The organism is Streptomyces sp. MAR4 CNX-425 (genome assembly GCF_048656465.1).
GTDB lineage: Bacteria > Actinomycetota > Actinomycetes > Streptomycetales > Streptomycetaceae > Streptomyces.
Genome location: NZ_JBMDLF010000002.1, coordinates 1 through 227,493, shown reverse-complemented (window position 1 = coordinate 227,493; position 227,493 = coordinate 1). Strand labels below are relative to the sequence as shown.

Annotated in this window: 195 protein-coding genes, 1 pseudogene and 1 riboswitch (1 of these 197 only partly in view); of the genes and pseudogenes, 93 read left to right on the top strand and 103 right to left on the bottom strand. The window is 75.3% G+C overall.

Annotated features, from left to right (window positions below; genetic code table 11):
* From ACHZ99_RS06385 to msrB, 6 genes are all read right to left on the bottom strand, one after another.
* On the bottom strand, positions 1-121 hold the start of the coding sequence (locus ACHZ99_RS06385; protein WP_420303389.1) for an SDR family NAD(P)-dependent oxidoreductase. 653 nt of this gene lie to the left of the window's left edge; the window shows 121 of its 774 coding nt (coding positions 1-121); it begins with the start codon at positions 119-121; its stop codon lies off the left edge, out of view.
* Positions 122-289: 168 nt separating this feature from the next.
* Positions 290-1,975: a cytochrome c oxidase subunit I gene (gene ctaD, locus ACHZ99_RS06380; protein WP_420303998.1), complete on the bottom strand. Its 1,686-nt coding sequence runs from the start codon at positions 1,973-1,975 to the stop codon at positions 290-292.
* Positions 1,976-2,113: 138 nt separating this feature from the next.
* On the bottom strand, positions 2,114-3,970 hold the full coding sequence (locus ACHZ99_RS06375) for a BTAD domain-containing putative transcriptional regulator (protein WP_420303997.1): 1,857 nt from the start codon (positions 3,968-3,970) through the stop codon (positions 2,114-2,116).
* Positions 3,971-4,202: 232 nt separating this feature from the next.
* Positions 4,203-4,874: a TetR/AcrR family transcriptional regulator gene (locus tag ACHZ99_RS06370; RefSeq protein ID WP_420303388.1), complete on the bottom strand. Its 672-nt coding sequence runs from the start codon at positions 4,872-4,874 to the stop codon at positions 4,203-4,205.
* 109 nt (positions 4,875-4,983) lie between these two features.
* Positions 4,984-5,448 carry a peptide-methionine (S)-S-oxide reductase MsrA gene (gene msrA / locus ACHZ99_RS06365; RefSeq protein WP_420303996.1) on the bottom strand — a complete coding sequence of 155 codons (465 nt, stop codon included), beginning with the start codon at positions 5,446-5,448 and terminating at the stop codon, positions 4,984-4,986.
* An 83-nt stretch (positions 5,449-5,531) separates the two neighbouring features.
* Positions 5,532-6,008: a peptide-methionine (R)-S-oxide reductase MsrB gene (msrB, locus tag ACHZ99_RS06360; protein ID WP_420303387.1), complete on the bottom strand. Its 477-nt coding sequence runs from the start codon at positions 6,006-6,008 to the stop codon at positions 5,532-5,534.
* Positions 6,009-6,612: 604 nt separating this feature from the next.
* Between msrB and ACHZ99_RS06355 the strand changes: the two genes are divergently transcribed.
* The 3 genes from ACHZ99_RS06355 to ACHZ99_RS06345 are packed head-to-tail and all read left to right on the top strand — an operon-like array spanning position 6,613 to position 10,269.
* On the top strand, positions 6,613-7,086 hold the full coding sequence (locus ACHZ99_RS06355; protein ID WP_420303386.1) for a GNAT family N-acetyltransferase: 474 nt from the start codon (positions 6,613-6,615) through the stop codon (positions 7,084-7,086).
* A 55-nt stretch (positions 7,087-7,141) separates the two neighbouring features.
* Positions 7,142-7,897, top strand: a complete 756-nt coding sequence (locus ACHZ99_RS06350) for an HAD family hydrolase (protein WP_420303385.1) — start codon at positions 7,142-7,144, stop codon at positions 7,895-7,897.
* The gene (locus ACHZ99_RS06345) at positions 7,894-10,269 is read left to right on the top strand and encodes a glycoside hydrolase family 65 protein (RefSeq protein WP_420303384.1); all 2,376 of its coding nucleotides are present in this window, start codon (positions 7,894-7,896) and stop codon (positions 10,267-10,269) included. The genes ACHZ99_RS06350 and ACHZ99_RS06345 overlap by 4 nt, the downstream gene beginning before the upstream one ends.
* 109 nt (positions 10,270-10,378) lie before the next feature.
* On the opposite strand, the gene ACHZ99_RS06340 is transcribed toward ACHZ99_RS06345, so the two are convergent.
* From ACHZ99_RS06340 to ACHZ99_RS06325, 4 genes are all read right to left on the bottom strand, one after another.
* Positions 10,379-10,906, bottom strand: coding sequence for a molybdenum cofactor biosysynthesis protein (locus tag ACHZ99_RS06340; RefSeq protein WP_420303383.1), 528 nt, complete (start codon positions 10,904-10,906; stop codon positions 10,379-10,381).
* A 178-nt stretch (positions 10,907-11,084) separates the two neighbouring features.
* Positions 11,085-11,249, bottom strand: coding sequence for a 50S ribosomal protein L33 (gene rpmG, locus ACHZ99_RS06335; protein ID WP_420303382.1), 165 nt, complete (start codon positions 11,247-11,249; stop codon positions 11,085-11,087).
* 94 nt (positions 11,250-11,343) lie between these two features.
* Positions 11,344-11,466, bottom strand: coding sequence for a type B 50S ribosomal protein L36 (gene ykgO / locus ACHZ99_RS06330; RefSeq protein ID WP_420303381.1), 123 nt, complete (start codon positions 11,464-11,466; stop codon positions 11,344-11,346).
* A gap of 171 nt (positions 11,467-11,637) precedes the next feature.
* Complete coding sequence (locus tag ACHZ99_RS06325; RefSeq protein ID WP_420303380.1) at positions 11,638-12,129, bottom strand: carboxymuconolactone decarboxylase family protein; 492 nt, start codon at positions 12,127-12,129, stop codon at positions 11,638-11,640.
* A 240-nt stretch (positions 12,130-12,369) separates the two neighbouring features.
* On the opposite strand from ACHZ99_RS06325, the gene ACHZ99_RS06320 reads away from it, so the two are divergent.
* A complete protein-coding gene (locus ACHZ99_RS06320; protein ID WP_420303379.1) occupies positions 12,370-12,786 on the top strand; it encodes a four-helix bundle copper-binding protein in 417 nt (138 codons plus the stop codon).
* 81 nt (positions 12,787-12,867) lie between these two features.
* On the opposite strand, the gene ACHZ99_RS06315 is transcribed toward ACHZ99_RS06320, so the two are convergent.
* The 3 genes from ACHZ99_RS06315 to ACHZ99_RS06305 all read right to left on the bottom strand — a co-directional run bounded on the left by ACHZ99_RS06315 (position 12,868) and on the right by ACHZ99_RS06305 (position 14,940).
* Positions 12,868-13,251, bottom strand: coding sequence for a GNAT family N-acetyltransferase (locus ACHZ99_RS06315; protein ID WP_420303378.1), 384 nt, complete (start codon positions 13,249-13,251; stop codon positions 12,868-12,870).
* Positions 13,252-13,440: 189 nt separating this feature from the next.
* A complete protein-coding gene (locus ACHZ99_RS06310) occupies positions 13,441-14,178 on the bottom strand; it encodes a class I SAM-dependent methyltransferase (protein ID WP_420303377.1) in 738 nt (245 codons plus the stop codon).
* Positions 14,179-14,289: 111 nt separating this feature from the next.
* A complete protein-coding gene (locus ACHZ99_RS06305; protein WP_420303376.1) occupies positions 14,290-14,940 on the bottom strand; it encodes a choice-of-anchor M domain-containing protein in 651 nt (216 codons plus the stop codon).
* 240 nt (positions 14,941-15,180) lie between these two features.
* Between ACHZ99_RS06305 and ACHZ99_RS06300 the strand changes: the two genes are divergently transcribed.
* The 5 genes from ACHZ99_RS06300 to ACHZ99_RS06280 all read left to right on the top strand — a co-directional run bounded on the left by ACHZ99_RS06300 (position 15,181) and on the right by ACHZ99_RS06280 (position 21,884).
* Positions 15,181-18,210, top strand: a complete 3,030-nt coding sequence (locus tag ACHZ99_RS06300; RefSeq protein ID WP_420303375.1) for a TIGR03773 family transporter-associated surface protein — start codon at positions 15,181-15,183, stop codon at positions 18,208-18,210.
* The gene (locus ACHZ99_RS06295; protein WP_420303374.1) at positions 18,207-19,790 is read left to right on the top strand and encodes an anchored repeat ABC transporter, substrate-binding protein; all 1,584 of its coding nucleotides are present in this window, start codon (positions 18,207-18,209) and stop codon (positions 19,788-19,790) included. The genes ACHZ99_RS06300 and ACHZ99_RS06295 overlap by 4 nt, the downstream gene beginning before the upstream one ends.
* Positions 19,787-20,266 (top strand): choice-of-anchor M domain-containing protein, encoded by a 480-nt coding sequence (locus ACHZ99_RS06290; RefSeq protein WP_420303373.1) that lies wholly within the window; start codon positions 19,787-19,789, stop codon positions 20,264-20,266. The genes ACHZ99_RS06295 and ACHZ99_RS06290 overlap by 4 nt, the downstream gene beginning before the upstream one ends.
* 68 nt (positions 20,267-20,334) lie before the next feature.
* Positions 20,335-21,033 (top strand): anchored repeat-type ABC transporter ATP-binding subunit, encoded by a 699-nt coding sequence (locus ACHZ99_RS06285; RefSeq protein ID WP_420303995.1) that lies wholly within the window; start codon positions 20,335-20,337, stop codon positions 21,031-21,033.
* Positions 21,030-21,884, top strand: coding sequence for an anchored repeat-type ABC transporter permease subunit (locus tag ACHZ99_RS06280; RefSeq protein ID WP_420303372.1), 855 nt, complete (start codon positions 21,030-21,032; stop codon positions 21,882-21,884). The genes ACHZ99_RS06285 and ACHZ99_RS06280 overlap by 4 nt, the downstream gene beginning before the upstream one ends.
* 388 nt (positions 21,885-22,272) lie before the next feature.
* Here ACHZ99_RS06280 and ACHZ99_RS06275 read toward each other — a convergent pair whose 3' ends face one another.
* On the bottom strand, positions 22,273-23,004 hold the full coding sequence (locus tag ACHZ99_RS06275; RefSeq protein ID WP_420303371.1) for a hypothetical protein: 732 nt from the start codon (positions 23,002-23,004) through the stop codon (positions 22,273-22,275).
* A 70-nt stretch (positions 23,005-23,074) separates the two neighbouring features.
* Positions 23,075-25,357 (bottom strand): GmrSD restriction endonuclease domain-containing protein, encoded by a 2,283-nt coding sequence (locus tag ACHZ99_RS06270; RefSeq protein ID WP_420303370.1) that lies wholly within the window; start codon positions 25,355-25,357, stop codon positions 23,075-23,077.
* A gap of 242 nt (positions 25,358-25,599) precedes the next feature.
* Here ACHZ99_RS06270 and ACHZ99_RS06265 point away from each other — a divergent pair, with 242 nt between their 5' ends.
* The gene (locus ACHZ99_RS06265) at positions 25,600-26,547 is read left to right on the top strand and encodes a ThuA domain-containing protein (protein WP_420303369.1); all 948 of its coding nucleotides are present in this window, start codon (positions 25,600-25,602) and stop codon (positions 26,545-26,547) included.
* 128 nt (positions 26,548-26,675) lie between these two features.
* Here ACHZ99_RS06265 and ACHZ99_RS06260 read toward each other — a convergent pair whose 3' ends face one another.
* Together ACHZ99_RS06260 and ACHZ99_RS06255 are read right to left on the bottom strand one after the other, a co-directional pair.
* Positions 26,676-27,647 (bottom strand): LLM class F420-dependent oxidoreductase, encoded by a 972-nt coding sequence (locus ACHZ99_RS06260; protein ID WP_420303368.1) that lies wholly within the window; start codon positions 27,645-27,647, stop codon positions 26,676-26,678.
* An 86-nt stretch (positions 27,648-27,733) separates the two neighbouring features.
* A complete protein-coding gene (locus tag ACHZ99_RS06255) occupies positions 27,734-28,156 on the bottom strand; it encodes an ANTAR domain-containing protein (protein WP_420303367.1) in 423 nt (140 codons plus the stop codon).
* A gap of 134 nt (positions 28,157-28,290) precedes the next feature.
* On the opposite strand from ACHZ99_RS06255, the gene ACHZ99_RS06250 reads away from it, so the two are divergent.
* Entirely contained in the window at positions 28,291-28,614 is a 324-nt protein-coding gene (locus tag ACHZ99_RS06250; protein ID WP_420303366.1) for a plasmid stabilization protein, read from the top strand.
* Between the two features lie 154 nt (positions 28,615-28,768).
* Positions 28,769-30,592 (top strand): thiamine pyrophosphate-requiring protein, encoded by a 1,824-nt coding sequence (locus ACHZ99_RS06245; RefSeq protein ID WP_420303365.1) that lies wholly within the window; start codon positions 28,769-28,771, stop codon positions 30,590-30,592.
* 321 nt (positions 30,593-30,913) lie between these two features.
* On the opposite strand, the gene ACHZ99_RS06240 is transcribed toward ACHZ99_RS06245, so the two are convergent.
* Positions 30,914-31,378, bottom strand: coding sequence for a hypothetical protein (locus ACHZ99_RS06240; RefSeq protein ID WP_420303364.1), 465 nt, complete (start codon positions 31,376-31,378; stop codon positions 30,914-30,916).
* Positions 31,379-31,567: 189 nt separating this feature from the next.
* Here ACHZ99_RS06240 and ACHZ99_RS06235 point away from each other — a divergent pair, with 189 nt between their 5' ends.
* The 8 genes from ACHZ99_RS06235 to ACHZ99_RS06200 all read left to right on the top strand — a co-directional run bounded on the left by ACHZ99_RS06235 (position 31,568) and on the right by ACHZ99_RS06200 (position 37,439).
* Positions 31,568-32,083 (top strand): SigE family RNA polymerase sigma factor, encoded by a 516-nt coding sequence (locus ACHZ99_RS06235; RefSeq protein WP_420303363.1) that lies wholly within the window; start codon positions 31,568-31,570, stop codon positions 32,081-32,083.
* Positions 32,084-32,103: 20 nt separating this feature from the next.
* Positions 32,104-32,577, top strand: coding sequence for a hypothetical protein (locus ACHZ99_RS06230; RefSeq protein WP_420303362.1), 474 nt, complete (start codon positions 32,104-32,106; stop codon positions 32,575-32,577).
* A gap of 106 nt (positions 32,578-32,683) precedes the next feature.
* A complete protein-coding gene (locus tag ACHZ99_RS06225) occupies positions 32,684-33,043 on the top strand; it encodes a UBP-type zinc finger domain-containing protein (protein ID WP_420303361.1) in 360 nt (119 codons plus the stop codon).
* Positions 33,044-33,061: 18 nt separating this feature from the next.
* Positions 33,062-33,994 (top strand): DUF5996 family protein, encoded by a 933-nt coding sequence (locus ACHZ99_RS06220; RefSeq protein WP_420303360.1) that lies wholly within the window; start codon positions 33,062-33,064, stop codon positions 33,992-33,994.
* 419 nt (positions 33,995-34,413) lie between these two features.
* Positions 34,414-34,608 carry a hypothetical protein gene (locus ACHZ99_RS06215; RefSeq protein ID WP_420303359.1) on the top strand — a complete coding sequence of 65 codons (195 nt, stop codon included), beginning with the start codon at positions 34,414-34,416 and terminating at the stop codon, positions 34,606-34,608.
* Positions 34,609-34,670: 62 nt separating this feature from the next.
* Complete coding sequence (locus tag ACHZ99_RS06210) at positions 34,671-35,420, top strand: hypothetical protein (RefSeq protein ID WP_420303358.1); 750 nt, start codon at positions 34,671-34,673, stop codon at positions 35,418-35,420.
* Positions 35,417-36,352, top strand: coding sequence for a DUF6895 family protein (locus ACHZ99_RS06205; RefSeq protein ID WP_420303357.1), 936 nt, complete (start codon positions 35,417-35,419; stop codon positions 36,350-36,352). The genes ACHZ99_RS06210 and ACHZ99_RS06205 overlap by 4 nt, the downstream gene beginning before the upstream one ends.
* 16 nt (positions 36,353-36,368) lie before the next feature.
* Positions 36,369-37,439 (top strand): serine hydrolase domain-containing protein, encoded by a 1,071-nt coding sequence (locus tag ACHZ99_RS06200; RefSeq protein WP_420303356.1) that lies wholly within the window; start codon positions 36,369-36,371, stop codon positions 37,437-37,439.
* Between the two features lie 18 nt (positions 37,440-37,457).
* Here ACHZ99_RS06200 and ACHZ99_RS06195 read toward each other — a convergent pair whose 3' ends face one another.
* Positions 37,458-40,397: an NACHT domain-containing protein gene (locus tag ACHZ99_RS06195; protein ID WP_420303355.1), complete on the bottom strand. Its 2,940-nt coding sequence runs from the start codon at positions 40,395-40,397 to the stop codon at positions 37,458-37,460.
* Positions 40,398-40,527: 130 nt separating this feature from the next.
* On the opposite strand from ACHZ99_RS06195, the gene ACHZ99_RS06190 reads away from it, so the two are divergent.
* Positions 40,528-40,740, top strand: coding sequence for a hypothetical protein (locus ACHZ99_RS06190; RefSeq protein ID WP_420303354.1), 213 nt, complete (start codon positions 40,528-40,530; stop codon positions 40,738-40,740).
* Between the two features lie 9 nt (positions 40,741-40,749).
* Here ACHZ99_RS06190 and ACHZ99_RS06185 read toward each other — a convergent pair whose 3' ends face one another.
* Positions 40,750-41,706, bottom strand: coding sequence for a helix-turn-helix transcriptional regulator (locus tag ACHZ99_RS06185; protein ID WP_420303353.1), 957 nt, complete (start codon positions 41,704-41,706; stop codon positions 40,750-40,752).
* Positions 41,707-41,806: 100 nt separating this feature from the next.
* On the opposite strand from ACHZ99_RS06185, the gene ACHZ99_RS06180 reads away from it, so the two are divergent.
* Complete coding sequence (locus ACHZ99_RS06180) at positions 41,807-43,072, top strand: ATP-grasp domain-containing protein (protein ID WP_420303352.1); 1,266 nt, start codon at positions 41,807-41,809, stop codon at positions 43,070-43,072.
* 43 nt (positions 43,073-43,115) lie between these two features.
* Here ACHZ99_RS06180 and ACHZ99_RS06175 read toward each other — a convergent pair whose 3' ends face one another.
* Entirely contained in the window at positions 43,116-44,576 is a 1,461-nt protein-coding gene (locus ACHZ99_RS06175; protein ID WP_420303351.1) for a hypothetical protein, read from the bottom strand.
* A 104-nt stretch (positions 44,577-44,680) separates the two neighbouring features.
* A complete protein-coding gene (locus ACHZ99_RS06170) occupies positions 44,681-45,169 on the bottom strand; it encodes a glutathione peroxidase (protein ID WP_420303350.1) in 489 nt (162 codons plus the stop codon).
* 190 nt (positions 45,170-45,359) lie between these two features.
* Between ACHZ99_RS06170 and ACHZ99_RS06165 the strand changes: the two genes are divergently transcribed.
* From ACHZ99_RS06165 to ACHZ99_RS06155, 3 genes are all read left to right on the top strand, one after another.
* Positions 45,360-47,615 carry a serine/threonine-protein kinase gene (locus tag ACHZ99_RS06165; RefSeq protein WP_420303349.1) on the top strand — a complete coding sequence of 752 codons (2,256 nt, stop codon included), beginning with the start codon at positions 45,360-45,362 and terminating at the stop codon, positions 47,613-47,615.
* Positions 47,602-49,038: a serine/threonine-protein kinase gene (locus tag ACHZ99_RS06160; protein WP_420303348.1), complete on the top strand. Its 1,437-nt coding sequence runs from the start codon at positions 47,602-47,604 to the stop codon at positions 49,036-49,038. Before ACHZ99_RS06165 ends, ACHZ99_RS06160 begins: the two co-directional genes overlap by 14 nt.
* A gap of 79 nt (positions 49,039-49,117) precedes the next feature.
* Entirely contained in the window at positions 49,118-49,906 is a 789-nt protein-coding gene (locus tag ACHZ99_RS06155; protein ID WP_420303347.1) for a hypothetical protein, read from the top strand.
* A gap of 38 nt (positions 49,907-49,944) precedes the next feature.
* Here the strand turns inward: ACHZ99_RS06155 and ACHZ99_RS06150 are convergent, their stop codons facing one another.
* Together ACHZ99_RS06150 and ACHZ99_RS06145 are read right to left on the bottom strand one after the other, a co-directional pair.
* Positions 49,945-50,346 (bottom strand): GNAT family N-acetyltransferase, encoded by a 402-nt coding sequence (locus ACHZ99_RS06150; protein ID WP_420303346.1) that lies wholly within the window; start codon positions 50,344-50,346, stop codon positions 49,945-49,947.
* Between the two features lie 85 nt (positions 50,347-50,431).
* Positions 50,432-51,781, bottom strand: a complete 1,350-nt coding sequence (locus ACHZ99_RS06145) for an SGNH/GDSL hydrolase family protein (RefSeq protein WP_420303345.1) — start codon at positions 51,779-51,781, stop codon at positions 50,432-50,434.
* 266 nt (positions 51,782-52,047) lie between these two features.
* On the opposite strand from ACHZ99_RS06145, the gene murA reads away from it, so the two are divergent.
* Together murA and ACHZ99_RS06135 are read left to right on the top strand one after the other, a co-directional pair.
* On the top strand, positions 52,048-53,355 hold the full coding sequence (gene murA / locus ACHZ99_RS06140; protein WP_420303344.1) for a UDP-N-acetylglucosamine 1-carboxyvinyltransferase: 1,308 nt from the start codon (positions 52,048-52,050) through the stop codon (positions 53,353-53,355).
* 107 nt (positions 53,356-53,462) lie between these two features.
* The gene (locus tag ACHZ99_RS06135; RefSeq protein WP_420303343.1) at positions 53,463-53,702 is read left to right on the top strand and encodes a hypothetical protein; all 240 of its coding nucleotides are present in this window, start codon (positions 53,463-53,465) and stop codon (positions 53,700-53,702) included.
* Here ACHZ99_RS06135 and ACHZ99_RS06130 read toward each other — a convergent pair.
* Positions 53,677-54,969, bottom strand: coding sequence for a low temperature requirement protein A (locus ACHZ99_RS06130; RefSeq protein WP_420303342.1), 1,293 nt, complete (start codon positions 54,967-54,969; stop codon positions 53,677-53,679). The two genes, ACHZ99_RS06135 and ACHZ99_RS06130, sit on opposite strands and share 26 nt — an antisense overlap.
* A 222-nt stretch (positions 54,970-55,191) precedes the next feature.
* Between ACHZ99_RS06130 and ACHZ99_RS06125 the strand changes: the two genes are divergently transcribed.
* The 3 genes from ACHZ99_RS06125 (at position 55,192) to ACHZ99_RS06115 (ending at position 59,760) form a co-directional block, all read left to right on the top strand.
* Positions 55,192-56,712 (top strand): sugar porter family MFS transporter, encoded by a 1,521-nt coding sequence (locus ACHZ99_RS06125; RefSeq protein ID WP_420303341.1) that lies wholly within the window; start codon positions 55,192-55,194, stop codon positions 56,710-56,712.
* Positions 56,709-58,199, top strand: coding sequence for a glucose-6-phosphate dehydrogenase (gene zwf, locus ACHZ99_RS06120; RefSeq protein ID WP_420303340.1), 1,491 nt, complete (start codon positions 56,709-56,711; stop codon positions 58,197-58,199). Before ACHZ99_RS06125 ends, zwf begins: the two co-directional genes overlap by 4 nt.
* A 97-nt stretch (positions 58,200-58,296) precedes the next feature.
* Positions 58,297-59,760 carry a glycoside hydrolase family 47 protein gene (locus tag ACHZ99_RS06115; protein ID WP_420303339.1) on the top strand — a complete coding sequence of 488 codons (1,464 nt, stop codon included), beginning with the start codon at positions 58,297-58,299 and terminating at the stop codon, positions 59,758-59,760.
* Positions 59,761-59,862: 102 nt separating this feature from the next.
* On the opposite strand, the gene ACHZ99_RS06110 is transcribed toward ACHZ99_RS06115, so the two are convergent.
* From ACHZ99_RS06110 to ACHZ99_RS06090, 5 genes are all read right to left on the bottom strand, one after another.
* Positions 59,863-60,855: an alpha/beta hydrolase gene (locus tag ACHZ99_RS06110; protein ID WP_420303338.1), complete on the bottom strand. Its 993-nt coding sequence runs from the start codon at positions 60,853-60,855 to the stop codon at positions 59,863-59,865.
* 188 nt (positions 60,856-61,043) lie between these two features.
* Positions 61,044-62,264 (bottom strand): type III PLP-dependent enzyme, encoded by a 1,221-nt coding sequence (locus ACHZ99_RS06105; RefSeq protein WP_420303337.1) that lies wholly within the window; start codon positions 62,262-62,264, stop codon positions 61,044-61,046.
* Complete coding sequence (locus tag ACHZ99_RS06100) at positions 62,261-64,039, bottom strand: IucA/IucC family protein (protein ID WP_420303336.1); 1,779 nt, start codon at positions 64,037-64,039, stop codon at positions 62,261-62,263. The genes ACHZ99_RS06105 and ACHZ99_RS06100 overlap by 4 nt, the downstream gene beginning before the upstream one ends.
* On the bottom strand, positions 64,039-65,889 hold the full coding sequence (locus tag ACHZ99_RS06095; protein ID WP_420303335.1) for an IucA/IucC family protein: 1,851 nt from the start codon (positions 65,887-65,889) through the stop codon (positions 64,039-64,041). Before ACHZ99_RS06095 ends, ACHZ99_RS06100 begins: the two co-directional genes overlap by 1 nt.
* Positions 65,886-67,076, bottom strand: a complete 1,191-nt coding sequence (locus tag ACHZ99_RS06090) for an ATP-grasp domain-containing protein (RefSeq protein ID WP_420303334.1) — start codon at positions 67,074-67,076, stop codon at positions 65,886-65,888. Before ACHZ99_RS06090 ends, ACHZ99_RS06095 begins: the two co-directional genes overlap by 4 nt.
* Positions 67,077-67,374: 298 nt before the next feature.
* Here ACHZ99_RS06090 and ACHZ99_RS06085 point away from each other — a divergent pair, with 298 nt between their 5' ends.
* Entirely contained in the window at positions 67,375-68,676 is a 1,302-nt protein-coding gene (locus ACHZ99_RS06085; RefSeq protein WP_420303333.1) for an MFS transporter, read from the top strand.
* Between the two features lie 40 nt (positions 68,677-68,716).
* Here the strand turns inward: ACHZ99_RS06085 and ACHZ99_RS06080 are convergent, their stop codons facing one another.
* The 3 genes from ACHZ99_RS06080 to ACHZ99_RS06070 form a co-directional block, all read right to left on the bottom strand.
* Positions 68,717-69,748, bottom strand: coding sequence for a P1 family peptidase (locus ACHZ99_RS06080; RefSeq protein ID WP_420303332.1), 1,032 nt, complete (start codon positions 69,746-69,748; stop codon positions 68,717-68,719).
* An 11-nt stretch (positions 69,749-69,759) separates the two neighbouring features.
* Positions 69,760-70,725: a WD40 repeat domain-containing protein gene (locus ACHZ99_RS06075; RefSeq protein WP_420303331.1), complete on the bottom strand. Its 966-nt coding sequence runs from the start codon at positions 70,723-70,725 to the stop codon at positions 69,760-69,762.
* A 195-nt stretch (positions 70,726-70,920) separates the two neighbouring features.
* Complete coding sequence (locus ACHZ99_RS06070) at positions 70,921-71,130, bottom strand: hypothetical protein (RefSeq protein ID WP_420303330.1); 210 nt, start codon at positions 71,128-71,130, stop codon at positions 70,921-70,923.
* 36 nt (positions 71,131-71,166) lie between these two features.
* Between ACHZ99_RS06070 and ACHZ99_RS06065 the strand changes: the two genes are divergently transcribed.
* The 3 genes from ACHZ99_RS06065 to ACHZ99_RS06055 all read left to right on the top strand — a co-directional run bounded on the left by ACHZ99_RS06065 (position 71,167) and on the right by ACHZ99_RS06055 (position 74,718).
* On the top strand, positions 71,167-71,460 hold the full coding sequence (locus ACHZ99_RS06065; RefSeq protein ID WP_420303329.1) for a hypothetical protein: 294 nt from the start codon (positions 71,167-71,169) through the stop codon (positions 71,458-71,460).
* Positions 71,457-72,059, top strand: coding sequence for a response regulator (locus tag ACHZ99_RS06060; protein ID WP_420303328.1), 603 nt, complete (start codon positions 71,457-71,459; stop codon positions 72,057-72,059). The genes ACHZ99_RS06065 and ACHZ99_RS06060 overlap by 4 nt, the downstream gene beginning before the upstream one ends.
* Before the next feature lie 304 nt (positions 72,060-72,363).
* Positions 72,364-74,718 carry a glycosyl hydrolase family 18 protein gene (locus ACHZ99_RS06055; protein ID WP_420303327.1) on the top strand — a complete coding sequence of 785 codons (2,355 nt, stop codon included), beginning with the start codon at positions 72,364-72,366 and terminating at the stop codon, positions 74,716-74,718.
* A 163-nt stretch (positions 74,719-74,881) separates the two neighbouring features.
* On the opposite strand, the gene ACHZ99_RS06050 is transcribed toward ACHZ99_RS06055, so the two are convergent.
* Entirely contained in the window at positions 74,882-75,574 is a 693-nt protein-coding gene (locus ACHZ99_RS06050; protein WP_420303326.1) for a permease prefix domain 1-containing protein, read from the bottom strand.
* Positions 75,571-75,912: a PadR family transcriptional regulator gene (locus ACHZ99_RS06045; RefSeq protein ID WP_420303325.1), complete on the bottom strand. Its 342-nt coding sequence runs from the start codon at positions 75,910-75,912 to the stop codon at positions 75,571-75,573. Before ACHZ99_RS06045 ends, ACHZ99_RS06050 begins: the two co-directional genes overlap by 4 nt.
* An 86-nt stretch (positions 75,913-75,998) precedes the next feature.
* On the opposite strand from ACHZ99_RS06045, the gene ACHZ99_RS06040 reads away from it, so the two are divergent.
* Entirely contained in the window at positions 75,999-76,493 is a 495-nt protein-coding gene (locus ACHZ99_RS06040; protein WP_420303324.1) for a hypothetical protein, read from the top strand.
* A gap of 3 nt (positions 76,494-76,496) precedes the next feature.
* Complete coding sequence (locus ACHZ99_RS06035) at positions 76,497-76,829, top strand: hypothetical protein (protein ID WP_420303323.1); 333 nt, start codon at positions 76,497-76,499, stop codon at positions 76,827-76,829.
* Here the strand turns inward: ACHZ99_RS06035 and ACHZ99_RS06030 are convergent.
* Positions 76,762-77,835 carry a DUF4037 domain-containing protein gene (locus ACHZ99_RS06030; protein WP_420303322.1) on the bottom strand — a complete coding sequence of 358 codons (1,074 nt, stop codon included), beginning with the start codon at positions 77,833-77,835 and terminating at the stop codon, positions 76,762-76,764. The genes ACHZ99_RS06035 and ACHZ99_RS06030 overlap by 68 nt on opposite strands.
* A 160-nt stretch (positions 77,836-77,995) precedes the next feature.
* On the opposite strand from ACHZ99_RS06030, the gene ACHZ99_RS06025 reads away from it, so the two are divergent.
* The 3 genes from ACHZ99_RS06025 to ACHZ99_RS06015 all read left to right on the top strand — a co-directional run bounded on the left by ACHZ99_RS06025 (position 77,996) and on the right by ACHZ99_RS06015 (position 82,860).
* The gene (locus tag ACHZ99_RS06025) at positions 77,996-78,826 is read left to right on the top strand and encodes a GNAT family N-acetyltransferase (protein WP_420303321.1); all 831 of its coding nucleotides are present in this window, start codon (positions 77,996-77,998) and stop codon (positions 78,824-78,826) included.
* The gene (locus ACHZ99_RS06020) at positions 78,810-79,847 is read left to right on the top strand and encodes a glutathione S-transferase family protein (protein WP_420303320.1); all 1,038 of its coding nucleotides are present in this window, start codon (positions 78,810-78,812) and stop codon (positions 79,845-79,847) included. Before ACHZ99_RS06025 ends, ACHZ99_RS06020 begins: the two co-directional genes overlap by 17 nt.
* 103 nt (positions 79,848-79,950) lie before the next feature.
* The gene (locus ACHZ99_RS06015) at positions 79,951-82,860 is read left to right on the top strand and encodes a hypothetical protein (protein ID WP_420303319.1); all 2,910 of its coding nucleotides are present in this window, start codon (positions 79,951-79,953) and stop codon (positions 82,858-82,860) included.
* Between the two features lie 42 nt (positions 82,861-82,902).
* Here the strand turns inward: ACHZ99_RS06015 and ACHZ99_RS06010 are convergent, their stop codons facing one another.
* From ACHZ99_RS06010 to ACHZ99_RS05995, 4 genes are all read right to left on the bottom strand, one after another.
* Entirely contained in the window at positions 82,903-83,433 is a 531-nt protein-coding gene (locus tag ACHZ99_RS06010) for an NUDIX hydrolase family protein (RefSeq protein WP_420303994.1), read from the bottom strand.
* 30 nt (positions 83,434-83,463) lie between these two features.
* On the bottom strand, positions 83,464-85,527 hold the full coding sequence (locus ACHZ99_RS06005; RefSeq protein WP_420303318.1) for a discoidin domain-containing protein: 2,064 nt from the start codon (positions 85,525-85,527) through the stop codon (positions 83,464-83,466).
* A gap of 240 nt (positions 85,528-85,767) precedes the next feature.
* Positions 85,768-86,610, bottom strand: a complete 843-nt coding sequence (locus ACHZ99_RS06000; protein ID WP_420303317.1) for a carbohydrate-binding protein — start codon at positions 86,608-86,610, stop codon at positions 85,768-85,770.
* A gap of 90 nt (positions 86,611-86,700) precedes the next feature.
* Positions 86,701-87,627, bottom strand: coding sequence for an AraC family transcriptional regulator (locus ACHZ99_RS05995; protein WP_420303993.1), 927 nt, complete (start codon positions 87,625-87,627; stop codon positions 86,701-86,703).
* A gap of 95 nt (positions 87,628-87,722) precedes the next feature.
* On the opposite strand from ACHZ99_RS05995, the gene ACHZ99_RS05990 reads away from it, so the two are divergent.
* The 3 genes from ACHZ99_RS05990 to ACHZ99_RS05980 all read left to right on the top strand — a co-directional run bounded on the left by ACHZ99_RS05990 (position 87,723) and on the right by ACHZ99_RS05980 (position 92,207).
* Positions 87,723-88,697: a LysR substrate-binding domain-containing protein gene (locus ACHZ99_RS05990; protein WP_420303316.1), complete on the top strand. Its 975-nt coding sequence runs from the start codon at positions 87,723-87,725 to the stop codon at positions 88,695-88,697.
* Between the two features lie 320 nt (positions 88,698-89,017).
* Positions 89,018-90,367, top strand: a complete 1,350-nt coding sequence (locus ACHZ99_RS05985) for a carbohydrate-binding protein (RefSeq protein WP_420303315.1) — start codon at positions 89,018-89,020, stop codon at positions 90,365-90,367.
* Between the two features lie 283 nt (positions 90,368-90,650).
* The gene (locus tag ACHZ99_RS05980; RefSeq protein WP_420303314.1) at positions 90,651-92,207 is read left to right on the top strand and encodes a PQQ-binding-like beta-propeller repeat protein; all 1,557 of its coding nucleotides are present in this window, start codon (positions 90,651-90,653) and stop codon (positions 92,205-92,207) included.
* 28 nt (positions 92,208-92,235) lie between these two features.
* Here the strand turns inward: ACHZ99_RS05980 and ACHZ99_RS05975 are convergent, their stop codons facing one another.
* The 5 genes from ACHZ99_RS05975 to ACHZ99_RS05955 all read right to left on the bottom strand — a co-directional run bounded on the left by ACHZ99_RS05975 (position 92,236) and on the right by ACHZ99_RS05955 (position 99,202).
* Complete coding sequence (locus ACHZ99_RS05975; protein WP_420303313.1) at positions 92,236-93,909, bottom strand: discoidin domain-containing protein; 1,674 nt, start codon at positions 93,907-93,909, stop codon at positions 92,236-92,238.
* Positions 93,910-93,911: 2 nt separating this feature from the next.
* Positions 93,912-95,435 (bottom strand): alkaline phosphatase D family protein, encoded by a 1,524-nt coding sequence (locus ACHZ99_RS05970; RefSeq protein WP_420303312.1) that lies wholly within the window; start codon positions 95,433-95,435, stop codon positions 93,912-93,914.
* A gap of 222 nt (positions 95,436-95,657) precedes the next feature.
* Positions 95,658-96,989 carry an amidohydrolase/deacetylase family metallohydrolase gene (locus ACHZ99_RS05965; RefSeq protein ID WP_420303311.1) on the bottom strand — a complete coding sequence of 444 codons (1,332 nt, stop codon included), beginning with the start codon at positions 96,987-96,989 and terminating at the stop codon, positions 95,658-95,660.
* Between the two features lie 65 nt (positions 96,990-97,054).
* Positions 97,055-97,549: a RidA family protein gene (locus tag ACHZ99_RS05960; protein WP_420303310.1), complete on the bottom strand. Its 495-nt coding sequence runs from the start codon at positions 97,547-97,549 to the stop codon at positions 97,055-97,057.
* Between the two features lie 87 nt (positions 97,550-97,636).
* A complete protein-coding gene (locus ACHZ99_RS05955) occupies positions 97,637-99,202 on the bottom strand; it encodes an aminotransferase class V-fold PLP-dependent enzyme (RefSeq protein ID WP_420303309.1) in 1,566 nt (521 codons plus the stop codon).
* A 379-nt stretch (positions 99,203-99,581) separates the two neighbouring features.
* Between ACHZ99_RS05955 and ACHZ99_RS05950 the strand changes: the two genes are divergently transcribed.
* The 11 genes from ACHZ99_RS05950 to ACHZ99_RS05900 all read left to right on the top strand — a co-directional run bounded on the left by ACHZ99_RS05950 (position 99,582) and on the right by ACHZ99_RS05900 (position 112,347).
* A complete protein-coding gene (locus tag ACHZ99_RS05950; protein ID WP_420303308.1) occupies positions 99,582-100,646 on the top strand; it encodes a LacI family DNA-binding transcriptional regulator in 1,065 nt (354 codons plus the stop codon).
* Positions 100,643-101,596 (top strand): carbohydrate ABC transporter permease, encoded by a 954-nt coding sequence (locus ACHZ99_RS05945; protein WP_420303307.1) that lies wholly within the window; start codon positions 100,643-100,645, stop codon positions 101,594-101,596. Before ACHZ99_RS05950 ends, ACHZ99_RS05945 begins: the two co-directional genes overlap by 4 nt.
* Positions 101,596-102,450: a carbohydrate ABC transporter permease gene (locus tag ACHZ99_RS05940; RefSeq protein WP_420303306.1), complete on the top strand. Its 855-nt coding sequence runs from the start codon at positions 101,596-101,598 to the stop codon at positions 102,448-102,450. Before ACHZ99_RS05945 ends, ACHZ99_RS05940 begins: the two co-directional genes overlap by 1 nt.
* Positions 102,447-103,790, top strand: coding sequence for an ABC transporter substrate-binding protein (locus ACHZ99_RS05935; RefSeq protein WP_420303305.1), 1,344 nt, complete (start codon positions 102,447-102,449; stop codon positions 103,788-103,790). The genes ACHZ99_RS05940 and ACHZ99_RS05935 overlap by 4 nt, the downstream gene beginning before the upstream one ends.
* A 95-nt stretch (positions 103,791-103,885) precedes the next feature.
* Positions 103,886-104,971: an ADP-ribosylglycohydrolase family protein gene (locus tag ACHZ99_RS05930; protein WP_420303304.1), complete on the top strand. Its 1,086-nt coding sequence runs from the start codon at positions 103,886-103,888 to the stop codon at positions 104,969-104,971.
* Entirely contained in the window at positions 104,968-106,407 is a 1,440-nt protein-coding gene (locus ACHZ99_RS05925; protein WP_420303303.1) for an ADP-ribosylglycohydrolase family protein, read from the top strand. Before ACHZ99_RS05930 ends, ACHZ99_RS05925 begins: the two co-directional genes overlap by 4 nt.
* Positions 106,404-107,609, top strand: a complete 1,206-nt coding sequence (locus ACHZ99_RS05920) for an ADP-ribosylglycohydrolase family protein (RefSeq protein WP_420303302.1) — start codon at positions 106,404-106,406, stop codon at positions 107,607-107,609. Before ACHZ99_RS05925 ends, ACHZ99_RS05920 begins: the two co-directional genes overlap by 4 nt.
* Positions 107,606-109,150 carry an ADP-ribosylglycohydrolase family protein gene (locus tag ACHZ99_RS05915; protein ID WP_420303301.1) on the top strand — a complete coding sequence of 515 codons (1,545 nt, stop codon included), beginning with the start codon at positions 107,606-107,608 and terminating at the stop codon, positions 109,148-109,150. Before ACHZ99_RS05920 ends, ACHZ99_RS05915 begins: the two co-directional genes overlap by 4 nt.
* Positions 109,147-110,058, top strand: a complete 912-nt coding sequence (rbsK, locus tag ACHZ99_RS05910) for a ribokinase (protein WP_420303300.1) — start codon at positions 109,147-109,149, stop codon at positions 110,056-110,058. Before ACHZ99_RS05915 ends, rbsK begins: the two co-directional genes overlap by 4 nt.
* Before the next feature lie 106 nt (positions 110,059-110,164).
* Positions 110,165-111,430 carry a CaiB/BaiF CoA transferase family protein gene (locus tag ACHZ99_RS05905; RefSeq protein ID WP_420303299.1) on the top strand — a complete coding sequence of 422 codons (1,266 nt, stop codon included), beginning with the start codon at positions 110,165-110,167 and terminating at the stop codon, positions 111,428-111,430.
* Positions 111,427-112,347 carry an HpcH/HpaI aldolase/citrate lyase family protein gene (locus ACHZ99_RS05900; protein ID WP_420303298.1) on the top strand — a complete coding sequence of 307 codons (921 nt, stop codon included), beginning with the start codon at positions 111,427-111,429 and terminating at the stop codon, positions 112,345-112,347. The genes ACHZ99_RS05905 and ACHZ99_RS05900 overlap by 4 nt, the downstream gene beginning before the upstream one ends.
* Before the next feature lie 65 nt (positions 112,348-112,412).
* On the opposite strand, the gene ACHZ99_RS05895 is transcribed toward ACHZ99_RS05900, so the two are convergent.
* The gene (locus ACHZ99_RS05895) at positions 112,413-114,638 is read right to left on the bottom strand and encodes an NADP-dependent isocitrate dehydrogenase (protein ID WP_420303297.1); all 2,226 of its coding nucleotides are present in this window, start codon (positions 114,636-114,638) and stop codon (positions 112,413-112,415) included.
* A gap of 190 nt (positions 114,639-114,828) precedes the next feature.
* Here ACHZ99_RS05895 and ACHZ99_RS05890 point away from each other — a divergent pair, with 190 nt between their 5' ends.
* A complete protein-coding gene (locus ACHZ99_RS05890) occupies positions 114,829-115,533 on the top strand; it encodes a DUF2993 domain-containing protein (protein ID WP_420303296.1) in 705 nt (234 codons plus the stop codon).
* Between the two features lie 37 nt (positions 115,534-115,570).
* Here ACHZ99_RS05890 and ACHZ99_RS05885 read toward each other — a convergent pair whose 3' ends face one another.
* Both ACHZ99_RS05885 and ACHZ99_RS05880 read right to left on the bottom strand, forming a co-directional pair.
* Positions 115,571-115,948: a hypothetical protein gene (locus tag ACHZ99_RS05885; protein ID WP_420303295.1), complete on the bottom strand. Its 378-nt coding sequence runs from the start codon at positions 115,946-115,948 to the stop codon at positions 115,571-115,573.
* A 375-nt stretch (positions 115,949-116,323) separates the two neighbouring features.
* Positions 116,324-116,761, bottom strand: a complete 438-nt coding sequence (locus ACHZ99_RS05880; RefSeq protein WP_420303294.1) for a DUF6479 family protein — start codon at positions 116,759-116,761, stop codon at positions 116,324-116,326.
* Between the two features lie 71 nt (positions 116,762-116,832).
* On the opposite strand from ACHZ99_RS05880, the gene ACHZ99_RS05875 reads away from it, so the two are divergent.
* From ACHZ99_RS05875 to ACHZ99_RS05860, 4 genes are all read left to right on the top strand, one after another.
* On the top strand, positions 116,833-118,272 hold the full coding sequence (locus tag ACHZ99_RS05875) for a GuaB1 family IMP dehydrogenase-related protein (RefSeq protein ID WP_420303293.1): 1,440 nt from the start codon (positions 116,833-116,835) through the stop codon (positions 118,270-118,272).
* A 90-nt stretch (positions 118,273-118,362) separates the two neighbouring features.
* Positions 118,363-118,818 carry an Lrp/AsnC family transcriptional regulator gene (locus ACHZ99_RS05870; protein WP_420303292.1) on the top strand — a complete coding sequence of 152 codons (456 nt, stop codon included), beginning with the start codon at positions 118,363-118,365 and terminating at the stop codon, positions 118,816-118,818.
* Positions 118,819-118,972: 154 nt separating this feature from the next.
* The gene (locus ACHZ99_RS05865; RefSeq protein ID WP_420303291.1) at positions 118,973-119,761 is read left to right on the top strand and encodes a carbon-nitrogen hydrolase family protein; all 789 of its coding nucleotides are present in this window, start codon (positions 118,973-118,975) and stop codon (positions 119,759-119,761) included.
* Between the two features lie 85 nt (positions 119,762-119,846).
* Entirely contained in the window at positions 119,847-121,550 is a 1,704-nt protein-coding gene (locus ACHZ99_RS05860) for a flavin monoamine oxidase family protein (RefSeq protein WP_420303290.1), read from the top strand.
* A gap of 12 nt (positions 121,551-121,562) precedes the next feature.
* Here ACHZ99_RS05860 and ACHZ99_RS05855 read toward each other — a convergent pair whose 3' ends face one another.
* The gene (locus tag ACHZ99_RS05855; protein WP_420303289.1) at positions 121,563-122,270 is read right to left on the bottom strand and encodes a DUF5995 family protein; all 708 of its coding nucleotides are present in this window, start codon (positions 122,268-122,270) and stop codon (positions 121,563-121,565) included.
* Between the two features lie 291 nt (positions 122,271-122,561).
* A riboswitch (FMN riboswitch) is annotated at positions 122,562-122,692 on the top strand.
* 165 nt (positions 122,693-122,857) lie between these two features.
* Between ACHZ99_RS05855 and ribD the strand changes: the two genes are divergently transcribed.
* The 8 genes from ribD (at position 122,858) to ACHZ99_RS05815 (ending at position 128,830) form a co-directional block, all read left to right on the top strand.
* The gene (gene ribD / locus ACHZ99_RS05850; protein WP_420303992.1) at positions 122,858-123,991 is read left to right on the top strand and encodes a bifunctional diaminohydroxyphosphoribosylaminopyrimidine deaminase/5-amino-6-(5-phosphoribosylamino)uracil reductase RibD; all 1,134 of its coding nucleotides are present in this window, start codon (positions 122,858-122,860) and stop codon (positions 123,989-123,991) included.
* A gap of 2 nt (positions 123,992-123,993) precedes the next feature.
* A complete protein-coding gene (locus ACHZ99_RS05845; RefSeq protein WP_420303288.1) occupies positions 123,994-124,611 on the top strand; it encodes a riboflavin synthase in 618 nt (205 codons plus the stop codon).
* The gene (locus ACHZ99_RS05840) at positions 124,608-125,273 is read left to right on the top strand and encodes a nicotinamide mononucleotide transporter family protein (protein ID WP_420303287.1); all 666 of its coding nucleotides are present in this window, start codon (positions 124,608-124,610) and stop codon (positions 125,271-125,273) included. Before ACHZ99_RS05845 ends, ACHZ99_RS05840 begins: the two co-directional genes overlap by 4 nt.
* Positions 125,270-126,628 carry a bifunctional 3,4-dihydroxy-2-butanone-4-phosphate synthase/GTP cyclohydrolase II gene (locus tag ACHZ99_RS05835; RefSeq protein ID WP_420303286.1) on the top strand — a complete coding sequence of 453 codons (1,359 nt, stop codon included), beginning with the start codon at positions 125,270-125,272 and terminating at the stop codon, positions 126,626-126,628. The genes ACHZ99_RS05840 and ACHZ99_RS05835 overlap by 4 nt, the downstream gene beginning before the upstream one ends.
* Before the next feature lie 56 nt (positions 126,629-126,684).
* On the top strand, positions 126,685-127,170 hold the full coding sequence (gene ribH, locus ACHZ99_RS05830) for a 6,7-dimethyl-8-ribityllumazine synthase (RefSeq protein WP_420303285.1): 486 nt from the start codon (positions 126,685-126,687) through the stop codon (positions 127,168-127,170).
* 34 nt (positions 127,171-127,204) lie between these two features.
* Positions 127,205-127,477: a phosphoribosyl-ATP diphosphatase gene (locus ACHZ99_RS05825; RefSeq protein ID WP_420303284.1), complete on the top strand. Its 273-nt coding sequence runs from the start codon at positions 127,205-127,207 to the stop codon at positions 127,475-127,477.
* Between the two features lie 67 nt (positions 127,478-127,544).
* On the top strand, positions 127,545-128,393 hold the full coding sequence (gene hisG, locus ACHZ99_RS05820) for an ATP phosphoribosyltransferase (protein ID WP_420303283.1): 849 nt from the start codon (positions 127,545-127,547) through the stop codon (positions 128,391-128,393).
* A complete protein-coding gene (locus tag ACHZ99_RS05815) occupies positions 128,390-128,830 on the top strand; it encodes a PH domain-containing protein (RefSeq protein ID WP_420303282.1) in 441 nt (146 codons plus the stop codon). The genes hisG and ACHZ99_RS05815 overlap by 4 nt, the downstream gene beginning before the upstream one ends.
* Before the next feature lie 131 nt (positions 128,831-128,961).
* On the opposite strand, the gene ACHZ99_RS05810 is transcribed toward ACHZ99_RS05815, so the two are convergent.
* Positions 128,962-130,827, bottom strand: a complete 1,866-nt coding sequence (locus ACHZ99_RS05810) for an AAA family ATPase (protein WP_420303281.1) — start codon at positions 130,825-130,827, stop codon at positions 128,962-128,964.
* A gap of 421 nt (positions 130,828-131,248) precedes the next feature.
* Positions 131,249-131,860 (bottom strand): uridine kinase family protein, encoded by a 612-nt coding sequence (locus ACHZ99_RS05805; RefSeq protein WP_420303280.1) that lies wholly within the window; start codon positions 131,858-131,860, stop codon positions 131,249-131,251.
* 176 nt (positions 131,861-132,036) lie between these two features.
* On the opposite strand from ACHZ99_RS05805, the gene ACHZ99_RS05800 reads away from it, so the two are divergent.
* A complete protein-coding gene (locus ACHZ99_RS05800) occupies positions 132,037-133,410 on the top strand; it encodes a peptidase C39 family protein (protein WP_420303279.1) in 1,374 nt (457 codons plus the stop codon).
* Positions 133,411-133,492: 82 nt separating this feature from the next.
* Here the strand turns inward: ACHZ99_RS05800 and ACHZ99_RS05795 are convergent, their stop codons facing one another.
* From ACHZ99_RS05795 to ACHZ99_RS05780, 4 genes are all read right to left on the bottom strand, one after another.
* Positions 133,493-134,092, bottom strand: a complete 600-nt coding sequence (locus ACHZ99_RS05795) for a GNAT family N-acetyltransferase (protein WP_420303278.1) — start codon at positions 134,090-134,092, stop codon at positions 133,493-133,495.
* Between the two features lie 76 nt (positions 134,093-134,168).
* On the bottom strand, positions 134,169-134,477 hold the full coding sequence (locus ACHZ99_RS05790) for a hypothetical protein (RefSeq protein WP_420303277.1): 309 nt from the start codon (positions 134,475-134,477) through the stop codon (positions 134,169-134,171).
* A gap of 41 nt (positions 134,478-134,518) precedes the next feature.
* The gene (locus ACHZ99_RS05785) at positions 134,519-134,836 is read right to left on the bottom strand and encodes a DMT family transporter (protein WP_420303276.1); all 318 of its coding nucleotides are present in this window, start codon (positions 134,834-134,836) and stop codon (positions 134,519-134,521) included.
* A gap of 81 nt (positions 134,837-134,917) precedes the next feature.
* The gene (locus ACHZ99_RS05780) at positions 134,918-135,658 is read right to left on the bottom strand and encodes an SDR family oxidoreductase (protein ID WP_420303275.1); all 741 of its coding nucleotides are present in this window, start codon (positions 135,656-135,658) and stop codon (positions 134,918-134,920) included.
* A 129-nt stretch (positions 135,659-135,787) separates the two neighbouring features.
* Here ACHZ99_RS05780 and ACHZ99_RS05775 point away from each other — a divergent pair, with 129 nt between their 5' ends.
* Positions 135,788-136,441: a TetR/AcrR family transcriptional regulator gene (locus ACHZ99_RS05775; RefSeq protein WP_420303274.1), complete on the top strand. Its 654-nt coding sequence runs from the start codon at positions 135,788-135,790 to the stop codon at positions 136,439-136,441.
* Between the two features lie 252 nt (positions 136,442-136,693).
* On the top strand, positions 136,694-137,872 hold the full coding sequence (locus tag ACHZ99_RS05770; RefSeq protein ID WP_420303273.1) for an acyl-CoA dehydrogenase family protein: 1,179 nt from the start codon (positions 136,694-136,696) through the stop codon (positions 137,870-137,872).
* A gap of 78 nt (positions 137,873-137,950) precedes the next feature.
* Here ACHZ99_RS05770 and ACHZ99_RS05765 read toward each other — a convergent pair whose 3' ends face one another.
* Positions 137,951-138,343 carry a hypothetical protein gene (locus ACHZ99_RS05765; RefSeq protein WP_420303272.1) on the bottom strand — a complete coding sequence of 131 codons (393 nt, stop codon included), beginning with the start codon at positions 138,341-138,343 and terminating at the stop codon, positions 137,951-137,953.
* Between the two features lie 248 nt (positions 138,344-138,591).
* Here ACHZ99_RS05765 and ACHZ99_RS05760 point away from each other — a divergent pair, with 248 nt between their 5' ends.
* From ACHZ99_RS05760 to fxsA, 4 genes are all read left to right on the top strand, one after another.
* Positions 138,592-139,032: an Lrp/AsnC family transcriptional regulator gene (locus ACHZ99_RS05760; protein WP_027770753.1), complete on the top strand. Its 441-nt coding sequence runs from the start codon at positions 138,592-138,594 to the stop codon at positions 139,030-139,032.
* A gap of 163 nt (positions 139,033-139,195) precedes the next feature.
* A complete protein-coding gene (locus tag ACHZ99_RS05755; protein WP_420303991.1) occupies positions 139,196-140,746 on the top strand; it encodes an amidohydrolase in 1,551 nt (516 codons plus the stop codon).
* Between the two features lie 655 nt (positions 140,747-141,401).
* Positions 141,402-142,169 (top strand): polyprenol monophosphomannose synthase, encoded by a 768-nt coding sequence (locus ACHZ99_RS05750; protein WP_420303271.1) that lies wholly within the window; start codon positions 141,402-141,404, stop codon positions 142,167-142,169.
* Between the two features lie 3 nt (positions 142,170-142,172).
* Positions 142,173-142,823 carry an FxsA family membrane protein gene (fxsA, locus tag ACHZ99_RS05745; RefSeq protein ID WP_420303270.1) on the top strand — a complete coding sequence of 217 codons (651 nt, stop codon included), beginning with the start codon at positions 142,173-142,175 and terminating at the stop codon, positions 142,821-142,823.
* Positions 142,824-142,958: 135 nt separating this feature from the next.
* On the opposite strand, the gene ACHZ99_RS05740 is transcribed toward fxsA, so the two are convergent.
* Both ACHZ99_RS05740 and ACHZ99_RS05735 read right to left on the bottom strand, forming a co-directional pair.
* The gene (locus tag ACHZ99_RS05740; RefSeq protein WP_026276152.1) at positions 142,959-143,333 is read right to left on the bottom strand and encodes an RNA polymerase-binding protein RbpA; all 375 of its coding nucleotides are present in this window, start codon (positions 143,331-143,333) and stop codon (positions 142,959-142,961) included.
* A gap of 262 nt (positions 143,334-143,595) precedes the next feature.
* Positions 143,596-144,291: a YczE/YyaS/YitT family protein gene (locus tag ACHZ99_RS05735; RefSeq protein WP_420303269.1), complete on the bottom strand. Its 696-nt coding sequence runs from the start codon at positions 144,289-144,291 to the stop codon at positions 143,596-143,598.
* Between the two features lie 64 nt (positions 144,292-144,355).
* Here ACHZ99_RS05735 and ACHZ99_RS05730 point away from each other — a divergent pair, with 64 nt between their 5' ends.
* Complete coding sequence (locus ACHZ99_RS05730; protein ID WP_420303268.1) at positions 144,356-145,867, top strand: PLP-dependent aminotransferase family protein; 1,512 nt, start codon at positions 144,356-144,358, stop codon at positions 145,865-145,867.
* A 15-nt stretch (positions 145,868-145,882) separates the two neighbouring features.
* On the opposite strand, the gene ACHZ99_RS05725 is transcribed toward ACHZ99_RS05730, so the two are convergent.
* The 14 genes from ACHZ99_RS05725 to ACHZ99_RS05660 all read right to left on the bottom strand — a co-directional run bounded on the left by ACHZ99_RS05725 (position 145,883) and on the right by ACHZ99_RS05660 (position 162,844).
* Positions 145,883-147,427: a hypothetical protein gene (locus ACHZ99_RS05725; RefSeq protein ID WP_420303267.1), complete on the bottom strand. Its 1,545-nt coding sequence runs from the start codon at positions 147,425-147,427 to the stop codon at positions 145,883-145,885.
* Positions 147,428-147,486: 59 nt separating this feature from the next.
* Complete coding sequence (locus ACHZ99_RS05720; RefSeq protein WP_027751678.1) at positions 147,487-147,681, bottom strand: hypothetical protein; 195 nt, start codon at positions 147,679-147,681, stop codon at positions 147,487-147,489.
* 169 nt (positions 147,682-147,850) lie between these two features.
* Positions 147,851-149,221 carry an ABC transporter ATP-binding protein gene (locus tag ACHZ99_RS05715; protein WP_420303266.1) on the bottom strand — a complete coding sequence of 457 codons (1,371 nt, stop codon included), beginning with the start codon at positions 149,219-149,221 and terminating at the stop codon, positions 147,851-147,853.
* Between the two features lie 171 nt (positions 149,222-149,392).
* A complete protein-coding gene (locus ACHZ99_RS05710; RefSeq protein ID WP_420303265.1) occupies positions 149,393-151,039 on the bottom strand; it encodes an alkaline phosphatase D family protein in 1,647 nt (548 codons plus the stop codon).
* 97 nt (positions 151,040-151,136) lie between these two features.
* Positions 151,137-151,724: an ATP-binding protein gene (locus tag ACHZ99_RS05705; RefSeq protein ID WP_420303264.1), complete on the bottom strand. Its 588-nt coding sequence runs from the start codon at positions 151,722-151,724 to the stop codon at positions 151,137-151,139.
* Positions 151,725-152,013: 289 nt separating this feature from the next.
* Positions 152,014-153,039: a hydroxyacid dehydrogenase gene (locus tag ACHZ99_RS05700; RefSeq protein ID WP_420303263.1), complete on the bottom strand. Its 1,026-nt coding sequence runs from the start codon at positions 153,037-153,039 to the stop codon at positions 152,014-152,016.
* Positions 153,023-154,075: a dihydrodipicolinate synthase family protein gene (locus ACHZ99_RS05695; protein WP_420303262.1), complete on the bottom strand. Its 1,053-nt coding sequence runs from the start codon at positions 154,073-154,075 to the stop codon at positions 153,023-153,025. Before ACHZ99_RS05695 ends, ACHZ99_RS05700 begins: the two co-directional genes overlap by 17 nt.
* Before the next feature lie 8 nt (positions 154,076-154,083).
* Positions 154,084-155,112, bottom strand: coding sequence for an NAD-dependent epimerase/dehydratase family protein (locus ACHZ99_RS05690; RefSeq protein WP_420303261.1), 1,029 nt, complete (start codon positions 155,110-155,112; stop codon positions 154,084-154,086).
* Positions 155,113-155,121: 9 nt separating this feature from the next.
* Entirely contained in the window at positions 155,122-156,096 is a 975-nt protein-coding gene (locus ACHZ99_RS05685; protein WP_420303260.1) for a carbohydrate ABC transporter permease, read from the bottom strand.
* 2 nt (positions 156,097-156,098) lie between these two features.
* Entirely contained in the window at positions 156,099-157,010 is a 912-nt protein-coding gene (locus ACHZ99_RS05680; protein WP_420303259.1) for a carbohydrate ABC transporter permease, read from the bottom strand.
* Positions 157,011-157,096: 86 nt separating this feature from the next.
* Positions 157,097-158,362, bottom strand: coding sequence for an extracellular solute-binding protein (locus ACHZ99_RS05675; protein ID WP_420303258.1), 1,266 nt, complete (start codon positions 158,360-158,362; stop codon positions 157,097-157,099).
* 58 nt (positions 158,363-158,420) lie between these two features.
* Entirely contained in the window at positions 158,421-159,680 is a 1,260-nt protein-coding gene (locus ACHZ99_RS05670; protein ID WP_420303257.1) for a Gfo/Idh/MocA family protein, read from the bottom strand.
* A 63-nt stretch (positions 159,681-159,743) separates the two neighbouring features.
* Positions 159,744-161,660, bottom strand: coding sequence for a peptidase C14 (locus ACHZ99_RS05665; RefSeq protein ID WP_420303990.1), 1,917 nt, complete (start codon positions 161,658-161,660; stop codon positions 159,744-159,746).
* 338 nt (positions 161,661-161,998) lie between these two features.
* Complete coding sequence (locus ACHZ99_RS05660; RefSeq protein ID WP_420303256.1) at positions 161,999-162,844, bottom strand: IclR family transcriptional regulator; 846 nt, start codon at positions 162,842-162,844, stop codon at positions 161,999-162,001.
* Positions 162,845-163,088: 244 nt separating this feature from the next.
* Between ACHZ99_RS05660 and ACHZ99_RS05655 the strand changes: the two genes are divergently transcribed.
* From ACHZ99_RS05655 to ACHZ99_RS05640, 4 genes are read left to right on the top strand one after another with little or no spacing between them, the layout of a single operon-like run.
* Positions 163,089-164,525, top strand: coding sequence for an aspartate aminotransferase family protein (locus ACHZ99_RS05655; RefSeq protein ID WP_420303255.1), 1,437 nt, complete (start codon positions 163,089-163,091; stop codon positions 164,523-164,525).
* A complete protein-coding gene (locus ACHZ99_RS05650) occupies positions 164,525-165,721 on the top strand; it encodes a mandelate racemase/muconate lactonizing enzyme family protein (protein WP_420303254.1) in 1,197 nt (398 codons plus the stop codon). Before ACHZ99_RS05655 ends, ACHZ99_RS05650 begins: the two co-directional genes overlap by 1 nt.
* The gene (locus tag ACHZ99_RS05645; RefSeq protein WP_420303253.1) at positions 165,718-166,560 is read left to right on the top strand and encodes an amidohydrolase family protein; all 843 of its coding nucleotides are present in this window, start codon (positions 165,718-165,720) and stop codon (positions 166,558-166,560) included. The genes ACHZ99_RS05650 and ACHZ99_RS05645 overlap by 4 nt, the downstream gene beginning before the upstream one ends.
* Positions 166,557-167,441, top strand: a complete 885-nt coding sequence (locus ACHZ99_RS05640) for an SDR family NAD(P)-dependent oxidoreductase (protein ID WP_420303252.1) — start codon at positions 166,557-166,559, stop codon at positions 167,439-167,441. The genes ACHZ99_RS05645 and ACHZ99_RS05640 overlap by 4 nt, the downstream gene beginning before the upstream one ends.
* A 9-nt stretch (positions 167,442-167,450) precedes the next feature.
* Here the strand turns inward: ACHZ99_RS05640 and ACHZ99_RS05635 are convergent, their stop codons facing one another.
* From ACHZ99_RS05635 to ACHZ99_RS05590, 10 genes are all read right to left on the bottom strand, one after another.
* Complete coding sequence (locus tag ACHZ99_RS05635) at positions 167,451-170,135, bottom strand: GNAT family N-acetyltransferase (RefSeq protein WP_420303251.1); 2,685 nt, start codon at positions 170,133-170,135, stop codon at positions 167,451-167,453.
* A gap of 137 nt (positions 170,136-170,272) precedes the next feature.
* A complete protein-coding gene (locus ACHZ99_RS05630) occupies positions 170,273-171,967 on the bottom strand; it encodes a cytochrome b (protein ID WP_420303989.1) in 1,695 nt (564 codons plus the stop codon).
* A 139-nt stretch (positions 171,968-172,106) separates the two neighbouring features.
* Entirely contained in the window at positions 172,107-174,221 is a 2,115-nt protein-coding gene (locus tag ACHZ99_RS05625; protein ID WP_420303250.1) for a SpoIIE family protein phosphatase, read from the bottom strand.
* A gap of 116 nt (positions 174,222-174,337) precedes the next feature.
* On the bottom strand, positions 174,338-175,102 hold the full coding sequence (locus ACHZ99_RS05620) for a hypothetical protein (protein WP_420303249.1): 765 nt from the start codon (positions 175,100-175,102) through the stop codon (positions 174,338-174,340).
* A 154-nt stretch (positions 175,103-175,256) separates the two neighbouring features.
* A complete protein-coding gene (locus ACHZ99_RS05615) occupies positions 175,257-176,246 on the bottom strand; it encodes a zinc-dependent alcohol dehydrogenase family protein (RefSeq protein ID WP_420303248.1) in 990 nt (329 codons plus the stop codon).
* Positions 176,243-177,142, bottom strand: a complete 900-nt coding sequence (locus ACHZ99_RS05610; protein ID WP_420303247.1) for a carbohydrate ABC transporter permease — start codon at positions 177,140-177,142, stop codon at positions 176,243-176,245. Before ACHZ99_RS05610 ends, ACHZ99_RS05615 begins: the two co-directional genes overlap by 4 nt.
* Complete coding sequence (locus tag ACHZ99_RS05605) at positions 177,139-178,110, bottom strand: carbohydrate ABC transporter permease (protein WP_420303246.1); 972 nt, start codon at positions 178,108-178,110, stop codon at positions 177,139-177,141. The genes ACHZ99_RS05610 and ACHZ99_RS05605 overlap by 4 nt, the downstream gene beginning before the upstream one ends.
* Positions 178,107-179,474, bottom strand: a complete 1,368-nt coding sequence (locus ACHZ99_RS05600) for an ABC transporter substrate-binding protein (protein WP_420303245.1) — start codon at positions 179,472-179,474, stop codon at positions 178,107-178,109. The genes ACHZ99_RS05605 and ACHZ99_RS05600 overlap by 4 nt, the downstream gene beginning before the upstream one ends.
* 150 nt (positions 179,475-179,624) lie before the next feature.
* A complete protein-coding gene (locus ACHZ99_RS05595; protein WP_420303244.1) occupies positions 179,625-180,386 on the bottom strand; it encodes a DeoR/GlpR family DNA-binding transcription regulator in 762 nt (253 codons plus the stop codon).
* Between the two features lie 371 nt (positions 180,387-180,757).
* Positions 180,758-182,146 carry an amidohydrolase gene (locus ACHZ99_RS05590; protein ID WP_420303243.1) on the bottom strand — a complete coding sequence of 463 codons (1,389 nt, stop codon included), beginning with the start codon at positions 182,144-182,146 and terminating at the stop codon, positions 180,758-180,760.
* Positions 182,147-182,339: 193 nt separating this feature from the next.
* Here ACHZ99_RS05590 and ACHZ99_RS05585 point away from each other — a divergent pair, with 193 nt between their 5' ends.
* Positions 182,340-183,980: a cellulase family glycosylhydrolase gene (locus tag ACHZ99_RS05585; RefSeq protein ID WP_420303242.1), complete on the top strand. Its 1,641-nt coding sequence runs from the start codon at positions 182,340-182,342 to the stop codon at positions 183,978-183,980.
* A gap of 55 nt (positions 183,981-184,035) precedes the next feature.
* Here the strand turns inward: ACHZ99_RS05585 and ACHZ99_RS05580 are convergent, their stop codons facing one another.
* Together ACHZ99_RS05580 and ACHZ99_RS05575 are read right to left on the bottom strand one after the other, a co-directional pair.
* Positions 184,036-184,929, bottom strand: a complete 894-nt coding sequence (locus ACHZ99_RS05580) for an NAD(P)-dependent oxidoreductase (protein WP_420303241.1) — start codon at positions 184,927-184,929, stop codon at positions 184,036-184,038.
* Between the two features lie 81 nt (positions 184,930-185,010).
* Positions 185,011-185,841, bottom strand: coding sequence for an aldo/keto reductase (locus tag ACHZ99_RS05575; RefSeq protein WP_420303240.1), 831 nt, complete (start codon positions 185,839-185,841; stop codon positions 185,011-185,013).
* 58 nt (positions 185,842-185,899) lie between these two features.
* Here ACHZ99_RS05575 and ACHZ99_RS05570 point away from each other — a divergent pair, with 58 nt between their 5' ends.
* From ACHZ99_RS05570 to ACHZ99_RS05560, 3 genes are all read left to right on the top strand, one after another.
* Positions 185,900-186,124 carry a hypothetical protein gene (locus ACHZ99_RS05570; RefSeq protein ID WP_420303239.1) on the top strand — a complete coding sequence of 75 codons (225 nt, stop codon included), beginning with the start codon at positions 185,900-185,902 and terminating at the stop codon, positions 186,122-186,124.
* Between the two features lie 312 nt (positions 186,125-186,436).
* A complete protein-coding gene (locus tag ACHZ99_RS05565) occupies positions 186,437-186,982 on the top strand; it encodes an RNA polymerase sigma factor (protein WP_420303238.1) in 546 nt (181 codons plus the stop codon).
* On the top strand, positions 186,982-188,097 hold the full coding sequence (locus tag ACHZ99_RS05560; protein WP_420303237.1) for a hypothetical protein: 1,116 nt from the start codon (positions 186,982-186,984) through the stop codon (positions 188,095-188,097). The genes ACHZ99_RS05565 and ACHZ99_RS05560 overlap by 1 nt, the downstream gene beginning before the upstream one ends.
* Positions 188,098-188,119: 22 nt before the next feature.
* Here ACHZ99_RS05560 and ACHZ99_RS05555 read toward each other — a convergent pair whose 3' ends face one another.
* Positions 188,120-188,410, bottom strand: coding sequence for a hypothetical protein (locus ACHZ99_RS05555; RefSeq protein ID WP_420303236.1), 291 nt, complete (start codon positions 188,408-188,410; stop codon positions 188,120-188,122).
* A 72-nt stretch (positions 188,411-188,482) separates the two neighbouring features.
* Between ACHZ99_RS05555 and ACHZ99_RS05550 the strand changes: the two genes are divergently transcribed.
* Positions 188,483-189,286, top strand: coding sequence for a class I SAM-dependent methyltransferase (locus ACHZ99_RS05550; RefSeq protein WP_420303235.1), 804 nt, complete (start codon positions 188,483-188,485; stop codon positions 189,284-189,286).
* Between the two features lie 7 nt (positions 189,287-189,293).
* On the opposite strand, the gene ACHZ99_RS05545 is transcribed toward ACHZ99_RS05550, so the two are convergent.
* The gene (locus tag ACHZ99_RS05545) at positions 189,294-190,352 is read right to left on the bottom strand and encodes a PP2C family protein-serine/threonine phosphatase (protein WP_420303234.1); all 1,059 of its coding nucleotides are present in this window, start codon (positions 190,350-190,352) and stop codon (positions 189,294-189,296) included.
* Positions 190,353-190,885: 533 nt separating this feature from the next.
* Here ACHZ99_RS05545 and dnaE point away from each other — a divergent pair.
* Positions 190,886-194,410, top strand: a pseudogene (gene dnaE / locus ACHZ99_RS05540) (DNA polymerase III subunit alpha); the annotation flags it as partial.
* Between the two features lie 34 nt (positions 194,411-194,444).
* On the opposite strand, the gene ACHZ99_RS05535 reads toward dnaE, so the two are convergent.
* Positions 194,445-195,146, bottom strand: a complete 702-nt coding sequence (locus tag ACHZ99_RS05535; protein WP_420303233.1) for an SDR family NAD(P)-dependent oxidoreductase — start codon at positions 195,144-195,146, stop codon at positions 194,445-194,447.
* A 92-nt stretch (positions 195,147-195,238) separates the two neighbouring features.
* Between ACHZ99_RS05535 and ACHZ99_RS05530 the strand changes: the two genes are divergently transcribed.
* From ACHZ99_RS05530 to ACHZ99_RS05515, 4 genes are all read left to right on the top strand, one after another.
* The gene (locus tag ACHZ99_RS05530; RefSeq protein ID WP_420303988.1) at positions 195,239-195,670 is read left to right on the top strand and encodes a MerR family transcriptional regulator; all 432 of its coding nucleotides are present in this window, start codon (positions 195,239-195,241) and stop codon (positions 195,668-195,670) included.
* A 124-nt stretch (positions 195,671-195,794) separates the two neighbouring features.
* Entirely contained in the window at positions 195,795-195,962 is a 168-nt protein-coding gene (locus ACHZ99_RS05525) for a hypothetical protein (RefSeq protein WP_420303232.1), read from the top strand.
* Positions 195,959-196,513, top strand: a complete 555-nt coding sequence (locus ACHZ99_RS05520) for an RNA polymerase sigma factor (protein WP_420303231.1) — start codon at positions 195,959-195,961, stop codon at positions 196,511-196,513. The genes ACHZ99_RS05525 and ACHZ99_RS05520 overlap by 4 nt, the downstream gene beginning before the upstream one ends.
* Positions 196,510-197,421, top strand: coding sequence for a hypothetical protein (locus ACHZ99_RS05515; RefSeq protein WP_420303230.1), 912 nt, complete (start codon positions 196,510-196,512; stop codon positions 197,419-197,421). Before ACHZ99_RS05520 ends, ACHZ99_RS05515 begins: the two co-directional genes overlap by 4 nt.
* A 408-nt stretch (positions 197,422-197,829) precedes the next feature.
* Here the strand turns inward: ACHZ99_RS05515 and ACHZ99_RS05510 are convergent, their stop codons facing one another.
* Positions 197,830-199,860 carry a BTAD domain-containing putative transcriptional regulator gene (locus ACHZ99_RS05510; protein ID WP_420303229.1) on the bottom strand — a complete coding sequence of 677 codons (2,031 nt, stop codon included), beginning with the start codon at positions 199,858-199,860 and terminating at the stop codon, positions 197,830-197,832.
* A gap of 47 nt (positions 199,861-199,907) precedes the next feature.
* Here ACHZ99_RS05510 and ACHZ99_RS05505 point away from each other — a divergent pair, with 47 nt between their 5' ends.
* A complete protein-coding gene (locus ACHZ99_RS05505) occupies positions 199,908-201,416 on the top strand; it encodes an MFS transporter (RefSeq protein WP_420303228.1) in 1,509 nt (502 codons plus the stop codon).
* A 16-nt stretch (positions 201,417-201,432) separates the two neighbouring features.
* On the opposite strand, the gene ACHZ99_RS05500 is transcribed toward ACHZ99_RS05505, so the two are convergent.
* The 4 genes from ACHZ99_RS05500 to ACHZ99_RS05485 form a co-directional block, all read right to left on the bottom strand.
* Entirely contained in the window at positions 201,433-201,816 is a 384-nt protein-coding gene (locus tag ACHZ99_RS05500) for a VOC family protein (RefSeq protein WP_420303227.1), read from the bottom strand.
* Between the two features lie 66 nt (positions 201,817-201,882).
* Complete coding sequence (locus ACHZ99_RS05495; protein WP_420303226.1) at positions 201,883-202,710, bottom strand: siderophore-interacting protein; 828 nt, start codon at positions 202,708-202,710, stop codon at positions 201,883-201,885.
* A complete protein-coding gene (locus ACHZ99_RS05490) occupies positions 202,707-203,759 on the bottom strand; it encodes an ABC transporter substrate-binding protein (protein WP_420303225.1) in 1,053 nt (350 codons plus the stop codon). Before ACHZ99_RS05490 ends, ACHZ99_RS05495 begins: the two co-directional genes overlap by 4 nt.
* Before the next feature lie 68 nt (positions 203,760-203,827).
* Entirely contained in the window at positions 203,828-204,994 is a 1,167-nt protein-coding gene (locus ACHZ99_RS05485) for an MFS transporter (RefSeq protein ID WP_420303224.1), read from the bottom strand.
* A gap of 54 nt (positions 204,995-205,048) precedes the next feature.
* Between ACHZ99_RS05485 and ACHZ99_RS05480 the strand changes: the two genes are divergently transcribed.
* Positions 205,049-205,819: an AraC family transcriptional regulator gene (locus tag ACHZ99_RS05480; RefSeq protein ID WP_420303223.1), complete on the top strand. Its 771-nt coding sequence runs from the start codon at positions 205,049-205,051 to the stop codon at positions 205,817-205,819.
* A gap of 25 nt (positions 205,820-205,844) precedes the next feature.
* On the opposite strand, the gene ACHZ99_RS05475 is transcribed toward ACHZ99_RS05480, so the two are convergent.
* From ACHZ99_RS05475 to ACHZ99_RS05465, 3 genes are all read right to left on the bottom strand, one after another.
* Positions 205,845-206,606 (bottom strand): aminoglycoside adenylyltransferase family protein, encoded by a 762-nt coding sequence (locus tag ACHZ99_RS05475; RefSeq protein ID WP_420303222.1) that lies wholly within the window; start codon positions 206,604-206,606, stop codon positions 205,845-205,847.
* Positions 206,607-206,643: 37 nt separating this feature from the next.
* On the bottom strand, positions 206,644-208,005 hold the full coding sequence (locus tag ACHZ99_RS05470; protein WP_420303221.1) for a family 43 glycosylhydrolase: 1,362 nt from the start codon (positions 208,003-208,005) through the stop codon (positions 206,644-206,646).
* A gap of 216 nt (positions 208,006-208,221) precedes the next feature.
* Positions 208,222-211,512 carry a family 78 glycoside hydrolase catalytic domain gene (locus tag ACHZ99_RS05465; RefSeq protein WP_420303220.1) on the bottom strand — a complete coding sequence of 1,097 codons (3,291 nt, stop codon included), beginning with the start codon at positions 211,510-211,512 and terminating at the stop codon, positions 208,222-208,224.
* A 164-nt stretch (positions 211,513-211,676) separates the two neighbouring features.
* Here ACHZ99_RS05465 and ACHZ99_RS05460 point away from each other — a divergent pair, with 164 nt between their 5' ends.
* Complete coding sequence (locus tag ACHZ99_RS05460; RefSeq protein ID WP_420303219.1) at positions 211,677-213,311, top strand: MFS transporter; 1,635 nt, start codon at positions 211,677-211,679, stop codon at positions 213,309-213,311.
* Between the two features lie 53 nt (positions 213,312-213,364).
* Here the strand turns inward: ACHZ99_RS05460 and meaB are convergent, their stop codons facing one another.
* The 6 genes from meaB to ACHZ99_RS05430 form a co-directional block, all read right to left on the bottom strand.
* The gene (meaB, locus tag ACHZ99_RS05455) at positions 213,365-214,342 is read right to left on the bottom strand and encodes a methylmalonyl Co-A mutase-associated GTPase MeaB (protein ID WP_420303218.1); all 978 of its coding nucleotides are present in this window, start codon (positions 214,340-214,342) and stop codon (positions 213,365-213,367) included.
* A gap of 19 nt (positions 214,343-214,361) precedes the next feature.
* Entirely contained in the window at positions 214,362-216,539 is a 2,178-nt protein-coding gene (scpA, locus tag ACHZ99_RS05450) for a methylmalonyl-CoA mutase (RefSeq protein ID WP_420303217.1), read from the bottom strand.
* Positions 216,536-218,350 carry a methylmalonyl-CoA mutase family protein gene (locus ACHZ99_RS05445; protein WP_420303216.1) on the bottom strand — a complete coding sequence of 605 codons (1,815 nt, stop codon included), beginning with the start codon at positions 218,348-218,350 and terminating at the stop codon, positions 216,536-216,538. The genes scpA and ACHZ99_RS05445 overlap by 4 nt, the downstream gene beginning before the upstream one ends.
* 114 nt (positions 218,351-218,464) lie before the next feature.
* Positions 218,465-218,926, bottom strand: a complete 462-nt coding sequence (locus tag ACHZ99_RS05440; RefSeq protein WP_420303215.1) for an SRPBCC family protein — start codon at positions 218,924-218,926, stop codon at positions 218,465-218,467.
* Between the two features lie 38 nt (positions 218,927-218,964).
* Entirely contained in the window at positions 218,965-221,943 is a 2,979-nt protein-coding gene (locus tag ACHZ99_RS05435; RefSeq protein ID WP_420303987.1) for a BTAD domain-containing putative transcriptional regulator, read from the bottom strand.
* A 959-nt stretch (positions 221,944-222,902) separates the two neighbouring features.
* A complete protein-coding gene (locus ACHZ99_RS05430) occupies positions 222,903-223,835 on the bottom strand; it encodes a trypsin-like peptidase domain-containing protein (RefSeq protein ID WP_420303214.1) in 933 nt (310 codons plus the stop codon).
* 146 nt (positions 223,836-223,981) lie between these two features.
* On the opposite strand from ACHZ99_RS05430, the gene ACHZ99_RS05425 reads away from it, so the two are divergent.
* Positions 223,982-224,869, top strand: a complete 888-nt coding sequence (locus ACHZ99_RS05425; protein ID WP_420303213.1) for a hypothetical protein — start codon at positions 223,982-223,984, stop codon at positions 224,867-224,869.
* Positions 224,870-224,874: 5 nt separating this feature from the next.
* Here ACHZ99_RS05425 and ACHZ99_RS05420 read toward each other — a convergent pair whose 3' ends face one another.
* Positions 224,875-225,870, bottom strand: coding sequence for a LysR family transcriptional regulator (locus ACHZ99_RS05420; RefSeq protein WP_420303212.1), 996 nt, complete (start codon positions 225,868-225,870; stop codon positions 224,875-224,877).
* 95 nt (positions 225,871-225,965) lie between these two features.
* Positions 225,966-226,697: an SDR family NAD(P)-dependent oxidoreductase gene (locus ACHZ99_RS05415; RefSeq protein ID WP_420303211.1), complete on the bottom strand. Its 732-nt coding sequence runs from the start codon at positions 226,695-226,697 to the stop codon at positions 225,966-225,968.
* A gap of 216 nt (positions 226,698-226,913) precedes the next feature.
* Between ACHZ99_RS05415 and ACHZ99_RS05410 the strand changes: the two genes are divergently transcribed.
* On the top strand, positions 226,914-227,493 hold a 580-nt coding region (locus tag ACHZ99_RS05410; protein ID WP_420303210.1), incomplete at its 3' end, for a GNAT family N-acetyltransferase.

Sequence of the window (227,493 nt, the reverse complement as noted above, 5' to 3'; positions counted from 1 at the left end):
CGGGGCGGCCGATGATCACCGCGCTGCCGCCCCTCGCGATCACGTTCTCGGCGGTCTTGAGGCCCATGCCGCTGGCTCCGCCGATCACGACGAGCTTTTTTCCTTCGAAGTCCGTGGCCACGCGAATCACTCCTTGGCCGAGTGGTGAACGAAGACTCTCTTCCGGTGATGCACTCGACGTTGGCACGCCAGGGTCTACGACGGATCTACAAGCCCTCTACGGCGCCGGGTCGAGCTCTGTACGGCGGGATCACGGCGTTGTCGGTTGCTCCTCCCGTGGGACGGACCTTCAAGGCGTCGGACCGCCGGCGCCCGCCTGTCGGCCGGGAGAGGGAAGCTCCGGATCCCGGATCTCGGGCCGGTGGAGATCGAGGGCCGGGGCGTCCGAGCGAATCCTGGGCAGCGCGACGAAGTTGTGCCGGGGCGGAGGGCAGGCCGTGGCCCACTCCAGGGACCTGCCGAACCCCCAGGGGTCGTCCTTGGTCACCCGGGGCGCGTCGTGGGAGGTCTTCCACACGTTGTACAGGAACGGAAGTGTCGAGAGGCCCAGCAGGAACGCGCCGATCGTCGACACCGTATTCAGCACCGTGAACCCGTCGGCCGCCAGGTAGTCCGCGTAACGCCGGGGCATGCCCTCCGTGCCGAGCCAGTGCTGGACCAGGAAGGTGCACTGGAATCCGATGAAGAGCGTCCAGAAGTGGATCTTCCCCAGCCTTTCGTCGAGCATCTTTCCCGTGAACTTCGGCCACCAGAAATAGAAGCCCGCGAACATGGCGAACACGATGGTGCCGAACAGGGTGTAGTGGAAGTGCGCGACGACGAAGTAGGTGTCGGATACGTGGAAGTCCAGGGGCGGGGAAGCCAGCAGTACGCCGGTGAGACCCCCGAGGAGGAAGGTGACGAGGAACCCCGCCGAGTACAGCATGGGGGTCTCGAACGAGAGCGACCCCTTCCACATGGTGCCGATCCAGTTGAAGAACTTCACGCCGGTCGGGACCGCGATGAGGAACGACATGAAGGAGAAGAAGGGGAGGAGCACCCCGCCGGTGACGAACATGTGGTGCGCCCACACGGTCAGGGAGAGCCCGGCGATGGCGATCGTGGCGGCGACGAGACCGATGTAGCCGAAGATCGGCTTCCGGCTGAACACCGGCAGGATCTCGGAGACGATGCCGAAGAACGGCAGGGCGATGATGTACACCTCGGGATGGCCGAAGAACCAGAACAGGTGCTGCCACAGGAGCGCGCCCCCGTTGGCCGGGTCGAAGATGTGCGAGCCGAGCTTGCGGTCCGCCTCCAGCGCGAGGAGGGCGGCGGCCAGCGTGGGGAAGGCGAGGAGCACCAGTACGCCCGTGAGCAGGACGTTCCAGGTGAAGATCGGCATGCGGAACATGGTCATCCCCGGGGCCCGCATGCAGATGATCGTGGTGATGAAGTTGACCGACCCGAGGATCGTCCCGAACCCGGACAGGGCGAGCCCCATGATCCACAGGTCGCCGCCGATGCCGGGCGACCGCACGGCGCCGGACAGGGGGGTGTAGCCGGTCCAGCCCCATGCCGCCGAGCCGCCGGGCGTGAGGAAGCCGGAGAGGACGATCAGCGAGCCGAACAGGTAGAGCCAGTAGGCGAACATGTTCAGCCGGGGGAAGGCGACGTCCGGCGCCCCGATCTGGAGCGGCATGATCCAGTTCGCGAACCCGGCGAACAGCGGGGTCGCGAAGAGCAGCAGCATGATGGTGCCGTGCGCGGTGAAAGCCTGGTTGTACTGCTCGTTCGAGATGAGCTGGAGGCCCGGCCGGGCCAGTTCCGCTCGCATGACGAGGGCGAACACGCCCCCCAGGAGGAAGAAGGCGAACGACGTCCCCAGATAGAGGGAGCCGATCTTCTTGTGGTCGGTCGTCGTCAGCCACGCGACCACGGATCTGCCCGTGCCCTCTGGCCGCGGGCGCTTGCTGAGCGGCTCGCTCTCCTGGATTGCTGTCACGTCCACCCCTCGGGGCCGGGTTTCACCGGTGCTGCCCGTCGCACGCCCCGCCGTTGTGACCGGTGTCGGCCGCCTCGTGTCTCACGAGCCTTCTGGTGCGGGTCGGCCACCAGTCGACCAGCGCTCGATCTACCGGCCGTCTACGCCTTGTCCAGACGCCGGGTCGTCGGCCGGCCGGGCCTGCTCACGTGCGTATGCGGCCACCAGGCGGTTCCAGCTGTAGCGGCCGGGGCCGACCTCCGAGACGAGGTGCGCTCTGGCGAGCCGGGAGAGGGCCTGGCGGACTCCGGGTTCGGGTCGTCCGGTCAGCTTCGCGACCTGTGACGCCGCGAACATGGGGTCCGGGCAGGCACGGAGGTCGCGGAAGAGCGCGGCGGTCTCGGGATCGAGGAGGCGGTAGGAGCGCGCGAGGGAGGCGCGGACGTCGAGTGCGGGGTCCTCGTCGCTCGCGAAGACGTCCAGGGCGCGGAGTCCCGGTGCCTGGTACTCGTCGGCGAGGCTGGCGAGGCGCAGCTGCGGTCGGTAAGCCGCGCGGGCGGCGACGTTGGCCAGGGCCAGGGGGAGCTGTCCGGCCAGGTCGATGATGCGGTCGACGGCGTGGGGTTCGGCAGCCGTACGTGCCGGGCCGAGTCGGCGTGCGAGGAAGCTGCGGGCGTCCGCCTGGCTCAGCGGCATGAGCGTCAGGGGAAGCGCTTGGTAGCCGGCGACAAGCGCGTGCAGCTGCATGCGGCTGGTGACGAGGGCCATGGAGCCGTGCCCACCGGGCAGGAGGTGGGTGAGCTGGTCGGTGTTGCGCGCGTTGTCGAGCACGACGAGAACGCGGCGGTCGGCCAGCAGGCCGCGGAACATCAGCCCCCGCGCCTGTGCGGTCTCGGGCATGTCCCGGGGGCCGACTCCCCAGGCGTGCAGGAAGTCCCCGAGCACGTGCGCGGGGTCCCGGGGCGTGGCCTGCGGTCCCGCTCCCTGCAGATCGGCGAAGAGCTGACCGTCCGGGAAGCGGTCCGCCAGACGGTGGGCGACGGTGGTGGCGAAGGCTGTCTTGCCGACGCCCGCCAATCCGCCCACCGTGCAGATGACTGCGGCGGACGACGCACCGGCCTCGTCGACCAAGCGCTCCACCTGCTCCTGCTCCCTGTCCCGGCCGACCAGGCTCGGCAGGGCGGCTGGAAGCTGCGCCGGGGCATGGAGCGGGGGCGTGCGGCGCGCGCTGTGCGGGCGGGCGGCGGTGTGGGGCAGCCGCAGGCGTCCGGACAGGATGGCTTCGTGGACCTGCTGCAGTTCCGGTGACGGGCTGACACCGAGCCGTTGACGCAGCAGGTGGCTGGTCGTGTGATAGATCGTCAGGGCCTCGGACTGCCGGCCGGCGCCGTACAGCGCGGTCATCAGCAGGCCGCACACGCGCTCGCGCAGCGGGTGCTCGACAAGCAGGGCGGACAGCTCCGCGGCGGCCTCGGCGTACTGCTCCCGCTCCACCTGGCAGGCCAGCTGCTCCTCGGCACAGGCCAGGCGCAGCTCCCCGAGGACGCTGCGCTGCTGGTCGGCGAACGGCCCCGGCACCCCGGCCAGAGCCACCCCCCTCCACATCGCCAGCCCCTCGGCCAGCAGGCCGGCGGCGGACGACAGGTCGCCACCGCTGCGCGCCTGGCGCGCCCGTGCCGCCGTCTCCTTGAACCTGTTCAGGTCCAGAGCGTCCGGTGGGATGCGCAGCACGTACCCCCCGTCGATCAGCCGCACGGAGCTGTCGCACTGCTGCCCCAGCGCCTGTCTGAGCCGGTAGACGTAGGTACGCACCGAACCCACGGCGGACGCCGGAGCCTCGTCACCCCACACGTCCTCCACCAGTTTCGACAGGCTGACCGGCCGGCCCGCCCTGAGCAGCAGCGAGGCGAGTACGGCGCACTGCCTCGGCTGGCCGGCTCCGGCCTCGACTCCCTGCCGGTGCAGCCGGACCGGCCCGAGCACTGAGAACTGCACGCCCGGATGCATCGTGCCCACCGTCCTGGGGATCCTTGTGGCGCTTTCACCGCGTGGCCGTCTGTAGGGGACCCCTCAAACGTACCTCGGATCGGTCATTTTTTCTGGACTAAATAGTCCCATTCTTGGGGCGGTGACGTCCCGGCGCCAGGAGACGGCGACCAGGCCGCGCGGCACGGCGGCACGTCCGCGGGGACGGGCGGACCGGCCGCGCCGGGGCGGCATCGCCCCGTCCCGGGCGGTCTCAGCGCCCGGTGGAACCCCCGTGGGGCGGAACGCCGTCGTCGGCGGGCGCAGCATAGGTCCTGACGTGGTCGATCGCCATGTCGAGGGCGATCCTCATGGGCGTGACGTCCAGGGTTGTCTGCGCAAGGAGGTAGCCGCCCTGAAGAGCTGCCATCAGGCCGGTGGCGAGGACTGCGGCGTCCGCGTCCGCGCGGAGGACTCCCGAGTCCTTCATCCGCGTGAGCCCGGCCTCCAGCAGCCCTTCCCAGGTGCCGAAGTGCGCGGCGATCACCCGGCGCGCCTCCTCATCCTGATCGGCGAGCTCGCTCGCCAGGGAGCCGAGCGGGCAGCCGTACGCTCCGTTCCGCAGCGCGTTGCGTTCGATCACCGCGTCCCGCCAGCGCTCCAGCCCGCGGAAGGAGTTGAGCCGTCGCAGCAGCTGGTGGTGGCGTTCGAGCACTTCGGCAGCCTGCAACGCGACGACGTCCCGCACCAGCGCATCCTTGTCGGGGTAGTGACGGTAGAGCTGGGACTTGCTCGTTCCGCTGGCCGCCCGGATCTCGTCGAGGGTCGTGGAGGAGACGCCCTTGACGAGCATCATGTCGGCGGCGACCCGGAGAATGCGCTCTCGGGTCGCCCGCCCGCGCTCGGTCAGCCGGGATTCGTTCTTGTCGCGCGCTTGTTCCGCCACAGGGGCAAGATTACTGGCCGCGCAGGCTAGCAGCTTTCGGAGTGGACCTCAAGGTCCTTTTCTTGTGTCCAGCTCTCGGCCCGTCCGCCCGCGCCGTTGGTGAGAGCTGTCAGTCGGTGGTGGTGCGGGCGGGCAGTACCCAGCCCGCCCGGGGGAAGTGGCACGTGTAGCCGCCCGGGTACCGGATCAGATAGTCCTGGTGCTCGGGCTCGGCCTCCCAGAACGGGCCCGCGGGCTCGATCGTCGTGACCGCCTTGTCCGGCCACAGCCCCGACGCATCGACATCCGCGATCGTGTCGCGGGCGACCTTCTCCTGCGCGGGCGTGAGCGGGAAGATCGCCGACCGGTAGCTCGCGCCGATGTCGTTGCCCTGACGGTCCAGGGTCGACGGGTCGTGGATCTGGAAGAAGAACGCCAGGATGTCCCGGTAGGTCGTCTGCGCCGGGTCGAAGACGATCTCGACCGCCTCGGCGTGGCCGGGGTGGTTGCGGTACGTAGCGTGATCGTTCTTGCCGCCGGTGTAACCGACGCGCGTCCCCAGCACGCCCGGCTGCCGGCGGATGAGATCCTCCATGCCCCAGAAACACCCGCCGGCCAGTACGGCCGTCTCCGTGCCCGGCTTGCGGGTGATCTGTCCGGTGTCGTGTATTCCGCTGGTCACGGTGTGTGCTCCTCTGCGCTGGTGTCGGCTGTCTCGAACAGCGAGCGGTACCGGCCGTAGCCCTGCGCCTCCAGCTCGGAGACCGGGATGAAGCGCAGCGCGGCCGAGTTCATGCAGTACCGCCGGCCGCCGGCGTCGGCCGGACCGTCATCGAAGACATGGCCGAGGTGGCTGTCCGCCCCGGTGGACCGTACCTCGGTGCGGGCCATCCCCAGCGACCTGTCCGTCTCCGTGCGAACGGAGTCGGCCGCGATCGGCCTGGTGAAGCTCGGCCATCCGGTGCCGCTGTCGTACTTGTCGACGGACGAGAACAACGGCTGGCCGGACACCACGTCCACGTAGATCCCGGCCTCGTGGTTGTCCCAGTACTCGTTGCGGAATGCGGGCTCGGTTCCGTCCTTCTGCGTGACTCGGAACTGACTGTCGGTGAGGCGGCTCAGGGCCTCGGGGGTCTTGCTGTAGCCGTGTGACACGATCTTCTCCTTTCCTGACGTCGCTGGCTACGACGCCACCGGGGATAACACTGCACCGAGCGGTTTTGGTCCCGGTCCCTGAGGACCCACTGTGATCTCGATCTCAGGTACGGGAAAGAGCAGGTCCGGGCCATCCGCGGCGCCGCGCGTCAGGAGCGGGCCGCGGTGTCTGTGCCGCCGGCGGGAGCGTGGAGCACGTGCGCTCCTTGAGTGGGACGGCCGACCGGGCAGCACACCGTTACAGATCAGCGTCAGCACGTCCTGCCGTCTTACCTCCCCCGCCGGGAACGGAATTGTCAGTGCTTGTTACGGCGGAGGCGTCGGGCGTCTCAGCAGCGGCGGACGTGCGGCTTCGCCCTGGGGTGAGTAGATTCAAGGCGTTGGGCGATTCATGACCCATTCGCGCTCCTTTCCGTGCCGACGCGCCTGGTAAGACATCGAGGCCGCGTGTCACTAACCCCGGTGACCCCTGCGCGCCCCGCAGCTACACACCGCATTCAGGGAGGCGCCGCATGAAGGCGATCGTGGCGACGGAGCGGGTCGTCGGGCTCAAGGTCCGCTCACCCGGGAGCGACGACCGTCTCCGCCGACAGAAAGTACGACCGTGACGATCAGTTTTGAGGCCGAAGAAGCCTCTCGTGAAGAGAACAACGCCGCGCTCATCGCTGCCCTGGGCAAGAGGCGTCCCGATGAGCTGGAGTCCAGCTGGGAGCTCGATGTCAGCAATGATGTGGAGCACGGCCGATGGGTGGCGGAGCTCGGCGACGACGCGATCGCGGAACTCACGTACCGGTTCGTGGGCGGCCGTGTCGTCCTGCTCTCGGTCTGGGTCGACCACGCGTTCCGCAATCACCGCGTGGCGACGGAACTCGTCGCCCGCGTCCTGGACGAGATCCGCGAGAGCGGTAAGAAGATCACCGTCATCTGCCCGGTCGTGGGTGAGTTCATCGCCCACCATCCGGCATATCTGGATCTCCTCGACGAGGTCCACCCCGGCGCCGGCGCCCGCCCCCGGCACGAAGCCGAGGGAGGCCGGAACGACGAGCAGCTCAGCGCGTTCGAGCGGGACATGGCGTAGCGGTGCTCGACGGACACGCCACCGGCGTCCGGCACTCGTGTAGGGAGACGACTGGGTGACACTTGGCCTGCCAGCCGCGATTCGGACCTGTCTTTTCGACCTCGACGGCGTCATCACCGACACGGCCTCCGTCCACGCCGCGGTGTGGAAGGAGGCGTTCGACGCGTTCCTGCGCCGGCGCGACGGCGAGGAACTCCGCCCGTTCGACGCGGACTCGGACTACCGCGACTTCGTCGACGGCCGCCCGAGGGCCGACGGAGTACGGTGCTTCCTGGCCTCGCGCGGCATCGACCTGCCCGACGGCAGCCCCGACGATCCTCCGGGCCTGGACACCGTGCACGGCCTGGGCCGCTGGAAGACCAACCTGTTCCAGGCCAGGATCAGCTCGCAGGGAGCCGAGGTCTACCGGGACACCCTCGCCTACCTCACGGCGGCGCGGGACCGGGGGCTGCTCACCGCCGTCGTCACCTCCAGCGCCAACTGCCGCGAGGTGTTGCGGGCGGCGCGCGCCGAGACGCTCTTCGACGCGTGGATCGACGGCGTCGTGGCCGCGAACCGGGGCCTGCGGGGCAAGCCCCACCCCGACACGTTCCTGGCGGCGGCCCGCGACCTGGGCCAGAGCCCCGCCGAGTGCGCGGTCTTCGAGGACGCCCAGGCAGGCATGGACGCTGGACGGTCGGGGCATTTCGGGTGGGTGGTGGGCGTCGACCGGACGGGTCAGGCCGACGCCCTGTACGCGCACGGCGCCGACGTGGTCGTCAAGGACCTGACGGAGCTTTCCGGCACCGCGGAGCGGCGGCACCGGGCATGATCGAGCACCGGTGCTACGCCGTCGAGCCGTGGGTGCTCCGGGAGACCGCACTCGACCTCGGCCTGCTCGCCCAGAGCGAGTCGGTCTTCGCCCTGTCGAACGGGCACATCGGCTGGCGCGGCAACCTGGAGGAAGGGGAGCCGCACGGCCTGCCCGGCAGCTATCTCAACGGCGTCCACGAGCTGCACGACCTGCCGTACGCCGAGGCGGGCTACGGGTACCCCGAATCAGGTCAGACGATCGTCAACGTCACCAACGGCAAGATCGTCCGGCTGCTCGTGGACGACGAGCCCTTCGACCTGCGCTACGGCCGGCTGCACTCCCACGAGCGGGTGCTGGACCTGCGCTCCGGGCTGCTGCACCGCACCTGCGAGTGGACGTCGCCCGCCGGCCGCCGGGTCAGGGTGCGGTCCTCCCGCCTGGTGTCCCTGGCCCAGCGGTCCGTCGCCGCGATCGTCTACGAGGTGGAGCCGCTGGAGTGCGACATCCGCGTCGTGGTGCAGTCCGAGCTGGTGGCGAACGAGGAACTCCCGCCGCCCGGAGGCGACCCCCGCACCGCCAAGGCGCTGCGCTCGCCGCTGGAGTCCCTGGGACACGCGGCGGAGGGCGGCAGGCTGAGGCTGCTCCACCGCACCCGCAGAAGCGGGCTCCGGGTGGCGGCGGCAGCCGGCCACACGGTGAGCGGCCCGGACGGCACCCGGCTCCGCAGCGAGAGCAGCGACGACCTCGCCCGGCTGACGGCGACGTCGGTCCTCGGGGCGGGACAGCGGCTCAGGCTGGAGAAGCTGGTCGCCTACGGCTGGTCGGCGACCCGGACGCTGCCGAGCCTGCGCGATCAGGTCGACGCCGCCCTCGCCGGGGCCGACAGCACCGGGTGGCGGGGGCTGGCAGCCGAGCAACGCCGGTACCTCGACGGCTTCTGGGCCCGTGCGGACGTCGAGGTCGACGGGGACGAGGAGATCCAGCAGGCGGTGCGCTTCGCGGCGTTCCACGTGCTGCAGGCCGGCGCCCGGGCGGAGGAGCGCGCCTTGCCCGCCAAAGGGCTGACCGGCTCCGGGTACGACGGTCACACCTTCTGGGACTCCGAGAGCTTCGTGCTGCCGATGCTGACCTACACCCAGCCCTCGGCCGTGCGCGCGGCCCTGAGCTGGCGCCGGTCGACGCTCCCGGCCGCACGGGAGAGGGCCGCCCAACTCGGCCTGAAGGGCGCCGCCTTCCCGTGGCGGACGATCGACGGCGCCGAGTGCTCGGCCTACTGGCCGGCCGGCAGCGCCGCCTTCCACGTGAACGCCGACATCGCGGACGCGGTCGTACGCTACGTCGCCGCCACCGGCGACGACGACTTCGACCGGGACTGCGGGCTGGAACTGCTCGTGGAGACGGCGCGGATGTGGCGGTCCCTCGGACACCACGACCGCCGCGGGCGCTTCCACATCGACGGCGTCACCGGGCCGGACGAGTACACCGCGGTCAAGAACGACAACACCTACACGAACCTGATGGCGGCCGCGAACCTCACCGCCGCGGCGGACGCCGCGGCCCGCCACCCGGACCGTGCCGCCCGGCTCGGGGTGGACGACGAGGAGGCGGCCGCCTGGCGGGACGCCGCGGACGCCGTGCACGTGCCGTACAACCGCGAACTGCGTGTCCACGAGCAGCACGAGGGCTTCACGCGCCTTGAGCCCTGGGACTTCGCCGGCACCGCCCCGGAGCAGTACCCGCTGCTGCTGAACTTCCCGTACTTCGACCTCTACCGCAAGCAGGTGATCAAGCAGGCCGACCTCGTGCTGGCGATGTACACCCGCGGGGAGTTCTTCGACGCCGATCAGAAGGCCCGGAACTTCGACTACTACGAGCCGCTGACGGTGCGCGACTCCTCGCTGTCGGCCAGCAGCCAGGCCGTCGTGGCCGCCGAGGTCGGCCACCTGGGCCTCGCCTACCGGTACCTGCACGAAGCGGCGCTCATCGACCTGGAGGATCTGGAGAAGAACACGCGTGACGGCGTGCACATCGCCTCCCTCGGGGGGAGCTGGATGGCGCTGGTCGCCGGGTTCGGCGGCATGCGTCCCCGAGGCGACTCGCTCGGCTTCTCGCCCGGACTGCCGGAGGCGATCAGCCGGCTGGCGTTCAGGCTGGCGGCCAGGGGCCGCCGGCTCCGGGTCGAGATCGAGCACTCCCGCGTGACCTACACGCTGCTGGACGGCGAGCCGCTGGACCTCTGGCACTTCGACGAACGGATCACCCTCTCCACCGAGGCCCCGCGCAGCCTCGCCCTCGTACGCCGGCCGTACCGGACCCCGCCCCGCCAGCCGCCCGGACGGGAGCCCCGCGGCCATGACGGCGGCGCCGAAGCAACCGGCCCCGGCGTCTGAGGACGGCGACCGACCGGGCGCCGGACGCGGGACGCGGCGTGGCCCGATCCGGGCGGCGCGGCAGCGCGGGCGGCTCCCGTACCGGGCGGTGCGGCCGGGCCTCGCCGCGCTAGCGCCGCTCGCGCGGCCCGATCACGCGGAAGCCCGCTCCGCCGACGCGAAGCACACCGTCCGACAGCGGCGTGCACCGCACGCCACCCTTCCCGCGCAGTGCGCGCTGCGCCCCGGGGCCGATGACCGCGTCCATCCACGCACACGGCCGAGCGGCGCGGTTGACGGCGAACGCCACGGGGCCGTCGCCGGTGTCGAGTTCTACGTCCCAGCCGATGTACGCGTCGATGTCGACGCCCCGGAGCAGGACGTTCCGGCGCGTCTGCCGGAGGTCGACAGCGGGGTCGATGCCGGTGGGCAGGTTCTCCTCCGCCATGAGGGTGACTGCCGCGTCCCGGTGGGCCGGCCGGGCGTAATACCGGTCGCCGACGATTCCGAGCTGGCGGCGTACCTGGATCTGCCGCACCAGCCCGCCGTCGGGGTCCGGCGACGGGCCTCGGGCGGGCCGCCCGGAGAATCGGTGCACCGGCGACACGAGGAGCTGCACCACCTGCACCTCGTCCGGGGCGCTGCCTGGCGAGATCAAACCGAGCCGATCCCTTCTCTCCCCTGTACCGCTTCTCTGGCTTTGGGCGCCGGTGCCGGTGGCGGCTCGCCGTCAGGCGTCAGGCGTCGGGCCGGGCGAGGCACACGCGATCCGGCCGTACCCCGTCGCGAAGTACGGCGGAGGCCCGTACTTCGCGACCTTGTTCCGGGCGCCGCGCTCAGCGCTCCTCGCGGAAGTCGACGTGCCGGCCGGCAACCGGGTCGTACTTGCGTAGGACCATGCGGTCGGGGTCGTTGCGCCGGCTCTTCTGTGTCACGTACGTGTAGCCGGTTCCGGCCGTGGAGCGGAGCTTGATGATCGGGCGCAGGTCATGACGGGCCATCTTCCGCCGCCTTTCCTCGTTGTTGCCTCCGGGGCCGAACCCCTGGTGGTGCCGCTACCAGGACGGGTACGGCCGGGGTGCCGGTAGCCGGTTCTCAGCCCTGCCGGGCCTTGAACCGGGGGTTCAACTTGTTGATCACGTAGACGCGGCCCTGCCGGCGCACCACCTGTGAGCCCGGCCGGTTCTTGAGCGACTTGAGTGAGTTGCGTGCCTTCATGCTGACCTTCCTTCGTGGCCGCGTGGCGGGGAAGCTCCACGTACACCCCTCCAGACACTCCGCGGGGCGTTTGTATTCCCGTACGACTGGACTTCATGGTCCCCACCACCGCTCGGACGCGGATCGCCGCGCGTGGTGACCGCGGAACGGCTCGGCCGTCCGGGCGGGTGTTCACGGCATCGTCTGCCCGGCGGGCCCGGGGGTGGCGCCCTCGGCGACCTTGAGCCGGGTCCAGACGTTCATGTTGATGACGATCCCGATGATCTCGAGAATCTCTTCGGGCGGGAAGTGCGCGGCGAGGGCCTCGTGGCGGGCGCCGAAGCGGTCGGCGGCGGTGGCGTCCGCCACGCGGGTGAGCGCCTCGGTGTAGGCGAGGGCCGCGCGGGCCGCCTCGTCGTGGAAGTCCGTCTCCCACCAGGCGGTCAGAGTGTCGATCACCGGCCGGGGGATGCCGGCGTCGCGTGCTGCCTCGTAGTGGAGGTCCAGGCAGTAGGTGCAGTTGTTGATCTGCGAGACCCGCAGGCGCAGGAGCTGGGCGAGCCGCCGGTCGACGCGCAGGCTCGCCTTGTAGCCGAAGGCGTCGGCGCCCTGGCGGGCGAGCCCGGCCAGGGCGCCGTTGGCCGAGCTGTCGGCCCGCCGGTTGGTGATGGTCGACTCGGTCATCCCGTTGCTCCTGTCGGGGTCGGCGATCTCACGGCAAGGGTGAACCTACAGGGTAAGTGGACTCTATAGTCCTGAATGGTGGTCGGAGGCAATGAGGTCTCCGGTGTCGCCTGGTACGTACGGGCGGCCGCCGGGGGAAGGTGCGCGCGTAAGATCGGCGGCCTCCGGCGCCGCTGTGTTGTATGGGGCTGTTGCGTTGACCGCACAAGCCCGGCCAAGCCACGTCGGAAGGATCTCACCATGCCCCTGGTTGTCAGTCAGATGGCCGATGCCCACCCGGGTCCCCGGCCGGCCTTCGACGACGCGTTGAACGAGTGCATCGAAGAGTGCGTCGCCTGCTTTCAGGCGTGCGTCGCGTGCGCCGATGCGTGCATGGCGGAGCCGGACATCGCCTCGCTGGTCAAGTGCATGCAGACCGACCTGAACTGTTCCGACGTGTGCGCCGCCACGGCGTCCGTGCTCTCGCGTCGCACATCGGCTGACCTGACGGTCCTCCGGGAGGCGGTCGAGACCTGCCTCGCCTCCTGCGCGGCGTGTGCCGAGGAGTGTGAGCTGCACGCTGCTCACCATGAGCACTGCCGCGTATGCGCCGAGGTGTGCCGCCGGTGTGAGCAGGCGTGTCGACGGCTCCTGGCGGCACTTCCGGCCTCTGGATAGCGCCGCCCCGACCGCCGGCCGCGGGGAGCCGACGCTGCTGCCCCTCCTCACGGTCTGTGTGAGGAGGGGAGTGCAGCCGCCTCAGTCGCGAGTTTGCCTGAGCATTTCGGCGTACTCGGGACGACTCTTGATGAATGCTGTCGCGAACGGGCAGGTGACGGTGACGGTCTCGCCTTGCGCTCGCAGCTTGTCGAGAACGCCGCTCAGGAGCCTGGCGGCGATCCGCCTGCCGCGATACTCGGGGAACACAGAGGTCGCCAGCAGTGTCACGTGGTTGTCCGTTCGGCGGTAGACCACGCCGGCGACGGTTCGGCCTCCCAGTGCGGCCTCGTAGATGCCGGCCTCACTGTTCTCCGTGATGACGAGTTCCTCTGTGTCGTTTGTCGTCGTCGACGGTGAACTGTCGGATGCGTCGTCTTGTTCGGTACTGGTCAGTGTGATCATTTCTTCATTGCTGTGTGACATGCAGCCCCTTGAACGGTTCGCCTGGCCGACCCCTGGCCGGGCACGATGTCCCGGCCCGGCTCTCACCTCGGTCTGCGGCACGCGACACGGCTCCGACGGGTGAGACGGCATCTGCCGCTACCCGTCAGCGTCGACTCCTCGCGGCGTCTTACCAGCGGAGTCGCGATTCGTCCTCGTTGTCCGCCGCCGCTACGGCGTCGGCTGCTTGCAGATCACGTAGAGGCGTTCTTCGGTCCGGCCGAACGGCTCGGTGGTGAGTCCGGCTTCTGCGGTCTCCGCGCGAAGGGCGCTCTCGGTCAGGATCCACCAGGGGTAGTCGACGGTCCGCTCCCGGATCGGGACGCCCGCTTCGGTGAGGCGGTAGCGCATGTGCCAGGTCACGGAGTCCGGTCCGGTCGGTTCGGCGCGCCCCCATCCTTCGTAGCTGCGGCGGCCGATGGGGATCGCGCAGAAGCGGGTGTCGGGCAGGGAGACCGGGTCGGCGGGTGGCTGCAGGTTGACGACGATCCGGCCGCTCGGCGCCAGGCGTCGGGCGAGCGATGCCCACAGCGTGCGGCGTTCGCCGCGGTCGAGGTGGCCGATCATGTTCATCGCGACCACCGCGGCGAGGCGCTCGGGGAGGTCGGCGTGCTGGGCGTCGGTGTCCAGCACGGTGACCCGCCGGGCCAGGTCGGCGTCGTCGTACACCCGGGAGAGCAGCACCGCGCGCAGTCCGGGTGACGGCTCGACGGCCAGGATCTCGGCCCCCGGGAGCGCCGCGGCGATCGTCAGGGTGCCCAGCCCGGTCCCGGCGCCGAGGTCCACCACCGGTCCCGTGGACGGGTCCACCGGCGCGAGCGCCTTGTCGAGCCGCGGGCCGATCACCCGCCAGTTGTCGCGGCTCATGATGTCGAGGAATTCGGCCGACTCCCGGTAGGGGTCACTCATGAAGGCTCCGTTGCGGACTGGTCGAGAGGAGGGCGGGCGCATGGGTGGTGCGGACGCGTGCCCGCCCGGGCGGCTCGGCCCGGACGGGCACGGCGTCATCGGTGGTTCAGCTCACGCTCCCACCGTGAACGTCAGTTGCTGCGGCGCGGAGGTGACGACGGTGCCGTCGAGGAGGGTCGTGGAGACCTCGATGGTGGCGGTGTAGTCGCCCGGGGCTTCGAAGGCCCAGTTCATGTGTTCGTGCCCGCCGGCGCTGACGCCGGTGACGTCCGGCAGGGTGTCGCCGCTGTCGAAGCGGATGGACGGTGCGCCGTCCGCGCCGATGTCGAACACCGAGAAGTCGCCCGGGCCCTGGAGGCCGGTCAGGGTGAAGCTGACGGCGTCGTCCCGGGTGGTGCCGGGTTCGACCCCCTCGGCGGACAGTCCGGCGAAGAGCACGTCGGGATCCTGCGTCTGCGGCAGGACCCAGACGGGATCGCCCGGCTCGCCGAGGAAGGCGAACCGCTCGTCGGCCGGCACCGTGGTCCGGGACTCGGGCACGGCGTGCAGGACGACGTCGGCGGGGTCGTACGTGACCGGCTCGCCGCCGCCCTCGTGGGTGAGGTGGACGTGGAAGTGGTCGGCGTGCAGCTCGACGTCGAGAACGTCGACGTGGCCGGTGGAGAGGGTGACGGGTGCGGCTGCCTGCGCGACGCCCGGGCCGGCGATGAGCGCCAGCCCCAGGGCGCCGAGCGCGGCCACGAGCCGTGAACGCCTGTTCATCAAGGGGGTTCCTCCCAGGTCTGCGAGACGTGCTCGACACGGGGTGCTGCGGCCGCTCCGGATGCCGGGCGGCCGACTCGCCATCAGATCCTAATGACAATCATTCTCAATTACTAGGTGTTGAAAATGATTGTCATCACGATTAAGGTCCGTCGTGTGGTCCCGCAGCACGGGCGTGGCGCCACCGAGTCGACCTTTGGCCCCCCGCGTGCGGGTGGCCGCAACCGCAGATGAGGAGCGATGGGAGCAACCAATCGGCCGGCCCGGGTGCTGGGGGCGCTGGCGCTGACGGCGGCCGGGCTGGTGTCGGTCGGCGCCACGGGCGGCGGGGGCGGGGATGCCGCACGTGCCGCTCCGCCCGTGGCGCCCCTCGCCGACACGTCGGACGAGCGCACCGTCATCGACGGCGGGCACGTCGACGCGATCGCGCCGCGCCTGGTGGACGGCGAGTTCCGCACCCTGCTCAAGGACAGCCGCAACTCCGCCGACGTGATCTGGCGCGAGCCGGACTCGGTGGTCATGCACCTCACCGCGGCGGGCAGGCGGACGATCCCGGACCCGGCCGGAGGGCTCGCGTACATCGGTGAGCCGGGCGACACCTTCCATCTGATCCCGCAGGTGCAGGACCCGGAGGTGATCTGGGCGGGCTGGAACACCGAGGCGTTCTCCGCCGCCGACCTCCAGGACGGCCTCACGCTGTCGCTGGACGAGGTCGAAGGCCCGGGGGAGCTGGCCGTCTGGGCCTGGTCGGCGTTCGGTGAGCCGCTGCCCAGGTTCGACGCCAGAGACGGGCTGCCCGACTCCCACCCCGTACGGGCCGGTACGCACGAGCATGCCAACTGGGCCTTCACGGAAGAGGGGGTCTACCGGATGACGTTCACCTTCTCCGCCACGCTCGCCTCGGGGGAGGAGGTCGCGGACAGCCAGGTCTTCACCATGGCCGTTGGCGACATCGATCCGCACGAGGTGCCCCTGCCGGGTGACGACGGCGGCTCTTCCGACGGAGGGGCCACGGACGGCGGCACCGGTGACGGTGGCACCGACGACGGCGGCGCCGGTGACGGCGGGCCCGGCGGCGACGGCGGCACCGGTGGCGGCGACGGCGGGGGAAGCGGCGACGCGGCCTCGGGCGGCACGACGAACGCCGGGAGCGGCGACGGCGGTTCCTCCGGTGGCGGCCGCCCGGACGGTGGTTCCGGCGGGCAGGCCACGGACGAGGGCGGTACCACGGGCGCCGGGGACGGCGCCGCCGGCACCGCCTCGGGCGGCGGTTCCTCCGGAAACGCCCCCACGGCACCGCCGTGGCCGGCGGCGGCGACGGCGGTGCCGCGGGGGCCGCCTCGGGCGGCGGACTCGCCGCCACCGGTACGGACCGGGTGGTGCCGCTGGCCGTGGCCGGCGCGGTGCTCGTCGCCGCCGGCGCCGCAGGCGTCGTCTGCGCGGGCCGGAGGAGGGCGCGTACCACCGCCGGTGACCCGCCCGCGCACCCGGCCGGCGCCTGACCCGACCCGCAATCGCAACCCAAAGGGAGCATCCGAGCCCATGAGAGCTGGGAAGAACGCCTGTTGGACCGCCGCCGCCGTAGCCGGCTCCGTCGCCCTCGCGGCGGCGGGAACCCCCGCGGCGGTCGCCGAACCCACCGCGCCCACCGGCGCCGCCGACGTCGTGTTGTCCCTCGACGACGGCGTGCTGGCCCTGGACCTCGGCCCGGCGGCGGACGGCGGCGACGCCGGCACGGCAGACCTCGCACTCGGCCCCGGGACCCGGACCACCGTGCCCCCCGACGCCGGCTACGACTTCCTGGGCAGGCCCGGCAGCCCCGTCTGGCTCCTCGGCGGCGCGGCCGCCGTGGACGCCGTACCGCGGTGGGACACCTCCGGCATCGACGCGGACGCGCTCGCCGACGACCACGACGGCACCGTCGAGTGGGCGCTGACGGGCGTGGAAGGACCGGGGGACGTGACCGTCTTCGAGCCGCCGGCGGACCGAACGGACCCGGCGCGGGCCGCCGGGGACGCCCGGCGCCCGCGGGTGCTGTTCGACAGCGGCGACGGGCTGCCCGACGGCCGGGCCCTGCCCGCTGCCGACGCCGGCGAGCTGGCCTGGGCGTTCGACGAGCCGGGGGAGTACCGCATCACCTCCAAGGCCACCGCCGGCCTCGCCTCGGGGACGACCGCGACGGCGAGCGCCGAGTGGACCGTACGGGTCGCGCCGCGGGATCCCGGCCCTCCCACCCCCGCACCTCCCGCGGCGTCCCCCGATCCGGCCCCGCCCGCGGATGACGGAGCACCTCCGGGCGCGGCCACCGGCGGTGCGGGAACCGCCCCGGACTCCGGCGGCTCCCGCACCGCCACCTCCCGCACCGCCGCCTCCCCGGCGGCGCGCGGCGCGGACATCGCGACCGGAAAGGTGGTGATCGACGACGGCCATGTCGACGCGATCGCCGGCCGGATGGTGGACGGCAGGCTGCGCACCCTGTTCAAGGACAGCCGCAACCCCGGGGACGTCGTCTGGCGCGAGCCGTCCTCGGTGGTCATGCACGTCGTGCCCGAGTCGCGGGAGCAGGTCCCCGCAGGAGGCGACTACGGCTTCCTGGGCCCGGCCGGCAGCGACTTCTGGCTCATCCCGCAGGCGCAGCGGAGCGGGGTCGTCTGGGCGGGCTGGAACACCGAGTCGCTGGACGGCGGCGACCTCGACGGCCCGGTCGAGCTGGCGCTGACCGAGGTCAGCGGCCCGGGGGAGCTGGCGATCTGGTCGGCCGCGGGACTGGGCGGAGCCGAGGTGCTGTACAACTCCCGGGACGGGCTGCCCGACGGCAGGAAGGTCGACCTCGGGGTGCACGCCCACGCCAACTGGGGCTTCTCCGCGGAAGGCGTCTACCGGGTCGCGTTCCGGTTCAGCGGCACCGGGCCGGACGGCCGGACGACCTCGGACACCCGCACGTACACCTTCGCGGTCGGGGACGTCGACCCGGGCACGGTCACCCCGGGCGGCGGTGGCGGCGACGGGAGCGGCACCGGCGGGCCGGGCGGTGGATCCGGCTCCGGCGGCGCGGACGGCGGCGGCGGTTCCGCGGGTTCCGGTTCGTCGGGTGCCGGCCCGTCGTCGTCGGACGGGGGCGGCGGCAGCATGGCGCACACCGGCGGTGCCCCCGTCGGAGCGCTGACCGCGGGCGCGGGCGTGCTGGTGCTCGGTGGCGCGGCGGCCGTCGTCCTCGGCCGGATTCGCCGCCGTACGGTGTCCGCGGCCGGCGGTGACACCCCGTCATGAGAGCGAGTTCCACGCGCCGTCGAGGCGCGGTACGCACCCTTGCCGCCACCGCCGCCGCCGCGCTGGTCCTCGCCGGGTGCGAGGGCCACGCCCGGCCCGACGCGGCCGGGGAGAACCCGGACGCGGCCCTGAAGGTCGTCACCACCACGGAGATCCTCGCCGATCTGGTGCGCCGGGTCGGCGGGGACCGCGTGCAGGTCGACCCGATCGTGCCGCCCGGCGGCGATCCGCACTCCTACGAGCCCACGCCCCGGGATGCCGAAAAGGTCACCGAGGCCGACGTCACCTTCACCAACCACCTGCTGCTGGAGGAGCACGCCCTGATCAAGACCGTCGACGCCAACGCCCGCCCGGGCACGCCGAACGTCTCCCTGGCCGAGGCGTCCGAGACGTACGGCGCGAACGTCATCCCGCTGGTCGAGGACGTCGGCCTCGACGTGCTCTGGCTGGGCCTGCGGGTACGTGGTGACGGCGAGGCCCGCGGCGCGACCCGGTCCTCCGACGTGCTGCTGACGGCCACCGACGTGACGGGGCCGGGCGAGCTGGTGGCGTACCTGACCGGCTCCCTGGGGAAGCCGCAGAAGTACTTCGACTCCACCGACGGGTTCTCCGCCGCCGACACCACCTCTCTGCCGCCGGCCGCGCACACCCACCTCAACTGGGCCTTCACCGAGCCCGGGGTGTACGAACTCACCCTCCAGGGCCGCCTGGACACCGGAGACGGCGCGCCGCGGCCGGTCGGCGAGGGCACGTTCACCTTCGCGGTCGGCGTCGACCCGCGCACCGTGGCGGACAAGGGGGACACCGTTCTGGACGAGGGGCACACCGACCTGACGGTCAACATCGACAGCGGGCGGATGTCCGCGTACACCGACCTGCGCTCCGGCGGAAAGGACCAGGAGGAGATCCCGCCCGGCGACGTGGTCGTCGACGTGCCCGACCGCGCCCTCGAAGAGGTGCCCCGGGAGGAGGCGTTCTCCTTCCTCGGCGAGCCGGGGGAGGAGGTCCATCAGCTCCCGCAGGCCGTCCTCGGCAAGCATGTGCACGGGGAGATCGACCCGCACCTGTGGCAGGACGTGCAGAACGCCAAGGCGTACGCGCTGCTGATCCGCGACACCCTCAAGAAGGAGGACCCCCGCGGCGCCCGCGCGTACGACACCGGAACCCGCGCGTACGAACGCGAGCTGGACGAACTCGACGCCTACATGCGGCAGCAGGTCGGCCGCATCCCGGCGGACCGGCGGCAGCTGATCACCACGCACGACGCGTTCGGCTACCTCGCCGACGCCTACGGCATGACCGTCGCCGGGTTCGTCGTCCCCAACCCGGCCCAGGAGCCGAGCGCGGACGACGTCGAGAAGCTCACCCGCACGATCGACAACCTCGACGTGCCGGCCGTGTTCATGGAACCCAACCTCGCCCGGCGCACCTCGGTGCTCACCCAGGTCGCCGAGGACCAGGACGTCGAGGTCTGCCTGCTCTACGGCGACGCCTTCGACGAGAAGACCCGGCACTACACCGACATGATGCGGCACAACGCCGACGAACTGCGCCGCTGCCTCGGAGGCCCGGACACGTGATCACCACCCGCACCCGCCGCGTCCTGCCGGCGGCCGGCGCGCTGCTGGCCGCCCTGCTCACCGCCGCCCCGGCCGCGGCGCGGCCGCCCGCCCAGGGCGACGAGTCCGGGGCGGCACCGCGGACCGGCACAGGACGGGTCGTCGTCGGCGACGGCCACGTCGACATCGGGCCGCGCTTCGACGACGGTACGTGGACCGTGCAGGTCCGCGACGACACCGTGGAGCCGCCGACCTGGCGCCACCCCCGCGACGTCGTCCTGCACGTCGGCGACGCGGCGCGGGCAGAAGTGCCGCCGGGGGAGGAGTTCTCCTTCCTCGGCGAGCCCGGCGGCCGGGTGTGGCCGCTGCCGCAGGAGACCGGCATCGAGGCCAGGAGCCACATGGGCATCGGAGCGGCCGGGGCGGTGGCGGCCGTCGCCGCCACCCTCGTGTGGCGCCGCGGCCGCGGCCCCCGCGCGGGCGGGGGCGCGCGGTGACGGCCGGAGCGGGCCGGACGCCGCCCCTGCTCGACGTGCGCGGCCTCGGCGTGGAACTCGGCGGCCGGATGGCGCTGGAGGACGTCGACCTGGCCGTACGGGCCGGGGAGCTGGTGGGGCTGATCGGGCCGAACGGGGCCGGCAAGACCACCCTGCTGCGCGCCGTCCTCGGGCTGCTGGCCCCCGCGGCGGGGACGATCGACCTGGAGGGCGAGCCGGTGGCACGCGGCCGCGGCGCCATCGGCTACGTACCGCAGCGCCACGAGTTCGCCTGGGACTTCCCGCTGCCGGTGCACAAGGCCGTCATGACCGGCCGTACGCACCGCATCGGCTGGCTGCGCCGCGCCGGCCACGCCGACCGCGAGGCCGTCGGTCACGCCCTGGAGCGGGTGGCCATGACGGCCTTGCGCGACCGCCCCCTCGGGGAGCTGTCCGGCGGCCAGCGCCAGCGCGTCCTGGTCGCCCGCGCGCTGGCCGTACGTCCCGGGCTGCTGCTGCTCGACGAGCCGTTCACCGGACTCGACGTACCCACCCAGGAGTTGCTGACCGACCTCTTCGCCGGACTGCGGGCGGAGGGCACGGCGCTGCTGATGACCACCCACGACCTGCCCCAGGCCGCCGACATCGCCACCCGGCTGTGCCTGCTCAACCGCACCGTCGTCGCCGACGGCGAACCCGCCGCGCTGCGCGACCCCGCGATCTGGCTGCGCGCCTTCGGCGTCGCCAGGTCCGAGGCCCTGCTGACCTCCCTGGGGGTGGCCCCTTGAGCACCCTCGCCGGCTTCCTCACCGATCCGTGGCAGCACGTGTTCATGCAGCGCGCCTTCGCGGTCGCCGTCATGTGCAGCGTCGTCTCCGGGGTGGTGGGCTGCCATGTCGTGCTGCGCGGCATGGCGTTCATCGGCGACGCCGTGTCCCACGCGGTCTTCCCGGGCGTGGCGGTCGCCTTCGTCCTGGAGTTCAACCTCGTCGTCGGCGGGGCGGTGGCCGGGCTGCTCACCGCGCTCGCCGTCGCGGTGTTCTCCCAGAACCGGCGGCTGAAGGAGGACAGCGTCATCGGCGTGTTCTTCGCCGCCGCCTTCGGCCTGGGCATCGTCATCCTCAGCACCGCCCCCGGCTACAGCGGCTCGCTGGAGTCCTTCCTCTTCGGACAGATCCTCGGCATCGGCGACGGCGACGTGCGCACCGTCGCCGTCATGGGGGCGGCCGTGCTGCTCGTCGCGGCCGCGGTGCACAAGGAACTGGTCACCGTCAGCCTGGACCGGGAGACCGCCAGGGCCGCCGGCCTGCCGGTCTTCGGCCTGGACGTGCTGCTCTACGCGCTCGTCACGATCACCGTGGTCATCGCGCTCCAGGCGGTCGGCAACATCCTGGTCCTCGCGCTGCTCATCACCCCGGCCGCGTGCGCGCGGCTGCTGACCGACCGCATCGGCGCCATGATGGTCCTCGCCCCCGCCTTCGGCGCCGGGTCGGCGGTCGTCGGGCTGTACGTGTCGTACCACCGCAACCTCGCCGCCGGCGGCCTCATCGTCCTCGTCGCCACCGGCGCGTTCGTCCTGTGCTGGCTCTTCGCCCCCCGCCACGGCCTCCTCGCCGGCCGCCGGGGGCGTGGAACGTGACGGAGCCCGGGAGCATGTCCAGCTCCCGGGCTCCAGTTTGCCGCCCATTTGCGCACACCGGCGGCGTTGAAGAGTCGCGGGTCATGGTGAGGTCGACGTGTTCTGCCTTTGAACTACAGCGCCGTGAAAAGAGGCGCCGGAGGGACTTGAACCCCCATCCGTCGATGTTCGCCCACGCTCGGTCGATCCGGTGTTCGGCGGCGAATGCTGAGACTGGAGCGAGAATCTGAGTTTCAGGGGGCCGCCTCTGCCGGGCTTGGGCCATCCCCGCACGTGGTGCGGGGAGAGGGATTCGAACCCTCAACTGACACCCCTCATCAGCTTCAACATCAGTTTCAGCTTGCGCTCTCGCGCACCCTCCGCTCGCGACGGAGGGCGTATACGGGGGCTACCCGAAGAGGTAGCCGAATACCGCGTCGCCGACCCGCTGGTCGGTGACCTCGGTGTTGTTCGCCTCCTCCCGGGCGAACTTGACGGACTGCTGGAGCTTCTCGACGCGGTCCAGAAGTTCGTTGACCCGCCGGGCGGGCAGCGCGCCGGAGAACTTCACCGTGGTCCAGTAGCCGACGGGGACGTCCTCGTAGTACACCTCGACCTGCGCCGGGTGGTTCTCCGTGGCCTCGGCCTTCACGTGGTTGCGCGGAACCTTCTTCGTGCGGATGGTCCGCACCGGGTCCGTCTTCCACGCGTCCGACGAGGGGTCCAGGTTCCACGACTCGGAGGCGTCGAGCACCGGCAGCTTGCGCACGAACGTGTGCAGGTCGGTGAGCTGCTTCTCCAGGAACAGCAGGTACGGGACGGGCACCTGGGGCAGCAGCACCGTACCGTCGACCACCACGTCCGCGGCCGCGGACCGGTTCGCCCAGTCCTTCGTCGCGGTCACGTCGAAGAGCCGCGTCAGCGTGTCGGCGGTCGTCCGCAGCGCGTCCTCGGCCTTGGTCTGCACCCGCGTGGACTCGGGCGGCAGCTGTTCGCCCTCCTCGTCCTTGGGCTGGTAGGTCCGGGAGATACCGGCCAGCAGGGCGGGCTTCTGCACGTCCTGGTGAACCCGGGTGAGCTCCTGCAGGGCCTTGGACTTGACGCCCTTTTCGACTGCGATGATCTGATTCAGCTTCGGCACGCAGCAAACCTAACAACCCCGCGCCGCACGCACATCCGATTAACGTCTGCCGCGCGCAGAACGCCGCCGGCTAGCCCCAGTGGCGGGACCGGTACGTGGCCATGTCCTCGCCGTGGAGCTGCTTCGACGCGTTCCCGATGCGTACCCAGAACTCCGTCGCCCGCTGCCCGCCCTGCGGCTTGGCGAACGTCGGGCGGCCCGAGGCGGCGACCGAGACGACGCACACGTCCTTGCCGTCCACGGTCTCGTAGCGGATCCGCACCACGCCCGCGGTCTGCTGCGACAGGTTGGTGTCCAGGAGCTGCCTCAGCCACAGCTCGTACCCGTCGCGGTTGCCCCGCGGCCCGAGGGTCCGCCAGTCCGCGTCCAGGCCGAGGACGTTGGCGTCGTCGTCGACGCCGATGAGCAGGGCGCCGCCTTCGGCGTTGAGCAGGGCGCACACCGTCTTGACGACGACGTGTTCCAGCTTCCGGTCCAGCTGGCCGGCCCGTACGCTCCAGCGCGCGGTCGACTTGAACTCGACGGTCTGGGACTCGCCGGCCCGCAGCAGGTCCGGGACGGTGGCGGACGGCGCGGGGGCCGTGTCGTCCCACAGGCTGTCGAAGCCGTCCCTGATGACGCGGGCCATCAGCACCCGGCGCCGCTCCAGGAAGGTGGGGTAGTCGAGCTGTTCCCAGCCGACGGGCAGCGCGTGCCAGAACGCCTGCTGCCTGAGCCGCTCCGGCCCCAGCTCGTGCGCCATGGCCGCCCACTGGTCCAGCGGGCCGTCCGCGGCGCCGCGGGTGTTCTCGGGCCAGTCCATGAAGGCCATGTTGGCGATCGCGTTGACCTGCCTGCTGTGCGTGACGCCCTGGGCCCGCAGGAACGCCTTGGGGAAGAGGTGGTGCCGCTCCACCGAGCGGGGCGCCTCGTCGGAGCCCGTCACGTCGCGGATCTTCAGCCTGCTGAACAGCAGCTCGGCGTCGAGGAGGTTGAGCGCCGCGTAGTAGGCGTAGAGCGCGGGGGAGCGGGAGGCCGAGGTGTCCAGCCGGTTGGGCAGGGAGATGTCCCAGTAGTCGCCGGTGAAGTTGGACCGTACGATCCGGTCGAGTTCGGTGCGGAACACGTCGGGCTCCCGGTGGTCGAGGGCCGCGACGCGCGCGAGGTCCGCCTCGACCTGGCTCTCCGGTGAGCTGGTGTAGCGGCCGGTGGTGTGGGCCATGAAGAACCAGCGGCTGATGACCCCCCGCAGCGTGGCGAAGTCCAGGCCGAACCGGCCCCGTCCGATCAGCCACAGGATGTACGTGAAGATGACCGCGTTCTCCGAGGTGATCATCCTGCGGCTGCGGAACCCGGCGGCGGTCAGGCACTTCAGGTACTCGTGCCAGTTGGTCAGGTCGAGCACCTCGTCCTGCGCCCGGCGCATGCGCGCGAACTGCTCCTCCCGGCGCCCCGCGCTGACCTCGCCGGTGTCCATGTCCTTGCCGCGCAGCAGGCTGTACACGTGCTGGAGCCGCCCGCGGTTGAACGCGATCCCGACGCCGACCCGCAGCAGCTGGTCGGGGCTGGGCTCCAGGAACGGGTTCTTCGGCGACGGCCCGGTGCGGGTGGCGTCGACGGCGGCCCGGCAGAACGCCTCCAGCTCGCGGCGGCCCTTCTCCCAGTGCACGGACATCAGGGTGAGGACGAAGTCGGCCTGGCTGAGTTTGACGCCCTCGGAGTTGATCCGTACGAAGATGTCCGCGACCTGCTCCTCGTCGGCCGAGGCGCCGAGCTCGATCACCTGGAAGCGGAACTCCTTGAGGTCGCGGACGCCGTCGACGCGCTCCTCCAGGCGGTCCTGCTCCTCGTCGCTCAGCCCGCCGCCGCGGTAGTCGGCGAGCCGGTTCAAAAAGTCCCGCACGGTGGACTTGTAGCCGCCTCCCCACAGCGTGGTGATGTCGGGGATGAACTCGGGATCCCGCTCGATGGCCGCGTCGGTGACCTCGAACGTCTCGTCCTCGGGCCGGAACGCCAGCCGGATGCTGCGCCTGTCGAACTCCTTCGTCAGCACCGGCCTCCCGGTCAGCACCGCGTACAGCGACGTCAGCCGCTGCTGGCCGTCGACGACGAGCAGCCGCGGGGCCCGGTCGGCCTCGTCGTCGTCGCCGTCGCGGCCGCCGATCCGGCGCGTGCCGACCTCGGCGCCGGTCTCCCAGAACATCAGGGTGCCGACGGGGTAGCCGCGGTAGAGCGAGTCGAAGAGGTCTCTGACCTTGGCGGCGGACCACACGAACGGGCGCTGGATGTCCGGCAGGCCGATCCGGCCGTGCTTGATCTCCTCGATCAGGTGCGACAGTACGTATCCGGTGTCCCGGTACAGCGTCGCCGCCATAATCCCCACCTCCAGCAGCCGATGTGCGCGGCGGCGCTTTCGTCCCCGTATCCCGGCGCCCCCGCGGTGTTTCTATCAGGAGGCGCGCGGCAGTGTCCGGATTTCAGCCGAAGTCCGGCGGCGGCCCTCTCCCGTGAAAGCGCCTGGTCGGCCGCGGCGGCGCCGGCGGCCGCCCGGTCTTGACATGCCCTCGAAAAGGGGCCGTAGTTGAGGGGGGTCAGCAGGAGACGAGAGGGAGTGCCATGCATGATGCGGGACCGAGCGTACGACGCACGCTGCTGGCGGCGGCGGGGCTCATGCTCTTCGCGACCTCGGCCGCACCCGCGCACGCCGGGCCCGGGCCCGCGGCCGGGTCCGAGCCGACGGTCCTGATCTACACCGGAACGACCGGCTACCGCCACGCCGGCGCGATCGACGGCGGCATCGGGCCGATCCAGAACGCGCTGGACGAGGCCGGGATCGCGTGGGTACGGGAGGACTGCGACGGCCTCGGCGGTGCCGCGGGCAACTGCGACCACCCCGACCGGAACCCGCGGGTCTTCACCCCGGAGAACCTCGCCGGATACGACGCGATCTTCCTCTTCAACGCGTCGTCGCAGTGGCTCGGCGGCGGCCGCCCGGGCCCGCTGTGGGACGAGGAACAGCGCGCCGCCATCCGCGGGTTCGTCAACGCCGGCGGCGGGATCGCCGCCAACCACAACGCGGTCGACATGGGCGCGGGCGTCACCACCTGGGACTGGTGGGACGGCGGGCCGGGCAGCGCGGTCGGCACGCTGATGACCGGCCACGCCGCCACCGACCCGGACAACGTCGCCACTGTGCGGGTCGCCGACCGGCACCACCCGTCGACGCGCGACCTGCCCAGGGAGTACGGATTCGGCGACGAGCACTACAACTTCGCCCGCAGCGTGCGCGGCGAGGCGCACGTGCTGGCCACGCTGGACGAGGAGTCGTACGACCCCGGCCCGAACGCGATGGGCGAGGACCACCCGATCTCCTGGTACAAGCGGTACGACGGCGGACGCGTCTGGGTGACGGGGATGGGCCACTTCGCCGAGTCCTACACGGAGAACGGCGGCGCCAACAACCTCGTCGAGCACCTGGTCGGAGGGATCAGCTGGGCCGCGGGCTGCGACGGCCCGGGCAAGTCGGGCGACGGCGAACGGCCCACGGGAACGGCACGCGAGTAGCCCGCACCCCAGCACCGCTGCACGCCGCGGAGCCGTGGCTCAGGCGATCCCGGGACGGGCGGCCGGTACGGGCCGCCGCGCCGGTGCCGCCGCCGGGCCCGGCTGCGCGGCGCCCGGCCGGGCTCCCGTCAGCGGAACTCCCCGCGGAGCGCGGGCAGCAGGGTCTCCGACGCCCACCGCAGGAACGCCGGCTGCGTGTCGCCGCCGATCTGGACCAGCGCCACCTCCGTGAAGCCGGCGTCCACGTACGGGCGGACGGCCTCGACGAACACTGCGGGGTCGGCGCCGCACGGGATGGACTCCGCGACGTCCTCCGCCGTGACGTACTTGGTGGCGCCGGCGAAGGAGTCGGGGTGGGGGAGTTCGGCGTTGACCTTCCAGCCGCCGCCGAACCAGCGGAACTGCTCGTGCGCGCGCCCGACCGCCGCCGCGCGGTCCGGGTCGTAGCTGACGGGCAGCTGCCCGACGCGTGGTTTGCCGGTGCCGCCGTGGCGGTCGAAGGAGTCCAGCAGCGCGGCCTTGGGTTCGGTGGCGATGACGAGGTCGGCGAGCCGGCCGGCCAGGGCGCAGGACTGGTCGCCGGAGACGGCGATGCCGATGGGCGGGGGCTCGCCGGGCAGGTCCCACAGCCGGGCGGAGTCGACGGAGAAGTGCCTGCCGTGGTGGGTCACGTGGCCGCCGGTGAAGAGGTCGCGGATGATGCCGACCGCTTCGGCGAGCATCTCGTGCCGGACGTCGGCGCCGGGCCAGCCGCGGCCGACGACGTGCTCGTTGAGGTTTTCGCCCGCCCCCAGGCCGAGCCGGAAGCGGCCCTCGGCGAGCAGCTGGAGCGTGGCCGCCTTCTGCGCCACGACCGCCGGGTGGTAGCGCATGAGGGGGCAGGTCACGTAGGTCATGAGGGGGATGCGCGACGTCGCGTGCGCGGCGGCGCCCAGGACGCTCCAGGCGTACGGGCTGTGCCCCTGGGAGCGCAGCCACGGGAAGTAGTGGTCGGAGGTGACCGAGAAGTCGAACCCCGCCTCCTCGGCGCCGGCCACGTGCTCGACCAGCTCCCTGGGGCCCGCCTGCTCGGTCATCATCGTGTATCCGATTTGCACCATAAAGGACGGTTTCCCTGGTCGGCGCCGGAGAAACCGGGCATACGGGCCGTGCGATCCGGCGACGACGGCCGCCGCGGCCGTCCCGGTCAGCCGGGATCGCCGTGACGCGTGCCCCGGCGGGCCCTGCCCATGGCGTCGCGCAGGGGAGTCCGCAGGTCCTCCGGCATCGGCCGGCCGGTCGCGGACCCGAGGACCGCCTCGGCCACCTGCCGTAACGGGACGTTCGCGTGCTGGGAGACGTGCAGCAGCACCCGCCACGCCTCGTCCTCGTCCGCCCCGAGCGCGGCGATCAGCACCCCGCGGGCCTGATCGACCACCGGGCGGCTCTCGATGGCCTGCTTGAGCTGCGCGTTCTCCTCGCTCAGTTCGATGAGCCGGCGCGCGACATGGGAGAGCAGATCGGCGGAGACCTCGTCGTCGGCCACGGCGTCCGCCACGTCGGCGGTGAGGTCGTCGGGGGCGGGCGGCCCGTCGTCGGGGGAGCTGTTCGGTGAGCGGGGAGGTCGCATGAGTCTCCCCTGCCCCGGGAGGGCGCGTTCATGGCGGAGCCCGGCGACGCTCCGCGGTTTATGCCCGTTTGATGGTGTCTCGAGCGTGGCACACGATGGTGTGATCCGACCGCACCAGCCGCGAGGAGGCGCCCATGCCGAGCGGATCCGGCCCCAAGCGGGAACGTCAGTACGAACACATCAAGAAGGGCGCGCAGAAGCGCGGCACTGGCACGGAGCGGGCGAAGGAGATCGCCGCCCGCACGGTGAACAAGGAGCGTGCCCGCGCCGGCGAGTCGCGTACCGCGAGCCGTACCTCCACCCGGGACGTGTCCTCCGCCGGGCGGGGCGGCCTGCGCTCGCACTCCGGCGCCGCGGGCCCCACCTACGACCAGCTCTACGCCGAGGCCCGGCGCCGCGACATCCGCGGCCGCTCGTCCATGAACAAGGCCCAGCTCAAGCGCAAGCTCGGGCGCTGAGAGCCGCGGGCCCGGGCGCGGGATCACCCGCACGGCCGAGCGGCGGACGTCCGGACGACGTACCGGCTCCGGCGCCCGCCCGGCGGCGCCCGGCACCTGTCAGGCGCCCGCGGCCGAAGCCACCGACCACCCGCCCCCACCGGAAGGCCCGCCCATGTCGACCAAAGTCTCCGACCACGTCCTCGAACGGCTGCGGGAGTGGAAGGTCGAGCACGTCTTCTCGTACCCCGGCGACGGCATCAACGAGCTCCTCGCCGCGTGGGGCCGGGCCGGGAACAGGCCGCGGTTCGTGCAGGCGCGGCACGAGGAGATGGCCGCGTTCGAGGCCGTGGGCTACGCCAAGTTCTCCGGCCGCGTCGGGGTGTGCGCCGCCACCTCCGGCCCCGGTGCCATCCATCTCCTCAACGGCCTGTACGACGCGAAGCTCGACCACGTGCCCGTGGTCGCGATCGTGGGGCAGACCGACCGCAGCGCCATGGGCGGCTCGTACCAGCAGGAGGTCGACCTCCTGAGCCTCTACAAGGACGTGGCCTCCGACTTCTGCGAGATGGTCACCGTCCCCGAGCAGCTGCCCAACGTCCTGGACCGGGCCATGCGCACCGCCATCGCCCGCCGGACGGTGACCGCCCTGATCATCCCGGCGGACGTGCAGGAACTGGACTACGCCGCGCCGGGGCACGCCTTCAAGATGGTGCCCTCCAGCCTGGACCTGTCGGACTGTGCCCCGGTCCCCGCGGAGGCGGACATCGAGCGGGCCGCGGAGCTGCTGAACGCCGGCGAGAAGGTCGCCGTCCTGGTCGGCCAGGGCGCGCGCGGCGCCCGGCAGGAGGTGAAGGAGGTCGCCGACCGGCTCGGTGCCGGGGTGGCGAAGGCGCTGCTCGGCAAGGACGTCCTCGACGACGACCTGCCCGGCGTCACCGGGTCGATCGGCCTGCTCGGCACCCGCCCCTCGTACGAGCTGATGCGGGACTGCGACACACTGCTGGTCGTCGGCTCCAGCTTCCCCTACTCGCAGTTCCTTCCCGAGTACGGCCAGGCCCGCGCCGTGCAGATCGACATCGACGCGCACATGGTCGGCATGCGCTACCCCTTCGAGATCAACCTCGTCGGCGACGCCCGCGCCACCCTGCGCCGGCTCCTGCCGCGGCTGCGGCAGGACGGGGGCGGCGGCTGGCGGGAGACGGTCGAGAACAACACCGCCCGGTGGTGGCAGGTCATGGAGCGGCGCGCGGCGGTCGGCGCCGACCCGGTGAACCCGGAGTACGTGACCCACGCGCTCAACAGCCTGCTGCCGCACAACGTCGTCCTGACCGCCGACTCCGGCTCCGCCGCCAACTGGTACGCCCGCCATCTGCGGCTGCGCGAGGGCATGCGCGGCTCGCTGTCGGGGACGCTGGCGACGATGGGCCCCGGCGTCCCGTACGCGATCGGGGCGAAGTTCGCCGACGGCGACCGCCCCGTGATCGCGCTGGTGGGCGATGGCGCGATGCAGATGAACGGCCTCGCCGAACTGATCACGATCCAGAAGTACTGGCGGGACTGGGCCGACCCGCGGCTGGTCGTGGCGGTGTTCAACAACCAGGACCTCAACCAGGTCACCTGGGAGATGCGCGCGATGTCCGGCGCCCCGCAGTTCCTGCCGTCGCAGTCCCTGCCCGACGTCGCCTACGCGGACTTCGCGCGCTCCCTCGGCCTGGGCGGGGCCCGGATCGACACGCCGGACGACGTGCCCGGGGCGTGGGAGACGGCCCTGGCCGCCGACCGGCCGTACGTCCTGGACTTCTGTACGGACCCGGCCGTGCCGCCGATCCCGCCGCACGCGACCCTCGACCAGATCGAGGCCGCCGCGGCCGCCGTGCTCAAGGGCGACAGCGACCGTGCCGGGATGCTCCGCCAGGGCGTCAAGGCCAAGGTGCAGGAGATGCTGCCGGGCGGCGGCAGCCGCGGGAACCGCCCGGACGCCGGCGGAGAGCGGTGACGTACGGGCACCCGCCGCGAAACCCGCGGTGCTCACCTCCCACACGGCGCGCCGCGCCCGGGACACGCGCCCAGGCCGCAGGACGGAATCGGGACGGTCGACGCTCAGGCTGGTCGCCGGGGGCAGCGAGGCGCCGACGGAGGGGAGGTGGCGCAGCACACGGGGGAAGGCAAGCACCATGGGGAGTCGCGACATACCCGTACGACCGTGCGGCCGGGCCCCACCCGGAGCATCCGGACCCGGACCGCGCCGGGGGTTCCCGCAGGCGGGCCCCGGTGGCCGGGCCACCCCGGCCACCGGGAACCCGCGGGCACCGTCCGGTCAGTTCTCCCACTCGGGGGTGGGCTCGCCGGGCGCGAGAGGCGAGGGGGTGCCGGACCCCTCGGGGAGCGGCGTCGCCTCCCGCGGCTCCTTGCTCGGGGTCTGCGCCGCCGAGGGGACGGGTGCGGGTTCGGAGGGCTCCTGGCTGGGGGTCTGCGGCGCCGAGGGGGCGGGTGTGGGCTCGGCGGGCTCCTTGCTCGGGGTCTGCGGCGCCGAGGGGGCGGGTGTGGGCTCGGCGGGCTCCTTGCTCGGGGTCTGCGGCGACGACGGGACGGGGGTCGGCTCGGCGGGCTCCCGGCTCGGGACGGCGGACTCCGGCGCGCCGGGGTCACCGACCGGCTCCGCCGTGCCGGTGGAGTCCTGGGCGAGGGCGGCGCCCAGGCCGCCGATGGTGAGGACGCCCGCGGCGGTCGCCGCGAGGATCAGACGGCGCGGACGCCGGCGGTGACGGGTCGTCAAGGTCACTCCTGGTACGAGGGTTGCGGACCGGCCCCGGCTGCCGCCGAAGCCCTTGCACGAGTGGAGTACGGGCCCCGGGACCCGTCGGGTTGCACGGCCCGCCCCGGAGGATTTTCTCCGGGCCGCGTGCAACCCCCGGGCGCCCGCTCACGTAGAGCACGGTGAGAGGTATCGGACGGCCGAAGGGCGGGGTGGGTGCGCGAGGCGGTACGGGAGCGGGAGTTCCGGGAGTTCGCCGAGGCACGGCAGGCGGGCCTCAGACGCAGCGCGTACCTGCTCTGCGGCGACTGGCACCAGGCCCAGGACCTGACCCAGACCACGCTGATGAAGCTCTACGCGGCCTGGGGACGGGTGCGCCGGGACGGCAACGTCGATGCCTACGCCCGCACCATCCTCACCCGCGTCTTCATCGACCAGCACCGCCGCCGCACCTGGCGCGAGGAACTGGTGGAGACGGTGCCGGAGACGGCCCAGGGGACGCCGCCGCCGGACTCCCGGGAGCTGCGGCTGGTGATGGAGTCCGCGCTGAGGGAACTGCCTCCCCGGTACCGGGCGGTGCTGGTGCTGCGGTACTGGGAGGACTGGAGTGTGGAGCGGACCGCCGAGGCGCTCCGGGTGACCCCGGGAACCGTCAAGAGCCAGAGCGCGCGGGGACTGCGCCGGCTGCGCCGGCTCCTCGGCACGCCCGCCCACGAGGTGAACGGAAGGTGAGTCGGAAGGTGAGCCCGGAGATGAGCGAGCGCGACTCCGCCGACCTGCACCGCGCCTTCGCGGCGGTGGTGGACGACCCCGCCGCGCCGCCGATGCCCAGCGTGACCGACGCGGCCGTCGCCGGCGGGAACCGTATCCGCCGCCGCCGCGCGGTGGCCTCGGCCGGTGGCGCGCTGGCGGTGGCCGCGCTCGCCGTCACCCTCGCGGTCGGCCTGCCCGGCGCGGTTTCCGGGGGCGGTTCCGGGCCCGCCGCCCCGCCCACCGGCCCGCCGGTCCCGTCCACACCGTCCGCGCCGCCGTCCGAGGTCCCCACCCGGGGCCCCACCCCGACGCCGGAAGGCGGCGGCGCCGGGACCCCGGCGGTGCCGTCGTCCGGGAGCGCCCCGCCCGCCGCCGCGGTGACACCCCCCGGGCCCCCGGACGGCGACGCCACGCGCCCTCCCCGCGAGGAGGGGCGGAGCGGGCCTTCCCCGTCGACCGCCCCCTCCGGGTGAGACCGCCGGGTCCGCCGGGGCGCCGGCCCCGCGGCGGGCGCGGCGGCGGCACCCGGACGGCGGTGCCGGGCGGGCGGGCCCGTACCGTTCCGCGCAGCATGGTGGCATGGACGCCGATCACGTACCCGGCATCGACCCCGCCTCCGCCCCCTCCGGGGACGGCTGCGCCGAGTGCCTGGCCGGAGAGGCCCCGGGGTGGTGGTTTCACCTGCGGCGCTGCGCCGCCTGCGGGCACATCGGCTGCTGTGACTCCTCGCCGTCGCAGCACGCGAGCCGGCACGTGCGGGAGAGCGGGCATCCGGTGCTGACCAGCTTCGAGCCGGGGGAGGACTGGTTCTGGAACGCGGACACGCAGACGTTCCTGGACGGGCCGGCCATGAGCCCGCCGACCTCGCGGCCCGCCGCGCAGCCGACGCCGGGTCCCGCGGGGAAGGCCCCGCCGGACTGGCGGCGGCGACTGAAGTGAAGCCGCCGGGAGACGCCGATGACGAGTGAACCGCCCGACGCCGACCCGTGGCCGGCACTGCGCGTCGCGGACTGGACGGGCACCCGCGAGACCCTGCACATGTGGGCCCAGATCGTCGGCAAGGTCCGGCTGGCGCTGGCCCCCATGGTCAATCACTGGTGGCAGGTGCCCCTCTACGTCTCCGCCCGCGGGCTGACGACGTCCGCCGTCCCGGGCCGGCGCACGTTCGACATGGAGTTCGACTTCGTGGACCACGTGCTGCGGCTGCGCACCACGGCCGGCGTCGTGGAGACCGTCGCGCTGGAGGCCAAGCCGGTCGCCGACTTCTACCGCGAGACGATGGACGCGCTGCGGCGGGCGGGCATCGACGTCGCCATTCTGGCCCGCCCCGTCGAGGTGGAAGAGGCGGTCCCGTTCGCCGAGGACCGTACCCACGCCACCTACGACCCCGCGCAGGCGCACGCCTTCTGGGGGCAGCTGGTGCGGGCCTCCCGGGTTTTGGCCGAGTTCCGCTCGCGCTTCACCGGCAAGGTCAGCCCCGTCCACTTCTTCTGGGGCGGCATGGACCTGGCCGTCACCCGCTTCTCCGGGCGCCCCGCGCCCACCCACTCCGGCGGCGCCCCCAACTGCGCGGACTGGGTGATGACCGAGGGTTACTCGCACGAGCTGAGCAGCGCCGGCTTCTGGCCGGGCGGCGGCGGCGAGGGCATGTTCTACGCGTACGCCTACCCGGAGCCGCCGGGGTTCCGCGACCATCCCGTACGGGCCGGAAGCTACTCGGACCGGTGGAGCCAGTACCTCCTGCCGTACGAGACGGTGCGCACCGCGCCGGACCCGGACGCCCTGGTGATGGACTTCCTGCAGTCCACCTATGAGGCGGCCGCCGTCCACGGCGACTGGGACCGCGCCGCCCTGGAGGACGACCCCGCCCGCCGGGCCGCCCCGCGCTGACCGTACGCGCGCGGGCCGGCCCGGTGCGGGGCCGCACGTACCCGCCGGCGGTGCGCCGTTCGGCGAGCCTGTCGTGCGCCGGTGTGCACGTCGGGGCGGGAGTGCCGACAGGGGCGGCGAGGAACCGGGGGACCGGTGCGGATCCGGCACCGCCGACGGCCGGGCGGGCGCGGCCGGAACCGGGGTGCGAGCGGCCGCCGGAGGCGGCCTCCCCGGCGCCTTAAACCCGAGTGCTTCCGGGAGCCCCCTTCGGATGGTCTCCGGGCCCGTGGGATCTAAGTGGCGGGCGGGGAGGGGACATCGTCGTTGGTGCAATGAGCCGGATGGGTGACCACCGGCCGCACCCGTCGCGCTCGTCACTGCGCGGCGCGGTCACTCCTCCCGTCGCGATCCGCGAGGGGACGACTCTTGGAGGAAAGATGTCCGTACAGACGACCCCGGTTCTCTCCCCGGTCCGGGCCGGCACGGCCGAGCGGGCCGCGGTCACGGCGCTGGCCGACGAGCCGGAGGCCCCGTTCAGCGACGCGCCCGTGTACACCCCGCAGGGCGCCGGCGTCCTGCTGCTGCTCGCGCTCGCGTCCCCGAGGCTCCCGAAGGAGCCGCGTCCCTCGTAACGTCCCCCGGACCCCGGTCCGCAGAACCCCGTCCGTGACCGACAGCAGAAGGTGAGCGCCCGATGTCGAATGCCGCACTGCGGGCCGACTACGCCGAGGCGGTGGAGCAACTGGCCGGGCGCGTCCTGGGTGTCCTCCGGGACACCCAGGCTCCGCTGCCGGCGGTGTCCGGGACGGACCGGCCGGACACCGCCGCGCTGGCGGCCGTGCGCGTACTGGGGCCCGACCTCTTCGCGCCGGCCCTCTTCGGCCGGCAGCCGCTGCCGCAGGCCGACCGCGAGACCCTCGGCTCGGCGCTGCGGGTCTTCCCGCCCGGCCCGGAGGACAGCGCCGAGGCGCGCTGGCGCGACCGCACCACCGCCGCGCTGCTCGCCCACGGGACGGGCCCGGGGCCGGACCACTCCACGGCGGACCTCCCGGGCACGGCCGGCGCCGGGGCCGTCGTCGTCGCCGGGACCGTCGACGACGAGGAGGACGCGGAGCTGCCCTGGCGGCAGCGGGCGCAGCGCATGGCGCGGCTCGCCCCGCTGGCGCTCCCGGAGGTGGACGGGCCCTTCCAGCAGCGGGCCTGCCGCCACGTCCGGGCGCTCAGCCAGGGCACCACCCGCTCCCTGCTGCGCCGCGACTACCCCACGGCCGCCCGGCTCGTGCGCTGGCTCGCCCTGGCCCGGAGCCGCGGCGCGGCCTCCGCCCTCGACGTGCCGGCGGTGCTCGACCACCTGCGGCTGTGGGGCGGGGGCGGCGCCCGCACCGCGCTCGACCTGGCAATCGCCCGAAGACTCCTGGCCGGTACGGAAGGAGCCCTCCGATGACGGCCGGGAAACCGGCCCCCGCGCCGCCCGAGCCGGTACGCGCCACGGCCCTGCGCCTCGGCACCCGGGCGCTGGGCTGGCTCCACCGCAACCGTGAGCGGACCGCCTTCGCCGAGGGCGCCACGGCCGAACTGGCCGAGCCCGACAGCGCGTACAAGCCGCTGAGCGAGCTGGCGCTGGCCGCGTCCCTGGTGCTGCGCGACGAGGCGTTCCCCGCCGCCGACCGGCGCACCGCCGCCGACCTGCTCGACTACGCCTGGGACCAGCTCCGCGGCGGCGACCTGATCTACGAGCGGCAGCTGCGGTTCCCGGCCATGACCGACCCGCTGGAGACGTACGTCCACTTCCACCGCGCCGGCCACCGCCACGAGCGGCTCCTGGAACTGCTGGCCCACCTGACCGCCCTGACCTCGTACCGCGAGTACGAGCACGTGCCCAACCGCCGCATGGCGGTCGCCAACGCGACCCGGGTGATCGGAGCCCCCGACCGGACCGACTGGCCCGCCCGCACCGCGGCCACCTGGCTCGGGGCCCTGCCCGAGCCGTGGGCCATGGACTGGATGACGGCCTACCACATGACCCACACCGTCTTCCACCTCACCGACTGGGGCGCCCGGCCGCACGAACTGCCGCCCCGCCTGCGGGACTACCTGGCCACCTGGCTGCCGGTGTGGACGGACGTGTGGCTGGAGACCGAGGAGTGGGACCTCGTCGCCGAACTCCTCATCGTCGACGCCTGCACCCCCGAGCCGGCCGGCGAACCGGCCGCCTGGCGGCGGCTGGCCGCCGCGCAGCACGAGGACGGGCTGCTGCCGCGCGACGGCCGCACCGGCACCGGGGACCCGGACCGGCGGTTCGGCGACCACTACCACAGCGCCGTCGTCGCCACGGTCGCCGCCACCCTCCTGCTCTCCCGCACCGCCGGCGCCTGACCGGGCGGTGACAGGCGTGAGACTCCGCGACGAACCCCTCAAGGCGGTGGCCGCCAGCGCGGAACCGCGGGCCGCGGTGGCCGTCGCGGTGTCCGTGACCGGCGCGTACCGCACGCTGTGCCGCGGCGGCATCGACCGCAAGGGCACCGCGTCGGCCACCGACCGCACCCGCTTCGAGGTCGGCTCGGTGACCAAGACGTTCACCGCGCTGCTGCTCGCCGACACCGCGGCGCGCGGCGCCCTCAGCCTGACCGGCCGGATCGCCGAACGGCTTCCGTACGCCGCCCTCCCGCGCGGCCACGGCCGGGCCATCACCTACGAGCACCTGGCGACCCACACCTCCGGCCTGCCCCGGCTCCCGCCCGGGCTGATGCTCCGCGGGCTGCCGTCCTGGTTCGTCAACCCCTACCGGTCGTTCACCCCCGACATGCTGCTGCCCGCCCTCGGCCGCGCCGTCGTGCACCATCCGCCCGGAACCCTCACCCGGTACTCCAACTTCGGCGTCGGGCTGCTCGGCCGGCTGCTGGCCGACGGCGCCGGCACCGACTACGGGTCCCTGCTCCGCGCCCGCGTGCTCGACCCGCTGGAACTCACCGACACCGGCACCACCGTCCCGGACGCGCCGGACGGCCCGGACGGCCCGCGCGAGCCGGACGCCGCCTGCGCCGTCGGCTACTGGCACGGCCGCCGCCGCCCGCCCTGGGTCATCCCCGCCCTCCCCGGCGCCGGCGCGGTGCGCTCCAGCGCCCACGACCTGATCCGCTTCCTGCGCGCCCACCTCGACCCGGGCGGCGCCGACGTGCCCCGGCCGCTGCGGCTGCCGCTGCTGGAGGTCGTACGGATCCGGGAGCTGCCCGGCGAGCGCGAGGAGAAGTCGGGGCTGGCGTGGAGCGTCCGCACCCTCGCCGGGGCCACCCTGTACTTCCACTCCGGCGCCACCCGCGGCTGCACCGCCTTCGTCGGCCTCAGCCCGGAACGCGAGGTGTGCGTCGCGGCGCTCACCAACTCGGGTCTCACCCTGCGCAGCCGCTTCGTCCAGTCCGCGTACCTGCTGCTGCGGGCGCTGGCCCTCGGCGAGGCGAAGTGACCCTCCGGGCGGCGCCGGTCACGGAGTCCGGGGGCGCGGAGTGCGGGTGACGGTGCCTTCGGGGAAGTGCTCGGCGCCCGTGACGCTGGTGGCCTTGTCGAGCGAGATGGAGGTGAGGCCGGTCATGCCGCGCAGGGGCGTGAGGTCGATGTGCCGGTGGTCGGCGTGGCAGGAGATGGACAGGGCCGTGAGCCCGGGGAGCCTGGTGCGTACCAGGTCCAGGTCGTCGCCGGGGCGCCACGAGTACAGCCGCAGGATGCGGACCTGCGGGGACGGCGGCAGCAGCGCGAGCATCGACAGCCGGGCGTCGAGCTGCAGCACGAGGTACTGCAGCCGGGACAGCCCGCCGGCGTGGGCGAAGCCGTCGATGGGGCCGCACAGGTTGAGCCGGGTGAGGTGGGGCCAGCGGCCGATGCCGTCCAGTCTGAGGTGGTGGTGGGCGGTCGGGCCCAGCCTGATGTCGACGAGGTCGGCCGCGACCGGCAGCGCGCCCACGTCCCGGTACGGCAGCGCCCCGTCCAGCATGAGCTGCCTGATCCCGTGCAGGTGCGCCAGCCCGGCGATCACCTCGGCGGGGCACTCCCACAGGTCCAGGGCGGTGACCTGGGAGCCGGCCAGCGCGGTGATGTCGGTGAGGCGGGGGCAGCGGACGAGGCTCACCCGCTTCAGCTCCCGGTACGGGCCGAGGAACGCCAGGTCGCGCAGCGTGAGGTTCTCGACGAGGGAGAGTCTCCGCAGCCGCGCGGGGTCGAGGACGCCGGTGAGGGCGTCGGCGGGGAAGTCTCCGCGGACGTTGACCGCCCGCGGCGTGTCCAGGGTGCGCAGGGCGGCGAGCTGGTCGGCCGAACCCACGTCGATGAACCGGAGGTCGGGGATGTGGGCGAGGATGTCGCGGACGTAGTCGTCGGTGTCGTAGCGGTCCCAGACGTGCTGCAGCTGCCAGCCCACCACCCGCGCGGGGGAGCGGCGGAACCGCTTCAGGACCGTCAGCGCGGCGTCGCCGCCGATGCGGCCGGCGGTGAGCACGACGGCCTCGGCCTCGTCCTCCTCCAGCCCCTCGGGCCCGGGCAGCAGGTCGAGGACCACCGGGCCGGCGGCGGCCAGTACCGCGGCCTCGTCCCGGTGCCGGGGCGGCAGCAGCGCCCGGGTGCGGGACTGGACCTCCTCGCGGACCCGCGGGTCGAGTTCGGTGGCGTGCTCCAGGCAGGCGGTGGCCAGCAGGTGCAGCCGGGTACGGTGCTCGGGGCTGCGGTCGCCGCGGGTGACGAGGCGGGTGAGGAAGGTGGCGCGCTCGTCGGGGCGGGCGTGTGCGGTGGCCATGCGCAGCACGTCCTCCCACTGGTCGTCGTGGGCGTGGCGGACCAGCAGCGGGATGTCGCGGGCCTCGACGGCGGCCTTGGCGCCCAGGTAGTCCTGGAAGGTGCGGTGGACGAAGTCGACGGTGTCGGCGGCGGGGGAGCGCAGCAGGCCGCTGCGGGCCAGCAGGTGGTCGAGGACCTGCGCGGCGTCCGCCTGCTCGGCGACGGCGGGCATCGCCGGCAGGGCGTCGGCGACGAGGCCGGCGGCGACGTCGCGGTCGAGCTCGGTCTGGCCGTTGCGGATCAGCCAGTACGCCAGGCGCTGAAGCAGCTGGATGCTCTGCCCCTCGCTCAGGACGACGTCCTCCGGCGCGGTGATGTCGCGCTCGTCGTCGCGGCGGTGCAGCAGCATCGACAGTGCCGCCTGGTACAGCTCCATGCGGCCGTGCGGCAGGTGGCCGCGGCGGTCGCGGTGCAGGGCGCACACCAGCGCGCACAGCAGTGGGGTGCTCACCAGCCGGGCGAGGTCCCGCTGGGCGCGCACCGTGTCCTTCAGGCTCTCGCCGAGGCCCTCGACGTCGGCGCGTTCCGCCTCTCCGGCGGCGGTGGCGGCGACCGCGCGGTGCCAGCGGTCGACGAAGACCGCGACGTCCCGGTTGTTCATCGGCCGGATCGTCAGGTCGGTGAAGTCGCTGTCGGCCAGCCACCCTTCGGGTACCGCGGAGGGGCGGGTGGTGACGACGTACGTGGCCCGGGGATAGGCGGCGATCAGCTCGTAGAGCCACTGCCGGGCCCGGTGCCGCTGCGCCAGGGGGACCTCGTCCACCCCGTCGATCAGCAGCACCGCGCGCCCGTCGGCCAGCAGCCCGTCGGCCCAGCCGGGCGACTGCGCCGCGGCCAGCGGGCAGCGGACGGCGGCCAGGTACTCCTCCGGCGCGGGCAGGTCCCCGCGGCGTACGAGCGTACGGAGCGGCAGCACGAACGGCACGCCGCCGCTGAGCTGGTCCAGCCTGGCCGGCAGCGTGCCGCGGGCGGTGGACACCGCCAGCCACTGCAGCAGCGCGGTCTTGCCGCAGCCGGCCAGCCCGCGGACCAGCACCCGCCGCAGCCCCGCCAGCGCCTGCTCGGCCCGCTCCACCGTCACCTCGGTGCGATGTCCCCGGGCGGCCGCACCACCGTCGCCGTCGGGTACGGCCCGGAAGGTGGGCGTGGCCAGTTCGAGGCTGAGGTAGGCGGCGTCCAGCGGCCAGCGGGCCCGCTCCGGCCGCGACAGATCCAGCCCGATCACCGACAGCATGCCGTGGCGCTCGGACACGTACCGGCGGTAGCGCTCCTCGAAGCGCGCCGTCCCGGCGTCCGCGGGAGCCACCGGAGCCGCGCGGTCCGCCGGCGCCGGCCGCGGGACGGGCGGCAGCGCCCGGCCGCGTAACTCCAGCAGTTCGCCCGCGTCCGCCCCGAGCGCCCTGGCCAGCTCCACCACCGTGGCCTCGCTGGGTACCCCGGAGCCGTTCAGCGCGCGGCTGACCGTCGTGTGCCCCAGCCCGGCCCGCCGCTCCAGCCCGGGCATCGACAGCCGCCGCTCGACCCGTAATCGCCGCAGCCGCCGCGCCAGTTCCGCCAGCGCCCCCTCCCGGTCACCGCCCCCGCCGTCCGTCCGCACGCCCGGTCCCCTCCCGCCGCGCCGCCCCGTACGGCGGCGTTCACCTTCGTATGCCCCGAACGCCGGCGTACGCATCCCCGGCCACCCTCACTCCCGACCGCACGCCCCCGGGCCGGAAGGAACCAGACACATGACCGCATCGCCGACCACCCTGACGATCCTCGCGCTCACCCTGCTCGCCGCCGGTCTCCTCGCCCTTCTGGCCGCCGTCGCCGCCGGGCTGCTGGCCCGCTGGGACGGCGCCTCCGCGCCCGCCGCGCTGCTGCGCGCCGGGGCCGCCTTCGGGGCGACCCTCACCGTGGCCACCGCGCTGCCCGCCCTCGTCGTACGGGTGCTGACGTGACGGCGGCCGCTACGCCCCTGTCCCCGCCTCCGGCTCCGCCGCCGCCGTCAGTTGCGCCCCCAGCGCCGCGACCGCCGCCCGCAGCTCCGGGCCGCCCTCGACGCGGAAGCCGAACGGCATGCGCGCCAGCCAGTCGCGTGCGTACATCTCCGGCGCGCTGGTGCTGCCGGCCAGCACGCAGCCGCCGCCTGCCGCCTGAAGGCGGCCCATCGGCGGCCGCACCCACCGCGCGACGTCCCCCGGCGGCGCGTCGAACACCACGCGGACGGGGTACTCCCAGCCCGTGCCCAGGTTCTCCTCCAGCACCGCGACCGGGTCCAGGCCCTCGGGCGGGGTGAACGCGCGGGTGGTCTGCCGGACTTCGCCGATGCGGTCGACGCGGTACGTGCGGATCGCGTCCGCCCGGTGCGAGCGGCACAGCAGGTACCAGCGCCCGTGCCGAACGACCACCGCCCACGGGTCGACCAGCCCCGCCGACTCCCGCCCCGACTCGCCGCGGTACGTCACCCGCACGCTCCGCCGCACCGCGCACGCCGTCACCAGTGCGCCGGTGGTGGCCGGGTCCGGGCGGGCCGCGTGCGGGTCGGGCGCCGCCGCGGCGTGGTCGCGCAGCGTCGCCGCCTGCCGGCCGACGTCCTCCGGCAGCACCCGGACGACCTTGTCGAGCGCCGTGCCCACCAGCGCGTCGGTGTCGGTGAGCGCGGCCATGACCAGCGCCAGCGCCTCCGCCTCGGTGAAGACCACCGGCGGCAGCCGGGCGCCGCGCCCCAGCCGGTAGCCCCCGTACGGGCCGCGGGCCGACTCCACCGGCACGCCCGCCTCCTTCAGAATCCCGACGTACCGCCGCACCGCCCGCTCCGTGACGCCCAGCGCCGCGGCGAGTTCGGCCGCGGTGGTGCCGGGGCGGCTCCGCAGGATCTCCATGGTGCGCAGGGCCCGCGCGGTGGGGCTGAGGTCGGTCGGCACCCGAGCAGGCTAGGCGCCCGCCGGATATTCCGGAAGGAGAACGTCCGGAACAGGCCGTAGCGTGTCGGGGGAACCCACCGCACGGAGAAGAGAGCCGGTCATGAACAGCCCCTCGTCGGCGACCCCCGCCGCACGCCCCCGCGTCCTGGTCGTCGGCGGCACGCCCGCGCAGCTGCGCAAGGCCCGGGACCTCGGCCTCGACGTGGCGCACGTCCAGTTCCCGGACGCGTACGACCGCGAGTCCTGGCCGCACGTCGACCAGGCCCTGCTCCTCGACTACGGGGACACCGACCGGCTCCTGCCGCTGGTCCGGGCCCTGCACGCGGCGTACCCGCTACGGGCGGCGGTCTCGCTGTTCGAGCTGGGGCTGCTGCCGGCGGCCCGGGTCAACGAGGCGCTCGGGCTGCCCGGCGAGTCCGTCGGGACCGTGGAACTGCTGCTGGACAAGGGGCGGATGCGCCGGCACCTGGCCGACCGCGGCGTCAGCCCGGTGGCCGCCGCGGTCGGCCGCTCGGCGCGGGACGTCCGGGAGTTCGTCGCGGCGCACGGCCTTCCGGTTATCGTCAAGCCGGTCCGCGAGTCGGGCAGCCTGGGGGTGTTCCACGTCCGCGACCGGGCCGACGTGGACGCCGTCGCCGCCCGGTTCCGGGCGCTCGACGGCGCGTGGACCGCACGCGACCTGACCGACGCCGGCGCCTTCGAGGAGTTCCTGATGGAGGAGTACCTCGACGGCCCCGAGATCAGCGTGGAGACGCTGAGCTTCGACGGCCGGCACGTGGTGGTCGCGGCGACCGACAAGGAGACGGGCGGCGCCGGCTTCGTCGAGGTCGGGCACGCGCAGCCCAGCGGCGTCCCGGCCGGGCTGCTGCGCGAGGTGACGCGGCTGGTCGCGGACTTCCTCGACGCGGTCGGCCTGCGCAACGGCCCCGGGCACACCGAGGTCAAGCTCACCTCCCGCGGCCCGCGGATCGTCGAGTCGCACAACCGCGTCGGCGGCGACCGGATCAGCGAGCTGACGCGGATCGCTTACGGCGTCGACATGGAGCGGTACGCCCTGGCCGCCGGGCTCGGCGTCGTACCGCCGCTCGCCGCCGCGCCGGAGCCGCGCGGCGGTGCGGCCGTACGGTTCCTCACGCCGGAGCCCGGCCGGGTGGTGGAGGTGACCGGCGCCGACGAGGTACGCGCGGACCCGGCGTGCGCCGAACTCCGGCTGGACGTCCGGCCCGGCGCCGTGGTGTCCCCGCTCGCCTGGAACGAGGACAAGGCCGGCCACGTGCTCACCCGCGGCGCCACCGCCGCCGAGGCCGTCGCGCACGCCCGCCGCCTCGCCGCGGCCCTGCGGATACGCACCGAGCCCGCCCCGTGACGGCGGCCCGGGCGGCGGCGGTCGGGCGCGGGCGCGGACGGGCTCAGGGGCCGGGTGCGAACTCCGTGGTGGTGAAGGCCGCCTTGTTCCGCGTCGAGGTGCCGTCGGTGATCCACCAGTACGTGGGGTACTGCCCGTAGAGCGGGAAGAGCCCGCTGGGCGACCAGTGGAGGATCAGCTCGTCCCGGCCGTCGCCGTCGAAGTCCGCGGCGCCCGCGGGCCGCGCGTTCCGGTGCTTCGCCGGCGTCTTCACGCCGTCCGCGGTGCGCGCCGGGCCCTGGCGCAGGACGGACACCCGCTCGTCGCCGTCGATGAGCGTGGCGTCCTCGTACGTCGACACCAGCAGGCCGTCGCGGCCGTCGCCGTCCGGGTCGGCGGCGGCGAAGCCGCCGGGGCCGTAGTACGAGCCGTCCTCGTCGGCCGGCGGCTCCGGCAGGTCGAGGACGGCCGGCTCGCCGCCGTCGCCGGGGTAGACCGTGGCGTTGCCGTCGACCTCCGGCGCCTCCGTCTCGTAGCCGGGCTCGTTGTTGCGGTCGCCGTTGTCGCCCACCGCGACGTCGCGCCGCCCGTCGCCGTCGAAGTCCCCGAAGGCGTGCGCGTTGCCGAGTTGCAGCTCGCGGACGTCGCCGGACAGCCCGGTGCCCTGGTGGGCCGGGAAGAGGGTGTTGGGGGTCTGCTCGCCGTCCGACGTCGCGTTCCGCAGCAGCGCGGTCGCCCGCGGCTCGCCGGAGGGGTCGATGTCGTCCGCCGCGAGGGTGCCCTCCTCGTACGGCAGACCGGTGTCGGTGCGCGCGGGGTCGCCGTCCCGGGTGAAGGGGCCGTACAGCACCGCCAGCGTCCCGTCCGCCGCGCCGGTGCGGCTCCGCAGCTGCGCCGCGAGGTCGTGGTGGCCGTCGCCGTCGAAGTCGCCGCGGACCAGGGAGTCCACCCCCAGGTCGCCGGCCGGCAGCCGCACGGTGGCCGTCTCGGGGTCGGGGACGGGCCGGCGCGGGCCGCCGAAGCTCACGTGGAGCCGCTCCTGTCCGGTCCCCTCCGCCGCGCCGGGCTCGACGGCCGTGGTGACGAAGTCGGGGAAGCCGTCGTCGTCCAGGTCGGCGGTGACCACGTCGTCCACCGAGAGCCGGGAGCCTCCGGAGCCCCCGGCGGGGGCGTCCGGCGGCAGGCCGAGGTCGCCGCGCCGGTGCACGGTGTGCGTGGCCGGGTCGAGGCCGTCGGCGGAGCCGTAGACGACGCCGACGCACTCCTCGGCGGTCTCGGGGTCGTCGCCGAGGTAGACGGGGACGAGGAGGTCGCGGTACCCGTCGCCGTTGAGGTCGTCCGGGTCCGGCGACCCCTCGCCGGGCGCGGGGGCCCGGGTCGCGGTGGGCGGCGCGGGCGCGCGGGACTTCGGCGGGCCGTTCGCCGCGCGGGACGGGCCGCGGTCCGCGGCCTCGTCGCCGCAGGCGGCGGCCAGCACGAGCAGCGGGGACAGGGCGAGCGCGGCGAGCCTGGTTCGACGGATCATCCGCGTCACTGTCGCAGCGGGCGGGCGCCGGACGCCGGGGCGGGCGGGCGATCGTTGCACAGTCGTGGCATCCGCCGCCCGGCTCCGGCGGCCCGGCGGCCGGGTCAGCCCGGCAGGACGGACTCGACGGCCGCGATCAGCGCGGGGTCGTCCGGCGCGGTCCGCGGGCGGAACCGGGCGACCGGCTTGCCCGAGGCGTCGAGCAGGAACTTCTCGAAGTTCCACTGCACGTCACCGGCCTCGCCCTCGGCGTCCGCCGTCTGCACCAGCTCCTCGTACAGCGGGTGCCGGCCCGGGCCGTTCACCTCGACCTTCTCGAACATCGGGAAGGTCACCCCGTACGTCGCCGAGCAGAACGCCGCGATCTCCCCGGCCGTACCCGGCTCCTGGCCGCCGAACTGGTTGCACGGGAAGCCCGCGACCGTGAACCCCCGGGCCGCGTACCGCTCGTGCAGCTTCTCCAGGCCGTCGTACTGGGGCGTCAGCCCGCACTTCGACGCCACGTTGACCGCGAGGACGGCGGTCCCCCGGAATCGCTCCAGCGAGGCGGGCTCGCCGGCCAGGGTGCGCAGCTCGACGTCGTAGACGCTCATGGGCAAGCAGGTCCTCTCCGCGTTCGGTCATCGTCCGGGGTACGGGCGGCGCCCGCACCCCGCGCCAGTCTGCCACCGGCGGGTGAACGGGAGTCGCCCGGTGGGCCTACGCTTCGGCTGGCCGGCGCGGTGCGGTGCGGCGCGGTGCGACGGTGGGCGGGGCGCGGGCGGGCGGAAGGGAGGCAGCGCGTTGGCGGGGCTGGAGCGCGGGGACCCCCGGGAGATCGGCCGGTACCGCGTGCTGGAGCGGCTCGGGGCCGGCGGCATGGGCGTCGTCTACCTCGGCCGCTCGCCCGCCGGGACGCTGGTGGCGGTCAAGGTCGTACGCCCCGGGCTGGTCGGCGACGGCCGCTACCGCGCCCGCTTCCGCCGCGAGGTGGCCGCCGCCCGCTCGGTGACCGGCGCGTACACCGCGCCGCTGGTCGACGCCGACCCGGACGCGGAGCCGCCGTGGCTGGCGACCGCGTACCTGCCGGGCCTGTCGCTGGAGGAGGCCGTCGGCACCTTCGGCGCGCTGCCCGCCGCCGCGGTGCGGCTGCTGGCCGTGGCGCTGGCGGAGGCGCTGGCCGGGATCCACGGGGTCGCGCTGGCGCACCGCGACCTCAAGCCCGGCAACGTCATGCTCACCCCCGGCGGCCCGCGCGTGATCGACTTCGGCATCGCCCGCCCCGAGGACTCCGCGACGCTCACCCAGGACGGCGCGCTGCTCGGCACCCCCGGGTTCATGTCGCCGGAACAGGTCGAACGCGAGGAGACCGGGCCGGCCGCCGACGTCTTCGCGCTCGGCTCGGTGCTCGCGTTCGCGACGGCGGGCCGGGGGCCGTTCGACGCGGGCAACCGGGCCGACACGCTCCAGCGCATCCAGCGCGGCCAGGCCGACCTCGCCGGGGTGACGGACCGCCGGCTGCGGACCGTCGTCGCGGCGTGTCTGCGCTCCGATCCGCGCCGCCGGCCCGCCGCCGCGGCGCTGCTCGACCTGCTGGGGGAGCCGGCGGGGACGGTGCACGGCACGCGCTGGCTGCCCGCGGCGCTCGCGGAGGCGATCGACGCCCGCACCGCCCGGGCGCCCTGGTCGCACGCCGGTGCCGCGCGGGCGGCGGTACGGCCCGGGGAGCCGACCGCGGACCCGTTCGCCGAGACGGCGGCGACGGCCGGGGCGGCCGGGGCGTCGGAGTGGGCCGCCGCGGCGGCGGTGACCGGCGCGTCCGGAGCGGACGGGCCGCCCGGCCCGGCGGCGGCACCGCCCGGCGGCCCCGCGCCCCGGACCCGCCGCCGCGCGCTGCTCGCCGCCCTGACCGCCGCCGGCGCGGCCGGCGCCGCGGCCCTCGCGCGGCCGCTGCTGGGCGCGTTCGACCGCGACGCGCCCCCCGGGGACCGCCGCCCCCGCGCGGGCCCCAGTGGCGCCGGGGACCGGCCGCCCCCCGAGGCCGAACGCGCCTGGCGGGTACGGGTCCGCGACCCCGGCGCGGACCCGCCGGACCTCCACGCCGCCGGCCGGGCCGTGTTCGTCCACGGCGGCGACCAGGGCGGCGTGCGGGCCCTCGACCCGCGTACGGGCGACGAGTTGTGGCGCCGCCGCTGGGGCTCCGGCGCGGCCGGCGAGTTCGCCGCCGGCGACGGCACGGCGTACCTGGTCGGCCCGCGGGACGCCGGCACCCAGCGGGTCCGGGCCCTCGACCCCGTCTCGGGCGGCGAACGCTGGACGTACGAGCGGGAGTTCGGCCTCATCGACGCCGTGGTGGCCGCCGGCGGGCGCACCTACGTCGCCGACGGCGGCGTCGTCGCGCTGGACACCTCCGGCGGAGACCGGCGGTGGTCCGCGGGCACAACGGCGTTCTCCCTCACCGCCGGCTCCGGCATCGTCCTCGCCACCGACGGCGAGGGGGTCACCGCGTTCGGCGCCGGCGACGGCGACCGGCGCTGGCGGCACCCGGCCGACGACGCCGTCACCGTCCTCCTCTCCGCCGGCCTCGCCTTCGTCTTCGACTCCTATCTGCACCTCGCCGCCCTTCCCGCGGACGGCCGCCCCGCCGCCTGGCGGCAGCGGCTGACGTACCCCAGCACCGTCCACGCCGCGGGCGGCGGCAGGCTCTACGTCAGCGAGCCGAACGGCCACCTCCGCGCGCTCGACGCCGCCACCGGCGACCGCGTCTGGTCGAGTCCGGACACGGCGTTCCTCGGCATCGCCGACGGCGCGGTCCACGTCTGGGGCACCGGTCCGGGGGAGGGCACCGGCAACGGCGCCACGGGCACCGCCCCGCGGCTGTACGCTCTGGATCCGGCCGGCGGCGACGTCCTGTGGTCCTACGCCGGCGCCGAACCCGTCGTCGGCGTCACCGCGGGACCCGGCGGACTGGTGTTCGCCGGACTGGCGAACGGGTACGTAGAAGCCCTCAGACCCCCCACCGCACGCCGACCGAACGGAGGCACGAGTGGAGCCGCTTGAGCCCGACGACCCCCGCACCCTGGGCGGCCACCGGATCCTGGCGCGCCTCGGCAGCGGCGCCACGGCCGTCGTCTACCTCGGCCGCTCGCGCGGCGGACGGCTGCTGGCCGTGAAGGCCGTGCACGCCGAACGGGCGCGCCGGCCCGAGGCCCGGGACCACTTCGTACGGGAGGTGGCGGCCACCGCCGCCGCGGGCGGCGTGCACAGCCCGCCGGTCGTCGGCGCGGACCCGGCCGGGCGGGTGCCGTGGATGGCGACGGAGTTCGTGCCGTCCGTCCCGCTGCACGAGGCGGTGGAGCGGTTCGGGCCGCTGCCCGCCCGGTCGGTCCGCCGGCTGGCCGCGGGACTCGCGGAGGCGCTGGTCGCGGTGCACCGCGCCGGGGTCGTCCACCGCGACGTCAAGCCGGCCAACGTGCTGCTCACGGCCGACGGGCCCAAGCTGGTCGACTTCGGCATCGCCGCCGCCGCACAGCCCGCCGGACTCGCGGGCACCCCCGGCTTCATGTCGCCGGAACAGGTCGCCGGGACCGAGGTCGGGCCGGCCACCGACGTGTACTCGCTCGGCTCCACGCTCGCCTACGCCTACGCCCGCGGCGACACCGGCGACACCGGCGACACCGCGGCCCCCCGCGGCGACGCCCACCCGGACGGCGACCCCGGCCCGGACGACGCCGCCCTGCGCTCGCTCATCGCCGACTGCCGCCGCCTCGACCCCGCCGAACGCCCCACGCCCGCCGCCCTCGGCGACCGCCTCGCCCGCGAGTCGGGCCCCGACGGTTCCGCCGGGACACACCCCGGCGCGGCCTGGCTGCCCGCGCCGGTCCTCGCGGCGATCGACGCCCACGCCGGCGAGGCCGCCAACCCGCCGCTGGCACCCGCCGGTCCGCCCCGCCGCCGCCTGCTCCTCGGCGGCGCGGCGGCCGTCGCGGCCGGCGCCGGCGCCGTCGTGCTGCTCGTCCTGCGCGAGGACGAGCCGCGGCCCGTGCCCGGCGACGAGGCCCTCCCGGCCGCCGGGGAGTCCGCCCCGCCCGCCGGGGACCCCGACTCCGGGTCCCCGGCGGGCGGAGCCGAACCCGAGCCGCCGGCCGAGCCGGTCCCGGTCGAGTTCGCCCTCACCGGGGACGGGCCGGTCGAGCGGCTGACGTACGCCGTCAACCGCGAGCCGAAGACCCTCAAGAACGTCTCGCTGCCCTGGCGCAAGACCGTCGAGGTCCCCCGGGAGAACGGCTCCGCCGCCTGGAGCATCGACATGTCCCACCACGGCGAGGTCACCTACGTGATCCACGTCGACGGCCGCGAGGCCATGTCCCAGCGCTCGCCCGCGCCCGGCATCCCCGGCGCCGTGCGCGGCCCCGGCCCGTACCACGCCGAGGCCGGCGGGGAGATCGCCTGGGGCTCGCCGCCCGACGACACCAGCGCGTAGTCTCCCGCGCCCGGGACCCCTCCGGCCGGGGCGTGGTTACGGTGAGGCCAGTCACCCGGAGAAGAGGGGGTACGCCGCCATGGCGAGCAAGATCATTCTCCTGCCCAGGGAGGTCGGGAGCCTCAGCCGCGGCCTGCCCCCGGCAGAGGTGCCGCCGCGGCCGGAGACGCTGTTCGTGCTGGGCACGAACGGCGGGATGAGCGTGGCACCGGACGCCGGCTTCACCCTGGTGTTCGGGCGCAACGAGCCGGAGGTGCACGTCTGCGTCGGCGGCGGCGACCGGCACGTCAGCCGCCGGCAGGGGCTCGTGACCCGGCAGTACGAGCGCTGGGTGCTGACCAACACCGGGAAGCGGCCGATCCGTTTCCCCGACTCCCGGCTGGTGCACGGCGGCGACCAGGCGTTTCTGCCCGCCGGCTACACCCCGCTGTTCGTCGTCTCGCCGCGCCAGGACCACCTGCTCGAGGTGCGGATCTCCGCGGGCCGGCCGGGCGGCGCGGGCGGCGGCCCGACCGTGCAGGAGGAGCCGACGCTCGGCGAGGAGCGCGACCTGGAGGAGGACGAGCTGCTGGTGCTCGTCTGTCTCGCGCAGCGCTATCTGCGCAACGACCCGCAGCCGCAGCCGCTGACGTGGTCCCAGGTCGCGTACGAGCTGACGACGCTGCAACCGGAGCGCCGCTGGACCGAGAAGCGTGCCGCGCACCTCGTCGCGGGCGTGCGGAAGAAGCTCAGCCGGGACGGGGTGCCGGGGCTGATGGCGAAGGACGTGCCGCCGCCCGTGGGGAACGCGCTGAACCACAACCTGATCACGGACCTGCTGGTCACCGCGACGATCGAGAAGAAGCACCTGCGGTTGCTGGGCGACTGAGGAGAGGGGCGGGGCCGCCGGTCGCCGGGGTGCGCGCGTCAGCCGGTGAGCGCGACGAGCCCCGCGGGCGTCGGCCGGAAGCCGCAGCGGTCGACGTAGAACGGGCGCAGCCCCTCCTCGAAGTCGACGTGCAGCCACGCGCACCCGGCCGCCCGCGCCCCGGCCACCGCCTCCGCGACGAGCCCGGCGCCGACGCCCGCGCGCCGCCGGGCCGCCGGCACCACCGTGTCCAGCAGGAAGGCGTGCGCGCCGCCGTCCCAGGCGACGTTGACGAAGCCGGCGAGGGCGGCGCCGTCGCGGGCGCACACCCAGCCGAGGCTGTGGCCGTGCAGCCGCGTGCGCCAGTCGGTGTCGCGGACCGGGTGCCGGAACCCGTCGGCGTGCAGGGCGTTGAGCTCCGCGTTGGCGAACGGGCCCCGCCACTCGTAGGTGATCGTCATGCGGCGAGCGTACGGTCACCGGCCGGCGCCGGGCGCCGTGGCGGTGACCGTACGCCGCGGGGAGCGGGGGCGGGGGCACCGGCCGTCAGAGCGTGGCGGCGCGGGCGGCCTCGGCCATCGCCCGGTACCCCGCGTCGCTCGGGTGCAGGTGGTCGCCGCTGTCGTACGCGGGCAGCAGCCGGTCCGGGTCGGCGGGGTCGGCCAGCACCCGGTCGAGGTCGACGACCTCGTCGTACGTCCCGGAGGTGCGGATCCACTCGTTGAGGGCGTCGCGCTTGGCCTCCCCGCGCTCGGTGTAGTACGGCGCGCCCTCGAACGGCACCAGGGTGGCGCCGACCACCGTCAGGCCCGCGGCGCGCGCCTGCCCGACGACGTCCCGGTGCGCCGCGATGAGCTGCTCCACCGACACGTCGGGGATCTGCCCGCCGGGGCGGCCGAGGCCGATGTCGTTGATGCCCTCCAGCACGACGACCGTGCCGACGGCGGGCTCGGCGAGGACGTCCGCCGCGAAGCGGTCCACGCCGCTCTCGCCCGTGCCCGGCGTGCCGGTGGTGATCATGTTGCCGCTGATCCCGTGGTTGAGGACGCTGCGCGGCCGGCCCTCGCGGACGAAGAGCTCCGCCAACTCGTCCGGATAGCGATTGTCGGCGTCCACCGTGGAGCCGAGGCCGTCGGTGATCGAGTCGCCGAAGGCGACCACGCCGTCGTCGCGGCAGTCGGCCGCGCACCGCACCCGGACCTCGGCGAGGAAGTACCAGGACCGGGACGTCCCGGTGAACGCCTCGCCGCCGACGTCCCCGGTGTGGTCGCCGGCCGCCCGGTAGCTGGTGGCCGAGGCCGTCTGGTAGTACGTCGCCGGGCCGGTGGGCTCGGCCAGGTACAGCGTGACGGTGAGCGACTCCAGGTCCGCGACCGGCAGGTCCACCGTGTCGCCGACGACCTCGCCGCCGGCCGGGACCGTCACCGACTCCGCCCCGCCGAAGGTCAGCCGCCGCACGCTGCCCGCCTCGACCGCCGCGCCGCCCGCCGAGCGCGCGACGGTGGCGGCGGCGACGGCGAGCGGGGCGGTGCCGTAGCGGTGCGAGAGCCCGATACGGGCGGCGTCGCCGCCCGCGCCGACGCGCACGACCTGGCGGAGCGTCCGGCGTTCGAACCCCTGCTGCGACCAGTTGGGGATGATCCCCGGCCCGGGCGGCTGCACCGAGGCGGACCAGCCGCCGTGCCAGGCGGGCCGGCCGGGCCGGTGGTCGCCCGGCGGGGCGGCCGCGGCGGAAGCGGGGGCGGCTGCCGCGGCGCCGGAGAGGGGGAGCACCGGTGCGGCCAGCAGCGCCGCCGCCGTGATCAGGGCCGCCAGCGGGCGGCGTACCGCGGTTCGTAACGCGCCGCGCGCCGGGGCGGGGGCCCGGCGGGTGGGCGGATGCGTCCGGTCGGTCATGGGAACGCTCCTTCGGCTTCGTGTCCTGGTTCCGGTCGGCCTCGCTCCCGTGCCGTGCCGTCGCCGCGGTACGCGCCGGCTCACCCACCTGTCACCGAGCGCACGCCGCCGTGGGGCGCGGCACACGCACGAACCTCGCGGGTACCACGGCACTACGTCCGCGCGGCGGCGTCCACCACGCCCCGCCGCACCGGGGTGTGAATCGGCCACGTACGAGGGGTGGGGCGGGGGAGGGGGGTGCCGGTGCGCGGTCGTAGGCTGCACGGGTGACTGGAAAGCTGTGGCAGATCGAGCCGTCCGGACCGCTGCGCGGTGACGTCACCGTGCGCGGGGCGAAGAACGCGGTCAGCAAGCACATGGTGGCCGCGATGCTGGGCGGCGGCCCGAGCACCATACGCAACGCGCCGGACGTCGGCGAGGTCGGCATCACCGCCCGGATGCTGGAGCACGTCGGCATGAAGGTCGAGCGCACCGACGGCGAGGTCACCGTCGTGCCCGGGCCGGTGGCGGACCCGAGCGTGGACAAGGCGTTCACCGGGCTCAACCGCATCCCGATCCTCCTGCTGGGCCCGCTGCTGCACCTGGCCGGCGAGGCGTTCGTGCCGATGGTCGGCGGCGACCCGATCGGCCGCCGGCCGGTGGACTTCCACCTGGACGCGCTGCGCCGGTTCGGCGCCGAGGTGGAGCTGGCCGAGGACGGCGTCCACGCCCGCGCCGGCCGGCTGCGCGGCACCCGGATCGACCTGCCGTACCCCAGCGTCGGCGCCACCGAGACGGTGCTGCTGACCGCCGTGCGGGCCGAGGGCCGCACGGTCATCCGCAACGCCGCGACCGAGCCGGAGATCGTCGAGCTGGCGCTGTTCCTGCAGCGGATGGGCGCGCGGATCTCCCTCTACCCGGACCGCCGCATCGTCGTCGAGGGCGTCGACGCGCTCGGCGGTGCCACCACCCGGCTCGGCGGGGACCGCATCGAGGCGTTCTCCTACCTGGTCGCCGGGCTGGTCACCGGGGGCGAGGTGCGGGTGCACGGCTGCCCGCAGGACCGGCTGGTCACGCCGATCACCACGCTGGCGCGGATGGGCGCCCGGTTCGAGATCACCGACGAGTGGATCACGGCGTCGGCGCCGGGGCCGCTGCGCCCCGCGGCCGTGCAGACCGAGACCCACCCGGGGTTCGCGACCGACTGGCAGACGCCGCTCATGGTGCTGTTCACGCAGGCCGAGGGGATGTCGGTGCTGCACGAGACGGTGTACGAGAACCGGCTGGCGTACGTGTCCGCGCTTCAGGGCATGGGCGCCGAGATCGAGGTGTACGACACCTGCCTGGGCGGCCCCGCCTGCCGCTACTACGACACGGGCGCGCTGCACTCCGCCGTCGTGCGCGGCGTCAGCGCCCTGCGCGGCGGGGACGTCACCATGCCCGACATCCGCGCCGGGTTCTCCGCCGTGCTGGCCGCGGCGGTCGCCACCGGCGGCTCGACGCTGCGCGGGGTGCACCACATCGAGCGCGGCTACCACCGGCCCGTCGAGCAGTTCCGCGCGCTCGGCCTGGAGCTGCGCAGCCGCGAGGAGTAGCGCGGGGCCCGGCAGCGTACGGGGCCGGTGTCCGGCCCGGAACCCGCCGTCGCTACGATCCGCGTCTGCGGCCGGGGGCACCGCCCCTGCGCGCGGACGACGCGAGAGTGACGACGGAGGGGACCGACGTGGAGTGGTGGTGGGTGGTGGCCGCCGTGCTGCTGGCCGGGGTGGGGGTGGTGGCCGCCGGCTTCCGGCAGGCCGACGACTCGCCGCGGCGGCTGTCGGGGCGCTCGCAGCGCGCGGCGCGCGGGCTGTCGGTGGTGCTGATCGGCGTCGCGGTGTTCTTCGGGCTGCTCGTGGCGGTGTCCAAGTTCCTGCTCACGACGGGGAACGGCGGGCTGTGAGGTTCGCCAGCATCTGCCGCTGGTGCCGGTGGCCGACCGTCTCGTAGCCGACGACGGTGACGAACGGGGCCAGCATCACGACCAGCAGGCACACCGCGACCGGCGTGCCGGCCGCGGCCAGCAGCACCGCCGCGCCCAGCACCGCCAGCGTCAGCGAGATCAGCAGCAGGTGGAAGCGGTCGCCGGCGGACAGCAGCAGGGTGTGCAGCAGGTAGACGACGAGCAGGTACAGGCCGACGGGCAGCGCCAGGGACAGCACCACGGCGACCGCGCCCACCTTCGCGTGGTGCTCCAGGTACAGCCCGGCCACGTGCAGCCCCGCGCCGGCGCCCGCGATGCCGGCGAACACGAGCATGTGGCCGTAGCCGAAGAGGTACCCGCGGGCGCGCCGGTGCACCAGGATGTCGCCGAAGGGCGTGGAGAAGTACACCCACCACATGCCGAAGGTCAGCCCCACCCCCGCCACCACGACGGCCACGGCGTTCGCCGTCCACTCCGTGCCGTGCGGGCCGCCGAGGAGGTCGCCCGAGGAGGCGACGGTGCCGACGACGCCCTCGCCCAGGGTGATGATCGCGAAGAGGCCGTACCGCTCGGCGACGTGGTGCGGGTGCCACGGCGTCCCGCCCGCGCCGCCCTGGGTGAGCACCGGCAGCAGCAGCTCCAGCACCGCGAACACCGCGAAGGCGACGATCACCGGCCCGAACGACAGCTTCGTGAACGCCACCGCGAGCCAGCCCGCCTGCGCGATCGCGGTCCAGCGGATGTTCGCCCTGCCCACCGCGCGGAACTCCGGGGACTCCCGGGCGGCCCGCCACCACTGCGCCACCATCGCGACCCGCATCACGACGTACCCGATCACCATCGCGCGGATCTCCAGGTGGTCGCCCTCCTCGACGGAGTGGAACATCGCCGGGAGGCCGAGCGCGAAGACGACGACGCCGATCATCTGCAGCATCGTCAGCGACCGGTAGAGCCAGTCGTCGGTGCCGAACGCGGACGCGAACCAGCTGAAGCTGATCCACGCGAGGGTGATCGCGAACATCGCCAGCGCGAACGCCACCACCGCCCGCCCGGCGTGGTCCCCGGCGACCATCTCGGCGAAGTACGACGCGGCGGTGCCGACGGCGACCACGAACGTCAGGTCGAACAGCAGCTCCAGCGGCGTGGCGGACCGGCCGCGCTCCGCCGGGTCGCGGCCCTTCATCGGCACCCGGCTGTGCGCCACCCGCCCGCCGCCGGCGCCGGCGGGGCGTTCGGATTCGGTCATGGCCCGTGATGATGCCCCATCGGCGGCGGTCACCGCGACCGTACTCACGGGCGGTCCGTGCGCACGGGGTCGGGCGCGTACGCCCCCGGCGGCGCCGCGCCGCGGACGCCGGCCGCCGGGGCAGCGGCCCCGGTCACCCGATTGCCGGGCAGCGCGCGTCGGGGCGGCGTCCGGCGGTGACGATGGCCGGGAGGGCGGTCTCGCAGTGAGGACGGGCGCGGCATGGTTCAGGGCTTCTCCAGCGAGCCGGGCACCCGGGGCCCGGTGGCCGGCGTCCCGCCCGCGGGGCTGCGGCGGATCAGGCTGTGGGCGGCCGCCATCGCGCTCGGCGGCTTCCTCTTCGGCTTCGACACCGGCGTCGTCTCCGGCGCCCTGCTCTATCTCAAGGACGACTTCGGCCTCAGCCCCCTCCAGCAGGGCACGGTCGTCAGCGTGCTGCTCGTCGGAGCGGTGGCGGGCGCCACGTCGGCCGGCCGGATCGCGGACCGGCTGGGCCGGCGGCGGACGCTGGGGCTGGTCGGGGCGGTGTTCCTGGCCGGCACGGCGATGGTGGCCCTCGCCGGCGGGTACGGGGTGCTGCTGGCCGGCCGGCTGGTGCTCGGGCTGGCGGTGGGCGCGGCGTCGGCCACCGTGCCGGTGTACCTGTCGGAGGTCTCGCCGACGGAGATCCGCGGGCGGCTGCTGACGCTGAACCAGCTGATGATCACGGTCGGCATCCTCGTCGCGTACCTCGTCAACCTCGCCTTCGCGCCCGCCGGGCTGTGGCGCGGGATGTTCGCCGCGGGCGCCGTCCCGGCGCTGCTCATGGTGGCGGCGGCGCTGTGGCTGCTGCCCGAGTCGCCGCAGTGGCTGATCGCCCGCGGCCGGGAGGACGAGGCGCGCCGCCTGATCGCCTCGGTCAGCTCCGCGGAGATCGCGGACCGGCTGGTGGCACGGATGGCGCGGCGGCTGGCCGAGGAGCGCGAGCAGAGCGCGAAGAGCGCCGGCGGGGACGCCGGCGGCGCCCGCGGGCTGCTCGCGTACGACGTGCGCCCGGCACTGGCCGTCGGGCTCACGCTGGCCGCCGTGCAGCAGTTCGGCGGCATCAACACGATCATCTACTACGCCCCCACGATCATCCAGCGGACCGGGCTGACCGCGTCCAACTCCATCTTCTACTCGGTGTTCATCGGCGTGATCAACGTGGTGATGACGCTGGTCGCGATCCGCGTGGTGGACCGGGCGGGCCGCCGCCCGCTGGTGCTCGTCTCGCTGGCCCTGATGGCGGTCACCCTCTTCCTGCTGGGCCTGTCGTTCGTGACCGGCATGACCCCGGTGCTGTCGCTGCTGTTCATGGTCGTCTACATCGCCGCGTACGCCGGCGGCCTCGGCCCGGTGTTCTGGACGCTGATCGGGGAGATCTTCCCGGCGGCGCTCCGCGCCGCGGGCTCCAGCGTGTCCACGGCGGTGAACTGGATCTCCAACTTCGCCGTCAGCCTCGCCTTCCTGCCGGTCGTGCACGCGCTCGGCCAGGGCGAGACGTTCTGGATCTTCGCGGCGATCTGCGTCGCCGCGTTCTTCTTCGTCGGCCGCTACGTGCCGGAGACCCGCGGCCGCGACCCGGAGCAGATCGAGTCGGCGCTGGCCGCCCGCTTCGGCCACCGGGGGCCCGCCGGCCGGGACGCGACCCCGCTGCGTCCCGGCGGGCCGGGACGGGCCGGCGAGCCGGGGGGACCGGACCACGGAAAGGGACACGCGGCATGAGCGGAACCCCCGGCGCCGGCGACGTCCTCGCCCCCTCCCGCCTCGAACCCTGCGATGCCCTCGTGCTCTTCGGGATCTCCGGCGACCTGGCCCGCAAGATGCTGCTGCCCGCGCTCTACCGCCTCACCGAGTCCGGGAAGCTCACCGTCCCCGTCGTCGGCGTCGCCGCCGGCGACTGGGACGACGACGCGCTGCGCCGGCACGCCCGGGCGGCGGTGGCCGCCGAGGTGCCGGACCTGGACGAGGAGGTCTTCGCGCGGCTGGCGTCGAGGCTGAGCGTCGTCACCGGCGACTTCACCGACGACGCCACCTTCGCGCGCCTCCGCGACGCCGTGTCCGGCCTCGGCTTCCTCGTTCACTACCTGGCCATCCCGCCGGACCTGTTCACCACCGTCGCCGCCGCCCTGGCCCGCGCGGGACTGCACCGCAACGCCCGGCTGGTGGTGGAGAAGCCCTTCGGGCACGACCGCGCGTCCGCCGAGCGGCTGCAGGCCGACCTCGGCGCCCACTTCGACGAGGGCCACCTGCTGCGCGTCGACCACTTCCTCGGCTCCGAGCCCGTCGAGGGGCTGATGGTCAGCCGGTTCGCCAACACCCTGCTCGCCCCGATCTGGAACCGCTCGTACGTCAGGAACGTGCAGATCTCCCTCGTCGAGGACTTCGACGTCGCCGGCCGCGGCTCCTTCTACGACCCCGTGGGCTGCCTGCGCGACGTCGTCCAGAACCACCTGCTCCAGGTGCTGGCGTTCCTGGCCATGGAGCCGCCGGACGTCGCCGACGCGCGGGCTCAGGGCCTGGAGAAGTGGCGGGTGCTGCACGCCACCCGCACCATCGACCCCGCGGACACCGTGCGCGGCCAGTACGAGGGCTATCCGGACGTGCCCGGCGTACGGCCGGGGTCCACCACCGAGACGTACTTCGCGGCCCGGGTCTTCATCGACAACTGGCGCTGGGCGGACGTGCCGTTCTACCTGCGCAGCGGCAAGGCGCTGGCCGTCTCCGCCACCGAGGTCGTGGTGGAGCTGCGCAAGCCGCCGCTGGAGCTGTTCCGGGGCGAGGGCGCGGAGTCGCCGCCGAACCTCATCCGCTTCCGCCTCGACGGCGACACCGGGATCAGGATCGACCTGCTGGTGCGCAAGCCCGAGGAGGGCAGGGACCCGTTCCCGGTGCCGATCGGCGTGGACTTCGCCAGGGTGCTGGGCCGCCAGGAGCTCCCGTACGAGAACATCCTCGACGGCGCGATCACGGGCCGCACCGAGTACTTCGCCTTCTTCCCCGCCGTCCTGGAGTCCTGGCGGATCGTCGGCCGCGTCCTCGACCCGGCGGACCCGCCGGAGCGCTACGCCCGGGGCAGCTGGGGGCCGGCGGCGGCCGCACGGCTCGCCGGCCCGGCCGGCTGGCACGACCCGGCGCCGCGCCTCTTCGACGACGTGGCGCCGGACGAGCGCCGCCCCCGGAGCCCCGGGACACACCGCGGGCACCATTGACACCGTCCCGAGCCCCGCTAGCCTCGTGTCACGACCGCAAGTGACAACGATGTCAGGCGCGTCGGGGGCGCGCCCACACCGCGAAGGGGCACCAACGATGGGCACCGCCGCACACCACCGCACCCCGCTCTCCCGGCGCCGCCTGCTGGCGGCCGCGGCCGCCACGTCCGCCGCCGGAGCCGGCGCCCTGGCCCGGGCCGCGCCCGCGCGCGCCCTGCCGGGCCCGGCCGGTCACCCCGCCTCCGCCGGGCGCGTACCCCCGGCGCCGCACGCGGCGCGCGAGATCCGCGCCGAGTTCCTGCACGCCTGGAACGGATACCGCGCCGCCGCCTGGGGCCACGACGAGGTACGGCCCGTCTCCGGCACCTCCCACGAGTTCTACGCCGAGGGTCACCCCGTGGGACTGTCGATCATCGAGGCCCTCGACACGCTCTACGTCATGGAGCTGGACGACGACCTCCGCGAGTCCGCCGACTGGCTGGAGCGGAACCTCGACTTCGACATCGACGCCGACTTCCACGTCTTCGAGTCGATCATCCGCGTCGTCGGCGGGCTGCTCGCCGGCCACCTGGTCACCGGCCGCCGCTCGCTGCTCGACCTGTGCGTCGACTTCACCGACCGGCTGCTGCCCGCGTTCACCAAGTCGCCCACCGGCATGCCGTACACCCGCGCCAACCTCCGCACCGGCGAGGTGCACGGCACCACCCCGCCGCTCGCCGAGATCGGCACGAACATCCTGGAGTTCGGGATGCTGTCGAAGCTCACCGGCGACGGCAAGTACTACGAGGCGGCCAAGCGCGCCTACCGCGCGGTGCTCGACCGGCGCTCCGCGCTCGACCTCCTCGGCACCCGGCTCGACGTCGAGACCGGCCGCTGGACCGACCCGACGGACCAGGGCCCCAACCCGCCCGTCGACTCCTTCTACGAGTACCTGTGGGGCGCCTGGGAACTCTTCGGCGACCGCGACTGCCTGCGCTGGTGGCGGCTGCTGAACGGCGCCATGACCGAGCACCTGGTGGAGGAGTGGGACGGCCATGTCTGGTACCGCCAGGTCGACTTCGCCACCGGCGAGACCACCGGCCGCCGCCAGTCCGAGCTGGCGTCGTTCTGGGGCGGCCTGGTCGCCAAGGGCGGCGACCGCCGGCTCGGCGAGGCGTACCACCGCTCGTGGGAGTCGGTCCTGCAGCGCTGGCCGGTGCTGCCCGAGGAGATCGACTACGCCACGATGACCCCGACCTCGGTCGGCAACCAGTTCCGGCCCGAGTACGTCAACGGCGCCTTCGACCTCTACTGGCTGACCGGGGACGACTTCTACCGCCGCACCGCGTGGCAGTACTTCGAGGGCATGCGGACGCACGCCCGCGTCCCGGGCGGCTACACGATCCTGGAGGACGTGACGTCCTCGCCGATGCGCCGGGGCGACCTCTTCCCCGCGTACGCCTTCGCGGAGAACTTCAAGTACCTGTACCTGATGTTCGCGCGCACCCGCCGCTTCGACGGCCGCGACTACGTGCTGTCGACGGAGGGCAAGATCCTGCGCGGCCTGCCCCGCCGGCGGTGAGCGCCGCCGGGGCCCGTCCCGGCGCGGGCGGGCCCCGGCGCACCGGCCGCGGGCCGGGGGCCGACGACGAGGTGGCGGCCGCCCGGCCCGTACGCGCCCCGGCTACGGCTTGCGCAGCCGCGCGAGGATGCCGTCGAGGTCCTGGCGGAACATCTCCGGGCGGAACACGTGCCCGCCGGGCTCCTCGCGCCACTCGTGCGGGATGCCGGCCCGGCCGAGCGCGCCGCGGAACTCCCGTTGCCCGGCGAGGACCTGGGTCTCGTTGGCGGTGTCGAACCAGTTCACCGGGTCGGGGCTGGTGCCGGCGACCAGGAAGACCCGCTTGCCGCGGTAGCTGTCCAGGCGCTCCACCGGGTTGTCGGCGCTGACCCGCGCCTCGTCCCACAGCGGCGCGCCGTAGACCGTGCCCCCGGCCAGCTCCACGGCCGCCGACGACAGGTTCGCCCAGTGCACGACCAGCCCGGCGTCCCGGCGCAGGCTCGCCGGGCCGGAGTGGGAGCTGACCGAGGCGAAGTGCGCGTAGTACTTGGCCGCGTACTTCAGCGCGCCGAAGCCGCCCATCGAGAACCCGCCGACGGCGCGGCCGTCGTACTCCGCGTACGTACGGAAGTGGGCGTCGACCCACGGCAGCAGCTGGGCGATGTGGAACGTCTCCCAGTCGCGCGGCCCGGCGTTCGACGAGACCGGGTTGGAGTACCAGCCGGCGTGCCCGCCGTCGGGCATCACGACGATGACGCGCCTGCCGGCGGTCAGCGCGCGGATACCGAGCCGGTCGAACTGGATGAAGTCCGCGTCGGTGCCGCCGCCGTGCAGCAGATAGAGCACCGGGTACCGGAGCCCGCTGTCGTGGTAGCCGTCGGGCAGCAGGACGTTGACGCCGGGGTCCCAGCCGATCGCGTCCGTCGCGAACCGGTAGTACCACATGCGCGGGTCGGACTCGTTGCGGTCGACGATGCGCAGGCCGAAGCCGTCGCCCGCGGCGGCGGCCGGCGCGGCCGCGGCGACGGCGCCGGCGCCGCCGGCGGCGAGCGCCGCCGTGAGGCCGCCCGCGGCCTTGAGCACACGTCGGCGGGTGGGACGGGTCTCGTTCACCATGACCTCCTGGGCCGTGTCGTTGCCTGGCCCGGGGCCGGGGTCCGCCGGCCCGGGCTCGTACGCTCCCGTGTCCGGGCAGGGAGCGTAGGCCGCGGACCGCCCGGCGGCGGGCGGGGCTTTCCGGCCTGGTCGAAAAGCCCACGGCGGCGCCCGGTCCGCCCGGTGTCCGCCCGGCGGCCGCGGAGCCCTCAGCCCGGTCCGCCGAGGAAGTGGAAGCCGGGCCGGGGGTGCATGAGGAAGCCGTGGTGCGAGATGTTCCACGCGTACGCGCCCGCCAGCGCGAACACCACCAGGTCCCCGGCCCGCAGCCCCGGCGCCTCGACCCCGCGCGCGAGCACGTCCTTCGGCGTGCACAGCTGCCCGGCCACCGTGACCGCAGCCCCGCGGGCCGCCGGCCGCGGCCAGGGGTGCGGCCACGGGCCGGGCGCCGGGTGGACCGTGCAGGGCTGGTCGTGGCCCTTCGCCGCCGGGGTACGCAGATGGTGGGTGCCGCCGCGGACCACGGCGAACTCCTCGCCGTGGCTCCGCTTGACGTCCAGCACCTCGGTCGCGTACCAGCCGCAGTACGCGGTCAGCGCCCGGCCCGGTTCGACGCGCAGCGTCAGCCCCGGGTGCTCCGCGGCCAGCCGGGCCAGCCCCGCGCCGTAGCCGCGCCAGTCGAACCGGCTTCCGGGGGCGGCGTAGTCGACGGCCATGCCGCCGCCGACGTTCACCTCCAGCCCGGACGGACCGAGCCCGGCCCGCGCCGCCAGCCGCAGCGCCCCGGCCACCACCGAGCGCGTCACCCCGAGCAGCCGCGCCGCGTCCAGCCCGCTGGCGAGGTGCGCGTGCACGCCGCGCAGCCGCAGCCGCGGGTACGTGCCCGCGGCGAGCAGCCGCGCGGCCTCCTCGGCGGCGGCCGGGTCGAGGCCGAAGGGGGAGGGGCGGCCGCCCATGGCCAGGGCGCTGCCCGCCAGCGCGCCGTCGGCGACCGGCAGGTTGACGCGCAGCAGCACGTCCGTCGCGGCCGCCGGGCCGCCGCCCGCGGTCAGCTCGCCGAGCATCCGCAGCTCGTGCAGGCTCTCGACGTGGATGCGGTGCACGCCCGCCGCGCGGGCCGCGGCCAGCTCCGCGGGCGTCTTGCCGGGCGCGCCGAACGCGAGGCGGCGGCCGGGCACCGCCGCGGCGACGTGGGCGAGTTCGCCGCCCGAGGAGACCTCGAAGCCGTCGGTGTACGGGGCGAGGGCGGCCAGGACGGCCGGTTCGGGGTTGGCCTTCGCGGCGTAGTACAGCTCGACGGACGCCGGCAGCGCGGCCCGTACCGCCGCCGCGTGGGCGCGCAGGGCGGCCAGGTCGTAGACGTACGCGGGCAGCTCCCCGGGCGCGAGGGAGCCGAGGAGGTCCAGCACGGCGGGGGTCGGCGCGGTCAACGGGGGCTCCGGCGGGACGGGCCGGGCTCCGGGGCGGCCAGCGGGTTCGGCAGGTGGGCGTAGCCCGCCTCGCGGTCGGCGCGGCGGCCCCACCGGGTCAGCAGGTTGGCCTTCGCGGGCAGCGGCGCCCCGGCGAGCAGGGCGCGCAGCAGGGGCGGGTCGCCGAGGTCGCGGGCGCAGTCGAGCAGGACGGCGCGCACCCGCGCCCACAGCGCCGCCTCGGCGTGCGGGTGCAGGTCGGCGAGCGCGGCGAGCAGGTCGGCGACGTGGTTGACCAGCAGGCAGTACACCACCCGGCGCCAGCCGCGGGCCGCGTCGTACGTCATCGGCCCCGCCACCGGGGCGGGCAGCGCGGCGAGGGCGGCGGCGTGCCGCTCGGGCAGCAGCTTGGTGCCCTCCAGGTCGCGGAAGACGACCTGGGCCGGCATGCCGTCGGCGTCGACGCCCAGCAGCACGTTCTGCAGGTGCGGCTCCAGCACCACACCGTGGTCGAAGTAGGCGGTGAGCACGGGCGGGAGGAGCAGCTGGAGATACGCGGACCACCAGTCCAGCGCCGTCCGCGGGCGGGCCGCGGCGGGCAGCCGGGAGACGTGCGCCGGGCCGGTCGGGTACTCGTCGGCGACGGCGGCGGCGAGCAGCGGGGTGACCCCGGGGCGCAGCACGCCGGACAGCCCCTCGCGCACGATCACCCCGAAGCCCTCGACCAGCGCCGGGTCCGGCGCGCCGGCCGGGCCGGGCAGCGCCAGGGTGCGGTACGCCGGTTCGCGCAGCAGGGCGGCGGCCCGGTGGCGGGCGGCGAGGGCGTCGAGCACCGGGCGCAGCAGCCGGGTCAGGGCGACCGCGCCCGCCAGCTCGTAGCGGGAGTTCTTGCGCACGCAGTTGGTGATGCGCACGTTGAGGCTGAACTTCAGGAAGCCGGTCCCGGTGTGCAGCGTGCGCACGGACGCGGTCGGGGTGCACGCCGGGCCGCCGGTGCCGAGGTCGAGCACGTCGCCGTGGCCGAGGGCGGCGCGCAGCGCCGGGTGGCCGGCGAGGAGTTCGTACTGCCAGGGGTGGACGGGCAGCAGCCGGTAGCCGTCGGGGACCGGGCGGAGCCGGTCCAGCGGGGCGGCGGCGCCGGGTTCGGCGGTCTCCTCGGCGGTCAGGTGGGCGCGTACGGCGAGGTGGCGCAGCGGGAACGCGACGCCGGCCTCGGGGGCGTACGCGGCCCAGGCGGCAGCGCCGCCGCCGCGGGCCTTGGGCGTGGGGTGGAAGCGGTGGCCGAGGGGCAGGGACTGCTCGGAGTCCATATACGCGGCCAGCGGCCCGGCGGCGGGGGGCGCGGGCCGCTCCCGTACGGCGGCCAGCGCGGCCTCCGTACCCCGGTGGCTCGACTCGACCTGCGCCAGGAACTCGTCGTTGCGGACCCCCGTGCGCGCCGTCAGCTCCTCCTGCACCCGCTCGGCCAGCCGCCGCCAGTCCACGTCCACCCAGTCGCCGTCGCGCCACTCGGCGACCGGGCCGCGGAAGCGGTGCGCGCCCAGCAGCGAGGTGCGGCGCAGGCCGACGCGCAGCAGGACACCCCGGCGGGGCAGCCGCAGCAGCAGCCGGCCGCCGTCGACGGTGGCGTGGTCCGCGGGCCCGCAGACCTCGCGCAGCAGGCAGTTGAGCAGGGTGTGCGCGACGGCCTCGGCGGCGGTCGGCGGCCCGGCGGGGACGGCGGCGGGAGCCGCGGCGGCGGGATCCGCGACGGCGGAGGCCGGGCGCGGGGTGGCGGGCGGGGCGGTGCGGGGCATCAGGGGTTCCAGCCGACGGACGGGTACGGGGCGGGGTCCGGCCGCGGCCCGGGGACGGCGGCGCGGAGGTAGTTCGGGCCGGTGGTGTAGTGCTTGTTGACGTCGGCCGCCCCCGAGCGCTCCTTGGACACGAGCGTCCCGGCGGTGACCATCGCCTTCACCGGCAGCCGCGCGGCGTCCAGCACGTGCGCGCGCAGCACGGCGCCGGGCTCGCCGGGCCCGGTGCCGAGCCGTTCGACGGCCTCGGCGAGCCGGTCGCGGACGAGGGCGAGCGCGGCCGCGAGCGGGGCGCGGCCGTGCCGGGCGAGGCCGAACGCGTACGCCCCGGCGCACAGATGGACGGTGATGGTGGCGAAGACGTCGGCCACCGGCCCGTCGCCGGCGCAGAGCGTCCGGGGGTCGGCGAAGTCGCCGGGGGCGGGCGCGGCGGGGCCGAGGGCCGCGCGCAGCCGGGCGTGGTGGATGCGCGGCCCGTCGTCGTCCTTGAGCAGCAGCCGGACGCGCGGGCGGCCGCCCGCGCCGCGGCCGGGCGCGTCGAGGACGAGCGAGATGTTCTGCTGGTGCGACTCCAGCGCGATGCCGTAGCCGAAGAGCGTGGTCTGGAAGTCGAAGAGGAGGGTGAGGACGTCGTCGAGAAGGGCGAGCGGGTCGCCGCCGTGGCAGCGGTCGGCGAGGTGGTCCACGACGAGCCGGCCGCCGGGCGCGGGCGCCAGCAGGGCCGCCAGCGGGACGACGAGGGAGCCGTCGAGCCCGGCGGGCTGGCGCCGGTACAGCACCGCGAGCAGCTCGTGGCCGGCGTGCGCGTAGCCGGTCTCGTCGGCGTGCAGCACGGTGCCGCGGAACCGCGGCTCGCGCCCGGTGACGGCCTCCAGCAGCCGCTGCACCGCCGCGCCGTCGGCGAGGGTGGCGGGCTTGACGGTGCGCCGGTTGCGCAGCCCGAGGGTGGCGGTGGCCAGCGGCAGCTTCAGGTGCAGCCGGGGGTCGGCGGCCGCGGCGACGGTACGCATCGACAGCGTCGGCACCACGTCGAGGTACGGCTCCGGGGCGAGCGCCGCCTCGTCGGCGAGGCCGGTGGCGCGCAGCGCGCCGGCGAGCGGGGCGCCGAGGGTCAGCGGGTGGACGGGCAGCGCCAGATGGGTGCGGTCGAGCGCGGCCGGCAGGCCGAGGGACGAGGGGGAGGGCCGGGCGGCGGCCGGGCCGGGCGGGCCGCCCGGGTCGCTCAGGGTGAGGGCGGCGCGCGGGAGCGCGAGCCAGCGCAGCGGGAAGCGGGGGTGGAACTCGGGGGCGTGGGGGCGCAGTTCGGCGGCCGTGAGCCCGGCGCGTCCGCGGGAGGCCGGGTACACGGGGTGGTCGAGGCGGGCGGCGAGCGTGTCGTACGCGAGGGTGCCGGCGTGCCCCGTCCACCGGGCCGGGTCCGGGCCGTACCGCCCGGTCAGCCGCGCCGCCGTCCCGCCCCAGGTGGCCGTGTGCAGCCGCGCGGCGGCCAGCGCCTCCCGGCACTCCGCGGCGAAGTCGGCGAAGCCGCCGCGGTCCTCGGGCGCGGCGTACCCGGCGAGGGCGTCCAGCACGGCGTCGAGCCCGGTGACCTCGGCGGTCCGGCCGCCGGCCTCCCGGAGCAGCAGCGGCAGGCGGGCGCCGTACGCGCCCTGGAAGCCGTCCGGCGCGACGGGCAGCAGCAGCGCCCCGGCCCCGGCGGGATCCGCCAGCCGCAGCCACCGCCCGTCCGCCCGGTCGTGCGCGGTCGTACGGGTGCGCAGCCCCGCCGCGTCCTCGCGCAGCAGCGCGCTCAGCACGCGCAGCGTCAGCTCCGCCTCCTCGCCGGCCCCGGCCCCGGCAGCCGCGCCGCTCACGGCGCGATCTCCCAGCGCTGCGCGGCCAGGAACTCCGCCACCACCCGGTCCACCCGCCGCTGGTCCGGGCCGACCGCGCGGGCGACGCCGAGGAAGTCGCGGTTGGTGCGGTGCAGCTCGTGCCGCTCGCCCACCGCGCGCAGCGGGCGGTACGTCAGCTCCACGCCGTCCACCACCAGGTCGGCCGGGCCCGGCGCGGCGGTCAGCGTGCCGGCGGCGCGGGCGCAGGGGTACGACAGCCGCGCCCGCCGGTCCGTACGCGCCCCCAGGTCCGCGGGCAGCGGCTCGCCGAGGTGGGTGCGCAGGATGTGCTCGAAGAGCGGGACGCCCAGCAGCCGGGCGAGCAGCAGGTCGCACTGGTCGCCGATGGCGCGGTAGTTGACCTCCACGAGCCGCGCCCGGCCCGCGTGCACCGTGAACTCGGTGTGGCAGGCGCCGAAGCCGACGCCGAGCGCGTCGAGCTGCGCGAGCACCTGGGCCGTGACGGAGCCGGGGTGGGCGGGCACGTAGGCCATGCGCTCCTCGACGAAGTGCGGCGGCGGCGACAGCTCGGTGTGGAAGCCGCCGAGCAGGTGGCGCACCCGCCCGTCGCCCAGCGTCTCCAGCGTGTGCAGCTCGCCGGGCAGGAACTCCTCGACCACCAGCGCCGCGCCCGGCCGCCGCGCCCGGATCTCCGCGCAGCGCCGCGGCAACTCGGCGGCGTCGGCGGCCAGCACCACGTCCTCGCTGGCGACGCCCTCGCGCGGCTTGACCACGCACGGGTACGGCACGTCCCGCCCGGCGAGCTCCGCGGGATCCGCGTCGGCGGGCAGCTCCGCCGCCCAGACCGGGTCCGCGCCGGCGGCGGCGAGGCGGCGGCGCATCTCCGCCTTGTCCTTGGTGGCGTGGGCGGCCCGCCAGCTCTTGGCGGGCAGGCCGAAGTAGCCGGCGGCGAGGGCGGCCTGGGTCTGCAGGTGGTCGCTGTTGGTGAAGACGGCGTCGGGCCGGTGGTGCGCCGAGACCCGGCTGATCACGGCGCGGAAGTCGCGTACGTCGCAGCCCAGGGTCTCCGGCTCCGGGGCGCGCCGCCGGTGCGCGTCGGGCTGGTCGGTGAGCACGGTGACGTCGAGGCCGAGGCGGCGCGCGGCGGGGAGGAAGCCGTCCTTGACCGAGTCGGTGGGGTTGCGCGCCAGCAGATATAACCGCACGGAATCCTGACCTGACACCTTCCTGGAAACACCCGCTGACCGCGGCCGAGGTAAGGGTTACCTTACTCTGTCGATCACCCGCCGGTGACCGGGGTACGGAAACGGGCCCGGCCCGCCCCGCGCGCGTACCGCCCGCTCCGCGCCGCCGTCCGCCCCGGTCCACGGACCGAAACGGGTTTGAGCCCGCGGCCGGGTCGGAACGAGACTGCGGGGGGAGCCTGCCGCGACGCGGTTCCACCGAATGCCCGCACGGCCGTCGCCAGGCGCTGACGAGTCACCGTTCGAAAGAGAGCCGCCGATGGCCACCGCCTCGCGACGCCGGCGTCTGTCGCTGTCCCTGATGTTCCTCATACCGGGCCTGTCGCTCTCCTCGTGGGTGACCCGTACCCCCGACGTCCGCGACGAGCTGGGCGCGTCCACCGCCGAGATGGGCCTGATCCTCTTCGGGCTGTCCGTCGGCTCCACGATCGGCATCACCAGCTCGGGGCCGCTGGTGGCCCGGATGGGCACCCGGCCGGTGATCGGCGGCGGCACGGTGCTGATCGCGCTCGGGGTCGCGGGGGTCGGGGCCGGGGCGCTCACCTCGTCGGCGGCCCTGGTCACCGCCGGGCTGTTCGTCTTCGGGCTGGGCGGCGGGTCCGGCGAGGTCGCGCTGAACGTGGAGGGCGCGGAGGTCGAGCGCCTCCTCGGCCGCTCCGTGATGACCACGCTGCACGGGTACTTCAGCCTCGGCACCGTGGTCGGCGCGAGCCTCGGCATGGCGGCCACGGCCGCCGGGTTCCCGGTCCAGTGGCATCTGCTGATCATGTCGGGCGTCGCGCTCGCCCTCTTCCTCGCGTCCTTCGGCGACATCCCGGCGGGCGTCGGCGGACAGGCGCACGGGTCCGGCGGCGACGCGGGCCCCGACGCGGCCGCGGAGACCGCGAAGGCGGCCGCGGGCGGCGGCCGGCCGCTGTGGAAGGACACCCGGCTGCTGCTGATCGGCGCGGTCGTCCTCGCCATGGCGCTCGCGGAGGGCGCGGCGACCGACTGGCTGCCGCTGCTCATGGTCGACGGGCACGACCTGGACGCGGCCCTGGGGTCGCTGGTGTACGTGGGCTTCGCCGGCGCCATGACCGTGGGCCGCTTCTGCGGCGCGTACTTCATCGACCGCTTCGGGCGCTTCCTCGTGATCCGGACCAGCGCGGTCTCCGCGGCGCTCGGGCTGGTCGTGGTGATCTTCGTCGACCACCCGGTGGCCGCCGGCGCGGCGGTCCTCTTCTGGGGCCTGGGCGCCTCGCTGGGGTTCCCGGTCGCGATCTCCGCCGCCGGCGACTCCGGCCCGAACGCCACGGCCCGGGTCAGCCTGGTGGCGATGATCGCGTACGGCGCCTTCCTGGTCGGCCCGCCCGGCCTCGGCTTCCTGGGCGACCACTTCGGGCTGCGCTCGGCGATGATCGCCGTCCTGGCGCTCGTCGCCACGGCGATCTTCCTCGCCCCCGCGGTCGGCGAGCGCCGCCCCGCGGTGGCGGACGTCAGGCACGACCCCGGCGCGCCGCGCGACCCCGGCGCGGCGCGCGAGACCGCGGGCGAGGAGGCCCCCGCCGACCGCGACCGCTGAGCCCCGCGCCCGGCCCGCCGCGCCGGACGGCGCGGGCCGGTCAGCGCAGGCCGAGCAGTGCCGCCAGCCGCCCGGCCGGGAGCGCGTGCCGGGTGCGGCCGTGCGGGCCGGTCGTCGTGACGGCGGCGAGCAGCGAGTCGAGCACCGCCTCCTCGACCGCGTCCATGACCCCCTCGAAGAGCGGGTCGAGAGCGGCGTCGGCCGGCGGCCGGGGGCCGGGACGTACGCCGAGGGCGATGGCGTAGTCGCCGCTCCCGTGCCCGTACGACGCGCCCGTTCTGGCCAGCGCGAAGACCGCCCGCCGCGCCACCCGGGTCAGCTGCCGGGCGTCCAGCGGCGCGTCGGTGGCCACGACGACCATGCAGGACCCCGCCTCCGGGGCGGCCGGCGGCCCGGGGACGCCGACGTCGGCGGGGGTGACCGCGCGGCCCAGAACGCGCAGCGTGCCGCCGAAGTTCGCCTGCACGAGCACGCCGGCGCAGGCGCTCCGCCCGCCGACGCGGACCAGCCGCGACGCGGTGCCCACGCCCGCCTTGAACCCCAGCGCCGCCACCCCCGTGCCCGCGCCCACGCACCCCTGGGCGACCGGTCCGCCGGCCGCCCCGTCCAGCGCGGCGCGCACGTGCCCGGCCCGTACCGGCCGGGCGCGGATGTCCGACAGCACGCCGTCGTTGCACTCGCCGACGACCGGGTTCAGGCTCGTCACATCCGCGCACGCGGGCCGCTCCAGCATCCAGCCGACCAGCGCGTCGGCGGCCCGGAACGCCGACAGCGTCGACGTGAGCAGCACCGGCGTCTCCAGCGCGCCCAGCTCCGCGAGCTGCGTGCTGCCGATCAGCTTCCCGTACCCGTTGCCGGCGAACACCCCCGCGGGCAGCGGCGCCCCCGGGTGCACCTCCCCGGGCACGACCGCCGTGACGCCGCTGTGCAGCAGCGGGGGCTCGCGCAGCGTGGTGTGGCCCACCCGCACGCCCGGCACGTCGGTGATCGCGCCGTACGGGCCGGGCGTGCCCCGGCCGACGACGATGCCCAGGTTGCGGGCGCGCGGCGGCGCCGCGGAGAGTCCGTCCATGGAGCGGCAGGCTACGCCCCCGCCGCCGGCGGCAGGTTCCACACCTGAAGCACCCCGGTGTTGCGGGACGCGGTGACGAAGCGCCGGCCGTCGGGGGAGACCGCCACCGCGGACAAAAAGCGGGACTCGGTCCGGATCGTACGGGCCGCGGCCGGCGGCGTGGCCGGGTCCCAGATGTGGGCGACGCCGCCGCTGCCGACGCTGACCACCCGGGAGTCGGGGGTGACGGCGACGTCCGCCACCGCCTCGCCGTGCGCGGTGACCTCCGCGCCGGCGGTCCTGCCGCTGCCGTCGAGTGCGGTGAGGTGCATCCGCCCGTCGACGCCGCCGCTGACCGCGCGGGTGCTGTCCGGGGTGACCGCCAGCCCGGTCACGACGGACCGGTGGGCGGCCACCGGGCCGCCCACGGGGGTGCCGTCGGCCAGGTCCCAGACCCGCAGGACGCCGTCCTCGCCGTCCTCGTGCCCGGCGCTGACGATCTTCCGGCCGTCCGGGGTCACCGCCACCCCGGCGACCAGCTCGTGCGCCCGGATCTCCGGCCCGGCCGGCGCCCCGGTCGCCAGGTCGAAGACGCGGACCGTGCCCTCGCCGCCGCCGGTGACGATCCTCCCGCCGTCCGGCGTGAGGGCGGCGTGCACGGACACCGGCACGCCCCACTCGCCGGTGTACCGGTGCGCGCCGAGCGGGCCGGTGACGGGCTCGCCGGTGCACAGGCGCCACGCGCCGGCCATGCTGTGGCCGGCGGCGACCACGTGCTCGCCGTCGGGCGTCACCGCGACCGACCCGAGCGCGTTCCCGTACGTGTCGATCTCGCGCAGCAGCCGCCACGGCGCCAGGCGCCAGACCCGCAGCAACCCGTCGTCGCTTCCGGAGACCACGTGGCGCCCGTCCGGCGTCATCGCCAGCGACCGGATCCCGCCGCGCTGCCGCGCGCGGGCGCCCGGCCTCGACAGCAGCCGTTCCCGCCACCCTGCCACGCCGTACTCCCCTCCTCGGGCACCACCGGATCTCCTTAAGGCGGCGGACGGACCGCCGCGGTCCGGACGCCGGCGCCACAGGCTGCCACGCGGCGCCGGGGACCCCTCCCGTGGTACGCGTCCACGCGTACGGCCCGGCGGCGCGCGCCCGGACGGTGCCGGGGCGCCGCCGGGCCGCGGGCCCGGGGCGTACGGTCAGTGGACGAGGACCAGTTCGGCGGCGATCACCACGTCGACGACCGCGCACCACTCGGCGAAGGTGGGCGACACGAGCCCGCCGAGCCTGCGCGCCCGCAGGTGGACGAGGTCCCAGACGCCGTGGCCCAGCCAGCCCGCCGCGACCAGGTACCGGCCGAGGTCCGCATCGGCGGCGAGCCCCGCCACCGCGAGCCCGCAGAAGACCACCGCGCCGGCGCACTGGAGCCCGAAGACCGCGCCGCCGTGCGGCGTGCCGCGGACTACCGCCTCGCCGGCGGTCTGGCGGAGCTGCGGTTCCGCAACGACGGCGCGGGCGCGCCGGTTCCGCCGGCCCGTACGCCCGCGGCGCCCGCGCGGGACGGCGCCCCGGCCCCCGCCCCTGGCCCGGCCGCCGTTCCGGATGCCGCCGGATCGGGCCTGCCCGGCCTCGCGGAGCGGCTCCGCGCGGCCGGCGGCGAGCTGAGGTGGCGCCGGGACGGCGACCGCTTCGAGGTCGTCGCCGCGCTGCCGGGACCGGCGAACGGGGCCCCGCGGTGATCCGGCTGCTGCTCGCCGACGACGAGGACCTGCTGCGCAGCGCGCTCGCCGCGCTGCTCGCGCTGGAGGACGACCTCGACGTGGTCGCCGAGGCGGCCACGGCCGCCGACGCGGTGCTGCTCGCCCGCGAACACCGCCCCGACATCGCCGTGCTCGACCTGGAGATGCCGCCCACCGACGGGCTGGTGGCCGCCGCGGAGATCCGCGCGGAGCTGCCCACCCAGGTCGTCATGGTCACCCGGCACGCCCGGCCCGCCGTGCTGCGCCGCGCGCTGGCCGCGGGCGTCCGCGGCTTCGTGCCCAAGACGACCCCCGCGGCCCGGCTCGCGGAGATCGTCCGGGACGTCGCCGCGGGCCGCCGGTACGTCGACCCGGACATCGCCGCCGCCGCGCTGACCGAGGACGACTGCCCGCTGAGCGACCGGGAGCTGGAGGTGCTGCGCGCGGCCCGCACCGGCGCGTCGGTGGCGGAGATCGCCGCCGAGGTGCACCTCGCGCCCGGCACGGTACGCAACTACCTCTCGGCGGCGATGGCCAAGCTGGGCGCGACGTCGCGGCACGCCGCCGCGCACCGGGCCTGGCAGCAGGGCTGGATCTGAGCGGACCGCCGTCCGTCGGGCGGCGCGCCGCTGTCCACGGCCCGTACCCGGCGGTGTACCGGGGCCCGAATTGGTCAAAGGAAGGCAAAATTTACGGGGATTGGTCCAGTCCTTTGTGTCCTGCCGGAGCGTGGGCGGGTCCGCCTCCCGCCCGGATTGGTACGGTCCGGCCCCCCACCCGTCACATTGACATGTTCGCGACCCGGGGCTGTCTTAGAGGTCTATACCGCACGATTCGCGTCCGACCACCCGAGCCCTCGGACGACCGGCGCGGGTGGACGTCGTCTTCCCCACAAGGAGAGCCGTGTCCGTGCAGAGAGCCGCACCCCTACGCCTCAGATCGTTTCCCGTGTCCCGCCGGCTGCTCGCCGTCATCGCCGTGCTGGCGCTGGCGCTCACCGGGCTCACCACCCTCGCCGCCCCGCCCGCCAGCGCCCAGGCCGGGCTGACCGCCACCTTCAGCAGCTCCGGCAGCGGCTCGTCGTGGACGGGCAAGTTCGTGGTCGCCAACGCCGGCAGCACCGCCGTGGAGAACTGGTCGCTGGAGTTCGACCTGCCGGACGGCGTGTCGATCAGCAACCACACCCACGGCACCGCGCAGATCGACGGCCGCCACGTCACCGTCACGCCCGCCTACTACAACGCCCGCGTCCCGGCCGGCCGCGACACCGAGCCCTACAGCTACACCTTCACCGGCAGCGGCCCGATGACCGCGCCCACCGGCTGCCTCATCAACGGCGAGAAGTGCGACGGCAGTCCGGCCGTGCCCCCCGAGGCCCCGGGCGGCGTCACCGTCGCCGACACCACCGCCCGTACCGTGACGCTGACGTGGAACGCGGCGCCGCGGGGCGACTTCCCCGTGACCTCGTACGAGGTCCTGCGCGGCGGCGCCGTCGTCGCGGCCAGCGCCACCACCCGGGCGACCGTCCGCGACCTGACGCCCGCCACCACCTACGAGTTCACCGTCCGCGCCAAGGACTCCCGCGGCAACGAGGGCCCGCCCAGCGCCCCCGTGACCGCGACCACCGTGGACCCGGCCACCGACCCGGTGCCGCCCACGGCGCCGGGGAACCTGCGGTCCACGGCGGTGACGTCCAGCACCGTGGAGCTGCGGTGGGACGCGGCGACCGACGACAAGCGCGTCGCCGCCTACGACGTCTACCGCGGCACCACCCTCGCCGCCAGCGTCCCCGCCGACACCCTGACCAGCACGCTGACCGGGCTGACGCCCGCGACGCGGTACGAGTTCACGGTCAAGGCGCGCGACGCCGCCGACAACCCGTCACCCGCCAGCAACACCCTGACCGTCACCACCGACGAGGCCGTCGGCGAGGGCGGCTACGCCAAGGTCGGCTACTTCGTGCAGTGGGGCATCTACGGCCGCCAGTACTTCGTCAAGAACCTCGACACCTCCGGCGCGGCCGCCAAGCTGGACGTCATCAACTACGCCTTCGCCAACATCGACCCGCAGAACCTCACCTGCCTCAACGGCGTCACCAAGGGCACCTCGCCCGACCCGCAGGACCCCAACCAGGGCGACGGCGCCGGCGACGCCGAGGCCGACTACGGCCGGGCCTTCCCCGCGAGCCAGTCGGTGGACGGCGTGGCCGACGACGGCTGGGGCAAGCTGCGCGGCAACTTCAACCAGCTGAAGAAGCTCAAGGCCAAGCATCCGCACCTGAAGATCCTCATCTCGCTGGGCGGCTGGACCTACTCCAAGTACTTCTCCGACGTCGCCAAGACGCCCGCCTCCCGGGAGAAGTTCGTCAAGTCCTGCATCGACATGTACATCAAGGGCGACCTGCCCGAGTACAACGGCGCCGGCGGCCCCGGCGTCGCGGCCGGCATCTTCGACGGCATCGACCTGGACTGGGAGTGGCCCGGCTCGCCCGACGGCCACCCCGGCAACCACTGGAGCCCCGAGGACAAGGCCAACAACACCGCGCTGATCGCCGAGTTCCGGCGGCAGCTCGACGCGCTGGGCGGCGACCACAAGCTGCTGACCGCCTTCACCCCCGCCGACCCCAAGAAGATCGACGCCGGCTGGGACCTGAAGGAGATCTTTAAGTACATGGACTTCGCGAACGTCCAGGGCTACGACTTCCACGGCTCCGGCAGCGACAACTCGTGGGAGCCCAACCGCACCGGCCACCAGGCCAACCTCTACCCGGACGCCCAGTCGCCGTACCCGAACGACTTCAGCATCGACGGCGCCGTGCAGCACTACCTCGACGCGGGCGTCAGCCCGCGCAAGCTGACCATCGGCTTCCCGTTCTACGGGCGCGGCTGGCAGCAGGTGGCCGACGGCTCCGCGAACGGCGAGTGGCAGAGCGCCAACGGGGCCGCGCCCGGCCAGTTCCAGGAGGAGGCCGGCACCCGCGGGTACGACAACCTCCTCGCGATGGTGCCGAACATGACCGTGCACCACGACACCCAGTCCGTGTCGACCTACGGGTACACCGGGCCGAACGGCCAGTGGTGGTCGTTCGACGACGTCTGGTCGATCGACCAGAAGACCGCCTACATCAGAGAGAAGGGACTGCTCGGCGGGATGGTCTGGGAGATGTCCGGTGACCTGGACAACGGCACCCTGTTCAACGCCCTGGACCGCGGCCTGCCGGGAGCGGCGGGCTATGTAGCACCGGACTCCCGCAAGTAGGGAGGGTTCCGTACGGTCCGCCACCGGCCGTACGGACCGGGCCCGGCCGCGGCCCTGCGGCCGGGCCCGTACCGCCCCCGCCCGCGGCGCTCCGTCCGGGCGGGGGCGGCACGGCCGCGCGCGGCGGGCCGGTTGGTCAGCCGGGTCAGCCGGGCCGGCCGGGTCAGCCGGTCAGCAGCGCGCAGCGGCGGCAGGCGCGGGCGGAGGCGGCCAGCCGGGTGTGCGCGACCAGGGTGAGCGCGCCGGCCAGCGCGCTGACCGGCCAGTCCCGCGCCAGCACCGCGCCGGCGGTCAGCGTGAGCGCGCTGACGGCGAGCGCCACGGCCGCGGTGGTGCCGGTCCAGGCCACCACCAGCGGCAGCCGCCGCGGGACGGCCAGCCGCCGGGACACCGCGCCGGTGGCGGCCAGCGACGCGGCGGCGAGCAGGGCGGCCAGCGCGGCGATGCCGCCGAGGTTGGCCGCGAGCACGTGCACGGCCGCGGGCAGCCGCCCGCCGGCGTCCGCCGCGGTGGCCCCGACCAGGTACCAGCAGGCCATCAGGAACGGGACGAGGAGCGCCACGGCCCGGGCGGTCCGCCGGGCCTGGGCGATGGTCAGCTCGCGCTGGAACGCGGGGCCGACCTCCTCGACCGTGCCGAAGTCGCGCACCGCGCGGGCCGCCGCGGCGGCCCGGGTCGGCGCCCCGGCCTCGGCGTGCGCGGCGGCGGCGTCGGCGAGGCCGTCGCGCACCTCCGCGAGCATCCGGGACTTGGTGCGTACGGGCCCGCGCAGCGCGCCGTCCAGGGCGGCGAGGTGGTCCTCGATCGCGTCCGGAGCGTGCGCGGCGCGGGGTCCGGCGGGTCCGGGGGCCGTCACGTCGCCGGCCTCGGCGCCCGGGCCGAGTCCAGCACCGAGCCGATCGCGCTGGTGAACTCCCGCCAGGCGGTGCGCTCCTCGGCCAGCGCGCCCCGGCCGGCGTCGGTCAGCTCGTAGCAGCGCCGCCGCCGCTCGCCGACCGACTCCCAGCTGCTGCGCAGCAGTCCGGTGCGCTCCAGCCGGTTCAGGGCCGGGTAGACCGTGCCGGTACGGAGCTCCAGCGCGCCCGCGCTGCGCTGCTGGACGGCGGTGATGATCGCGTAGCCGTGCAGCGGGCCGCCTTCGAGCGCGGCGAGCAGCAGCCCGTCCAGATGTCCGCGTACCGGATCGCCTCTCATGGGCACCCACCCTACCTCCCGTTGTTGGTGTGCTATGTATTGGTAGCCAATATATAGCTGATCTACTCTACGCTCGGGAGGGTGCGGTGACGAAGTTCCTGCTGTCCGTACACGTACTGGCGGCGATCCTGGCCGTCGGACCGATCGCCGTGGCGGCGTCGGTCTTCCCCCGGATCGCCCGGGAGACAGCCGCCGACCCCGCGCACCGCGGCGGCACCGCCGCGTTCCTGCACCGCGTCTGCCGGGCGTACGCGATCGTGGGCCTCGCCGTTCCCGCCTTCGGCCTGGCCACCGGCGCGCAGCTCGGGGTGCTGACCGACGCCTGGCTGCTCGCCTCGATCGTGCTGACGGCCGGCGCCGCGGCCCTGCTCGCGCTCGCGATCCTGCCCGGCCAGCAGCGCCTCCTCGCCCGCGCCGCCGGCGACGCCCCCGCCGCGACCGGCGACGCCCCCGCCGCGGCGGGTGACGGCCTGCGCCCGGCGGCGAGCCGGCTGGCCATGCTCACCGGGGTCTTCAACCTGCTGTGGGCGGTCGTCGTCGTACTGATGATCGTCCGCCCCGGCTCCACCACGGGGGCGTGAGCCGTGCGCGCGCTGCGGATCGCCGCCGCCGTCGAACTGGTCACGCTCGCGGCCCTGCTGGTCAACCTGCTCACCGTGCACACCGGGGCCGTCTCCTCGCTCGGCGGCCCCGTGCACGGCACCGCCTACCTGGCGGTCATCGCCCTCACCTGGGCGACGACCCCGGTGAACACCACCCGCGGCACCCGGTCGCGGTCCGTCGTCCCCGGCGTCGGCGGCCTGCTGGTGCTGCGCCGCCTGCGCCGCGGCCACCCGCCGGGACCGCCGGTCAGCCGGCGGTCCCGCCGAGGCGGGCGAGATAGCGCCGCCGGCGGCCGGCGAAGCCGTGCGCGGTGAGGTCCGTGCTGTCGACGTACTGGTCCACGGACCCCACCGGCGGCAGCTCCGCCAGCCGCGGGTCGTCGACCGTGGCCAGCAGCGCGGCGCAGAAGCGGTCGGCGCCCAGGACCAGGAACGGCCGCTCGAAGAAGGGGCGGACGTCCGTCCGCAGCGGCGCGGTGAGCCCCAGGCCGTTGTGCGTCCGCGCCACCAGCTCGTACGCGGGCGACAGCCACCGCTCGCGCTCCCGCCAGCCGCCCGCGGCCAGTGCCCCGGACAGCAGCGGAGCCAGCTCGGCCGCCCCCGGGGCGGCGGCGAAGGCGGTGCCCAGCCACTTGCCGTACGGCGGGTGGACGCGGTGCATCAGCAGCCACAGGCGCATCAGCTCGCGCACCTGCCGGGCGGCGGTCACCGCCGACCCCAGGTCGTCCCCGACCTCGCCGCAGCGCCCGACGAACGGCTCCTCCTGGTGCAGCCGCTGCCACTGGCACGCCAGCACGTAGCGCCACACCTGGTCCGGATACCGGCGCAGGCCCTCCCGGTACGAGGTGAGCACCCCGGTGCCGTCGTGGAACACGGCGCCGCCGGTCAGCTCCCGGAGCACCTGCCACGGCGCCCCGAGCCAGCCGCCCACGGACAGCCCGCCGTCGGGCACCTCGCCGAGCAGCTCCGCGAAGTGCGCGGTGACGTCGAGCACGTCGACCCGGTGCCGCGGCGCCGTCCCCGCGGGGAACGCGAAGCGCACCGGGTGGCCGTGGAACCGCTCCGGCAGCTCCCGGTCGAGCAGCGCGGTCAGCCCGGCGGCGTGCGCCCGGTGCGCGTCCGGCGCGAGGAACACCTGGAGCCGCGGCCCCCAGGCGTGGTCCGTCGAGCGCGGGGTGTCGAAGCCCTGCACCTCGGAGCCCGCGCCCAGCAGCGCGGCGGCGTACGGCGTCCCGGCCAGGGCCGGGCCGAGGACCGGGGCGACGGCCTCGGCGTGGAAGTCCCGGGCCAGTTCGAGCCCGGGGCGGAATGCGGTGCCCATCGCCGTCACCCTGGCAGACCGCGCGGCCCCGGGCCACCGCGTTTCGCGCCCGCGCCCGGCAACGGCCGGGCGCCGCCCCCGGAACACGGGAGCGGGTGTGCGGACGGCCCTCTACAGTGCCCGGAGGATCCGACCGGCGTCGGCGAGCGGAGGCGTGAGGATGGCCGGGGTCGTCCGGGGGTTGCAGGAGCGGGCCGCGCGGGCGCTGCCCGCGGAGTCGGTCTCATACGCGGACGGCTGGTGGCTGCGGCACGACTCCGGCAGTTCGTGGTGGGTGGCCTCGGTGCTGCCGCACGGGCCGGAAGAGCCCGCGCGGCCGGCCCGCCGGGTGTCGCACGCCGAGGCGTTCTACGCCGGCCACGGCGCCGCGGCCCGGTTCCAGATCACCCCGGGCGCCTGCCCCGCCGGCCTCGACGACCTGCTCGCCCGGCGCGGCTACCGCCGCTCCGGCCCGGTGTCCCTGCAGACGGCGGCGGTCGCCGACGTGCCGCGCCCGCGCGCCGGGGAGCGGCTGCGGGTACGGACCGGGGACCGCCCGGACGACGCCTGGTTCGGCGTCTGGCACGCCGTCCACGGCGGGGACGCCGGCGCCGAGCGGAGCCGCCTCGACCGGGTCGCGGGCCCGTCCGCGTACGTCCGGGTCCTGGACGGGGACGCGCCGGTGGCCGTGGGCCGCGCGGTCGCCGACACCGGCTGGGCCGGCGTCTTCCACCTGGCCACGCTGCCCGCGGCGCGCGGCCGGGGCGCCGCCGGGCGCGTCCTCGGCGCCCTCGCCGGCTGGGCCGGCGCGCAGGGGGCGACGGGCCTGTACCTCCAGGTGGAGCGCGACAACCCGGCCGCGCTGCGGCTCTACGCCCGCGCCGGCTTCCGTGAGCTGTGCACGTACCACTACCGCACCGCCGCGTGGCGGCCCGCCCGCCCGGCACCGGACAATGGGGCCGGTGGTGTCGGGCAAGTCGACGAAGGAGCCGGCGATGAGCAGCAGCAGTGAGCGCGACGGAGCGGGGCAGGGCAACACGGCGTACGGCAGGAAGCGCTTCAAGCGCTCCCGCAGCCACTTCGCCGACCGGATCACCGCGGCCGGCGAGGACGGCTGGCCCGTCGAGGCCGGGCGCTACCGGCTCGTGGTCAGCCGCGCCTGCCCCTGGGCCAACCGCACGCTGATCTCCCGGCGGCTGCTCGGCCTGGAACCCGCGATCTCCGTCGGCGTCACCGACCCGATCCAGGACGACCGCAGCTGGCGCTTCACCCTCGACCCCGGCGACCGCGACCCGGTGCTGGGCATCCGCTTCCTCAGCGAGGCGTACGACGCGCGCGAGACCGGCTACCCGGGCGGCGTCAGCGTGCCCGCCGTCGTCGACGTGCCCAGCGGCCGGCTCGTCACCAACGACTTCCAGCAGATCACCCTCGACTTCGCCACCGAGTGGACCGCCCTGCACCGCGACGGCGCGCCCGACCTCTACCCCGAGGCGCTGCGCGACGAGATCGACGAGGTGATGGAGGGCGTCTACCGAGACGTCAACAACGGCGTCTACCGGGCCGGCTTCGCCACCGCCCAGGACGAGTACGAGGACGCGTACCACGACGTGTTCCGGCGGCTGGACGAGCTGTCCGCGCGGCTGGCCGGGCAGCGCTACCTGGTGGGCGAGACCATCACCGAGGCCGACATCCGGCTCTTCACCACCCTGGTCCGCTTCGACCCCGTCTACCAGGGCCACTTCAAGTGCAACCGCAACAAGCTCGCGGACGACCCGGTGCTCTGGGCGTACGCCCGCGACCTCTACCAGACGCCGGGCTTCGGGGACACGGTCGACTTCGACCACATCAAGCGCCACTACTACGAGGTCCACACGGGCATCAACCCGACGGGCATCGTCCCCGCCGGGCCCGACCTCTCCGGGTGGCTCGCTCCGCACCACCGCGAGCAGCTCGGCGGCCGCCCGTTCGGCGACGGCACCCCGCCCGGCCCGCCGCCGGAGGCGGAGCGGATCCCCGCGGCCGGCCAGCCCTGACGCCGCCCGCCGCGCCATCCGCCCGGCCGGGAAATGACGTTGGCGGCGCCGCGCCGCCTCCGCCATCCTGGTGCGGATGCGAGTGCGGCTGACAGACGGTGTGGTGACCACGGGATACGCGGCGTGGGTCGCCCGCGCCGGCGTGCCCGCGCGGCTCGCGGAGCAGGCGGACGCCCCCGCGGGCGCGCCCGTCGCGCTGGGCCCGCCGGAGGCGGGGGAGGAGGCGGCCGGCGCCGCGCTCGGCGAGCTGGACCGGCTCGTCACGGCCGGCGGCGCCGTCGCCGCCGGCGCGGGCGTCGACATCGGCGGCGGCTTCCGCTCCGCGCGGCTCGCGGGCGCCCGCGGCGACAAGCGGGACGCGGTCCTCGCCGCGCTGCGCGCGCTCGGCCCCGCGGAAGCCGGGCGCCTCGGCGACCGGGCCGGGACCATGGTGGCGCTCTTCGGGCCCGCCGCGACCAAGCGGGTCGGCGCCGCCGCCGCGCGCGCCGTGGCCGAGGAGCGCTGGGCCGCCGTCCGGCTGGCGGCCGCCGCCAGCGACGTCCTCGGCCCCGAGCAGACCGAGCGGATCCTCGCCCTCACGGCCCCCGACGGCGTCGACCCGGTCGGCGGCGCCGCCCCCTCCGTGCTCGCCGGGCACTTGACGCGCGTGCTCGCGCCGCTGCCCCGGCCGCGCCGCCCGGCGCTGCTGACCGACCTGTGGGACCGGGTGCTCGACGGCCACGCCCGGCAGGCGCGCCGCGCGCGGCTGCTCGCCACCCGGGGCCGCCAGGACCGGCTGGCCGAACTGCGGGTCCGGCGCGCGGCGTTCGAAGAGCAGGCGGTGCTCCACCGCACGCCGTACGACGGGCGGACCGGCCGGTCGCGGCTGCTGGAGGCGGCCTGGTGGACGCCGCCCGACGACTACTGGCACGGCCTGCTTGACCGGATCGTCCAGGACGCCCAGGCCGCCACCGTGCTGCTGCGCACCGCCGTCGCGGTCTGCGACCACGGCCCGGCCGTCGGCCTCGCGCACCTGGAGCCGCAGCTGGCCGCCGCGGTCGCGGCCACCGGCGACCTGGCGGCAAGCCGCGCCGCCCGCCGCGTCCCGGGCCTGACCGGCCTGCCCGCCCGGCCCGCGAGCCACGCCCGCGAGCTGCGCCGGCAGATCCTCAAGCGCGGCCCGGCAGAGGTCCCGTACGACACACAGGTGCGCCCCCGCCTGGCGCGCGCCGCGGACTACGCGACGCTCGCCGTCGAGGAGGTCGGCCGGCTGCTCAGCGGCGAGCTGCCCGTGCCGGAGGACGTGCTGCGCGACTGGGCGGCGGGCGGGCTGCCGGAGTGGCGGCGCCGGACCGGCTACACGCGCGCCCGGCCGCCCGAGGAGTGGTCGGAGACCCCGCCGTGGGTACGCGACCGCCTGGGCACCGGCGCCACCCTCGCCGACCGGCTGCGCACCCTGCGCGAGCGGGGCGAGCCGGCCGCGCCCCGCGACGTCGAGGTCCTCGGCGACCTGCTCTGGTACGCCGAGCTGGCCGACGCGCTCGCCCGGCTGCACGGGCACGAGAGCGCCGCCGTCACCCCGCACGGCGGCCCGCTCGGCCTCGACCACGACCCGCCGCCGGCCGCCGAACCGCTGGCGCCGCGGCTGGACTCGGTGAGCCTCGCCGTCTCCGGCGCCGCGCAGCTCGCCGCCTTCGGCGGCACCCCGGGCAAGGGCGTGAAGACCTGGGCGGGGCTCGTCGACAGCCTGCGCGCGGACGTCGACGTGGCCCAGGCGCTGAGCGGCGACTTCCCCGTACCGCCGCAGCTGGCCGCGGTCGACGCCACGCCCGTCCCCGGCACCCGCGTCCGCTTCCGGCTGGCCCGCACCGCCCGCACGCTCGCCGAGTGGGCGGACTACATGGGCAACTGCATCGCCACCCCCCACTACGCCGACGCCGCGCGCAGGGGCAGCAGCGCCCTGGCCGCGCTCCACGACGACCAGGGCCGCATCGTCGCCAACGCCGAGCTGCGCCGGGCCCGCCCCGCCGAACGCGGCTGGGTGATCGGCGAGTTCGCCGGCCGCTTCAACGACGTCCCCGACCCGGTGCTCGACGAGCGCTTCCGCCGCTGGGTCGACACCCTCCCTGGCGCCGGGCCGCCGGAGCCGGCCGTGGCCCCGGCCGACGAGGCACCGACCGGTCCCGCGCGCCGGCGGCGGGCGGCGCCGCGGCTCGCCCGGACCGCCGGCCCGGAGCTGGACCGGCTCGCGGAGCGCGCGTGGGCGGAGCGGGTGGACGGCCGTACGGCCGCGGTGTACGCCGCGCTGGCCGCCACGGTCCCGGACGCCCCGGCGGCCGCCGCCCGCCGGCGTGCGGGCACCGGCCCCGCGCCCGCCGCCGGAACGGGCGCCGCCGCCCCCGCCCTGACCCGGCTGCGCCGCCTCGGCGCCGCGTCGCTGGCCCAGGTCTGCCGCCGTGCCCTGGCCGACGGCGCCGTCACCCCGGCCGCCCTCTGGGACGCCACCGGCGTACGCCCCCTGCCCGCCGCGGTGGCGGAGCTGGACCCGGCGCTGCGCGACCGCTACGACCAGCTCGAACTCCTCGACGGCGCCGAGCCGCTGCCCCGCGCGCTGCGCGCGCTGGTGCGGCGGCCCGCGGTGGCGCCCGCGTACGCGATTGGGCTCGTGGGCCTGCGGCTGCGCGCGGCGCTCGGGCGGCTGGTGGACGAGGACGACGCCGCCGTCGCCCGCGCGGTTTCCCGCCGCCCGCCGGCCACGCTGCTGTGCGCGGCAGGCGTGGCCGTCACCTGCCGGGCCCCGGAGATACCGCTGACCGCCGTCGCCGCGCCCCGCGCCGTGACCGTGCCGGGCTTCCCGGCGACCGGCCTCGACGACGCCGCGGGCCCGTGGCAGCGCGCCTTCCCCGCGGCCCGTGAACTGGGCGCGGACACCGCCGCGTTCTGGGACGGGGTCGCGGCCGGCGGCCTGCGGCTCCCGGCCTCCTGGCTCGGCCCGGCCGGCTGGCCCGCCCTGTGGGCCCGCGCCCACCGCTGACCCGCCCGCTCCGGCCCGTCCCCGTACGTGCCCGGGGCGCCCTCAGGGCGCGACGTAGCCCACCTGCGCCAGCGCCTGCTTCAGCAGGTGCCCCTGGCCGCCCGGCATCTCCTGCTGCACCACCGCCGACGCCGCCTCCTGCGGCGTGAACCACACGAAGTCCAGCGCGTCCTGCCGCGGCCGGCAGTCGCCCGCCACCGGCACGATGTACGCCAGCGACACCGCGTGCTGCCGCGGGTCGTGGTACGGCGTGATGCCCTGCGTCGGGAAGTACTCGGCGATCGTGAACGGCTGCGGCGACGCCGGCACCCGCGGCAGCGCCACCGGCCCGAGGTCCTTCTCCAGGTGCCGCAGCAGCGCGTCCCTGACCCGCTCGTGGTGCAGCACCCGGCCGGAGACCAGCGCCCGGCTCACCGCCCCGTCCGGGCCGATCCGCAGCAGCAGGCCGACGTGCGTGACCTCGCCCCGGTCGTCGACGCGGACGGGCACCGCGTCGACGTAGAGGACCGGCATCTTTGCGCGCGCCGACTCCAGCTCCTCGGGAGCCAGCCAGCCGGGTGTGGTTTCGGTCAAGTCAGCCATCGGCCGATCTTACGTCGAATCTCACCCGGGGTGGACGCCCACTTCGTAGAGCGAATAGCCGTGCTCCGTGCCCCGCCGGACTCCGACGACGCGGACGTGACGCGCCTCGACGGCGTCGAACAGCGCGGTGTCGAGCCCGCCGTCGCCGGCCTCGGTGGCCCACACCGTGCGCCAGCCGGATCCGTCCGCGGAGACCTCGACGCGGTACGCCCGCGCGTACGCGCGCTCCCAGTCCAGCGTGACCCGGCCGATCCGGCGGGTTTCGCCGAGGTCGAGCCGCAGCCACTGGTCGTCGCTCCAGTCGCTGGCCCAGCGGGTGCCGCGGTCGCCGTCCACGGCGCGGGTCGGGGCGTAGCTCGTGAACAGGCTGAACTCGGTGGAGCTGGCCGTGGCGGCGGCCCCGGCGGCGAGGTTCGCCGGCTTCTCGTGGCCCTCGGTGGCGCCCCAGGTGGTCAGGTACGACTCTGCGCCCGCCAGCAGGTCCTCGACCACGTCGGTGCCGCCGTGCAGCCGCATCTGCTCGATCCAGTCGGGTACGAGGCCCGCGTGCGCGCCGCCGTCGGTGTTGAAGTCCCAGGTGCGCTCGCCGGTGACCTGGCGGTCCAGGACGGAGCCGCCGTCGGCGCTGGTGAACGGGTACTCCACCGCGTCCGGGGCGTCCGCGCCGCGTGGCGCGGGCCAGCCGCCGACGCCGTTCATGTCGGTGCCGTAGCCGTACCCGGCGCCGTACTCGTCGCGCAGCGCGGCGTCGCGCCGTCCCTGCTCGACGAAGTCCCCGGCCGGGTTCATGTACTGGGCGACGAAGCCGCCGAGGCGGTACAGCCGCTCGGTCCAGTCCGGGTCCATCCAGCTGTGGCTGGAGAGGACGCCCGGATACGACTCCGACTCCAGGATGTCCAGCGCCCGGCCGGCGGCCTTGACGCTCATGTGGTCCAGCTCCAGCATCATGCCGCGGTCCATCATCCCGCGCACCGCGTACTCGCCCAGCCCGCTCAGCCCCCGGGTGTTGCACCGGGCGTCCTGGTCGTACGACGGGACGGAGACCCCCGCGGGCAGCAGGTCGGCCGCCTCGGCGGGCGGGTCGGCCAGGCCGATGGGGTTGTCCTGCTGCCGGCCGCGGCACTTCTCGGTGGTCCAGAACGTGCCGGTGGACAGGAACTGCCCGATGTTGACGGCGGCGCCGATCGTGCCGGAGTCGAAGCGCACGCCGCACAGCGCGTTGTCGAACTTGTGGCACAGGAACATGCTCCGCACGCCCATGCCGTACAGCTCGTCCAGGCCGCGGTCGATGTCGCCCCGGTCGCACTGCGCGATCCCGAGGACCTGCTTGCAGCCGAAGGGCTCGGACGTCTCCACGCCCAGCACCACGGCGAGCTTGCCGTCGGCGACCACCGCGCGCGCCTGCGCGGCGTCGGTGACGATGCGGAACCAGCCGCGACCCGGCCCGCCGTACATCTCGTCGACGTAGTCCTGCATCTCGTACGTCTTCCGGGCCTGGAGCCGGATGGAGTCCATTTCGTCGCAGCCGCGGTCCTTGGCCGGGTAGACCGAGCAGAGCAGCCCGTTGGTGACCAGGTCCTGCACCAGAATCCGCTGGCCGCCGCGCCAGGCGCGCTCCAGCCAGGCGTAGTAGTTCTGCTGGTGGCTGAGCGAGTCGTGGGCGGGCCAGTGCGTGAACGTCGGCCAGCCGACCGGGTCGTGGTGTCCGTCGGCGCCGCCGGTGACGTTCTCGAAGAGGGCGAGGGCGCCGTCGGGGTAGTGCTCGGGGCAGTCCTTGAGCGCCTCGGCGACGCCCCGCGGGTCGAACGGCTTGCCGCAGATGAGCCGCCCGCCGAAGCCCTCGCCGGACATGACGTGGTTGTGCGCGTCCACGAAGCCGCGCACGTCGCCGTCGGCGTCGGTGCCGCGGAACGGCTCGCCGGTGACGTTCACCCCGGAGTCCGGGGCGGGCCGGGCGACGGGCTCCCACCACTCGTCCGCCGCGGCGGCGGGGCCCGGGCCGGTGCCGAGCGCCGTCAGGGCGGCGAAGAGGACCGTGACGAGGGCGATCAGACCGGTCTTGCGCAGGTGCGGCTGTCGGGTCATGGGGGTCCCGCCTCCGGTGACGCGAATCAAGAAAAGATGAGGAACTTTTCTACGACCGAGTAACCAGAGGATCGCGGCGGATCGGTACCGCGTCAAGACGCGGGGGAGCGCATTCCCGCCGCGGTGCCCCGGACGCGTGGAGCCGCGCCGCCGCGGCCCGGGGAGGTGGGCCCCGGGGGCCGCGGCGGCGCGGGTCGGCGGGCGGCCGGGCCGCTCAGGGCCGGGCCGCGGGTTCCCGGCTCAGAGGGGCTGCCAGAGCGCGGGGACGTTCGGCGGCTCCCAGCCGGAGGAGGCCGTGTGCGCCTGGAGGCAGCGGTAGGTGGTCCCGCCGTACGTGACGGTGTCACCCGCCTGGTACGAGGTGCCGGCGGCCCAGGTGCCCCCGGGCGGGTCCGGCGGGTCCGGGTCCTGCCCCCGGACGTTGAGCACGAAGTCGAACGTGCCCTCCCGGCCGCCGCCCACGTCCCGCACCGTCATGAGCAGCGACGGGTGGAAGATCGTGTCGGTGTTGTTGCGGGGCTCGCCCGGGAAGTACAGCTGCGTGGTCAGGATCGGGTTGTTCGGCGCCTGCACCTTGACGTGGATGTGCCGGGTGCGGCCCGGGTAGAGGCCGGGCACGATCGTCTGCAGGCTGAACCGGCCCTGCGCGTCGCTGTACTGGTGGCCGCGGAAGCGGTACCCGTAGTTGTCGTACGCCCCGTTGACGTCCGCCTGCCAGAAGTCCAGCAGCGCGTTCGGGACGGGCCGGCAGTCCAGCCCGAAGACGTACCCGCTCACGGTCAGCCGGGTGCCCGGGGTGCCCGGCTCCACCAGCGAGCTGCGCTGCGGGGAGTTGGGCTTGAAGTACGGGCCCTCGGTCTGCTGGCGCGTCGGCGGGTCCCCGGGGTCGCACGCCTCCGGCGTCGGGGTCAGCTTCCCGCCCCGCCGCGCCTGGTCGCGGGCGAGCACCGGGGTGGTGCCGCCGACGAGCAGCGGCAGCGGCGCGGCGACGAGCGCCGCCTTCAGCAGGGACTTGCGGCGGATCCCGGACTTCTCCGGCGGCTGCGCGGACTCGTCCGGTGCAGGGTTGTCCTGGTCGGTCACGGCTTCACGGCTCCTCGGTCGGGGGAGTGGGGTCGTGAACCCCGCGTCCGCACCGGCGCGGTGGCGCCGTTCGGCGGGGCGCCAGAGACGCTATTCGGGCGTGCCGGGGCAGTCGATGGACAGAATCCGGCGATCGTGGTGATCCGCACGGGTGCCGCGGCGGAAGTCGCCGGGGCTGCTGCCGGTCTCCCGGCGGAAGAACCGGCAGAAGTACGCGGGGTCGGAGAAGCCGGCCAGCCGGGCCACCTGCCGCACGCTCAGGTCCGTCGCGGCCAGCAGCCGCTTGGCCTCGCGGGCCTGCGCCTGCCGTATCAGGTGTCCCGGGGTGAGCCCGGTGACGCGCTTGACCGCCTCGTTGAGATAGCCCACCGACACGCCCACGCTCGCGGCGCAGCCGCGCACCGACAACCCGGCCACCGCGGGCCCCGGTTCGGCCAGCATCCGGTCGAACCTCCGGGCGATCTCCGCCGCCCGCCCCGCCGCCGAGCGGCCCGCCGCCTCCGCGGCGCCGTCGTCCTTCGCGGGCGCCGTACCGGCCGTCCGGGAGAGCCGGTCCGCCCGGATGAGCAGGACGTGCAGATAGGACTGGAGCACGCTGATGAAGCCGGGGGCGCGGCCGGCGTACTCCCGGGCCATCTCCGCGAAGAGCGCGTCGAGGATCCCGGCCGACCGCCGGTCGGGGCTCAGCCAGGAGACCCGGGACAGCTCGCGCAGCCGGTCCCGGTCCTCGGGGGTGGGCAGCAGGAAGTCCTCGGTGAAGATCATCACGTGGCCGTCGAGGCCGGCGGCCCGGTCCCAGTGGTGCACCTGCCCCGGGGTGACGATGCCCAGGTGCGGCGGGGTGATCGGCCAGCTGCGCTGGTCCACCACGTGATGGCCGCGGCCGGCGCGGACGTAGACGATCTCGTGGAACGTGTGCCGGTGCGGGAAACCGGCGCGGGACAGCGGGCCGATCGAGTCGAACGACCCGATGGCGAAGGGGAGGACCTCCGGGGCGGGGACCTCCAGCCGGTGCATGGGGACGGGGTCTGCGGACACGTCGTCTCACCCTCCTCGACATTGGTCCGGACCAAAAGGTTGCCGGGGCCGCCCCCGGACCGCAAGCTGACCGCATGGACCTGGAGTTGCGGCACCTGAAGACCATTCGGGCCATCGCCGAGGAAGGCAGCCTCACCCGGGCCGCCACCGCGCTCGGGCTCGCCCAGCCGGCGCTCAGCGCACAGCTGAAGCGCATCGAGCGCTCACTCGGCGGCCCGCTCTTCGACCGGGGCAGGCACGGAGTGCGCCCGACGGCGCTCGGCGAACTCGTCCTCGACCGCACCCGGGTCCTGCTGCCCGGCGTGCTCGAACTGCAGCAGGACGCCGTGCGGTTCGCGCGCGCGTGGGGCGGTATGCCGCGCTTCCGCCTCGGCGGCACGCACGGCCCGCTGCTCGGCGGGCTCATCGACCGGGTCGCCACCGCGCACCCGGCGACCCCCGTGACCACGTACACCGCCTGGTCGGTGCGGGAGCTGGCCGGCCTGGTCACCGAGGGGCGGCTGGACTTCGCGCTGATCGGCGTCTGCGGCGACAGCCGCCCGCCGCAGACCGACCGGCTCGTCTGGCAGACCGTCGGCACCGACCCCGTCTTCGTCATGCTCGCCGCCGAGCACCCGCTCGCCGCCCGCCGCCAGATCGACCTGCGCGACCTGGCCGGGGAGAGCTGGACCGACGTGCCCGGCGACGGCTGCTTCGGCGACTGCTTCGCCGCGGCCTGTATCCGCGCCGGGTTCACGCCCGCCTCGGTGTACGAGACCGACAGCGCCTCCTGCGTCCATCTGGCCCAGGTGGGGCGGGCGGTGGGCCTCTGCCGCGCGACGTTCCCGCCCACCCCCGGGCTGGCCACCCGGCCGCTGGTGGGGCACCCGCTGAGCTGGCGGCACCTCATCGGCTGGCACCCCCAGTCGCCCGCGGCCGGCACCGCCGCCGCGGTCACCGGCTACGCCCGCGCGGCGCACGCGGAGGCGGCGCGGCGCAGCCGCAGCTACCGCGAGTGGCTCCAGGCCCACCCGGACTTCGGCACCGCCCCCGCCCCGGTCGCCGTCTGAACCGCTCCGCGCGCGCCGCCCCGCGTGGCCGCGGGTCCCGGTCCCACGGGCGCGCCGACCCGTCCGCTTGCCCGCGGGCCCGTTGTCACTCTCCCGCCTGCGGCCGCGTTGCCGGAAGCGGCGGAAGCGACGGCAAGGGCGTGGGCGGTGCGCTCTGCGCCGCTCGCCCTCCGGGCGAAACGACGCGGGATCCGAACACGGGACCGCGGCGGCGGCTTCCGCGCGTTCCATAACGCGGTGGCAAGGGCGGACTGATATCTGCCGACCTGACGTGCCCATGGCTACGGTTTCGCCGTAATCACGAAACCAAGGAGACTTCCATGCTCCACAAACGGGTCATGGGCGCGGCCGGCGCCACCGTCGCCATCGGCGCGCTCGTCCTGGCCGGGCTACAGGGACCGGCCTTCGGGACCGACTCCCCGAGCACGCCCGGCTCCGCCTCGGGGCAGTACTCCCCGGGCCTGCTCAAGGCGATGCAGCGGGATCTCGGCCTCACCGCCACCCAGGCCGAGAGACGCCTGGACAACGAGAGCGAGGCCGGCGCCGTCGCCGGCACGCTGCGGCTGTCGCTGGGCCGCAGCTACGGGGGAGCGTGGGTGTCGGGCAAGACCTCCGCCGACGTCGTGGTGGCGACGACCGACGCCACCGAGGCGAAGAGGATCACCGACGAGGGAGCCCGGGCGAAGGTCGTCGACCACAGCCTCGCCGAGCTCGACGCGGCCAAGGCGGACCTCGACCGGGTGGCCGAGCGCAGGTCTCCCGCCCACGTGCCCGTCTGGTACGTGGACACCTCCGCCAACCGCGTGGTGCTGCACACCGCCAAGCCCGCCGCGGCCGAGCGGTTCGCCGCCACCGCCGGGGTCGACGCGAGCCTTGTGAAGGTCGTGCGGTCCGACGAGAAGCCCCGCCCCTACGCGGACATCGTCGGCGGCGACGCCTACTACATCGGCTCCGGCAGCCGCTGTTCCGTCGGCTTCTCGGTGACCCGCGGCAGCCAGGAGGGCTTCGTCACCGCCGGCCACTGCGGCCGTACGGGCCAGACCACCACCGGCGTCAACCGGCAGGCCCAGGGCAGCTTCCAGGGCTCGACCTTCCCCGGCCGCGACTACGCCTGGGTCGGCGTCAACAGCCAGTGGAACGCCACCCCGACGGTCAACGGCTACGGCACCGGCACCAAGCAGGTCGAAGGCTCCACCGTGGCCATCGAGGACGCGTCGGTGTGCCGCTCCGGCTCCACGACAGGCTGGCACTGCGGCAGGATCCAGCAGCGGAACACCAGCGTCACCTACCCGCAGGGCACCGTCAGCCCGGTGACCCGGACCAGCGTGTGCGCCGAACCCGGCGACTCCGGCGGCTCGTTCATCTCCGGCACCCAGGCCCAGGGGATGACCTCCGGCGGCTCCGGCAACTGCTCCAGCGGCGGCACCACGTACTTCCAGCCCGTGAACGCCGCCCTCCAGGCCTACGGGCTCACCCTGACCACCACCGGCGACGGCGGGCCGACCGACCCGCCCACCGACCCGCCCGGCGGCACCTGGGCCAGTGGCACCGTCTATCAGGTGGGCGACACCGTCACCTACGGCGGGACCACCTACCGGTGCCTCCAGGGCCATCAGGCCCTGCCGGGCTGGGAGCCGCCGAACGTGCCGGCGCTGTGGCAGGCCGTCTGACAGAGGGCGTGACGGCACCACCGCGGCACCGCACGAACCGGCCGGCGAGGGGATGAAGACGCCGCGGCGGCAATGCGGCCGGAGGGCCCCTGGGGGTGTGCCCTCCGGCCGTGCCGCGCCGCGGCCCGGCACGGCCGGCGGCACCCGTGCGAACACCGTTGCCCGGCCGGGGCGTTGAACTCCCGGCCGGGCTTCGGGGGCCGCCGGGTGCGCCGCCGGGCGAGGCTCTACGATGGCCGCCGACCGGGGGACACCGGCGACCGAGGATCCGGGGGGATACCGCGTGGCTGACGAGTACGGGCAGAACGGGCAAGCGGGCGGCGGTTTCGGACCGCCGCCGCCGAACGGGCCCGGGGTGCCGCCCGGCACCCCCGCGCCGCCCCCCGGCCCACCGCCGGCGGCACCCCCGCCCGCCGCGTTCCCGCCCGAGGCACCGCCGCCGGGGATGCCGCAGCCGCCGCCGGCCGGCGGATACGTACCGCAGCAGCCGCCCATGGGCGCGCCCGTGCCGCCTGGCCAGGGCGCCGGCCCGCACCCGCGGTACCCCGCGCCGCCCCCGCCCCGCTCCGGCGGCGGCGCCAAGGCCGTCGGCATCGTGCTCTCCGTGCTGCTCGTCGTCGCCGTCCTCGGCGGCGGCGCCGCGGTCGTCCTCCTCTCCGGCGACGACGACGGCGGGAGCAGCAGCACGGCAGGGGACGAACTGCCGTCGAACGCGCTGGAGCAGCTGTGGTCGACGCCGCTGGAGGGCACCCACATCGCCAGCGGCGACTCCGCCAGCCTGCCGGGCCTGTGGCCGGTCGGCGGGCACATCGTCCACGGCGACGAGGCCGGCGGGCTGCGCGCGTACGACGCCCGGTCCGGCGACGAGAAGTGGCGGACGAAGAAGCCGAAGCACGCCGGCGAGCTGTGCGCCATGAGCCGCACCACCAGCCCCGGCGGCATCGGCGCCGTCGCCTTCGACGCCGGCGGCGACGACTGCGCCTACCTCGCGGCGGTCGAGGTCGACACCGGCACGCTGCTGTGGGACCAGAACCTCGCCGGCGACGTCGGCAACTCCAACCCCGTGCTCACCGTCAACGACGAGACGATCAGCACCAACATCGGCATGTACGTCAACAACTGGACCGCCAAGGGCGGCGCCCCCGGGATGGACTTCACCTCCCGCGGCCAGGACTGCGACTCGACGCTCGTGCTCGGCGACGACTACGCCGTCGGCAGCAGCGAGTGCACGGACGTCTCCCCGCGCCACCAGCTCAGCGTGCTCGACACCCGCGGCGGCACCGACCCGTGGCGCTTCCCCGGCGTCGAGCTGCGGGCCCAGCGCGTCCTGGGCGAGAACCCGCTGACCGTGCTCCTCCAGGACGACGAGGAGAACGAGTTCGTGCAGTCCTTCTCCGACGACGGCAAGCAGGGCAAGCGCATCGCGCTCACCGGGGAACTCCGCAAGCTCCAGTTCGAGGCGGACTACACCTTCGTCACCGAGGACGGGGTGCTCGTCACCGAGTACGGGGACAACGTCCACTTCGCCGCCGTGGACCTCAAGTCCGGCGAACTGCTGTGGAAGACGCCGAAGCGGCCCTCCCTCAAGGTGATCGGCTACGACCCCACCGACGGCCGGCTGATGGCCGTCGCCCAGTCCGACGACGGCCTTTACCTGGAGCTGACGGAGTACGCCGTGCGCAGCGGCGACACCGAGGTCATCGGCGCGCTGGCGGTCGAGGGCCAGTCGATGGGCTCGCCGTCCACGGCGACCTGGGCCTGGGACGGCAGCACCGTCTACATGGCCGCCTCCGACGACCGGGGCCGGGCGGTGCTGCGCGCGTTCCGCGGCACCGCCTGACCCGGCCGCCGCCCCCGGCCCGCCGCGGCTACGGCGCGCCCGCCGTCACCTCCGCCGCGGAGGCGTAGTCCCCGCCGCTCGCCCGGTGCGCCTCCAGGCGTACGTAGCGGGCGTCGGCCGCCGCGAAGGAGGCGGTCTTCAGCCGCGCGTCCCGCGCCCAGGTCCCGGCCGCCACCTCGGTGAAGTCCCTGCCGTCGGCGGAGACGTACACCGTGTAGTCGAGGATCGTGCCGTTGAGGTTGCCGTCGACGCGCGGCTGGTACGTCACCCCGCTCACCGGCCGCACCTCGCCGAGGTTCAGCGTGAGCGACTGCGGCAGCGGCGTGACCGGGACGTACTCCGAGTGCCAGAAGGTGTTCGGGTCGCCGTCCGCCGCGCGCTCCGGCTCGAAGCCGGAGTGCCAGCTGGTCGCGTACACCCGCGGCTCCGTGCACTCCGGGGTGACCGTGACCGGCACGGTGAACGCCTCGCCGCCGACCCGGACCCGCACCGGGTACTCGCCGGGCGGGGTGCCGGCCGGGGCGGTGAGCGAGATCCGGGCGGCGCGCGCCTGCTGGGCGGGCACCCGCAGCGTCGCCGCGGCCGGCGAGACCGACAGCGGCGCGTCGGCCGCGGCGGTGACCTCGCGGGTCAGGGGCTCCGCGGTGTAGTTCGCGACGCGGGCGACCGCGTCGCCGACCCGCTCGCCCAGCTCGCAGCGCGACATCTCGGCCCGGCCGGGGACCACGGCGGCCGCGGCCGGCGGCGGGGCGCCGAGCACGGCGAAGGAGAAGGGCTGGTCGGCGTAGTACGTGTCGCGGCACTCCGCCGGCGCGCCCGCTCCCTCGCCGCGGTCGAACGCCGCCTTGCACGCCGCCGCGTCCGGCAGCGCCCGCCGGTAGGCGGCGTCGGTGAAGCCGTCGCGCACGTCGCCGCGGGCGAAGAGGTAGTTGCGGTACGCCGCCCAGGGCTCGGCCCCGCGCTCGTAGGCCGTGTCGCGGTACGCCCGCCCGTCGGTCAGGGCGTCCCAGAACAGGGCGGGCGCGCACCCGATGGCCAGGTACGCCACCGGCTCCGCGCAGCGGCCGCCGCGGAAGTCGCCGCCCAGCACCTCGGCCTGCGGCGTGCCGTCCTTCGGCGGGTGGCGCTCGGCGAGGAAGCCGGCCAGCGCCTCGGCGGCCGGCGCCGGGCTGCCGGCGACGTGCGCGCTGACCAGCGGCGCGCGCAGCGCGGGGCGGTCGCGGGTCTGCACGACGGCGTACGCCTGGTCCTCGCTCTGCACCCGGTGGAAGCCGGGGGTGCCGACGGTCCGTACGGTGTCGGCGTTGACCACGATCGCCGACTCCCGCACCGCGCCGTCCGGCAGGTACGGGCTGTCGCCGGGCGCGACGGCGACGCGGTAGCGCTGCCCGGTCGCCCGGCCGAGCCGCTCGGCGACGTGCCGGGCGCCGGGGCCGAGCACCTCGGTGAGCAGCAGGGCGTCCGGCGGGGCGGGGGCGGCGGCGGTGAGCCGGTCGACGAAGTTGTCGAGGTCGGCGGTCTCGGCGGCGTCCGCGGGACGTACCGCCTCCTGGAGGTTGGCCTGGACGACCAGCAGCTCACCGCCCGCCGCCGCGCGGGCCGCGGCGCCCGCCGGGGCGGCCGGGGCGGTCAGCGGGGACAGGGCGGCGAACGCGGCCAGCGCGGCCACGGCGGCGCCGGCCCTTCTGCGTATCCCGGGCATGCTCACGCCTCCTGGAGGTCGGGCCGGCCGGACTCCACGACGAACGAGCGGCGGGTGCTCACCGACCCGTCCGGCACGGAGACCCGGTCCACGACGAGGTAGTCGGCGCGCCACTCGTCCGGGGTGACGGTGCAGCGCACGTAGCCGCGCTGGCCGTTGTAGAACGCCAGGTGCGGGTTGGCGGCCAGCCACTCCTCGGCCTGGGGGCCGGTGTCGGCGCCGTTGCCGCCGGAGCTGACCGAGGTGGTGACGAACTCCGGGGCCACGGCGGGGGAGGAGGGGTCGGCGAAGTCCCGTCTGACGGTGCCGGCCATGTTGACGTGCATGTCGCCGGTGAGGACGACGGGGTTGGCGACGCGGCGCTCCGCGATGCCGTCGAGGAGGCGGGCGCGGCCGGCGGTGTAGCCGTCCCAGGCGTCGGCGTTGAGCTGCTGAAGGCCGGGGTCGGTGAGCCGGTCGAGCTGCATCATCAGCACCTGCTGGGCCAGGACGTTCCAGGTGGCGCCGGAGTCCGCGAGGCGGTCGAGCAGCCAGCGCTCCTGCGCGGCGCCGAGCATGGAGCGGGCCGGGTCGTCCCGGCGGGAGATGTCCATCGGGTCGCGGAACTGGCGGGCGTCGAGCACGTGGAAGCGGGCGAGCCGGCCGTAGTCGAGGGTGCGGTGCAGCCGCATGTCGGGGCCCCGCGGCAGGGACGAGGCGCGCAGCGGGAGGTGCTCGTAGTACGCCCGGAAGGCGGCGGCGCGGCGGCGGAGCAGGTCCTCGGGGGAGGCGCCGCTGAAGGACGTCTCGTCGGCCCAGTTGTCCTCGACGTCGTGGTCGTCGACGGTGACTGTCCACGGCGCGGCGGCGTGCGCGGCCCGCAGGTCGGGGTCGGTGCGGTAGAGCGCGTAGCGCAGCCGGTACTGGTCGAGGGTGAGGGTCTCGGCGTTGTGCGCGGCGGACAGGTCGGTGCCCCGGGGGCCGCTGGTGCGGCCGACCGGGTACTCGTAGATGTAGTCCCCGAGGTGCGCGACGAGGTCGAGGTCCTGCCCGGCGAGGTGGCGGTAGGCGGTGTAGAACCCGTCCGACCAGCTCTGGCAGGTGGCGAACGCCAGCGTCATGGGGGTCAGCGAACCGGCCGGCGGCGCGGTCTTCGTACGGCCCACGGCGCTCAGCTCGCGGCCCGCCCGGAACCGGTACCAGTACTCCCGGCCGGGGCGCAGCCCGGTCACCTCGACGTGCACGGAGTGCGCGAAGTCCCGCTTCGCGGCGGCCGTGCCGCGGCGTACCACCCGGCGCATCCCGGGGTCCTCCGCGACCTCCCAGCGCACCGCCACGTCCCGCGGCGGCATCCCGCCGAGGCCGTCCTCGGACAGCGGCTCCGGCGCCAGCCGGGTCCACAGCACGACGCCGTGCGGCAGCGGCTCGCCGGAGGCGACGCCGAGGGAGAAGGGGTTGTCGGGGAACCGCGGCGCGGCGGCCGCGGGCGCCGGCGCGAACTGCGCGACGGCGGCCATACCGGCGAGGCCGCCGGTGAGCCGGAGCACGTGGCGTCTGCTGGGACGGGTGGGACGCACGGGTCTGTGCGGCGGAGAAGTGGAAGGCATTCGTGCAGTGTTGGGGCGCTCTGGATCAAGGTCAAGACCCGGCCGGCGAACGGGCGTTGAACCCCCGGTGGGTACGGGCGGGCAGCCCGGGGCCCCGGAGGGCGTCCCGGCTCGGGCCGGCCGGGACGCCCCCCGGGGCGGGGAGGGATGGCTCTTCTCCGGTCAGTGCTCGTGGTCCCCGGCGACGTTCTCGGGCGGGTTCGCCCCCGGGTGCCACTCGGGCGCGGCCCGGCCGTTGAGGTCCCAGACGACCTCGCCGGCCCGCACGGTGGTCTCGGCGACCAGCTTCCGGTTGCCGTCGATCCGCCAGCCGAAGCTGTCGACGAAGCCGAACTTCCCGCGCTCCAGCGTGAACACCGCGATGTCCGCGGGCGCGCCGACCGACAGGTTGCCCAGCTCCGGGTGCTGGATGGTCTGGGCCGGCTTCCAGGTGGACGCCTCGACGACGTCCTTGAGCGGCATGCCGAGCGTCAGGAACTTCGACATGACGTTGGACATGTCCTTCATGCCGCTGTTCATGCTGGAGATGTGCAGGTCGGTGGAGATGACGTCGGGCGCGAAGCCCTCCTCCATCCCCGGCACCGCCACGTCCCACGAGAAGCTGCCGCCGCCGTGGCCGACCTCGAAGATCACGCCGCGGTCGCGGCCCTGCCGCATGGCCGGGTTGAGCTTGCCGTCCGCGCCCAGCTCGCCGCGGAGCCCGGAGTACATGTGCGAGTAGATGTCGCCCGGGCGCAGCTTTTCGGTGAGCAGCTGCGACAGCGGGCGCGCCTCGCTGTCCGCGCCGAAGTCGATCATGGCCGGGATGCCGGCCTCCTCGCCGGCCTGGACGGAGCGCTCGACCGGGGCCCACTCGGGGCCGTTGTAGTGCGCCGTCTTGATGCCGACGATGGTCTCCGGGTACTTCTTCGCCACCTCGGCCGCGACGTCGGCCTTCATGTCCTTAAGGTCCTGCTCGTACGGGTGGCCGGCCATCCCCTTGCCGACGATGTTCAGGAACGCCAGCACCCGCGTCCTGGACTTGTCGATGACCTCTTCCTTGAACTGCGCGAAGTTGCTTGCGCCCGACGAGCCGGTGTCGACGGCCGTCGTCACGCCCGCGCGGAGCGTGAAGCCGTCGGGCGCCACGCCGTTCCAGCCGTTGGCGTAGTCCTGCTTCGGCCCCGGGAACAGGTGCGCGTGCATGTCGATCAGGCCGGGCGTGACGTAGTCGCCGCGCGCGTCGACGGTCTTCTCCGCGCCGGAGGCGTCGATGTGCCGCGCCACCTTGGCGATCTTTCCGTCCCTGACGGCGACGTCGCGGACGCCGTCGATGTCGTTCTTCGGGTCGATGACGTGGCCCCGCCGGATGACGAGGTCGTACGCGGCGCCCTTGTCGTCCTTCCCCTCGGCCCGGGCGTCCGCGGGCGCCGTGGCGCCGACGGTCGAGGCGCCCAGGACGAGGGTCAGCGCCGCGGGAAGTACCGTCCAGGAAACTCGCGATCTCACGTGCATACCGGCTCGATTCCCCATCTCTGTGTCACGTGGTGTGGCGCGTTCGGTGCGGATCGGCGGGCGCGTCAGCGGACGGCGATGCAGTCGATCTCGACCAGGGAGTCGCCGGGGATGCCGGCGGCGGCGGCGATGGTGGTGCGGACGCCGGGCTCATCGCCCCAGCGGCCGCGGAAGACCTCGTTCATCCCGTCGTAGTCGTCCAGGGTGTTGAGGTAGACGTTGACCTTGAGGACCTTCTCCATGGACGAGCCGACCGACTCCAGGTAGCGCTCGATCTCGCTCAGCACGTGGTCGGTGTGGGCGCGGATGTCGCCCTCGAAGTGCGCCCCGATGCCCGAGATGTAGACCATGTCGCCGTAGGTCACGATCGGGCTGAACAGCGGGTTCTCCGGCGGCTCGCCGCCGCCGGGGTAGTGGACCTCCTTGCGCGGCCGGTGGTGGCCGCGGCCCCGGCCGCCGTCGTCGCTGGCGACGGCCTGGCCGCCGGCGACCACCGGCACGGTGGCGACGGCGGCCACCGGGGCCGCCTTGCGGATGAAGTCCCTGCGGTTGGAGGACATGCGTAACTCCTTGCTGGATGTTCGGTGCATGACACGTGGGGGTGCGGGGCGGCGCGCCGGCCGGCTCCGGCCGGCGCGCGGCCGCCGTCAGGACCGGGTCGCGGTCCAGGAGCCCTTCAGGTACTCGCCCATGTCGAGTTCGCCGCTCATCCCGTCGCCGTCGACCGTGCCGGTGAAGGTGTAGCTCAGCGCGTCGCCGTGCTCCTCGCCGTAGCGGCTGCGCACCGTCACCCGGGTGCCGCTGACGCTGCCGGAGGCCGGGCGGCTGACGAACTCGCCCGCGTGTGTGCCGCTGACCTCCGCGCCGTCCTGGGCCAGCTCCAGCTTGTGCGCGCTCGACGTGCCCGCGGCGTAGGTGATCTCCACGGACCAGGTGCCGGCGACGTCCACGGCCGGCGGCTTCGGCTTCTCCGGCGGGGGCGGCGGGTCCCGCAGCAGCCGGACCAGCTCGTCCGCGATCGTCCGCCAGTCGCCGGGCTCCATCATGTACGGGGTGATGGAGACCCCGGTCTGGTCCTCGTCGGAGCCGGACGTGGCGTTGAGCGCGATGCGCGGCTCGCCCTCCCACATCGCGTCCATGACGGTGGAGCCGGTGACCTCCTTGCGCCCGGCGCTCCACAGGATGCGCAGCGACGGCGTCCGGTTCGACAGCCCCTCGGGCTGCCGGATCTCGGTGGTCACCCCGCTGATCGACGTCACCCGGCGGGAGATCTGCTTGAGCCAGTGCGTCCACTCCGCGTACTCCGCGTCGTGGTCGCGCCGGACCCACATCTCGACGGCCGCGAGCATGCCCATGGCCTCTTCCTTGCCGACCTTGAAGCCGCGCGCGTAGCCGTGGTGCGGGGCGCTGTGCACCCACGCGGCCCGTACGAGGTCCTCGCGGCCCAGGATCAGACCGGCCGACTGCGGACCCCGCATGCACTTGCCGCCGCTGTAGCCGACGAGGTCGGCGCCGCGCTGGACGTGCACGTTGGGGATGGTGAGGATCTCCGCGGCGGCGTCGACCAGCAGCGGAACGCCGGCGGGCTTGGTCACCGACGCGATCGTCTCGGTGTCCAGCTCGCTCTCGTCCACCCGCGGCCCGGCCATGATGTAGACCAGGGCGGTCTGCGGGCCGATGGCGGCCTGGAGCTCCTCCTTCGTCTCGACCTGGATCACCTTGAGGCCCACCGCGCTGATCGCGGCCTCGTACACGTTCCGCGAGTGCCGCGGGATGATCGCCTCGGTCTTCTGGAACCCGGTCAGGTCCGGGATGTTGACGTGCAGGTCGGGGTTGCCGCCCGCGGTGCACGCCGCCGCGGCGTGCGTCAGGCCCGCCGAACAGCCGGCGCTGACCAGCCCGAACTCCGTCTCGGTGAGCTCGCCGATGCGGCGGCCGACGGCGTCGGCGAGTTCGTCGAGCTGGACGTACTGCCGCGCCGCCGCGTCGATCGCGTCGCGTACCTCGGGCAGCATCAGCGAGCCGCTGAGCACGGTGTACGTGCCCCGCGCGTTGATCAGCGGACGGACCCCGATACGGCGGTAGATGTCCTTGGGGCGGCCCTTGCCCCGGTGCGCCGCGGACGGCGTCCCGGACACGGCCGCGGACGCCTCGCCGGCCAGCAGCGGACCCAGGGCGAGTGCTCCCCCGGCCGCCGCGCCTCTTCCGAGCATGGTGCGACGAGAAAGTGCCTCAGCAGGCATACCGGCCCCCTGTCACCTCGTATGTTGTGGTGCCGTAGACGTTAGAAAGATCGTGAGGCGGCGTTAAGGCCCTCTTTCCGATGCCGCTATTCGGAACCCGGATCCTCCCCAGTCAGCCGCGGCTCGCCGGTTCCGCCGCCGGTCGGCGCCGGGCCGCGGAGCTCGCGCACCGGCGCCCGGCCCGGGACGCCGGCCGCCGCGCGGCGCACCCGCGGCCGGATCGCGGACGCCCGCCCCCTTGACGGCCGCATCGGCCGAGAGGACCATACGTAAACGTTTCCAGCGGCTGTAAACCTTTACAGGAACGCCCTGTTGAGGCGCCGCGCACCCGAGGCGAAGGGGCGGTGCGATGTCCACCGGGGGCCCACCCACGATCGTGTCGATCGCCGAGCGCGCCGGGGTCTCCATCGCCTCCGTCTCCCGCGTCCTCAACGGACTCGGCGGCCGGCCCGAGACCGAGGACCGGGTCCGCCGCGCCGCCGCCGAACTCGGGTACGTGCCCAACGCCGTGGCCCGTTCCCTCAAGGGCGGCCACACCCGCCAGCTGACCTTCGCCGTCCCGGACATCGGCAACCCCGTCTACGTCGCCATGGTCCGCGAGATCCAGGCCGTCGCGAAGGCCGCCGGCTACCGCCTGCTGCTGCACTCCACCGGCGCCGACGTCGCCGAGGAGATCGGCGTCGTCCGCAGCCTCGCCGACCGCACCAGCGACGGCCTCGTCCTCGTGCCCATCCGCATCACCCCCGGGCACACCGCGGCGCTGACCGCCGCCCCCGGGCCCGTCGTCGTCATCGGCTCGCTGCCCGACGACGTGCCCGTCGACGCCGTCCAGGCCGACTCCGTCACCGGCGCCGCCCTGGCCGTCCACCACCTCGTCGGCACCGGCCGCCGCCGCATCGCCTTCGTCAACGGCCCCGTGGACACCGTGCCCGGCCGCAACCGCGCCCGCGGCTACCGCGGCGCGCTCGCCGCGTGCGGCATCCCGTACGACCCGGGCCTGGTCGCGGCCACCGACTTCGGCGTCCGCGCCGGCGCCCGCGCCGCCGCCCGGCTGCTCGACGAACGGCCCGGGCTGGACGCCGTGTTCTGCGCCAACGACCAGCTCGCCATCGGCGCCGCCCAGGCCCTGCACGCCCGCGGGTGGCGCATCCCCGAGGACGCCGCCGTCGCCGGCATGGACGACAGCGACCTGGCCGTCGCCGCCTGGCCGCCGCTGACCAGCGTCGACCTCGGCGCCGGCGAACGCGGCCGGCGCGCCGCCCGGATGCTCCTCGAACGGCTCGGGCAGAAGGACGGCGACCCCGTCCCCGCCCGCCGCACGACCGCCACCCCGCGGCTCGTCGTGCGCGGCTCCACCTCCCCGGGCGCCGCGCCCGCGGGCTCCGACGAGCAGGAAGGCGCGAGGTCCGCATGAGCGTTGCCCCCCCACCCCCGAAGGCCGCCGGCCGCGGCACCCCGCCGCCGCGCACGCCACGTGCCCGCAAGAAGGCCCTGGGCCTCGACGGCGGCACCTGGTTCCTGCTGCTGCCCGCGCTCATACCCATCCTGGTGCTGAGCGTCGGCCCGCTGCTGTACGGCGCGTCGCTGGCGTTCACCGACGCGCAGGCCGGCCGCACCGAGCCGACCGAGTTCATCGGCCTGGAGAACTTCGCCGACCTGCGCCACGACACCCTCTTCTGGGACTCGTTCCGCATCGGCCTGGTCTGGGCCTTCTGCGTCACCGCGCTGCAGTTCGTGCTCGCCCTGGGCCTCGCCCTCCTGCTCAACCAGAACCTCCGCTTCCGCTGGTTCGCGCGCACCCTCGCGCTCGTGCCGTGGGCGATGCCCGAGGTCGTGGTCGGCATCATGTGGCGGCTGGTCTACCACCAGGACGCCGGCATCCTGAACGAGACGCTGAGCCGGCTCCACCTCATCGACGACAACGTCGACTGGCTCACCAGCCTCTCCCTCGCCCTGCCCGCCGTCATCGCCGTCGGCGTCTGGGCCGGCCTGCCGCAGACCACGGTGGTGCTGCTCGCCGGGCTGCAGAACGTCCCGTACGAGCTGAAGGAGGCCGCGGCCCTCGACGGCGCCGGCCTCTGGCGCCGCTTCACCACCGTCACCTGGCCCGCGATCAAGCCGGTGGTCATCGCCATCACCGCGCTCAACTTCATCTGGAACTTCAACTCCTTCAGCCTGGTCTTCGTGCTCACCGGGGGCGGCCCGGGCGGCGAGACCAGGCTGCCGATGCTGTTCGCGTACGAAGAGGCCTTCGCCTACGGCCAGTACGGCTACGCCGCCGCCATGGGGCTGGCGATGATCGCGGTCATCGCGGTGTTCCTCACCCTGTTCCTGCGCAAGCGACTGAAGGAGGAGGCGTCCTGATGAGCAGCGTCCCGGGCCTCGCCGCCAAGCGTGCCGCCGGCCGCACCGGGCAGTACCTCGCCCTGCTGGCCTACCTGGTGTTCCTCGCCTTCCCGCTGGTCTGGCTGGTCTCCACGGCCTTCAAGTCGCCGCAGGAGCTGGGGAAGATCGACCCCACCTGGATCCCCCAGGACCCCACCCTGGAGAACTTCCGCGCCGCCTTCGACGCCCAGCCGCTCCTGCGGTCGGCCGGCAACAGCCTGCTCGTGGCCGGCAGCGCGGCGCTCATCGCCGTCGCCCTCGCGGTGCCGGCCGCGTACGCGATGGTGCGCAAGCGCTCCAGGGTCACCACTGCGGCCACCGGCTGGATCCTGGTCAGCCAGATGTTCCCGTTCGTGCTCATCATCATCCCGCTGTTCATGCTGCTGAAAGAAGCGCGGATGATCGACTCGCTGCTCGGGCTCATCCTCGTCTACGTCGTGTGGAACCTGCCCTTCTCGCTCTGGATGCTCCAGGGCTACGTCAAGGCGGTGCCCGTCTCGCTGGAGGAGGCCGCGGCCGTGGACGGCGCCGGCCGGCTGCGCACCGTCGTCAGCGTGGTCCTCCCGCTGCTCACCCCCGGCCTGGTGGCGACGCTGATGTTCTCCTTCGTCACCGCCTGGAACGAGTTCTTCTTCGCCCTCGTGCTGCTCAAGTCCCCGGAGAATCAGACGATGTCGGTCATCCTCACCCAGTTCCTCGGGGCGGAGGGCGTGGTGGACCTCGGCCCGCTCGCCGCGGCCGCCACCCTCGCCACCATCCCCAGCCTGCTGTTCTTCGCGCTCCTCCAGCGCCGGCTGGTCAGCGGGATGCTCGCCGGGGCGGTGAAGGGATGAGGCCCGTACGGCACCTCCGCCGCGCCGCCGCCCGGGCCGGCGCCGCCGCCCTGAGCCTGGCGCTGCTGGCCGGCTGCGGCGGCGACGGCGGCTCCGACGACGGCACCGTGACCCTCGACTACCTGAGCCTCGCCTGGCAGAAGGAGTCCGTCGAGGCCAACAAGCGGCTCGTCGAGAAGTGGAACGAGGCGCACCCGAAGGTCCAGGTCCGCTACGTCCAGGGCATCTGGGACACCGTGCACGACCAGCTCCTCACCTCCTTCGAGGGCGGCGAGGCGCCCGACATCATCCACGACGCCGCCGACGACCTCACCGACTTCGCCTACGGCGGCTACCTCGCCGACCTCACCGGGCTGCTGCCCGGGTCGCTGCGCGCCGACATCCCCGCGCAGTCCTGGCGGACCACCACCATGAACGGCGGCATCTACGGCGTCCCGTTCCTCCAGGAGCCGCGGATGATGTTCGCGAACACCGAGCTGCTCCGCGAGTCGGGGGTGCGGGTGCCGACCCCGGACGACCCCTGGAACTGGGCGGAGTTCGAGCAGGTGGCGCAGGAGCTGACCGCCGACACCGACGGCGACGGCGAGACCGACCGCTACGGCGTCGCCTGGGGCATGAAGGAGCCCGTCAGCCAGTCGGTCAACCTCTCGCTCTCCACCGGCGGCGGCCTGTTCACCCGGGAGGAGACCGACGACGGCCCGAAGAACCGCGTCCGCTACGGCCCCCGCGACTCGGCCGTCGCCGAGACCATCAACCGCCAGGTCAACGAGGACCACACCGCCCCGCGCAGCAGCCTGGGCATGTCCGGCTCCGACACCCTGCCCGGCTTCTTCGCCGGGAGGTACGCGATGGTGCCGCTCAACTTCTCGTACCGCCAGCTGATCACCCAGCAGGCGCCGGACGGCTTCGACTGGTCGGTGCTGCCGATGCCCGCGGGCGACGGCCCGGCCGGCGGGCTCGCGCAGGGCGTCAGCCCGCAGACCCTGTCGGTGGCCGAGGACAGCGACCACCGGCAGGCGGCCGCCGACTTCATCGCCTTCATGACCCGGCCGGAGCACATGGCCGAGCTGGCCGCGGGCGACTGGATGCTGCCGACCGGGAGGCAGGCGCTCAAGGATCCGGCGCTGAACACCGAGAAGTACGGGTGGCGCACGGGCGTGGAGGTGGCCCAAGCGCTCCGCCCCGCGCCGGTGCTCGGGGTGCGGGGATACCGCGAGTGGTCGGACAAGGTCGCCACCCCGGCGTTCCAGCGGTACTTCAACGGCGACACGGACCTGGACGAGCTCCGCGAGTCGCTGGTCGAGGACGGGAACCTCGTCCTCGACCGGTACCAGCGGTGACCGCGGCGGCCGGGGAGAACGCACGCGCACGAACCCGACGAGAACCCGCAGGCGCACGAGGAAAAGAGTACGAACCGCACCATGAGCACCGCACCATGAGCGCCGGAGCCGTCCCCGAACCGCCCGGCAGCCCCGCCCCGCTCCGCCTGCGCCCGGCCGCCCGCCCCGCCGCCCGCGGCGCCCCGACGGCCCGCGACCGGGCCCGCGGCGCCATGCTCGGGCTCGCCGTCGGGGACGCCCTCGGCGCGCCCGTCGAGAACATGAAGCCCTCGCAGATCCGGGAGCGCTGGGGCCGGATCGAGGACTTCGTGTCCGCCGCCCCGGCGGGCACCGACGACACCGAGTACGCGATCTTCTCCGGGCTGCTGCTCGCCGAGCACGGCGCCCGGCTCAGCCTGGCGGACGTGGAGTCCGCGTGGCACGAGCGGATCGCCGACCTCGACGAGGGCCCCTTCCGCGGCGCCGGGTTCAGCGAGCGCGGCACGCTGGAGAACCTGCGCCGCGGCCTCGCCGCGCCGATCACCGCGCAGCACCGGCACGCCTGGAGCGACGGACTCGCCATGCGCGCGGCGCCGTTCGGCGTCTTCGCCGCCGGCCGCCCCGCGGAGGCGGCGCGGCTGGTCGCCGTCGACGGCACCGTCAGCCACGAGGGCGAGGGCATCTACGGCGGCCAGGCCGTCGCCGCCGGCGTGGCCGCCGCGATGGCCGGCGACTCCCCGGACGTCGTCGTCCAGGCCGCCCTGTCCGTCATCCCCGCGGACTCCTGGACCTCCCGCTCGCTTCAGCGCGCGGTCTCCGCCGGCCGCCGGGCGCGCCGCGCCCCCGGCGCCACGCCGCTGAGCGTCGAACGCGCCGTCCGGTCCTCGGTCGTCATCGGCGGCTACCCGTGGTCCGACCTGGCGCCCGAGGCCGTCGGCCTCGCGCTCGGCGCCTTCGCCGCCGCCCGCGGCGACTTCACCGGCTCCGTCCTGACCGCCGTCAACATGGGCCGCGACGCCGACACCACCGCCGCCGTCGCCGGCGCGCTGGCGGGCGCGCTGCGCGGCGAGTCCGCGATCCCCGCCGGCTGGGCCGCGGCCATCCAGCCGGTACGGGGCACCTGTCTGCCGTCCATGGCCGGTCACCACGTGCTGGACATCGCGGACCGGCTCGCGCCGGCGGACGAGGAGGCCGCGTCATGAGTGCACCGACGCCGGGGACGCCCGGAAACCGCACCGTCCCGGAGCCCGGGGCGGCGCGCGACGCGGCGGGCGCCCCGGACGGCGCCGCCGGGGGCGCGGCCCGTACGGGCGCACGCGCCGGTGCTTCCGCGCGCCCCGCCGGGGGCACCGGACAGGAGCGCCGCGCCGTCGCCGCGCCGCGCGCGGAGCCCGTACCGCCGCCCGGGCCCCCGGCCGGACAGCCCGCGGGCCCGCCGCCCGCCGGCCGCGCCGTCGGCGCCGCCAGCCTCGCCGAGCCGGGCGGCGACCTGCGGCGCGTGGAGGGGCTGCTGCTCGGCATCGCCGCCGGCGACGCCGCGGGCTGGCCCGCCGGCCGGCACCGCGCCGCCCGGATGCCCGAGTGGACCCGCCGGCTCACCCGCGAGCTGGACACCTTCGCCGAGCAGAACGCCACCACCACCCTCCCGGTGCCCATCGCGCTCAACCAGCCGCCCGAGCCGCTGCGCCTGGGCCCGTCCGACGACGCGGAGTGGGCCGCCTTCACCGCGTACGCCGTGCTCTCCGCCGGCAGCGGGCTGCACACCGACCTCACCTCCGACCGGCGCGTCCGCTCCGCGCTCACCCTCGCCTGGAACGCGCTCGCCGACGAGGTCGCCGTCGCCGCCGAGCGCGCCGACGAGATCGAGTCGGCGGACATCCCGCTGCGCGCCCGCATCTCCGTACGGGCCGGGCTCGGCAACCTCGCCGCCGGGCTGCGCCCGCCCGCCACCGGCCACGACAACCCGCACTACTTCGACGACGCCGCCTGCGTCCGGGCCGCCGTCCTCGCCGCCGTCCACCCCGGCGACCCGGAACGGGCCGCCGGCCTCGCCGAGTTCGACGCCCGCTACACCCAGGACGGAGACGGCGTGCACGGCGCCCGCGCCACGGCCGCCGCCGTCGCCGCCGCGCTCGGCGGCCGGCCCGTCGACGCCTGCGTGGACGCCGCGCTCGCCCAGCTCCCGCCGGGCACGGAGATCCTGCGCAACGCCGAACGCGCGGTGCAGCTCGGCCGCACCGCCGTCGCCACCCGCCCGGGCCTGCCCGGCAACGCCTTCGCCCTCGTGCCGGTCCTGGAGCACGAGATCGTCGACCACGTCTACAGCTACGGCATCGCCGCCGCCGAGACCGTGCCCGTCGCGCTCGCCGTCGTCACCGCCGCGGCCGGCGCGATCTCCGAGGCCGTCCCCGCCGCCGCCTGCCTCGCGCGCGTCGCCGACTCCGCGCCGGCGCTCGCCGGTGCCCTCACCGGGGCGCTCGGCGGCGCCGCCGGACTCCCCGCCACCTGGCGGGACGCCTGCCGGATCCTCTCCGGCTGCGCCCTGCCCCAGCTCGCCGGCGCCGACCTCGTCGACCTCGCCCGGCAGCTGGCCGACAAGCACGCCCGCACCCCCGCGGAAGGACCCCTCGCCCCATGACCCCCACGCCCGCTTCCGCCACCCCCGGTTCCGGCCCCTCCGCCGCCCCGCCCGCCGGGCCGGGCCTGGCCGACCGCACCGCCGGCTGCCTCGTCGGCGCCGCCGTCGGCGACGCCCTGGGCGGCCCCGTCGAGGGCTGGACGCCCGACGCCATCGCCGAGCGCTACGGCGGCCGGGTACGCGGCATCGTCGAGCCGTTCCACGGCGACCGCTGGCGCACCGCCCGGCCCATCGCCCCGTACCACAAGGGCGACGGGCACGTCACCGACGACACCCTCATGACCCACGCCCTGGTGCGGGTCTACGACAAGGTCCGCGACCACCTCGACGCGTACGCCGTCGCCGACCACCTGGTCCCCGACCTCATGGGCACGCCGCGCTGGATCCCCGAGCTGGAGGCCGAGGCGCTGCCGCTGCAACGGATCTTCCTCGCCGAGAAGTGGATCGTCGCCCGGCTGCACTACGGCCACGCCGACCCCCGCGAGGCGGGCGTCGGCAACATCGTCAACTGCGGCGCCGCGATGTACATGGCACCCGTCGGCGCCGTCAACGCCGGCAACCCCGCGGCGGCCTACGCCGAGGCGCTGGACGTCGCCGGCGCGCACCAGTCGTCGTACGGGCGCGAGGCCGCCGGCGTCTTCGCCGCCTGCGTGGCGGCGGCCTTCGCCCCGGGCGCGACGCCGGAGTCGGTGGTCGAGACGGCGCTCGCGCTGGCCAAGGACGGCACCCGCGCGGCCGTCGAGGCCGTCTGCGACGCCGCCGCCGGCCTCGACGACTTCGAGAAGGCGCTGGCCCCGCTGCGCGCCGCGGTCGAGCCGTACGACACGGTCGGCCCCGACTACCGCAACCCCTCCCTCGGCGCCCGGCGGCCGTCCCGGCTGCACGCCATAGAGGAGCTGCCGGTGGCGCTCGGCATGCTGCTCGTCGGCCGCGGCGACTACCGGCGGACGGTCCTCGGGGCCGTCAACTACGGCCGCGACTGCGACTCGATCGCCACCATGGGCGGCGCTCTCGCCGGCGCCCTGGGCGGCGCCGCGGCGGTGCCGGGGGAGTGGGCCGGGGAGGTCGCCCGCGCCAGCCGGCTGGACCTGCTCGCGCCCGCCGCCACGCTCACCGAGGTCGCCCGCGAGGTGTTCGTACGGGACGTGGCGCGCCGCCGCGCCCACGAGGCCGCCTTCGGCGCGATTGCGGAGGGGGCATGACGGGCGGCGCGCGGGACGGCTTTGCGGAGCCCCGGCGGCCCACCGGGACCGATGCGGGTCCGGACGGCCCGGGTGGCCGGGACGCCCGCGGCTGGTCCGCCCCGGGGGCCGCGCACGGGGCGCCGCTCCGGCTGACCTGGGTGCAGCCGGAGGACCTCGTCGGCCACGAGCTGCGCCAGGCCGCCGAGGACGGCCGCGCCGCGGGGCCGCTGCGCCGCCGCTGGCTGGGCGCCGGCGGGCCGCCGGCGCCGGAGCGCGCGGGTGCCTCGCCGGGCCCGCCGAAGCCGCGGCTGCGGGCGCTGGCGGTGGAGCTGCTGGACGAACTGGCCGCAATGGAGACGCCGCTGGCCGCGGTCGAGCCGACGGACCTGGCGGAGATCAGGGCGGCCTGCCCGCGGCTGCCCGCGCCCGCCTCGGACGGCGGCTCCCGCGCCGCGCTGCGCGACCGGCTGCACGCCGCGTGGCTCGGGCGGGCCGCCGGATGCGTCCTGGGCAAGCCCGTCGAGAAGGTGACGCTTCAGGGCATCCGGGCCATCGCCCGCGCCACCGGCAACTGGCCCGTGCACACCTGGTTCACCGCCGCCGGACTCGACCCCGCGACCGCCGCCGCGCACCCCTGGAACAGCCGCAGCGCCACCACCTCCCTGGCCGAGACCCTCGACGGCACCCCCGAGGACGACGACCTCAACTACCCCCTGATCGGCCTGCTCCTCCTCGACCGCCACGGCCACGGCTTCACCACCGCCGACGTCGCCCGGCTCTGGCTGGACGAGCTGCCGGCGGGCCGTACGTTCACCGCCGAGCGGGTCGCGTACCGCAACCTGCTCGACGGCGTCGAACCGCCGCACACCGGCGCCTACCGCAACCCGTTCCGGGAGTGGATCGGCGCCCAGATCCGCGCCGACGTGCACGGCTGGACCCACCCCGGCGACCCGGCCGCCGCCGCCGCGGCCGCGCACACCGACGCCGTGCTCACCCACACCGCGAACGGCGTGTACGGCGCCATGTTCGCCGCCGCCGTCATCTCCGCCGCGGCCGGCGGCGCCGCCGACGTGGACGCGGCGCTGCGCGCCGGCCTCGCCGTCGTGCCGCCGCGCTCCCGGCTGGCCCGCGCCGTGCGGCACGGCATCGAGCTGGCCCGCACCGAACCCGCCGGCACGCCGGAGGGCTTCGCGGCCGTCGTCGACGAGCTGCACGCCGTCCACGAGGGCCGCCACTGGGTGCACGTCGTGCCCAACGCCGCGCTGCTCGCCGCCGCGCTCACGCACGCGCGCGGCGACTTCACCGGATCCGTCTGCCGCGTCGTCTCCGGCGGCTGGGACACCGACTCCAACGGCGCCACCGCCGGGTCCGTCGCCGGGCTGCTGGCCGGGTCGCCGGAGGCGCTGCCGGAGCGGTGGACGGCGCCGCTGCGCAACCGGCTGGCGACCAGCGTCGGCGGCCTGGACGGCATCGGCTTCGACGAACTCGCCGCCCGCACCGCCGCCCACGCGCTGCCCGCCCCCGCCCGCCCGCACGACTCCCGGAGGCCCTCCGCATGACCGCCCCCCGCCCGCCGATCGCCGTGTTCGGCAGCGTCAACATGGACCTCGTGGCGTACGTCGCCACCGCCCCGCGCCGCGGCGAGACCGTCTCCGGCCGCGAGTTCCGCACCGTGCCCGGCGGCAAGGGCGCCAACCAGGCCGTCGCCGCCGCCCGCGCGGGCGGCGCGGTGACGATGATCGGCGCGGTCGGCGACGACGGCTTCGGCGGCGAGCTGCGCGCCGCGCTCGACGGCGCCGGCGTGGACACCGCCGGGCTGCGCACCGCCCCGGGCGCCAGCGGCACTGCGCACATCGTCGTCGACGACGACGGCGGCAACTCCATCGTCGTCGTCCCCGGCGCCAACGCCGCCGTCACCGGGCCGGCCGCCGGCGACGAGGACCGCATCGCCGCCGCCGGCGCGCTCCTGCTGCAACTGGAGCTGCCGCTGGCGGGCGTCACCGCCGCCGCCGAGGCGGCCCGCGGGCACGGCGTACGCACCGTGCTCACCCCCGCCCCCGCCCGCCCGCTGCCCGAACGGCTGCTCGCCGCCACCGACCTGCTCGTCCCCAACGAGCACGAGGCGGCCGCGCTCACCGGCAGATCCGATCCGCACGAGGCCGCGGCGGCGCTGCTGCGGCAGGTGCCGGAGGTCGTGGTCACCCTCGGCGGCGCGGGCAGCCTGTACGCGGCGCGTGGCCGCGCGCCGGTCGCCGTGCCGGCGCACGCGGTCCGGGCCGTCGACACCACGGCCGCGGGCGACACCTTCGTCGGCGCGCTGTGCGTGGCGTACGCCGAGGGCCGGCCGATGCCGGCGGCGATGGCGTGGGCGGCGGCCGCCGCGGCGCTCGCCGTGCAGCGGCCGGGCGCGTCGTCCGCCATGCCGGCGCGCGCGGAGATCGACCGGCTGGCGGCCGCGGGCCCGTGACCCGCGTACCGCCGCGGGCCCCCGCGGGGCCACGGGCGTACGGCCCGCGCACGGCCCCGCGACGCACGACCCGCACCCCCCGCACGACCGAGGAAGGCGCGACACCATGACCGACACCCCCGCCTCCGCTTCCGCCGACGCGAACGCCGCTGCCGACGCCCACGCTGCCGACGCCGACAGGAGAGCGCAGGCCCCGCTCGCCGGGCTGCGCGTCCTGGACCTCGCGACCCTCTTTGCCGGCCCGCTGGCCGCGACCCTGCTCGGCGACTTCGGCGCCGAGGTCGTCAAGGTCGAGCACCCCGCCAAGCCCGACCCCTCCCGCGGCCACGGGCCCGCCAAGGACGGCGTCGGCCTGTGGTGGAAGCTGCTCGGCCGCAACAAGAAGAACCTCACGCTCGACCTGTCCACGCCCGGCGGGCGGGACGTGCTGCTGCGGCTGGCCGCCGGCGCCGACGTGGTCGTGGAGAACTTCCGCCCCGGCACGCTGGAGAAGTGGGGCCTCGGCTGGGCGGAGCTGTCCGCGGCCAACCCCCGGCTGGTGCTCGCCCGGGTCACCGGCTTCGGCCAGTTCGGCCCGTACTCCCGCCGCCCCGGGTTCGGCACCCTCGCCGAGGCGATGAGCGGCTTCGCCGCGGTCACCGGCGAGCCCGACGGGCCGCCGACGCTGCCGCCGTTCGGCCTCGCGGACTCCGTCGCCGCGCTCTCCACCGCGTACGCCGTGATGACCGCGCTCGCCGGGCGGGAGCGCACCGGCCGCGGGCAGGTCGTCGACATGGCCATCATCGAGCCCATGCTCACGGTGCTCGGCCCGCAGCTCCTCTGGTACGACCAGCTCGGCTACGTCCAGCCGCGCACCGGCAACCGCTCCGCCAACAACGCGCCGCGCAACACCTACCGCACCGCGGACGGCCGCTGGCTGGCCGTCTCCACCTCCGCGCAGTCCGTCGCCGAGCGGGTGATGCGGCTGGTGGGGCGGCCCGAGCTGACCGGCGAGCCGTGGTTCGGCACTGGCGCGGGCCGGGCGGCGCACGCCGACGAGCTGGACGAGGCGGTCGGCGGGTGGATCGGGCGGCACGACGCCGCGACGGTCGTCGCGGAGTTCGAGAAGGCGCAGGCGGCGGTGGCGCCGGTGTACGACGTACGGGACGTGCTGGCCGACGAGCAGTACCGGGCGCTCGGGTCGATCACCGAGGTCGAGGACGAGGAGCTGGGCACCGTGAAGATGCAGAACGTGCTCTTCCGGCTCTCCGAGACCCCGGGCGCGATCCGCTGGGCGGGCCGGCCGCACGGCGCGGACACCGACGCGGTGCTCTCCGAACTGGGGCTGACCGGCGCGGAGATAGCCGGGCTGCGGGACGAGGGGGCGGTGTGAGCGCCCCGCGCGGGTCCGCGGTCGCGGCGGACCCGCCGGCCGGCGCCGGGACCCAGGACACGTATCTGACCTGGCTGTACGTCCCGGGGGACCGGCCCGCGGTGGTGGCCAAGGCGCTGCGCAGCGGCGCGGACGTGGTGCTGGTCGACCTGGAGGACGCGGTGGCGCCGGAGCGCAAGGCGTACGCGCTCGCCGCCACCGCCGAGCTGCTGGCCGAGCCGCGCCCCGGCCCGGCGCCGGTGCACGTCCGGGTCAACGCGCTCTCCGGACCGCTGGCGGACGGCGAACTGCGCACGCTGGCCCCGCTGCCGGGCCTCGCCGGGCTCCGGCTGCCGAAGGCCGGCGGCCGTCCGGACGTGCTGCGGGCGGCGGCGGCCGTACGGGAGGCCGCCACCGGCGGCGACGGCGGCCCCGCCGGTGGCGTGCCGCCGCTCTACCCGCTCCTCGAATCCGCCCTCGGCATCGAGCGCGCCTACGAGATCGCCACCGCGCACCCCGCGGTGCGCGGCATCGCGCTCGGCGAGGCCGACCTGCGCGCCGAGCTCGGCGTCGCCGACGACGCCGGGCTGGCCTGGCCGCGCGGCCGGGCCGTCGTCGCCGCCCGCGCCGCGGGGCTGGCCCCGCCCGCGCAGTCGGTGTACCCGGACGTCGCCGACCTCGACGGGCTCGCCCGCTCCTGCGCCGCCGGCCGGGCGCTGGGCTTCCTGGGGCGTACCGCCCTCCACCCCCGGCAGCTGCCGGTGATCGACCGGGCGTTCCTGCCCACGCCCGCCGAGGTCGCCCGCGCCGAGGAGGTCGTCGCCGCGGCGGCCGCGGACGCCGGGGCGCTCGCGCTGCCCGACGGCCGCTTCGTCGACGCCGCCGTGCTCGCCGGCGCCCGGCGTACGCTGCGCCTGGCCGGCCGCCCCGCCCGCTGAACCCGCGGGTGCGCCGGCGGCCCGGCCCGGGCCCGTACCGGGGCCCGGGCGGGACGCCGCACCGCTCAGCCCAGCGTCTCCAGCGCCCGGTTGAGGATCTGCGACGGCCGCATGACCGCGGCGGCCTTCTCCGGGTCCGGCTGGTAGTAGCCGCCGATGTCGGCGGGGTTGCCCTGCACCGCGAGCAGCTCCTCGACGATCGCCGGCTCCTGCTCGGCCAGGGTCGCCGCCAGGGTCCCGAACGCCTCCGCGAGCTGCGCGTCGGCGGTCTGCCCGGCGAGCTCCTGCGCCCAGTACAGCGCGAGGTAGAAGTGGCTGCCGCGGTTGTCGATGCCGCCGACGCGGCGGGTGGGCGACTTGTTCTCGTTCAGGAACGTGGCCGTCGCCCGGTCCAGGGTGTCGGCGAGCACCTGGGCGCGGGCGTTGCCCGTCTTCTGCGCCAGGTGCTCGAAGGACACGGCCAGCGCCAGGAACTCGCCCAGGCTGTCCCAGCGCAGGTAGTCCTCCTTGACGAGCTGCTGCACGTGCTTGGGCGCGGAGCCGCCGGCGCCGGTCTCGAACAGGCCGCCGCCGTTCATCAGCGGGACGACCGAGAGCATCTTGGCGCTGGTGCCCAGCTCCAGGATGGGGAAGAGGTCGGTGAGGTAGTCGCGCAGCACGTTGCCGGTCACCGAGATGGTGTTCTCGCCGCGGCGGATCCGCTCCAGCGACAGGGCCATCGCGTCGGCGGGGGCGAGGATGCGGATGTCCAGGCCCGCGGTGTCGTGCTCCGGCAGGTACTCCCGCACCTTCGCGATCAGGTTGGCGTCGTGCGCCCGGGTCTCGTCCAGCCAGAAGACGGCCGGGTCGCCGGTGGCGCGGGCGCGGGTGACGGCGAGCTTCACCCAGTCCCGGACCGGCGCGTCCTTGGTCTGGCACATGCGGAAGATGTCGCCCTCGGCGACCGGCTGCTCCAGCAGGACGTCGCCGGCGCCGTCGACGACGCGCACGGTGCCCGGCGCGCCGATCTCGAAGGTCTTGTCGTGGCTGCCGTACTCCTCGGCCTTCTGCGCCATCAGGCCGACGTTGGGCACCGAGCCCATCGTCGCCGGGTCGAAGGCGCCGTGCGCGCGGCAGTCGTCGATGACGACCTGGTAGACGGGCGCGTAGCTGCTGTCCGGGATGACGGCGAGGGTGTCGGCCTCCGCGCCGTCCGGTCCCCACATGTGGCCGGAGGTGCGGATCATCGCGGGCATCGAGGCGTCGACGATGACGTCGCTGGGGACGTGCAGGTTGGTGATGCCGCGGTCGGAGTCGACCATCGCCAGCGCCGGCCCCTCGGCCAGCTCGGCGTCGAACGACGCCTTGATCTCCGCGCCCTCGGGCAGTGCGCCGAGGCCGGCGAGGATGCCGCCGAGCCCGTCGTTCGGGGTCAGGCCCGCGGCGGCCAGGGTCGCGCCGTGGCGCGCGAACGTGCGGGGGAAGAAGGCCCGTACCGCGTGGCCGAAGACGATCGGGTCGGAGACCTTCATCATCGTGGCCTTCAGGTGCAGCGAGAACAGCACGCCCTCGGTCTTCGCCCGGGCGACCTGCTCGCCGAGGAACGCGCGCAGCGCCTCGACGTGCATCACGGCGGCGTCGACGACCTCGCCGGCCAGCACCGGCACCGACTCGCGCAGCACGGCGGTGGTGCCGTCCGCGCCGGCCAGCTCGATGCGCAGGCTGCCGTCCCGGGCGACGACCGCGGACTTCTCGGTGGAGCGGAAGTCGTCGGCGATCATGTGCGCGACGTTGGTCTTCGAGCCGGCGGTCCAGGCGCCCATGCGGTGCGGGTGGGTGCGGGCGTAGTTCTTCACCGAGGCGGGGGCGCGGCGGTCGGAGTTGCCCTCGCGCAGGACGGGGTTGACGGCGCTGCCCTTGACCTTGTCGTAGCGGGCGCGGATGTCGCGCTCCTCGTCGGTCTTGGGCTCGTCCGGGTAGTCCGGCAGGTCGTAGCCGTGCTCGCGCAGCTCGGCGACGGCGGCCTTGAGCTGCGGGATGGACGCCGAGATGTTCGGCAGCTTGATGATGTTGGCCTGCGGGGTCTGCGCCAGCGCGCCCAGCTCGGCGAGCGCGTCGGCCACCCGCTTGTCGGCCGGCAGCCGGTCGGGGAACTGCGCGAGGATCCGCCCGGCCAGGGAGATGTCGCGGGTCTCCACGCCGACCCCGGCGGTCGCCGCGTACGCCTGGACCACGGGCAGGAACGAATACGTCGCCAGGGCCGGCGCCTCGTCGGTGTGGGTGTAGATGATCGTCGATGCTTGTTCGGTCACCGGGTGCTCCAGTCCGCGTCGCTGCTCTGCCGGATTGCTTGATATCAAGATATCCAATGCGCCGCCCGCGCCGGACAGGGCCCTGTGCCACCGCGCGGCAGGATCGCGCCACACCTGATCGCCGGCCCGGCGAGCGCCGGACGGGACGGGATAGGCTCCCGGCACCGAAAGCTCCCGGGGGGGATCTGTCATGCGTGGACTGCGAATCGTGCTCGTGGTGTGTGTCGTGCTCGGCGTCGTCTTCGTCGCCGTCGACCGGGTGACCGTGTACGTGGCGGAGGGGAAGGTGGCCGACAGGATCCAGGCCAGGCTGGGCCTGGAGGGCAGCACCGAGGTGTCGATCAACGGCTTCCCGTTCCTCACCCAGATCGCCGGCAAGCACCTCGACGACGTCGACGTCGAGATGACCGGCATCCGCGCGGACGCCGCCGCCTCCGGCACCGGCGAGCGGCTGCTGGTCTCCGAGTTCAGCGTGGAGCTGAGCGGGATGGACCTGGACGAGGACTACGGCGGCGCGACCGCCGAGAGCGCCGCGGGCTCCGCCGTCATCGCGTACGAGGCGCTGACCGCCGCGGCCGGGCACCGGGGCGTCACCTTCGGCTACGGCGGCGACGGCAAGGTGAAGGTCACCGCGAGCGCCGGGGCGCTGGACGCGCCGGAGCCGGTCGAGGTGCTGTCCACGGTCGAGGCCGAGGGCGGCGACACCGTCAGGCTGCGCGCCGAGGAGATCCCGGCCGCGGGCGGCCCCGGGGCGCAGGAGGCCGTGCGCGGCGCCGTCGACGTCGACCGGCAGGTCGGCGGGCTGCCCGACGGGGTGCGGATCGACCTGGTCACGGCGACCGCGGACGGCCTCGTGGTCGACGTGGCGGGCGAGGGCGTCCGGGTCGCCGGCTGAGCCGCCGCACCCCGGCCGCCGCGCGCCCGGCCGGGGCTCAGACGAGGTTCACGAGGAAGTCGCGGCACGCCCGCTCGCAGCGGCGGCACGCCGCGGCCCGCTCCGCCGCCCCCGGCGCGGTGGCGGCCAGCCGCTCGTAGTCCGCCGCGCAGGCCGCGCAGGTCGCGGCGCACAGCTCGACCTGCGCCCGCAGGCCCGGCGCGTCGTGCCGGCCGTGCTGCGTGAGCATCCGGGAGGTCTGCTCGCAGACGTCCGCGCAGCGCAGGTCCAGCCGCTGTGCCGCGCTCGGTTCCGCCGGCCCCGCGGGCCGCAGGCACGCCGTGGCGCACTCCGCGCACGCCTGGGCGCAGACGAAGCCGTCCTCGATGTACCGGACCAGGGCCTCACGGCCGAGTTCGTCCGTCGAAACCGCCACCCGGGATCACCTCCTTTGCCGGGGTCGCCGTCCGCGGTGTCAGGAGCCCACCGGACCCGGCTGCGGACTGGGGTCCGGCACCGGGTCGGGCCCGGGCGGCCGGGGGATCGGGTCCGGCGCGGGCGGCGGCTCCGGTACGGGCCCGGGGCGCGGCCCCGGACCGGGGCCCGGATCGGGGTCGGGCCGCGGCGGCGCGGGCGGCGCCGGCGGCATCGGCGGTACGGGGTCGGGTTCCCGGTCCGCCGCCGGGGGCGGGCGGGTTCCGGTGTCCGTTGCCGGCACCGGGATCGGCTGCGTCGGCATGGCGTCCTCCGTGGGACGGGGTGGCACGTGGTGCGTGACGTTCATGGGGCGCGTGCCCGCCCGCGGCCGGGTTCACGCCCCCGGGCCGCGAGATCCGCCCGATTGCCGCTCCCCGCGGCGCCGGGCCGGGCGCCGGGCCGGCCGGGTGCCGGAGTTGCCGTGGCCGGGGAGCTCGTGCGGGGTCAGCCGGCCCCGGCCGCGGGGCACCTCCGCGGGCTCCCGCTCCTCCGTGACGTGCGGGACGGGCCCGGACGCCGGCGGTCGCGGCTGGTCCTCGGGGCGCGGCGGGGCGGGCTCCCGGGACCGTATCCGGATGCCGAGCCACACCGCGCCGACCAGCACGGCGACCAGGACGAGGCCGAGGAGGAAGGGCAGCAGGCCCGCGGTGACCGCGTCGGCGGCGACGGCGGGGGCGGTTCTCTGCGAGTCGGTGCGCATGGGGCCGGGTACCCACGGGACGCGGTTCTGCACCCGGCCGCGTACCGCCGCCGCGCCTTCGTGCGATCGCACCGCCCGCGCCGCCGCCGGTCCGGAGGATCCGTCCGGGGGCGATCCCGCCGCCGCGTGGGACACTGAAGTACGTGCGTTTCCTGAATGACTCCACCGCGCCGTACGACCTGACGTACGACGACGTGTTCATGGTCCCCCGCCGCTCCGCCGTCGGCTCCCGCCAGGCCGTCGACCTGTCCTCCGCCGACGGCACCGGCACCACCATCCCGGTCGTCGTCGCCAACATGACCGCCATCGCGGGCCGCCGGATGGCGGAGACCGTCGCCCGCCGCGGCGGGCTCGTCGTCGTCCCGCAGGACATCCCCATCGACGTCGTCGCCGACGTCGTCTCCTGGGTCAAGCAGCGCGACCTGGTGCTCGACACCCCCATCGTGCTGGGGCCGCACTCCACCGTCGCCGACGCGCTGGCGCTGCTGCCCAAGCGGGCGCACGGCGCCGCCGTCGTCGTCGAGGACGGCCGACCCGTGGGCGTCGTCACCGAGTCCGACCTGAGCGGGGTGGACCGGTTCACCCAGCTGTCGGAGGTGATGTCCCGCGAGCTGCTGACGCTCGACGCGGGCATCGACCCGCGGGAGGCGTTCAACCGCCTGGACGCCGCCCACCGCCGGCTCGCCCCCGCCGTCGGCCCCGACGGGCGGCTGGTCGGCCTGCTCACCCGCAAGGGCGCCCTGCGGGCCACGCTCTACACCCCCGCCACCGACGCCCGCGGCAGGCTGCGCGTCGCCGCCGCGGCGGGCATCAACGGCGACGTCGCCGGGCGCGCCAAGCAGCTCCTCGACGCCGGCGTCGACACCCTCGTCGTGGACACCGCGCACGGCCACCAGGAGCAGATGCTGCACGCGCTGCGCGCCGTCCGCGCCCTCGACCCCGGGGTGCCGGTGGTCGCGGGCAACATCGTCGCCGCCGAGGGGGTGCGCGACCTGGTCGAGGCGGGCGCCGACATCGTCAAGGTCGGCGTCGGCCCCGGCGCGATGTGCACCACCCGCATGATGACCGGCGTCGGCCGGCCGCAGTTCTCCGCCGTGCTGGAGTGCGCCGCCGAGGCCCGCCGGCTCGGCCGGCACGTGTGGGCCGACGGCGGCGTACGGCACCCCCGCGACGTCGCCATGGCGCTGGCCGCCGGCGCCTCCAACGTCATGATCGGCTCCTGGTTCGCCGGCACCTACGAGTCCCCGGGCGACCTGCAGCAGACCGCGGACGGGCGGCTGTACAAGGAGAGCTTCGGCATGGCCTCGGCGCGCGCCGTCCGCGGCCGGACCGCCGAGGAATCCGCGTACGACCGGGCCCGCAAGGGGCTCTTCGAGGAGGGCATCTCCACCTCGCGGATGTTCCTGGACCCGCAGCGCCCGGGCGTCGAGGACGTCATCGACGCCGTCGTCGCGGGCGTGCGCAGCGCGTGCACGTACGCCGGGGCGGCGACCCTGGAGGAGTTCCACGAGCGGGCCGTCGTCGGCGTGCAGAGCGCCGCGGGGTACGCCGAGGGCCAGCCGCTGCACGCCAGCTGGCAGTAGCGGCACGGGGCCCGCCGGCCCCGCCCGGGGCGCGGGGGCCGCCCGGCGCCCCGGGGGGACCGCGCCGGCCCGGCGTGGTCTACTGCGGACATGCGACTCGACGAGCTGGACGAGCGGATCGTGCGCGCCCTCGCCGAGGACGCCCGCCGCACCTACGCCGACATCGGCGCCGAGGTCGGCCTCTCCGCGCCCGCGGTCAAGCGGCGCGTGGACCGGCTGCGCGCGGCCGGCGCCGTCACCGGCTTCACCGTACGCGTCGACCCCACCGCCCTCGGCTGGGCCACCGAGGGCTACGTCGAGCTGTACTGCCGCTCCAAGACCAGCCCCGCCGACATCCGCCGCACCCTGTCCCGCTACACCGAGGTGGCCGCCGCCTCCACGGTCACCGGCGACGCCGACGCCGTCGTGCAGATCTTCGCCACCGACATGCGCCACTTCGAAGCCGTGCTGGAACGGATCGCCGGCGAGCCCTTCGTCGAACGCACCAGATCGGTCCTCGTCCTCTCCCCGCTCGTCCGCCGCTACGCCCCCGACCCACCCCTGTGAGGGCGGCGGGGCCGCACGCAACGGATCGCCGCCCGGGCCCCGGCGCACGCAACGAATCGCCTGGTCGGACGCAATCGACGGGCCTTGTTCCGGGCCCCGCACGGGACGTACCGTCGAGTGAGACGGACCGCACGACCCGCCTGCGAGGTAGCCCATGGCGCCGCTGCGCATCGCCCTGCTCCAGGGGCCGGCCGGGGTGCCCCCGAGCAGACAGGAGGGCCTCGCCGAGCTGGAGACCGCCGCCCGGACCGCCGCCGCCGGGGGCGCCCGGCTGCTGGTCGCCGCCGAGCTGTTCCTCAGCGGCTACGCCACCGACCCGGCCGGCCGCGCCGAGCCGGCCGACGGCCCCGGCGCCCACGCCGTCGCCGGCATCGCCGCCGACCACGGCCTGTCCATCGCCTACGGCTACCCGGAGCGGGACGGCAACGCCGTGTACAACGCCGTCCAGCTGATCACCCCGTACGGCTACCCCGCGGCCAACTACCGCAAGACCCACCTCTTCGGCGACTTCGAGCGGAAGTTCTTCACCCCCGGCGACACCCCGGTCGTCCAGGCCGACGTCGACGGCATCCGCGTCGGGCTGCTGATCTGCTACGACGTCGAGTTCCCCGAGGCGGTCCGGGCGCACGCCCTGGCCGGCACCGAGCTGCTGCTGGTGCCCACCGCGCTGATGCGCCCGTACGAGTTCGTCGCCCGCACGCTGGTCCCCGCGCGCGCCTACGAGAGCCAGCTGTACGTGGCGTACGCCAACCGCGTCGGCCCCGAGGGCGAGCACCACTTCGCCGGGCTGAGCTGCCTGGCCGCGCCCGACGGCACCGTGCGCGCCCGCGCCGGGCACACCGGGGAGGACCTCGTCCTCGCCGACGTCGACCCGGCCCGGATCGCCTGCGCCCGCCGCGACAACACCTACCTCGCGGACCTGAGGCCCGAGCTGTACGCCTGACCCCGCCCCGGCGCCGCCCGCGCCACGCCCCGCCCCGCCCTGTTCCGCCCCGCCCTGCCCGAAAAGCCCGAGGAGCCCCGCGAAGATGACGTCCACCGTGCCCACCGCCGTCCACCCCGCGGGGGAGGAGACCGGCCGGCGGCCGATCACGATGTTCGGCCCCGACTTCCCCTTCGCGTACGACGACTACCTCGGCCACCCCGCCGGGCTCGGCCAGATACCGGCCACCGAGCACGGCACGGAGGTCGCGGTGATCGGCGGCGGGCTCTCCGGCCTCGTCACCGCGTACGAGCTGATGAAGACGGGCCTGAAGCCGGTGGTCTACGAGGCCGACCGCATCGGCGGCCGGCTGCGCACCGAGACGTTCCCCGGCTGCGACCCCGCGCTCACCGCCGAGATGGGCGCGATGCGCTTCCCGCCGTCCTCCACCGCGCTGCGGCACTACATCGACCTCACCGGCCTTCAGACCCGCCCGTTCCCCAACCCGCTGGCCCCCGGTACCCCGTCCACCGTCGTCGACCTCAAGGGCGAGTCGCACTACGCCCGCACCGTCGACGACCTGCCGCAGGTCTACCGCGACGTCGCCGCCGCCTGGGCCGACTGCCTGGAGGAGGGCGCGGACTTCACGGCCATGAACCGGGCCATCCGCGAGCGCGACGTGCCGCGCATCCGCGAGCTGTGGGCCGGGCTCGTGGAGCGGCTCGACGACCAGACCTTCTACGGCTTCCTCTGCGACTCGCCCGCCTTCCGCTCCTTCCGGCACCGGGAGATCTTCGGCCAGGTCGGCTTCGGCACCGGCGGCTGGGACACCGACTTCCCCAACTCCATCCTGGAGATCCTGCGCGTCGTCTACACCGAGGCCGACGACGACCACCGCGCCATCGTCGGCGGCAGCCGGCAGCTGCCGCTGCGGCTGTGGGACCGGGCGCCCGGCAAGATCGTGCACTGGGCGCAGGGCACCTCGCTGGCGGCCCTGCACGACGGCGGCGCCCCCCGCCCGGCGGTCACCCGGCTCGCCCGCGCCGCCGGGGAGGGCATCACCGTCACCGACGCCGCCGGCGACGTCCGCACCTACCGGGCCGCGGTCTTCACCGCCCAGTCGTGGATGCTGCTGTCGAAGATCGACTGCACCGACGACCTGCTGCCCATCGACCACTGGACCGCCGTCGAACGCACCCACTACATGGCGTCCGCCAAGCTGTTCGTGCCCGTGGACCGCCCCTTCTGGCGCGACCGCGACGAGCGGACCGGGCGCGACGTGATGTCCATGACGCTCACCGACCGCATGACCCGCGGCACGTACCTCCTCGACGAAGGGCCCGACGGCCCGGCGTCGATCTGCCTGTCGTACACCTGGTGCGACGACAGCCTGAAGTGGCTGCCGCTGACCGCCGCGGAGCGGATGGAGGTCATGCTCAAGTCGCTCGGCGAGATCTACCCGGACGTCGACATCAGGAAGCACATCATCGGCCCGCCGGTGACGGTCTCCTGGGAGGACGAGCCGTACTTCATGGGCGCGTTCAAGGCCAACCTGCCCGGCCACTACCGCTACCAGCGGCGGCTGTTCACCCACTTCATGCAGGACGCGCTGCCGGCGGACCGGCGCGGGCTCTTCCTGGCCGGGGACGACATCTCCTGGACGGCGGGCTGGGCCGAGGGCGCGGTGCAGACGGCGCTGAACGCCGTGTGGGGCGTGCTGCGGCACTTCGGCGGCGCCACCGACCCGGCCAACCCCGGGCCCGGCGACGTCTTCGACGCCCTCGCCCCGGTGGAGCTGCCGGAGGACTGAGCGGCGGCCGGGTCAGCCGTCGCACGCGCCGCGCAGCGGCACCAGGACGCACCGCGAGACCAGCCCGACCGACTGGTCCAGCCGCTCGGTGAACTCCTCGCCCACCTCCGGCAGACCGCGCAGCCGCCACAGCACCCGGGCCGCCGCCCACGCCGCGTCCCGGGCCCGCTCCAGGCTCCACGCCCCCGCGAAGTGGGTGAGCGGATCGGCCACGTCCAGCAGGTCGGGCCCCGGCATCAGCTGCTCGCGGATCCGCTCCTCCAGCCGGACGAGCAGCTCGCCGACCCGCTCGAAGTCGCCCTCGGCGTCCTCCGGTTCGCGGCCCAGCGTGCGGCAGGAGGCGACGACCGCGAGCGGCAGGTCGTAGCCGATGTGGGCGTTGATGCCGGCCAGCGCGAACTGCAGCGGGTGGACGCCGCGGTGGCGGCGGGCCTGGAACAGCGGCCGCCAGCACGCCGGCGGCCGGCGGCCCGCCGCGGCGTCGTCCACCGCGGCCAGGAACCGGCCCGCGAAGTCCGCCGCGAGGCCGGCGGCCGCGGTCCGGTCGGCGAAGCCGCCGGCCGCCAGCCGCACCCGTACCTCGTCGGTCACCGCCAGGTACACCGACGCGAAGACCGCCACCCCGTCCGGCCGGGGCAGCCCGGCGGCCAGCGCGCGCATCCGCCCGGCGGCGGCGTCGAGGGCGGCCCCGGCGGCGGCCGGGTCCTGCACAGACGTCATGGCCGTCACCCTGGCAGCCCCGCCCCCCGCGCGGCCATCACCCGCCCGGGCGCGGCTCCCGGCGCCCCTCGTACGGGTGGCGCCCCCGCCCGCCGGGATCGTGACCCGCGCGGCCGCGGTCCCTCCGCCGCACCCCGCCGCGGGAGGCGAACGGGCGAGGTCACCCCGCGGTCGCCCCGTCGGCGGACGACGTCGGGCCGACGACGGGCCCCGCGGAGGTGAGCCAGCCCACAGCGTTCGGCGGGTTGACCGGTCCCCGGGCGTGGCAGACTGGATGCGTACCAGTGACGAACGCGCACTCCGGGGTCGGTGAAAGTCCGAACCGGCGGTTACAGTCCGCGACCCGGCCGCTGCCAGCGGCCGGTTGACCAGGTGGAATTCCTGGACCGACGGTGAAAGTCCGGATGGGAGGCAGTGCGCGGCGGGATGCCACAGGTGCGCCGCGGCGACGGCCCGCCCCTTCGGGCGGCCCCCTCCCGGCCGGCGCCCCGGTGATCGCGTTCCGTGACTGTCGTGAAGACAGGCCCCGGAGTCCGTGCCGACGAGGCAGGAGGACCCGGGTGGCCACCGCAGCCGAGACCCAGGCGATGCGCCGCGCCATCGCGCTCGCCGCCCGCGCCCTCGGCGACACCAGCCCCAACCCCGTCGTCGGCTGCGTCGTCCTCGACGCCGCCGGGCGCCCCGCCGGCGAGGGCCACCACGTCCGCGCCGGCGGCCCGCACGCGGAGGTCGCCGCCCTCGCCGACGCGGGGGAGCGGGCCCGCGGCGGCACCGCCGTCGTCACCCTCGAACCCTGCACCCACACCGGCCGCACCGGGCCCTGCGTACGCGCCCTCGCCGAGGCCGGCGTCGCCCGCGTCGTCTACGCCGTCGCCGACCCCACCCCCGTCGCCGGCGGCGGGGCCGCCGCGCTGGCCGCCGCCGGCATCGACGCCGAGGGCGGCCTGCTCGCCGACGAGGCCGCCGCCGGGAACGAGGCGTGGCTGACCGCCGCGCTCCGCGGCCGCCCCTACGTGCTGTGGAAGTACGCCGCCACCCTCGACGGCCGCAGCGCCGCCGCCGACGGCACCAGCCGCTGGATCACCTCGCCCGCCGCCCGCGCCGACGTCCACCGGCTGCGCGCCGAGGCCGACGCCGTCGTCGTCGGCTCCGGCACCGTACGGGCCGACGACCCGCAGCTCGCCGTCCGCGGGCCGCGCGCCGAGGCCGGCGTCACCCAGCCGCTGCGCGTCGTCGCCGACACCGCGGGGACCGCCCTGGGCCCCGGCGCCCGGCTGCTCGACGGCAGCGCCCCCACCCTCGTCGCGGTCGCCGACGACGCGGCCGCCGGCCCCCTCGCCGCCGTCCTCGACGACGCCGCGGCCCGCGCCGGGCGCCGCGCCGGCGTGGTGCGGATCCCGCGCGCCGCGGACGGCCGCGGCCTCGACGTCACGGCGCTGCTCGCCGCGCTGTACGGGCGGGACGTCCGCTCCGTGCTGCTGGAGGGCGGCCCGACGCTGGCCGGCGCGTTCCTCGCCGCCGGCGTCGTCGACCGGGTCGTCTGCTACCTCGCCCCCGTCCTGCTGGGCGCCGGGCCCGCCGCGCTCGCCGACGCCGGAATCGGAACGATCGGCGAAGCGTTGCGCCTCGACGTGACCGCCGTCGATCACCTCGGCCCCGACCTGCGGCTGACCGCCGTGCCCGGCCCCGCCCCCGAGCCGCCCGCCACCAAGGAGAGCTGACGTTGTTCACCGGAATCATCGAAGAGCTCGGCGAGGTCGTCGCCGTCGAGGAGCTGCCCGACGCCGCCCGCTTCCGGCTGCGCGGCCCCGTCGTCACCGAGGGCGCCCGGCACGGCGACTCCGTCGCCGTCAACGGCGTCTGCCTCACCGTCGCCGGCCTCGCCGGGACGGAGTTCACCGCCGACGTGATGGCCGAGACGCTGAACCGCTCCAGCCTCGGCGGCCTCGCCCCCGGCGACCGGGTCAACCTGGAGCGCCCCACCGCCGTCGGCGGGCGCCTCGGCGGGCACCTGGTGCAGGGCCACGTCGACGGCACCGGCGAGATCGTGGCGCGTAAGACCTCCGACAACTGGGAGGTCGTCACCGTCTCGCTGCCCGCCGGCCTCGCCCGCTACGTCGTCGAGAAGGGCTCCGTCACCGTCGACGGCGTCAGCCTCACCGTCGTCGATGTCGGCCCCGACTTCTTCACCGTCAGCCTCATCCCCACCACCCTCGCGCTGACCACCCTCGGCACCAAACAGCCGGGCGACCCGGTCAACCTGGAGGCCGACATCGTCGCCAAGTACGTCGAGCGGATGCTCGCCCCGCACCTCGACCGGACCGCCGGAGCGCGGGAGTGAGCGCCCTGGACTCCCTCAACTCGGTGGCCTTCTCGGTGTTCGGCGAGGACATCAAGTGGGCCGACATGACCGGCAACCTCCTGGGGCTCACCGCCCTCGCGCTCGGCTGGCGCCGCTCGACGGCCGTCTGGCCGGCCCAGCTGCTCTCCGGCGCGGTGCTCGTCGTCGCGTACGCATCCGCCGGCCTCACCGGCGGCGTCGGCAAGCAGCTGCTGGTCGTCGGCGTCTCGGTGTGGGGCTGGACGCAGTGGGCGCGCGGCCGGCGGGAGAGCGGGGCGATACGGGTGCGCTTCGCCACCTGGACCGAGCGCGCCTGGCTCGCCGGCGCCACCGCGGCCGGCACCACCGCCGTCGCCCTGGTCTTCCTCGCCTTCCCCTCGCTGTCCTGGAACCCCTGGCCGGACGCCTACCTGTTCACCGGCTCCGTCGCCGCCATGGTCGCCATGGCCCGCGGCTGGGTCGAGTTCTGGTTCGCCTGGCTCGCCGTCGACGCCGTCGGCGTCCCGCTGGCGTACTCCGGCGACCTGAAGTTCTCCGCCCTCGTGTACGTCGTCTACGGCGTCGTCGTCCTCCTCGGCCTGCGCGCCTGGTGGACCGCGAGCCGCCGCACCGCCCCGCCCGCCGCCGGGCGGCCGGAGGCACTGGAAGGAGCCGCCGCATGACCGCCCCTACGACCGTGCAGCCCGCCGGGGACGCGGAGAACCCCGGACTCGACTCCGTCGAGCGCGCGATAGAGGAGATCGCCGCCGGCCGCCCCGTGGTCGTCGTCGACGACGAGGACCGCGAGAACGAGGGCGACCTCGTCGCCGCCGCCGAGCTGATCACCCCCGCCACCGTGGCGTTCATGATGCGCGAGTGCAGCGGCATGATCTGCATGCCGATGGCGGGCGAGGATCTGGACCGGCTCGCCATCCCGCAGATGGTCCAGCGGAACACCGAGTCCATGCGCACCGCCTTCACCGTCACCGTCGACGCCTCCCCGGCCCACGGCGTCGGCACCGGCATCTCCGCCTCCGACCGGGCGACGACGATCCGGCTGCTCGCCGACCCCGCCGCCGCCCCCGCGGACTTCGTCCGGCCCGGGCACATCTTCCCGCTGCGGGCCCGCGAGGGCGGCGTGCTCGTCCGCGAGGGGCACACCGAGGCCGGGGTGGACCTGGCCCGGCTCGCCGGGCTGCGGCCCGCGGCCGCGATCGTGGAGATCGCCGGCGAGGACGGCGAGATGCTGCGGCTGCCGCAGCTCGTGCCGTTCGCCCGCCGCCACGGCTTCGCGATCGTCTCCATCGCCGACCTGGCCGCCTACCGCCGCGCCACCGAGCCCGCCCGGGCGCCCGCGCAGGTGCCCGCGGCCGCGGTGCCCGCCGCCGCGCCGGCCGACCCCGCCGTGGTCCGCGAGGCCGAGACCCGGCTGCCCACCGCCTACGGCGACTTCACCGCCCACGGCTACCGCTCCGCCGCCGACGGCGTCGAGCACATCGCCCTGGTCCTCGGCGACGTCAGCGGCGACGACGGCGGCGAGGGCGTGCTCGTACGCATCCACTCCGAGTGCCTCACCGGCGACGTCTTCGGCTCCCAGCGCTGCGACTGCGGCCCCCAGCTGCGCGCCTCCCTGCGCCGCGTGGCCGCCGAGGGCCGCGGCGTCGTGATCTACCTGCGCGGCCACGAGGGCCGCGGCATCGGCCTGCTGTCCAAGCTGCGCGCGTACGAGCTGCAGGAGCGCGGCCGCGACACCCTCGACGCCAACCTGGAGCTGGGCCTGCCCGCCGACGCCCGCGACTACGCCGCCGGCGCCCGCATGCTGGCCGACCTCGGCGTCGGCCGGGTGCGGCTGATGACCAACAACCCGGAGAAGGTCGACGCCCTGCTGCGGCACGGCCTGACCGTCACCGGCCGCGAGCCCACCCCCGTCGAGGCCGGCGAGCACAACCTGCGCTACCTGCGCACCAAGCGCGACCGCATGGGCCACCACCTGCCGTGGCTGGACGGCGCGCCGGTCGCGGTGTGCAGCAACCAGTGACCACCGCACCACCCCGAGACCCCGAGACCAGCACAGCACAGCGAACGAGGAGAGCCGTGAGCGGCAAGGGCGCACCCGAACTGACCGTGAAGAACTGCGAGGACCTGCGCGTGGCCGTCGTCGCCGCGCTCTGGCACGAGCAGGTGATGGACGGGCTCGTCGACGGCGCCCTGCGCGCCCTCGGCGAGCTGGGCATCGAGGAGCCCGCCCTGCTGCGCGTGCCCGGCAGCTTCGAGCTGCCGGTGGCGGCCAAGGCGATGGCCGACCGCGGGTACGACGCCGTCGTCGCCCTCGGCGTCGTCGTCCGCGGCGGCACCCCGCACTTCGACTACGTGTGCCAGGGCGTCACCCAGGGCCTGACCCGGGTCGGCGTGGACACCGGCGTCCCCGTCGGCTTCGGCGTGCTCACCTGCGACACCGAGGAGCAGGCGCTCGCCCGCGCCGGGCTGCCGGACTCGGTCGAGGACAAGGGCCACGAGGCGGTCACCGCGGCGGTGGCCACCGCCGCGGCGCTGCGCACCGGGGCCGGGGCCCGGCGCTGAGCGCCCCCGCGGACCCCGTAGACTGGGGCCCACCATGGCCAGCAAGACATTCGAGGAGCTCTTCGCCGAGCTCCGGCAGAAGGCCGCCACCGGCGACCCCGCCACCTCCCGCACCGCTCAGCTCGTGGAGCAGGGGGTACACGCCATCGGCAAGAAGGTCGTCGAGGAGGCCGCGGAGGTCTGGATGGCCGCCGAGCACGAGGGCGAGGACCGCACCGCGGAGGAGATCTCCCAACTCCTGTACCACTTGCAGGTGATGATGGTCGCCCGGGGGATCTCCCTCGACGACGTCTACGCCCACCTCTGACGCCCGTACGCCACCGCCGCCCGGCCGGCAGGACAGCCCGGCCGGCAGAACAGGAAGACACACGACCATGCTGCGCATCGCCGTACCCAACAAGGGTTCCCTCGCCGAGCCTGCGTCGGCGATGCTCCATGAGGCCGGCTACCGGCAGCGCACGGACCGTCACGAACTGGTGCTCACCGACGCCGACAACGACGTCGAGTTCTTCTTCCTGCGCCCCCGGGACATCGCCGTCTACGTCGGCTCGGGGCGCCTCGACATCGGCATCACCGGCCGCGACCTGCTGCTCGACTCCGGCGCCTCCGCTGAGGAGATCATGCAGCTCGGCTTCGGCGCCTCCACCTTCCGCTACGCCACCCGCCCCGGCACCGCCGCCGGCGTCGCCGACTTCGGCGGCCGGACCGTGGCCACGTCCTTCTCCGGGCTGGTCGCCAAGCACCTGGCGGACCACGGCGTCGACGCCGAGGTCGTCCACCTCGACGGCGCCGTCGAGACCGCGATCCAGCTCGGCGTCGCCGAGGTCATCGCCGACGTCGTCGAGACCGGCACCACGCTGCGGCAGGCCGGGCTGGAGATCATCGGCGAGCCGATCCTCACCTCCGAGGCCGTGGTCGTCCGCGGCACCGGCTCGCCGCGCGAGGAGCCGAAGGTGCGCCAGTTCCTCCGCCGGATGCAGGGCGTCCTCGTCGCCCGCAGATACGTGATGATGGACTACGACATCCGCGCCGAGCACCTGGAACAGGCCGTCGCCCTCACGCCGGGCCTGGAGTCGCCCACCGTGTCCCCGCTGCACCACGAGGGGTGGGTCGCCGTCCGCTCGATGGTGCCCACCGCCGACGCCCAGCGGATCATGGACGAGCTGTACGAGCTGGGCGCCCGCGCCATCCTGACGACCACGATCCACGCCTGCCGCCTGTGAGCGCCGCCGGACCGCCGGTCACCTTCCGGCCGAACCGCACCCGGGCGGTGCTCGTCGCCGCCGGGGTCGCGATCTTCGCGGTGCTCACCGCCATCGGCATGGTGCTGAGCCTGAGCGCGGGGGAGCGGGCCAGCTTCGTCGTCGTCGGGCTGTTCTTCCTCGGCGGGCTGCTGGTGCTCAGCCGCCCCAAGGTGGTCGTGGACGACGACGGCGTCACCGTCACCAACCTCACCCACAGCCGCCGCCTCGACTGGGCCGAGATCCTCCGCGTCAACCTGCGGCCCGGCGACCCCTGGGTCACCCTGGACCTCGCCGACGGCACCTGCCTGCCGGCGATGGGCATCCAGCCGGGCATCGGCCGCGAGCAGGCCGAGCGGGACGCGCGGGCGCTCGCGGGAATGGCGGCGGAGCGCGGCACCGGCCCGGAAGGCGTCTGAGGCGGCCGTACGCCCCGGGGCGTGCCCGCCGCCGGTGCGCGCGGGGCGGGGCTCCGGGGGGTCCGCACGGCGGCCGGGTCCGGCCCGGTCGCCGTGGAGTGCGGTGCCGGGCACGGCGCGGGCCGCGGGGCTCAGCCGGGCTCCGGCTCCTCGCCCGGCTCACGGCCGGAGAGGATCTCGCCGTACGCCTGCATCAGGTCCGGCAGCCGCAGCGTGGCCAGCTCCTCGCGGCCCGGCGGGCCGGGGTAGGCCGACAGCCGCAGGTCGCGGTAGGCGCAGCTCTTCTCGTACAGCGTGCGCAGGAAGCGCCCGTTGCCCAGCTCGTCGATCCAGCCCTGGTCGACGACGTGCCCGCAGATCGAGCGCAGCTCCTCGACCGCCTCCTCGTCCCACCGGTCGCCGTTCTGCGCGGCCAGCACCTCGCCGATGGCGGTCAGCTCCAGCGGGCGGTAGCTGGGGAAGTCGACGCGCGTCGTGAAGCGGGACGTCAGGCCCGGGTTGCTGGAGAGCAGCCGGTCCATGCCCTTGGGGTAGCCGGCGAGGATGACGACGAGCCGGTCGCGGTTGTCCTCGGCGCGCTTCAGCAGCACCTGGAGGGCCTCGTCGCCGTAGGCGTCGCCGCGGGAGTAGCCGACGCCGGCGAGGCTGTACGCCTCGTCGATGAAGAGCACGCCGCCGAGGGCGGAGTCGATCAGCTCGTTGGCCTTGACGGCGGTCTGGCCCAGGAACTCGCCGACGAGGTCGGCCCGCCCCGCCTCCACCAGCCGGTCGCTGCCGAGCAGCCCGAGGGCGTAGAAGACGCGGCCCAGGATGCGGGCCACGGTGGTCTTGCCCGTACCGGAGGGGCCGGAGAAGACGAAGTGCCGCTTGGGCGGCTGCACCGGCAGGCCCTCGCCGGCCCGCAGGCGCGCCATGTTCAGCTGCGCCGACAGCGCCCGCACCTGCCGCTTGACCGGGTCGAGGCCCACCATCCGGTCGAGGTCGGCCAGCGCCTCGGCAAGCATCGCGGGGTCGGCGGCCCCCTGCGGGGGCGCGGTGCCCGCGTGCAGCGGCGCCCGCTCGCGCAGCACGCCCGGGCCGCCGGCGGGGGCGGGCGGGCGCAGCACCTCGTCGGCGGGCACCAGCTCGCGGCCGTCCGGCGGGGGAGCGGGGTCGCCCGGCGCGGTCTCCTGCTCGGCGCCGCCCAGGGACACCGACGCCAGCCCGGGCACCGGGTCGAGGCCGTCGAAGTCGTCGAGCCCGTCGATGGCGGCGATGCGGGCCGCGGTGTCCATGAAGGAGGGGTCGATGCGGTGCACCGCCCGGTAGAGCGGCAGCGCGGCGGCGCTGCGGCCGGCCCCCTCCTGCGCGCGGGCCAGCCAGTAGCGCAGCTCCTTGCGCTGCGGCTGCTCGCTGCGGCAGCGCATCAGCGCGGCGGAGAGGATCGGCACGGCCTGCCCGTACATCTCCAGCCGGACCCGCGCCATGCCCGCGAACAGCCCCGCCTCGATGCCCAGCAGCGGGTCCTCCGTCAGCGGCACGGTCAGCCGGACGAGCTGCTCCCAGTCCTTGACCAGATACGCACGGCAGGCGTGCAGGAAGCGCACCTGCGGGTCGGCCTCGGCCGGGGGGCAGGCGGCGAGGGCCTGCTCCAGCTCGGCGACGTGCCGGCCGTCCAGCCAGTGCGAGGCGTGCGCCAGCAGCAGGTCGCGGCCGGAGTCGAGGACGGGCTGCACCCACCAGCCCAGCCAGTACCAGGAGTTGAGGGGGCGGCGGTGCCGGGCGCGCTGCTCGCCGAAGCGGTCGCGGTGCCGGTACATCTCCAGCAGGGCCGTGGCGGTGTCCGCCCGCAGCGCGTGCAGCCCCAGCCAGCCGTCGGCCATCCGGGGATCCAGCCGCACGGCGGACCTGAACTCCTCCTCGGCCCGGGTGTAGGCACCCATCGTGTAGGCGTCGACGCCCCGCAGCCAGGCGAGTTCCGCCGGGGCCTCGGGCCCGCGCGCGCCGTTGTCCGTCACGTAGCCACCAACCCTTCCCCCGTGGATGCCCTCGGGTCGCTGGTCGGCCGTCTCTCGTGAACTCCCCCGCGGAGCAGGGGAGTTGCGGCAAGGAGGGCCTGCTCGCATGGTACCCGCGGCGGCGGTGCGGGCCGACGGCCCGTATCGGACGCGCGCGCGGCGGACCCGGCCGCCCGACGCGGTGACCGTGGGTGAGGGGCGGCCGGTCCGTAAGTCATCCCATTGTTCCCTCTTTGGACAGAACGAAGCCCCCGATCACGGGGGAACAATCGGGGGCTTCGCGCGTGAGGCGGTGCCGGTGGGGCCCGCTCACTGAGAACGTAAGTCCTGGACTGCCCCTGGGTCAAGCGGAGTTGGGGCCTGGAGGGGCATATTCCGGCCGGTCCGTCAGGGGGCCGCGCGCGGTGTGCGCCCCGCGCGGTCACCCGGCGTGTGCAGGCCCCGGGACCAGCGTGTACGCGTCACCGTCGGACAGCACCAGAAGGCCGGCGTACGGCCGGGACGGGTCGGCCGAGAAGTGCGCCCGCTCGGCCCGCTCCCAGCCGTCCCAGAACCCCGCGAGCGCCGGCCCGTCGCGCCGCCGGCCGCGCGCCCACGCCGTCGCGGCCGGCACCTCCATCCACAGCAGCCGGGCGAGGTGCGGGCGCAGCTCCCGCCGGCCCGCGCCGACGCCCTCGACGAGCACCACCGGCGCCGGCGGCAGCGTGCGCCGCCCGGTGAAGGCGCGGGCGTGCCAGTCGTACGTCTCGTAGACCGCCGGGCGCCCCGCGGCCAGCGGCTGAAGCACCTGGTCCCGCAGCCGCCCGGTCCAGCCGAACGGCTCCCGGTGCGTCGCGAGGTCGTCCAGCCGGAGCACGGGCGCGCCGCCCAGCGCCCCGGCGAGCCGCCCGGAGAACGTCGTCTTGCCGGACCCGGCGTGCCCGTCCACGGCCACCAGCCGTACGGGGCCGCAGGACGGCGCGAGGCGCCGCAGCTCGCGGGCCAGGGCGGCCGGCGCGGGGTTCCCCCGGCCGGGGGAAGGGGTGGCGCTCATCGCCGCAAGGGTACGGCGGGTGCCCCGCGGCGCCGTTCTCCACCCCAGGTCACACCAGTGGTATAAACCAATATTCACCCATCTCGTAGCACGGATTGACTTCCTAACGGCACAGCGAAGGTGAATAGTTGTGGCCTGCCCCCCAGCTCGTGCCGCAATCGTCTGGAGAGTCCGCCATGCCCCGAAGTGCGTCACGGCGCACCGTGCTGGCTGCCGCACTGGCAGCCGCAGCGGCCGGTGCCGCGCCGACCGCCTCCGCCTCCGCGCCCAGCGCCCCCGCCGCCCCGGCCGGGCCGGCCGGCCGCCCGCCGCTGGGCAGCTCCCTCGTCGACTACCGGGGCTGGGCCACCGCCCCCGCGTGGCGCCGCGGCAGCGCCCGCGGCACGAGGGTCGTGCCCGGCCGCCGCCCCGGGATCGTGATCGGCCGCCCCGCGGGCCGCACCGAGTACGCCGACCCGCACACCGGGACCACGGCCGTCTGGGAGTACGCCACCTGGACCTCCCCGGTCCACCGGCTCGGCCCGCCCGCCACCGAGGTCGTCGCCTCCTGGAACGCCGACACCCCGGCCGGCACCTGGCTGATGGTCGAGCTGCGCGGCACCTACAGCGACGGCGGCCGCACCCCCTGGTACGTGATGGGCCGCTGGGCCGCGGGCGACGCGGACATCCGCCGCACCACGGTCGACGACCAGGGCGACGGCAAGAGCAGCATCTGGACCGACACCTTCTCCATCGACGACGCGTCGAGCGGCCTGCGGCTGGTCGACTACCAGCTGCGCGTCACCCTCTACCGCAGGCCCGGCAGCGACGCGACGCCGCTGGTGTGGCGGGTCGGCGCGATGGGCTCGGACGTGCCGGACCGCTTCGAGGTGCCGGCGAGCCGGCCGCGGCTGTCCCGCGAGCTGATCGTCCCGCGCTACTCGCAGAACATCCACGCCGGCCGGTACCCGGAGTACGACAACGGCGGCGAGGCGTGGTGCAGCCCCACCTCCACGCAGATGATCACCGAGTACTGGGGCCGCAGGCCCGCTCGCGAAGACCTGGAGTGGGTCAACCCCGACTACGACGACCCGCAGGTCTGCCACGCCGCCCGCTACACCTACGACTACCAGTACGAGGGCTGCGGCAACTGGCCGTTCAACACCGCCTACGCCAGCACGTACCGCGACATGCACGGCGTCGTCACCCGGCTCGGCTCCCTCGCCGACGCCGAGCTGCTGATCGCCGCGGGCATCCCGCTGATCACGTCCCAGTCCTTCATCGAGTCCGAGCTGGACGGCGCCGGCTACGGCACGTCGGGCCACCTGATGACGGTCGTCGGCTTCACCAGGGACGGCGACGTCGTCGCCAACGACCCGGCCTCGCCGGACAACCCGGCGGTGCGGCACGTCTACCAGCGCCGCCAGTGGGAGAACATCTGGCTCAGGACGAAGCGCTACGACGCCTCCGGAAAGGTCCGCTCCGGCACCGGCGGCATCTGCTACGTGCTGTGGGGCGACGAGATCAACGGCGCCCAGAAGGCGGCGCTCGCGGCGGTCGGCATCCGCTGACGCCGCCCTGGTCGTACGGCACCGGGGGACCCGCCCCGCCCGCGAGGGGGGCGGGTCCCCTCGCGTACGGGCACGGTGGACGTCAGCGGCGGAACAGCGCGGATCCGGCGGGCCAGACGTAGCGCAGGCACGCCGGGGAGCCGGCGAGCCGGGCCGGGTCGCCGCCCGGCGGCGGGACGAGGGCGCGCTCCGTACGGGAGCCGCCCAGCGCGGAGTAGAAGGCCCGGGCCCGGTCGTTCTGCTCCAGCACCCACAGGTGCAGCCCCGACGCCGGCGCGCGCTCGGCGACGCCGCGGGCGGCCAGCCGCAGCAGCCGGCTCCCGACGCCGCGCCGCTGACTGCCGTAGCCGACGTGCAGGTTGTCCACCAGCGCGCCGAAGCGGGGGTGCTCGTCCAGGACCGCGTGGACGAAGCCCACGACGGCGCCGCCGGCCTCGCAGACGTACGTCAGCCGCCGGCCGCCGTCGTGCGCGTCCGCGAGGCGGGCGGACCAGACGGCCTCGCGGTCGGCGACGACGTCGCCGTCGAGGAAGGCGTCGGCGTAGGCGCCCCGGTAGTGGCGGCGCCAGCTGGCCGCGTGCAGCGCGGCGACGGCGGCGGCGTCGGCGGCTCCGGCGGCGCGGAAGCGCGGCTCGGGGCCGCCGGGGCGGGCGGCGTGGGGCTCGGGCGCGGACGGGGGCACGGGGCAGACCGTAGCCGCCCCGGCCCGCCGGTCGCACGCCGTTTTCCCGCGCCCCGCGCCGGCGCCGGCGGCCGGCCTACCGCCGGAGCCGGAACCGGCGCCGCGACCGCCCCCTGCCCGCACTCCGCCGCCCGCCGGAGACGCCGGGCGCCCAGCGCGGGTCGCCGGGGCCGCCGATCTCCGCCCGGCGGTCCGCCGCCGCCCGGACTTCGTGATGGGACTCGTGCGAGGTGACGCGCATCGTCTCCTCGTACGCGGCCAGCGCCCCGCGCATCGCCGAGCCGGCCGCCCCGCGGCGGCGTACGACCCCCTTGACCCAGGTGAAGAAGCCCATCACCGCGGCCAGAGAGCCGAACACGGCCAGATACGGCACCAGATCACCCATGCCCGGCCAACTCCCCGCCCGGCCGCCGGGTTCCGGCCCCGTCAGCCCTCGACGAACTTCAGGCCGACGACGCCCGCGAGGATCAGCGCCAGGCACGCCAGCCGGGCCGGCGACGCGCTCTCGCCCATCGCGAGGATGCCCACGGCGGCGACGCCCAGCGAGCCCAGCCCCACCCAGACGGCGTAGGCGGTGCCCACCGGCAGCTGGCGCAGCGCCATCGTCAGCACGACCACGCTGACCATGGCCGTCACCAGCCCGGCGGCCGCGGGCCAGAGGCGGGTGAGGCCGTCGGAGTGCTTGAGCGCGGTCGCCCAGACGAGTTCGAGGCCGGCGGCGATCAGCAGGAAGATCCAGGGCACGGGTGTCTCCGGGGTCGGTGGTCCGGGTGCTGCGGGGTGCTGCGGGTGCTGCCGGGAGGGGGCGCGCCGGCCGCGGTCCGGCTAGGCGGCGAAGCCGCCGTCGACCGCGACCGCCGCACCGGTGATCTGCGCGCCGCCCGGCCCGGCGAGGTGCGCCACGGTGGCGGCGACGTCCTCGGGGCTGCCGTAGCGGCCCAGGGCGCTGATCGCGCGGGCGGCGTCGGCGTCGGGGGAGTCGGCGGGGTTCATCTCGGTGTCGGTGTCGCCGGGGTGGACGACGGTGACCGAGATGCCCCGGGGGCCCAGGTCGCGGGCGAGCCCGCGGGTCAGGCCCGTCAGCGCGGACTTGCTGGCGGCGTAGAGCGTCCAGCCCGGCATCGGCACCCGCTCGGCGAAGCTGCTGCCGATGCTGATGATCCGGCCGCCGGGGCCCAGGTGCCGGGCGGCCGCCTGGGAGGCGAGGAAGACCGCGCGCACGTGGATGGCGAGCACCGCGTCCACGTCCGCCCGGCTGGTCTCGGCCAGCGGCCCGTACGGCGCGATCCCCGCGTTGTTCACCAGGACGTCCAGCCGGCCCAGCTCGGCGGCGGTCCGGTCCACCGCGGCCACGACCGCGTCCGGGTCCGCCGCGTCCGCCGGGATGGCCAGCGCGCGCCGGCCGGCGTGCTCCACCGCCCGGACCACCTCGGCCGCCCGTTCGGGCGAGCGGTGGTACGTCAGCGCCACGTCGGCGCCCTCCTCGGCGAGCCGCCGCGCGATCGCGGCGCCGATGCCGCGGCTGCCGCCGGTGACCAGGGCCGTACGGCCCGCAAGCTGCGTCATGAGGGATCCCTTCGCTATCCGGAAAACTCTCCGCTTACCTCCCGGAAGAGTAACCGGAGAACTCTCCGGATGCCAGCGGGAACCGGAGAACTCTCCCCTTCGGTATCCTCCGGACGGGAAGGAGCCCAGGTGACCCACGACGACGCGACCGCCGGCCCGCGCCCGGCCCGCGCCGAGCTGCCCGTGGCCGGCGGCCCGCCGCCGGAGCGCGCGGACGCCGCGCAGAACCGCCGCAAGATCCTCGCCGCCGCCGCCGCGATCGTCGCCGAGCGCGGCCCCGACGCGCTGTCCATGGACGAGGTGGCCAGGGCCGCGGGCGTCGGCGTCGGCACCGTCTACCGCCGCTTCGGCGACCGCGCGGGACTGGCGTACGCGGTCATCGACGACCGCGAGGTGCAGTTCCAGGCCGCGTTTCTCACGGGGCCGCCCCCGCTCGGCCCCGGCGCCGGCGCGCCGGCGCGCATCCGCGCCTTCCTGCACGCCCTCGTCGACCGCACCGAGGACCAGCTCGGGCTGCTGCTGGTGGCCGAGATGGACTCCGCCGACGCCCGTTTCACCGAGGGCTCGTACGAGCTGTACCGGCAGCACCTCGCCCTGCTGATCGGCCGGATCCGGCCGGAGGCCGACGTGCGCTGGCTCGCCGACGCCCTGCTCGCGCCGCTCGCCGCCAACCTCTACGGCTACCAGCGCCGGACCGGAGGCATGAGCGTCGACCGCGTCAAGGCGGGCTACGACGGTCTCCTCGCCGGGCTGACCGCGCACGGCGCCGCCGCCACCGGCTGACGGCCGCCGGACCCGGCCCGCGGCGGCCCGGTTCGGCACCTCGGGGGCCGGCGGGTTGGCTCGTACCCTGCCTGTGCCGCTGTGCCGCCGATCGGGCATACTCCCCTTCACCGCAGCCGCACATGCCGGCCCGCCGCAATCCGGCGGGGCAGCATTTTCGCTGCAGCAGCACAACGGGCGGAGCCGTCACATCCCGGCCGGCGCCGCCGTCGACAGCGCCGTACGCGCGCCCGGCAAAGAGGAGTGCACCGCATGGCCGAACGTGGTCCGCATCCCGTGGAACGCGAGCTGCCCACCGAGGAGTCGCGCGACCTGCTGGCCCTCGTCCGCGAACTGGTCCGGCGCGAGATCGCCCCCCGGGCGGCCGAGGAGGAGGAGTCCGGCCGCTTCCCCCGCGAGCTGTTCGGCACCCTGTCCGGGGCGGGCCTGCTGGCGCTGCCCTACCCGGCCGAGTACGGCGGCGGGGAGCAGCCGTACGAGGTCTATCTGCAGGTCCTCGAAGAACTGGCCGGCGCCCGGCTGACCGTCGGCCTCGGCACCTCCGTGCACACCCTCGCCGCCCACGCGGTCGCCGCCTACGGCACCGAGGGGCAGCGCAAGGAGTTCCTTCCGGCCATTCTCGGCGGCGGCCTGCTCGGCGCCTACTGCCTCTCCGAACCCGCCGCCGGCTCCGACGCCGCCGCCCTGGCCACCCGCGCCGTACGCGACGGCGACGGCTGGACCCTGGACGGCACCAAGGCGTGGATCACCCACGCCGGCGTCGCCGACTTCTACACCGTCCTCGCCCGCACCGGCGGCCCCGGCGCCCGCGGCGTCACCGCCTTCCTGGTGCCCGGCGACGCCCCGGGCGTGAGCGCCGCGCCGCCGGAGAAGAAGATGGGCATGAAGGGCTCGCCCACCGGCCTGGTGCACTTCGACGGGGTGCGGGTCCCGGACGCGCGCCGCGTCGGCGCGGAGGGGCAGGGCTTCGCGATCGCGCTCGACGCCCTCGACTCCGGCCGGCTCGGCATCGCGGCCTGCGCGGTCGGGGTGGCGCAGGCGGCGCTCGACACGGCGCACGGATACGCGCTGGAACGGCAGCAGTTCGGCCGGCCGGTCGCCGACTTCCAGGGGCTGCGCTTCCTGCTGGCCGACATGGCGACGCAGATCGCGGCCGGGCGCGCGCTGTACCTCGCGGCCGCGCGGCGGCGCGACGCGGGGCTGCCCTTCGCCCAGGACGCGGCCATGGCCAAGCTGTTCTGCACGGACGCGGCGATGCGGGTGACGACCGACGCGGTGCAGGTCCTCGGCGGCTACGGCTACACGGCGGACTTCCCCGCGGAGCGCTACATGCGCGAGGCGAAGGTGCTGCAGATCGTGGAGGGCACCAACCAGATCCAGCGCGTGGTCGTCGCACGGCACCTGCTGGGCGCCGAGACGGACCAGGGATAGCGGCCGGACCGTACCGGCACCGGCGAAGCGCGGGTACGGGCGCGCGGGGCCGCGGGCCGCGCCGTCCGGCCCCGGGCGCTACTTGCGCCGGCGCATCCCCGGCAGCCGGCGCCGCACCGGCGCGTTGCCCGGCCCGCCCACGTGCGAGAACGGCTGACGGCGCCAGTCGAGGCCCTCGGGCAGCGTGAGCAGCGCCGCGGAGTCCTCCGCGTGCGCGTCGAGCCGCGCGTCCTGCGGCGCCGCCGCCGACAGCGGGCTGCCGGAGCCGCCGCACACGGTCAGCCCGAACGGGTTCGCCGGCGTGACGCGGGCGTGCTCGGGCAGCACGTCCTCGCCCTCCAGCAGGGCGATGGGCTGGACGCAGTCCGGGCAGAGCACCCGGAAGATCAGCGAGGTCTCGGCGCTGCCGCCGCCCTCGTCGTCGATGACGGCGTCGGGCTCGACGAGCTCGACACGCTCGGGTCGGCGCATGCTGCTCCCCCTCAGGTTGGGCCACCTGGACGGTCACGCGGTGGTCACGTGGTGGTCTCGACCACAGCAAGGATTTCCCTCGCTGTCATCCGAATAATCGTCCGCGGGGTCACCCTCGCTCCCGGTGGGGCTGTGGCCTTCATCACACGCCGCCGGCGCGCGCCCCGCGCGCCCGCGGCGCCCCGTCCCGGCCGTCCCGGCGGCCCCGGATGTACCCGACCGCCGCAAACGCAGTAGGTTGATGCGTTGTGGAGGAGTTGGACAGGCACATCGTGGAGCTGCTCGTCAGGGACGGGCGCATGAGCTATACGGACCTGGGCAAGGCCACCGGCCTGTCCACCTCGGCCGTGCACCAGCGGGTGCGGCGGCTGGAGCAGCGCGGCGTGATCCGCGGCTACGGCGCCATCGTCGACCCGGAGGCCATCGGGCTGCCCATGACCGCCTTCATCTCGGTCAAGCCGTTCGACCCCAGCGCCCCCGACGACATCGCGGACCGGCTCGCCGACGTCCCCGAGATCGAGGCGTGCCACAGCGTGGCGGGGGAGGAGAACTACATCCTCAAGGTGCGCGTCGCCGCCCCGGCGGAGCTGGAGGACCTGCTGGCCCGCATCCGCTCCCTCGCCGGCGTCTCCACCCGCACCACTGTCGTGCTCTCCACGCCGTACGAAGCCAGGCCGCCGCGCATCTGACGGCGCGGCCCACCCGATCCGAATCCGAGGCACCGCTGCCGTGACCGCCGAGAAGGCCGCCGCCCCCGCGAACTCCGCGCGGGCCGGGGCCGGTTCCGACCGCCGTACCGTGCTGCTGCGCGGCGGCACCGTCCACAGCCCCGCCGACCCCTTCGCCACCGCGATGGTCGTCGAGGGCGACCGCGTCGCCTGGGTCGGCTCCGAGGGCGCGGCCGACGGCTTCGCCGACGCCGCCGACGAGACCGTGCACCTCGAAGGCGCCCTCGTCACGCCCGCGTTCACCGACGCGCACGTCCATCTGACCGCCACCGGCCTGGCGCTCACCGGCCTCGACCTGTCCGGCGTCGCCGGCCTGGCCGACGCCCTCGCCCTCGTCCGCGCGTACGCCGCCGTCCACCCCGCGGACCGGGTGCTGATCGGCCAGGGATACGACGAGACCGGCTGGCCCGAGGGGCGCGCGCCGACCCGCGCCGAGCTGGACGAGGCTGCCGGCGGCCGGCCGATTTATCTCACCCGCGTCGACGCGCACTCCGCCGCCGTCAGCACCGCCCTGCTCGACCTGGTGCCGGGCGTCGCCGACCGGGACGGCTTCGCGGCCGACGGGCCCCTGGCCCGCGACGCCCACCACGCGGTGCGCCGCGCCGCGTACGCCGCCATGTCGCCCGCGCAGCGCGCCGCCGCCCAGGGCGCCGCCCTCGACCGGGCCGCGGCGGTCGGCATCGGCTCCGTGCACGAGTGCGCGGGGCCGGACATCAGCGGCGCGGACGACTTCGCGGCGCTGCTCGCGCTCGCCGCCGAGCGGCCGGGGCCGCGCGTCACCGGCTACTGGGGCGAGGCCGTCACGGACCCCGAGGACGCCCGGCGCGTCCGCGCGCTCGGCGCCTTCGGCGCAGCCGGCGACCTCTGCGCCGACGGCTCCCTCGGCTCCCGTACGGCGCACCTGACGCTGCCGTACGCCGACCGCCCCGGGACCTGCGGCAACGGCTACCTCGACGCCGAGGCCGTCGCCGCCCACGTCGCCGCCTGCACCGAGGCGGGGCTCCAGGCGGGCTTCCACGCCATCGGGGACGCCGCCGTCGCCGCCGTGGCGGCCGGCGTGCGGGCCGCGGCCGAGCGGGTCGGCCTGGAGCGCGTACGGGCGCTGCGGCACCGCGTGGAGCACGCCGAGATGCTCACCCCCGAGACCGTCGCCGCCTTCGCGGAGCTGGCGCTGACCGCGTCCGTGCAGCCGGCCTTCGACGCCGCCTGGGGCGGCGAGGACGGCATGTACGCGCGCCGGCTGGGGGCGGAGCGGGCCCGGACCCTCAACCCGTACGCGGCCCTCCTGCGCGCCGGCGTGCCGCTCGCCCTCGGCTCCGACGCCCCGGTGACCCCGCTCGACCCCTGGCGCACCGTCCAGGCCGCCGCCTTCCACCGCACGCCGGAGCACCGCGTCTCCGCCCGCGCCGCCTTCACCGCCCACACCCGCGGCGGCTGGCGGGCGATCGGCCGCGACGACGCCGGGGTGCTCATGCCCGGCGCGCCCGCGGACTACGCCGTCTGGGCGGCCGGGGACCTGGTCGTACAGGTGCCCGACGAGCGGATCGCGAACTGGTCGACCGACCCCCGCTCCGGCACCCCGGGCCTGCCCGACCTCACGCCCGGCGCCGGCCTGCCGGTGTGCCTGCGCACCGTCGTGGCCGGAAACACCGTCCACACGGGGCCGATCGGGTGAGTTAACGATCTTCGATAGGCCGAACGAAGGCCGTCCGGGGCGCGGGACCGCGGCCTGATTTCGGGACTGACCAGCCGCTTCGGCAAAACGCCACAGGTGACACGGCTGTTGACACGACGCGGGCAACGGCGGGTAGTTTCGGCCGAGTCCACCACAGGGACGTCCGGCCGGATCACCTCCGCGCAGTCGTGGAACGCTCTGGGCCACGGATGGTGTGCCGCACCGGCGCACCATCGCAGGCAGCCAGGTCCAGGACTCCGGCACGGGGGCGAGGGAGGATGGCATCCGTCGGGCTGGTGTGACCCCGGGTGGGGCCCGGACGCTCAGTAGACAACGGCCCTCGGTCGATCCGCAGCCAGCGGGTCCCAGGTCGGACCGAAGGGCGCCGGGCCCGACCCGCAGCGACCGCGGCCGCGGGCGGACACGGTCCGCTCGCGCCCCCGCCGGCGCCCCGCGCCGCCCCCTCCCGCGGCACCGCCGTCCGCCCGCCGTCCCCCCGGCCCGCTGTCGTGGGTACCGACCCCGCCGTCCCGGGGTACCGTTGCGGACCGCCTGCGTGCCGGACCGCACAGGACTCTGGCTATGGTGGCGTCCTGTCCCGCGCGGGCGTGGGCGCGCGCGGGCGGGTCAAGCGGGAATTGCGGAAGGGACGGCAGTGACAGACGGGGTTCAGGGGCGCTACGGCCCGCTGGGCGGGATCCTGGTGATCATCCCGACGTACAACGAGGCCCTGAACCTGGAGTCGATCGTCTCCAGGGTGCGGACGGCGGTGCCGGACGCCGACGTCCTGGTCGTCGACGACAACAGCCCGGACGGCACCGGGAAGCTCGCCGACGAGCTGAGCGCCGGGGACGGGCACGTGCACGTCATGCACCGGGCGGGCAAGGAGGGGCTGGGCGCCGCCTACCTGGCCGGCTTCGGCTGGGGCCTGGAGCGGGACTACGGCGTGCTGGTCGAGATGGACGCCGACGGGTCGCACCGGCCGGAGGAGCTGCCCCGGCTGCTCACCGCGCTCAAGGGCGCCGACCTGGTGCTCGGCTCCCGGTGGGTGCCCGGCGGCCGGGTGGTCAACTGGCCCCGGTCGCGCGAGTTCATCTCCCGCGGCGGCAGCGCGTACTCGCGCGTCTGGCTCGGGCTGCGCATCCGGGACGTCACCGGCGGCTACCGGGCGTTCCGCCGGGAGACGCTGGAGAGCATCGGGCTGGGGAACATTGCCTCCCAGGGGTACTGCTTCCAGGTGGACCTGGCCCGCCGGGTGGTCGACGCCGGCCACCACGTCGTCGAGGTGCCGATCACCTTCGTCGAGCGGGAGCGCGGCGACTCCAAGATGAGCAAGGACATCTTCGCTGAGGCGGCCTGGCGGGTGCCGGCGTGGGGCGTACGGTCCCGGATGGGACGGATTCTCGGCCGCAGGCACACTTGAGTCATGAGCGATCGCATTCCGCAGCCGTACGAGGACCCGGCAGGCTCCGACGACCGGGGCGCGGGCCCCGGCGGGCCGGGCGGCTCCGGCCGCCGGGCCGGCGGCGGTGACGGCCGCGGGCGCCCCGCGCGCCGGCGCCGCTCCCTCGCGCGCACCCTGGCGCCCCTGGGGGTCGCCGCCTGGGCGCTGCTGGAGCTGTGGCTGCTGATCATGCTCGGCTCCACCATCGGCGTGCTGGGCGTCTTCGCGGTCCTCGTCGGCGGCCTCGTCCTCGGCACCGTCGTCATCAAGCGGGCCGGCCGGCGCGCCTGGCGGTCGCTCGCCGAGCAGCTCCAGCAGCAGCAGTCCGGCGCCGCGCCGGCCCCGGAGGACGGCCGCGGGCGCGGCTCGGGCAACGGGCTGACGATGCTCGCCGGGCTGCTGCTGATGGTGCCCGGCCTGGTCACGGACGCCGCGGGGCTGATCCTGCTGCTCCCGCCGGTACGGGGCCTGGTGCGCCGCCGCGCGGCCCGGATGATCGAGCGGTCGGCCGCCGGGCGCGACCTGGGGCACGTGTACACCCAGGCGCGGATCCGCCGGCCGGACGGCAAGGTCGTCCAGGGCGAGGTGATACGCGAGGAGGACGACCCCGGGGACGGGCCGCCGGGGCGCTGAGCCCGAAGCCGCCGCCGGGCCGCTCCCGGCCCTTACAGAGCCGTGTCCGGGCATCCGTAAGGGCCCGTTCCGCACCACGGGCGGGTGCGGTACGGGCCCTCGCGGATGTCGTCCGTCCGGTAGCGGTGCCGCGTCTCAGGCCGACTTGCGGCTGTCGCGCGGATGCACGGCGATGTTCATCGCGCCGGAGCGCAGCACCGCGAGCCGCTCGGCCAGGACCTCTTCGAGCTCGTCGCGGGTGCGCCGCTCCATGAGCATGTCCCAGTGCGTGCGGGCGGGCTTGACCTTCTTCTCCTCCGGTCCCTCGCCGTCGACGAGCAACGCCTGCGCGCCGCACGTCTTGCACTCCCACTCCGGCGGGATCTCCGCCTCGACCGAGAACGGCATCTCGAACCGATGGCCGTTCTGGCACGCGTACTCCACCGCCTGGCGCGGGGCCAGGTCGATGCCGCGGTCCGTCTCGTAGCTGGTCACCACGAGTCGCGTGCCGCGTAGAGCTCGCTCACTCATGAATCGTTGCCTCCCGGGCTTGTCGCCCACAGGACAGGTGTCGCTGTCGTCGTCATCCGGTCAACGTCCGGTCGGCGATGAAGATTCCCGTTCCGGGACATGCGTCGCCCGTCGTGCCGCCCCATTGCTTCTACCCACAGGCGTCCGCTTTGTCACGTGTGACGGAGATGTCACCGGCTGATTTCATCTCACTACATGCTGTAACGGTCCGCCTGCCGAGCCGGAGGCGTACACTACCGCTCCGTCCCGCGCCGTACATAATTCACCTCGCGGGTGTCGCGTCGCGCTCCGCCCCGGAGGCGGGCTCCGGCCCGTCCGGCGCGGCCCCGGGGATGGCGAAGACGCGCAGGAAGAACTGGGCCAGCGGGCCGATCGTCAGGGCGTAGACGACCGTGCCGGCGCCGACCGAGCCGCCCAGCGCCCAGCCGGATGCCAGCACGGCGACCTCGATCAGGGTCCGCACCAGCCGGAGGGACAGGCCGGTGCGCCTGTGCAGGCCGGTCATCAGGCCGTCGCGGGGGCCGGGGCCGAAGCGGGCGGATATGTACATGCCGGTGGCCACGCCGTTGAGGACGACGCCGGCGAGCATCTGCGGGATCTGCACCGCCAGGCCGTGCGCGGCCGGCAGCACCGCCAGCGAGGCGTCCATGGCGAGGCCGATCACCACCACGTTGGAGACGGTGCCGAGCCCCGGGCGCTGCCGGATCGGGATCCACAGCAGCAGCACGGCGGCCCCCACCACGATCGTCGCCACCCCCATCGACCACCCGGTCTGCTCACCGAGCCCCTGGTGGAAGGTGTCCCACGGGTCGAGCCCGACCCCGGCGCGCACCATCAGTGCGCAGCTGAATCCGTACAGCGCCAGGCCGGCGTACAAGTGCGCGAGCCTGCGGCCCGTACGAGATCCCTCGGTGCGCGACAAGACTGGCTCCCCTCTGGTCCTGTTGGATGGCTGCATGCCACTATGTGGACTGGACATCAAGGGGACATATGGCCAATCGGGGAGAGGTGGACTGGTCCACATGGCGGAATGGACATCTGCCGTCGGCGCCGTTCAGCTGGCGCGGTTGCTGCGGTCGCAGGAGAGCGCGGGTGCCGTGGCGGTGGGCCGGGCGGGGCGTCGGCCACCCGCGTACCGGTCGCTGGCCGACGGGGTGCGTCTGCTGGTGCTGGAGGGGCGCGTCGCGGTGGCCACCCGGTTGCCGGCCGAGCGTGAGCTGGCCGCTGCCCTGGGTGTCAGCCGTACCACCATCGCGGCGGCGTACGAGCATCTGCGGGCGGCCGGCTTCCTGGAGTCCCGTCGCGGCGCGGGCAGCTGGACCTCCGTGCCGGCCGGGCACCCGCTGCCCACCCGCGGTCTTGAGCCGCTGCCGCCGGACGCCACCGGCTCGATGATCGACCTCGGCTGCGCCGCGCTGCCCGCCCCCGAGCCGTGGCTGACCCGGGCCATGCACGGCGCGCTGGAGCAGCTCCCGCTGTACGCCCACACCCACGGCGACTACCCCGCGGGCCTGCCCGGGCTGCGCGCTGCCATCGCCGAGCGGTACACCGCCCGCGGGGTGCCGACCATGCCCGGACAGATCATGATCACCACCGGTGCGATGGGCGCGATGACCGCGATCTGCCGGCTGTTCGCCGGCCGCGGCGAGCGCATCGCCGTGGACTCGCCCAGCTACGCCAACATCCTCCAGCTCATGCGCGAGGACGGCGCCCGCCTCGTCCCCGTGGCCATGGGCGAAGGACTGACCGGCTGGGACATCGAGACCTGGCGGCAGACGCTGCGCGACGCCGCCCCGCGGCTGGCCTACGTCATCGCCGACTACCACAACCCCACCGGCGCGCTGGCCGGGGACGACCAGCGCCGCGCCCTCGTCGACGCCGCCCGCCGCGCCGGCACCGTCGTCGTCGCCGACGAGACCATGACCGAACTGCGCCTGGACGACACCGGCGAGCGCCCCCGCCCCGTCGCCTCCTACGACCCGGCGGGCTCCACTGTCGTCACCGTCGGCTCGGCCAGCAAGGCCTTCTGGGCCGGCCTGCGCATCGGCTGGGTACGCGCGGCCCCCGAAGTGATCCGCAGCCTCGTCTCCGCCCGCGCCTACGCCGACCTCGGCTCACCGGTCGTGGAACAGCTGGCCACCACCTGGCTGCTGGAGGGCGGCGGCTGGGCCGCGGCCACCGGCCTGCGCCGCTCCCAGGCCCGCACCAACCGCGACGCGATCGTCTCCGCCCTGCAACGGCACCTGCCCGGCTGGGAATACACCGTGCCGCACGGCGGACTGACACTGTGGGTACGCACCGGCGGACTGTCCGGCTCACGCATCGCCGAAGCGGGCGAGCACGTCGGCGTACGCATCCCCTCCGGCCCCCGGTTCGGCATCGGCGGAGCCTTCGAAGGATATGTGCGGCTGCCGTTCACGGTGACCGGGGCGGTCGCCGAGGAGGCGGTGGAACGGCTCGCGGCGGCGGCCCGGATGGTGGCCGAGGGCGGCGGGCCCGCGGCGGCGGAGCCGGCGGGCGCGTTCATCGCCTGACGCGGCGGCCGCCCGTCAGCCGCCGGACTGCGCCGCCGCGGCGTCCGCCGCCGGACCGGCCGGCGCCCGGACGCCGGCCGGCCGCTCCGGCAGCAGCTCCAGCACCGCCCGCCGCAGCGCCTCCGGCGTCTCGCGGTGGCCCGGGTCCGGTGTCGCGGGCACCTGCAACCGGTGCACCGGCCCCTGGCCGAGCCGGACGTAGCCGCGCCCCGGCGGCACGTCGGCCACCGGCGTGGTGTGCGGCGGGGCGCCGAGCACGGACTCCACCTGCCCGGCCGAGGCCGGGCCCAGCACGACGCGGGCGCGGGTGCGCTCCCGTACCGCCGCCCCCAGGGACGCCGTGCAGTCGAACTGGTCGGCCACCACCACGGTGACGTTCGCCGCCCGGCCGTGCCGCAGCGGCACCTCCAGCAGCCCCTGCGGATCCGGCCGCCCGCCCGCGGCGGCCAGGTGGCTCAGCGCCGCCGGCCGGTCCACGACGATCCACAGCGGCCGCGGGCCCGCCCCCGCGTCCCGTGCCGCGGGCGCCGGGCGCAGCAGCCGGCGCTCCGTCTCCTCCGCCGCCCAGCGCAGCAGTGCCAGCGCGCCGCCCACCGTGGACTCCACCGCCAGCACCCCGGGCCGCCCCGCCAGGAAGCCGAACTCGCCCGTGGCGCCCCCGTCGACCACCAGCACCTCGCCGTGCCGCAACGCCTGGAGCGCCAGCGACCGCAGCAGCGTCGTCGTGCCCGTGCCGGGCTGGCCGAGGGCGAGCAGGTGCGGCTCCGTGGAGCGCGGGCCGGTGCGCCAGAGCACCGGCGGCTCGTCCCGGTCGCCGGTCCCGGCGTGCACGGGGAGCGTCCGCGGCACGCCCGCCGCGTCCGTGAAGCCGAGCGCCGACTCGCCCTGCGCCGTGACGTAGGGCTGGGCCGCGATGTCGGTGGGCAGCGGATCGAGCACCGCGAGGTCGAGGTGGTTGTCGTCCTCGTGCCAGGTGAAGCGGTACTCCCGGCCGCGCCCGCACTTGGCGTACAGCAGCTGCTCGATGCGCGCCCGCGCCTCCGGCTCGCCGTCCCGGAAGTACGGCGGGTAGCGCAGCCGCAGCGCGGTCGGCCTGCCGTCGCCGTCGAACTTCGCGCCGTCGAAGACCTGCTCGGTGTCGCCCTCGTGGGCGTAGAGCGGGTGCGGGTCGTCGGGGGAGGAGAAGTACGGCACGAGCGCCTCGTACAGCGCCGCGAGCCGCTCCTCCCGCCGCGCCGCCGCGTCCTCGTCCGCCGCCGGCTCCGGCGCCGGCCGGTCGCGCCCGGCCCACGCCGCCGCCGCCAGCAGCGCCGCGCCGGCGGCCGGCGGCCCGTACGGCAGCAGCCAGACCACCAGCAGCAGGGCCCCGGCGAGCAGCGCGGTCGGGCCCCGCCGCTCCGGCGGGGTGGCGCTCCAGCGGCGCCGGGCGGCGAGCGCCAGCCGCCCGGTGCCGCGGGCGAGGACCGCCGCCGGCCGGAGCACGTCCGCGGCGCCGGCCACCGCCGTGCCGACCGGCTCGCGGCCGGCGCGGCCGGTGAGCCGGGCGAACGGTCGTCGCATGCGTCGGGCCTCCGAGTCCTGGGTGCGGGACGCCGGTGCGCCGGTGTGCCGGCGGCGTCCTAGATCTTGATGCCGCCCAGCAGGCTCGCGAGGCTCTGCCCGCCGGCCTTGATGCTGGGTGCGATCGCGGTGCCCGCCAAGTAGAACCCGAAGAGGGCGCAGACGATGGCGTGGGACGGCTTCAGCCCGTCCTTGCGGAAGAACAGGAAGACGATGACTCCCAGGAGGACAACGCCTGAGATCGACAGAATCACGGAAATCTCCAGGGGCGACGGAGCCTTCAGAGGGTCGTTTGCCAGCCTGGCAGTGAGATTTACCGAAGAAAAGCGGCAATTGGGTGATTCGGCGTGGGCTCACCCGAGTGGCGGGCGGGGAGCCGCCCCCCGCCCGGGGCGGCCGTGTTCCGGCGCCCGGCGGGCGGCGTCACCCGTCGAGCCCCGGCTGGTGCGCCGGCGCCGGGCAGACGCGGCGGCCCTGCCGGTCGAAGACGAAGAGGTGCTCCAGGTCGATCAGCAGCGGCACGTGCGTCCCGGGCCGCACCTGGACGTCGGGCCCGGTCCGTACGACGAGGTCGCCGCCGGCGATCGCGGCGCGCTCGGCGCTCGGCGGCGGCGCGGTCGGCACCGGCGGCGCCTCCAGCACCCCCACGCCCCCCGGCTCCCCGCGCCCGCCCTGGCCGAGGCTGTGCAGCCCGGCCACCGCCCGGTCGCGCAGCCGGCCCAGCACGGTGCCCTCCTTGTTCCTGCGGTGGCCGGGAGCGGTGTCCGTACGGGGCCCCTCCAGCTCCGGTACGACGGCCGCCCGCGAGCCGGTGTCGAGGTGCAGCAGCGCCTCGTGGCCCAGGTACTCCACGTGCTCGACGATGCCGCTCATCGCGCACTCGCCCGCGCGGGCCAGCGACGGCCGGGCGATGCGCACCGCCTCCGAGCGCAGCCCGACGATCACCGGCCGGCCCTGCTGGATGCGGAGCATCTGGAGGTCGGGGGAGAGGGGCTCGGGCAGCGCGAGGCTCTGCCGGCCGAGCTCGATGGTCATCCGGCCGGGCAGCGGGGCGTGCACGACGGCGCCGAGCAGGTTGATCCGCGGGGTGCCGATGAACGCGGCGACGAAGACGTTCCGCGGCAGCGCGTACGCCTCGCGCGGCGACCCCACCTGCTGAAGCACCCCGTCCCGCATCACGGCGACGCGGTCGCCGAGCGACATCGCCTCGGCCTGGTCGTGGGTGACGTAGACCGTGGTGACGGCCAGTTCGCGGTTGAGCCGGGCCACCTCCGCCCGCAGGTGGTTGCGCAGCTTGGCGTCGATGTTGGACAGCGGCTCGTCCATGAGGAACGCGGTGGGCTCCCGGGAGATCGCCCGGCCGATCGCGACGCGCTGCCGCTCGCCGCCGGAGAGCTGCGCGGGGTAGCGGTCGAGCAGGTCCTCGATGCCCAGCAGCCGGGCGGTGGCGTCCACCCGCGGGCCGACGTCGCCGCGGGCCTCCAGCTTGAGCGGGAAGCCGATGTTGTCGCGGTTGGTCATCCGCGGGTAGAGGGCGAAGTTCTGGAACACCATGGCCATCCCGCGCTGTCCGGGCGCCAGTTCGGCGGCGTCCTCGCCGTCGAGCAGCAACTGCCCCTCGGTGACCGACTCCAGTCCGGCGATCATGCGCAGTACGGTGGACTTGCCGCACCCGGACGGGCCGAGCAGCACCACGAACTCGCCCGGTTCGATGTCGAGCGAGAAGCGGTCGACCGCCCGGATGCCGCGCTCGTAGACCTTGGTGACGCCGTCCAGCGATATCGCACGTGACATGGTGTTTTGTTCCGTTGTTTCGGCGACAAGGAAGCGGTAGACGTGCAGAGTTGGATTACGGGCCCCGAAAGATAGCGAAGTTCGCCCGGCCTGGGAACGCCTTGCACAGCCCGTTGACGGGTCGAGACGGGAACGTGCCGGAGCGGGCCCGTGCCCCGGCTCCGGCGGCCGTTACAGCAGCTCCCGCTCGTCCGTCCGTACGAGCCGGGCGTCCCCGGCGTCGTCCGCGCGGGCCTGCTCCAGGCGCAGCCGGGCGCTGTCCCGGCCGCGGAGGGTGAGCGTCATCAGCTGGTTGCCGAACCACGGCCCGCCGGTCTTCCGCCAGCCGACGCCCGGCGCGGCGAGCCGGCCGTGCCGGGCGAGGACGCGGCCGAGGAGCCGCCCGGCCCGGCTCCAGCCGAACCGGAACCCGGCCCGGATCGGGGCGGGGACGCTGTTGTGCATGGGTGAGCAGGTCAGCTGCGCGATCGCGGCCCGCGGCCGGTCCGGCCCGGCGCCCCGCTCCGGCCACCGCGGCTCGGCGACGTAGGCGTGGTGCACGTCGCCGGAGAGCACGAGCACCGAGGCCGGCGCCCGCTCGCCGCGGCCGGCCTCGGCGACGAGGTCCGTCAGCTCGGCGAACGACCGCGGGAAGGCCGCCCAGTGCTCCAGGTCCGCGCTCTGGCGCAGCTTCTCGCCCAGCCGCGCCCAGCGCTCCCCGCGCTCGCCCGCGCAGAGCGCGGCGTTCCACCCCTCGGCGGCGTGCACCGCGGGCGGCAGCAGCCACGGCAGCGACGTGCCGATGAGGAGGTGGTCGTACGCGCCGGGGTCGTCCAGCGCCTGCCGGCGCACCCACTCCATCTCGTCCGGGTCGACCAGCGCGCGGTTCTTCTCCTCCAGCACCCGCGCGGCGCGCGAGTCGACCATCAGCAGCCGGGTGCGGCCGAGGTCGCGGCGGTAGCTCCAGCGCACGAAGGCGGGGTCGGCGTCCGCGCGCTCGGCGAACTCGCGCAGCACCGCCGTGCCGTCGCCGGTCTCGCGCACGGCCGCGTAGAGCGGGTCGGTGGCCAGCTCGCCGGGGGAGAGGTTGCCGAGGTGCTGGTAGACCCAGTACGACATCAGGCCGCCGAGGATCCGCTCGCGCCACCAGGGCTCGGCGCGTATCGACGCCAGCCAGGCGGCGGAGGTGTTCCAGTCGTCGATCACGTCGTGGTCGTCGAAGATCATGCAGCTGGGTACGGAGGCCAGCAGCCGGCGCACCTCGGGGTCGAGCCAGGACTCCTCGTAGAGGTGGGTGTACTCCTCGTAGTCCGCGATCTGGTCGCCCGGCGGCACCCCGAGGTCGCGGCGGGCCGCGAGGTACTCGCGGGTGGCGGCGGAGGTCTCGTCCGCGTACACCTGGTCGCCGAGGAGGAGCAGGACGTCGGGGCGCTCGGCGGCGGGGTCGCGGTCCAGCCGGCGGGACAGGGTGTCGAGGGCGTCCGGCCCGGCGGGGTCGTGGCCGCCGCCGGGCTTCGCCGCCCAGCGGCAGGAGCCGAAGGCGACGCGCAGCGCCTCGCCGGCGGCGGGGGTGCGGACGGTGCTCGCGGGGTCGCCGGGCAGCGGCCAGACCTCGTGGCCGTCGAGGAGTACGCGGTACGGGGTGGCGGTGCCCGGCGTCAGGCCGGTGACGGGGACCAGGGCGTAGTGGTGGCCGCCGACCCGCCAGGTGCGGGTGCTGCCGCCGGCGCCGTCCGCGCAGCGGACCTCGGCCTCGCACGGGGCGGAGGTCTCGACCCAGACCGTGGCGCGGGTGCCGTCGGCGTACCGCAGCAGCGGCCCCAGCCGCAGTTCCGCCATCGCCGCCTCCTCGACCCGCCGGTTTCACGCCACCACGGGGGAACGCCCGGACCTGCCGGGAGGTTCCGCGGGCGCGGTGCGGCGCCCGCCGCCCGGGTCAGGCGACGGCCGGCGCGGGGACGGCGAGGCGCCCGGGCACGAGCGATTCGAGCAGCGCCAGGCAGCGCGCGAAGGACTGCCACTCGCAGTCCCGGTCGCCGTCCCCGTCGGCGTCCACGTCCGCCGGGCCGCCGGTCCCGGCGGGCGCGGTGAACCGGGACCACACGGCCTTGCCGACCGGCCCCGGGGCACTCCAGCCCCATGCGTCACTGAGGGTCGCCACTATTTGCAGTCCGCGCCCGGACTCGGCGATGTCGTCGGCCTCGCACGGCGCCGGCACGCCCTCGCCCGGGTCGAAGACCGCGCAGACGACCTCGCCGCCGCGGCGTATGAGGGTGAGCGTGACGGGCTGCGGCTCGGGCACGGGCAGCGGGGCGGCGCCCGGGACGCCGTGGCGCACCGCGTTGGTCACCAGCTCGGAGACGACGCACTCGACGCTGTCGGACAGCTCGGCGAGGTCCCAGGCGCGCAGCGTGGCACGTACCGTGCGGCGGGCTTCGCCTATCGATCGCGGGTGGGCGTCGAGGGCGCAGGCGGCGAACGCGGAAGCCTCGGCCCGCTCCCCGGAGGCTGCCGCCATGCCCATACCCCGATCATGATGCCGTCATGGAACGCACTGGTCGTTTCAATGGTGAGTGATGCAGACCTCTCGATGCAAGTACAGATGCACTTTCATCCGCAAGCACAGTTGCACATCCCGCGGTCGGCGCGCGTTTCGGACGCGTGCGGCGTCCGGCCGGTCACACAGCGCGTACGTCCACCCGGCGGATGACCGGCACGACGCGGCAGGCCGCCTCGGCGGGACGCCGGCCGCCGCGCAGCCCGGCGCGGGCGAAGGCCGCCGCCCGCCGCCCGCCCGGTTCCCCGGCCGCGGCTCAGAACAGCCGGGTCAGCGCCGAGGCGTCCACCGCGTGCAGCGGCTCCTTGCCCGCCAGCAGCCGCAGCACCTCGGCGACCGCGGACGCGCCCAGGCGCTCGCGGCACTCCGCCGTGCCCGCCGCCTGGTGCGGCGTCAGCAGCACGTTCGGCAGCTGCCGGAACGGGTGCCCGGCGGGCAGCGGCTCGGCGTCGAAGACGTCGAGGGCCGCGTCGATGCGCCCGGTGCGCAGCTCCGCCAGCAGCGCGTCCTCGTCCACCAGCCACGAGCGCGCGGTGTTGACCAGCCCGGCGCCGTCGGGCAGCAGCGCCAGCCGTTCGGCGCCGAGCAGCCGCCGGGTGGCCCGGGTCGCCGGGGCGTGCACCGCCACGACGCGGCTGGTGCGCAGCAGCTCGTCCAGCGGCAGCGGCGTCACGCCCAGCTCCGCCGCCCCGGCCGCGGAGAGGTACGGGTCGGTCACCGCCACCCGGGCGCCGCACGCCCGGACCAGCGAGATGTACGCGCGGCCCGTGCGGGAGGCGCCGATGACGCCGACGGTGCTCGCGCCCAGCTCGTGCCGCGGCGGCGCCTCCCGGGCGCCGTCCCAGTCCGCGCCGCCGCGCAGCGCGTGGTCGAAGCGGTGGACGCGGTGCAGCAGCGCGAGGGTGAACGCGAGCGCCACCTCCGCGACCGGCCGGGCCATCGCGTCGCCGGCCTGCGTGACCCGTACGCCGCGCAGAAAGACGTCCTCGGTGACGTACGGGGCCACGGCGGAGCCGGTGTGCGCGAGGAGTTCGAGGCGGTCGGCCGCCGCGAGGAGCCCGGCGTCGAGCCGCGGCGCGCCCCACGCGGTGACCAGCGCCCGGGCCCCGGGCAGCGCGGCGGCCAGCGCCTCCCGGTCGCGGTGCTCGTCCAGCACGGTCAGCTCCGCCGCGGCCGCGAGCCGCCGCCACTCCCGGCCGGTGAAGAACTGCGCGCGCAGCTCCGGCGGTACGCACACCACCACCCGGTCCCGGGCGCCGCCGCGGTCAGCGGAGCCAGTCATCGAGGTGCTCCTTGACGAAGGCGTCGTCGGTGAGCCACGGGTAGGCGGCGGCGACCCGGGTCAGCTCGTCGGCCTGCCCGGGGGAGAGCGTCTCGGCGGGGTCGAGGCACCAGGTGCCGGCCAGCAGCCCCTGCCGCCGCAGCACCTCGTGCACCCCCGCGATGCAGCCGCGGAACCCGCCCCGGACGTCGAAGACCGCGCTGTTGGCGTCGGTCAGCTGCGGCCGGCGCGCCAGGCACCGCAGCAGCGCCTCGTGGTCCCCGGCGCGGGCGCGGCGCACGTCCGCCAGCAGCCCGGCCGCCGGCCGGGTCCACACCGCCCACTGCCCGAGCAGCCCGCCGGCGAACCAGCGCCGGCCCGCCGCCGTGTCGTACGGGGTGAGCAGGTCGCCGACGATGTCGTCGTCGTTGCCGGTGTAGAGCGCGACCTCCGCGCCGCGGTCGGCGGCGGCGACCGCGCGGACGACGTCCGCGGTGCGGTAGCGGTCGAACGGCGCGATCTTGACGGCGGCCGTCGACGGCTGGTCGGCGAGCGCCGCCCAGAACGCGGGGGACAGGTAGCGGCCGCCGACCGCCTCCTGGAGGTAGAACCCGATGACCGGCAGCACCTCCCCGACGGCCCGCGCCCGCTCCAGCAGCCCCTCCTCGTTGGCGCCCGGGACGGCGGGGCTGAGCAGCACCGCGTCGTAGCCGAGGGACGCGGCGAGCTCGGCCTCGGCGACGGCCTGCGCGGTGTAGCCGCAGGCGCCGGCTATCCTCACCGCCGGCCGGCCGGTGGCCGCGGCGCTCTCCGCCGCGGTCTCCGCGGCGAGTTCGAGCACCGGCCGCAGCAGCCCGACCTGCGGCTCGCGGATGGCGAACTGGGTGGTGTGCACGGCGACGGCGATGCCGCCGGCGCCGGCGGCGAGGTAGTAGCGGGTCAGCGCGCGCTGGCGGCGCTCGTCCAGGCGCCGGTCCGCGGTCAGGGCGAGCGGGTGGGCGGGGATGACGGCGCCGTCGGCGAGGACGTCCAGCGGGGTGGGGCGCTCGGTGGGCATGGGGCGGCTCAGAACCTTCCGTCGCGTACCTGGAACTTGGTGGGCCGGCCGGACAGCGGGAGCCCGCGGCGCAGCCAGTCGGCCTGCCAGCCGACGAGGGTGTGCAGCGGCACGTCCGGGTAGCCGAAGAGAGCGTGGCAGGCCCCGGCGTCGGAGAGGAGTGCCGTGGGGGCCTCGGTTCCCTCGAAGACCGGCCCGGTGCCGAACTCCGCGCCGAACCGGTGCGCCAGCCGGCGCACCGCGGCCGTCTCCGGCCCGGTGACGTTGAGGGTCAGCGGCTCCTCGGCCCGGGCGTGCGGCAGCGCGCGCAGGGCCACCTCGTTGGCGTACCCCTGCCAGACGACGTTCACGTGCCCGGTGGTGACGTCGACGGGCTCACCGGCCCGCACCCGTACGGCGATGTCGGCGAGGACCCCGTAGCGCAGGTCGACCGCGTAGTTGAGGCGCAGCAGCGCCACCTTCGTGCCGTACGTGGCCGCCGCGTGCTCGAAGAGGCGCTCGCGCCCCAGACACGACATGGCGTACTCGCCGACCGGCCCCACCGGGTCGCCCTCGGCCGAGCCGCCGGTGGCGACGGGGACCAGCGGGTAGACGTTGCCGGTAGAGAACGCCGCGACGCGCGCGCCCGCCCAGCGGCGGGCGACCCGCTCCGGCAGCCCCGCGTTCACCGCCCAGGCGTGCGAGGGCGCCCCGGCGGAGCCGAACTTGGCGCCGACCATGAACACGACGTTCCCGGCGTCCGGCAGCGCGGCCAGGCCGGCGTCCGGGTCCATCAGGTCGTGGGCGACGGTGCGCACCCCCGCGGCCTCCAGCCGCCCGGCCGCGGCGCGGTCCGACCAGCGGGACACCGCGTGCACCGCGACGTCCGTACGGCCCGCGGCGTCCAGCGCGTGCCGCGCCAGCCGGGCCAGGCTCGGCCCCATCTTGCCGCCGGCGCCGAGCACCAGCAGGTCGCCCTCCAGCCGGGCCAGGTCCGCGACCAGCCCCGCCGAGGGGGTCGCCAGGCGCTCTTCGAGCGCTTTCTCGTCAGCGAACACGATCGGTTCTCACCCCTTGATCCCGGACGCCGTGACGCCCTCGGTGAAGTAGCGCTGGCCCACCAGATAGGCGGCGAAGATGGGCACGAACGCGATGACGGAGCCGGACAGCACGACGTTCAGCGGCACGTTCTGCTGCTGGAGGGACGCGATGCCGACGGTGAGCGTGCGCATGTCCGTGGACTGCCCGACGACCAGCGGCCACAGGAAGTCGTTCCAGTGCCACAGGAAGACGAAGACCCCCAGGGTGGCCAGGATCGGCTTGAGCAGCGGCAGCACGATGCGGCCGAAGATCTGCAGCTCGCTGCACCCGTCCAGCCGCGCGGCCTCGAACAGCTCGTCCGGCAGCCCCTGGATGAACTGCCGCATGAGGAACACCGCCTGGGCGTTGGCCAGCGTCGGCACGATCAGGCCCCAGTACGTGTCCACGCCGCCGAGCTTCGCGATCATCGCGAACGTCGGGATCATCGTGACGTGGTACGGGACCATCACCATCGACAGGAACGACCAGAACATCGCCTCCCGGCCCGGGAACCGCTTCTTGGCGAAGGCGTAGCCCGCCAGCGACGACAGCAGCAGCACGCCGACGACCGACGTCAGCGAGTACACCAGGGTGTTGAGCAGCCAGCGCGGCACGTCCTGGGAGTCCATGACGCTGCGGTACGCCTCGCCGCCGAGCGGCCACGGCACCAGGCTGGACGGGAACTCCACCGCCGCGGCGGGCTTCAGCGACAGCACCACCATCGCGTAGAACGGGAAGACGGTGACCACGGCGGCCAGGGTCAGCAGCAGGGCGCGGCCGATCCGGCCGCCGGTGCTGCCGCGCAGCCCGTGCGGTACGGAGTCGCGGCGCGCGGCGCGGCGCAGGCGGCGTTCGGCGCGCCGGGCGGCCGCCGCCGCGGCGCGGTCCCGGCCGGGGCGGGGCGCCGCGGGCGGACCGGCCGGCGGGTCGGTGCGCGGGGTCCGCGCGGGGGCCGAGGTCATGGTCAGTCGTCCTTCCCGATCGTCAGCCGCTGGACCACCGCGACCACCAGCGTCAGCGCGAAGAGCGCCACGCCGATCGCCGCCGCGTAGCCCAGGTCGAAGTACGTGAAGCCGGCGTCGTAGAGCTGGAAGACCAGCGTGTAGCTGGAGTTGGCGGGGCCGCCGCCGGTCATCGTGTAGACCGCGTCGAAGACCTGGAACGAGGCCGTCGTCTCGATCACCGCGAGGAAGAACAGCGCCGGCCGCAGCTGCGGCAGCACGATGTGGCGGAACCGCTGCCACGGCCCGGCCCCGTCGGTGAGCGCGGCCTCCTCCAGCTCCCGCGGGATGTCCTGCATCCGGGCCAGCAGGATGAGCATCCCGTAGCCGAACCGCGACCAGATGCCGACCAGCGCCAGCGCGGGCACCACCAGCGTGTCGTGGGAGAGCCAGGACTCCTCGGGCAGCCCGAGCCAGCCGGTCACCGTGGACCACGGGCCGCCGGTGGAGAAGATCCACACGAAAACGGTGGCGGCCAGCACCAGCGAGGTGACGACCGGCAGGAAGAACACCGAGCGGAAGACCTTCGAGCCGCGGAACGCGCGCCGGGTCAGGAGTGCGAGCCCCACCGAGACCGCGATGGTGCCGGGCACGGCCAGCACCGTGTAGACCACGGTGACCTTCAGCGCGTCCCAGAACAGCGGGTCGTCCTTGAGCCGGGTGAAGTTGTCGGCGCCGATGAAGCTGCCGCCCCCGGTGAGGGTGTAGTCGGTGAAGCTCATCAGCACCCCGGCGACGGCGGGGCCGAACCGGAAGGCGAGGAAGAGCAGGAAGCACGGCAGGACGAACAGCAGGCCGATCCGGGCCTCGCGGCGCGCGTGCGGCCCGCTGCGGGGCGTCCGCCTCTTCCGGGTGGGTTCCGCGACGACTGCCACGGTGGGTCTCCTTGCGGTACGGGGGTGGTGCGGTGGAAGCGCGGCCGGCCGGCGGCGGGGTTCGGCGCCGGCGGCCGGCCGCGCGGTCAGCGGGCGATCTGGGCGTCGGCCGCCTCGGCGGCCGCCTTCAGCGCGTCCTCGGGGCTCTTCCTGCCGAGCAGCGCGGCCTGCAGCTCGGGCGCGAGCACGCCCATCACCTCGCGCGCCTTCTCCTGAAGCGGCCCGGCGTTCATGGCGGGCAGCGTGTCGGCGACGGCCTGCTGAAGCTCGTCGTCCGGGTAGAGCTCGGCCGCGGAGGTACGGGCCGGGAAGTAGCCGGCGCCCTTCTCCAGCTCGGCGGCGTTCTCCGGCCGGGCGACGAAGTTGATCCACTTGCCGGCCGCCTCGGCGTCGGCGCCCTTCAGCATCGACAGCGCGCCGACCGTGCCGTAGCCCACCGACTCCTTCCCGGTCAGCGGCGGCCGGACGACGATGTTCTCGCGCCCCCAGAACGGCTCGACGTCGGTCGTGACGTTGGTCCAGGTGCAGGCGACCTTGCCCTTGGCGACCGGCGTCTGCTCCAGGTTCGGCGTGGTGGTGACCAGGTCCCGGGGCGCCCAGCCCTCCTCGACGAACTCGGTGAGGTAGGTCAGCGCCTCGACCCCCGCCGCGTCGTCGAACGCCACGGACTCGCCGTCCTCGGCGAACACCTCGCCGCCGGCCTGCCACAGCAGCGGGTAGAACGTCATGTTGAGCGTCTGCGCGGTGTCGCCGGTGTAGCTGAGCGCGTAGTAGCCCTCGTCCTTCATCTTCGGGCCCAGCGCCTTCAGGTCCTCCCAGGTCTCGGGGTAGGAGTCCTCACCGACCGCCTCGAAGACCCGCTTGTCGCAGATCAGCGGGTTGGCGCTGGTGAGGACCGGGGTGCCGAGCACTTCGCCGGAGACGGTGACCGACGACAGCGCGAAGTCGGTGTAGTCGGACCTCGCGCCGGCCGGCATGTAGTCGCCGGCGGGCACGATGTTCGGCGCGTACTTCGGCAGCTGGTCCGGCACCAGGTAAACCACGTCCGGGCCCTTGCCGGAGGCGATGGCGGTGCCCAGGGCGGTGTCGCGGTCGGCCCAGGGGTAGGTCTCCACCTTCACCGAGACGTCCGGGTTCTTCTTCTCGAACTTCTCGACCATGCCGTCCCAGTACTCCTTGTTCTTCGCCTCGTCGAAGATCACGGGGTACGTCCACATGGTGACGGAGCCCTCCCCGCCGCCCGCGCCGTCGCTGCCGCCGCAGCCGGCCAGCGCGACGCCGGCCAGGGCGGTGGCGAGCAGCGGCACGGCGACCGCTCCGGTCCGTGAACGCCGGTGGTGGATCAGGGTCATGGCACTTCCTTCAGAGAGGGGGCGGGATGGAAGGGGGGCGTGGGGGCGGGGGCGGAGGTCAGCGGACCGGCACCGCCTGGACGGTGCCGGTGTGCCGGGCGCGCTCCGCGGCGAACGCGGCGAGGTGGCTGCCGAGCGACGCGGCGGTGCCGGAGCGCAGCACGCCCGGCTCGCCGGTGGCCACGGCCCGTACGAAGGCGTCCATCAGCCCGGCGTCGCCGCCGCCGTGCCCGTCGGCCGCGTTGGAGCCGGTCCCGGCGACGGTGCGGACCGTGGTCCCGCCGGTGCGGAAGTCCTGCACGGTGACGCTCTCGCCGTCGCCGCGCAGCCAGCCGTGGGAGCCGAAGACGCGGGTCCTGCGGTGTGTCTGCTCGGTGAAGGCGACCATCTGGAAGGTGGCGGTGACCCCGCCGGACAGCCGCATGGCGAGGACCTGGTGGTCGACGACGTCGTTGTCGGCGCGGTAGACGCACACCCCGTACGGGCCGGTGCGCAGCGCGTCGATCAGGCCGGGCTCGTCGGTGGCGTCCGTGACGTGGGTGACCGGCCAGACGGGGCCCTTCTCCCGCAGCACCGGCAGGTACAGCTTCTTCGCGCTGTACGGGCAGCCGGCCTCGGCGGCGCAGTCCGTGCAGCGCTCCCCCGCGCCCGCGGGCGCGTTCTCCTCACGGAAGTGCTTCAGCCCGCCGAAGCCGGTGACCTGCTCGATGCGGCGGCCGGTGACGTAGGCGATCCAGTCCAGGTCGTGACAGGACTTGGCCAGCAGCATCGGCGAGGACAGCTCCTCGCTGCGCCACGGGCCGCGCACGTAGCTGTGCGCGTAGTGCCACCAGCCGACCGGCTCCAGGTGGTCCAGCGAGACGATCTCGCCCAGCACCCCGGAGTCCACGACCTCCTTCACCAGGTCGGTGTAGGGCATGTAGCGCATGACGTGGCAGACCGCGAAGAGCACCCCGGACCGCTCGACGCCCGCGACGAGGCGCCGGGTCTCCGCCTCGGTGGGCGCGAGCGGCTTCTCGGCCAGCACCGCGTACCCGGCCCCGGCGAAGGCGAGCACCGGGTCGACGTGGTCGCGGTCCTGGGTGGCGACGACGACCGCGTCGGCGTCCACGCCGGCCGCGGCCAGCGCGCGCCAGCCGTCGAACTCCCGCGGCGCGCCCACCGCCGCCCGCGCGGCCGGGCTCGGGTCGGCGACCGCGACCAGCTCGGCCCGCCCGGGGTGGGCCCGGATCCAGTCGGCGTACGTGCGCCCGCGGTTCCCGGCGCCGGCGACGGCGACGCGGACGGGCCTGGCGGTGACCGGAGGATGCGTGGACACGTGGACTCCTGTGCGGGGTACGGGCGGTCGGAGAGGGCGGAGCGGGGGTGGGCCGGGGCGGGGTCAGAGGCGCAGGTTGCCCGCGGTGTGCACGACGCGGTCGCCCTCGTCGGGCAGCGCGGTCCGGGTCACGCCGTCCTCGACGCAGCCGGTGTGCAGCAGGTGCGAGTCGCCGTCCGCGAACGCGGCGGGCCTCAGCTCCAGCCGCCCGCCGGCGAAGGTGCAGCCCTGCGCCCGGTAGCGGTTGACGCCGCCGTCGAGCGCGAGGTGCGCGGTGGCGTCGTCGGCGGCGGTGGAGTCGACGCCGGTGAGCTGCCAGGTGACCGTACGCTCCGCGCCGCCGCGGGACAGCAGCGCGCCCGCCTTGTTGGTGCCGGTCAGCCGCGCCCCGGCCAGCCGCAGCCGCTGCCCGCCCGCGCCGGTCAGCCGGATCCCGGTGTCGGTGAACACCCCGCCCTCGACGGCGATGTCGGCGTGCGCGTACGACACGGGGCCGGCGCCCGGCGCGCCGGTGACCCGGCAGTGGTCGAGGACCAGCGGCCCGGTGCCGCGGAAGGCCGCGCCGGCGGCGCCGTCGAGGACGACGCGCTCCAGGGTCAGCGCGGCCCCGACCCCGGGCGCGGTGATCTCGGCGCCGGGCGCGAAGGAGAACGCCGAGTCGGCGATGACGTTCGGCCGCGCCGACCGGTCGGAGGACTGGGAGACGATCAGCGGGCCGCTGGCCGTACAGCCGCGCAGCTGCACGCCGTCGGCGTTGACCCACAGCATCCCGGAGCCGTCCAGCGACTCCTTGCCGAGGACGGTGACGTCCTCCAGGGTCAGGTCGGTGACCTTGACGCGGGCGACGAACCAGGAGCACACGTGCCGGCGGACGGTGATCCGCTTGGCCGCGCCGCCCCAGGCGGCGCCGGAGTTGGCGAACGTCATCAGGCCGGAGTTGCCGGTGTAGACGAGGTCGTGCTCGAACTGCCCGTGGGTGACGAACGGGCCCTGGTCGTCGCCGTCGCCGTGGCAGTTGGTGACGTAGCAGTAGGCGGAGGCGGTGAAGTCGTTGAGGTGGCGGGCGTTGGAGGTGCGGCAGTCGGTGACGTGCCCGTAGAGGCAGTAGATCTGCTGGGTGAGGTAGCCCGCGCCGCCGTAGGTGACCGACTTGGGGTTGGCCAGGGTGCAGTTCTCGGTACGGAACCGGGTGCACCAGCGGCGCATGACCACCGGCCAGAAGGTGCCGGTCGCCTCGATGCCGGAGACGTCGCAGCCGACGGCGTACTCGTACGCCACCGGGTGCGAGCCGGTGTACTGGTCGTCGCCGGCGCCCTCGAAGACCACGTTGCGCACGTGCGCCCGCTCGACGGGTCTGACGCGGGTCCAGGTCAGCGTGCGCCCGGCGGCCAGCGGCCAGCCGGTCTGGTAGCCGACGCGGATGTGCGTGGCGTCGACGACCTCGGTGACCTGGACGAGCCGCTGGATCTCCTTCTCGTACCTCCCGGAGCCGGCGGCGTCCGACTCGACCGCCCACCACTGGCCGACGCCGAACGCGCCGGAGTCGCCGACCTCGTACACGTCGGACAGCTCGGGCAGCGCGGCGCCGAGGGTGTGCTCGTGCACGGTGTCGGTGACCTCGCCGCGGAAGAACAGCACCGCGCCGAACGGGTTGTCGTGGCCGTTCTTCTCGATGCCCTCGGTGAGCATCCGGTTGCCGCCGAAGTCCAGTTCGACGTCGGAGCGTGCGGTGGTGTGGCGGCGGGTGAAGAGCAGGTCGGTGCGGGCCTCGATGCGGTGGACGCGCGGGTCGGCGAGCATCCTGTCCAGCGCGTCGTCGGCCGGCCGCTCGGGGCCGGTGTGGCCGTAGTCGCGGAAGTCGGCGACGCCCCGGCGGCTTCCGCCGCCCCCGCGGGCGGGGGCGGCGGCCTGGGCGGTGCCGGAGGTGGCCGCGGCGGCGCCGGCGGCGGCCAGCCCGGCCAGGCCGGTGGCGCGCAGCATGCTGCGGCGGGCGGTGCTCGGGTGCTGCGGAACGCTCATGGCGGACTTCGCCTTCCGAGAAGGTCCGGGTGGGAGAAGCGTTCCTGCGGTGACTGCCGTGGCGGCGGATGGCCTGGACGGACCGCGGGCCGCCGGCGGTGCCGGTGGCCGGTCCCGGGCGGAAGGGCAGGTGCCGGGGACGGGTCCGGTGGATGTCGCGCCGGTGACCGGGAGGTCTCGGCGGTTGGCTGGAAAGGTACGGCGGCCCCCGCCGATCGGTCAAGGGCCGGTTTTCCCGGCGGGGTTCCCGGGCGGGGCTCCCGGACGGGGCCGGGGGTGCCGCGCGGCGGCGGGGGGCGCTAGCGGGCGGCGGTCCGCGGGGGCGCGGCGTCCGGGCCGCCGTCGTCTCCCGGCCAGCCCAGCTCGCGGCTGATCCGCAGGGCCGCGTCCCGTACGTCGCCGCCCAGCTCCTGGTAGCGCCAGGCCGGCAGGCCCAGCTTGAGGCCGGTGATGCTGACCGCCCCGGCCGAGTCGCCGCGGTCGTCCCGTACCGGCGCGCCGATGCAGATGATCCCCTCGGCGTCCTCCTCGTCGTCCAGCGCGTAGCCGACGCGGGCGATGTCGCGCAGGTGGGCCAGGAACGTGTCCGGGTCGGTGATCGTCCTGTCGGTGCGCCGCGGCAGGCCGTGCCGCTCGATCACGGCCGCCGCCTCGGCCTCGGGCATCGCCGAGAGCAGCGCCTTGCCCAGCCCGGTGCAGTGCGGGAGTTCGCGCTCGCCCATGCGCAGGTCGAGCCGGACGCGGTGGTCGACCTCGACCTGGTCGACGACGACGGCCAGGCCGCCCTCCGGCACGGCCACGCGGGAGGCCATGCCGGTACGGGCGCTGAGGTCGCGCAGCACCGGGTGGGCCAGCCGGCGCAGCGAGACCTGGGACCGGGCGCGGTCGCCGAGCCGGGCCAGCCCCATGCCGAGCCGGTAGCGCCGGCTCATGCCCTCGCCGTCGTCCGAGACCAGGCCGAAGGCGCGCAGCGTCTGCAGGGTGCCGAACGCGGTGCTCTTGGAGACGCCGCAGCGCTGGGCGATCTCGGTGACGCTGAGCCCGTCGCCGGGCGGCGGGGTCGCGAGGGCCTCCAGGATCTCGGCCGCCCGCCCCACGCTCTTGACCCAGTACTTCGGCCGCTCGGCATCCGTTCTGTTCGTCATGACCGAACAGCCTAGGGGGTAGGGCGGGGGTTTCGTCGAGCCCGAGGGGTTGACCGGCGCTTTTTTCGGCCGTAGAGTCTGGCTCTGTTCGGTAAGACAGAACAGCGTTCTGAAAAAGCTTCAACTCATCACCCGCACCACCTTCTTCACCTTCCTGCGACGACTGCCGGGCGGATGGCGCCAAGGGTTCACGGGCCGGGCAGGGCCCGTGGAACCGAGACACTCGACGCAAGGAGCACGCACCATGAGCCCAGGCCCGGACGCCACCACCGCCGGGGCCGGAGCAGCCCTCGCCGAGCGCGCCCAGCGGGTCGTGCCCGGCGGGGTGAACAGCGGCCAGCGCAGCATCCCGGGGCTGCCGGGACTCGTCGTCGCCGGCACCGGCGGCGCCCGCTTCCGCACCGCGGACGGGACCGAGTTCACCGACTACCACGCCGCCTTCGGCCCCCCGCTGCTCGGCCACAACGACCCCGACGTGGCCCGCGCCGCCACCGCGGCCGGCGCCGCGCTCGGGCACATGGGCGTCGGCGTCACCGAGGGCGAGATCCGGCTGGCCGAGGAGCTCTGCGAGCTGGTGCCCTCGCTGGAGAAGGTGCTGCTCACCAGCACCGGCAGCGAGGCGACGTTCCACGCGCTGCGGGTGGCCCGGGCCGCCACCGGCCGCCGCCTGGTGGTCAAGTTCCAGGGCTGCTACCACGGCTGGCACGACTCGGTCAGCCTCAACGTGATCTCCGCCGCGGACCGCGTCGGCGGCGCCGACCCCATCTCCGCCGGCATCCTGCCCGAGGTCCTCGACGCCACCCTCGTGCTGCCGTTCAACGACAGCGCCGCCGTGCGCCGCTGCTTCGCCGCGCACGGCGACGACATCGCCGCGGTCATCGTCGAACCCGTCCCGCACAACGTCGGCGCCCTCCTGCCGTACCCGGACTTCCTGACCACCCTGCGCGAGGAGACGGCGAAGGCCGGCAGCGTGCTCGTCTTCGACGAGGTCATCACCGGCGTCCGCCACTCCCTCGGCGGCTGGCAGCAGGTCTCCGGCGTCACCCCCGATCTCACCACCCTCGGCAAGGCCATCGCCAACGGCGCCCCCGCCGGCGCCATCGGCGGCCGGGCCGACCTCATGGAGCTGTTCTCCACCCGCCCCGGCGCCCCCGCGTTCTTCGCCGGCACGTACAACGGCCACCCCTCCGTCGTGGCCGCCGCGCTCGCCACGCTGAAGAAGCTGCGCGAGGAGCCCGTCCACGACCACGTCTTCCGCCTCGGCGAGCGGGTACGCGCCGGGCTGCGCACCGTCTACCGGCGCCTCGGCGTGCCCGTCGCCGTCACCGGCCACGGCTCGGTCTTCGTCACCTACTTCATGCCCGGCTACGACGGCGGCGCGGAGCGCACCCCGCGGACGTACACCGACCTGCTCGCCAACGACGCCGGGCTCTTCGTCGGCTACCGCCGCCGGCTGCTGGCGCAGGGGATCTTCGAGCTGCCGCTCAACCTCAAACGCAGCCACCTCTCCTACGCCCACACCGACGCCGACGTCGACCGGCTGCTGGAAGCCACCGAGACGGCCGTCGCCGCCGCACTCGCCGACGGCGGCGCCCGCGACCTGGAGCACGCCTCCACCATGGGTGGCGCGCCCCGCGCCGGCTCCGCCGCCGCGGCCGGGCGGGACGGGGCGGCCCGCTGATGCTCACCGTCGACACCTCCCGCCCCACCGGCCCGGCCGGCCGGATCAGCCGCGTCGAGACCCTGATGCTCGGCACCGCCTGGCGCGACTTCGGCTACGTCCGCGTCCACACCGACGAGGGCCTGTCCGGCGTCGGCGAGATCACCCACCCGTACCGCGGCCGCGAGGTCTGCGCGCTCGCCGAGGCGATGTCCCGCCGCCACCTCCTCGGCGCCGACCCCTTCGACGTCGAGGAGATCTGGCTGCGGCTGCACCAGGGCGACTTCCTGCGCGGCGGCGACGTCGGCGGCGTCGTCCTCTCCGGCCTCGACCAGGCGCTCTACGACCTCATGGGCAAGGCGCTCGGCGTCCCCGCCTACCGCCTCACCGGCGGCGCCTGCCGCGACCGCGTCCCCGTCTACGCCAACGGCTGGTACGACGGCGAGCGCGACCCCGGCGTCTTCGCCGCCAAGGCCCGCGACACCGTCGCCCGGGGCTACCGCGCGCTGAAGTTCGACCCCTTCGGCTCCGGGCTGCACGAGCTGAGCCCCGCCGAGCTGCGCCGCTCGGTCGGCCTCGTCGAAGCGGTGCGCGAGGCGATCGGCCCGGACGTCGAGCTGTTCGTCGAGGGCCACGCCCGCTTCGCCATGCCGACCGCGGTACGGCTGGTGCACGAGCTGGCGCCGTACGGCATCGGCTGGCTGGAGGAGCCGCTGCCCTGGACGCACATCGAGCGCTACGCCGAACTGCGCCTGCGCGCGCCGTTCCCCCTCGCCGGCGGCGAGCACTTCCACGACCGCTACGAGTACAAGCAGCTCTTCGCCACCGGCGCCGTCGACATCGTCCAGCCCGACCTGTCCATGGCCGGCGGCCTCACCGAGGTGCGCAAGATCGCGGCCATCGCCGACGCGCACGGCATGCTCGTCGCCCCGCACAACTCCAACTCGCCGCTGTGCACCACCGTCTCCGTACACGCGGCCCTCGGCATCCCCAACCTCAAGGTGCTGGAGACCTTCGACGGGCTGCTGGAGCCGTACGTCTTCGACGCCCTGCCCGGCGCGCTGCCCGTCGCCGACGGCCACGTCGGGCTGCCCACCGCCCCCGGCCTCGGCGTCGAACTCGCCGACGAGGTCTTCGCCGAGCACCCGCCGACCCACCGCTTCTGGAACATGTTCGAGGACGGCTGGGAGAAACGGGACAGGAGCACCCCCGCATGATCACCGACGTCCACTCCCACCTCTTCCGGCCCGGCGCGGACTTCGACGAGTCCTTCCGCGCCGCGGCCGCCCACGCCCACGCCGGCGAGGTGGACCTGACGGTGCGCTGGGAGGACTACGCCGCCGGCGCCCCCGCCGGCACCCGCACGATCGTCGTCGGCGGCAAGGCCCGCAGGAGCGGGCTGTGGGTCGACGACGCCGCGGTGGCCGCGTACGCCGCGGCCCGCCCCGACCGGCTGACCGGCTACCTCTCGCTCGACCCCACCCAGCCCGGCTGGCAGGACGAACTCCGCCACGGCCACCAGGAGCTGGGCCTGCGCGGGATCAAACTGATGCCGATGTACGCCGGCTTCGACCCCGCCGACCCGGCGTACGACGACCTCTTCGGCTACGCCGAACGCCACGGCCTGCCGCTGCTGGTGCACACCGGCACGACCTTCGTCCCCGCCGCCCCGCTCGCGTACGCGATGCCCCGGCACCTGGACGAGGTCGCCATCCGCCACCCCGGGCTGCGGATGGTCCTCGCCCACCTCGGCCACCCCTTCGAGGGCGAGTGCATCGCGGTCATCCGCAAGCACCCGCACGTCTACGCGGACGTCAGCGCCCTGCACTACCGGCCGTTCCAGCTCTGGCACAGCCTGCGGCTGGTGCAGGACTACGGCGTCTGGCACAAGCTGCTGTTCGGCAGCGACTACCCGTTCACCACGGTCGACGACTCGGTCGCCGGGCTGCGCGAGATCGCCCGGATCCCGGGGATCCCGGGGCTGCCGCCGCTGGACGCCGACGAGGTGGAGAAGCTGATCCACCGGCCGGCCCTCGACCTGCTGGGGCTGTCGTGACCGGCGGCCGGCCCGGCGCGGGGGACGGGCGGCCCGGCCCGGGGGAGCCGGCCGCCGGGCGGTTCGACCTCGCCGGCCGCACCGCCGTCGTCACCGGCGCCGCCCGCGGCCTCGGCCGCGCCTTCGCCGCCGGGCTCGCCGAGGCGGGCGCCGACCTCGTCCTCGTCGACCTCCCGGACGCCCCCGGGCTGGCGGAGACGGCCGCGGCGGTACGGGCGCACGGCCGGCGGGCGCGGACGTACGGCCAGGACCTCGCGCGCCTCCCGGAGCTGGCCGGGCTCGCCGACCGGATCCGGGAGGCGGCCGGCCCGGTGCACATCCTGGTCAACAACGCGGGCACGGCGGCCCTGGAGCGCTTCAACGAGATCACCGAGGAGAGCTGGTCGCGGGTCATGCGCGTCAACGCCGACGCCGTGTTCTTCCTCTCCCAGCGCCTCGCCGAACACATGGTGGCCGACGCCGTCCCGGGCCGGATCATCACGGTCACCTCGAAGAACGCGCTCGTCGCCGAGGCGGGCCTCGCCCACTACAACGCCGCCAAGGCCGCCGCCCAGATGCTCACCGAGACCCTGGCGGTGGAGCTGGCCCCGCACGGCATCACCGCCAACACCCTGGCGCCCGGCATGGTCGACACCCCCATCGACGGCGGGTTCCCGCTGGCGCGGGAGGGCTTCGAGGCGGCGTACCGCGAACGGATCCCGCTGGGCCGCTACGCCCGGCCGGAGGAGTGCGTGGGCGCGCTGCTGCTGCTCGCCTCGGACGCCGGCGCGTACCTCACCGGGGCCCGGCTCGTCGTGGACGGCGGCGTGCTCGCCGACCAGATGCCGCGGATGCGCTTCATGCCCCCGTACCGCAACAGCCTCGCGCCCCCGGGTCCGTGACCGCCCCGGTCAGCCGCCGGACAGCGGGAGGAAGGCGAGCCGGGCGCGCTTCGCCGGCAGGTGCACCTCCGGCAGGTCGACCTCCGGAAGCGTGATCTCCGGACCGGTGACGAAGCCCGCGCGGCGCATCCGGGCGAGCGCGGGGCCGTTGCCCGCGTCCGGCTCGACCACCAGGCGGCGCGCGCCGCCCGCCGCGGCGAAACCGGTGACGGCCTGGATCAGCGCGGCGGTGAAGCCGGGCCGGGCGGCACCGGCCGCCGGGCCGACGAGCAGGTGAATGCCGAGGTCGCCCGGCTCGACCGGGTAGCACGCGGAGACCCGGTCGGCGGCCGGGTCGTACGTCTGGAGCAGCGCGACCGGCTCGCCGTCCAGCAACATCAGGTGGGCGTGGTGGGTGGTCAGCGTGTCCATGTGGGCGTAGACGTCGCGGACGTCCCGGCGCGACAGCCCGGTCATGCCCCAGAAGCGGGCGCGCTCCGCCGTGACCCAGCCGTGCAGCAGCGCGGCGTCCGCGTCCGGGTCGACGGGCACGACGCGGACGGCGCCGAGGCCCGCGGCCTCGCACGCGTAGCGCGGGGTCCGGTCGCGGGGCGCGGGGCGGGCGGTCGTCATGGAACCCTCCTTGAGGGCCTGCCAGTCGGTGAGTACGGGAACGAGTCCGCCGCGCAGCCACGGCTCCAGCTGGTCGCGGTGGTGCGGGGAGCCGGGGACCCCGGAGGCGCCGAAGGGGACCACCCAGCGGCTCTCCTCGCGGCGGGCGACGTCCCAGACGTAGCGGGCGGCGGGGGCGCGGAGGCACCGGTCGGTGACGCCGGGGACGGCGGCGGTGGCCAGCACGCAGTCGTGGTCGCCGGCCAGGCCCGGCCACTCGGCGTCCCCGTCGGGCAGCGCCTGCCACGGCGCCAGCCGGTGCGCCTCGCCCCAGGTCGCCGGCTCGTCCGGCCCGGCCGCGGCCAGGTGTCCCGCGGCCTCCTCGGCGGCGGCGCGGACCAGCGCGGGCCGGTCGATCTCCGGCAGCCGGTCGGTGGTGAGCAGGGTGTTCAGGGCGTACGCGATCCGGGTGCGCAGGTCGAGCCAGGGCAGCAGCGGCCCGGGGTACGGGGGCGGCGACGCCAGCGGCGCCAGCGCGGGGTGCGCGGCCAGGGCGCGTACGACGGCGGAGCGCAGCCGCGCGTACGCCAGCGCGTCGGCGCTGCCGGCGTCCATCCGCCGGTCCCAGCGCAGCAGCCGGTCGCGCAGCTCGCCGGCGGCGGGGCCGAGTCCGCCGGCCCCGGCGAGCAGGTCGAGCAGCGGCCCGGCCGCGGCGGTGTAGGTGTCGGTGTGGACGGCGGCCATGTCCCCGGCGCGCCACCGCTCGCCGCCGGCCAGCAGCGCGCGGATGCGCTCCGCGCGGTACGGCGGGGCGAACTCGGCGCCGAACGGGGCGGCCGGGCCGCGCTCGTTGGCCATCACCGCCGTCCCGCCGGTCACGGGCACGGCCGGCATGGGCGCGTACCGGCCGCGCCACTCGTACGCGGACTCCCACGCGGGCACGGCGCCGTGCAGGTTGGCCTCGTCGCGGACCGGCACCGCGCCGGCGACGCGGTGCAGCAGCCCGCCCTCGGTGTCGGCGGCGAGCACCACGTTGACCGGCTCCGCCCAGCGGTCCAGCGCCGCGTCCACGTCGGCGACGCGGCGCGCCGCGAGCAGCGCGGGCAGCGCGGAGAAGCCCAGGTCCCCGTAGACCCGCGGCGGGTACCGCAGGCTCAGCGCCTCCCACTCGCCGTCCCCGCCGCCCTCCGGCCCGCCGGCGAACACCGGCCCCCGGCCGGTCTCCACGACCTCGACCCGGACCGGCGCCGCGCCGGCCACCTCGACGGTCTCGGAGTGCGCCGCGGCCGGGCGCCAGCCGTCCGGGCCCAGCGCCTCGACCCGCCCCGCGCGGCGGCGCAGCCGCTCGCGGTAGACGTCCTGGTAGTCGGCCATCGCGTGGGTGATGGCCCAGGCGACGCCGCCGGTGTGGCCGAAGTGCGGCAGCCCGGGGACGCCCGGGACGGCGAAGCCGACGACGTCGTACTCCGGGCAGGCCAGGTGGACCTGCTGGTACACCCCGGGGTCCTCGATGAACCGGTGCGGGTCACCGGCGATCAGCGCGCCGCCGCCGGCGGTCCGCTCGCCGGTCACCAGCCAGCCGTTGCTGCCCGCGGTCACCGGCCCGTCGGCGGCGAACAGCGGCACCGCCGCCGCGCCCAGCCGCTCGGCGACCACCTGGCGCCACAGCTTGGCGGGAAGGCCGGCGAAGAGCAGGTGGGTGGAGAGCCACACGGCCAGCGGCGTCCACGGCGACCAGCGTCCGGGCGCGAGCCCGGCCGCGGCGAACTCCGGTGCCGCCGCGGCGCCTTCGGCGAGCCCGGCGTTGACCCCGTCGGCGTACGACGAGAGCCAGCCGGCGGTCCCGGTGTCCTCCTCGGCCAGCCACCGGAAGCAGCGCCGCGCGGTGTCGTCGAGCCGGACGCGGCGGACGAGGACGTCCCAGTCGAGGGCGGAGGCGCCCAGGAAGGCGGCCGCGGTGCCGGCCGCGCGGTGCCGCTCGGTCTCCAGCTGCCAGGCGCGGTCGACGGCGGCGTTGTGCCCCTGCGCGTGGGCGAGTTCGCGGGGGTCGGCGGCGCGGATGTGGGGGATTCCCCACCGGTCCCGGTACACCTCTGCGCGCACGGCGGTCGCCACCCTTCGCTCGACGGAACTTAGGGTAGCCTAACCAAGAAGTCGGGTGGGGCGCGGTCGGGGGTCCGCGCCCCACCCGGTCGGGGGCCTGCCTCGGTGTCGGATGAGGGCCGTCGGGGGGCCGTACCTCATCCGGACGAGTGGCCGCCCGGGCTTTCCTCCGCGGGTTCGAGCTCGCGGGAGCCGTCGCCGGCCGGCAGCTCCGCGTGCTCGTGGTCGTGGGCGACCGCGCGGTACTCCTCGATGGTCGGCTTCGGGATCTGTGTGCCCGGCCCGAACATGGCGTGCGCCAGTCTGGCGCGCAGCCGGCCGGTGAGGCCCACCGGTGGCCGGCGGACGCCGTTGGCGTCGGTCTCCGGGCCGAGTTCGTACGGCTGCGGCTGCTCGTGGGAGGTGAGCTTGTGCAGCTCCTCCTGCGGCAGCGGCTCGTGCACTTCGATGTACTCGCCGTGCGGCAGCCGCTTGATCATGCCGGTCTCGCGGCCGTGCAGCACCTTGTCGCGGTCGCGCCGCTGCAACGCCAGGCAGATGCGTTTGGTGACGATGAAGGTGAGCACCGGCACCACCACGACCGCGACTCTCAGGGCCCAGGTCACGTGGTTGACCGCGACGTGGAAGTGCGTCGCGAAGATGTCGTTGCCGCCGCCGATGAGGAACAGGACGTAGAGCGCCAGCCAGGAGGTGCCGAGCGCCGTGCGCACCGGCACGTTGCGCGGCCGCTGGAGCAGGTGGTGCTCGCGTTTGTCGCCGGTGATCCACGCCTCGATGAACGGGTACGCGGCGATCGCGATCAGCATGAGCGGGAAGAGGGCGATGGGGATGAACACCCCGAGTGCGAGGGTGTGGCCCCAGGCGTTGATCTCCCAGCCGGGCATGATGCGCACCATGCCCTCGGCGAAGCCCAGATACCAGTCCGGCTGGGCGCCCGTCGACACCTGGTCTGGTCGGTAGGGGCCCACGTTCCAGATCGGGTTGATGGTCGCGACCGCCGCGAGGAAGGCGATGAAGCCGAAGACCAGGAAGAAGAAGCCGCCCGCCTTGGCCACGTACACCGGCATGAACGGCGCGCCGACGACGTTCTTCTCGGTCTTGCCGGGGCCGCCCCACTGGGTGTGCTTGTGGTAGAAGACCAGGATCAGGTGCGCCACCAGCAGGGCGAGCATGATCCCCGGCAGCACCAGGATGTGCAGGGCGTAGAACCGTGGAATGATCTCGTGCCCGGGGAACTCGTCGCCGAAGAGGAAGAACGTCAGGTACGTCCCGATCACCGGGGTGGAGATGGTGGCGCCCTCGACGAAGCGCAGTCCCGTGCCGGAGAGCAGGTCGTCGGGGAGCGAGTAGCCCAGGAGGCCCTCGAAGAGGCCGATGAAGAGCAGCAGCCAGCCGAACAGCCAGTTGATCTCGCGCGGCTTGCGGAACGAGCCGGTGAAGAAGTGCCGCATCATGTGCACGACCATGCCGGCGACGAAGATGAGCGCGGCCCAGTGGTGGATCTGACGCACCAGCAGACCGCCGCGCACGTCGAACGAGATGTCCAGGGTGGAGGCGTACGCCTCGGACATCCGCACGCCGTTCATCGGCGCGTACGAGCCCTCGTACACGACCTCGTTCATGGAGGGGTTGAAGAACAGCGTCAGGTAGACGCCGGTGAGCATGATGACGATGAAGCTGTAGAGGCAGATCTCGCCCAGCAGGAAGGACCAGTGGTCCGGAAAGACCTTCCTGGCGTACCTCTTCCCGGCGCCGTGCAGTCCGAGCCGGCCGTCGGCCCAGTCGGCGAAGCGCTCACCGGACGACGTCCGGCCGGGCGGACGGGTGCCCATCGCGCCGCGCGATGAGTCTTCCGCCTGTGTTACGGACATGCGGTTGCTCCTGCCTCCTTGGTGCACTCACTCCTAGGACAGGATCAGGAGGCGGAATGTGACACGGACCGGGATCGGTGTGAGCCACGTCACTAAGGGCTCAGGCGTCCGGGAATTCCTGCTCCGTCCAGACGACCTTGCCGCGCGGGGTGAAGCGGACTCCCCAGCGGTCCGCCAACTGGGCGACCAGGAACAGCCCGCGGCCGCCCTCGTCGTTGCTCGTGGCGTGCCGCAGATGCGGCGCGGCGTGGCTGGTGTCGGAGACCTCACAGGTCAGGACCGACTGGCGGATGAGCTTGAGCCCGATGGGGCCGGGGGCGTGCCGGACCGCGTTGGCGAGCAGCTCGCTGACGATCAGCTCGGCCGGCAGCGCCAGCTCCCGCAGCCCCCAGTCCGTGAGCCGCCGGCGCACCAGGTCCCGGGCGTCGGCGAGGGCCGAGGGGCCCGCCGGCAGCTGGACGGAGACCACGTGCTCCGGCGGCAGCGCACGCAGCCGGGCCGCCAGCAGCACCGCGTCGTCGTTCGGGCGCGCGGGCAGCAGGTCCCGTACGACGGCGTCGCACAGGTCCTGCACCGGGCGGTCCTGGTCGGCCAGCGCGCGGCACAGGCGGGGGAGCGAGTCCTCGTGCCGGTCGGGGAGCAGGCCGTTGGTGTAGAGCGCGAGGAGGCTGCCCTCGGGCAGGTCCAGCTCGGTGCTCTCGAACGTGCGGGAGCCGCCGCCCAGCGGCGGCCCGGCCGCCGCGTCCACGACCTCCGTGCCGCCGCCGGGCCGGACGAGCACCGGCGGCGGATGGCCCGCCCGGGCCAGCGTCACCCGCATGGCGATGGGGTCGTGGACGGCGTACACGCAGGTCGCCGCGGGCGCCGTCCGGCCCGGCGCCGCGTCGGCGAACGGATCGGGCGGCTCCTCCATGAGCCGGGACACCAGGGCGTCCAGCTGGCTCAGCAGCTCGTCGGGCGGCAGGTCGAGCCCGGCCATGGTGCCGATCGCCGAACGCAGCCGGCCCATGGTGGCCGCGGCGTGCAGCCCGGAGCCGGTCACGTCGCCCACCACCAGCGCCACCCGGGCACCGGGCAGGGAGATGACGTCGAACCAGTCGCCGCCCGCGCCCCCCGTGCCGGGGAACGTGCCGGGCACGTACGCCAGACCGGCCTCGACGGCGCTGGTCTCCGGCAGCTGCGCGGGCAGCAGGCTGCGCTGGAGGGCGGAGGCGGCGGTGTGGGTGCGGGTCTGCCGGCGGGCGTTGTCGAGGCTGACCGCCGCCACCTCGCCGACCTCGGCGGCCAGCCGGAGGTCCGCGTCGTCGAAGCCGGCGGCGCGCTCGGAGCGGTAGAGGCTGACGAGGCCGAGGAGGGACCCGCGGGCGGTCAGCGGGACGAGGACCAGGGAGTGCGCGCCCTCCGCGGCGCCGGAGGCCGGCGGGTCCCGGATGAGCCGCGGGCGCAGGTCCGTCAGCGCGCTGGACTGCGGCGAGGCGTACGGATAGCGCACCAGCGCGCCGACCCCGCCCCCCGTGGCGTGCGCCCCGGGCGCCACCCCGGCCCGCCGCAGCGCCAGTTCCTCCGCACCGGGCGCCGGCGCCGACTGCTCGCCCCGCCACACCGCGTCGACGATGTCGACCACCGCCGTGTCGGCCAGCGCGGGCACGACGACCGCTGCCAGCTCCCGCGCCACCCGGCCGACGTCGAGCAGCGCCCCGAGCCGCGCCTCCGCCGTGTACAGCAGCTCCAGCCGGGAGCGGGAGCGCTTGCGGTCGGTGATGTCGCGGACGTGGGCGAGCACGCCCACGGGGGCGGCGCCGTCGTCCGCCAGCGGGTACGCGGAGACCGACAGCACCCGGTCGCCGCCGTCGCCGCCGGCCATCCGCACGTTCCGCACCGGGTCGCCGGTCGTCAGCACGTGCCGCAGCAGCCGGTCCAGCTCGGCCCCGTCGGCGACCGCCCCCACGTCCCGGGCGGCCGGCGCGCCGGCGGGCGCGACCGGCGCCGCGGACCCACCGGACTCCGCGGATGCCGCGGACTCCGTGTCCCCGCCGCCCCAGCCGGGCTGCTCGTCCGGGACGCCCGGGAGCCGCCGGGCCGAGGCGTTGGCGCGCAGCAGGCGCAGCTCGGCGTCGAAGACCAGCAGCGCGGAACGCGCCTGGGCGAAGAGCACGCCGAGCAGCAGCGCGTCGAGCCGGCCGTCGAGGGGCTCGCTGGCGTGGGCACTGGCCATGCCCCCTAATCTCGCCCGCGCGAGCCCGTCGCGCATCCGCACGCGGCGCGCCCGCGGACCGGGCGGCGGTCCGCACCCCGGGTCGCCCTCGCCCGTTCGGGCGAGGGGTGCGGCCGCTACCCGCCCGAGTGCTCCGGGGCCGTGCGCTCGTGTTCGCCGTCCTCGCCCGCGCTGCCGGTGGGCGTCGGGGTGGGCGAGTCCGTGGGGGAGGAGGACTGCGAACCGGAGGGCGTGCCGCTCGGCGCCGACACCGTCGCCCGCGACGAGACGGTCGACGACGGGCTGTCCGGCTCTTCGGTGCCGCGGCTGGGGCCGGGCTCCGGCGTCGTCGGGTCCGCCGTCGGGGTGGCCGGCGGCGCCGTGGACGGCCGCGAGCGCTGCGCGCGGTCGGGCGCCTCCGTCCGCCGCTCCACCGCCGGGCCGGTCGCCGGCGACGAGCCGGGGGTGTCCGGGGCGTCCGACGGCAGCGGCCCGAGGCCGTCGTCGGGGCGCTCCTCGGCGCGGGTGGCGTCGGGTGCGCCGGCGCCCCCGAGCACGTTCGCCGCGACCAGCCCGCCGGAGAGCGCCGCCACCCCCGCCGCCGCGAGCGCCGCGAGCCGCGCGCGCGGCGGGCGCCGCCGCCGGCCCCGGCCGTGCCGGGCCCGGCCGGGGCCGGCGGGTGGTGCCGCGGTGTCGCCGTCCGCGGGGGAGTGCGGGTACGGGTCGGTGCCGGCGTACGCCGCCCGGCCCTCGGCGAACAGCTCCAGGTCCCGCGGGTCCGGGCCCGGCACGGCCGGTCCCGGCTCCGGCGGCGGGACCGGGCCGCCGGTCACCCCGGGGCCCGTGCACCAGGGCGCGCCCGCGGCGTCGTGCCACCGTCCGCAAGCCGTGCAGTCAATCATGGCCACCTTTCCTCGCCGTCCTTCCGTGGCGTGGAGGGGTCTGCCGACAACGGCTCAGTCTGCCACCGGGCAAGTACGGGCGTAGCGTACTGAATCGGCATTTGCCGTACCCGCTGAGACCCGTCTCACACGGCGCCCGCGCCCGCCCCGGCCGTCACGGCACCACCACGATCTTCCGGCCCTTCCCGGCCGCGAACTGCTCCAGCGCGCGCGGGTACTGCTCCAGCGGCAGCCGGTCGCTGATGAGCAGCTCGGGGTCGAGGACGTCGGCGGCGAACAGCTCCGCGGCGCGCTCGTAGCTGTGCAGCACGGCCATCGAACCGGTGATGGTGATCTCCTGGTTGTAGATGCGGTACGGCTCGATGGTGGCCGTCGTCGCGTAGTCCGCGACGCCGAACTGGAGGAACGTGCCGGCCTTCGCGACCCGGCCCAGGCCGTCCTGGATCGCCGCCGCGTTGCCGGTGGCGTCGATGACGACGTCCCAGCCCCGCGGCTGCCCGAACTCCTCCGGCGACGCGGCCGCCCGGCTGCAGCCCACCTTCTGCGCGGTGGCCAGCCGTTCGGGGTTGACGTCGACGACGTCCACCGACGCGGCGCCGGTCCGCTTGGCCAGCTCCAGCATCATCAGCCCCATCGTCCCGGTGCCGTAGATCAGCACGTGCGCGGCGAGCCTGCTGTGCAGCACGTCGTAGCCGCGCACCGCGCACGACAGCGGCTCGATCAGCGCCGCGTCCTGGGTGCGCACGTGGTCCGGCAGCCGCACGCAGTTGGCGACCGGCGCGAGCGCGTACTCCGCCGCCCCGCCGGCGACGGTGACGCCGATGGCGCCCCACCGGTCGCACAGGTTCCCGTGGCCCGTACGGCAGTACCGGCACTCGTGGCAGTACAGCGACGGGTCGACGGCGACCCGGTCGCCGACCGCCACCTCGGTGACGTCGCGGCCGGTGCCGACGACCTCGCCCGCGAACTCGTGGCCCGGCACCACCGGCAGCGTCGGCGCGAACTCGCCCTGGAGGATGTGCAGATCGGTCCCGCACAGCCCGCACGCCGCGACGTCCACGACGACCTCCCGGGGGCCGGGGACGGGATCGGGGACGTCGGTCACGGTGACCGTGCCCGGGGCTTCGATGACGGCGGCCCTCATTTGACGGCTCCTAGCGACAGGCCCTGGACCAGCTTGTCCTGGGCGGCGAACCCGGCGGCCAGCACCGGGAGGGAGATGACGACGGAGGCGGCGCAGACCTGGGCGAGGAAGAGCCCCTGACTGGTGATGAAGCGGGTGAGGAAGACGGGGGCGGTCTCCGCCGTCACCCCCGTGAGCACCCGGGCGAACAGCATCTCGTTCCAGCTGAAGATGAAGCAGATCAGCGACGTGGCGGCGATGCCGGGCCCGGCGATCGGGGCGATCACCCGGGTCAGCACCGTGGTCAGCCGGGCGCCGTCGATCTGGGCCGCCTCCACGATCGAGACGGGGATGTCCGCCAGGAACGACTGGAGCATCCACACCGCGATCGGCAGGTTCATCGACGTGTACAGCAGGACGAGCAGCCAGATGTTGTCGAGCAGCCCGGTGTTCTTGGCGAACAGGTAGACCGGCAGGAGCCCGGCGACGACCGGCAGCATCTTGGTGGACAGGAAGAAGAACAGCACGTCGGTCCAGCGCTTCACCCGCCGGATGGACAGGGCGTACGCGGCCGGCAGCGCCAGCGCGAGCACCAGCACGGTCGAGAACACGCTCGCCATCAGCGAGTTGAGCAGCGCCGGCCACGGGCTCGGGCCGCCGCCGGAGCCGAAGAACGTGCGGTAGCCGTCGAGCGTGAGCGACGCGGCGACCGCCGGCGGGTTGGCGGCCGCGTCCGTCTCCGCGTGCAGCGACGTCAGCACCATCCACGCCACGGGCAGGAAGAACACGATGCCGACCAGCCAGGCGAGCAGCCCGAGTCCGGCGCTGCGCCGCCGGGCCCGGCGCAGCGCGGGCGGCAGCGCGGCCCGCCCGGTGCGGGCCGGCTCGCGGGCCGCGGCCGTCACGGTCGTGGTCATGCGCGGGACACCTCCTCCCGGAACAGGGACGACACGACGCGCAGCGCGAAGGTCGCGATGACGATGGAGCCGATGACGACGAGCACGCCGGCGGCCGAGGCCAGCCCGTACTCGTGCGCCTGGTAGAAGGTCTGGTAGATCGTGTACGGCAGGTTGGCGGTGCCCAGCCCGCCCGAGGTGATGGTGAACACCGCGTCGAAGTTCTGGACGATGTAGACCGAGCCCAGCAGTACGCCCAGCTCCAGATAGCGGCGCAGGTGCGGCAGCGTCAGGTAGCGGAAGATCTGGAAGTTCGAGGCGCCGTCCAGCCGGGCGGCCTCCACCATCTCCGTCGGCCGGCTCTGCAGCCCGGCCAGCAGGATCAGCATCATGAACGGCGTCCACTGCCAGATCAGCGCGGCCTCGACGGCCATCAGGGGCATGTCCGACACCCAGTCCGGCTGCGGCGGCGTGTCGTCGCCGAACAGCTCCGCGACCCAGGTGAGGGCCCCGTTGAACAGGCCGTACTCGGGGTTGTAGAGCGCGTGCTTCCACAGCAGCGCGGCCGCCACCGGCACCAGCAGGAACGGTGCGATCAGCAGCGTGCGCACCACGCCCCGGCCGGGGAACGCGCGGTCCAGCAGCAGCGCGATGAGCAGCCCGAGCACCACGCTGACGAGGACGACCGCGGCGGTCAGCACCGCCGTGGTCACCACCGACTCGCGCAGGTTCTCGTCGCTCGCCACCTCGCTGTAGTTGTCCAGCCCGGTGAAGCTGCGCTCGTCCGGGCGCAGGGAGTTCCAGTCGAAGAGGGAGATCACCAGCGTCGCCACGAACGGCAGCTGGGTGACCGCGATCAGGAAGACCAGCGCCGGCAGCAGCGGCGCGCGGGTGGCCCAGGCCCGGGCCCCGCGGCCCGGCCGGCGGGGGGCCGGCCGGCCCGCGCGGGGCGCGGTGCGCCGGGTGCGTACGGCGGTGGGGGCGCTCATCGGTCCCGGTACTCCTCGCCGACCTCCTCGGCCAGTTCCTGGGAGTTCGCCAGCGCCTCCTCGACGGACTGCTTGCCCGCGATGGCCGAGCTGATCTCCTGGGAGACCTTGGTGCCCAGGTCGGAGAACTCGGGGATGCCGACGAACTGGATGCCCGGCGCGGGCCGCGGCTGGGTGCCCGGGTCGCGCGGGTCGGCGCTTTCGATCGCCTCGCGGGTGATGTCGGCGAAGGCGCCCGCGGCCTTGAGGTAGTCCGGGTTGGAGTACGTCGACGCCCGCTTGCCGGCGGGCGCGTTGGCCCAGCCCAGCTCCTCGCCGACCAGCTCCTCGTACTCCTTGCTCGACGCCCAGGAGATGAACTTCCAGGCGCTCTCGGGCCGTTCCGAGGCCTTCTGGATGCCCCACGCCCAGGTGTAGAGCCACCCGGAGCTCTCGGTCCTGTCCACCGGCGCCGGCGCGTAGCCGATCTTGCCGCGGACGGGGGAGTCCTCCGCCTCCAGCGAGCCGGTGGCCGCGGTGGCGTCGTACCACATGGCGGTCTCGCCCTGGGTGAGGTTGTTCAGGCACTCGGCGTACCCCGACTGCGCCGCGCCGGCCTGCCCGTGCTCGCGTACCAGGTCGACGTAGAACTTGACCGCCTTGGTGAACTCCGGCGAGTCCAGCTGCGCCTCCCAGTTCTCGTCGAACCAGGTGCCGCCCATGGTGTTGACCACCGTCGTCAGCGGCGCGATGACCTCGCCCCAGCCGGGCAGGCCGCGCAGGCAGATGCCCTTCATGCCGGGCTCGGCGCCGTCGGCCTCGGCGGCGAGGTCGGCGACCTGCTGCCAGGTGGGTTTCTCGGGCATCTTCAGCCCGTGCTCGGCGAAGACGTCCTTCCGGTACATCAGGAACGACGACTCGCCGTAGAACGGCTCGGCGTACAGCTTGCCGTCCTCGGCCGTCAGCGACTCGCGCATCGGGGCGAGGATGTCCTCCTGGTCGAACCCGGCGTCGTCCGCGGCGTACTCGTCCAGCGGCAGCAGCCAGTCGTTCTCGGCGTAGAAGGGGACCTCGAAGTTGCTGATGGTGGCGACGTCGTACTGGCCCGCCTGGTTGGCGAAGTCCTGGCTGATCTTGTCGCGGACCTCGTTCTCCGGCAGCACGGTGAAGTTCACCTCGATGCCGGTCTCCTTCGTGAAGTGCTCGGCCGTGAGCTTCTGCAGCTCCACCATCTGCGGGTTGTTGACCATGACGACGTTGACGGAGTCGTCGCCCCCGGAGCTGCCGCCGCCCCCCGCGCCGCTACAGGCGGCGAGCAGGGCCGCGGCGGTGGCCACGGGCACGAGAGTGCGGATGGTGCGCTTGCTGCGGGCCGGTGTGAGCATCGCGTGCTCCCAAAGGGGTCGGGGGCTGTTTCGGGGCGTACGGAGCCGGGCCACCCGGGTTGCTGCTCGTCCGGGGAGGCGTGACCTGCGCGGGGTAGCGGGACGGGGGAGTGGTGCGGGGCTGCGGACCCGGAGCGCGCCGGGGGCCGGTCAGGCCCGGATGACCTGCGGGCCCAGCAGCGAGTAGCGATGGGCTTCCGCGGCGGGCAGCCCGGTGTCGGTGACGATCACGTCGAACTCCGAGACCTCCGCGAAGCGGCAGAAGCTCACCGCGCCGAACTTCGTGTGGATCCCGGCGAAGACCTTCCGCCGGGCGACGCGCATCGCCTGCGCCTTCACCTCGCTGACCGCCGGGTCGGGCGTGGTCAGCCCGTACGTGCGGGAGATGCCGTTCGCGCCGACGTACGCCAGGTCGATGACGAAGCCGGCGAGCATCCGCGTCGTCCAGTGGTCCACGGTGGCCAGCGTGCCGCCGCGCACCCGGCCACCGAGCAGTAACACCGTGACCCGGTCGTCCCCGGCCAGGGCGCTCGCGGTGGCGAGCGAGGCCGTGACGACGGTCAGCGGGCGGGGACGCGGCAGCGCCTCGGCGATGAGCTGCGGGTTGAAGCCCTCGTCGACGAAGACGGTCTCCGCGTCCCCGAGAAGCTCCGCCGCCGCGGTGGCGATGCGGGACTTCTCCGGTACGTGCATGGTCGTGCGGTACGCGAGCGTGGTCTCGAACCCCGCGCTCTCCACGGGGTAGGCCCCGCCGTGCGTGCGCCGGACCAGCCCGTGGTCCTCCAGGAGCGTCAGGTCGCGCCGCACGGTCTCGCGCGACACGCCCAGGTCGGCGGCCAGTTTGGCGACGTCCACCTTGCCGGCGCGCCGGGCGGTCTCCAGGATGACCCGCCGGCGTTCTTCTCCGTCCACGACGACCACCTGCCTTCGCGGTTTGGCTGTGGGGGGCAGTAAGGAGGGCGTTGCCCTGCCCGTTCGGGCTCTACGAAGGCATTTCTACCGGCGGCCCACCTCACCTGCCAGCCCTGATGCACAGCAGGTCATGACCGACTGTGCCCGTTTCCCCCGCCGTATCGCCGCTGGGAGAGGGCCGCTGCCCGTCCCCGGCGCGCGCCGCGCGTGCCCGCCCCGGCCGGGACGCGTGCCCGTTCGGTGCCCGCTTCGCCGGCGGGCGTGGGTTCGGGCTCCGCGGGCGGGCGGCGCCGTCCTCCCGTATCACCTCGTCGCCGACCGCGTCCGCGTCCCCGCGCCGGGCACCGCGTCGCGGCCCGCCCGGGCCCGCCTCACGTGTCGTAGCTCTGGATCCGGCGGCCGTGGCCGCGCTCGGTCAGCGCCGCGAGGCGCGGCGCGAGTTCGGCCGCGACCTCCGCCACGTCCACCGTCAGCAGCCGCCGGTCGCGCATGAGGACCCGGCCGTCCACGATCGTCGTGCGCACGTCGCCGGCGCGGGCGCTGTGCACCAGGGTGGCGGCGAGGTCGTGCACGGGCTGGGTGTGCGGGCCCGTCAGGTCCACCAGGATCAGGTCGGCCCGGCGGCCGGGCGCCAGCGAGCCCACCCGGTCGCCGAGGCCGACGACCCGGGCGCTCTGCGTCGTCGCGTGGTGCAGCACCTGGCGGGCGGTGGCCCAGGTGGCGTCCCGCTCCGCCGACTTCTGCACCAGCGCGGTGAGCGCCATGCTCTCCCAGACGTCGAGCGTGTTGTTGGACGCGGCCCCGTCGGTCGCCAGGCCCACCGGGACCCCGGCCGCGCGCAGCGCGCGCACCGGCGTGGGGTCCCAGCCGAACTTCAGATAGCCGCGCGGCGCCGTCGCCACCCCGGCGGCCGGCGCCCGGCCCAGCAGGGCGACGTCGGCGTCCGTCAGCCCCGTGCCGTGCGCCACGAGCACCGCGGTGTCGAGCAGGCCGCAGCGCTCCAGCACCTCGACGGGCGTGCGGCCGTGCCGGGCGAGGCTGGTCTCGGTCTGCTCCCGGTTCTCCGCGGCGTGCAGATGGACGAGCAGGTCGTGCTCCCGGGCGAGCCGGGCGGTGGCCCTGAGGTCGTCGTCCGTCACGGTGTACGGCGCGTGCGGCGCCAGGCACGTGGTGATCCGCCCGTCCGCCCCGCCGGCCCGGCGCAGCGCGAACTCCAGCGACGCCCGGCGGCCCGCCGCGCCCTGGGAGGAGAAGTACGCCAGGCCGAGCACGGCGCGCAGCCCGGCGGCCGTGACCGCGTCGGCCACCCGGTCCATGGCGAAGTAGTGGTCGGCGAACGTCGTCACCCCGCCGCGGATCATCTCGGCGCAGGCCAGCAGCGCGCCCAACTCGACGTCCCGGTCGGTCAGATTGCTCTCCACCGGCCAGATCCAGTCGTTGAACCACTCCTCGACCGGCACGTCCTCGGCGAAGCCGCGCAGGAAGACCATCGGCGCGTGCGTGTGACAGTTGACCAGGCCCGGCATGGCGACCTGGCCGCGGGCGTCGATGCGCTCCGCCGCCGGCACCCGGGCCGCCCGGGCGGCGGAGGTCACCGCGGCGATCGCGCCGGACCGGATGACGATCCCGGCGTCCTTCGCGAACGCCACCTCGCCGGCGGCGTCGTGGACGAGCGCGGTGCAGCCCTCGACCACCAGGTCGGCGGGCCCGGCGTCCGCGGCGGGCTCTGCGTCCGCGGTGTTCTCCGGCGGCTGCGGCATGAGTCGGCTCCTCGGTCGCCCCGGCGTTCCCCCCGAACCTACCGGGTGCCGCCGACAGCGCGGGGCGCCTTCGGCCCGTACGGGACACGCCGCGGCAACCGCCGCCGCCGCGGGACTTGACGCACCGTCGAGATGACGGGATATATGGGAGCGCTCCCAATTCCAACGCCGACCGACTCGCGAGGAGCCGCACATGAGTGCACGGAGAACGAGATCCCGCACCGCCCCCGCACGCGCCCTGCTCGCCGCCCTGCTCGGCCTGGCCGCCGCCGTCGCCGGGTTCGGCCCGGGCGCGCAGGCCGCGCCCGCCGCCGCGGCCGTCGGGCTGCACACCGAGGGCGGCCGGCTGGTGGAGGGCAACGGCAGCGACTTCGTCCTGCGCGGCGTGAACCACCCGCACGCCTGGTACACCGGCGAGCTGGACTCGCTGCGCGAGATCAAGCAGCTGGGCGCGAACAGCGTGCGCGTGGTGCTGTCCTCCGGCGACCGCTGGACGCGCAACGACGTCGCCGATGTTGACAACGTTGTCAGCACCTGTAAGGCCAACCGCCTGATCTGCGTGCTGGAGGTCCATGACACCACCGGCTACGGCGAGGAGGCCGCCGCCGTCTCGCTCGACCGCGCCGCCGACTACTGGATCAGCGTCCGCGACGCCCTCGTCGGCCAGGAGGACTACGTCATCGTCAACCTCGGCAACGAGCCGCACGGCAACCAGGGTTACGAACGCTGGACGGCCGACACCCAGGGCGCCATCGCGAGGCTGCGGGACGCCGGCTTCCAGCACACCCTGATGGTGGACGCCCCCAACTGGGGCCAGGACTGGACCGGCACCATGCGCACCAACGCCCGCGCGGTCGCCGACTCCGACCCCCAGGACGACGTGCTGTTCTCCATCCACATGTACGGCGTCTACGACACCGCCGCGGAGATCGAGGACTACCTCACCGCCTTCACCTCCGCCGGACTGCCCATCGCGGTCGGCGAGTTCGGCCACGACCACTCCGACGGCAACCCCGACGAGGACGCCATCCTGCGCGTCACCCGGGAACTGGGCCTCGGCTACCTCGGCTGGTCCTACAGCGGCAACGGCGGCGGCGTCGAGTACCTCGACATGGTCACGGACTTCGACCCGGCCGCCCTGACGGACTGGGGCCGGCGCATCTTCCACGGCGAGAACGGCATCGTCGCCACCGCGAAGGAGGCCACCGTCTACGGCGGCGGGACCGGCGACACCGAGGCCCCCACCGCCCCCGGCGCCCCGGCGGTCACCGGCGTGACCCACGACTCGGCGACGCTGAGCTGGCCGGCGGCCGCTGACAACGTTGCCGTCACCGGCTACGACGTCTACGCCGTCACCGGCACCGCGGAGGACCGGGTCGCCGGCACCACCGGCACCTCGGTCACCGTCACCGGCCTCGACCCCGACACGGCGTACACCTTCGCCGTACGCGCCCGGGACGCCGCCGGCAACGTCTCGCCGCGCTCCGCCACCGTCACGGCCACCACCGGCAGCGGCCCGGCGCCGGCCGACGGCTGCACCCCGGAGTTCCGGGTGGTGAACTCCTGGCCGGGCGGCTTCCAGGCCGAGGTCACCGTCGCCAACACCGGCGCCACACCGATCGACGGCTGGGAGCTGACCTGGACCTTCGCCGGCGGCCACACAGTCACCCATGCATGGGGCGGCAGCGTCGGCCAGAGCGGCACGGCGGTCACCGTCACCCCGGCGGCGTACACGCGGGAGATCCCGGCCGGCGGGTCGGTGACCGTGGGGATGACGGGCACGGGCGGCTCGACGCTGTCGGCGCCCGACGACCTGGTCTGCGGCACCGGCTGAGCCCGGCGCGCGCCCGGCGGTACGGGGCCGGGGAGCCCCGGCCCCGTACCGCCGCTCAGCCGCCGCTGCCGCCCGCCGCGCCGCCCGCGCCTTCCGCCCCGCCGAAGCTCGTGTACACCGCGCCCATGTCCTCGCCCCCGTGCCCCGCCCGGGACGCCTGTCCGAACAGCGCCTCCAGCGCGTCCAGCAGCGTGGTGTCGACCCCGGCGCCGCGCGCCGCGTCGTCGATCAGGCCGATGTCCTTCAGCGCGCCGTCGAGCGCGAACTGCGGCTCGTACGAGCCGGCCAGCATCGCCGCGCCCTTCACGTGCGCGTACCGGCAGTCCGTGGGCGAGCCGTCGATCGCCGCGAGGAACAGGTTCGGGTCCAGCCCCAGCGCCCCCGCCAGGGCCAGCGACTGCGCCGACGCCGCCGTGACCGACGCGACCCAGGCGTTGCACGCCAGCTTCAGCGCCGTGCCCGCGCCGACCTCCGGGCCGGCCCACACCGACTTCACCGAGACCGCCGCGGTCAGCGGCTCGATCCGGGCGAAGACGGCCGGGTCGCCCGCCGTCAGCAGGGTGAGCCGGCCGGTCTCGGCGGGCTGCTTCGTCCCCAGCAGCATGGCCTCCACCAGCGTGCGGCCCGCACCGGCGGCGAGTGCGACGGCCCGCCGGGTCGCGTCGGCGCCGATGGTGGCCGACTGCACCCACACCGTCTCCGGCGCCGACGCCGGCAGCGCCTCGCCCAGCACGCCGAGGACCGCCTCCGCGTCGTACAGCGCGACCAGCACCGCGTCCGCGTCGGCCACCGCGTCCGCCGCGCTCGCCGCGACCCGCGCGCCGTCGTCGGCGAGCGGCCGGGCGCGGGCCGGCGTGCGGTTCCACACCGTCACCCCGACGCCGTCGCGGAGCAGCGAGCGCGCCATGCCCGCGCCCATCACGCCCGTTCCCAGAACCGCTGCTCTCACCTTCGGGACTCCTCCGTGCTCTGCGCCGCGGCCGCGGAACGCGCCGCGCGTACGGTCCGTACGGTACGGGCCGCCGGCCGGTCAGAACTCCTCGTGCACCTCAGGATCGCCGCCCACGCGGCGCTCCGGGCGGCCGGCGACCGCGGCCATCTCGGCGGCGGACAGCTCGAAGCCGAACACGTCGAGGTTCTCGCGCTGCCGCGCCGGGTCCGCCGACTTCGGCACCGGGACGGCGTCGAGCTGCGCGTGCCAGCGCAGCACCGCCTGGGCGGGCGTCACGCCGTGCGCCCCGGCCACCCGGGCGATGCCCGGGTCGGCCAGCACGTCGGTGCCGCGGCCGAGCGGGCTCCAGCTCTCGGTGACGATGCCCTTGGCGGCGTGGTGCGCGCGCAGCTCCTCCTGCGGGAAGTGGGGGTGCAGCTCGATCTGGTTGACCGCGGGCAGCACGCCGGTCTCGCGCTCCAGCCGGTCCAGCTGGGCGACGGTGAAGTTGGAGACGCCGATGGAGCGGACGAGGTCCTCCTCGCGCAGCTTGATCATCGCGCGCCAGGAGTCGACGTAGAGGTCCACGCGCGGCAGCGGCCAGTGGATCAGGTACAGGTCGACGTATCCCACCCCGAGCCGCTTGCGGGACTCCTCGAAGGAGGCGAGCGTCTGCTCGAAGCCGTGGTGGCGGCCGGGGAGCTTGGTGGTGACGACGACGTCCTGGCGGGGGACGCCGCTGCGGGCGATGCCGCGGCCGGTGCCGGTCTCGTTGCCGTAGTTGAGCGCGGTGTCGACGAGCCGGTAGCCCGACTCCAGGGCGGCCGCGACCGCCCGCTCGGCCTGCGCGTCGTCCATCGGGTACGTGCCGAGGCCGAGCGCGGGGAGCTTCGTACCGTCGTTGAGCCTGCGGACCGGAACGCTGGTCACACGTGCCCCTTCCCTTTCGTACGGCCCGTTCAGTATAGGGCGGACACCGGAGGCGGGCATGGGCGAGACGGGCGGGCCCCCCGCGCCCCGGGGCCGGCCGCGCAGCGAACGGGCCAGGTCAGCGGTGCTCGCCGCGGCCGCCGAGCTGCCGGTCTCCGGCGGCGAACCGCGCCCCGGCACCGACGTGCCCGCCGCCCCGGACCAGCTCTTCGCGCCCGTCCACCACCGCCTGCTCCCCGGCCACGGCCACCGCCCCGGGCCGCGGACCGCCGAAGATCAATGACCACCCGGGCGGTGCTCCCGCACCCGTCCCCCGGGGTGCGGCAACTCCCTTGTGTCCCCGGGGGCGTGGCCTGGTGCGCGCGGACTGGACGCGATCCTGCGGCGGGCCGTAGCGTGCTCTTCCGCGCGGGCGGACAGCGAAGGCACGTGGTCGGCCTCCCGAAACCGGCACCTGGGGGGTGCATACCGGATGGATCCGTTGTGTGTGCGCCGAAGCAGAGTGCCACGAGCGGGCTGACCCGGCATGACGGACGCTGACGAGCCGCTCCCGGAGGCGATACGTGCCGCTCAGGCAGGCGACGAGGCCGCGTTTGTGAACCTGTACCGAACCGTGCAACCCCGCCTGCTGCGCTACGTCGGCACCCTCGTCGGCGACGCCGAGGGCGACGGCGATGCGGCGGAGGTCACCGCGGCCGCCTGGCAGGACATCGCCCGCGACCTCGGCGCGTTCACCGGCGACGCCATGAGCTTTCGCGCCTGGTGCGCCCGGACCGCCCGCACCCGCGCGCTGGCGCGGCCGCGGCCCGCCCCGGACCCCCGGCACCCCGCCGCCCCGGGCCGCGCGCGGCACCCGGACGGGGACCCGGGGCGGCCGGACAGCGGGCGTACCCTTGCCCTGATCGCCTGGCTGCCGCGCGCGGAGGCCGACGCCGTCGCGCTGCGGGCGATCGTGGGGCTGGACGCCGAGAGGGCCGCCTACGTGCTCGGTACGAGCCCCGCCGCGGCCCGCTCCGCCGCCCACCGCGGCGTGCGCCGGCTGGCGGACCAGCTCGGCGAGGCCGCGGCCGGTGCCTGCCTGACCGGCGAACCGGCGGGCGACGCCGCCTGCACGGCCACGTGGATGCTCAGGGGTATGTGATGGGCGACGACGACCGGAACACCTGGCTCGACCGGATCGCCGCCGAGCGGCTGCTCGACGGCGAGCCGCTGGACGCCGGCCCGGCGCTGCCGCCCGCCGACCGGGACACCGCCGAGCGGCTGGCCGCGCTGCTGGAGACCGCCGCCCGCGCCGGCCGGCCGGCGCCCGACGCCGAACTCCCCGGCGAGCGGGCGGCGCTGGCGGCGTTCCGCGCCGCCCGGTCGGCCGAGTCCGCCGGCGCCGCCGGGCCCGCGCGCAACGGCCACGCGGCGAACGGGCAGGCGGTGAACGGGCAGGCGGTGAACGGCCGGACGCCGAACGGACACGCGCGGACCGGCCACGCCCCGCGCGGCACCCGGCCCGGCGGCGACCCGCCCCGGGCGCCGCTGCCGCCGGGGCCGGCCGAGACCGTCGTACGGATCGCGCCCCTCCTGGCCGCCGCCCCCGCACCCCGGGCGCCGTGGCGGCTGCGGCGCCTGCGCACCGCGGCCGCGGTGACCGCCGCCGGCTGCGTCCTCGGCGGCGTCGCCTTCGGGGCGGGGACGGCCCTGCGCGGCGCCCCCGCCGCCCCGGAGGCGTCCCCCGGCCCCGCCGTCTCACCGACGGCCACCGGCGGCCCGGACCGTACCGGAGGCGGCGACGCCAACGAGGGCACCGCGTCCGCGGGCGGCAACCGGGCGGGGGACAGGCCCGAGGGCAGACGCGACGCGCCCGGCACGGCGGGCGCGACGAACGGCGCCGAGCCCCGGGGCGGAGCCGACGGCGCCGGCGAGCCGGACGGGCGGACGGGCGAGGGCGCGGCGGCGGGCGGCCCCGGGGAGGAGCCGACCGCGCGGGCCAGGCACGTGGAGCGGCTGTGCGAGCAGTACCTCGCCGCGCGCGACGGCGAGGCGAAGCCGGGCGACAAGAAGTCATGGAACCTGCTCGTCCGGAGGGCCGGCGGCGCGGACGCCGTCGCCGGCTACTGCGAGCGGCGCACCGGTCCCGGCGGCGACCCCGGCCGCGGCGACCACGCCGGCGGGGACCGCGGCGGTGACTCCGGCGGGCGTGACGCCGGCGGCCGGGACGAGGACGGCGAGGGCGACGAGGGCGGTGAGGACGACGGGGACGACTGACCGCCGCGCGCCCGCCCGGCCCTCACTCGAACTGCGTCAGCACCAGCGTCACCACCCACAGCACGATCGCGGCCGCGAGCACCCGCGCCGGCCAGCTCCGCGCCGTCTCACCCAGCGGATGCCGGCCGCGCCCCGAGGTCCACACCACCCAGAACGCCTCCGCCTCCGCGGGCTCCACGCGCTCGCCGTCCAGCAGCCACAGCGCCGGCCCGTCGGCGCGCGGCGCCGCTAAACCGGCGCGACCGCGGCCGCCGGGCACCTGCTCGACCTCCTTCACCAGCCGGCCGCCGCAGTAACTCTCGCGTCGGATCAAGGGTGTTCCTCTCGCTCGCGGCAGCCGGATGAACGGCGGTGCCCGGCCGGAATCCGATCATAAGGTGGGGCGGTGACAGAGACCGAACGCGAACGGCTGCGCAGGACCTTCACCGAGGCGCCGGAGCTGTACGACCGCGCCCGCCCCGGCTATCCGCCGGCGATGTACGACGACCTCGCCACCGCCGCCCCCGCCGGGCTCGGCCCGGGGTGCCGGGTGCTGGAGATCGGCTGCGGCACCGGGCAGGCGACCGTGCCGCTGGCCCGGCGCGGCTGCCGGGTGACCGCCGTCGAGCTGGGCGCGGACATGGCCCGGGTGGCGCGCCGCAACCTCGCCGGGTTCCCGGACGTGACCGTCGTGAACGCGGCGTTCGAGGAGTGGCCGCTGCCGCCGGAGCCGTTCGACGTGGTGCTCGCCGCCACCGCGTTCGCCTGGGTCGACCCCGCGATCCGGGTGCCGAGGTCGGCGGACGCGCTGCGCCCGGGCGGGGTGCTGGCCACCGTCCGCACCCACCACGTCGCCGGCGGCAGCGAGGAGTTCTTCGCCGAGGTCCAGGGCTGCTACGAGCGCTTCGACCCCGCGACGCCGCCCGGCCTGCGGCTGCGGCCCGCCTCCGCCGTCCCCGAGGACCGCGACGACCTCGCCGGCGAGGAGCGCTTCGCGGCGCCGGTGTTCCACCGCTACGAGCGGGAGCTGCCGTACTCCACCGCGGAGTACCTCGACCTGCTGCGCACGTACTCCGGGCACCGCGCGCTGCCCGGGCCGGCCCGCGACGGGCTGCTGGGGTGCGTTCGCGGCCTGATCGACGAACGGCACGGCGGCCGGGTCGTCAAGCGCTACCTCACCGAGCTGCGCCTCGCCCGCCGCACGGCGTGACGCGCCGTCACCCGTCGCGGTAGCGCAGCAGCATCATCGCCGCGTCGTCGTGCAGCGGCGCCCGCACGTGCTCGATCACGTCCTGGCGCAGCGCCGTCAGCGCCCCCTCCGGATCGGGGTCCTTCAGCAGCTCGGCGCGCTGCTCCAGGGGGTAGAAGGCCCCGGTGCGGTCGCGGGCCTCGGTGACGCCGTCGGTGTAGAACAGCAACTGGTCTCCGGGGGCGAACCGGGCGGCGTGCGGCTCCGGGCGGACGACGCCGTGCTCCCCGAGACCCAGCGGTAAAGCCCGCTGCGGCGGCGAGAGGAAGCGCACGTCGCCGTCCTGGCGCACGGCCAGCGGCGCGGGGTGGCCGAAGTTGAGCATCGTCACCTCCGGGCCGGAGCCCACCTCCGCGAGGATGGCCGTGACGAACTTCTCCCCGCCGAGCTGGCGGTCCAGTGCCCGTTCCAGCCGCTCGCCGACGCCCGTGAGGTCCGTCTCGTCGTACGCCGCCTCCCGGAACGCGCTCAGCACCACCGCCGCGGTCTCCACCGCCTCCAGCCCCTTGCCCTGGACGTCCCCGACGATCAGCCGGACGCCCACCGGCGAGATCACCACCTCGTACAGGTCGCCGCCGATCCGCGCCTCCGCCACGGCCGAGGTGTACGAGACCGCCGCGCGCAGCCGTCCCACGCTCAGCGGCACCGGCCGGAGCAGCACGCGCTGCGCCACCTCGGCGATCGACCGCACGCTGGCCAGTTCCTGCTCGCGGCGCTGCCGCAGCCAGACGGCCAGCACGGCGGCGATCGTGACTCCGATGACGGAGAGGATGGCCGTGAAGCCGCGACGCGAATCGAACTGGTCGTTGAACAGGGCGAGCCCGACGCACAGCACCAGCGCGATCGTGCCGATGAGCGCCGTCCGCCGCCAGCCGCCGACGAGGCCCGCGAAGGCCGGTCCCAGCGATACCAGGGGCAGGAACCCGACGCCGGGCCCGGCCGTGATGTCCACCAGGCCGACCCACAGCATCACGGCGTACGGCAGGTAGGCCAGCGTTCGGTAGTGCGGCGGCTTCCGGTCGGTCATGCGTACTCGCCACTCCAGCCGCGACTCGCTCGGCACCTCGGGTCGGCGCGAAGGAATTGCCCAGTTGCGGCACCCTGCGGCCCTTCCTCACCCCGAAAGGCTATGCAAGGACCGGTCCATCCGGGACCGATGCGGCCGAATCGTTGCCTCTCCGGCGCCGGGTTCCGCGCGCCGGACCCCGTACGACCCGGGCAAACAGCCCATAATCGGACGCCGCGCGATGCCGCTTCCCGCCCGGGTGGCCGGATCCGAACGGGTTACCGCCGAGGTTCGGGAAGCGGAGAAGAATCCCGCCCCGCCGGCGAGCGGGTGTCCTCCCGGACCGGCGACGGCGGGGCGAGCGCCGTCGACGCCCGCGGCGGCCCCGCAGGCGGGTACGCCGCCCCGCGGCGCTCCGTTCACGATCCCGGCTGAAGCGGGCCCTCCGGTACAACGCAGAGTTGTTCAATCCCGTGTCCCGGTTGTTTGAAACATCCTCTGACCTGGGGATTTGATGGCGCTCCTGACAACACCCCGTTGTGTGAGGAGTCGCCGTGGTCAAGCCGCCTTTTACGCATCTGCATGTGCACACGCAGTATTCGCTGCTGGACGGGGCGGCGCGGTTGAAGGACATGTTCGCGGCGTGTCGTGAGATGGGGATGTCGCATATCGCGATGACGGATCACGGGAATCTGCATGGCGCGTATGACTTCTTTGCGCAGGCGACGGCGGCGGGGGTGACGCCGATCATCGGGATCGAGGCGTATGTGGCGCCGGAGTCGCGGCGGAACAAGCGGAAGGTGCAGTGGGGGCAGCCGCATCAGAAGCGTGATGACGTGTCGGGTTCCGGGGGGTATACGCACAAGACGATCTGGGCGTCGTCCCGTACGGGTTTGCACAATTTGTTCCGGTTGTCGTCGGATGCGTATGCGGAGGGGTGGCTGCAGAAGTGGCCGCGGATGGACAAGGAGGTGATCGCTGAGCATGCGGAGGGGCTGATCGCTTCGACGGGGTGTCCGTCGGGTGAGGTGCAGACGCGGTTGCGGCTGGGTCAGTTCGACGAGGCGCTGGCCGCTGCGGCGGGGTATCAGGAGGTGTTCGGGAAGGAGCGGTATTTCCTGGAGTTGATGGATCACGGGATCGAGATCGAGCGGCGGGTGCGGGACGGGCTGCTGGAGATCGGGCGGAAGCTGGGGATTCCGCCGCTGGTGACGAATGACTCGCATTACACGTATGCGCAGGAGTCGGGTGCGCATGATGCGTTGCTGTGTATTCAGACGGGGAAGAATCTGTCGGATCCGGATCGGTTCCGGTTCGATGGGACGGGTTATTACCTGAAGTCGACCGAGGAGATGTATGCGATCGATTCCTCGGACGCGTGGCAGGAGGGGTGTGCGAACACGCTGCTGGTGGCGGAGCAGATCGACACCGCGGGGTGGTTCGACAAGCGGGACCTGATGCCCCGCTTCGAGGTCCCCGACGGCTACACCGAGGTCACCTGGTTCCGCGAGGAAGTGTGGAACGGGATGCGCCGCCGCTTTCCCGGCGGGTGGGAGGAGCGCTACGGCTCACAGGCCGAGTACGAGATGGACGTCATCATCCAGATGGGGTTCCCGGGGTACTTCCTGGTGGTCGCGGACTTCATCATGTGGGCGAAGAACAACGGGATCGCGGTGGGGCCGGGGCGCGGCTCGGCGGCGGGGTCGATCGTGTCGTACGCGATGGGGATCACGGACCTGGACCCGATCGAGCACGGGCTGATCTTCGAGCGGTTCCTGAACCCGGAGCGGGTGTCGATGCCGGATGTGGACATCGACTTCGACGAGCGCAGGCGGGCGGAGGTGATCCGTTACGTCACGGAGAAGTACGGCGCGGACAAGGTCGCGATGATCGGCACGTACGGGACGATCAAGGCGAAGAACGCGATCAAGGACTCCGCCCGGGTGCTGGGGTATCCGTACGCGATGGGCGACCGCATCACCAAGGCCATGCCCGCCGACGTCGGCGGCCACGGCATCGACCTGGCGGGGATCACCGACCCCGCGCACCCCCGGCACGCCGAGGCCGGCGAGGTCCGGTCCATGTACGAGAACGAGCCGGACGTGAAGAAGGTCATCGACACCGCGCGCGGTGTGGAGGGCCTGGTGCGGCAGATGGGCGTGCACGCGGCGGGTGTGATCATGTCCAGCGAGCCGATCGTGGACCACGTCCCGGTGTGGGTGCGGCACACCGACGGGGTGACGATCACCCAGTGGGACTACCCCACCTGCGAATCGCTCGGCCTGCTGAAGATGGACTTCCTGGGCCTGCGGAACCTCACCATCATGGACGACGCCGTCAAGATGGTGAAGCAGAACAAGGGCAAGGACATCGAGCTGCTCTCGCTGCCGCTCGACGACCCCCAGACCTTCGAACTGCTCGGCCGCGGCGACACCCTCGGCGTCTTCCAGTTCGACGGCAGCGCGATGCGCTCGCTGCTCCGGCTGATGCGCCCCGACCACTTCGAGGACATCACCGCCGTCACCGCCCTCTACCGGCCCGGCCCCATGGGCATGAACTCGCACATCAACTACGCGCTGCGCAAGAACGGCCGCCAGGAGATCACCCCGATCCACCCGGACCTGGCGGAACCGCTCAAGGAGGTCCTCGACATCACCTACGGGCTCGTCGTCTACCAGGAGCAGGTGCAGAAGGCCGCGCAGGTCCTCGCCGGATACTCGCTGGGCCAGGCCGACCTGCTGCGCCGGGCGATGGGCAAGAAGAAACAGGAAGTGCTCGACAGGGAGTTCGTGCCGTTCCGCGACGGCTGCCGCAGGCGCGGCTACCACGACGACGCCGTGCAGGCCGTCTGGGACGTCCTGGTCCCCTTCGCCGGCTACGCGTACAACAAGGCGCACGCGGCGGCCTACGCGCTCGTGTCGTACTGGACGGCGTATCTCAAGGCGAACCATCCCGCCGAGTACATGGCCGCGCTGCTGACGTCCGTGCGCGACGACAAGGACAAGTCCGCGGTCTACCTCAACGAGTGCCGCAAGATGGGCATCAAGGTGCTCCCCCCGGACGTCAACGAGTCCGACGCCGACTTCACCCCCCGCGGCGACGACACCATCGTCTTCGGCCTCTCGGCCGTCCGCAACGTCGGCCGGAACGTCGTGGACGCCATCGTGCGCGGCCGGCGGGCCGGAGGACCGTACGTCTCCTTCCCCGACTATCTCGACAAGTCCGAACCGGTCGTCTGCAACAAGCGCACCACCGAATCGCTCATCAAAGCCGGCGCCTTCGACGCCCTCGGCCACACCCGCAAAGGTCTCCTCGCACGCTACGAGCCGATGATCGACGCCGCCGTGTCGGTCAAGCGGAAGGAGGCGGAAGGGCAGTTCGACCTCTTCGGCGACATGGGCGGCGCGAACGCGGCCGACGAGCCGGGCTTCGGGCTGGACGTGCGGTTCACGGAGGAGGAGTGGGAGAAGCCGTACCTGCTCGCGCAGGAGCGGGAGATGCTCGGCCTCTACGTCTCCGACCACCCGCTGTTCGGCATCGAGCACGTCCTGGGCGACAAGGCCGACGTCGCCATCGCCGCGCTCAACGGCGGCGAGCACGCCGACGGCGCCATCGTCACCATCGGCGGCATCATCTCCGGGCTCCAGCGCAAGATGACCAAGCAGGGCAACGCCTGGGCCATCGCCACCGTCGAGGACCTCGGCGGCTCCCTCGACTGCATGTTCTTCCCGGCCACGTACCAGCTGGTCTCCACCCAACTCGTCGAGGACGCCATCGTCTTCGTCAAGGGCCGCCTCGACAAGCGCGAGGACGTCCCCCGCCTGGTCGCCATGGAACTCTCCGTCCCCGACCTCAGCACCGCCGGCGAACGCGCCCCCGTACGCCTCGACATGGCCGAGGCCCAGGTCACGCCCGAGTCCGTGGGCCGCCTCAAGGCGGTGCTCACGGCCCACCCCGGCCCGTCCGCCGTGCACCTGCGGGTCCGCGGCCGGTCCCGTACGACCGTCTACCGCCTCGGCCACCGCGTCGCGCCGCGGCCGGAGTTCTGGGCGGACCTCAAGGCGGCCGTCGCGGTGAGCCGGGAGCCCGACCGGCCGGGCCCCTGCTGGAGTACTAGCCGGGCGCCCGCGCGTCCGCGCCCCGGTGCAGGACGTCGTGCTCCCAGCGCGGCCGGGGCTGGGCGTGCAGCCGCCAGTAGTGCTCCGCGATCACGTCCGGGTCGAAGTCCGTGCCGGGCGCCACCACGCCGTCCACCGTCACCGTCGCGACATGGACGCCCGCCGGCCCGTACTCCAGGTCGAGCAGCCGCGCCAGCGTGCGCACCCCCGCCTTGCCCAGCGAGAGACTGACGTACGGCGCCTTCGGCTCGGGCATGCCGCCGGTGATCAGGAACGAGCCGCCGCCGCGCCGGGCCATCGCTGGCGCCAGGTGCACGGCCGCGGTCAGCGCGCCGCCGACGTTCACGGCCCAGGCGTCCAGCAGCGCGGGCCGCGCCAGTTCGCCGAGCGCGTCGGCCCGGACGAGGGCGGCGTTGTAGACGACGGCGTCGGGCACGCCGAACCGGCCGGTCGCGGCGTCGAGCGCGGCACGGAGCGCCGCCTCGTCGGTGACGTCGGCCGCCAGCGGCAGCACCGCGGACCCCGGCGGCACCCCCGGGCCCGCCGCGGCGGCGGCTTCGGCGACGGTCTCGGCGACCGGCCCGAGGCTCCGCCGCGAACGCGCCACCAGCGCCACCGGCAGCCCCTCCCGGGCGAACCGGCGGGCCACCGCCGCGCCGATCCCGGGCCCCGCCCCGATGACCACTGCTCCTGCCATGACGTCCTCGCTCTCCCCGCGGATGATCGGCGGTGTCCGCGACGTTAGGGCGTGACACCGGTGTGAAGGTCAAGCGAGAGGGCGGGGACGGCATGCGGATCGGCGAACTGGCCCATCGGACCGGCGTGAGCCGGCGGCTGCTGCGGTACTACGAGGAGCAGGGGCTGCTGCACCCCGTACGGCAGCCCAACGGCTACCGCGAGTACGCCGAAGGCGACGTCGACGCCGTACGGCACATCCGCGTGCTGCTCGACGCGGGCCTGCGCACCGCGGTCATCGCGGGGATCCTGCACTGCGTGGTGGACGGCCCCGCGCACCGGCCGGTGACGAACGGCTGCCCCGGCGCGGTGTCCCGGCTGCACCGCGAGCACGCCAGGATCACCACCGCCATCGACCGCCTGGACCACTCCCGCCGCCTGATCGACGCCCTGCTCGCCACCCCCGCGCCCGGCCGCGCCGCCCCCCGCCCGCCGGAACCCGGGCCCGGCGACCGCCCCACCGGCCGCCGGCCCGCGGAGAAATAGTCGGCCGCCCTCATGCACGAACCGGCAACGGCAGACGTCGTTGTGGCGGAGGGTGCAAGAGGCACACTCCGGGGCCCGACGGGTGGGGGCTTCCGACCAGCGACCGGAAGGGACCGAGCGATTCGTGTCCTATCAGGTGGAACTGCTCGTGAGGGACATGCTGACGGCCGTGCTCGCCCTGCGCGTGTTCGGCCCCTCGGCACTGGCCGCCGTCCGCCGCGCCATGGCGGCGGGCGTACGCGCCGGGGTGAGCGAGATACGCCGCCAGGAGCCCGGGGAGGGACGGAGGTGACGCGCGAGGAGACCTCCCTGCCCGGTGCCGCGGAGCAGGTCGCGGTGCGGCTGCCGCTGGACTTCACCGCCTTCCACCAGCTCTACCGGCCGGTGTACGTGCGCTACGCCGAGCGCTGCCTGCGCTCCCGCGCGGACGCGGACGAGGCCGTCGACGACGGCTTCGAGCAGGTCCTGCTGATGTGGCCGGAGATCTTACGGATGGCCAGCCCCGCGGCCTACGTGTGGCGGGTGATGAAGAACCGGATCGTCGACCACGCGCGCGCCCGCGGCCGCCGTCCCGTCGTGGTGGAGGCGGCGGTGTTCGAGACCGCGACGCTGGAGTCCTGCGCGGACCCGATCGCGGAACTGGAGGGCAACCTGCGGCTGCTGGCCGCGGTCTCGCAGCTCTCGGAGCGGCAGCGGGAAGTGATCGTCTTCCGGCACTACGAGGGCTACAGCTGCGCCGAGATCGCCGACCACCTCGGGCTCACCCCCGCCGGGGTCCGCTCCATCGACCGGTACGCGCGGCGCCGGCTCAGGGAGATCTACCAGGAGGGAGAAGGCCGTTGACCACCGACATCGACCGGGTGCTGGCACGGGCCCGGCTGAGGCCGACCGCCCCCTACGCCCAGGCCGACATCGACGCCGCGGAACAGCGCCTCGCCGCCCGCGTCGCGGCCCGCCACCGGGTGCCCGCGCCGGACGGCCCCGAAGCCGCGGCGCGCACCCCCGGCACCGGGACCGGCACCGGCTCCGCCGCGGCCGGGACGGTGGCCCAGCCCGGGTGGCAGCGGCGCGCGGCCCGCGACCTGCGGCTGCTCTGCGAGGTGCTGCTCACCCAGCCCGGCGCGCTGGAGTCGCTGGCGGACAGCCTGCCGGGCACGGCGCTGCCCGACACCCCCGGCGCCCGCGCCCTCGGCGGGGTCCTGCACCTCGCCGAGTGCGAGGACAGCGCCCGCTTCTGGTGGCAGTACGCCGCCGGGGCCGGCGACGCCGTCTCGTCGTACTGCCTCCACCTGCACCACCGCGCCGCGGGCGAGGACGAGGAGGCCGAGTGGTGGCTCGACCACACCACCGTCACCCCGGCCACCGCCACGTTCAGCGAGCGCACCACCCGCCGCGAGATCGCCACGGCACTGCGCGTGCTGCGCTCGCTGCGGAAGCGCCCGCCGCTGTCGGAGGCGCTGCGCGCGCTGGTGGAGTACGTGCCGGCGGCCGTCGGCTTCGTCGACGACGACCTGGAACTCCCGCTGCCCGGCGGCGACCTGGCGGACCTGGTCGAGGCCCTCACCCCGCGGGACGAGCCGCGCCCGCGGCGCCCCGCGGGCACCCGCCGCGACCGGCTCCCGGCGCGCAGGCCGCCGGCGCCGGCGGGCCCGGCGGGCGCACGCGGCGGGGGCGGGGCGAGCATCCAGGACACCGACATCCAGGACGCCCTGCGCGACTGCGAGGAGGCGGCGACCTCACCGAGGTGCTGACGCCGCGTTCCGGCGCCGCCCCACGCGGGGGCGGACGGCTTCGGCGGACACGTACGTACACCGCCCGGGCGCCGTCCCCGCCCGCCCGGACCCGCGGGCGCCCGCGCGCGGGCACCGGACGGCCGAGCACGTCTCCGGCCGCCCGGCCGCGGGTATAGCCGGCAGCTGCACCGCCGCGGCGAAGGGGGGGCACGCACCAGCAGCCGACGCGGGCGGTGTCCCCGCGTGTGCACCGGGCCGCCCACGTCCGTCTAGGGGCACCCCGGGTGCGGCGCACGGCTTTCGCCCGGCCCGTTCCTGCACCGCCGCGGCATCCTCCGGCCCCGCGGGCCAGCGGGCGCCCGCACCGGCCCGCGGCCTGCGCCCCGGCGCGGTCGCCGCCGCCCCCCGCCGCGCGCGCCGCAGGCGTCAGCGCGGGGTCGGCCGTCCGCGGGCGGTCTCGTACCAGGCCAGGGAGCCGCCGATCCGGCTCGCCAGGGCCGTCTCGCGGCGGCGGGTGGCGCCGTCGAGGGCCTCGCGCAGGTTGGCGATCTCCGCGTCCAGCCGGTCGATCCAGCGCTGCCGCGCGTGGCCCGCCCGCTCCGCCTCGGCGCACTCCACGAGGCGCGCGTAGTAGTCGTCGCGGCGGTCCAGCGCCTCCGCCGTCTCGCCCGCCTCCGCCAGCCGCTCCCAGGCGTACGCGGCGACCGTCTCCAGCAGCCGGTACCGCTCGCCGTCCCGGGCGACCAGCGACCGGTCGACCAGCCGGGCCAGCAGCCCCGGCACCTCCGCGGCCGTCAGGCCCGCCGGCGGCGCCTGCTCGCCGCCGGCCTCGATCGGCACCTTCTCCGCCGCCGCTCCGCCCGGTCCGGCGCCGGTGTCCGCGCACACGTGGATCGCCCCGCTCAGCGTGCAGCCCGCTCCGTGCACCGCCAGCCGCCGCAGCACCGCGCGCTCCCGGTCGTCCAGCAGCCGCCAGCTCCAGTCGATCGCCGCCCGCAGGGTGCGCTGCCGCTCCGGCAGCCCGCGCCGGCCGCCGCCGTCGAGGAGGCGGAACCGGTCGTCGAGCCCGGTGGCCAGGCCCCGTACGCCCAGCCCGCGGACGCGCGCCGCGGCCAGCTCCAGCGCCAGCGGAATGCCGTCGAGCCGGCGGCAGACCTCGGCGACCTCCGCGGCGTTCCCGTCGCCGACCGCGAAGCCGGGCGCCGCCGCCGCGGCCCGGTCGGTGAAGAGCCGCACCGCGTCGGCCTCCGCCAGCGGCGCCACCGTCCGTACGACCTCGCCCGCGATGCCCAGCGGCTCCCGGCCGGTGGCCAGCACCCGCAGCCCGGGCGCCGCGCGCAGCAGCCGCTCGGCGAGCTTGGCGGCCGGGTCGACGACGTGCTCGACGTTGTCGAGCAGCAGCACCGCGGGCCGGTCGCCCAGCGCCTCGGCGATCCGGTCCTCGTCCGGCACCCCGAACGCCGTCGCCGTCACGTCGGCGACGCTCGCGCCGCCGGCGCCCGCCAGCTCGGCCACGTACCCCGGCGCGGACGTCCCGTGCAGCGCGGCCAGCGCCAGGCGCGTCTTGCCGACGCCGCCCGGCCCGGTGAGCGTCACCAGCCGCTCCGCGCCGAGCAGCGGCCGCAGCTCCGCGAGGTCCGCCGCGCGGCCGACCAGCGGCGTCAGCGGCGCCAGCGGCCGCGGCGGGCGCAGCCGGGGAGCGGCCGGGGGCGCGGCGGCCAGGGCCGCGTCGCCCGCCAGGATCCGCTGCTGCAACGCCGCCAGCTCCGGGCCCGGGTCGAGCCCGGCCTCCTCGCGCAGCCGCCCCCGCAGCGCGCGGTAGGCGGCGAGCGCCTCGCTCTGCCGCCCGGAGCCGTACAGCGCGCGCATCAGCAGCCCGGTCAGCCGCTCCCGCAGCGGGTGGGCGCCCACCAGGTCCGTCAACTCGGCCACCAGCGGCGCGTGTTCGCCGAGCGCCAGCCGCGCCCGCGCCAGCTCCTCCAGCGCCGTCAGCCGCTGCTCCTCCAGCCGCGCGGCGGTGGCGCGGGCGAAGGGCGCGTCCTCGTACGGGCTGAAGGCCGGGCCGCGCCACAGCGCCAGCGCCTCGGTGAGCAGGTCGGCGGCGCCCGCCGGCCCGGGCGCCGTACGCGCCCGCCGCACCAGGTCCGCGAAGTCCCCGGCGTCGGTGGCGGCGTCCAGCACGTACCCGGAGGCGCCGGAGACGACCAGCTCCCGCCCGCCCGGCTCGGCGTCGCCGAGCGCCCGGCGCAGCTGGGAGACCTTCGCCCGCAGCGCGCCCGTCGGCCGGCCCGGCGGATGCGCGTCCCACAGGTCGTCGACGAGCCGTCCGCGCGGCACCGCCCGCCCTTCCCGGGCGAGCAGCGCGGCCAGCAGCACGCGCACCTTCAGCTCCGGGACCCTGACCGGCCGTCCGTCGTCGGTCCAGACCCGCACCGGACCGAGCACTCCGAAGCGCATGACACCACCATAAGCAAACCCGAACACCGCGCGGCGACCGTGAACCCATGACGACAACCACCGCCGCCAGGGCCGGCCGCCGCGAGTGGCTCGGCCTGAGCGTGCTCGCCCTGCCCATGCTGCTCGCCTCGGTCGACAACAGCGTGCTCTACCTCGCGCTGCCGCACCTGACCGCGGACCTGCGGCCGTCCGCCACCCAGGTGCTGTGGATCATGGACGTGTACGGGTTCATGATGGCCGGCTTCCTCCTGACCATGGGCACCCTCGGCGACCGGATCGGCCGCCGCCGCCTGCTGGTGTGCGGCGCGGCGGCCTTCGGCGCCGCCTCGGTGCTCGCCGCGTACGCCACCAGCGCCGAGATGCTGATCGCGGCCCGCATCCTGCTCGGCATCGCGGCCTCCTCGCTCGCCCCCTCGGCGCTGGCCCTGGTCGGCACCATGTTCACCGACGCGCGCCAGCGCGCTCTGGCCATCGGCGTGTTCACCGCCTGCTTCATGGGCGGCGCGGCGCTGGGGCCGGTCGTCGGCGGGGTGATGCTGGAGAACTTCTGGTGGGGCTCGGTGTTCCTGCTCGGCGTGCCGGTGGCGCTGCTGCTGGTGCTCACCGCCCGGTCGCTGCTGCCGGAGTCCGGCGGCGCGGGAGGCGGGCGGCTGGATCCGGCGAGCGTGGCGCTGTCGCTGCTGACGGTCATCCCGCTGGTCTACGGGCTGAAGGAGCTGGCCGACGAGCCGGACGCGCGGGCGCCGGCCGCCGTCGCCGCCGGCCTCGCCTTCGGCTACGCCTTCGCCCGCCGCCAGCTCCGGCTCGACGAACCGCTCCTCGACCTGCGGCTGTTCCGCAACCGCTCGCTCACCGCGGCGCTGGTCGTCCTGCTGCTGACGATGCTCATGCAGGGCGGCACGTACCTCTTCTTCAGCCAGCACCTCCAGCTGATCGAGGGCTTCTCGCCGCTCAGGGCCGGGTTCTGGATGGCGCCGCCGGCGCTCGCGCTGGTCGCCGGGTCGCTGCTGGCGCCGGTGCTGGCGCGGACCGTGCGGCCCGCGGTGATCGTCTCCGCGGGCCTGGCGGTGTCCGCGGCCGGGTTCTCGTATGTCGCCGTCAGCGACGGCCTCGTGCCGCTGGCGACCGGGTTCACGCTGGGCTTCCTCGGCGCCGCGCCGGTCGGCGCGCTCGGGCTGAACCTGATCGTGGGCGCGGCGCCCGCGGAGAAGTCCGGCTCCGCCTCGGCCACCGCGGAGAGCGGCGGCGAGATGGGCATCTCGCTGGGCATCGCCGCCCTCGGCAGCCTCGGCACCGCCGTCTACGCCGCCCGCGTCGACCTCCCCGCGGGGGCGCCGGAGGGCGCGGGGGAGTCCCTCGCCGCCGCCGACGCCGCGGCGGCCGGGCTGCCGGAGCGCCTCGGCGGCGCGGTCCTCGACGCCGCCCACGCGGCCTTCGCCTCCGGGATGACCGCCGTCGCCCTGGTCGCCGCCGGGCTCTGCGCGGGCCTCGCGGTGCTGGCCGTCGTGCTGCTGCGGCACCTGCGCCCGATCGGCGCGGAGGACGGCGGGGGCTGAGCCGTACGGCGGCGGGTCAGTGCCCGGCCGCGTCCCGTTCGGCCGCGCTGCGCAGCACGCAGAACTCGTTCCCCTCCGGGTCGGAGAGAATTGCCCAGCCCGAGCCGTCCGGGTTGCGGTGGTCGGCGACGAAGCCGGCGCCGAGGGCGAGCAGCCGCTCCACCTCCTCCTCGCGCCGGGTCTCCGGCCGCAGGCACAGATGGATGCGGTTCTTGGCCGTCTTGGGCTCCGGCACCGTGTTGAAGTACAGCGCGGGGCCGCCGGGCAGGAGCACCCGCGTCTCCTCCGAGCCGGGGCCGTCCTCCGGATCGACCGGGCTCCCGGTCACCCCGCTCCAGAAAAGCGCCAGTTCGTAGGCGTCGGCACAGTCGATCGCGACGTTCTCCACTACCGAGGTCATGCACGCACCCTGCCCGAGCGCCCGGCGGGCCGCCACCGGATTACCCCCGGCGGCGGCCCGCGGCCGTCAGGCGGACTCCGCCGCCGCCAGCAGCTGGTCCTCGGTGGTGCCGCGGCGCCAGTAACCGGTGAACGTCACCGCCCGGCGGTCGAAGCCCCGTTCGCGCACCAGATGGCGGCGTACGGCCTTCACCGTCGCCGACTCCCCGGCGACCCAGGCGTACGGCGTGCCCCCGGGCAGCGCCGCGGCGCGCACCGCGTCCGGGACCGGCGGGTCCGTGCCGCGCACCAGCCAGGTGACGTCCGCGTCCGCCGCCGTCGGCGGCTCCAGCCGGTCGGCGGCGTCGGCCACCTCGATCCAGGCGCGTACCGGCACGCCCGCGGGCAGGGCGGCGAAGATGCCGGCCACGGCGGGCAGCGCGGTCTCGTCGGCGGTGACCAGCATCCAGTCGGTGCCGGCCGGCGGGCGGAAGTCGTACGCCACGTTCTCCGCGACGACCGGCGCCAGCACGCTGAGCCGGTCGCCGGCCGCGGCGCCCAGCGCCCAGCGGGACCCCGGGCCGGCCTCGCCGTGCACGGCGAAGTCGACCACGAGCCGGTCCGGGTCGCGGGTGAGGCTGCGCGTCGTGTACGTGCGCATGATGCCGCGCACCGCCGGGTCGAGCGCCTGCCACGCCGGGTACCAGTTCCCGCCGTCGTCGTCCGGCATGACCGGCGCGTCCTGGCCCGGCTGCGGGAAGAACAGCTTGATGCGCTGGTCGCGGCCCGCGGACTCCATCGAGGCCAGTCCGGGGCCGCCGAACGCGACCCGGACCATGGTGGGGGACAGGCGCTCGACCCCGGCGACGACGAGGTCGAAGAAGCGGAACGGGGAGGCGGTCGCGGTGCTGCTCACCGGGCCACCTTCTTCGCGTCGCGCAGCGCGTCGGCCAGCGCCTCCAGCAGCGGCGCGTGCCCGGCGTAGCTGTGGTGCGCCTCGCTCTGCCAGGGGATCACCTGGCCGGCGGCGACCGCGGGCAGCCGGCGCCAGGTGGGCTTGGCCTCGGTCAGCTGGTCCGGCTGGAGGTTGCCGGTGCGCCCGTCGACCATGATGACGTCGGCCCGGTACCGGTCGACGGTCTCCCAGCTCGACTCCTCCCAGAAGCCGCCCTCGCCGGGGTTGTCGAGGGTGACGAACTCGACGCCGAGCTCCTTGTAGTAGCGCAGGTCCCCGAAGTCGTCGGCGACGGCGGCGTAGAGCATCTCCGCGCTGGCCGAGACGGCGAGGACCTTGAGGCCCCGGCCGTCCCCGGCGGTGCTGGTCAGCGTCTGCGACGCCTGCTCGAAGCGGGACTTGGCGCGGACGACCTTCTCGGCCTCCGGGTCGGCGCCGAGGGCCTCGGCCAGCTCGGCGTACCGCTCGATCGCCGTCTTGAGGGACGTGCCGGAGGTGCGGATGCCGACGGCGGGGGCGAGGGAGACGATCTCCTCGGTGCTCTCCTCCGGCAGGTACCACAGCACCGGCGGCTCCTGCATGTTGGTGACCAGCAGTTCGGGCCGCAGCGAGGCGTACTTCTCGACGTTGAACTGGCCGTAGGTGTTGCCGATGACGGTCAGCTCGTCCACGTCCAGGTCGCCGGCCTGCGGGTCGGGCTTTCCGCCCGACAGCGTCGTCGGGCCGAAGACGCCGGTGCACTCGATGCCGAAGTCGTGCAGGGCGGCGGCGGAGGCGACGTAGCCGACGATGCGTTCGGGGGTGCGGTCGGCCGTCGCGACCTTGCCCCGGTCGTCCTTGAAGCGCCAGGCGCCGTCCGCGCCGCCGGAGTCCGCGTCCTGGGAGGCGGAGTCGCCGCAGGCGGCGAGGGCGGCGCCGAGTCCGAGCGCCCCGCCGGCGGCGAGCAGACCGCGGCGGGAGAGGCGGGCGGCGGCTGGGCGGGGCCGGAAGCGGCTGTCGCGTATCAACATAAAGGTTAGGCTAACCTAACTGACCTGGCGGGGGAGTCACCGGCCGCCCCGGGAAGGGCCGTTCGGCGCTACGGGGCCGCCCCGGGCTCGCGCAGCGGGCCGAGCAGCGCCAGTCCCACCGCCGGCAGCGCGATCAGCGGCGCGAGCGCCACGGTCAGCGACGTCGCGTCCGCGAGCGCGCCGACGAGCGGCCCCGCCAGCCCGCCCGCGCTGACCGCCAGGCCCAGGGTGACGCCGCCGGCGGTGCCGACGTGCCGGGGCAGGTAGTCCTGCCCGAGCGTGAGGTGCAGCGAGAACGGGACGTACAGCCCCGCGGAGGTCAGCGCCACGCACACGTAGAGCGCGGGGCCCGGCACGAACACCACCCCGGCGACCGCGGGCCCGGTCAGCGCGTACGACCACCGCACCACCGGCAGCCGCCCGAAGCGGGCCGCCAGCCGCCCGCCCGCCACCGTGCCCACCGCGCCGCCGAGGTAGAGCACGAACAGCGCCGCCGTGCCCGCCGCCGCACCGCCCGCGGTGCGCCCGGGCACGTACAGCGGGACGAACGCGCTCAGCCCCACGAACACCACCGACCGGCACACCACCGCCCCCGACAGCCGGACGAACGACCCCCAGTCGTCCCGCCCGCCGCCTGCGCCCGCCGCCCCCGCCGCCGGGTCCCGCGGCGCGTACGTCCGCAACCCGCGCAGCGCCGCCGCGCACAGCGCCGCCCCCGCCACCGCCGGCAGCACCAGCAGCGGCGAGGCCCGCAGCCCGCCGGCGGCGGCGACGGCCGCCACCAGCGGGGGAGCGGCGGCGAACCCGAGGTTGCCGCCGAGGGAGAACCACCCCATCGCCGTGTGGCTGCCGGCGCTCGCCCGCCGCGCCACCCGGGCCGCCTCCGGGTGGTAGGCCGCGACCCCGACGCCCGACAGCGCGACCACCGCCAGCGTCACGGCGTACGAGCCGAAGACCCCGGCCAGCGCCACGCCCGCGCCGGCCGCCAGCGTGCCGGCCGGCAGCAGCCACGGCAGCGGGCGCCGGTCGGTCAGCACCCCGAACAGCGGCTGCACCACCGACGACAGCAGCGAGGCCGCCAGCACCACGCCGGAGGCCGCGGCGTACGAATACGCCCGCTCGGCGACGAAGAACGGCACCAGCGCGGCCACCGCCCCCTGGTAGACGTCGACGCAGGCGTGCCCCACCGACAGCAGCGTCAGCGGCCGGAAGCGGGCGGGGCGGGGCTCGGGCATGCCCCGATCGTCGCCGGGCGACCCCCTGGCGAACTTCCGATAAAATGCCAACCCATGCCGGATATCCGCCACGCCCCCGAGGCGCCCACCCGGGCCAGGACGCTCGCCGCGGGCGAGCGCATCGACGCGCACCGGCACGACGACCACCAGCTCGTCTACGCCGGCTCGGGCGTGCTCGCCGTCACCACCGACGCCGGCACCTGGTTCGCGCCCGGCACCCGCGCGCTGTGGGTGCCCGCGGGCTGCGTGCACGCCCACCGCGCGTACGGCCACCTCGACCTGCACCTGGTCGGCCTGCCCGCGGACACGGCCCCGCTGGGGGACCCGCCCGGCCCGGCCGCGCCCTTCGTCCTGGCCGTCGGCCCGCTGCTGCGCGAGCTGATCGTGGCGTACACCCGCGGCCCGGACGACACCACCCCCGAGCGGCTCCGGCTGCGCGCCGTCCTGCTGGACCAGCTGCGCGGCGCCGCCGCCGGTGCCGCCGCGCAGCGGCCGGTGCCGCTGCCCGCGCCCGCCGACCCGCGGCTCGCCGCCGTCTGCGACCTGCTGCACGCGGACCCCGCCGACCAGCGCCCGCTGGCCGCCCTCGGCCGGGCGGCGGGCGCGGGGGAGCGGACGCTCAGCCGGCTCTTCCGGCGCGAGACCGGCATGACGTTCCCGCAATGGCGCACCCAGCTCCGGCTCTACCACGCGCTGCGGCTGCTCGCCGACGACGTGCCGGTGACGGCGGTCGCGCACCGCTGCGGCTGGTCCTCGGCGAGCGCCTTCATCGACGTCTACCGCCGCGCGTACGGCACCACGCCGGGCAGCCACCGCCGCGGCTGACACCCGGCGGGCGCGCCGTACGGCGTCAGGGCCGCGCCAGCCTGCCGATCTCGGCGGCCACCGCCTCCGCGTGCGGACGCACCCCCGCCCGCAGCTCCGCGCTCCACGTCTCCTCCGCGTACCGGCTGCCCAGGTACAGCCGCCGGGCGTGCGCCAGCACCGGCCGGTGCTCCGGCGGCAGCCGGCCGAGGGCCCACGCGGCGGCGGCGTCCTTCGGGCGGATCTCGCCGGTGGCCAGCGTGCACCAGATCCGCGCCAGCGTGAGCAGGACGTTGCGGGTGTCGTCGTCCAGCTCCGCGAGCAGGGCCGGGACGCCCGCCGCGGCGGTGCGGGCCACGTCCTCGTACGGCACCGGATCCAGCACCCGCGCGGGCGGCGGCCCGGCGAGGGCGCGGTCGCCGGACCGGGCCATCGTGAGCACGATCGCCAGGTCGGGCATGACCTCCGGCCCCGGCGGCCCGCCCGCCTCGAACTCCGCGCGCAGCCACTCCCCGTAGAGGAAGTCGCCGGTCGGCGGGTAGCGCCAGGGCCGCACCTCGGACTGCACGACCACCGTCAGCTCGACCGGCCGCAGTCCGCCGGTGAAGCCGGACACCCCGAGCAGCCCGTCGAGGAGCGCCCGCCGCTCGCCCGCCGCCATCGACCGGCGGGCGACGACGAGGACGTCGACGTCGCTCGCCGGGCGGAGGCCGCCGAGGACGGCGGAGCCGTGCAGGTAGGCGCCGACGACCTCCTGGCCCAGCACCCCGTCGACGAGCTTCATGACCGCGTGCACCTGATCGTCCATCGGACCAGTGTCGGGCACCGGCGGCCGCCGCCGGGACTCAGGCGATCTCGACGCTGTCCAGCTCGGCGAAGAACGCGCCCTTGCCCAGGCGGACCGTGTTCCAGCCCTCGGCGAGCCGGACCTGCCTGTCGACCGTGGTCCAGTTGTCCCAGCCGGTGAAGGGGTAGCGCACCTCCCCGGCAGCGGCGCCGTTGACCGTCAGCGTGTGCGTCGAGGCCACCTGGGCGGAGCCGTCGAGGGAGCCGTTGCCGTAGCGGACGGACAGGGTGTGGTCGCCGGCGGTGGGGGTGAAGACGGAGAACTCCACGTAGCTGTCCGGGAAGTCGATGTGCCCGACGGCGCGGCCGTCGAGCGCGCCGGCGGCGTCGCGGACCGTCGCGTGGTGCACGGTGGCGTTCTCCGCCTGGTACAGCACCTTGCTGCCGTCCACCACCGGGTAGCCGTTCGCCCAGCCGATGACGGCCGCGTACATCGCGCGCCGGGTGTGGTCCGCGCTCCAGCCGTGGAAGAGGATCCGGTCGCGGCCGTCGGGGCCGGTGACGACGTCCTGGCCGCCGGGGCCGCGGACGGCGCCGCCGAAGGTGCCGGTCGTCATCAGCGGGTTGAACGCCTTGGTGTACGGGCCGCCGATGCTGTCGGCGACGGCGTAGCTCGTCTTGTAGCGGTCGCCGTCGTAGAAGTCCGCGGAGTAGAGCAGGATGTACTTCCCGCCGCGCTTGACGAGCGTCGGCGCCTCGATGACGTTGCCCTCCCAGGCGCGGTCCTGGCGGATGAGCCGCGTGGCGGCGCCGGTGGTGGCGGTGCCGTTCGCGTTGACGGGCTGGAGGTGCAGCCAGGTGTCCTGGTTGCAGCAGTTCCCGTCGTTCTTCCACAGCATGTAGCGCTGCCCGCCCTCGGTGTAGCTGGAGGCGTCGATGGCGCCGCCCTGGGCGGCGGGGCAGACCAGCGGGCCGTCGCCGGCCGGCTCGAAGGGCCCGGCGGGGGTGGCGGCCAGGGCGACGCCGATGCACTGCCGGTCGCTGGCGAGGTCACGGGCGGTGTAGTGCATGGTGAAGCCGGCGCCGTTGTCGAAGACCTCGGGCGCCCAGACGAGCCCGCTGTTCGGCGCCGCCCACGCGCCGAGCCGGGGCAGCACGTCGGCGCCGTCCAGCGTCCAGGAGGCGAGGTCGGTGGAGGTGGCGTGCTGGATGTTCTTGCCGGCGCCGTTGGTGGCGTAGGCGTGGTACGTGTCCCCGGCCTTGACGACGTCGGGGTCGGGGAAGTTCACGTCCAGCACCGGCGGCCCGGGGGCGGCGGCGGGCCCGGGGCCGGCGGACGCGGACGAACCGGGGAGCAGGAAGGCGGCGACGGCCGCGAGCGCGGCGGCGGCCGTGGTGAGGCGAACGGGGCGCGGGGACACGGATGCTCCTTCCGGGAGCGGACTCACGGGCCGGCGGCGGGCCGGCCGCGGTGGGGGAGAGGTGCACGCGCGTTTACATCGTTGCAATCGCCGCTCACGGTAAGGAGCCGCACCCCGGGTGTCAACGACCGCGGCGGGGGCGGGCGTTGCCGGGGCGGCGGTCCGCTGCACCCGCCGCCCCGACTCCTTCTGAATGGTTTCAATCAGCGGGTGCGGTCACGGCTTCCCGGTGAACGTCCACGACCCGTGCGGCACCCGGTACACCGCGAAGCCGGGCTCCCCCCGCACGAACTCCGCACCCTCCGGCTCCCCGACGTCCGCCGGCGAGCCGCTCGGCACGTGCACCTCGGCCGTCGACCCCACCGGCACCCGCACCGCCAGCCGCACCGTCCCGTCGATCCGCGACCAGGACACGGCGGCCGGGCCGCGCACCGTGTGCAGCTCGGTGCGCGCCCAGTCGACGCCGGTGCGCGCGTCCGGACGTACCGCGAAGGTGCGGTAGCCGGCGTCGCCCGGGCGCAGGCCGGCCACGTTCTCGTACAGCCACTGCACCACCGTGCCCTGGAAGTAGTGGTCCCGGGAGCGCGAGTCGAGCTGCCACATCTCCCACATGGTGTCGGCGCCGTGGTCGAACCAGTAGCCCCAGCTCGGATACGTGCGCTGCGTGGCGATGGCGTGCGCGACGTCCCCGTGGCCCTCCGCGGTCAGCGCGCGCAGCAGCACGCTGGTGCCCAGCGCCCCGGTGTTGAGGTGGTTGCCGCGCTCCTCGACGTCCGCGAGGAGGGACGCGGTGACGCTCGCCCGCGCGCCCGCCGGCACCAGGCCGAAGGCCAGCGGGACGCAGTTGTTCGTCTGCCGGTAGCCCGGGTCCTTCGCCGTGCGGTAGTAGCCCTCCGGGCCCAGGAACGCGGCGTTCAGCGCATCCCGGAGGCCGTCGGCCGCGGCCAGATAGCGGTCCCGGGTGCCGTTCTCACCCGCCAGCTCCGCCATCGCCGCGGTGTCGGTGAGCGCCCGGTGCAGGTACGAGGTGGCGGTCAGCCGGGTGTCCTCGGGCGGGTTGCCGCCGTAGCCGGGCGGCAGGTAGTCGCCGAGCGCGGTGACCGCCAGGCCGTCGACCAGCCGGTCCAGCTCCCAGTCCAGATAGCGCGTCAGCGCCGGCAGGTGGTCGCGGACGACGCGCTCGTCGCCGTACACGCGGTACATCTCCCGCACCAGGAAGGGGTAGACCGTCGTCCACTCCGGCGAGGGCGCGAGGTCGCGGTAGCCCCAGCCGCCGCTGGGCACGATCACCGGCACCTGCCCCGCGGCGTTCTGGCTGTCGCGCAGGTCGTCCAGCCACTTGCCGAGCAGCCGGTGCATCCCCAGCGCGTACGTCATCACGGGGGCGCCGACCTGCGCGTCGCCGGTCCAGCCGTTCTTCTCGTACATGGGTGTGTCGGTGGGGATGCCGTGCAGGTTGTTCTGCACGGTGCGGCGCATGGCGCGCTCCAGCTGCTCGAAGAACGGCTCCGAGCAGCGGAACGTCCCGGTGGAGGCGACCGGCGTGTGCACGACCCGGCCGAGCACGTCGCCGGGGTCCGGCTTCGCGGGCAGGCCGCTGATCTGCACGTAGCGGAATCCCTTGTACGAGAACTTCGGTTCCCACGTCTCCGCGGACCCGCCGCCGGCGCAGACGTACTCGTCGGTCTGGAAGCGGCCCGGCACATGGCCGGTCTCGGCGTGCACGCTCCCGTCGTCCTTGAGCTTCTCGCCGTGCACGAGCCGGATCGCCGTGCCCGCCGGGGCCCGTACCGTCAGCCGGGTCCAGCCGGCCAGGGTGCGGCCCATGTCGGCGATCCAGTCGTCGCCGTGCGCGGTGACGGCCACCGGCCGGACGCTGTCGGTGACCTGGATCGCGTCGTGCGGCTGGGCGCGCAGGGTGCCCCTCGGCGGCTCCTGGCGGCCGGGGCGCGCCCAGGCGGTGTCGTCGAAGCCCGGCTCGGTCCAGCCCGCGGGGTGGGCGCGGGCGTCGTAGGTCTCGCCGGCGTACAGGCAGTCGGAGCGGGTGGGGCCCTCGGCCAGCCGCCAGCGGCCGTCGGTGGCGACGACGGTGCGGGCGCCGCCCGGGTGCTCGATCTCCAGCTGGGCGAGGAGGCGGGGCTCGCCGTGCCAGGGCGGGGTGTGCCAGTTCCAGACGTTGGGCGTGGTCATGCCGTAGAAGCCGCGGCCGAGGGTGACGCCGACGGCGTTGGCGCCGCGGGCGACGAGGTCGGTGACGTCGTGGACGGCGTACAGCACGGTCTCGTCGTAGTCGGTGAAACCGGGGTCGAGGACCTGGCGGCCGACGCGGCGGCCGTTGATCTCGGCGTCGTAGTAGGCGAGCCCGCTGATGTAGAGCCTGGCGCGCCGCACCGGGCGGCGCACGGTGAACTCGCGGCGCAGCAGCGGCGCGGGCCGCACCTCCGCCGGCACCTGCGCGCCGCTGCCCCAGGGGCCCTCGCCGTACGGCGCGAGCACCGCCGCCTCCGCCCACGCGCCGTCGTCGAAGCCGGGCTCCGCCCAGCCGTCCTGCTCCTCGTCCGCGCACCGCCAGCCCGGCCCGGTGACCAGCTCGGTGACGTCGTCGCCGGTGTGCACCCGCAGGCGTACGAGCAGACCGCCGGGGTTGACGGCGGCGCCGCCGCGGTTGGTGGCGCGGACGGCGACGACGACCCGGCCCTCCGCGGCGCGGACGGCGTCGGTGACGTCGGCGAGCCGGGCGGTGCGCCAGCCGTCGGTCTGCTGCGGGGCGTGCAGCACCTCGGCGCCGTCGAGGTGGAGGGTGAAGTCGTCGTCGGCGGTGGCCACGAGCTGCGCGGCCGAGACCTCGGCCGCGGCGGGCAGGTCGAGCGCGGCGCGGAACCAGACCGGGCCGGCGGGGGCGTCCTGCTGGGTGGCGCCGGGCGCCCAGATCCACGACGCGCCCGCGAAGCCGGGCGGCTCGGGCGGGGCGTCGGCGCCGATCCAGTGGCCGCGCCAGTCGCCGGGCGCCAGCGCGGTCTCCCACCAGCCCGTCCTGCTCCACGCGGACCGCCGGCCCGCGGCGTCCCAGACCCGTACCCGCCAGTGGTAGCGGGTGCGGGGCTTCAGTGCGGGCCCGCCGTACGGGACGCCGACGCTCCGGTCGGAGCCGACCCGGCCGGAGTCCCACACCGCGGGGCCGTCCCCGTCCGGGCCGAGCGTGACCCGGACCTGGTAGGCGCTCTGCCGGGCGCCGCTGCCCGGCGCGGCCAGCTCCCAGCCGAGCCGGGGCTCGGCGACGTCGGTGCCCAGCAGCACCGGCGCGTACTCGACGGTGGTGCGCTCGACGCGCAGGCCCGCTTCGTCGCCGCCGCGCCCGCCGGGCCCGTCGTCCGGGCCGTCCGCGGCGGCGGGGACGGCGCCCGGGCCGAGGCCGACGACGCCGGCTCCCGCGCCGGCGGCGGAGGTGCGCAGAAAGGTCCGGCGGTTCCAGGCGGTTCCGTTGTTCGTCTCGCGCTCGTGGCTCATCGCACGTCCCTTGATCGAGGGGTCCGGAGGATTGAATCGTTTCAATCAGCCTCTTCGAGAATCCTAGATCGGCGGGCCCGGACGGCTCAAGGGTCGTGCACCGACCCGTGCACCGCACGCAACTCCGTTGCCCGCCGCGCCCGTCCACCGGGAGGATGGCCGTCATGACCTCAGGACCCCGCCCGCGCCGGCAGACCCGACGGCAGGCGCGGCTCGTGCTGACGGCCTGCGTGCTGGCCTCCTCGCTGGTCGGCATGGACAGCCTCATGACCACCGTCGCGCTGCCCGCCATCGCCGGCGGCCTCGACGCCGGCCTGGCCGTGCAGCAGTGGATCGTCGCGGCGTTCCTGCTCGCCGTCGGGAGCCTCATCCTCGTCGGCGGGGCGCTCGGGGACGTCTACGGCCGCCGCCTGGTCTTCGCCGTCGGCACGGCCGGCTTCGGGGCCGCCGCGCTGGTGTGCGCGGTCGCGCCGCACCCCGGGGTGCTGGTCGCCGGCCGGCTGCTCCAGGGCGCCGCCGCCGCGCTGCTGCTGCCGAGCGTCCTGGCCGTCATCACCGGCGCGTTCGACGAGGCGGACCGCTCGCGGGCGATAGCCCGCTGGTCCGCGTGGAGCGGGCTGTCCGTGATCGCCGGCCCCGTCGTCGGCGGGCTGCTCATCGACGCCCTGTCCTGGCGGGCGGTCTACTGGATCGAACTGCCCTGCGCGGCCGTCGTCGTCGCGCTGATCCTGCGCGCGACCCCGCCCGGCGACGGCACCCCCGGCGCCTCCGTCGACGTCGCCGGCGCCGCGCTCGCCGTCCCCGCGGTCGGCGGCCCCGCCTTCTACCTCATCCAGTCGCCCCGCAGCGGCTGGGGCGACCCGCTGACCCTCACCGCGCTCGCCGCCGGCGTCGCGTCGCTCGTCGCGTTCCTGGCCTGGGAGCGCCGCGCCCGCACCCCGCTGCTGCCGCCCGCGCTCTTCCGCATCCGGGCCTTCGCCGCCATCAACGCCACGACCTTCGTCCTCTACGGCGCCCTCATCTCCTGCGGCACGTACACGATCCTGTTCCTCCAGGAGAACCTCGGCTACGGGCCCGCGCCCGCCGGCATCGCCGGCGCCGTACCGATCATGGTGCTGTTCGTGCTCTCCGGGCGCTTCGGTGCGCTCGCCGACCGCCACGGCGGCCGGCCCTTCATCGCCGGCGGCTCCCTGCTCGCCGGGCTCGGCATGCTCCTGCTGCTGCGCGCGGACTCCGGGACCTCGCTGTGGACCGTCGTGCTCCCGTCGGTCCTGGTGCACGGGCTGGGCCTGGCGATGCTCGTCGCCCCGCTCACCTCCGGCGTCATGTCCGCCGCCCCCGCCGACCGGGCCGGGATCGCCTCCGGCATCAACAACGCCATCGCCCGGATCGGCAGCATGATGGCCATCGCCGTGCTCGGCGTCGTCATCGCCGTCCGGTTCTCCGCCGAACTCGACGACGGGCTCGCGCGCGCCGGCATCGCCGCCCCGGACGCCGCCGTACTGGACTCGGCGCGCGAACGGCCGCTCTCCGACGAGCCGCCCACCGCGCTGCCCGCCGCCGAGCGCGCGGCGCTGGAGCCGGTGCTCGCCGACGCCTCGGCGTCGGCGTTCCGCACCGGGGCCGGCGCGGCCGGCGCGCTGGCGGTGCTGGCCGGGGCGATCGCCTGGGCCGGCTACCGGGATCCGCGGGCGGCGGCGTACGACTGCGCCGGCACCCTCGGCTGCCCGCTCACCGGCGCCCGCGACCACGTCGAGGCCCCGCCGATCGGCTCGCGGGCCGCGCAGCCGGCGGCCTGACCCACCGCCCCACCGCACCGGACGGCACTAGCCGCCCCGCGCGGGGCCGCCGCTCAGCCGCCGAACGCGTCCAGAATCCGCTCCGCCGCCCGCGTCGCCGTCAACTCGCCATCCCTGACCTGCTGTTCCAGCCCGGGCGCGAGCGCGGCGACCGACGGGTCGGCGCGCAGCCGGCCGAGCAGCTCATCGCGCACCATCGTCCACGTCCACTCCACCTGCTGATCGCGCCGCCGCCCGGCCAGCCGCCCGGTGGACTCCAGCAGCTCCCGGTGCCGCTCCAGCCGCTCCCAGACCGTGTCGAGCCCCGTCGACTCCCGTGCGCTGCAGTGCAGCACCGGCGGCGTCCAGAACGCGCCCTTCCCGTGCATCAGCCGCAGCGCGCCCGCCAGCTCCCGCGCCGCCGCCCGCGCGTCACGCTCGTGCGGCCCGTCCGCCTTGTTCACGGCGATCACGTCCGCCAGCTCCAGCACGCCCTTCTTGATGCCCTGCAACTGGTCCCCGGTGCGGGCCAGCGTCAGCAGCAGGAAGGAGTCCACCATGTCCGCGACGGCCGTCTCCGACTGGCCGACGCCGACGGTCTCCACCAGCACCACGTCGTAGCCCGCCGCCTCCATCACCACGATCGACTCGCGCGTCGCCTTCGCGACCCCGCCGAGCGTGCCCGCGGTGGGGGAGGGGCGTACGAACGCGGCCGGATCCACCGCCAGCCGCTCCATCCGTGTCTTGTCGCCCAGGATCGAACCGCCGGTGCGGCTCGACGACGGGTCGACCGCCAGCACCGCCACCCGGTGCCCCAGCCCCGTCAGCATCGTGCCGAAGGCGTCGACGAACGTCGACTTCCCCACCCCCGGCACCCCGCTGACCCCGATCCGCCGGGCGTTCCCGCTGTACGGCAGCAGCTCCGTCAGCAGCTCCTGGGCCAGCGCCCGGTGCTGCGGCCGGGCCGACTCCACCAGGGTGATCGCGCGGGCCACGAGCGCCCGCTTGCCGCCGAGGACTCCCTTGACGTACGTGTCGAGGTCGATGGCCATCGCCGCGGTACCCACCCGCTCACGCGGCGTCGTGGCCGAGCCCGGCGGCCAGCTGCGCCACCAGGTCGTACGCCGCGTCCGGGATCACCGTGCCCGGCGGGAACACCGCCGTCGCGCCCATGTCCAGCAACGCCGGCACGTCCTGCGGCGGGATCACCCCGCCGACGACGACCATGATGTCCGCGCGCCCCTCCTCGGCCAGCGCCTCGCGCAGCGCCGGCACCAGCGTCAGGTGCCCGGCGGCCAGCGACGACACCCCCACGATGTGCACGTCCGCCTCGACGGCCTGCCGCGCCACCTCCGCCGGGGTCTGGAACAGCGGGCCGACGTCCACGTCGAAGCCGAGGTCGGCGAAGGCCGAGGCGATCACCTTCTGCCCGCGGTCGTGCCCGTCCTGGCCCATCTTGGCGACCAGGATGCGCGGCCGCCGGCCCTCCGCCTCCGCGAACCCGTCCACCAGCGACCTGGTCCGCGCCACCGACGGGGACTCGCCCGACTCGTTCCGGTACACACCGGAGATCGTACGGATCTGCCCGGCGTGCCGCCCGTAGGTCCGCTCCAGGGCGTACGAGATCTCGCCCACCGTCGCCCGCGCCCGCGCGGCCCGTACCGCCAGCTCCAGCAGATTGCCGTCGCCGCCGGCCGCCCGCGCCAGGTCGTCCAGCGCGCCCCGGCACGCGGCCTCGTCCCGCTCCGCCCGCAGCCGCTCCAGCTTCGCGATCTGCCGCGCCCGCACCGCGGAGTTGTCGACCTTCAGCACCTCGATCTGCTCGTCGGTCCCCACCGGGTACTTGTTCACCCCGATCACCGGCTGCCGCCCGGAGTCGATACGGGCCTGGGTGCGCGCCGCCGCCTCCTCCACCCGCAGCTTCGGGATGCCCGCGTCGATCGCCTGCGCCATGCCGCCGGCCTGCTCGACCTCCTCGATGTGCTGCCACGCCCGCCGCGCCAGGTCGTACGTCAGCCGCTCCACGTACGCGCTGCCGCCCCACGGGTCGATCACCCGGGTCGTCCCCGACTCCTGCTGCAACAGCAGCTGCGTGTTGCGGGCGATGCGCGCCGAGAAGTCCGTCGGCAGCGCCAGCGCCTCGTCCAGCGCGTTGGTGTGCAGCGACTGCGTGTGGCCCTGGGTGGCCGCCATCGCCTCCACGCAGGTGCGCGTGACGTTGTTGTAGACGTCCTGCGCCGTCAGCGACCAGCCGGAGGTCTGCGAGTGGGTGCGCAGCGACAGCGACTTCGGATTCTGCGGATCGAAGCGTTTGACCAGCTTCGCCCACAGCAGACGCGCCGCGCGCAGCTTGGCGATCTCCATGAAGAAGTTCATGCCGATCGCCCAGAAGAACGACAGCCGCGGCGCGAACGCGTCCACGTCCAGCCCCGCGTCCCGGCCCGCCCGGATGTACTCCACGCCGTCGGCGAGGGTGTACGCCAGCTCCAGGTCGGCCGTCGCCCCCGCCTCCTGGATGTGGTAGCCCGAGATGGAGATCGAGTTGTAGCGCGGCATGTTCCGCGAGGTGAAGGCGAAGATGTCGGAGATGATCCGCATCGACGGCTTCGGCGGGTAGATGTAGGTGTTGCGGACCATGAACTCCTTGAGGATGTCGTTCTGGATGGTCCCCGCCAGCTTTTCCGGCGGCACGCCCTGCTCCTCCGCCGCCACGATGTACAGCGCCAGCACCGGCAGCACCGCGCCGTTCATCGTCATCGACACCGTCATCTTCTCCAGCGGGATGCCGTCGAAGAGCTGCCGCATGTCGAGGATCGAGTCGATCGCCACGCCCGCCATGCCGACGTCGCCCGTCACCCGCGGGTGGTCGCTGTCGTAGCCGCGGTGGGTCGGCAGGTCGAAGGCCACGGACAGGCCCTTCTGGCCGGCCGCGAGATTGCGCCGGTAGAAGGCGTTGGACTCCTCGGCGGTGGAGAAGCCCGCGTACTGCCGGATCGTCCAGGGCTGATTGACGTACATCGTCGGATACGGGCCGCGCAGGTACGGCGCGACGCCCGGATAGGTGTCCAGGAAGTCCAGGTCCTGAAGGTCCTGCCCGGTGTACAGCGGCTTGACGGCGATGCCCTCGGGCGTCTCCCAGCCGAGGCCGCCGTCGTCACCGGCGTCCTTCACCGCGGCGCGCCACTCGTCGGCGCCGGCCGCGGGAGCCGGCGTGCCCAGCTCGATGTCCGAGAAGTCGGGGACGGTCATCGCGCCACTCCCATCCGGTCGAGTGCGTCGGTCAGCACGGCCACGGCGTCGCAGCCGGTGAAGACATAGGTGTCGGCGCCGTCGTACGGGCCCGGGCGCCCGGCGAGGTACACGTGCCGCGCGCCGGCGGCGCGCAGCTCCGCGGCCGCGGCTGCGCCCTGCTCCTCGTACACCGCGTCCCCCGAGCACAGGCACGCCTCCCGCGCCCCGCTGTCCGCGAAGGTGCCCTCGGTGACGGGCTCGACGCCGCCGGCCCGGAACAGGTTCGCGGCGAACGTCAGCCGCGGGGTGTGCACGGCGGCCGGGCCCAGCGCGGCGAGGAAGATCCGCGGGCGGGCGCCCGTCGCGGCCAGGTGCGCGTCGGAGCGGGCCCGCAGCGCCTCGAACGCCTCGTCCCTCCGCACCCGCGGCAGCCCGCCGGACGGCGGCTCGGGCGCGGGCTCGCGGACGACGGGCCGCTCCGCCAGGTCGGGGAACTCGCTCACCCCGGTCACCGGCTCCCGCCGGCTGGCGAGCCGCGCCCCGCGCTCCGCCCAGGTCGCCGCCAGCCGCTCGCCGACCATCCCGGAGCGCAGCGCCGCCGCCTGCCCGCCGGCCCGCTCGATCTCCTGGAAGAACGCCCAGCCCGCGTGGGCCAGCTCGTCGGTCAGCCGCTCCACGTACCAGGAGCCGCCCGCCGGGTCGACGACCCGGGCCAGGTGCGACTCCTCGATCAGCACGGCCGAGGTGTTGCGGGCGACGCGCCGGGAGAACGCGTCCGGCAGGCCGATCGCGTGGTCGAAGGGCAGCACGGTCACGGCGTCCGCGCCGCCCACCCCGGCGGCGAGCGTGGCGACCGTGGCGCGCAGCATGTTCACCCACGGATCCCGGCGCGCCGCCATCACCGGCGAGGTCACCGCGTGCTGCCGCTGCGCGCCCGCCCCGGGCGCCCCGCAGACCTCCGCCACCCGCGCGAACAGCCGGCGCGCCGCGCGCAGCTTGGCGACCGTGAGGAACTGGTCGGCGGTCGCCGCGTACCGGAACTCCAGCTGGCCGCACGCCTGCGCGGCGCTCAGCCCCGCCCCGGTCAGCTCCCGCATATACGCGACCGCGGTGGCCAGCGAGCAGCCCAGCTCCTGCGCCGCGGACCCGCCGGCCTCGTGGTACGGCAGCGCGTCGACGGTGACGGCCCTGAGACCCGGGTGGCTCTCCGCGCACAGCCGGGCCAGCGCGCCCGCGACGCCGGGGTCCTGCGGGCTGCCCGTACGGGCCTCGTGCCCGAGCGGGTCCGCGCCCAGATTGCCCCGCGCGGCGTCCGCGGCGACGCCGCGCTCCGCGTACAGCCGCAGCAGCTCCCGCGCGGCCGCCCCGGTCTCGGCACCCGCCTCCAGGACGACCGGCGCCAGGTCGAGGTAGACGTCCTTCAGCACGTCCCCCAGCGCCGCCACGGGGATGGCGCCGTCCCTGCCGACGACGAGCCACAGGGAGGTGGCGCCGTTCTCCAGGTCGCCGAGCACGGCGTCCGCGTCGGCCACCGCGTGCCGCTGGCGCACGTCCCAGCCGCCCGGGGCGTTCCCCTCGGGCCGGCCGCCGCGCACGAAGGGCGCGAAGCCGGGCAGGCCCGGATCGGGTACGCGGTCGCGCGCGGTGTACAGCGGCGGGGTGCGCAGCCCGTCCTGGAGTGCGGTGGACAGCAGGGCCTCCGCCTCGGCGCCCGGGACGTCCTTGCCGGACTTGCGCAGCACGCCGGCCACGAGCTGCTGCCACTGCTCGTGCGACGCGCCGGGGAACTCGGTGGCGAGGGGGAGCCCGTCATCGGGCAGGACCGTCATGGTCGGATGCTAGCCAGCCCGGCTAAAGGATGAACTGCCCGGGCCGCGGGTGTGACCTTGTTCTCTTCACGGCGGCGGGCATGGCGGGCGCGGCGGCGTCCGGCGCGGCGCCGGTCAGCCGGGGCGGAGCAGCCCGTCGAGCACCCGCGCGAACACCCGCCGCGCGGCCCGCGCCACCAGCGGATCCAGCGCCCGCGGCACGCCCCGCACCCCGATCTCCTCCCGCCACACCACCCGCACCGGCCCCGCCGCGGACCCCGGGTCCGCCGCCGGCACGTACACCTCGATCTCGGCCCAGCCGCGCACCACCCGCCCCCGCTTGACCAGCCGGCACCGCCCCACGGCCCGCCCCGCCCCCGGCGGCGCCCACGCGACGACCTCCATCGGGTCGTCGAAGCCCACCCGGCCCACGCCGGTACGGGCCGTGAACCGCGCCCCGACGCCCGTCGCGGGCGCGGAGACCCCGACGATCCGGGTCAGCGGGACCCGCCCGCCGTGCGCGGGCCAGTCGGTGAGCCGCCCCCAGACCGCCTCCGCGGACGTGCGCACCGTGCGCTCCACCTCGAACCGTGCCATGCGCCCAGGCTAGGCGGCCCGTACGCCGCGGCCCGCCGTCATCCGCCGCCCGGTGCCTCCAGCAGCCGGCGCACCTGCTCGACCGGGTCGTCCGCCGGCGCGGCACCGGACTCCTGGTAGCCGGCCAGCGCCTCCTGGAAGCAGGCGCGGGCCCGGTCATGCTGCCCGAGGCCGGAGAGCGCCCGGCCGAGGACGGTGAGGACGCCGGCCCGGTGCCAGGTGCTGCCGGAACCGGCGAGCAGGGAGAGCGCCTCCTCGGCGTGGGCGGCGGCCGGGGCGAAATCGTGGTCCGCCAGGAGGGCTTCCGCGAGCCGGAAGTGCGTCATGCCCTCCCACACCGGCATCCGCTGGGTCCGGAACAGTTCCAGCGCCCGGGCGAGACGGTCCCGCGCCTCGGCGGGTCGGCCGACCCGGCTCAGCGTGCTGCCCAGCGTGTACAGGCTGCCGGCCGTAGCGAACGGGGCGTCGAGCCGGCGGTGGAGGGCCAGGGCCCGCTCCGCGAGGTCGACGGCCGCGCCCGCGCGGTCCGTATCGGCGTACACCCGCGCGAGGCTGCCGAGCACGGCGGCCTCACCGGCGAGGTCACCCTCCGCGCGGTACCCCTTCAGAGCCCGTTCCAGATGGGAGGCGGCGGCGGGATACCGCCCGAGGGTGGTGGCGACGATGCCCCGGGCCCGGTTCGACTCGGCCTGGATCAGCACATCATCCGCGACCCCTGCGAGCGGCGCGGCACGGGACGCGTGCTCGTCGGCCCGCTCGAGGTCTCCCTCGCCCCGATGGGCGGCGGCGAGCACCGCGTGCGCCCGCCCCTCGCAGCGGACGTCGCCCGCCCGCCGGGCCGCCTCCGGGAGCGGGGCGGCGGCCCGGGCGAACTGGACCGGGTACGCCCCCGGCTCCGCCAGGTCCCGCGCGGCGAGCAGCAGGTCCACCGCGCGCGCCAGAGTCTCCCCGTGCGCCAGCTGCCGCACGGCCGCCAGCAGGCTGTCGGCCTCCGCGAACAGCCAGGCCCGGGCGTCCTCGTGGGAGTCGAAGGCCAGCCCCGGGTACGACACGGGGGCGAGGCGGTCCGGCAGCCGGTCGCCCGGGTGGCACAGCCCGTACGCCGTCCCCGCCGTCGCCAGGTAGAAGTCCAGCAGCCGCGACAGCGCCGCGGCGCGGTCCGCCGCCGGCTCCTCGCGCTCCGCCCGGGAGCGGGCGAAGAGGCGGGCCAGGTCGCCGCAGCGGTACCGGTACGGGGCCGCGGACTCGACGAGGTTCGCGTCGACCAGGAACTCCAGGTCCTCCTCGGCCTCCGCCGGGCCGAGGCCGAGGACGGCGGCCGCCGCGGCCAGCGAGATGTCGGAGGCGTCGACCAGGCCCAGCAGCCGGAAGGCGCGGGCGTGCCGGGGGGCGAGCTGCCCGTAGCCGAGTTCGAAGGTGGCCTCGACCGCGAGGTCGCCGGCGCGCAGCTCGTCCAGACGGCGACGCCCGTCGGCGAGTTTGCGGGCGAGCACCGACACGGTCCAGGTGCGGCGCGCGGTCAGCCGGGCGGCCGCGATACGGATGGCCAGCGGCAGGAAGCCGCACGCGGCGACCGCGTCCAGCGCCGCGTCCCGCTCCGGGGCCACCCGCTCCGCGCCGGCGATGCGGCTGAACAGCTCCAGCGCCTCGTCCGGGGACAGCACGTCCAGGTCGACGAGCCGGGCGCCGGCCAGGTCGAGCAGCCGGGTCCGGGACGTGACCAGGGCGGCGCAGCCGGCGTTGCCGGGCAGCAGCGGCCGTACCTGGGCGGCGTCGCGGGCGTTGTCCAGCAGGGTGAGCACGCGGCGCCCGGTGAGGGTGGAGCGGTACAGCGCCGCGCGTTCCGCCACCGGCCCGGGGATGTCCGCGTCGGCGACCCCCAGGGCGCGCAGGAACGCGCCGAGCACGGTGGCGGGGTCGGCCGGGGCCGGCCCCGAGCCCTGCAGGTCGACGTAGAGCTGGCCGTCGGGGAAGAGGTCCCGCACCGCGTGCGCGGCCTGGACGGCCAGCGTCGTCTTCCCGACGCCGCCCGTCCCGCAGACCGCCACCGTGCCGGGGGCCTCGGCCAGCCCGGCGACCACCTCGGCCTCGACGGCGTTCCGGCCGGTGAAGTCGCCGACGGTGGCGGGCAGCTGGGTGGGGCGGGCCACCTCGCGGGTGCGCGTGGGCTCCGGCCCCCGGCCCGGCGCGTCGAGGTCCGGGTCGGCCCGCAGGATGCGCTGTTGCAGCTCACTCAGCCCGGCCCGGGGATCGAGCCCGAGCTCGTCCCGCAGCAGGCGGCGGACGTCGGCGTACACGGCCAGGGCCTCCGCCTGCCGCCCGCTGCGGTACAGCGCGATCATGAGGAGTTCGCGGAAGCGCTCGCGCAGCGGGTGCGCCGCGGTCAGCGCGGTGAGTTCGGAGACGGCGGCGACGTGGCCGCCGGCGTCCAGGTCGAGTGCCAGGCGCTGCTCCAGCAGGGCCACCCGCAGCTCCGCGAGCCGGGCCCGCTCGCGCCGGGCGTACGGGCCGGGCACCCCGGCGAGCGGCTCCCCCCGGAACTCCGCGAGGGCGGCGGCGTAGAGCTGCCGCGCCCGGGGCGCGTCGCCCTCGCCCCGGGCCGCCTCCGCCGCCGACGCCAGCCGCTCCGCTTCGGCCAGGTCCAGCTCGGTGCCCGGCAGCCGCAGCACGTACCCGCCGGCCTCGCTGACGAACGCGCCACCCACCACGCGGCGCAGCCGGGAGGCGTAGGTGCGCAGTGCGGCCGGCGCCCGCGGCGGCGGGTCCGCACCCCAGATGTCCTCGACCAGCTCCCGCGCGGTGGCGGCGCGTCCGCCGCGCAGCAGCAGGGCCGCGAGCAGCGCCCGCTGCTGCGGCGAACCGGTCGGCAGCGACTCCTCGCCGCGCCACGCCCGTACGGGCCCGAGCACCGAGAACCGCAGCGCAGGCGCCTGCGCCGCGGCGTGCCGGGCACCGCCCGGGGCCGCGGCACCGCCCTCCGCCCGCGAGACGGGCTCGCCGCGCGGCCGGGGCGCCACCGCCCGGTCCGCGGGCTCCCGCGACGGCTCGGCGCGCGCCGCCGCCGACGCCACCAACGCGCGCGCGTCGGCGAGGCGCTGCGCGGGGCCGAGCCGGGCGGCGGCCTCGTACTCCGCGCCGGCGAAGGCGCGCAGGGCGGAGAGCGCGAGGGGGTGGCGGGATCCGAAGGCGGCCGAGACCTTCTGCGCCGCCAGGGCCAGCACGTCGGCGGCCCGCTCCATCCGGTCCCGGTCGCCGTCGGCCGACGCCGCGCCGAACTCGGCGGACGCCAGCGCCAGCAGCGCCGAGGCGGACTTCGGATGCCGCTCCCCGTAGCGCGCGACCACCTGCCGCGCGAGCGACTCCAGCTCGTCGAGGAGCGCGTCCGCCTCCTCCCGCCGGTTCCCGCGCCGGGCGGCCTCGGCGAGCACCGGCACCGCCAGCAGCTCGACGTCCAGGCGGCCCGCCGGGTCGGCCTCCGGGCGGAGCAGGGCCAGGGCCCGGCGGGCGCCCTCGGCGGACTCCTCGACGCTGCCCGCGCGCAGCTTCAGGACGGCGAGGCCGGCGGCGGTCCGCGCCCGGGCCAGGTCCGACGTGCCGGGCGGCGGGAAGTGGTCCTCGTACGCCAGCAGCGCGGCCGCCGCCGGATCGCCCCGGTTGGCGAGGGCGAAGGCGACCCGGCCGCGGTCCCTGTCGCCCGCGCCGTCCCCGCCGCCCGCGCCGTCCGTGCCGGGGACGCGGGGCTCCCGGAGCGCCCGGTCGGCCACGGCCCGTACGAGCGACCCGGACAGGTCCGGCCGGCCGATCGAGTCGAGGAGACCCGCGAGGTACGCGACGTCCGCACCGGCACCGGGACCGCGCAACAGACCGGCGGCCACCACCAGTTCACGCACGGCCTCGTCGAGCCCCGCGGGCCCGCGGCCGCGGCCCGACGCCACGCGCTCGGCCGCCGAGATCGCCGCCCGCCACGCCGCCGCGCTCAACCCCCACCCCCGTCGAAGTCCCGGCTGATGGCGCGCTGGGCGACCATGAACCTCAGCTCGGCGATCTGCGCGGGGTCCATGACCCCCTGGTCGGACCACTCCTGCAGGCGGTGGAACCACTCCTCGGCCTTCTCGCCGGGCGGCGCCGCCACCGCCGCCACCGCCGCCACCGCCGCGGCCGCCCCGGGCTCCGGCGCCGGGCGGGCGCCGCTCCGCGGGCGGAGCACGTCGATGAGGTTCGAGACCTGGAGGTGGTCGAAGCAGGCGATGGCCTCGGAGATGGTGGCGGCGAACAGGACGTTCCCGGCGCGGTCCGGGTCCGCCCGGTCCAGCGCCTGCTCCAGCAGGATGCCCACCACCGCGGAATCGTGCTCCTCCGGCGCGCCCCCGCCGGGGGACCCCTCCACCGGGCCGCCGGAGTATCCGGAGTAGTCGCCGAGGGCCTGGTCCACGGACAGCTGCAGAGCCTCGATCGACGCGCCGCCCTCGCACGTGAAGCCGTCCACGCGGTGGTGGATGGTGCCGCTGAGACGCGCCTCGGCGGGGGAGGGGCGGTAGGGCCCGTGCCAGCGCCAGCCGGCCACCGCGTTCCCGGCGTTCGGGATCCGCGGGGAGAGCCGGTGCCGGGCGTCGACCTCGACGAGGGCCAGGTCGGCCTCCTCCGCCCGCGCCCGCAGCCGGCCGTCGAGCCGCTCGCCGCCGTCCAGGACGATGTGCAGGCTGCCGTCGGGAGTCGTCAGATCACGCAGGCAGTGCAGGGCGGTGAGGACGTAGCGGCGGGTGAGCAGGAACCCGCCGCCCAGCCGCCGCTGCGCCTGATAGAGGTCCACCCAGTACTCCCCGGCCGTCATGGGGACCGGGGCTCCGCACGCGCCCGGGAAGTCCCGCCCTCCACCCGATTCCCCCTCGCCGCGGGTACGTTGAGACACCTGCCCGGAACAAGCATGTCACCATTCCCGGCGCGGTGAATCCCTTCCGGCCCACGGCCCGGGTCGTCCCGGCGGGCGGCGCCGCCGCTCCCGACACGTCCGAAACGTTCATGACCCCGGGCCCGCGGCGATGCCATCGTGCACGTATGAACGCAGACCTCTCCGCCGCCACGTCGTTCATGGCCACGCACGCCCGGCTGCTCGACCGGCGGCGCTTCGAACTGCTGCTCGACCGGACGGACCCGGCCGCCGTGCTCGCCGCCGTCGACGGCTACCGCAACCCCGACGGCGGCTACGGCTGGGGACTCGAACCGGACCTGCGGGCGCCGGAGAGCCAGCCCGGCGGCGCGCTGCACGCCTTCGAGGCGTTCGCCGACGTCGCCCCGGCCACCACCCCGCACGCGGCCCGGCTGTGCGACTGGCTGCTGACCGCGACCCTGCCCGACGGCGGGCTGCCCTTCGCGCTGCCCGTGGCGGACACCGCCGGCTGCGCACCGTTCTGGGCCGGCGCCGACCCGGAGGTCTCCACCCTGCAGAGCACCGCGTTCGCCGCCGGCGCCGCCCTGCGGGTGGCCGCCCACGACCCCGCCGTCGCCGCCCACCCCTGGCTGCGGCGGGCCACCGACTACTGCCTCGCCGCCGTCGAGGCCATCGGCGACAGCCCGCACGCGATCGAGCTGTCCTTCGCCGTCCGCTTCCTCGACGCCGCCTCCGACACCCGGCCCGAGGCCACCGCCCTGCTGGAACGGCTGCGCCCGCTCATCCCCGACGACGGGGTGCTGCCCGTCGAGGGCGGCTCGGCGGGGGAGGCCATCCGGCCGCTCGACGTCGCCCCCGAACCCGGCCGCCCCGCGCGCACGCTGTACGCACCGGAAGTCTTCGACGCCGAGCTTCGCCGGCTGGCCGCGGAGCAGCGGGACGACGGCGGCTGGGCGGTGGACTTCGCCTCGTACTCGCCGGCCGCGGCGCTGGAGTGGCGCGGATACCGTACGGTCGACGCCGTGTCGGTGCTGAAGCGGAACTCCCTGCTCTGACGGCCTCAGCCGCGGGCGACCGCAGGCTCCGGAAGGGCGGGCCCGGGGACCGCCCGCACCGGGGCCCGCGGAGCCTCCGGCGCGCCGTCCGCCGCGTCCGCGCCGTCCGCCGCCGCGGCGGCGAGGGTGTCGACGGCCGACTGGACGAAGGCCCGGACCAGCGGCGTCTCGTGCGCCGTACGCCAGATCAGACCCCAGACGCCCATCGGCTGCTCCGTGATCGGCACATACGTGATGCCCGGCCGCGGGAAGTGCCGCGCCGCCTCACCCTGCACCACGCACACCGCGTCCCCGGCCGCGACCACGGCCTGCGCCTCCTGGAACGTCGTGATCCTCGGCCCGTCGGTGTGGATCGGCCGCCCCGACGGCGTACGCGTCGGCAGCAGCGCCTCGATCCAGTACGACGGGACCGGCGTCACCGGCCGCGGCAGCGCGCAGTCGGCCAGCTCTTCGAGGCTCACCGCCTCGCGCGCCGCGAAGGGGTGGCCGTCGCCGACCATCAGCACGTGCGGCTCACGGGCCAGCACCGGGCCGACCGTCAGATCCGGCTCGCGCACCGGCAGCCAGGTGACCTCCAGGTCCACCTCGCCCGCCCGCAGCATCCCGAACGGATCGCTGAAGACCACCTCGCGGAAGCGCAGCTCCACGCCGGGGTAGCGGGCCTTGAACCGGGCGAGGATCGACGCCTGGTCGAACGCCTGGGCGCACATCAGCCCCAGCGTGAGCACCCCGGTCGTCCCCCGGGCCGCGGCCGCCGCCGACTCGATGCCGTCCTGGATGCGCCGGTAGCCCGCCTTCAGGTCGCCGTGCAGCTGCGCCCCGATGGCGGTCAGCTCCACCCGGCGGCTGGTGCGCTCGAAGAGCGGCGCGCCGATGCGGCGCTCCTGCTTGGCGATGGACTGACTGACGCGCGCCTGGGAGACGTGCAGCCGCTCCGCGGTACGGCCGAAGTGCAGCTCCTCGGCGAGAGCGAGGAAGATCTCTATGTCCCGCAACTCCATCGCGCACCCCCGTATGGGCTGGTCGTCCTCGGCTCCCCGGCGCCGGGAACCGGCTCTGTCCGGGAGCGTATCCCGGCGGCCCGGCCTCCGTCACCTCAGGCGGCCGCCCCGTGACCTGCGGCGGAGGCCGGACCGGCGGCCGGCCGGGAGGTCCCGCCGGGGGCGGGTGCGTCCCGGCGCCGCGCCGTGGCGCCGTCCACGAGGCGCAGCAGGGAACCGGCGTCCGGCCGGCCGCCCACGACGCTGATGTCGACGCCCCGGCGCGCCGCCTCGCTCGCCGCCGCCCGGCTGAGCGCCACCACCGCGCACGTGCCGGCGCGGTCCAGCGCGGCGCCGGGCGCCCCGGGCGGGGCGACGGAGCCGCAGAGCTGGAGCAGGTGGCCGGAGCGCTGCTCGTACAGCAGCGGCAGCACCGCCTGCGTGACCCACAGCGGGCCGAAGAACGCCGACTCCATCCGCTCCCGGGCCGCCGTCTCGGCGATCCACCCGACCGGCGCGGCGGCGTCCCCGGCCCCGCCGTCCGCGCCGGGCGACCGGCGCCTCGGACGGGCGTCGTTGACGACCGCGTCCAGCCGGCCGAACCGGTCGGCCGCCGCGTACACGGTGGCGTTCACCGCCCAGTTGTCGGTCACGTCCGCGGCCCGTACGAACAGCCGGCGCCGGTGCTCGCGGTGCCGGGCCAGCAGCCGCTCCCGGGCGGCCTCGTCGGGCACGACGGCGGCGACCCGTTCGCCGCGCGCCAGCGCCGCCGCCGTGACGGCCCGGCCGGCGCCGTGTCCTGCCGTGGTGACGAACCAGACCCTGCCCGTGCGTGCGGTGGCGGTCATGGGCGTTGCGCCCCCTTCGGTGGCTGCGTGTTGCTCGTGCTCTTCCGACTGCGTGGAACAGCCTGTGCCCGCCGCGCCGCTCGAACAACGGCCGATCCGGCAACGACGGATAACCCGTCGCTTATGGATCACCATCCCCCATCGATAAGCGACGGGTTATGGCACGTTCCCGGATCGGCCGTTGTTCGGCGGGCGGCCCGCGGCGAGGCTGAAGCCATGAGTTCACCGGTGGAGATCGCCGTCGTACGCGACGCCGCGCCGGCCGCGGACGCCTGGCGCGCGGTCGTCGCCGCCGCACGGGCGGCGGACCTGCCCGGCGTGCCCGCGCCGGTACGGGAGGAGATCCTCGCCGGGCTGCGGGGGGACGCCCACACCGGCGGCACGGCGACGCCGATGTGGACGGCCACGGGGACGGGGGGCGAGGTGACGGCCGTCGCGGGGGTGCGGCCGTCCACCCCGCCCGGCCCGGGCCGGGTGACGGTGGACCTCCAGCTCTACGTCCACCCCGCCGCCCGCCGCCGCGGCACCGGCACGCTGCTGCTGGCCGCCGTCCTGGCCGCGGCCCGGGAGAAGGGCTGGGACCTCCTGCGGGCGGCCGTGCCGGCGTGCACGCCGGCGGACGTGTTCTGCCTGCGGCACGGGTTCGTCCGCGACCGTGTCGTCCACCACCTGCTGCTGCCGCTGGCCGAGGCGCACCGCGCCTGGCTGGCGGAACTGGTCTTCGCCGACCACCCCGGCTACCGCCTCACCGCGTGGTACGCCCCGGCCACGGCGCCCGGCCCGGTCCCGTCCCGTA

Excerpts from the sequence above, each read along its gene's own strand:
- ACHZ99_RS05535 (WP_420303233.1), bottom strand. The coding sequence starts at position 195,146 with ATGGCAGGAGCAGTGGTCATCGGGGCGGGGCCCGGGATCGGCGCGGCG.
- rbsK (WP_420303300.1), top strand. The coding sequence starts at position 109,147 with ATGACCGCCCCCCGCCCGCCGATCGCCGTGTTCGGCAGCGTCAACATG.
- ACHZ99_RS05985 (WP_420303315.1), top strand. The coding sequence starts at position 89,018 with ATGCTCCACAAACGGGTCATGGGCGCGGCCGGCGCCACCGTCGCCATC.
- ACHZ99_RS06320 (WP_420303379.1), top strand. The coding sequence starts at position 12,370 with ATGCCCCTGGTTGTCAGTCAGATGGCCGATGCCCACCCGGGTCCCCGG.
- ACHZ99_RS06205 (WP_420303357.1), top strand. The coding sequence starts at position 35,417 with ATGACGGCCGGGAAACCGGCCCCCGCGCCGCCCGAGCCGGTACGCGCC.
- ACHZ99_RS05620 (WP_420303249.1), bottom strand. The coding sequence starts at position 175,102 with ATGATTGACTGCACGGCTTGCGGACGGTGGCACGACGCCGCGGGCGCG.
- ACHZ99_RS06220 (WP_420303360.1), top strand. The coding sequence starts at position 33,062 with ATGACGAGTGAACCGCCCGACGCCGACCCGTGGCCGGCACTGCGCGTC.
- ACHZ99_RS05440 (WP_420303215.1), bottom strand. The coding sequence starts at position 218,926 with ATGGCACGGTTCGAGGTGGAGCGCACGGTGCGCACGTCCGCGGAGGCG.
- ACHZ99_RS05585 (WP_420303242.1), top strand. The coding sequence starts at position 182,340 with ATGAGTGCACGGAGAACGAGATCCCGCACCGCCCCCGCACGCGCCCTG.
- ACHZ99_RS06215 (WP_420303359.1), top strand. The coding sequence starts at position 34,414 with ATGTCCGTACAGACGACCCCGGTTCTCTCCCCGGTCCGGGCCGGCACG.
- ACHZ99_RS05755 (WP_420303991.1), top strand. The coding sequence starts at position 139,196 with ATGGTCGTCGAGGGCGACCGCGTCGCCTGGGTCGGCTCCGAGGGCGCG.
- ACHZ99_RS05715 (WP_420303266.1), bottom strand. The coding sequence starts at position 149,221 with ATGTCACGTGCGATATCGCTGGACGGCGTCACCAAGGTCTACGAGCGC.
- ACHZ99_RS05905 (WP_420303299.1), top strand. The coding sequence starts at position 110,165 with ATGACCGACACCCCCGCCTCCGCTTCCGCCGACGCGAACGCCGCTGCC.
- ACHZ99_RS05955 (WP_420303309.1), bottom strand. The coding sequence starts at position 99,202 with ATGCTCGGAAGAGGCGCGGCGGCCGGGGGAGCACTCGCCCTGGGTCCG.
- ACHZ99_RS05600 (WP_420303245.1), bottom strand. The coding sequence starts at position 179,474 with ATGCTCACACCGGCCCGCAGCAAGCGCACCATCCGCACTCTCGTGCCC.
- ACHZ99_RS05460 (WP_420303219.1), top strand. The coding sequence starts at position 211,677 with ATGACCTCAGGACCCCGCCCGCGCCGGCAGACCCGACGGCAGGCGCGG.
- ACHZ99_RS05915 (WP_420303301.1), top strand. The coding sequence starts at position 107,606 with ATGACGGGCGGCGCGCGGGACGGCTTTGCGGAGCCCCGGCGGCCCACC.
- ACHZ99_RS05925 (WP_420303303.1), top strand. The coding sequence starts at position 104,968 with ATGAGTGCACCGACGCCGGGGACGCCCGGAAACCGCACCGTCCCGGAG.
- ACHZ99_RS06225 (WP_420303361.1), top strand. The coding sequence starts at position 32,684 with ATGGACGCCGATCACGTACCCGGCATCGACCCCGCCTCCGCCCCCTCC.
- ACHZ99_RS06145 (WP_420303345.1), bottom strand. The coding sequence starts at position 51,781 with ATGACCGACCGGACGCATCCGCCCACCCGCCGGGCCCCCGCCCCGGCG.
- ACHZ99_RS05960 (WP_420303310.1), bottom strand. The coding sequence starts at position 97,549 with ATGTCCTCCAACCGCAGGGACTTCATCCGCAAGGCGGCCCCGGTGGCC.
- ACHZ99_RS06315 (WP_420303378.1), bottom strand. The coding sequence starts at position 13,251 with ATGTCACACAGCAATGAAGAAATGATCACACTGACCAGTACCGAACAA.
- ACHZ99_RS05790 (WP_420303277.1), bottom strand. The coding sequence starts at position 134,477 with ATGGGTGATCTGGTGCCGTATCTGGCCGTGTTCGGCTCTCTGGCCGCG.
- ACHZ99_RS06250 (WP_420303366.1), top strand. The coding sequence starts at position 28,291 with ATGCCGAGCGGATCCGGCCCCAAGCGGGAACGTCAGTACGAACACATC.
- ACHZ99_RS06265 (WP_420303369.1), top strand. The coding sequence starts at position 25,600 with ATGCATGATGCGGGACCGAGCGTACGACGCACGCTGCTGGCGGCGGCG.
- ACHZ99_RS05920 (WP_420303302.1), top strand. The coding sequence starts at position 106,404 with ATGACCCCCACGCCCGCTTCCGCCACCCCCGGTTCCGGCCCCTCCGCC.
- ACHZ99_RS05505 (WP_420303228.1), top strand. The coding sequence starts at position 199,908 with ATGACGACAACCACCGCCGCCAGGGCCGGCCGCCGCGAGTGGCTCGGC.
- zwf (WP_420303340.1), top strand. The coding sequence starts at position 56,709 with ATGAGCGGAACCCCCGGCGCCGGCGACGTCCTCGCCCCCTCCCGCCTC.
- ACHZ99_RS05480 (WP_420303223.1), top strand. The coding sequence starts at position 205,049 with ATGCCGGATATCCGCCACGCCCCCGAGGCGCCCACCCGGGCCAGGACG.
- ACHZ99_RS05500 (WP_420303227.1), bottom strand. The coding sequence starts at position 201,816 with ATGACCTCGGTAGTGGAGAACGTCGCGATCGACTGTGCCGACGCCTAC.
- ACHZ99_RS05420 (WP_420303212.1), bottom strand. The coding sequence starts at position 225,870 with ATGGAGTTGCGGGACATAGAGATCTTCCTCGCTCTCGCCGAGGAGCTG.
- ACHZ99_RS05685 (WP_420303260.1), bottom strand. The coding sequence starts at position 156,096 with ATGACCTCGGCCCCCGCGCGGACCCCGCGCACCGACCCGCCGGCCGGT.
- ACHZ99_RS05570 (WP_420303239.1), top strand. The coding sequence starts at position 185,900 with ATGGGCGAGACGGGCGGGCCCCCCGCGCCCCGGGGCCGGCCGCGCAGC.
- ACHZ99_RS05725 (WP_420303267.1), bottom strand. The coding sequence starts at position 147,427 with ATGCGACGACCGTTCGCCCGGCTCACCGGCCGCGCCGGCCGCGAGCCG.
- ACHZ99_RS05510 (WP_420303229.1), bottom strand. The coding sequence starts at position 199,860 with ATGCGCTTCGGAGTGCTCGGTCCGGTGCGGGTCTGGACCGACGACGGA.
- ACHZ99_RS05700 (WP_420303263.1), bottom strand. The coding sequence starts at position 153,039 with ATGACTGGCTCCGCTGACCGCGGCGGCGCCCGGGACCGGGTGGTGGTG.
- ACHZ99_RS05945 (WP_420303307.1), top strand. The coding sequence starts at position 100,643 with ATGAGCGTTGCCCCCCCACCCCCGAAGGCCGCCGGCCGCGGCACCCCG.
- ACHZ99_RS05890 (WP_420303296.1), top strand. The coding sequence starts at position 114,829 with ATGCGTGGACTGCGAATCGTGCTCGTGGTGTGTGTCGTGCTCGGCGTC.
- ACHZ99_RS06180 (WP_420303352.1), top strand. The coding sequence starts at position 41,807 with ATGAACAGCCCCTCGTCGGCGACCCCCGCCGCACGCCCCCGCGTCCTG.
- ACHZ99_RS06045 (WP_420303325.1), bottom strand. The coding sequence starts at position 75,912 with ATGAGAGGCGATCCGGTACGCGGACATCTGGACGGGCTGCTGCTCGCC.
- ACHZ99_RS05590 (WP_420303243.1), bottom strand. The coding sequence starts at position 182,146 with ATGCCGCAGCCGCCGGAGAACACCGCGGACGCAGAGCCCGCCGCGGAC.
- ACHZ99_RS05545 (WP_420303234.1), bottom strand. The coding sequence starts at position 190,352 with ATGACCGACCGGAAGCCGCCGCACTACCGAACGCTGGCCTACCTGCCG.
- ACHZ99_RS05835 (WP_420303286.1), top strand. The coding sequence starts at position 125,270 with ATGACCGCCCCTACGACCGTGCAGCCCGCCGGGGACGCGGAGAACCCC.
- ACHZ99_RS06285 (WP_420303995.1), top strand. The coding sequence starts at position 20,335 with ATGGCGCTGGAGGACGTCGACCTGGCCGTACGGGCCGGGGAGCTGGTG.
- ribD (WP_420303992.1), top strand. The coding sequence starts at position 122,858 with ATGCGCCGCGCCATCGCGCTCGCCGCCCGCGCCCTCGGCGACACCAGC.
- ACHZ99_RS05940 (WP_420303306.1), top strand. The coding sequence starts at position 101,596 with ATGAGCAGCGTCCCGGGCCTCGCCGCCAAGCGTGCCGCCGGCCGCACC.
- ACHZ99_RS05465 (WP_420303220.1), bottom strand. The coding sequence starts at position 211,512 with ATGAGCCACGAGCGCGAGACGAACAACGGAACCGCCTGGAACCGCCGG.
- ACHZ99_RS06150 (WP_420303346.1), bottom strand. The coding sequence starts at position 50,346 with ATGACGATCACCTACGAGTGGCGGGGCCCGTTCGCCAACGCGGAGCTC.
- ACHZ99_RS06245 (WP_420303365.1), top strand. The coding sequence starts at position 28,769 with ATGTCGACCAAAGTCTCCGACCACGTCCTCGAACGGCTGCGGGAGTGG.
- ACHZ99_RS06155 (WP_420303347.1), top strand. The coding sequence starts at position 49,118 with ATGGCGAGCAAGATCATTCTCCTGCCCAGGGAGGTCGGGAGCCTCAGC.
- ACHZ99_RS06345 (WP_420303384.1), top strand. The coding sequence starts at position 7,894 with ATGATCGAGCACCGGTGCTACGCCGTCGAGCCGTGGGTGCTCCGGGAG.
- ACHZ99_RS05710 (WP_420303265.1), bottom strand. The coding sequence starts at position 151,039 with ATGGCGGAACTGCGGCTGGGGCCGCTGCTGCGGTACGCCGACGGCACC.
- ACHZ99_RS05860 (WP_420303290.1), top strand. The coding sequence starts at position 119,847 with ATGACGTCCACCGTGCCCACCGCCGTCCACCCCGCGGGGGAGGAGACC.
- ACHZ99_RS05645 (WP_420303253.1), top strand. The coding sequence starts at position 165,718 with ATGATCACCGACGTCCACTCCCACCTCTTCCGGCCCGGCGCGGACTTC.
- ACHZ99_RS06025 (WP_420303321.1), top strand. The coding sequence starts at position 77,996 with ATGGCCGGGGTCGTCCGGGGGTTGCAGGAGCGGGCCGCGCGGGCGCTG.
- ACHZ99_RS05630 (WP_420303989.1), bottom strand. The coding sequence starts at position 171,967 with ATGGGCACCCGTCCGCCCGGCCGGACGTCGTCCGGTGAGCGCTTCGCC.
- ACHZ99_RS05695 (WP_420303262.1), bottom strand. The coding sequence starts at position 154,075 with ATGCCCACCGAGCGCCCCACCCCGCTGGACGTCCTCGCCGACGGCGCC.
- ACHZ99_RS05740 (WP_026276152.1), bottom strand. The coding sequence starts at position 143,333 with ATGAGTGAGCGAGCTCTACGCGGCACGCGACTCGTGGTGACCAGCTAC.
- ACHZ99_RS06305 (WP_420303376.1), bottom strand. The coding sequence starts at position 14,940 with ATGAACAGGCGTTCACGGCTCGTGGCCGCGCTCGGCGCCCTGGGGCTG.
- ACHZ99_RS05825 (WP_420303284.1), top strand. The coding sequence starts at position 127,205 with ATGGCCAGCAAGACATTCGAGGAGCTCTTCGCCGAGCTCCGGCAGAAG.
- ACHZ99_RS06005 (WP_420303318.1), bottom strand. The coding sequence starts at position 85,527 with ATGACCCGACAGCCGCACCTGCGCAAGACCGGTCTGATCGCCCTCGTC.
- ACHZ99_RS06295 (WP_420303374.1), top strand. The coding sequence starts at position 18,207 with ATGAGAGCGAGTTCCACGCGCCGTCGAGGCGCGGTACGCACCCTTGCC.
- ACHZ99_RS05415 (WP_420303211.1), bottom strand. The coding sequence starts at position 226,697 with ATGACCGCCACCGCACGCACGGGCAGGGTCTGGTTCGTCACCACGGCA.
- ACHZ99_RS05660 (WP_420303256.1), bottom strand. The coding sequence starts at position 162,844 with ATGACGAACAGAACGGATGCCGAGCGGCCGAAGTACTGGGTCAAGAGC.
- ACHZ99_RS05765 (WP_420303272.1), bottom strand. The coding sequence starts at position 138,343 with ATGCGCCGACCCGAGCGTGTCGAGCTCGTCGAGCCCGACGCCGTCATC.
- ACHZ99_RS06080 (WP_420303332.1), bottom strand. The coding sequence starts at position 69,748 with ATGGACGGACTCTCCGCGGCGCCGCCGCGCGCCCGCAACCTGGGCATC.
- ACHZ99_RS06170 (WP_420303350.1), bottom strand. The coding sequence starts at position 45,169 with ATGAGCGTCTACGACGTCGAGCTGCGCACCCTGGCCGGCGAGCCCGCC.
- ACHZ99_RS06115 (WP_420303339.1), top strand. The coding sequence starts at position 58,297 with ATGGGCACCGCCGCACACCACCGCACCCCGCTCTCCCGGCGCCGCCTG.
- ACHZ99_RS06110 (WP_420303338.1), bottom strand. The coding sequence starts at position 60,855 with ATGGTGAACGAGACCCGTCCCACCCGCCGACGTGTGCTCAAGGCCGCG.
- meaB (WP_420303218.1), bottom strand. The coding sequence starts at position 214,342 with ATGGCCATCGACCTCGACACGTACGTCAAGGGAGTCCTCGGCGGCAAG.
- ACHZ99_RS05935 (WP_420303305.1), top strand. The coding sequence starts at position 102,447 with ATGAGGCCCGTACGGCACCTCCGCCGCGCCGCCGCCCGGGCCGGCGCC.
- ACHZ99_RS05805 (WP_420303280.1), bottom strand. The coding sequence starts at position 131,860 with ATGAGCGCCACCCCTTCCCCCGGCCGGGGGAACCCCGCGCCGGCCGCC.
- ACHZ99_RS05995 (WP_420303993.1), bottom strand. The coding sequence starts at position 87,627 with ATGCACCGGCTGGAGGTCCCCGCCCCGGAGGTCCTCCCCTTCGCCATC.
- ACHZ99_RS05530 (WP_420303988.1), top strand. The coding sequence starts at position 195,239 with ATGCGGATCGGCGAACTGGCCCATCGGACCGGCGTGAGCCGGCGGCTG.
- ACHZ99_RS05445 (WP_420303216.1), bottom strand. The coding sequence starts at position 218,350 with ATGACGGTCCTGCCCGATGACGGGCTCCCCCTCGCCACCGAGTTCCCC.
- ACHZ99_RS06100 (WP_420303336.1), bottom strand. The coding sequence starts at position 64,039 with ATGCCCCGCACCGCCCCGCCCGCCACCCCGCGCCCGGCCTCCGCCGTC.
- ACHZ99_RS06175 (WP_420303351.1), bottom strand. The coding sequence starts at position 44,576 with ATGATCCGTCGAACCAGGCTCGCCGCGCTCGCCCTGTCCCCGCTGCTC.
- ACHZ99_RS06260 (WP_420303368.1), bottom strand. The coding sequence starts at position 27,647 with ATGGTGCAAATCGGATACACGATGATGACCGAGCAGGCGGGCCCCAGG.
- ACHZ99_RS05800 (WP_420303279.1), top strand. The coding sequence starts at position 132,037 with ATGCCCCGAAGTGCGTCACGGCGCACCGTGCTGGCTGCCGCACTGGCA.
- ACHZ99_RS05990 (WP_420303316.1), top strand. The coding sequence starts at position 87,723 with ATGGACCTGGAGTTGCGGCACCTGAAGACCATTCGGGCCATCGCCGAG.
- fxsA (WP_420303270.1), top strand. The coding sequence starts at position 142,173 with ATGAGCGATCGCATTCCGCAGCCGTACGAGGACCCGGCAGGCTCCGAC.
- ACHZ99_RS05855 (WP_420303289.1), bottom strand. The coding sequence starts at position 122,270 with ATGACGTCTGTGCAGGACCCGGCCGCCGCCGGGGCCGCCCTCGACGCC.
- ACHZ99_RS06310 (WP_420303377.1), bottom strand. The coding sequence starts at position 14,178 with ATGAGTGACCCCTACCGGGAGTCGGCCGAATTCCTCGACATCATGAGC.
- ACHZ99_RS06325 (WP_420303380.1), bottom strand. The coding sequence starts at position 12,129 with ATGACCGAGTCGACCATCACCAACCGGCGGGCCGACAGCTCGGCCAAC.
- ACHZ99_RS05560 (WP_420303237.1), top strand. The coding sequence starts at position 186,982 with ATGGGCGACGACGACCGGAACACCTGGCTCGACCGGATCGCCGCCGAG.
- ACHZ99_RS05650 (WP_420303254.1), top strand. The coding sequence starts at position 164,525 with ATGCTCACCGTCGACACCTCCCGCCCCACCGGCCCGGCCGGCCGGATC.
- ACHZ99_RS05770 (WP_420303273.1), top strand. The coding sequence starts at position 136,694 with ATGGCCGAACGTGGTCCGCATCCCGTGGAACGCGAGCTGCCCACCGAG.
- ACHZ99_RS05490 (WP_420303225.1), bottom strand. The coding sequence starts at position 203,759 with ATGTTGATACGCGACAGCCGCTTCCGGCCCCGCCCAGCCGCCGCCCGC.
- ACHZ99_RS05610 (WP_420303247.1), bottom strand. The coding sequence starts at position 177,142 with ATGACCACGACCGTGACGGCCGCGGCCCGCGAGCCGGCCCGCACCGGG.
- ACHZ99_RS05705 (WP_420303264.1), bottom strand. The coding sequence starts at position 151,724 with ATGGGCATGGCGGCAGCCTCCGGGGAGCGGGCCGAGGCTTCCGCGTTC.
- ACHZ99_RS06130 (WP_420303342.1), bottom strand. The coding sequence starts at position 54,969 with ATGACCGAATCCGAACGCCCCGCCGGCGCCGGCGGCGGGCGGGTGGCG.
- ACHZ99_RS06230 (WP_420303362.1), top strand. The coding sequence starts at position 32,104 with ATGAGCGAGCGCGACTCCGCCGACCTGCACCGCGCCTTCGCGGCGGTG.
- ACHZ99_RS05950 (WP_420303308.1), top strand. The coding sequence starts at position 99,582 with ATGTCCACCGGGGGCCCACCCACGATCGTGTCGATCGCCGAGCGCGCC.
- rpmG (WP_420303382.1), bottom strand. The coding sequence starts at position 11,249 with ATGGCCCGTCATGACCTGCGCCCGATCATCAAGCTCCGCTCCACGGCC.
- ykgO (WP_420303381.1), bottom strand. The coding sequence starts at position 11,466 with ATGAAGGCACGCAACTCACTCAAGTCGCTCAAGAACCGGCCGGGCTCA.
- ACHZ99_RS05475 (WP_420303222.1), bottom strand. The coding sequence starts at position 206,606 with ATGGACGATCAGGTGCACGCGGTCATGAAGCTCGTCGACGGGGTGCTG.
- ACHZ99_RS05865 (WP_420303291.1), top strand. The coding sequence starts at position 118,973 with ATGGCGCCGCTGCGCATCGCCCTGCTCCAGGGGCCGGCCGGGGTGCCC.
- ACHZ99_RS05625 (WP_420303250.1), bottom strand. The coding sequence starts at position 174,221 with ATGGCCAGTGCCCACGCCAGCGAGCCCCTCGACGGCCGGCTCGACGCG.
- ACHZ99_RS05485 (WP_420303224.1), bottom strand. The coding sequence starts at position 204,994 with ATGCCCGAGCCCCGCCCCGCCCGCTTCCGGCCGCTGACGCTGCTGTCG.
- ACHZ99_RS05615 (WP_420303248.1), bottom strand. The coding sequence starts at position 176,246 with ATGAGGGCCGCCGTCATCGAAGCCCCGGGCACGGTCACCGTGACCGAC.
- scpA (WP_420303217.1), bottom strand. The coding sequence starts at position 216,539 with ATGACCGTCCCCGACTTCTCGGACATCGAGCTGGGCACGCCGGCTCCC.
- ACHZ99_RS06270 (WP_420303370.1), bottom strand. The coding sequence starts at position 25,357 with ATGGCGGCGACGCTGTACCGGGACACCGGATACGTACTGTCGCACCTG.
- ACHZ99_RS06375 (WP_420303997.1), bottom strand. The coding sequence starts at position 3,970 with ATGCATCCGGGCGTGCAGTTCTCAGTGCTCGGGCCGGTCCGGCTGCAC.
- ACHZ99_RS06020 (WP_420303320.1), top strand. The coding sequence starts at position 78,810 with ATGAGCAGCAGCAGTGAGCGCGACGGAGCGGGGCAGGGCAACACGGCG.
- ACHZ99_RS05965 (WP_420303311.1), bottom strand. The coding sequence starts at position 96,989 with ATGCACGTGAGATCGCGAGTTTCCTGGACGGTACTTCCCGCGGCGCTG.
- hisG (WP_420303283.1), top strand. The coding sequence starts at position 127,545 with ATGCTGCGCATCGCCGTACCCAACAAGGGTTCCCTCGCCGAGCCTGCG.
- ACHZ99_RS06030 (WP_420303322.1), bottom strand. The coding sequence starts at position 77,835 with ATGGGCACCGCATTCCGCCCCGGGCTCGAACTGGCCCGGGACTTCCAC.
- msrA (WP_420303996.1), bottom strand. The coding sequence starts at position 5,448 with ATGGAGGATCTCATCCGCCGGCAGCCGGGCGTGCTGGGGACGCGCGTC.
- ACHZ99_RS06125 (WP_420303341.1), top strand. The coding sequence starts at position 55,192 with ATGGTTCAGGGCTTCTCCAGCGAGCCGGGCACCCGGGGCCCGGTGGCC.
- ACHZ99_RS05930 (WP_420303304.1), top strand. The coding sequence starts at position 103,886 with ATGAGCGCCGGAGCCGTCCCCGAACCGCCCGGCAGCCCCGCCCCGCTC.
- ACHZ99_RS05665 (WP_420303990.1), bottom strand. The coding sequence starts at position 161,660 with ATGCTGCGCGCCACCGGCCTGGCCGGGCTGGCCGCCGCCGGCGCCGCC.
- ACHZ99_RS05675 (WP_420303258.1), bottom strand. The coding sequence starts at position 158,362 with ATGACCCTGATCCACCACCGGCGTTCACGGACCGGAGCGGTCGCCGTG.
- ACHZ99_RS05735 (WP_420303269.1), bottom strand. The coding sequence starts at position 144,291 with ATGCAGCCATCCAACAGGACCAGAGGGGAGCCAGTCTTGTCGCGCACC.
- ACHZ99_RS05870 (WP_420303292.1), top strand. The coding sequence starts at position 118,363 with ATGCGACTCGACGAGCTGGACGAGCGGATCGTGCGCGCCCTCGCCGAG.
- ACHZ99_RS05605 (WP_420303246.1), bottom strand. The coding sequence starts at position 178,110 with ATGAGCGCCCCCACCGCCGTACGCACCCGGCGCACCGCGCCCCGCGCG.
- ACHZ99_RS06190 (WP_420303354.1), top strand. The coding sequence starts at position 40,528 with ATGACCGCATCGCCGACCACCCTGACGATCCTCGCGCTCACCCTGCTC.
- ACHZ99_RS06085 (WP_420303333.1), top strand. The coding sequence starts at position 67,375 with ATGGCCACCGCCTCGCGACGCCGGCGTCTGTCGCTGTCCCTGATGTTC.
- ACHZ99_RS06300 (WP_420303375.1), top strand. The coding sequence starts at position 15,181 with ATGGGAGCAACCAATCGGCCGGCCCGGGTGCTGGGGGCGCTGGCGCTG.
- ACHZ99_RS06255 (WP_420303367.1), bottom strand. The coding sequence starts at position 28,156 with ATGCGACCTCCCCGCTCACCGAACAGCTCCCCCGACGACGGGCCGCCC.
- ACHZ99_RS05730 (WP_420303268.1), top strand. The coding sequence starts at position 144,356 with ATGGCGGAATGGACATCTGCCGTCGGCGCCGTTCAGCTGGCGCGGTTG.
- ACHZ99_RS06210 (WP_420303358.1), top strand. The coding sequence starts at position 34,671 with ATGTCGAATGCCGCACTGCGGGCCGACTACGCCGAGGCGGTGGAGCAA.
- ACHZ99_RS05655 (WP_420303255.1), top strand. The coding sequence starts at position 163,089 with ATGAGCCCAGGCCCGGACGCCACCACCGCCGGGGCCGGAGCAGCCCTC.
- ACHZ99_RS05780 (WP_420303275.1), bottom strand. The coding sequence starts at position 135,658 with ATGACGCAGCTTGCGGGCCGTACGGCCCTGGTCACCGGCGGCAGCCGC.
- ACHZ99_RS05975 (WP_420303313.1), bottom strand. The coding sequence starts at position 93,909 with ATGCCCGGGATACGCAGAAGGGCCGGCGCCGCCGTGGCCGCGCTGGCC.
- ACHZ99_RS05425 (WP_420303213.1), top strand. The coding sequence starts at position 223,982 with ATGAACGCAGACCTCTCCGCCGCCACGTCGTTCATGGCCACGCACGCC.